This is a genomic window from Streptomyces sp. NPDC006435, from assembly GCF_040612315.1.
Lineage (GTDB): Bacteria > Actinomycetota > Actinomycetes > Streptomycetales > Streptomycetaceae > Streptomyces.
In genome coordinates, this window is sequence record NZ_JBEXPY010000003.1 from 171,832 (window position 1) to 394,600 (window position 222,769).

At 72.4% G+C, this 222,769-nt stretch carries 196 protein-coding genes, 2 tRNA genes, 1 pseudogene and 1 riboswitch (1 of these 200 cut by a window edge); of the genes and pseudogenes, 86 read left to right on the forward strand and 113 right to left on the reverse strand.

The window, feature by feature from the left end:
* Both ABZZ04_RS05030 and ABZZ04_RS05035 read left to right on the forward strand, forming a co-directional pair.
* A protein-coding gene (locus tag ABZZ04_RS05030) for a penicillin-binding transpeptidase domain-containing protein (protein ID WP_356930794.1) crosses the window boundary here: on the forward strand, positions 1-752 show its 3' portion. Its footprint begins 706 nt before the window's first position; the window shows 752 of its 1,458 coding nt (coding positions 707-1,458); its start codon lies beyond the left edge, outside the window; its stop codon occupies positions 750-752.
* 4 nt (positions 753-756) lie between these two features.
* Entirely contained in the window at positions 757-1,857 is a 1,101-nt protein-coding gene (locus ABZZ04_RS05035) for an amidase family protein (RefSeq protein ID WP_356930795.1), read from the forward strand.
* A gap of 118 nt (positions 1,858-1,975) precedes the next feature.
* Here the strand turns inward: ABZZ04_RS05035 and ABZZ04_RS05040 are convergent, their stop codons facing one another.
* Both ABZZ04_RS05040 and ABZZ04_RS05045 read right to left on the reverse strand, forming a co-directional pair.
* Positions 1,976-2,872, reverse strand: a complete 897-nt coding sequence (locus ABZZ04_RS05040; RefSeq protein WP_356930796.1) for an ADP-ribosylglycohydrolase family protein — start codon at positions 2,870-2,872, stop codon at positions 1,976-1,978.
* A 147-nt stretch (positions 2,873-3,019) separates the two neighbouring features.
* Positions 3,020-4,138, reverse strand: coding sequence for a ferritin-like domain-containing protein (locus ABZZ04_RS05045; protein ID WP_356930797.1), 1,119 nt, complete (start codon positions 4,136-4,138; stop codon positions 3,020-3,022).
* 178 nt (positions 4,139-4,316) lie between these two features.
* Between ABZZ04_RS05045 and ABZZ04_RS05050 the strand changes: the two genes are divergently transcribed.
* Positions 4,317-5,252, forward strand: coding sequence for a diiron oxygenase (locus tag ABZZ04_RS05050; protein WP_356930798.1), 936 nt, complete (start codon positions 4,317-4,319; stop codon positions 5,250-5,252).
* Positions 5,253-5,329: 77 nt separating this feature from the next.
* On the opposite strand, the gene ABZZ04_RS05055 is transcribed toward ABZZ04_RS05050, so the two are convergent.
* Entirely contained in the window at positions 5,330-5,827 is a 498-nt protein-coding gene (locus ABZZ04_RS05055; RefSeq protein ID WP_356930799.1) for an SgcJ/EcaC family oxidoreductase, read from the reverse strand.
* Between the two features lie 69 nt (positions 5,828-5,896).
* Between ABZZ04_RS05055 and ABZZ04_RS05060 the strand changes: the two genes are divergently transcribed.
* From ABZZ04_RS05060 to ABZZ04_RS05080, 5 genes are all read left to right on the forward strand, one after another.
* Positions 5,897-6,361 (forward strand): MarR family transcriptional regulator, encoded by a 465-nt coding sequence (locus tag ABZZ04_RS05060; protein ID WP_356930800.1) that lies wholly within the window; start codon positions 5,897-5,899, stop codon positions 6,359-6,361.
* A 43-nt stretch (positions 6,362-6,404) separates the two neighbouring features.
* Positions 6,405-7,181 carry a TetR/AcrR family transcriptional regulator gene (locus ABZZ04_RS05065; protein WP_356930801.1) on the forward strand — a complete coding sequence of 259 codons (777 nt, stop codon included), beginning with the start codon at positions 6,405-6,407 and terminating at the stop codon, positions 7,179-7,181.
* Positions 7,178-7,444 carry a hypothetical protein gene (locus ABZZ04_RS05070; RefSeq protein WP_356930802.1) on the forward strand — a complete coding sequence of 89 codons (267 nt, stop codon included), beginning with the start codon at positions 7,178-7,180 and terminating at the stop codon, positions 7,442-7,444. The genes ABZZ04_RS05065 and ABZZ04_RS05070 overlap by 4 nt, the downstream gene beginning before the upstream one ends.
* A gap of 137 nt (positions 7,445-7,581) precedes the next feature.
* The gene (locus tag ABZZ04_RS05075) at positions 7,582-10,245 is read left to right on the forward strand and encodes a PQQ-binding-like beta-propeller repeat protein (protein ID WP_356930803.1); all 2,664 of its coding nucleotides are present in this window, start codon (positions 7,582-7,584) and stop codon (positions 10,243-10,245) included.
* Positions 10,246-10,475: 230 nt separating this feature from the next.
* Entirely contained in the window at positions 10,476-11,651 is a 1,176-nt protein-coding gene (locus tag ABZZ04_RS05080; RefSeq protein ID WP_356930804.1) for a C40 family peptidase, read from the forward strand.
* Positions 11,652-11,760: 109 nt separating this feature from the next.
* On the opposite strand, the gene ABZZ04_RS05085 is transcribed toward ABZZ04_RS05080, so the two are convergent.
* From ABZZ04_RS05085 to ABZZ04_RS05105, 5 genes are all read right to left on the reverse strand, one after another.
* A complete protein-coding gene (locus ABZZ04_RS05085; protein ID WP_356930805.1) occupies positions 11,761-12,999 on the reverse strand; it encodes a styrene monooxygenase/indole monooxygenase family protein in 1,239 nt (412 codons plus the stop codon).
* Between the two features lie 104 nt (positions 13,000-13,103).
* Positions 13,104-13,754 (reverse strand): ATP/GTP-binding protein, encoded by a 651-nt coding sequence (locus ABZZ04_RS05090; protein WP_356930806.1) that lies wholly within the window; start codon positions 13,752-13,754, stop codon positions 13,104-13,106.
* Positions 13,735-14,151, reverse strand: coding sequence for a DUF742 domain-containing protein (locus ABZZ04_RS05095; RefSeq protein WP_356930807.1), 417 nt, complete (start codon positions 14,149-14,151; stop codon positions 13,735-13,737). Before ABZZ04_RS05095 ends, ABZZ04_RS05090 begins: the two co-directional genes overlap by 20 nt.
* Positions 14,148-14,630, reverse strand: a complete 483-nt coding sequence (locus ABZZ04_RS05100; RefSeq protein ID WP_356930808.1) for a roadblock/LC7 domain-containing protein — start codon at positions 14,628-14,630, stop codon at positions 14,148-14,150. The genes ABZZ04_RS05095 and ABZZ04_RS05100 overlap by 4 nt, the downstream gene beginning before the upstream one ends.
* Positions 14,627-17,773 carry a nitrate- and nitrite sensing domain-containing protein gene (locus ABZZ04_RS05105; protein WP_356930809.1) on the reverse strand — a complete coding sequence of 1,049 codons (3,147 nt, stop codon included), beginning with the start codon at positions 17,771-17,773 and terminating at the stop codon, positions 14,627-14,629. Before ABZZ04_RS05105 ends, ABZZ04_RS05100 begins: the two co-directional genes overlap by 4 nt.
* A gap of 365 nt (positions 17,774-18,138) precedes the next feature.
* Here ABZZ04_RS05105 and ABZZ04_RS05110 point away from each other — a divergent pair, with 365 nt between their 5' ends.
* The gene (locus ABZZ04_RS05110) at positions 18,139-18,924 is read left to right on the forward strand and encodes a hypothetical protein (RefSeq protein WP_356930810.1); all 786 of its coding nucleotides are present in this window, start codon (positions 18,139-18,141) and stop codon (positions 18,922-18,924) included.
* A 136-nt stretch (positions 18,925-19,060) separates the two neighbouring features.
* On the opposite strand, the gene ABZZ04_RS05115 is transcribed toward ABZZ04_RS05110, so the two are convergent.
* A complete protein-coding gene (locus ABZZ04_RS05115; protein WP_356930811.1) occupies positions 19,061-19,543 on the reverse strand; it encodes a MarR family transcriptional regulator in 483 nt (160 codons plus the stop codon).
* Positions 19,544-19,782: 239 nt separating this feature from the next.
* On the opposite strand from ABZZ04_RS05115, the gene ABZZ04_RS05120 reads away from it, so the two are divergent.
* Positions 19,783-20,640, forward strand: a complete 858-nt coding sequence (locus ABZZ04_RS05120) for a lysozyme (RefSeq protein WP_356930812.1) — start codon at positions 19,783-19,785, stop codon at positions 20,638-20,640.
* A gap of 304 nt (positions 20,641-20,944) precedes the next feature.
* Entirely contained in the window at positions 20,945-21,625 is a 681-nt protein-coding gene (locus ABZZ04_RS05125; protein ID WP_356930961.1) for a polysaccharide deacetylase family protein, read from the forward strand.
* 166 nt (positions 21,626-21,791) lie between these two features.
* Here ABZZ04_RS05125 and lon read toward each other — a convergent pair whose 3' ends face one another.
* Positions 21,792-24,212: an endopeptidase La gene (gene lon, locus ABZZ04_RS05130; RefSeq protein WP_356930813.1), complete on the reverse strand. Its 2,421-nt coding sequence runs from the start codon at positions 24,210-24,212 to the stop codon at positions 21,792-21,794.
* 145 nt (positions 24,213-24,357) lie between these two features.
* Between lon and ABZZ04_RS05135 the strand changes: the two are divergent.
* A pseudogene (locus ABZZ04_RS05135) lies at positions 24,358-24,510 on the forward strand (DUF1877 family protein); the annotation flags it as partial.
* Positions 24,511-24,633: 123 nt separating this feature from the next.
* Here the strand turns inward: ABZZ04_RS05135 and ABZZ04_RS05140 are convergent.
* Positions 24,634-25,698 (reverse strand): Gfo/Idh/MocA family oxidoreductase, encoded by a 1,065-nt coding sequence (locus tag ABZZ04_RS05140; RefSeq protein WP_356930814.1) that lies wholly within the window; start codon positions 25,696-25,698, stop codon positions 24,634-24,636.
* A gap of 198 nt (positions 25,699-25,896) precedes the next feature.
* On the opposite strand from ABZZ04_RS05140, the gene ABZZ04_RS05145 reads away from it, so the two are divergent.
* The 10 genes from ABZZ04_RS05145 to ABZZ04_RS05190 all read left to right on the forward strand — a co-directional run bounded on the left by ABZZ04_RS05145 (position 25,897) and on the right by ABZZ04_RS05190 (position 38,315).
* Positions 25,897-26,739 (forward strand): nucleotidyltransferase, encoded by an 843-nt coding sequence (locus tag ABZZ04_RS05145; RefSeq protein WP_356930962.1) that lies wholly within the window; start codon positions 25,897-25,899, stop codon positions 26,737-26,739.
* A gap of 84 nt (positions 26,740-26,823) precedes the next feature.
* Positions 26,824-27,426 carry an RNA polymerase sigma factor gene (locus ABZZ04_RS05150; protein WP_356930815.1) on the forward strand — a complete coding sequence of 201 codons (603 nt, stop codon included), beginning with the start codon at positions 26,824-26,826 and terminating at the stop codon, positions 27,424-27,426.
* Positions 27,423-28,487 (forward strand): zf-HC2 domain-containing protein, encoded by a 1,065-nt coding sequence (locus ABZZ04_RS05155; RefSeq protein ID WP_356930816.1) that lies wholly within the window; start codon positions 27,423-27,425, stop codon positions 28,485-28,487. Before ABZZ04_RS05150 ends, ABZZ04_RS05155 begins: the two co-directional genes overlap by 4 nt.
* A 2-nt stretch (positions 28,488-28,489) precedes the next feature.
* Complete coding sequence (locus ABZZ04_RS05160) at positions 28,490-29,311, forward strand: ABC transporter ATP-binding protein (protein ID WP_356930963.1); 822 nt, start codon at positions 28,490-28,492, stop codon at positions 29,309-29,311.
* A complete protein-coding gene (locus tag ABZZ04_RS05165) occupies positions 29,308-30,651 on the forward strand; it encodes a hypothetical protein (protein WP_356930817.1) in 1,344 nt (447 codons plus the stop codon). Before ABZZ04_RS05160 ends, ABZZ04_RS05165 begins: the two co-directional genes overlap by 4 nt.
* A gap of 44 nt (positions 30,652-30,695) precedes the next feature.
* Entirely contained in the window at positions 30,696-31,304 is a 609-nt protein-coding gene (locus ABZZ04_RS05170; RefSeq protein ID WP_356930964.1) for a hypothetical protein, read from the forward strand.
* 232 nt (positions 31,305-31,536) lie between these two features.
* Positions 31,537-32,229: a spermidine synthase gene (locus tag ABZZ04_RS05175; RefSeq protein WP_356930818.1), complete on the forward strand. Its 693-nt coding sequence runs from the start codon at positions 31,537-31,539 to the stop codon at positions 32,227-32,229.
* 223 nt (positions 32,230-32,452) lie between these two features.
* Positions 32,453-33,190, forward strand: coding sequence for a response regulator transcription factor (locus tag ABZZ04_RS05180; RefSeq protein WP_148839177.1), 738 nt, complete (start codon positions 32,453-32,455; stop codon positions 33,188-33,190).
* Positions 33,187-34,263 carry an ATP-binding protein gene (locus ABZZ04_RS05185; RefSeq protein ID WP_356930819.1) on the forward strand — a complete coding sequence of 359 codons (1,077 nt, stop codon included), beginning with the start codon at positions 33,187-33,189 and terminating at the stop codon, positions 34,261-34,263. Before ABZZ04_RS05180 ends, ABZZ04_RS05185 begins: the two co-directional genes overlap by 4 nt.
* Positions 34,264-34,520: 257 nt before the next feature.
* On the forward strand, positions 34,521-38,315 hold the full coding sequence (locus ABZZ04_RS05190) for a multifunctional oxoglutarate decarboxylase/oxoglutarate dehydrogenase thiamine pyrophosphate-binding subunit/dihydrolipoyllysine-residue succinyltransferase subunit (protein ID WP_356930820.1): 3,795 nt from the start codon (positions 34,521-34,523) through the stop codon (positions 38,313-38,315).
* Between the two features lie 117 nt (positions 38,316-38,432).
* Here ABZZ04_RS05190 and fxsT (ABZZ04_RS05195) read toward each other — a convergent pair whose 3' ends face one another.
* The 13 genes from fxsT (ABZZ04_RS05195) to ABZZ04_RS05255 form a co-directional block, all read right to left on the reverse strand.
* Positions 38,433-41,819, reverse strand: coding sequence for an FxSxx-COOH system tetratricopeptide repeat protein (gene fxsT / locus ABZZ04_RS05195; protein WP_356930821.1), 3,387 nt, complete (start codon positions 41,817-41,819; stop codon positions 38,433-38,435).
* Positions 41,816-43,156: a CHAT domain-containing protein gene (locus tag ABZZ04_RS05200; protein WP_356930822.1), complete on the reverse strand. Its 1,341-nt coding sequence runs from the start codon at positions 43,154-43,156 to the stop codon at positions 41,816-41,818. Before ABZZ04_RS05200 ends, fxsT (ABZZ04_RS05195) begins: the two co-directional genes overlap by 4 nt.
* A complete protein-coding gene (locus tag ABZZ04_RS05205) occupies positions 43,146-45,002 on the reverse strand; it encodes a hypothetical protein (protein WP_356930823.1) in 1,857 nt (618 codons plus the stop codon). The genes ABZZ04_RS05200 and ABZZ04_RS05205 overlap by 11 nt, the downstream gene beginning before the upstream one ends.
* A 7-nt stretch (positions 45,003-45,009) precedes the next feature.
* Positions 45,010-45,969, reverse strand: a complete 960-nt coding sequence (locus tag ABZZ04_RS05210; RefSeq protein ID WP_356930824.1) for an AAA family ATPase — start codon at positions 45,967-45,969, stop codon at positions 45,010-45,012.
* Positions 45,966-46,379: a CU044_2847 family protein gene (locus ABZZ04_RS05215; protein WP_356930825.1), complete on the reverse strand. Its 414-nt coding sequence runs from the start codon at positions 46,377-46,379 to the stop codon at positions 45,966-45,968. The genes ABZZ04_RS05210 and ABZZ04_RS05215 overlap by 4 nt, the downstream gene beginning before the upstream one ends.
* 85 nt (positions 46,380-46,464) lie before the next feature.
* Entirely contained in the window at positions 46,465-49,458 is a 2,994-nt protein-coding gene (fxsT, locus tag ABZZ04_RS05220; RefSeq protein WP_356930826.1) for an FxSxx-COOH system tetratricopeptide repeat protein, read from the reverse strand.
* 81 nt (positions 49,459-49,539) lie between these two features.
* Positions 49,540-50,967: an HEXXH motif-containing putative peptide modification protein gene (locus ABZZ04_RS05225; protein WP_356930827.1), complete on the reverse strand. Its 1,428-nt coding sequence runs from the start codon at positions 50,965-50,967 to the stop codon at positions 49,540-49,542.
* Positions 50,964-52,157 carry an FxsB family cyclophane-forming radical SAM/SPASM peptide maturase gene (locus ABZZ04_RS05230; protein WP_356930965.1) on the reverse strand — a complete coding sequence of 398 codons (1,194 nt, stop codon included), beginning with the start codon at positions 52,155-52,157 and terminating at the stop codon, positions 50,964-50,966. The genes ABZZ04_RS05225 and ABZZ04_RS05230 overlap by 4 nt, the downstream gene beginning before the upstream one ends.
* A gap of 265 nt (positions 52,158-52,422) precedes the next feature.
* Positions 52,423-52,620, reverse strand: coding sequence for an FxSxx-COOH cyclophane-containing RiPP peptide (gene fxsA, locus ABZZ04_RS05235; protein WP_356930828.1), 198 nt, complete (start codon positions 52,618-52,620; stop codon positions 52,423-52,425).
* A 291-nt stretch (positions 52,621-52,911) separates the two neighbouring features.
* The gene (locus ABZZ04_RS05240) at positions 52,912-56,499 is read right to left on the reverse strand and encodes an SAV_2336 N-terminal domain-related protein (RefSeq protein ID WP_356930829.1); all 3,588 of its coding nucleotides are present in this window, start codon (positions 56,497-56,499) and stop codon (positions 52,912-52,914) included.
* 7 nt (positions 56,500-56,506) lie between these two features.
* On the reverse strand, positions 56,507-57,538 hold the full coding sequence (locus ABZZ04_RS05245) for a MoxR family ATPase (protein WP_356930830.1): 1,032 nt from the start codon (positions 57,536-57,538) through the stop codon (positions 56,507-56,509).
* A gap of 88 nt (positions 57,539-57,626) precedes the next feature.
* The gene (locus tag ABZZ04_RS05250) at positions 57,627-59,702 is read right to left on the reverse strand and encodes a trypsin-like peptidase domain-containing protein (protein WP_356930831.1); all 2,076 of its coding nucleotides are present in this window, start codon (positions 59,700-59,702) and stop codon (positions 57,627-57,629) included.
* Positions 59,703-59,758: 56 nt separating this feature from the next.
* Positions 59,759-60,499, reverse strand: a complete 741-nt coding sequence (locus ABZZ04_RS05255) for a CU044_2847 family protein (RefSeq protein ID WP_356930832.1) — start codon at positions 60,497-60,499, stop codon at positions 59,759-59,761.
* Between the two features lie 209 nt (positions 60,500-60,708).
* On the opposite strand from ABZZ04_RS05255, the gene ABZZ04_RS05260 reads away from it, so the two are divergent.
* Positions 60,709-60,888 (forward strand): DUF6104 family protein, encoded by a 180-nt coding sequence (locus tag ABZZ04_RS05260; protein WP_003992906.1) that lies wholly within the window; start codon positions 60,709-60,711, stop codon positions 60,886-60,888.
* A 66-nt stretch (positions 60,889-60,954) separates the two neighbouring features.
* On the opposite strand, the gene ABZZ04_RS05265 is transcribed toward ABZZ04_RS05260, so the two are convergent.
* Positions 60,955-61,851 carry a hypothetical protein gene (locus ABZZ04_RS05265; protein ID WP_356930833.1) on the reverse strand — a complete coding sequence of 299 codons (897 nt, stop codon included), beginning with the start codon at positions 61,849-61,851 and terminating at the stop codon, positions 60,955-60,957.
* A 153-nt stretch (positions 61,852-62,004) separates the two neighbouring features.
* Between ABZZ04_RS05265 and ABZZ04_RS05270 the strand changes: the two genes are divergently transcribed.
* Complete coding sequence (locus ABZZ04_RS05270) at positions 62,005-62,862, forward strand: DUF4097 family beta strand repeat-containing protein (protein ID WP_356930834.1); 858 nt, start codon at positions 62,005-62,007, stop codon at positions 62,860-62,862.
* A 1-nt stretch (position 62,863) separates the two neighbouring features.
* Complete coding sequence (locus tag ABZZ04_RS05275; RefSeq protein ID WP_356930835.1) at positions 62,864-63,898, forward strand: helix-turn-helix transcriptional regulator; 1,035 nt, start codon at positions 62,864-62,866, stop codon at positions 63,896-63,898.
* A 53-nt stretch (positions 63,899-63,951) separates the two neighbouring features.
* Here ABZZ04_RS05275 and ABZZ04_RS05280 read toward each other — a convergent pair whose 3' ends face one another.
* The 5 genes from ABZZ04_RS05280 to ABZZ04_RS05300 form a co-directional block, all read right to left on the reverse strand.
* Positions 63,952-64,545 carry a Clp protease N-terminal domain-containing protein gene (locus ABZZ04_RS05280; RefSeq protein WP_356930836.1) on the reverse strand — a complete coding sequence of 198 codons (594 nt, stop codon included), beginning with the start codon at positions 64,543-64,545 and terminating at the stop codon, positions 63,952-63,954.
* The gene (locus tag ABZZ04_RS05285; RefSeq protein WP_356930837.1) at positions 64,545-64,754 is read right to left on the reverse strand and encodes a helix-turn-helix domain-containing protein; all 210 of its coding nucleotides are present in this window, start codon (positions 64,752-64,754) and stop codon (positions 64,545-64,547) included. The genes ABZZ04_RS05280 and ABZZ04_RS05285 overlap by 1 nt, the downstream gene beginning before the upstream one ends.
* A 90-nt stretch (positions 64,755-64,844) precedes the next feature.
* Positions 64,845-66,281 carry a cellulase family glycosylhydrolase gene (locus ABZZ04_RS05290; RefSeq protein WP_356930838.1) on the reverse strand — a complete coding sequence of 479 codons (1,437 nt, stop codon included), beginning with the start codon at positions 66,279-66,281 and terminating at the stop codon, positions 64,845-64,847.
* 56 nt (positions 66,282-66,337) lie between these two features.
* On the reverse strand, positions 66,338-67,303 hold the full coding sequence (locus ABZZ04_RS05295; RefSeq protein ID WP_356930839.1) for a zinc-binding dehydrogenase: 966 nt from the start codon (positions 67,301-67,303) through the stop codon (positions 66,338-66,340).
* Between the two features lie 317 nt (positions 67,304-67,620).
* Positions 67,621-68,832, reverse strand: coding sequence for an NADP-dependent malic enzyme (locus ABZZ04_RS05300; protein ID WP_356930840.1), 1,212 nt, complete (start codon positions 68,830-68,832; stop codon positions 67,621-67,623).
* A 522-nt stretch (positions 68,833-69,354) separates the two neighbouring features.
* Between ABZZ04_RS05300 and ABZZ04_RS05305 the strand changes: the two genes are divergently transcribed.
* From ABZZ04_RS05305 to ABZZ04_RS05315, 3 genes are read left to right on the forward strand one after another with little or no spacing between them, the layout of a single operon-like run.
* Complete coding sequence (locus tag ABZZ04_RS05305; RefSeq protein ID WP_356930841.1) at positions 69,355-70,317, forward strand: ABC transporter substrate-binding protein; 963 nt, start codon at positions 69,355-69,357, stop codon at positions 70,315-70,317.
* A 27-nt stretch (positions 70,318-70,344) separates the two neighbouring features.
* Positions 70,345-71,313: an amino acid ABC transporter permease gene (locus ABZZ04_RS05310; protein ID WP_356930842.1), complete on the forward strand. Its 969-nt coding sequence runs from the start codon at positions 70,345-70,347 to the stop codon at positions 71,311-71,313.
* On the forward strand, positions 71,310-72,071 hold the full coding sequence (locus tag ABZZ04_RS05315) for an amino acid ABC transporter ATP-binding protein (protein ID WP_356930843.1): 762 nt from the start codon (positions 71,310-71,312) through the stop codon (positions 72,069-72,071). The genes ABZZ04_RS05310 and ABZZ04_RS05315 overlap by 4 nt, the downstream gene beginning before the upstream one ends.
* Before the next feature lie 73 nt (positions 72,072-72,144).
* On the opposite strand, the gene ABZZ04_RS05320 is transcribed toward ABZZ04_RS05315, so the two are convergent.
* The 3 genes from ABZZ04_RS05320 to ABZZ04_RS05330 form a co-directional block, all read right to left on the reverse strand.
* Positions 72,145-72,918 carry a hypothetical protein gene (locus ABZZ04_RS05320; protein ID WP_356930844.1) on the reverse strand — a complete coding sequence of 258 codons (774 nt, stop codon included), beginning with the start codon at positions 72,916-72,918 and terminating at the stop codon, positions 72,145-72,147.
* A complete protein-coding gene (locus ABZZ04_RS05325; protein WP_356930845.1) occupies positions 72,915-73,403 on the reverse strand; it encodes a SigE family RNA polymerase sigma factor in 489 nt (162 codons plus the stop codon). The genes ABZZ04_RS05320 and ABZZ04_RS05325 overlap by 4 nt, the downstream gene beginning before the upstream one ends.
* Positions 73,404-73,549: 146 nt before the next feature.
* Positions 73,550-74,311 carry a class I SAM-dependent methyltransferase gene (locus ABZZ04_RS05330; RefSeq protein WP_356930846.1) on the reverse strand — a complete coding sequence of 254 codons (762 nt, stop codon included), beginning with the start codon at positions 74,309-74,311 and terminating at the stop codon, positions 73,550-73,552.
* An 88-nt stretch (positions 74,312-74,399) separates the two neighbouring features.
* On the opposite strand from ABZZ04_RS05330, the gene ABZZ04_RS05335 reads away from it, so the two are divergent.
* Positions 74,400-75,029 carry a CGNR zinc finger domain-containing protein gene (locus tag ABZZ04_RS05335; RefSeq protein ID WP_356930847.1) on the forward strand — a complete coding sequence of 210 codons (630 nt, stop codon included), beginning with the start codon at positions 74,400-74,402 and terminating at the stop codon, positions 75,027-75,029.
* Here ABZZ04_RS05335 and sodX read toward each other — a convergent pair.
* Positions 74,933-75,385, reverse strand: a complete 453-nt coding sequence (sodX, locus tag ABZZ04_RS05340; RefSeq protein ID WP_356930848.1) for a nickel-type superoxide dismutase maturation protease — start codon at positions 75,383-75,385, stop codon at positions 74,933-74,935. The two genes, ABZZ04_RS05335 and sodX, sit on opposite strands and share 97 nt — an antisense overlap.
* 179 nt (positions 75,386-75,564) lie before the next feature.
* On the opposite strand from sodX, the gene sodN reads away from it, so the two are divergent.
* Positions 75,565-75,960 (forward strand): superoxide dismutase, Ni, encoded by a 396-nt coding sequence (gene sodN / locus ABZZ04_RS05345; protein WP_072483792.1) that lies wholly within the window; start codon positions 75,565-75,567, stop codon positions 75,958-75,960.
* 149 nt (positions 75,961-76,109) lie between these two features.
* Entirely contained in the window at positions 76,110-76,304 is a 195-nt protein-coding gene (locus ABZZ04_RS05350; RefSeq protein WP_356930849.1) for a hypothetical protein, read from the forward strand.
* 2 nt (positions 76,305-76,306) lie between these two features.
* Here the strand turns inward: ABZZ04_RS05350 and ABZZ04_RS05355 are convergent, their stop codons facing one another.
* Both ABZZ04_RS05355 and ABZZ04_RS05360 read right to left on the reverse strand, forming a co-directional pair.
* Entirely contained in the window at positions 76,307-77,125 is an 819-nt protein-coding gene (locus ABZZ04_RS05355; protein WP_356930850.1) for a class I SAM-dependent methyltransferase, read from the reverse strand.
* Positions 77,122-77,487: a hypothetical protein gene (locus ABZZ04_RS05360; protein ID WP_356930851.1), complete on the reverse strand. Its 366-nt coding sequence runs from the start codon at positions 77,485-77,487 to the stop codon at positions 77,122-77,124. Before ABZZ04_RS05360 ends, ABZZ04_RS05355 begins: the two co-directional genes overlap by 4 nt.
* 100 nt (positions 77,488-77,587) lie before the next feature.
* Here ABZZ04_RS05360 and ABZZ04_RS05365 point away from each other — a divergent pair, with 100 nt between their 5' ends.
* Both ABZZ04_RS05365 and fabV read left to right on the forward strand, forming a co-directional pair.
* Complete coding sequence (locus tag ABZZ04_RS05365; RefSeq protein ID WP_356930852.1) at positions 77,588-77,788, forward strand: hypothetical protein; 201 nt, start codon at positions 77,588-77,590, stop codon at positions 77,786-77,788.
* A gap of 184 nt (positions 77,789-77,972) precedes the next feature.
* Positions 77,973-79,181 carry an enoyl-[acyl-carrier-protein] reductase FabV gene (fabV, locus tag ABZZ04_RS05370; RefSeq protein ID WP_356930853.1) on the forward strand — a complete coding sequence of 403 codons (1,209 nt, stop codon included), beginning with the start codon at positions 77,973-77,975 and terminating at the stop codon, positions 79,179-79,181.
* A gap of 91 nt (positions 79,182-79,272) precedes the next feature.
* Here fabV and ABZZ04_RS05375 read toward each other — a convergent pair whose 3' ends face one another.
* Complete coding sequence (locus ABZZ04_RS05375) at positions 79,273-80,544, reverse strand: MFS transporter (RefSeq protein WP_356930854.1); 1,272 nt, start codon at positions 80,542-80,544, stop codon at positions 79,273-79,275.
* Between the two features lie 198 nt (positions 80,545-80,742).
* On the opposite strand from ABZZ04_RS05375, the gene ABZZ04_RS05380 reads away from it, so the two are divergent.
* Positions 80,743-81,657 carry a hypothetical protein gene (locus tag ABZZ04_RS05380; protein ID WP_356930855.1) on the forward strand — a complete coding sequence of 305 codons (915 nt, stop codon included), beginning with the start codon at positions 80,743-80,745 and terminating at the stop codon, positions 81,655-81,657.
* Positions 81,658-81,690: 33 nt separating this feature from the next.
* Positions 81,691-82,632: a MerR family transcriptional regulator gene (locus tag ABZZ04_RS05385; protein ID WP_356930856.1), complete on the forward strand. Its 942-nt coding sequence runs from the start codon at positions 81,691-81,693 to the stop codon at positions 82,630-82,632.
* A gap of 173 nt (positions 82,633-82,805) precedes the next feature.
* On the opposite strand, the gene ABZZ04_RS05390 is transcribed toward ABZZ04_RS05385, so the two are convergent.
* Positions 82,806-83,390 (reverse strand): XRE family transcriptional regulator, encoded by a 585-nt coding sequence (locus ABZZ04_RS05390; RefSeq protein WP_356930857.1) that lies wholly within the window; start codon positions 83,388-83,390, stop codon positions 82,806-82,808.
* A 118-nt stretch (positions 83,391-83,508) separates the two neighbouring features.
* Between ABZZ04_RS05390 and ABZZ04_RS05395 the strand changes: the two genes are divergently transcribed.
* The 3 genes from ABZZ04_RS05395 (at position 83,509) to ABZZ04_RS05405 (ending at position 86,077) form a co-directional block, all read left to right on the forward strand.
* Positions 83,509-84,345, forward strand: coding sequence for an EamA family transporter (locus ABZZ04_RS05395; protein ID WP_356930858.1), 837 nt, complete (start codon positions 83,509-83,511; stop codon positions 84,343-84,345).
* Between the two features lie 139 nt (positions 84,346-84,484).
* Entirely contained in the window at positions 84,485-85,192 is a 708-nt protein-coding gene (locus ABZZ04_RS05400) for a phenylalanine--tRNA ligase beta subunit-related protein (RefSeq protein ID WP_356930859.1), read from the forward strand.
* Positions 85,193-85,597: 405 nt separating this feature from the next.
* The gene (locus tag ABZZ04_RS05405) at positions 85,598-86,077 is read left to right on the forward strand and encodes a VOC family protein (RefSeq protein ID WP_356930860.1); all 480 of its coding nucleotides are present in this window, start codon (positions 85,598-85,600) and stop codon (positions 86,075-86,077) included.
* An 80-nt stretch (positions 86,078-86,157) separates the two neighbouring features.
* Here the strand turns inward: ABZZ04_RS05405 and ABZZ04_RS05410 are convergent, their stop codons facing one another.
* Positions 86,158-87,720, reverse strand: a complete 1,563-nt coding sequence (locus tag ABZZ04_RS05410) for an MFS transporter (RefSeq protein WP_356930861.1) — start codon at positions 87,718-87,720, stop codon at positions 86,158-86,160.
* Between the two features lie 102 nt (positions 87,721-87,822).
* Here ABZZ04_RS05410 and ABZZ04_RS05415 point away from each other — a divergent pair, with 102 nt between their 5' ends.
* The gene (locus tag ABZZ04_RS05415) at positions 87,823-88,434 is read left to right on the forward strand and encodes a TetR/AcrR family transcriptional regulator (RefSeq protein WP_356930862.1); all 612 of its coding nucleotides are present in this window, start codon (positions 87,823-87,825) and stop codon (positions 88,432-88,434) included.
* A 95-nt stretch (positions 88,435-88,529) separates the two neighbouring features.
* Here ABZZ04_RS05415 and ABZZ04_RS05420 read toward each other — a convergent pair whose 3' ends face one another.
* The 5 genes from ABZZ04_RS05420 to ABZZ04_RS05440 form a co-directional block, all read right to left on the reverse strand.
* Positions 88,530-89,465 (reverse strand): NAD(P)H-binding protein, encoded by a 936-nt coding sequence (locus ABZZ04_RS05420; RefSeq protein WP_356930863.1) that lies wholly within the window; start codon positions 89,463-89,465, stop codon positions 88,530-88,532.
* A complete protein-coding gene (locus tag ABZZ04_RS05425) occupies positions 89,462-89,821 on the reverse strand; it encodes a DUF952 domain-containing protein (RefSeq protein ID WP_356930864.1) in 360 nt (119 codons plus the stop codon). The genes ABZZ04_RS05420 and ABZZ04_RS05425 overlap by 4 nt, the downstream gene beginning before the upstream one ends.
* A 9-nt stretch (positions 89,822-89,830) precedes the next feature.
* Complete coding sequence (locus tag ABZZ04_RS05430) at positions 89,831-91,348, reverse strand: choice-of-anchor A family protein (RefSeq protein ID WP_356930865.1); 1,518 nt, start codon at positions 91,346-91,348, stop codon at positions 89,831-89,833.
* Between the two features lie 168 nt (positions 91,349-91,516).
* Positions 91,517-92,569: an NAD-dependent epimerase/dehydratase family protein gene (locus tag ABZZ04_RS05435; RefSeq protein ID WP_356930966.1), complete on the reverse strand. Its 1,053-nt coding sequence runs from the start codon at positions 92,567-92,569 to the stop codon at positions 91,517-91,519.
* Positions 92,570-92,705: 136 nt separating this feature from the next.
* Positions 92,706-93,659, reverse strand: a complete 954-nt coding sequence (locus tag ABZZ04_RS05440) for a LysR family transcriptional regulator (RefSeq protein WP_356930866.1) — start codon at positions 93,657-93,659, stop codon at positions 92,706-92,708.
* A 245-nt stretch (positions 93,660-93,904) separates the two neighbouring features.
* Here ABZZ04_RS05440 and snpA point away from each other — a divergent pair, with 245 nt between their 5' ends.
* On the forward strand, positions 93,905-94,579 hold the full coding sequence (gene snpA / locus ABZZ04_RS05445; RefSeq protein WP_356930867.1) for a snapalysin: 675 nt from the start codon (positions 93,905-93,907) through the stop codon (positions 94,577-94,579).
* A gap of 132 nt (positions 94,580-94,711) precedes the next feature.
* Here snpA and ABZZ04_RS05450 read toward each other — a convergent pair whose 3' ends face one another.
* The 5 genes from ABZZ04_RS05450 to ABZZ04_RS05470 all read right to left on the reverse strand — a co-directional run bounded on the left by ABZZ04_RS05450 (position 94,712) and on the right by ABZZ04_RS05470 (position 99,747).
* Complete coding sequence (locus ABZZ04_RS05450) at positions 94,712-95,071, reverse strand: GntR family transcriptional regulator (RefSeq protein WP_356930868.1); 360 nt, start codon at positions 95,069-95,071, stop codon at positions 94,712-94,714.
* Positions 95,072-95,073: 2 nt separating this feature from the next.
* Positions 95,074-96,057, reverse strand: coding sequence for a DUF1648 domain-containing protein (locus tag ABZZ04_RS05455; RefSeq protein ID WP_356930869.1), 984 nt, complete (start codon positions 96,055-96,057; stop codon positions 95,074-95,076).
* A 243-nt stretch (positions 96,058-96,300) separates the two neighbouring features.
* Positions 96,301-96,987, reverse strand: coding sequence for a DUF6304 family protein (locus ABZZ04_RS05460; protein WP_356930870.1), 687 nt, complete (start codon positions 96,985-96,987; stop codon positions 96,301-96,303).
* Positions 96,988-97,161: 174 nt separating this feature from the next.
* The gene (locus ABZZ04_RS05465) at positions 97,162-98,226 is read right to left on the reverse strand and encodes a family 2 encapsulin nanocompartment cargo protein polyprenyl transferase (RefSeq protein ID WP_356930967.1); all 1,065 of its coding nucleotides are present in this window, start codon (positions 98,224-98,226) and stop codon (positions 97,162-97,164) included.
* A 117-nt stretch (positions 98,227-98,343) separates the two neighbouring features.
* On the reverse strand, positions 98,344-99,747 hold the full coding sequence (locus ABZZ04_RS05470) for a family 2B encapsulin nanocompartment shell protein (protein WP_356930871.1): 1,404 nt from the start codon (positions 99,745-99,747) through the stop codon (positions 98,344-98,346).
* Between the two features lie 178 nt (positions 99,748-99,925).
* Here ABZZ04_RS05470 and ABZZ04_RS05475 point away from each other — a divergent pair, with 178 nt between their 5' ends.
* From ABZZ04_RS05475 to ABZZ04_RS05485, 3 genes are all read left to right on the forward strand, one after another.
* Positions 99,926-100,372 carry an Rrf2 family transcriptional regulator gene (locus ABZZ04_RS05475; protein ID WP_356930872.1) on the forward strand — a complete coding sequence of 149 codons (447 nt, stop codon included), beginning with the start codon at positions 99,926-99,928 and terminating at the stop codon, positions 100,370-100,372.
* Positions 100,373-100,484: 112 nt separating this feature from the next.
* Complete coding sequence (locus ABZZ04_RS05480) at positions 100,485-101,681, forward strand: globin domain-containing protein (protein WP_356930873.1); 1,197 nt, start codon at positions 100,485-100,487, stop codon at positions 101,679-101,681.
* A gap of 96 nt (positions 101,682-101,777) precedes the next feature.
* The gene (locus ABZZ04_RS05485; protein WP_356930874.1) at positions 101,778-102,698 is read left to right on the forward strand and encodes a pyridoxal-phosphate dependent enzyme; all 921 of its coding nucleotides are present in this window, start codon (positions 101,778-101,780) and stop codon (positions 102,696-102,698) included.
* 51 nt (positions 102,699-102,749) lie between these two features.
* On the opposite strand, the gene ABZZ04_RS05490 is transcribed toward ABZZ04_RS05485, so the two are convergent.
* On the reverse strand, positions 102,750-104,351 hold the full coding sequence (locus tag ABZZ04_RS05490; RefSeq protein WP_356930875.1) for a Na+/H+ antiporter: 1,602 nt from the start codon (positions 104,349-104,351) through the stop codon (positions 102,750-102,752).
* An 81-nt stretch (positions 104,352-104,432) separates the two neighbouring features.
* On the opposite strand from ABZZ04_RS05490, the gene ABZZ04_RS05495 reads away from it, so the two are divergent.
* From ABZZ04_RS05495 to ABZZ04_RS05505, 3 genes are all read left to right on the forward strand, one after another.
* Entirely contained in the window at positions 104,433-104,693 is a 261-nt protein-coding gene (locus tag ABZZ04_RS05495) for a UBP-type zinc finger domain-containing protein (RefSeq protein WP_356930876.1), read from the forward strand.
* Positions 104,694-104,923: 230 nt separating this feature from the next.
* The gene (locus ABZZ04_RS05500; RefSeq protein WP_148839137.1) at positions 104,924-105,337 is read left to right on the forward strand and encodes an anti-sigma regulatory factor; all 414 of its coding nucleotides are present in this window, start codon (positions 104,924-104,926) and stop codon (positions 105,335-105,337) included.
* A gap of 23 nt (positions 105,338-105,360) precedes the next feature.
* Positions 105,361-106,287, forward strand: a complete 927-nt coding sequence (locus ABZZ04_RS05505) for an RNA polymerase sigma factor SigF (protein WP_148839136.1) — start codon at positions 105,361-105,363, stop codon at positions 106,285-106,287.
* A 138-nt stretch (positions 106,288-106,425) separates the two neighbouring features.
* Here ABZZ04_RS05505 and ABZZ04_RS05510 read toward each other — a convergent pair whose 3' ends face one another.
* Complete coding sequence (locus ABZZ04_RS05510) at positions 106,426-106,803, reverse strand: hypothetical protein (protein WP_356930968.1); 378 nt, start codon at positions 106,801-106,803, stop codon at positions 106,426-106,428.
* A 240-nt stretch (positions 106,804-107,043) separates the two neighbouring features.
* On the opposite strand from ABZZ04_RS05510, the gene ABZZ04_RS05515 reads away from it, so the two are divergent.
* On the forward strand, positions 107,044-108,012 hold the full coding sequence (locus tag ABZZ04_RS05515) for a diacylglycerol kinase family protein (RefSeq protein WP_356930877.1): 969 nt from the start codon (positions 107,044-107,046) through the stop codon (positions 108,010-108,012).
* Positions 108,013-108,331: 319 nt separating this feature from the next.
* The gene (locus tag ABZZ04_RS05520; protein ID WP_003953983.1) at positions 108,332-108,589 is read left to right on the forward strand and encodes a WhiB family transcriptional regulator; all 258 of its coding nucleotides are present in this window, start codon (positions 108,332-108,334) and stop codon (positions 108,587-108,589) included.
* Positions 108,590-108,811: 222 nt separating this feature from the next.
* Here the strand turns inward: ABZZ04_RS05520 and ABZZ04_RS05525 are convergent, their stop codons facing one another.
* Both ABZZ04_RS05525 and ABZZ04_RS05530 read right to left on the reverse strand, forming a co-directional pair.
* Positions 108,812-110,278 (reverse strand): histidine kinase N-terminal domain-containing protein, encoded by a 1,467-nt coding sequence (locus ABZZ04_RS05525; protein WP_356930969.1) that lies wholly within the window; start codon positions 110,276-110,278, stop codon positions 108,812-108,814.
* Positions 110,279-110,617: 339 nt separating this feature from the next.
* Complete coding sequence (locus tag ABZZ04_RS05530) at positions 110,618-111,688, reverse strand: SIS domain-containing protein (RefSeq protein WP_356930878.1); 1,071 nt, start codon at positions 111,686-111,688, stop codon at positions 110,618-110,620.
* A 190-nt stretch (positions 111,689-111,878) separates the two neighbouring features.
* Between ABZZ04_RS05530 and nagB the strand changes: the two genes are divergently transcribed.
* On the forward strand, positions 111,879-112,664 hold the full coding sequence (gene nagB / locus ABZZ04_RS05535; RefSeq protein ID WP_148839133.1) for a glucosamine-6-phosphate deaminase: 786 nt from the start codon (positions 111,879-111,881) through the stop codon (positions 112,662-112,664).
* A gap of 231 nt (positions 112,665-112,895) precedes the next feature.
* Here nagB and ABZZ04_RS05540 read toward each other — a convergent pair whose 3' ends face one another.
* The 4 genes from ABZZ04_RS05540 to ABZZ04_RS05555 form a co-directional block, all read right to left on the reverse strand.
* A complete protein-coding gene (locus ABZZ04_RS05540) occupies positions 112,896-114,437 on the reverse strand; it encodes a glycoside hydrolase family 3 protein (protein WP_356930879.1) in 1,542 nt (513 codons plus the stop codon).
* A gap of 8 nt (positions 114,438-114,445) precedes the next feature.
* Positions 114,446-115,276 (reverse strand): carbohydrate ABC transporter permease, encoded by an 831-nt coding sequence (locus tag ABZZ04_RS05545; protein ID WP_356930880.1) that lies wholly within the window; start codon positions 115,274-115,276, stop codon positions 114,446-114,448.
* Positions 115,273-116,265, reverse strand: a complete 993-nt coding sequence (locus tag ABZZ04_RS05550) for a sugar ABC transporter permease (RefSeq protein WP_356930881.1) — start codon at positions 116,263-116,265, stop codon at positions 115,273-115,275. The genes ABZZ04_RS05545 and ABZZ04_RS05550 overlap by 4 nt, the downstream gene beginning before the upstream one ends.
* 98 nt (positions 116,266-116,363) lie before the next feature.
* Positions 116,364-117,641 carry an extracellular solute-binding protein gene (locus ABZZ04_RS05555; protein ID WP_356930882.1) on the reverse strand — a complete coding sequence of 426 codons (1,278 nt, stop codon included), beginning with the start codon at positions 117,639-117,641 and terminating at the stop codon, positions 116,364-116,366.
* A gap of 279 nt (positions 117,642-117,920) precedes the next feature.
* Between ABZZ04_RS05555 and ABZZ04_RS05560 the strand changes: the two genes are divergently transcribed.
* The 5 genes from ABZZ04_RS05560 (at position 117,921) to ABZZ04_RS05580 (ending at position 124,808) form a co-directional block, all read left to right on the forward strand.
* Complete coding sequence (locus ABZZ04_RS05560) at positions 117,921-118,685, forward strand: GntR family transcriptional regulator (protein ID WP_356930970.1); 765 nt, start codon at positions 117,921-117,923, stop codon at positions 118,683-118,685.
* Positions 118,686-118,958: 273 nt separating this feature from the next.
* Complete coding sequence (locus tag ABZZ04_RS05565; protein ID WP_356930883.1) at positions 118,959-119,213, forward strand: DUF3311 domain-containing protein; 255 nt, start codon at positions 118,959-118,961, stop codon at positions 119,211-119,213.
* Entirely contained in the window at positions 119,210-120,844 is a 1,635-nt protein-coding gene (gene mctP / locus ABZZ04_RS05570; protein ID WP_356930884.1) for a monocarboxylate uptake permease MctP, read from the forward strand. Before ABZZ04_RS05565 ends, mctP begins: the two co-directional genes overlap by 4 nt.
* A 265-nt stretch (positions 120,845-121,109) precedes the next feature.
* Positions 121,110-121,240: riboswitch (cobalamin riboswitch) on the forward strand.
* A gap of 140 nt (positions 121,241-121,380) precedes the next feature.
* Positions 121,381-123,792: a ribonucleoside-diphosphate reductase subunit alpha gene (locus ABZZ04_RS05575; RefSeq protein ID WP_356930885.1), complete on the forward strand. Its 2,412-nt coding sequence runs from the start codon at positions 121,381-121,383 to the stop codon at positions 123,790-123,792.
* Positions 123,789-124,808: a ribonucleotide-diphosphate reductase subunit beta gene (locus ABZZ04_RS05580; protein WP_356930886.1), complete on the forward strand. Its 1,020-nt coding sequence runs from the start codon at positions 123,789-123,791 to the stop codon at positions 124,806-124,808. The genes ABZZ04_RS05575 and ABZZ04_RS05580 overlap by 4 nt, the downstream gene beginning before the upstream one ends.
* Before the next feature lie 20 nt (positions 124,809-124,828).
* Here ABZZ04_RS05580 and ABZZ04_RS05585 read toward each other — a convergent pair whose 3' ends face one another.
* Positions 124,829-125,041 carry a hypothetical protein gene (locus tag ABZZ04_RS05585; protein ID WP_356930887.1) on the reverse strand — a complete coding sequence of 71 codons (213 nt, stop codon included), beginning with the start codon at positions 125,039-125,041 and terminating at the stop codon, positions 124,829-124,831.
* A gap of 81 nt (positions 125,042-125,122) precedes the next feature.
* Between ABZZ04_RS05585 and ABZZ04_RS05590 the strand changes: the two genes are divergently transcribed.
* Positions 125,123-126,097: a helix-turn-helix domain-containing protein gene (locus ABZZ04_RS05590; protein ID WP_356930888.1), complete on the forward strand. Its 975-nt coding sequence runs from the start codon at positions 125,123-125,125 to the stop codon at positions 126,095-126,097.
* A 102-nt stretch (positions 126,098-126,199) separates the two neighbouring features.
* Here ABZZ04_RS05590 and ABZZ04_RS05595 read toward each other — a convergent pair whose 3' ends face one another.
* From ABZZ04_RS05595 to ABZZ04_RS05635, 9 genes are all read right to left on the reverse strand, one after another.
* The gene (locus ABZZ04_RS05595) at positions 126,200-126,937 is read right to left on the reverse strand and encodes a D-Ala-D-Ala carboxypeptidase family metallohydrolase (RefSeq protein WP_356930889.1); all 738 of its coding nucleotides are present in this window, start codon (positions 126,935-126,937) and stop codon (positions 126,200-126,202) included.
* A 175-nt stretch (positions 126,938-127,112) separates the two neighbouring features.
* Entirely contained in the window at positions 127,113-127,751 is a 639-nt protein-coding gene (gene def, locus ABZZ04_RS05600; protein WP_148839121.1) for a peptide deformylase, read from the reverse strand.
* 124 nt (positions 127,752-127,875) lie between these two features.
* Entirely contained in the window at positions 127,876-128,868 is a 993-nt protein-coding gene (locus ABZZ04_RS05605) for a hypothetical protein (RefSeq protein ID WP_351835196.1), read from the reverse strand.
* A gap of 91 nt (positions 128,869-128,959) precedes the next feature.
* Complete coding sequence (locus ABZZ04_RS05610) at positions 128,960-130,225, reverse strand: HD domain-containing protein (RefSeq protein ID WP_356930890.1); 1,266 nt, start codon at positions 130,223-130,225, stop codon at positions 128,960-128,962.
* On the reverse strand, positions 130,222-131,811 hold the full coding sequence (locus ABZZ04_RS05615; protein WP_356930891.1) for an HD domain-containing phosphohydrolase: 1,590 nt from the start codon (positions 131,809-131,811) through the stop codon (positions 130,222-130,224). Before ABZZ04_RS05615 ends, ABZZ04_RS05610 begins: the two co-directional genes overlap by 4 nt.
* Positions 131,812-132,090: 279 nt before the next feature.
* On the reverse strand, positions 132,091-132,411 hold the full coding sequence (rsrA, locus tag ABZZ04_RS05620; protein ID WP_356930892.1) for a mycothiol system anti-sigma-R factor: 321 nt from the start codon (positions 132,409-132,411) through the stop codon (positions 132,091-132,093).
* A complete protein-coding gene (locus ABZZ04_RS05625; protein WP_187438842.1) occupies positions 132,408-133,064 on the reverse strand; it encodes a sigma-70 family RNA polymerase sigma factor in 657 nt (218 codons plus the stop codon). Before ABZZ04_RS05625 ends, rsrA begins: the two co-directional genes overlap by 4 nt.
* Positions 133,065-133,394: 330 nt before the next feature.
* On the reverse strand, positions 133,395-134,096 hold the full coding sequence (locus tag ABZZ04_RS05630) for an alpha/beta family hydrolase (protein ID WP_356930893.1): 702 nt from the start codon (positions 134,094-134,096) through the stop codon (positions 133,395-133,397).
* A gap of 37 nt (positions 134,097-134,133) precedes the next feature.
* Entirely contained in the window at positions 134,134-134,949 is an 816-nt protein-coding gene (locus ABZZ04_RS05635; protein WP_356930894.1) for an SOS response-associated peptidase, read from the reverse strand.
* Between the two features lie 65 nt (positions 134,950-135,014).
* On the opposite strand from ABZZ04_RS05635, the gene ABZZ04_RS05640 reads away from it, so the two are divergent.
* From ABZZ04_RS05640 to ABZZ04_RS05655, 4 genes are all read left to right on the forward strand, one after another.
* Positions 135,015-135,728: a M50 family metallopeptidase gene (locus ABZZ04_RS05640; RefSeq protein WP_356930895.1), complete on the forward strand. Its 714-nt coding sequence runs from the start codon at positions 135,015-135,017 to the stop codon at positions 135,726-135,728.
* Between the two features lie 132 nt (positions 135,729-135,860).
* Positions 135,861-137,201, forward strand: coding sequence for a 3-phosphoshikimate 1-carboxyvinyltransferase (aroA, locus tag ABZZ04_RS05645; RefSeq protein WP_356930896.1), 1,341 nt, complete (start codon positions 135,861-135,863; stop codon positions 137,199-137,201).
* A 3-nt stretch (positions 137,202-137,204) separates the two neighbouring features.
* Positions 137,205-138,221 carry a ribosome small subunit-dependent GTPase A gene (gene rsgA / locus ABZZ04_RS05650; RefSeq protein ID WP_356930897.1) on the forward strand — a complete coding sequence of 339 codons (1,017 nt, stop codon included), beginning with the start codon at positions 137,205-137,207 and terminating at the stop codon, positions 138,219-138,221.
* 132 nt (positions 138,222-138,353) lie between these two features.
* Positions 138,354-138,677 carry a multidrug efflux SMR transporter gene (locus ABZZ04_RS05655; protein ID WP_148839111.1) on the forward strand — a complete coding sequence of 108 codons (324 nt, stop codon included), beginning with the start codon at positions 138,354-138,356 and terminating at the stop codon, positions 138,675-138,677.
* Positions 138,678-138,711: 34 nt separating this feature from the next.
* Here the strand turns inward: ABZZ04_RS05655 and ABZZ04_RS05660 are convergent, their stop codons facing one another.
* Positions 138,712-139,347 carry a TetR/AcrR family transcriptional regulator gene (locus ABZZ04_RS05660; RefSeq protein ID WP_356930898.1) on the reverse strand — a complete coding sequence of 212 codons (636 nt, stop codon included), beginning with the start codon at positions 139,345-139,347 and terminating at the stop codon, positions 138,712-138,714.
* Between the two features lie 119 nt (positions 139,348-139,466).
* Here ABZZ04_RS05660 and hisN point away from each other — a divergent pair, with 119 nt between their 5' ends.
* Together hisN and ABZZ04_RS05670 are read left to right on the forward strand one after the other, a co-directional pair.
* A complete protein-coding gene (gene hisN, locus ABZZ04_RS05665) occupies positions 139,467-140,267 on the forward strand; it encodes a histidinol-phosphatase (RefSeq protein ID WP_356930899.1) in 801 nt (266 codons plus the stop codon).
* A 264-nt stretch (positions 140,268-140,531) separates the two neighbouring features.
* Positions 140,532-140,936, forward strand: coding sequence for a CBS domain-containing protein (locus ABZZ04_RS05670; protein WP_356930900.1), 405 nt, complete (start codon positions 140,532-140,534; stop codon positions 140,934-140,936).
* Positions 140,937-141,012: 76 nt separating this feature from the next.
* Here the strand turns inward: ABZZ04_RS05670 and ABZZ04_RS05675 are convergent, their stop codons facing one another.
* Positions 141,013-142,464 carry a catalase gene (locus ABZZ04_RS05675; protein ID WP_356930901.1) on the reverse strand — a complete coding sequence of 484 codons (1,452 nt, stop codon included), beginning with the start codon at positions 142,462-142,464 and terminating at the stop codon, positions 141,013-141,015.
* 161 nt (positions 142,465-142,625) lie between these two features.
* Between ABZZ04_RS05675 and ABZZ04_RS05680 the strand changes: the two genes are divergently transcribed.
* Positions 142,626-143,045: a Fur family transcriptional regulator gene (locus tag ABZZ04_RS05680; RefSeq protein ID WP_356930902.1), complete on the forward strand. Its 420-nt coding sequence runs from the start codon at positions 142,626-142,628 to the stop codon at positions 143,043-143,045.
* A gap of 177 nt (positions 143,046-143,222) precedes the next feature.
* Here the strand turns inward: ABZZ04_RS05680 and ABZZ04_RS05685 are convergent.
* From ABZZ04_RS05685 to ABZZ04_RS05700, 4 genes are all read right to left on the reverse strand, one after another.
* Positions 143,223-143,296: transfer RNA gene (locus ABZZ04_RS05685), tRNA-Met, on the reverse strand.
* A gap of 254 nt (positions 143,297-143,550) precedes the next feature.
* Positions 143,551-145,686, reverse strand: coding sequence for a tetratricopeptide repeat protein (locus ABZZ04_RS05690; protein WP_356930903.1), 2,136 nt, complete (start codon positions 145,684-145,686; stop codon positions 143,551-143,553).
* A 214-nt stretch (positions 145,687-145,900) separates the two neighbouring features.
* Positions 145,901-145,974: transfer RNA gene (locus ABZZ04_RS05695), tRNA-Met, on the reverse strand.
* Between the two features lie 52 nt (positions 145,975-146,026).
* Positions 146,027-149,002: a UPF0182 family protein gene (locus tag ABZZ04_RS05700; protein ID WP_356930971.1), complete on the reverse strand. Its 2,976-nt coding sequence runs from the start codon at positions 149,000-149,002 to the stop codon at positions 146,027-146,029.
* A 129-nt stretch (positions 149,003-149,131) separates the two neighbouring features.
* Here ABZZ04_RS05700 and ABZZ04_RS05705 point away from each other — a divergent pair, with 129 nt between their 5' ends.
* Positions 149,132-149,701, forward strand: coding sequence for a PPA1309 family protein (locus ABZZ04_RS05705; protein ID WP_356930904.1), 570 nt, complete (start codon positions 149,132-149,134; stop codon positions 149,699-149,701).
* Between the two features lie 27 nt (positions 149,702-149,728).
* Here the strand turns inward: ABZZ04_RS05705 and ABZZ04_RS05710 are convergent, their stop codons facing one another.
* The 4 genes from ABZZ04_RS05710 to ABZZ04_RS05725 all read right to left on the reverse strand — a co-directional run bounded on the left by ABZZ04_RS05710 (position 149,729) and on the right by ABZZ04_RS05725 (position 152,997).
* Positions 149,729-150,817, reverse strand: a complete 1,089-nt coding sequence (locus ABZZ04_RS05710; protein WP_356930905.1) for a PDZ domain-containing protein — start codon at positions 150,815-150,817, stop codon at positions 149,729-149,731.
* Between the two features lie 143 nt (positions 150,818-150,960).
* Positions 150,961-151,131, reverse strand: coding sequence for a hypothetical protein (locus ABZZ04_RS05715; RefSeq protein WP_187438840.1), 171 nt, complete (start codon positions 151,129-151,131; stop codon positions 150,961-150,963).
* 129 nt (positions 151,132-151,260) lie between these two features.
* Complete coding sequence (locus tag ABZZ04_RS05720) at positions 151,261-151,722, reverse strand: molybdenum cofactor biosynthesis protein MoaE (protein ID WP_356930906.1); 462 nt, start codon at positions 151,720-151,722, stop codon at positions 151,261-151,263.
* Positions 151,723-151,854: 132 nt separating this feature from the next.
* Positions 151,855-152,997, reverse strand: a complete 1,143-nt coding sequence (locus ABZZ04_RS05725; RefSeq protein ID WP_356930907.1) for an SDR family oxidoreductase — start codon at positions 152,995-152,997, stop codon at positions 151,855-151,857.
* Positions 152,998-153,189: 192 nt separating this feature from the next.
* On the opposite strand from ABZZ04_RS05725, the gene ABZZ04_RS05730 reads away from it, so the two are divergent.
* Positions 153,190-154,644, forward strand: coding sequence for a zinc-dependent metalloprotease (locus ABZZ04_RS05730; protein ID WP_356930908.1), 1,455 nt, complete (start codon positions 153,190-153,192; stop codon positions 154,642-154,644).
* Positions 154,641-155,189, forward strand: coding sequence for an NUDIX hydrolase (locus ABZZ04_RS05735; RefSeq protein ID WP_356930909.1), 549 nt, complete (start codon positions 154,641-154,643; stop codon positions 155,187-155,189). The genes ABZZ04_RS05730 and ABZZ04_RS05735 overlap by 4 nt, the downstream gene beginning before the upstream one ends.
* A gap of 74 nt (positions 155,190-155,263) precedes the next feature.
* Here ABZZ04_RS05735 and ABZZ04_RS05740 read toward each other — a convergent pair whose 3' ends face one another.
* From ABZZ04_RS05740 to ABZZ04_RS05755, 4 genes are all read right to left on the reverse strand, one after another.
* The gene (locus ABZZ04_RS05740) at positions 155,264-156,019 is read right to left on the reverse strand and encodes an AIM24 family protein (RefSeq protein ID WP_356930910.1); all 756 of its coding nucleotides are present in this window, start codon (positions 156,017-156,019) and stop codon (positions 155,264-155,266) included.
* A gap of 16 nt (positions 156,020-156,035) precedes the next feature.
* Positions 156,036-156,716, reverse strand: coding sequence for an AIM24 family protein (locus tag ABZZ04_RS05745; RefSeq protein ID WP_356930911.1), 681 nt, complete (start codon positions 156,714-156,716; stop codon positions 156,036-156,038).
* Between the two features lie 11 nt (positions 156,717-156,727).
* Positions 156,728-158,410, reverse strand: coding sequence for a TerD family protein (locus ABZZ04_RS05750; protein ID WP_356930912.1), 1,683 nt, complete (start codon positions 158,408-158,410; stop codon positions 156,728-156,730).
* 107 nt (positions 158,411-158,517) lie between these two features.
* Positions 158,518-159,141: a M48 family metallopeptidase gene (locus tag ABZZ04_RS05755; protein WP_356930913.1), complete on the reverse strand. Its 624-nt coding sequence runs from the start codon at positions 159,139-159,141 to the stop codon at positions 158,518-158,520.
* 219 nt (positions 159,142-159,360) lie between these two features.
* On the opposite strand from ABZZ04_RS05755, the gene ABZZ04_RS05760 reads away from it, so the two are divergent.
* Positions 159,361-160,506, forward strand: a complete 1,146-nt coding sequence (locus tag ABZZ04_RS05760) for a ThiF family adenylyltransferase (protein ID WP_356930914.1) — start codon at positions 159,361-159,363, stop codon at positions 160,504-160,506.
* A gap of 41 nt (positions 160,507-160,547) precedes the next feature.
* Positions 160,548-161,987, forward strand: coding sequence for an AarF/ABC1/UbiB kinase family protein (locus tag ABZZ04_RS05765; protein WP_356930915.1), 1,440 nt, complete (start codon positions 160,548-160,550; stop codon positions 161,985-161,987).
* Between the two features lie 201 nt (positions 161,988-162,188).
* Here the strand turns inward: ABZZ04_RS05765 and ABZZ04_RS05770 are convergent, their stop codons facing one another.
* From ABZZ04_RS05770 to ABZZ04_RS05790, 5 genes are all read right to left on the reverse strand, one after another.
* Complete coding sequence (locus tag ABZZ04_RS05770) at positions 162,189-162,416, reverse strand: hypothetical protein (protein WP_356930916.1); 228 nt, start codon at positions 162,414-162,416, stop codon at positions 162,189-162,191.
* Between the two features lie 220 nt (positions 162,417-162,636).
* Complete coding sequence (locus ABZZ04_RS05775; protein ID WP_356930972.1) at positions 162,637-162,960, reverse strand: hypothetical protein; 324 nt, start codon at positions 162,958-162,960, stop codon at positions 162,637-162,639.
* A gap of 32 nt (positions 162,961-162,992) precedes the next feature.
* Positions 162,993-163,361 carry a WhiB family transcriptional regulator gene (locus tag ABZZ04_RS05780; protein WP_148839094.1) on the reverse strand — a complete coding sequence of 123 codons (369 nt, stop codon included), beginning with the start codon at positions 163,359-163,361 and terminating at the stop codon, positions 162,993-162,995.
* A gap of 172 nt (positions 163,362-163,533) precedes the next feature.
* Positions 163,534-163,866: a hypothetical protein gene (locus tag ABZZ04_RS05785; RefSeq protein WP_356930917.1), complete on the reverse strand. Its 333-nt coding sequence runs from the start codon at positions 163,864-163,866 to the stop codon at positions 163,534-163,536.
* Between the two features lie 163 nt (positions 163,867-164,029).
* Positions 164,030-166,243: an ATP-dependent DNA helicase UvrD2 gene (locus ABZZ04_RS05790; RefSeq protein ID WP_356930918.1), complete on the reverse strand. Its 2,214-nt coding sequence runs from the start codon at positions 166,241-166,243 to the stop codon at positions 164,030-164,032.
* Positions 166,244-166,626: 383 nt separating this feature from the next.
* Here ABZZ04_RS05790 and ABZZ04_RS05795 point away from each other — a divergent pair, with 383 nt between their 5' ends.
* A complete protein-coding gene (locus ABZZ04_RS05795) occupies positions 166,627-166,881 on the forward strand; it encodes a mycoredoxin (RefSeq protein WP_148839091.1) in 255 nt (84 codons plus the stop codon).
* Positions 166,882-167,034: 153 nt separating this feature from the next.
* Here ABZZ04_RS05795 and nudC read toward each other — a convergent pair whose 3' ends face one another.
* Both nudC and ABZZ04_RS05805 read right to left on the reverse strand, forming a co-directional pair.
* The gene (nudC, locus tag ABZZ04_RS05800) at positions 167,035-167,982 is read right to left on the reverse strand and encodes an NAD(+) diphosphatase (RefSeq protein WP_356930919.1); all 948 of its coding nucleotides are present in this window, start codon (positions 167,980-167,982) and stop codon (positions 167,035-167,037) included.
* A gap of 44 nt (positions 167,983-168,026) precedes the next feature.
* A complete protein-coding gene (locus ABZZ04_RS05805; RefSeq protein WP_356930920.1) occupies positions 168,027-169,421 on the reverse strand; it encodes a dipeptidase in 1,395 nt (464 codons plus the stop codon).
* A 174-nt stretch (positions 169,422-169,595) separates the two neighbouring features.
* Here ABZZ04_RS05805 and ABZZ04_RS05810 point away from each other — a divergent pair, with 174 nt between their 5' ends.
* On the forward strand, positions 169,596-170,381 hold the full coding sequence (locus ABZZ04_RS05810; protein ID WP_356930921.1) for a hypothetical protein: 786 nt from the start codon (positions 169,596-169,598) through the stop codon (positions 170,379-170,381).
* Positions 170,382-170,409: 28 nt separating this feature from the next.
* On the opposite strand, the gene ABZZ04_RS05815 is transcribed toward ABZZ04_RS05810, so the two are convergent.
* Positions 170,410-173,991, reverse strand: a complete 3,582-nt coding sequence (locus ABZZ04_RS05815) for a UvrD-helicase domain-containing protein (protein WP_356930922.1) — start codon at positions 173,989-173,991, stop codon at positions 170,410-170,412.
* A gap of 96 nt (positions 173,992-174,087) precedes the next feature.
* Between ABZZ04_RS05815 and ABZZ04_RS05820 the strand changes: the two genes are divergently transcribed.
* Entirely contained in the window at positions 174,088-174,993 is a 906-nt protein-coding gene (locus tag ABZZ04_RS05820) for an SAM-dependent methyltransferase (protein WP_356930923.1), read from the forward strand.
* Between the two features lie 76 nt (positions 174,994-175,069).
* On the opposite strand, the gene ABZZ04_RS05825 is transcribed toward ABZZ04_RS05820, so the two are convergent.
* A complete protein-coding gene (locus ABZZ04_RS05825; RefSeq protein ID WP_356930924.1) occupies positions 175,070-178,549 on the reverse strand; it encodes an ATP-dependent DNA helicase in 3,480 nt (1,159 codons plus the stop codon).
* A gap of 515 nt (positions 178,550-179,064) precedes the next feature.
* Positions 179,065-179,550, reverse strand: a complete 486-nt coding sequence (locus tag ABZZ04_RS05830; protein WP_356930925.1) for an MGMT family protein — start codon at positions 179,548-179,550, stop codon at positions 179,065-179,067.
* A gap of 221 nt (positions 179,551-179,771) precedes the next feature.
* Here ABZZ04_RS05830 and ABZZ04_RS05835 point away from each other — a divergent pair, with 221 nt between their 5' ends.
* From ABZZ04_RS05835 to ABZZ04_RS05845, 3 genes are all read left to right on the forward strand, one after another.
* Positions 179,772-182,567 (forward strand): lysylphosphatidylglycerol synthase transmembrane domain-containing protein, encoded by a 2,796-nt coding sequence (locus tag ABZZ04_RS05835; RefSeq protein WP_356930926.1) that lies wholly within the window; start codon positions 179,772-179,774, stop codon positions 182,565-182,567.
* A gap of 234 nt (positions 182,568-182,801) precedes the next feature.
* A complete protein-coding gene (locus ABZZ04_RS05840; protein WP_356930927.1) occupies positions 182,802-184,400 on the forward strand; it encodes an alpha/beta hydrolase in 1,599 nt (532 codons plus the stop codon).
* 201 nt (positions 184,401-184,601) lie between these two features.
* Entirely contained in the window at positions 184,602-186,173 is a 1,572-nt protein-coding gene (locus tag ABZZ04_RS05845) for an alpha/beta hydrolase (protein WP_356930928.1), read from the forward strand.
* Positions 186,174-186,249: 76 nt separating this feature from the next.
* On the opposite strand, the gene moeZ is transcribed toward ABZZ04_RS05845, so the two are convergent.
* From moeZ to ABZZ04_RS05905, 12 genes are all read right to left on the reverse strand, one after another.
* The gene (gene moeZ, locus ABZZ04_RS05850; protein ID WP_148839082.1) at positions 186,250-187,428 is read right to left on the reverse strand and encodes an adenylyltransferase/sulfurtransferase MoeZ; all 1,179 of its coding nucleotides are present in this window, start codon (positions 187,426-187,428) and stop codon (positions 186,250-186,252) included.
* Between the two features lie 85 nt (positions 187,429-187,513).
* Positions 187,514-188,344, reverse strand: coding sequence for a spherulation-specific family 4 protein (locus ABZZ04_RS05855; RefSeq protein ID WP_356930929.1), 831 nt, complete (start codon positions 188,342-188,344; stop codon positions 187,514-187,516).
* Complete coding sequence (locus ABZZ04_RS05860; RefSeq protein ID WP_356930930.1) at positions 188,332-189,297, reverse strand: NAD-dependent epimerase/dehydratase family protein; 966 nt, start codon at positions 189,295-189,297, stop codon at positions 188,332-188,334. Before ABZZ04_RS05860 ends, ABZZ04_RS05855 begins: the two co-directional genes overlap by 13 nt.
* A gap of 259 nt (positions 189,298-189,556) precedes the next feature.
* Complete coding sequence (locus ABZZ04_RS05865; protein WP_356930931.1) at positions 189,557-190,852, reverse strand: hypothetical protein; 1,296 nt, start codon at positions 190,850-190,852, stop codon at positions 189,557-189,559.
* A gap of 94 nt (positions 190,853-190,946) precedes the next feature.
* Entirely contained in the window at positions 190,947-192,779 is a 1,833-nt protein-coding gene (locus ABZZ04_RS05870; RefSeq protein WP_356930932.1) for a glycosyltransferase, read from the reverse strand.
* Between the two features lie 190 nt (positions 192,780-192,969).
* The gene (locus ABZZ04_RS05875) at positions 192,970-194,682 is read right to left on the reverse strand and encodes an ABC transporter ATP-binding protein (RefSeq protein ID WP_356930933.1); all 1,713 of its coding nucleotides are present in this window, start codon (positions 194,680-194,682) and stop codon (positions 192,970-192,972) included.
* The gene (locus ABZZ04_RS05880; RefSeq protein ID WP_356930934.1) at positions 194,679-195,668 is read right to left on the reverse strand and encodes an ABC transporter permease; all 990 of its coding nucleotides are present in this window, start codon (positions 195,666-195,668) and stop codon (positions 194,679-194,681) included. The genes ABZZ04_RS05875 and ABZZ04_RS05880 overlap by 4 nt, the downstream gene beginning before the upstream one ends.
* Positions 195,665-196,738 carry an ABC transporter permease gene (locus ABZZ04_RS05885; protein ID WP_356930935.1) on the reverse strand — a complete coding sequence of 358 codons (1,074 nt, stop codon included), beginning with the start codon at positions 196,736-196,738 and terminating at the stop codon, positions 195,665-195,667. The genes ABZZ04_RS05880 and ABZZ04_RS05885 overlap by 4 nt, the downstream gene beginning before the upstream one ends.
* Before the next feature lie 2 nt (positions 196,739-196,740).
* The gene (locus ABZZ04_RS05890) at positions 196,741-198,465 is read right to left on the reverse strand and encodes an ABC transporter substrate-binding protein (protein WP_356930936.1); all 1,725 of its coding nucleotides are present in this window, start codon (positions 198,463-198,465) and stop codon (positions 196,741-196,743) included.
* A gap of 218 nt (positions 198,466-198,683) precedes the next feature.
* Positions 198,684-198,779, reverse strand: a complete 96-nt coding sequence (locus ABZZ04_RS05895) for an Ms4533A family Cys-rich leader peptide (protein ID WP_356930937.1) — start codon at positions 198,777-198,779, stop codon at positions 198,684-198,686.
* Positions 198,780-198,948: 169 nt separating this feature from the next.
* Positions 198,949-200,316, reverse strand: coding sequence for a DUF3152 domain-containing protein (locus ABZZ04_RS05900; RefSeq protein WP_356930938.1), 1,368 nt, complete (start codon positions 200,314-200,316; stop codon positions 198,949-198,951).
* Entirely contained in the window at positions 200,301-201,266 is a 966-nt protein-coding gene (locus ABZZ04_RS05905) for an alpha/beta hydrolase (protein WP_356930939.1), read from the reverse strand. The genes ABZZ04_RS05900 and ABZZ04_RS05905 overlap by 16 nt, the downstream gene beginning before the upstream one ends.
* A gap of 109 nt (positions 201,267-201,375) precedes the next feature.
* Between ABZZ04_RS05905 and ABZZ04_RS05910 the strand changes: the two genes are divergently transcribed.
* From ABZZ04_RS05910 to ABZZ04_RS05925, 4 genes are all read left to right on the forward strand, one after another.
* Positions 201,376-201,591, forward strand: coding sequence for a hypothetical protein (locus ABZZ04_RS05910; protein WP_356930940.1), 216 nt, complete (start codon positions 201,376-201,378; stop codon positions 201,589-201,591).
* A 168-nt stretch (positions 201,592-201,759) separates the two neighbouring features.
* Positions 201,760-202,401: a TetR/AcrR family transcriptional regulator gene (locus ABZZ04_RS05915; RefSeq protein WP_356930941.1), complete on the forward strand. Its 642-nt coding sequence runs from the start codon at positions 201,760-201,762 to the stop codon at positions 202,399-202,401.
* A 168-nt stretch (positions 202,402-202,569) separates the two neighbouring features.
* Positions 202,570-202,797 (forward strand): DUF3107 domain-containing protein, encoded by a 228-nt coding sequence (locus tag ABZZ04_RS05920; protein WP_356930942.1) that lies wholly within the window; start codon positions 202,570-202,572, stop codon positions 202,795-202,797.
* Positions 202,798-203,107: 310 nt separating this feature from the next.
* A complete protein-coding gene (locus ABZZ04_RS05925; RefSeq protein ID WP_356930943.1) occupies positions 203,108-203,377 on the forward strand; it encodes a hypothetical protein in 270 nt (89 codons plus the stop codon).
* A gap of 76 nt (positions 203,378-203,453) precedes the next feature.
* Here ABZZ04_RS05925 and ABZZ04_RS05930 read toward each other — a convergent pair whose 3' ends face one another.
* Entirely contained in the window at positions 203,454-204,188 is a 735-nt protein-coding gene (locus ABZZ04_RS05930; RefSeq protein WP_356484307.1) for a ferritin-like fold-containing protein, read from the reverse strand.
* Positions 204,189-204,673: 485 nt separating this feature from the next.
* On the opposite strand from ABZZ04_RS05930, the gene ABZZ04_RS05935 reads away from it, so the two are divergent.
* Complete coding sequence (locus ABZZ04_RS05935; protein WP_356930973.1) at positions 204,674-206,524, forward strand: DEAD/DEAH box helicase; 1,851 nt, start codon at positions 204,674-204,676, stop codon at positions 206,522-206,524.
* Between the two features lie 171 nt (positions 206,525-206,695).
* The gene (locus ABZZ04_RS05940; protein WP_356930944.1) at positions 206,696-207,541 is read left to right on the forward strand and encodes an alpha/beta fold hydrolase; all 846 of its coding nucleotides are present in this window, start codon (positions 206,696-206,698) and stop codon (positions 207,539-207,541) included.
* 83 nt (positions 207,542-207,624) lie between these two features.
* Here the strand turns inward: ABZZ04_RS05940 and ABZZ04_RS05945 are convergent, their stop codons facing one another.
* On the reverse strand, positions 207,625-208,512 hold the full coding sequence (locus ABZZ04_RS05945) for an NYN domain-containing protein (RefSeq protein ID WP_356930945.1): 888 nt from the start codon (positions 208,510-208,512) through the stop codon (positions 207,625-207,627).
* A 229-nt stretch (positions 208,513-208,741) separates the two neighbouring features.
* Here ABZZ04_RS05945 and ABZZ04_RS05950 point away from each other — a divergent pair, with 229 nt between their 5' ends.
* A complete protein-coding gene (locus ABZZ04_RS05950; protein ID WP_187438837.1) occupies positions 208,742-208,894 on the forward strand; it encodes a hypothetical protein in 153 nt (50 codons plus the stop codon).
* Between the two features lie 75 nt (positions 208,895-208,969).
* Here ABZZ04_RS05950 and ABZZ04_RS05955 read toward each other — a convergent pair whose 3' ends face one another.
* The 3 genes from ABZZ04_RS05955 to ABZZ04_RS05965 all read right to left on the reverse strand — a co-directional run bounded on the left by ABZZ04_RS05955 (position 208,970) and on the right by ABZZ04_RS05965 (position 211,349).
* Positions 208,970-209,575, reverse strand: coding sequence for a MarC family protein (locus ABZZ04_RS05955; protein ID WP_356930946.1), 606 nt, complete (start codon positions 209,573-209,575; stop codon positions 208,970-208,972).
* A gap of 147 nt (positions 209,576-209,722) precedes the next feature.
* Positions 209,723-210,589: a PHP domain-containing protein gene (locus tag ABZZ04_RS05960; RefSeq protein ID WP_356930947.1), complete on the reverse strand. Its 867-nt coding sequence runs from the start codon at positions 210,587-210,589 to the stop codon at positions 209,723-209,725.
* A 115-nt stretch (positions 210,590-210,704) separates the two neighbouring features.
* Entirely contained in the window at positions 210,705-211,349 is a 645-nt protein-coding gene (locus ABZZ04_RS05965) for a DUF6758 family protein (protein ID WP_351833663.1), read from the reverse strand.
* Between the two features lie 157 nt (positions 211,350-211,506).
* Here ABZZ04_RS05965 and ABZZ04_RS05970 point away from each other — a divergent pair, with 157 nt between their 5' ends.
* A complete protein-coding gene (locus ABZZ04_RS05970; RefSeq protein ID WP_356930948.1) occupies positions 211,507-212,739 on the forward strand; it encodes an MFS transporter in 1,233 nt (410 codons plus the stop codon).
* A gap of 120 nt (positions 212,740-212,859) precedes the next feature.
* Here ABZZ04_RS05970 and ABZZ04_RS05975 read toward each other — a convergent pair whose 3' ends face one another.
* On the reverse strand, positions 212,860-213,444 hold the full coding sequence (locus ABZZ04_RS05975; RefSeq protein ID WP_356930949.1) for a suppressor of fused domain protein: 585 nt from the start codon (positions 213,442-213,444) through the stop codon (positions 212,860-212,862).
* A 411-nt stretch (positions 213,445-213,855) separates the two neighbouring features.
* On the opposite strand from ABZZ04_RS05975, the gene ABZZ04_RS05980 reads away from it, so the two are divergent.
* A complete protein-coding gene (locus ABZZ04_RS05980) occupies positions 213,856-214,971 on the forward strand; it encodes a magnesium and cobalt transport protein CorA (RefSeq protein WP_356930950.1) in 1,116 nt (371 codons plus the stop codon).
* Positions 214,972-215,039: 68 nt separating this feature from the next.
* Positions 215,040-215,576, forward strand: coding sequence for a hypothetical protein (locus ABZZ04_RS05985; RefSeq protein WP_356930951.1), 537 nt, complete (start codon positions 215,040-215,042; stop codon positions 215,574-215,576).
* 35 nt (positions 215,577-215,611) lie between these two features.
* Here the strand turns inward: ABZZ04_RS05985 and ABZZ04_RS05990 are convergent, their stop codons facing one another.
* Positions 215,612-216,379: a hypothetical protein gene (locus tag ABZZ04_RS05990; RefSeq protein WP_356930952.1), complete on the reverse strand. Its 768-nt coding sequence runs from the start codon at positions 216,377-216,379 to the stop codon at positions 215,612-215,614.
* Positions 216,380-216,583: 204 nt separating this feature from the next.
* Between ABZZ04_RS05990 and ABZZ04_RS05995 the strand changes: the two genes are divergently transcribed.
* From ABZZ04_RS05995 to ABZZ04_RS06005, 3 genes are all read left to right on the forward strand, one after another.
* Positions 216,584-217,858, forward strand: a complete 1,275-nt coding sequence (locus ABZZ04_RS05995; RefSeq protein ID WP_356930953.1) for a CBS domain-containing protein — start codon at positions 216,584-216,586, stop codon at positions 217,856-217,858.
* A complete protein-coding gene (locus ABZZ04_RS06000; RefSeq protein ID WP_356930954.1) occupies positions 217,848-218,405 on the forward strand; it encodes a DUF1003 domain-containing protein in 558 nt (185 codons plus the stop codon). The genes ABZZ04_RS05995 and ABZZ04_RS06000 overlap by 11 nt, the downstream gene beginning before the upstream one ends.
* A 96-nt stretch (positions 218,406-218,501) precedes the next feature.
* Positions 218,502-219,635, forward strand: a complete 1,134-nt coding sequence (locus ABZZ04_RS06005) for an Mrp/NBP35 family ATP-binding protein (protein WP_356930955.1) — start codon at positions 218,502-218,504, stop codon at positions 219,633-219,635.
* Between the two features lie 106 nt (positions 219,636-219,741).
* Here the strand turns inward: ABZZ04_RS06005 and ABZZ04_RS06010 are convergent, their stop codons facing one another.
* The 3 genes from ABZZ04_RS06010 to ABZZ04_RS06020 all read right to left on the reverse strand — a co-directional run bounded on the left by ABZZ04_RS06010 (position 219,742) and on the right by ABZZ04_RS06020 (position 222,638).
* Positions 219,742-220,401: a hypothetical protein gene (locus ABZZ04_RS06010; RefSeq protein ID WP_356930956.1), complete on the reverse strand. Its 660-nt coding sequence runs from the start codon at positions 220,399-220,401 to the stop codon at positions 219,742-219,744.
* Between the two features lie 119 nt (positions 220,402-220,520).
* On the reverse strand, positions 220,521-221,006 hold the full coding sequence (locus ABZZ04_RS06015) for a sec-independent translocase (protein WP_356930957.1): 486 nt from the start codon (positions 221,004-221,006) through the stop codon (positions 220,521-220,523).
* 99 nt (positions 221,007-221,105) lie between these two features.
* A complete protein-coding gene (locus ABZZ04_RS06020; protein ID WP_356930974.1) occupies positions 221,106-222,638 on the reverse strand; it encodes a trypsin-like peptidase domain-containing protein in 1,533 nt (510 codons plus the stop codon).
* Positions 222,639-222,769: the final 131 nt, after the last annotated feature.

Consider the following 222,769-nt stretch of genomic DNA (forward strand, 5'->3'; position numbering starts at 1 on the left):
ACGCGGAGACCGACACCCCGTCCCCGTACGTGCTGCCGGGTACGACGACGACGCTGCCCAACGAGTCCCGGGGCTGCGAGCAGGCGTCGCTCGCCGAGGCGATCCGGATCTCCTGCAACACCGTGATGGCGGACCTGGGGGTGCGGGTCGGGCTGGCGGACATGGTGGAGGCGGTGGAGAAGTTCGGCTTCAACGACACCGGGCTCAAGATCCCCCCGGGGGTGGCGAAGAGCAATTTCGACACCCGGATGTCCGAGGACCAGCTCGCGCTGTCCTCGATCGGGCAGTTCGACACGACGGCGACCCCCCTCCAGATGGCGATGGTGGCGTCCGCCGTGGCGAACGGCGGCGACCTCAAGTACCCGTACCTGGTGGACCGTACGACCACCCGGGGCGGGGCGACCGTCCGTCAGAACGGGTCGCGCACCTACCAACGGGCGATGAACCCGCGGACGGCGATGCAGCTGCGCGAGATGATGGTGGACGTCGTGGAGAACGGCACCGGGTCCAACGCGGCGATCGACGGGGTGACCGTCGGCGGCAAGACCGGCACCGCGCAGCACGGCGTCGACAACACGGGCACGCCGTACGCCTGGTTCATCTCCTGGGCGCAGGCGCCCGGTTCGGCGCAGCCGGCCGTCGCGGTCGCCGTGGTCGTCGAGGACGCGGCGGCGCGGCGGGCCGACATCAGCGGCGGCGGCAGCGCGGCCCCGATCGCGCGTTCCGTCATGAGGGCGGCCCTGCGAGACTGACCGGATGAGCGATGCGACGGACGAGGTGCGCCGGACGCTGGAGCGGATCGACCGGACGGACCCGCGACTGTGCGCGTTCGTCGAGGTGTGGCACGAGCGGGCGCTCGCCGACGCCGGACCGGCCCGCCGACTGCCCCTGGCCGGTCTGCCGTTCGCGGTCAAGGGGCGCTCGGGCATCCGGTCGTACGCGGCCCGGCGGCTGATCGCGGCCGGTGGTGTCCCGGTCGGCTCGACCTCGGTGCCCGGCCCCGGCACGCCCTGGCAGACCTGGGGGCTGGGCGCCCACGGCCGTACGGTCAACCCGTGGCGCCCCGACCGCACCCCGGGCGGCTCGTCGGCGGGCTCGGCGGCCGCGGTCGCGGCGGACCTGGTGGAGCTGGCGACCGGCAGCGACGGGGCGGGGTCGGTACGGATTCCGGCCGCGTGGTGCGGGGTGTTCGGCCTGAAGACGACGAACGGCCTGCTGCCCTCCCCCGACCGTTCCGGACTGGCGTCCGCCGGGGTGCTGGCCCGGTCGGCGGCCGGGGCCGGAAGGTATCTGCGCACCGTCCTGGACGAGTACGAGCCGGTGCCGCCGGTCCTTCCCGTGCCGGCCGTCCTCAGCCCGGACCTGGGGTACGCCGAGGTCGATCCGGAGGTCGCCGCGGTGGTGCGGCGCGCGGTGGAACGGCTGGTGGCGGCCGGGGTGGTGCGGCTCGTGGGCGGTGCGTGCGAGCTGCTCGACCCCTGCGGGGCGTGGTCGGCGGTCCGGGGCGGGGAGGAGTCCCCCGCCGCCGCGGAGGTCCGGCGCGAGAACGACCTCCGGCTCGACGCGCTGTTCGCCCGCGCCCCGCTGCTGCTCACCCCGACCACGCCCAACCGCCCGCATGGGCACGACGGTCCGGGCGAGCTCTACTCGACCGCGCTGACCTGGGCGTTCAACCTCAGTGGGCATCCGGCCGCCAGTGTTCCCGCGGGCTTCACGGCGGACGGCTGCCCGGTCGGGCTGCAACTGGTCGCGGAGCGCGGGGCGGACGTCGCGCTGCTCGCGGCGGCCGGTGCGGTGGAGAGCGCCCTGCCCGCCGTACGACCGCGACCTGATCTGATCCGACCTGGCCTGACCTGACTTGACCCGGCCCGGCCCGGCCCGGCCCCGATGGTGCTCCTGTCGGCGGTGGTGGCCTTGTGGCGGGCGGCAGGTGGTGGGTGGCGGGCGGAGCCGGGCCGTCCGCCACCGTTCCCGTTCAGTTCAGCGGCTCGCGGCGCCGCAGCCACGGTTCGGGCGCCCCGTCGGTTCCGGTGGCCGCGCCCACGACGCCGCCGGTGATGGCGCAGGTCGTGTCGACGTCGCCGAGGCCCTCGGCCGTCGCCCAGAGCGCCGCCTCCAGGTCGCCCGGGTGCCGGGCCGCGGTCCACAGGGCGAACGGGACCGTGTCGTCGGCGCGGACGCGCTGCCCGTTGCCCAGCAGGTCGGCCGCCTTCCACGGCTCGGTGGTGAAGGGGACGTCGACGGCCCGGCGCAGCCCGTCGTGCACGAGCCCCTCGGGGGTCCGGTCGGCGACCGCGGCCAGGGTGAACTCGCCGCGGACGGTCAGCGCCGCCGCGACCGCGACCGCCACCGCGCCCGCGATCCCCTCCGGGTGGGCGTGGGTGACGGTGGCCTGCAGCGTCGCCTGCTCGGCGACGAACCCGACGTCCTGGTGGAAGTACGCGCCGAGCGGCGCGACCCGCATCGCCGCGCCGTTGCCGAGGCTGCCGCCCTCGAAGAGTCCGGGCGCCAGGGTGCGCCAGTCGGCCGGTGCGGCCAGCAGTTGGGGCAGCAGCATGTGCATGCCGTGTCCGTAGCCGCGGGCCTGATCGGCCTCGTAGGTGAGGGCGAAGCAGAGCGCGAGACGGTCCTGCTCGACCCGGCCGTGCTCCTCCAGGGACCGCAGCAGGGCGCGGGCCAGCGCGGTGTCGTCGGTCCAGTGCCAGTCGGGTTCCTCGGGGGTGCGGCGCGCCTTGATCTCGTTGAACGCCCGGCGGGGCTCACGGAAGAGGGGGAACCAGCGCTCGCCGAACGCGTCGCCCAGGGCCAGCGCTTCCAGGCTGCGGCGGGCGGCTGCGGGGTCTGCGGCAGGGGGCGGGGGCAATGGCGTCATGCGGTCATCCTCCCCGCCCCGGCCGACGGCGTACATCCGTTTGCCCCGTCGTCCCGCAAAGACGCCCCGTTCCGTCGCACCGCCGGGGTGTCTCCGGGCAACCGTTCGTGCCGGGCGGCTCCTCGCCCCCGGGCGGCCGACGCGTCGTCAATCCCCCGGCGTGCCGGAACCGCCCCGGGTTATCGCCTCCTCGACCTCGGCGACCCTGGCCCGTTCCTCCGCCGCGAAGCGGTCCCGGTCGAGCTGTTCGGCCATCTCCTCGTCCTGGGCCATCAACAGGTCCAGGGTGGAGTCGCCGAGTTCGAAGACGCCCATGTCGACGTATGCCTTCTGGAGCCGTTCGCCCCACAGGCCGATGTCCTTGACGCACGGCACTATCCGGCTGAACAGCAGCTTCCGGAAGAGCTGCAGGAACTCCGAGTGCTCGGAGAGGTCCTTGGCCTCCTGCTTGCCGATGCCGAAGTTCTCCAGCACCTCGACCCCGCTGAGCCGGTCCCGCATCAGGTAGCAGCCCTCGATGACGAAGTCCTCGCGCTCGCGCAGTTCGGCGTCGCTCAGCTGCTTGTAGTAGTCGCGCAGTGCCATCCGTCCGAACGCGACGTGCCGGGCCTCGTCCTGCATGACGTACGCGAGTATCTGCTTGGGCAGCGGCTTGTTCGTCGTGTCGCGGATCATGCCGAACGCGGCCAGGGCGAGCCCTTCTATGAGGACCTGCATGCCGAGGTAGGGCATGTCCCAGCGGGAGTCGCGCAGGGTGTCGCCGAGCAGCCCCTGGAGGTTGTCGTTGATCGGGTAGAGCATCCCGATCTTCTCGTGCAGGAACCGGCCGTAGATCTCGGCGTGCCGGGCCTCGTCCATGGTCTGGGTCGCGGAGTAGAACTTCGCGTCCAGGTCGGGGACGGCCTCCACGATCCTGGCCGCGCACACCATGGCGCCCTGCTCACCGTGGAGGAACTGGCTGAACTGCCAGGAGGCGTAGTGCTTGCGCAGCTCGCCCCGGTCCTTCTCGGTCATCTTCGCCCAGTACGGGGTGCCGTACAGGGTGAGGGCCTCGTCGGGGGTGCCGAGCGGATCGACGGGATCGACCTCCAGGGACCAGTCGATGCGCTTGTTGCCGTCCCACTGCTTGTCCTTGCCCTTCTGGTAGAGGGCGAGCAGGCGGTCCCGGCCGTCGTCGTAGTCCCAGGTGAAGCGGGCGACGCCGGAGGCCGGCACCTGCCACGTCGGTGCTTCGGGGGCAGTGGTGTAGAGGTCATGTGTCGACACGGACGGCTCCTTCGCCTGGCATGTTCCGACAATTCCCGTGGCGCTTGCGTCAGTTGGCAGGTTCACACGTTGGTAGACACCCGGTCAACAAGTCGCGCCCAAGGGATTGACGGCCTTACTGACGGGGCGTCTCATAAGGAGTGACCCCCGGTAACCCACGCGCGAGGTGCCTCCAGCCATGACCACCGTGTCCGAACGCGACATCCAGCTGCTGCGCGACGCACTCGGCCCGCTCCGGGACCGGGAGCAGGTCGCCGAGCGACTGCTCGAATCCTCGGCCAAGCACTCCTTCGACCCGGACAAGGAGCTCGACTGGGCCTCGGCGGCCGAGGAGGGCAAGTGGTTCTGGCCGCCCGAGCTCGTCTCCCTCTACGACACCCCGCTGTGGCGGAAGATGTCCGAGGAACAGCGGATCGACCTCTCCCGGCACGAGGCGGCGTCACTGGCCTCGCTGGGCATCTGGTTCGAGATCATCCTCATGCAGCTGCTGGTCCGGCACATCTACGACCGCCCGGTGACCAGCAACCACGTCCGCTACGCGCTCACCGAGATAGCCGACGAGTGCCGGCACTCGATGATGTTCGGCCGCATGATCAAGTGGGGCGGGACACCCGACTACCCCGTGCCGCGCGTCTACCACAACCTCGCGCGCGTGCTGAAGACCATCTCCACCACGCCCGGTTCGTTCGCCGCGACGCTGCTCGGCGAGGAGATCCTCGACTGGATGCAGCGGCTGACGTTCCCGGACGAGCGGGTCCAGACGCTGGTGCGCGGCGTGACCCGCATCCATGTGGTCGAGGAGGCCCGGCACGTCCGGTACGCCCGCGAGGAACTGCGCCGGCAGATGGTGACCGCCCCCGCCTGGGAGCGCCGGCTGACCCGGCTGAGCTGCGGCGAGGCGGCCCGTGTCTTCTCCGTCTGCTTCATCAACCCGCAGGTGTACGAGAACGTCGGCCTGAACCGGCACGAGGCCGTCGCCCAGGTGAAGGCGAGCGGCCACCGGGCGGAGGTCATGCAGACCGGAGCGAAGCGGCTGACGGACTTCTTCGACGACATCGGAGTGCTCAACGGGGTGGGGCGCAGGATGTGGAAGAAGTCCGGCCTCCTGGCCTGAGCCGCCCGCCCCCGGCGGCCCCCACCCCACTCTCGGCCCCGCTTCCGGCACCGGCTTCACCCTCGCCCCGGGCCCGCTCACGGCAGGGTGACCTCCCGCGCCCGGCCCATGCCGAAGCGCTGCGCGAGCCGCGTCATGCCCTGCGACATCCTCGACGGCATCGAGCCCGGCTCCGGAATGGCCACCGGCCGCTGCCGCCCGTTCTGGATCGCCGCTATCCGCCAGCCCCGCGGCGTCCGGACGCAGACGATGACCTGGCGCGACAGCCGCCGCTTCGGCAGCCTGTCGCGCCAGGGCATGAGGACCGATCCGTTGCCCACCAGCACGGCCACGGAGTCGGTGACGAAGCGCAGGGACTCGATCTCCCCGACCATCGCCGACCCGGCGATCACGCCGCGGAACAGCTTGTCGTGGTTGTCCTCCAGCTTCGCGGAGCCGGCCGCCCAGCTCCCGTCGTAGGACACGTAGTCGGCATCCTCGGTGAACAGCCGCCCGAATCCGGCGGAGTCCGCCTCCGTCCAGGTCCTGCAGTACTCCGCGAAGAGCTCGCGGATCTCGGTCTCCCGGGTGTCCATGCGCTTCCCTCTCCCCCGTCACGCCTCTGCTATTATTTCGTTCGGCCGAACTAAATATATGGAGCGCTCATGGGAACGTCAAGGGAAGAACTCCTCGCCCGGCTCGGGGAGGCAGGGCGGGTGCACAGCAACGCGGCCGTCATGTACCACGCGGCGATCAGCACCCGGATGGGGCTCAGCTCGGTCGAGGAGAAGACGCTCGACCTGCTCCAGCGGTCGGGCGCGCTCAGCGCGGGCGAGCTGGGGGAGTTCACCGGCCTGGCACCGGCCTCCGTCACCGGGCTGGTCGACAGGCTGGAGCGCAAGGGGTTCGCCCGCAGGGTGAAGGACCCGCAGGACGGCAGACGGGTCAACATCGAGATCGACCCGGGCATCGAGGCCCGGTTCGCCCCGCTCTTCACCCCCTTCGCCGCCCATCTCGCCGAGCTGTACGCGGAGTACTCGGACGCGGAGCTCGCCGTGATCCTCGGGTTCCTCGACCGTTCCGCGCACATACAGCGGGAGGCGACCCGCGCGCTCGGGGAGCAGCCGTGACGGTCAGCGCCCCGTCGCTCCCCCGGTCGTTAGGCTTTCGGGCATGACTGCCGCCGTGCCTCCGACCCGCGCGTACCGAAGGCTCAGCGTCGAGGAGCGCCGCGCCCAGCTTCTCGGCGCGGCCCTCACCCTCTTCGCCCACCGGGCCCCCGACGAGGTCTCGCTCGACGAGGTCGCCACGGTCGCCGGGGTGTCCCGGCCGCTCGTCTACCGCTACTTCCCCGGCGGGCGGCAGCAGTTGTACGAGGCGGCGCTGCGGTCCGCCTCGGACGAGCTGATCCTGTGCTTCGCCGAGCCGCCGGTGGGGCCGCCCACCGAGCGGGTGTCGCGGGTGCTCGACCGCTACCTCGCCTTCGTCGACGAACACGACACCGGGTTCAGCGCGTTGCTGCGCGGCGGCAGCGTCGTCGGGACCTCCCGCACGACGGCGATCGTCGACGAGGTGCGGCGCGCGGCGGCCGAGCAGATCCTGCTGCACCTGGGCAGGTTCGGCGCGGGCGCCGGGACCGCGCCCGGCCCCAGGCTCCGGATGATGGTGCGCACCTGGATCGCGGCGGTCGAGGCCGCGTCCCTGATCTGGCTGGACGAGGGGAAGCAGCCCGCCGCGGCCGAGCTGCGCGGCTGGCTGGTCGACCAGCTGCTCGCGCTGCTGACCGTCACGGCCGCGACGGACCCGCAGACCGCGTCGGTGCTGGAGGCGCTGCTTCCGCTGGAGAACGCCGAGGGCCCGGCCGGGCGGCTGGCGGAGCGGCTGGTCGCGGTGGCCGACGGGGCGGGCCATCTGCTGTCCACGGAGCGATCGGTCAGACTGGGGCGGTGAGAAGCGAGAACACCCCCTTCACCGGTGGCCCCCTGGACGGGCGGGTGCTGCCCGTCCTGGTGGGTGCGACCGGCCACCCGCCCAAGTGGTACGAGGTCCCGGTCCCGGCCGCCGACGACGGTCCCCCGACCGTGTACGCCTACCGTCGCGCACCGGCCGGTCATTCCAAGCGGCTGGGCATCCCGCGCGGCTGGGTGTACGAGTACGTCCCCGAGGGGCGGGTACGGAACACCCCCAAGTGGCCCTGGTCCAAACCGCACTGAGAGCGCGGCGGGTGCGGGGCCCCGCGCCGGTTTCCGGACGTTCTAAGATCGACGCTCTGGTGCTCGGGCACGGTCAGCGAGGGTCTTTCGTTCGGATCCGGCCTGATCCAAACGGAAAACCCTAGGGGGGATGCGCCATGGAGGCGCCGCGTCAGGACGATCCACGCCGCTTCGGTCCGTACACCGTGCTTGCACGGTTGCGCGAGACCGCGAGCGCCGTGCGGTACCTCGCGCACGACCCGGCGGCCGACGACCCCGTGGTGATCACCGCGGCCCGTCCCGAACTCGCCTCGCTGCCCGCCTTCCGGCGCCGTTTCCAGGCGGAGGCCCGTACCGAGGAGCGGCTGGCCGGCGACGGGCCCCGGCCGGACGTCCCGGCCGACGCCACGGACTCCGAGCTGCCGTGGACGGCCGGACCCTATGTGCCCGCGGTGGCGCTCTCCGAGGCGATCGGTCTCACGGGGCCGCTTCCCGAGCACGCCGTGCGGACGCTGGGCGCGGGCATCGCCGAGACCCTCGCCCGGGTGCACGCCACCGGTGCCGTGCTCCAGGGCCTGGCCCCCCGGACGGTGCTGCTGGCCGAGGACGGGCCGCGGCTCACCGCGTTCGGCCCCCTGGGCGCCGCGGCCTCCGCCGAGGCCCGGCCCGGCGGGCAGTTGTCCGTACGGCTCGGCTACCTCACCCCCGAGCAGGTCGAGGGCGAGGAGCCCGGCCCGGCCTCCGACCTCTTCGTACTGGGCCTGCTGCTGGCGTACGCGGCGACCGGTACCACTCCGCTCGCCGACGGTCCGGCCGCCGAGGGGGCCGAGCGCATCGCCCGCACGGACCCCGAACTGGGCGCGGTTCCCGAGGAGTTGCGCGATCCGATCGCTCGCTGTCTGGCGAAGGACCCGGCCGACCGGCCGAGCGCGGAGACGGTGGCGGCGGAGCTGGCCCCGGAGGGGGTCGCGGAACTCACGAAGGACGGCTGGCTGCCGGAGCGGCTGGTCGCGGCGCTGGCGGAACAGGAGGCGCGGGTACGGGAGTCGACGGCGTCGGGCCTGCCGCTCGCGGCCCCGGCGGAGGACCCGGCGGAGGACCGTACCGAGGCCCCGGCAGACACCCCGGACGAGGGAACGGCCGAGGGAACGGCCGACGGGGCAGGGGCCGAGGCCGCCGGGTCCTCCTCCCTCGTCGGGGACACCCGGACCACCCAGCTCAGCGGCATCGGACGGCGCGCCCCGAGGACCGACCGTCCGACCACCCAGCTGTCCGTCCCGCCCGAGCTCACCGCCCCGCAGCCGGCCTCCACCCCGGCCCTGCCGGCAGGCTCCGGGGCCGGGTCCGGCCCCGGCACGGAACTCGTTCCCGCCGTTCCCGCCCTTCCCGCTCTGCCCGCCGGTCCCGTCCCCGCGCTTCCCGCGGCGCTCCCGCCCGCCGCCGTCCCGTCGGCCGCGCCCCCGCTCCCGGTGCCCGCCGGGTCCGCCGCCCCCGCCCGGCGGTCCGTCGAGGCCGCGCCCGGCCGGCGCGGGCTGCTCGTCGGGCTCGCGGCCGGGGCCGCGGGGCTGCTCGTCGGCGGGGGCGGTGTGCTCGCGCTGGGCGACGACGGGTCGACGGACGACCCCAAGCCCGCGCCGAAGCGCAGCGCTCCCCGCCTCGCCGGGCTGCCGCCGTCCCCCCGCTGGATATACACCCACCCGGAGTCCCTGCCCGCGCCGCTCACCGCCACCCTCTGGAACGACCGGCTGCTGGTGCTGACCGGGGAGAACGGGGCGACCGCCGTCGACCTGCGGACCGGCCGCCGTGCCTGGGAGAACGCGGACGCGGCCCGGGGGAAGGCGGCCGTCACCGCCGGGGATTCCATCTGTTTCGTCATCGGTCCGTCCGAGTTCCTGTGGCTCTCGGCGAAGAACGGCGAGGTCACGCACCGGGAGGCCCACGCGGACCTGTTCGCCGGGGCGCCGGGGCTCACGGTGTCGGAGATCGTCGGCTCGGCCGACCCGGTGGTCTGGTTCACCGGCTCCCACAAGGTCACCGTCAAGGCCCCGCCGCCGAAGAAGGGCAAGAAGCGCGGCAAGGACAAGCAGGTCGTCAAGTCGTACCTCTTCGCCTACGACATCGCGCGGCGCAAGGAGCTGTGGCGGGCCCCCGTGCCCAACGGACGCGGCGGGGCCCCCGTCCACCGGCTGATCGCGCTCCGGGAGAACGACATCGTCGTGCGCCAGACCCAGGACACGCTCGCCCCCGGCGACGTGCGCGCCGCCAAGGGGAAGGCCGTCTTCCGGTGCTTCGACCGGAAGACCGGCAAGCAGCTGTGGAGCAGGTCCCTCGGCTCCGTCGCACCGGACGGGGCGGCCTCGGGCGATGAACAGGGGCTGCTGTACGCGGCGGTGGGCGACGACCTCCTGGCGTTCGAGACCCCGTCCGGCAAGCCGAAGTGGACACTGAACGGCACCGGCAGCCCGTTCGGGACCCCGGTCGCCGGCGGGGCTCTGCTCCACACCGCCAACCGCTCCCAGGAGGTGGGGGCGGTCGAGCGGGAGACCGGGCGGCTGCGCTGGCGACGCTCCACGGAGGTGCTGCCCGGCACCTCCGCGCCCGCCGTCTCGCTCAGCACGACCGGCAGGACGCTGCTCGCCTCGGACAGGTCCCAGGTCACCGCGTTCGCGGCGCAGGACGGGCGACGGCTGTGGAAGTTCCAGGACATCGGGGTCCAGGACCCGAAGGGCCCCGCGGTCACCGCCCCGTACCGGGTGCTGCCGACCGGACGGCTGGTCGTCGTGCAGCGCGACCGGATGTTCTACGCGCTGCCCGTCGACTGAGCCCGGGGCCCGGGTTCCGATCCCTTCGTCCAAAGCGGCGCGTCCCGGCGGCCGCTCCGGACGAAGGGGCCCGGAACCCGGGCGGCGCACCGACCCCGCCGCCTTCCGGGCGAACCCGTCCACCGCCGCACGCGCGGTTCTTGCATCTCCCGGCACCGAGTGACCGTATTGACCCGTTGCGCTCACTCATGGGGTAGTTCCGCGACTGCCCCGTCACCGGAGGTGATGTCGTGTCGGCCGGAGTCCTGCGTACGGTCTGCACCGCGACCCTGGCGGCCCTCGTCGTGACCTCGCCGGCGGTGGCCGCGCCCGGGGCCCCGGACCCCGTCGCGGGTGACACGGCCGGGTCGCCCGGCTCCCCCGCGACCGCGGGCAGGAGCGTCTCCCTGCTCCTGACCGACCTGCGGAAGCTGTACCAGCAGGCCGAGGAGGCCACCGAGACGTACAACGGGACCGCGGCGGAGCTGAAGAAGCGCACCGCAGAGGCGAAGAAGCTCGACACCGCGCTCGTCGCCGCCCGTACCGCGCTGGCCGACAGCCGCGACGCGGCCGGGCAACTGGCGCGGGAGCAGTACCAGGGGCGGTCCGACTTCTCCACGTACATGCGGCTCCTGCTGTCCCCCGACCCCGAACACCTCCTGGACCAGGAGCACATGATCCGGCGGGCGGCCGCCGGGCGGGCGGCGACCACGAAGCGGCTCACCGCCGCCGAGAAGCGCGCCGACGACCTGGCGACCGAGTCCCGCAAGGTGCTCGACCGGCAGCGGGTCCTGGCCGCGCGGCAGAAGAAGCAGCGGGACACGGTCCGGACGCGGCTGCGGGCGGTGGAGAAGATGCTGTCCACGCTCTCCGGCACACAGCTCGCCGAGCTGTCCCGGCTCGAACAGGAGGGCACGGCGAAGGCCCAGGGCGCCCTGGCCGCCTCGGGGGCGCTTTCCTCGACGAGGCGGCCGTCCGGGGCGGGCGCCGAGGCGGTGGCGTACGCGATCGGCCAGATCGGCAAGCCGTACGTGTGGGGCGCGGAGGGGCCGGACTCGTTCGACTGCTCGGGGCTCACCTCGCAGGCGTGGGCGCGGGCGGGCCTGGTCATTCCGCGGACCTCGCAGGAGCAGTGGCGGCAGTTGCGGAAGGTGCCGCTGAACGCGCTGCGCCCGGGCGACCTGGTGATCTACTTTCCGAAGGCCACCCACGTGGCGCTGTACATCGGCAACGGTCTGGTGGTGCAGGCGCCCCGGCCGGGCTCGCGGGTGAAGGTCTCGCCGATGGCGTCGAACCCGCTGCTCGGTGCCGTGCGGCCCGACCCGCAGGGCGCTTCGCTGTCCTCGTACCGCCTGCCGGCGCTCCCGTCGGGCGCCTCCTCCGGCTCGGACACGGGGTACGGCTCGTCGTCGGCGCCGGGGCGGTAGCCCGCGGGCGCGGGTCCGGGAACGGCCCGCACGTGGCAGGGGAACGGCGACGGGGCCGGGCCCGTCGGTGTCCCCGACCCGGCCCGGCCCCGTCGCGCCGTCCGGGCGTCTACGCGGCGCCCGACACCTCGGCGAGGTACGCGCCGGCCTTCTCCGGTTCGAAGAAGAAGTTCTCGAAGTCCGCCGGGTCGTTGAAGCCGTTGGCGAAGCGGTCGGCGACCGGCTGGAACTGACCGGCGGCGCCGATCAGGTTCAGCACGTGCTCCGGCGGTACGCCGAGCATCGCGTTGGTCCACTTCACGACGTGCTGCGCGGTCTCCCAGTAACGGTCGAACGTCGCCTGCATCCACTCCGCGTCGAACTCCCGGTCGCCGTGCTCGACGATCGCGTCCAGGTACGCGTTGGCGCACTTGGAGGCGGAGTTGGAGCCCTGGCCGGTGATCGGGTCGTTGGCGACGACGACGTCGGCCACGCCGAGCACCAGGCCGCCGCCGGGCAGCCGGCCGATCGGCTTGCGGACGGTCGGCGCGTAGCGGCCCGCCAGGGTGCCGTTGGCGTCGGTCAGTTCGACCTTGGTGGCGCGGGCGTACTCCCACGGCGTGAACCGCTCCATGAGCTCCAGCGTCTTCGCGAGGTGCTCGGAGGGGTCCTTGATGCCCTGGAAGACGTCGAGCGGCCCGCCCGGGACGCCTTCCCAGAACAGGATGTCGGCGCGGCCGGACGTGGTCAGGGTCGGCATCACGAACAGCTCGCCGACGCCGGGGACCAGGTTGCAGCGGACCGCGTCGAACTCCGGGTGCTCCGGGCGCGGGCCCATGCCGTGGACGTACGCGACGGCCAGGGCGCGCTGCGGGGCGTCGAACGGCGAACGGGACGCGTCCCGGCCGAACATGGAGACCAGCTCGCCCTTGCCCGCGGAGACCAGCACCAGGTCGTAGGTGCGGGAGAAGTAGTCCAGGTCGGAGACGGCCGCGCCGTGGATGACGAGCTGGCCGCCGCGCTGGGCGAACGTCTCCATCCAGCCGGCCATCTTCACGCGCTGGTCGACGGACTGCGCGAAGCCGTCCAGCCTGCCGACCCAGTCGACGGCGCGCGAGGAGTCGGGCGCGGCGACGGAGACGCCGAGGCCCTCGATGCGCGGGGCCTGGGACTCCCAGAAGTTGAGCTGGTAGTCGCGCTCGTGCTGGAGCGCCGTGTGGAACATGCACTGCGTCGACATGACCCGGCCGGACCGGATCTCGTCGGCGGTGCGGTTGGACATCAGGGTGACTTCGTAGCCCTTGGACTGCAGTCCGAGGGCGAGCTGGAGCCCGGACTGACCGGCTCCGACTATGAGTATTCTCCGCATCGCGGTTCTCCGTTACGTGTTGCGTACGAGCCGGGCGGGGGCCGGAGGGCGGGCCGAAGGGCCCGGCCCTGGCCCCGCGAGCCCCGGCCGGGCTCCGGGCCGGATCAGGCCGGGGTGGCGTCGAGGGCGTGGCCGACGAGGGCCAGCAGCGACTCGACGACCGTGATCCTGTTGCGCGCGTCCATGATCACGACGGGTACGTGCGGCGGTACGGTCAGGGCCTCCCTGACGTCCGCCTCCTCGAACGCCGGTGTTCCCTCGAAGTGGTTGACGGCGACGATGTACGGCAGGCCGCAGCTCTCGAAGTAGTCGAGCGCGGGGAAGCAGTCGGCGAGCCGCCGGGTGTCGGCGAGCACCACCGCACCGATCGCACCGCGCACCAGGTCGTCCCACATGAACCAGAAGCGCTGCTGGCCGGGGGTGCCGAACACGTACAGCACGAGGTCGTCGTCGAGCGTGAGCCGGCCGAAGTCCATCGCGACGGTCGTGGTGATCTTGTCGGGCGTGGCGGAGAGGTCGTCGGTCTCCTCGCTGGCCTGCGTCATCAGCGCTTCGGTCTTCAGCGGGGTGATCTCGGAGACCGATCCGACGAAGGTCGTCTTGCCCACCCCGAAGCCGCCCGCGACCACGATCTTCGTGGCGACGGGGGCCCTGGTGTGGTCCAGCTGCCAGGCCTGCGGCGCTTCCTCGGCCTGGTTGTCGGTGCCCGGCCGGCGGGGGGAGAAGAGCGGCGACTCAGAGACGGCGGAGGCCATTGAGCACCCTTTCGAGCAGTGCGCGGTCGGGCTGGCCGGTGCCGTGACCGGTCCCGTACACGCGGATCTTTCCTTGGTCGGCCAAGTCGCTGAGCAGCACCCGGACCACACCGAGCGGCATCTTCAGCAGGGCCGAGATCTCCGCGACGGTACGCATCCGGCGGCAGAGTTCGACGATGGCCCGCAGTTCCGGCATGAGGCGGGCGGACGCCCCCTTGCCCTGGGGCAGTTCGCGGCGCTCCTCGGGCGCTTCGAGCGCGGCGACGAACGTCTCGACGAGCAGGACGTGGCCGAAGCGGGTGCGGCCGCCGGTGAGCGAGTACGGGCGGACCCGTGCGGGCCTGCGGTCGGCACCGCGGACGGGGAGCCTGCGGGCGGGGTCGGCGGCGGGCTTCACTCGGCGCCCTCCATCGACTTGCGCAGCTCGCTGCGGAGTTCGGGGGTGAGTACGTGTCCGGCCCGGCCGACGAAGAGCGCCATGTGGTACGCGATGACGCTCATGTCGCAGTCCGGCGTGGCGTGCACCCCGAGCAGCGATCCGTCGCTGATCGACATGACGAAGACGCTGCCCTCGTCCATGGCGACCATGGTCTGTTTGACGCCGCCGCCGTCCATCAGTCCGGCGGCGCCGATGGTGAGGCTGCCGATGCCGGAGACGACGGTCGCGAGGTCCGCGCTGGAGCCCCTGGGCCCGTCCTGCGGGCCCCCGGTGGTCCGGGTGACCAGATGGCCGGGGTCGGAGGAGAGCAGCATCAGTCCGTCGGACGAGACGACGGTGACCGAGTGGACCCCTGGCACCTCCTCCACCAGATTGCTCAGCAGCCAGTGAAGGTTCCGGGCCTCGGTACTCAGCCCGAGCGTGCTGGGCGCAGTCAACTGTGTGCCTCCTCGACTGTGTCCCCCGTCTCATCCGTCTGGTCGTTTCGGACAGTTCCGCGGCCGGTCGTGCCGCGGTCGCTCTCGCCGCGCCCGGTGTGTGCGGGCCCCCCGCCGGGTGCGGCGGCCACCGGGAACGACCCGGTCGCCGTGAGTTCGGCGATCTCCGCCTCGACGTCCCTGCGGCCGTCCTTCGCGCCCTGGTGGAAGCCGCCGAGCCGACGGCGCAGCGCCTCCTTGTCCAGGTTTCCCTTGCGCTCGGCGGCGGGTGCCGTGGCGGGCTTGACGATCTTGGGGGTGCGCTTGGGCAGCCCCTTGTCGGTGAGGCGCTCGGCCGTCGCCCGCGACCGGTCCTCCTCCTGCTCCGGTCCCGGCTGCTCCGGTTCCGGTTCCGGCCGCCGGGGGCCGGGCAGGGCTTCGGCCACGGTCGTGGGGGCGGGAGCCGGCGCGGGCACCGGCTCGGGGGCCGGGGCGGTGTGCGGTTCCGGGGCCTCGTCCGCAGTGCGCTCGTGGCGGTCGGGACCGATGGCGTACGGGTCGGGCGCACCGGCCCCGGGAGCGGGCGCGGGGTCCGCCGGGGCGGGAACGGCCGCCGGGGCGACCGGGAGCCGGACCTGCATCGTGGTCTCGGACTCGGACTCGGGAGCAGGCCCGGGGGCGGGAGTGGGCTCGGGGGCGGCCACGGGCTCCGCTTCGGCGCCCTGCTCCTCGGCGCCCGGTCCCGCTGCGTCCGGTCCCTCTGCGTCCGGCTTTCCGGCGCTCGTCCCTTCGGCGCTCGTCTCGTCGGTGCCCGGCTCGTCGGCAGCCGTCTCTTCGGCGCCTGCCTCTGCGGCGCCTGGCCCGTCGATGCCCGACGCGCGGATCGCCCGTTCGGCCGCCTCGATCAGCGGGTCGCCGGAGCGGGCGGGCTCGCGTCCTCCCGGCAGCGCGTTGGAGTTGGCCTCGGCGACCGAGCCCGGCAGGTTCAGCGCGGGTGCCTCGCCGGGGACCTGGACCGGCGGCGGCGCGGCGGCCGGCGGCGCCTTCGGCAGCAGGGCCTCGGGCAGGACGACGACGGCCGTGACCCCGTTGCCCTTGTGTTCGCGCAGCTGGATCCGTACGCCGTGGCGCGCGGCCAGCAGGGAGGCGACCCGGAGCCCGAGTCCGGCCTCCGGCGCGCCCTCGCCGTCCTGCTCGCCCGGGTCGAACAGCGCGGGGTCGCCGAGGCGGGCGTTGAGCTCGGCCATCCGCTCGGGCGACATCCCGATGCCCTCGTCCTGGACGGAGAGCATCACCTCGCCGCTCTCCAGCAGCCAGCCGGAGAGCTGGACGTGGGAGTCGGGCGGCGAGAAGGAGGTCGCGTTCTCCAGGAGTTCGGCGACGAGGTGGCTGAGGTCGTCGGCGGCGAAACCGGCGATCTGGGCGTGCGGCGGCAGGGACTGGATCGTGACCCGCTCGTACCGCTCGATCTCGGACACGGCCGCGCGCGCCACGTCGACCAGCGGGATCGGTCCCGCGTGCCCGTGGCTGTGCTCGGCGCCCGCGAGGACCAGCATGTTCTCGCTGTGCCTGCGCATGACGGTGGCCATGTGGTCGAGCTTGAAGAGGGTCGCGAGCCGCTCCGGGTCGTGCTCCCGCTCCTCCAGGCTCTCGATGACACCGAGTTGGCGCTCGACGAGGCCGAGGGTGCGCAGCGAGAGGTTGACGAAGGTGTGGTGGACCGTGTGCTCCAGCCGCTTCAGCTGGGCGGTGAGCTCGGCGGTCTGCGCCTGGAGCTCGGCCCGCTGTACGTCGAGGGCCTCGCGCCCGGCGACCAGTTCGGCGCGCTCGGTCCGCAGCTCCTCGAAGCGGCCGTTGAACTCCTGGAGGAGCCCCTGGAGCCTGCCGTGCAGGCCGTTGAGGGACCGTACGACCTGGGCGAACTCGTCGTTGCGGCCGGTGTAGCGGATCGGCTCGGCGGTCTCGGGCTCCGCGGCGAGGCGGGCGGCGCCGATCCGCAGGACGGCGAGCGGCTGGGTGAGGGTGCGGGCCACCGCCGTGGAGACCCCGACCGCGATCAGCAGACAGCCGCCGAGCAGCGCGATGCGCAGTTCGAGCGCGGTGACGTCGTCGTCGCGCAGCTGCTCCAGGCGCCGCACCTGCTGGGTGCCGAGGGCGGATTCGACGCTCCGCATCCGGTCGACCCGGGCGGAGAGCGCGGCCTGGGCCTTCTTGCGGCTGGTCCGCAGGTCCGATTCCGACAGCTCGGGGCGGTCGGTGAGGGTGTTGAGGTACTTCTCCGCGCTGTTGACCTCGGGCCCGGTGACGGTGGACGACAGCTTGTCGCGGGCGGTGGAGCCCGCGACCTGGTCGAAGTCCGCGAGCGCGGCGAGTTCGCGGACCCGGGACTGCTGGGCGGCGGCGCTCAGCTCGTCGCGGACGCGCTCGTTCTTGTCGCCGCCCCCGTCCTGGGGCTGGACCGGCAGGCCGGTGATCGGGTCCAGCTGCGGGGTGGTGACCGGCCTGGGCACCGAGAGCGCGGCGATCAGCAGGCCCCTGGTGGCGGACGCCTGCTCGGTGGCCTGCCCGAGGGTGAGCGGGGCACGGGTGGCGTCGGCCGCGCGCGGCGGGGTCTTCTCGGCGAGTTCGTCGGCGAGGTCGTGGAGTTTGGCGATGACCTCGGAGTACGCCCGGTGGGCGTCCAGCGCCGTGCCCTTGCCGCTGAGCGCGTCACGGCGCAGGGAGGGGATGGTGGAGAGGTCGCGGCGCAGTGCGGCCGGGGCCGCGTCCCTGATCTCGTCGACCCGCTGGTCGACCCGGGCGCTCCGGCTGCCGTCGCCGTCCCCGCCGTCCGACGCCGGGCCGGACTTCTCGTCCCGGCCCGCCGCGATACGGGCGGTGAGCTCGTCGCGCTCGTCCGCGAGGGCGTGGGCGAGGGCGATGGCCTGCTGGTTCAGCTCGGCGAGGGTGACCAGCCGTTGTGAATCGTTCAGCACGGAGGAGGCGGTGAGGATCGCCGGGGTGCCTGCGGCGATGACGGTGATGCCGACGACGGCGACACCGGCGACCAGCCGGCTCCGTACCCGCACGGGGCGCCTGGTGCTCCCGCTCCCGGCGGCTTCCGGCGGCGTGACCCCGGAATCGCCGTGCCTGCTGCCCTTGCTCCGAGGCCGCTTCTTCTGCACCGGTGCTCGCAATCTTGTACTCGTCCGCCCTTGAAGCAGAGGTGACGCACGGTCACAAGTGATGAGCGTCCCGACCCCTGGTACGGCTTCCGACCATTCCAGTGCTTTTGAGAGGGGGGCGCGCATCAACCACTCCGCCACCTGAACGAGTGAACATCACTCCAGAGTTAGCAAACAAGTTTCCCTTCAAACCTTCTCGGATACCCGCGATCCGTCGGTTGGAACTTCCGCTCGGGCTTTGGCAGGATGCCCGCCCGCACGCCGCACGGAGGCTTTCCTTCCGCCCCGGCGCATCCCTGACCTGCTGATGCAGGCCGATATCGGCCTGATGCGGGCTTCGTGAAGGCATCGTGCAGACTGGCCGCATGCGCATCGACCTGGCCACCGCCGCAGGCAGCCCGGAGCGTCCGAACGAGGACTGGGCCGCCACCGCACTGCCCGCGTCCGGGCAGGGTGGGGCGTTGGTCCTGCTCGACGGGGTGACTCCGCCCCCGGACGACGACGGTTGTGTGCACTCGGTCCCCTGGTTCACCGCGCGACTGGGCGGCGCCCTGGTCGAACTGTCCGGTTCGCGGCGGGATCTGACCCTCCAGGAGATTCTGGCCATGTCCATTCGGCGCACCGCCGACGCACACCGCGCCTCGTGTGACCTTTCTCACGTTCGTACGCCGCAGGCGACGGTCGTCATGGCCCGCTGGGACGGGGACGGGGTCGAGCATCTGGTGCTCTCCGATTCCGTACTGCTGATCGAGGCGCACGACGGAACCGTGCGCCCCCTGCTCGACGACCGGCTCGACCGGCTGCCGCCGGGTTCGCTGGCCAGTGCCGCGATCGCCGACGCCCGGGTGCGGAACAAGGAGGGCGGCTTCTTCACCGCCGCCGCCGATCCCTCCGTGGCGGACCGCGCGGTCACCGGGCGCACCCCCGCCGACCGGGTGCGGGCCCTGGCCGCGCTGACCGACGGGGCGGCCCGCTGGACGGAGATGTTCCACGAGGGCGACTGGGCGGACTGCCTCGGAGTGCTGCGCAAGGAAGGGGCCCAGGGGCTGATCGACCGGGTGCGGGCCCTGGAGGACGGGGACACGGAGCGCACACGTCTGCGCCGCGGCAAGACCCATGACGACGCGACGGCGCTCTACGCGGTGCTGTGACGGAGAACCAGAAGGACGAAGGAACGGAAGACCGACGGGCCGACGGGCCGAAGAGCCGGAGGACCGGAGGGCTGACGGGTCGGCAGGGCGGATCGGCGGCCGTGAACGCCCCACCCCGCCCTGCCCCGCCTTGGCGTCACTCCTCGGCGCGGGCGTTCAACTGATGCAGCAGCCTGGCCAGTTCGGCCACCTCGGCCCGGTCCCAGTCGTCGAGCTTGCGGACGTAGCGCTCACGGCGGGCGTCGCGCACGCTGCGGTAGCGGGCCAGCCCCTCGGCGGTGAGGTGGACCAGGAAGGCCCGCCCGTCGGCCGGGTCGGGTTCGCGCGCCACCAGCCCGAGGCCCTCCAGGGCGCGCAGTTGACGGCTCATGGTCGCCTTGCCCACCCCGAAGTAGGCCGCGAGATCGGTGGCCCGCTGCCGCCCCGCCGACTCCAGCCGGACGAGGAGTCCGTACGCGGCGGACTCCAGCTCCGGATGGACCTCGCGCGCCATCTCCCCGGAATTGGCCCGCGCCCGGCGCAGAAAGACGGCCAACTCGCGCTCCAGTGCGAGGAATGCGTGGTCCACACCACTCCCTCCGGTCGCGCCGCGTTCACTACCGCTTTCGCTCCCGTGCACGTCAACACCCCTCACAAGCTTTCCTGCTGCTGAAAAATTCTTTCGCCGCTGGTCATCACCGCAGCTCGGCCAGTATTTCGCAGGCATAGACCAACGACGGCGCCCGGACCCTCTTCCGCAGCGCGTTTCTACGTGCGTAGAGTCATGCCTGGCATGTCCACACCATGACATGCGGCAGGGGGCGCAGGGCGTCCCCTGGGATCAGCGCGTCCCCCCACCGAGTCCTCGGAGGCACTCCCATGCCGGTGCTCAGATCCACGTCCGGACAGTCCCGTCGGCCCCGCCTCGCCGCGGCCGGGACCCTGCTCGCGGCCCTCTCCCTCCTCATCGCCCTGCCGGGCGCGGCGAGCGCCGCCGACCACGACAGGGCCGCCAAGAAGCCCGCCCGCGGCACGGCCACCATGGGCATGGGCGTCATCGCCCACGACGGCCAGGGCAAGCAGGACAGCGGGTCGGTCAACACTCTCGCCGTCCAGACCGAAGGCGTCGACGTCTCGGGCCACCAGGGCAACGTCGCCTGGTCGACGCTCTGGAACAGCGGCGTGAAGTGGTCCTACGTCAAGGCCACCGAGGGCACGTACTACAAGAACGAGTACTTCGCGCAGCAGTACAACGGCTCGTACAACATCGGCATGATCCGGGGCTCGTACCACTTCGCCACCCCGAACACCACGAGCGGCGCCACCCAGGCCGACTACTTCGTGAACAACGGCGGCGGCTGGTCGCGGGACGGCAAGACGCTGCCCGGCGTGCTCGACATCGAGTGGAACCCGTACGGCGACCAGTGCTACGGCAAGACCCAGGCCGGCATGGTCTCCTGGATCCGCGACTTCGTGAACCGGTACAAGGCGCGCACCGGCCGCGACGCGGTCATCTACACCGCGACCAGCTGGTGGAAGACCTGCACCGGCAACAACAGCAGCTTCGGCACCACCAACCCGCTGTGGGTGGCCCGTTACGCCTCCACTGTCGGCGAGCTCCCGGCCGGCTGGGGCTTCTACACGATGTGGCAGTACACCTCGTCCGGCCCCTACGTCGGTGACCACAACCGCTTCAACGGTGCCTACGACCGTCTCCAGGCGCTCGCCAACGGCTGATCCGATCTCGCCGCCGGCCGCGCGGCACACCTCCCCGCACCGCCACGCCCCGGTGACCCGCCCGGTCACCGGGGCATCGCCGTTTCCCGCACCCGACCAGGGGTTTCCCCTCCGGCCCGATGCGCGGGCCCCCCTATGAACCCGCTGTATACACCCTGTGTATATTCCTTCTCCGTCGCACATGCCTGTGCCCGCAACAACTACGGAGGAGTGAGCCGCCTTGTCCCTGAAGACGAAGTCGATCGGTACGGGGTTGGTCGCAGCCCTTGTGACGGCCCTCACTCTGACGCTGAGCGGCTGCTCCATGGAGACCACCGCACCGGGCTCGGCACGTGAGGACGCGGGCTCCGACGCCAAGGGCTCCTTCGGCCCGGTCGACTGCCGCAAGGCGAAGTGCATAGCCCTGACCTTCGACGCCGGCCCCGGCCAGTACACCCCGCGCCTGCTGGACATCCTCAAGGAGGAGAAGGTCCCCGCCACCTTCTTCCTGCTGGGCAAGAACCACGTCAAGAAGCACCCCGACATGGTGCGCAGGCTCGCCGCCGAGGGGCACGAGGTGGCCAACCACACCTGGACCCACCAGGTCCTGACCGACCGGGAACCGGACGAGATACGCGCCGAGCTGAAGCAGACCCAGGACGCGATAGCGGAGATAACCGGCAAGAAGCCGCGGCTGATGCGCCCGCCGCAGGGCCGCACCGACGACACCGTCTCGGAGATCAGCAAGGACCTGGGGCTCTCCCAGATCCTGTGGAGCGCCACCGCGAAGGACTTCTCCACGAACGACTCGGAGCTGATCAAGAAGCGCATCCTGGACCAGGCGAGCAAGGACGGCATCATCCTGCTGCACGACATCTACAAGGGCACGGTGCCCGCGGTGCCGGGCATCATCGACGCGCTGAAGAAGCAGGGCTACACCTTCGTCACCGTCCCCCAGCTGATGGCGCCCGCCGAGCCGGTCCCCGGCACCATCTACCGCCCCTGATCCATCTCCCGTCCCCGGGCCGTCCCCGGGCCGTCCGGGATCCCGGACGGCCCGGACACGCGGAACGGCCCGCCCTCCCGTCGCCTTGCCGGGAAGGCGGGCCGTCCGTACCGGTCGCGTCCGTACCGGTCGCGCGCGTGGCGCCGCGTCCGTCACGCCGTGGCGGTCACGCCGCGGCCGGGATCCTCTCGTCGGTCCGGGCCGAGGCCGGGGCCAGGGCGATCTCCAGCACCTGGCGGACGTCCGTCACCGGGTGGACCTCCAGCGTGTCCAGGACCTCGGCGGGCACGTCGTCCAGGTCGGCCTCGTTCCGCTTCGGGATCACCACGGTGGTGATCCCGGCCCGGTGCGCGGCCAGCAGCTTCTGCTTCAGGCCGCCGATCGGCAGCACCCGTCCGGTCAGCGAGACCTCACCGGTCATCGCCACGTCCGTACGGACCAGCCGCCCGGAGAGCAGCGAGGCCAGCGCCGTCGTCATGGTGATGCCGGCGCTCGGGCCGTCCTTCGGGACCGCGCCCGCCGGGAAGTGGATGTGCACGCCGCGGTCCTTCAGGTCCGCGACCGGCAGTTCCAGTTCCGCACCGTGCGACCGCAGGAAGCTCAGCGCGATCTGCGCGGACTCCTTCATCACGTCGCCGAGCTGACCGGTGAGGGTCAGTCCGGACGCCCCGGTCTCCGGGTCGGCGAGCGACGCCTCCACGAAGAGCACGTCGCCGCCGGCGCCGGTCACCGCGAGTCCGGTGGCCACGCCCGGCACCGACGTCCGGCGCTCGGACGGGTCCTGGGCGGACTCCGGGACGTGGTGCGGGCGCCCGATCAGGCCCCGCAGGTCCGCCTCGGTGACCGTGAACGGCAGTTCCCGGTCGCCCAGTTCGTGCTGGGCCGCGACCTTGCGGAGCAGCCGGGCGACGGCCCGTTCCAGGTTCCGCACGCCCGCCTCGCGGGTGTACTCGCCGGCCAGCTTGCGCAGCGCGGACTCGTCGAGCGTGACCTCGTCCTTCTCCAGGCCGGCCCGCTCCAGCTGGCGCGGGAGCAGGTGGTCGCGGGCGATGACGACCTTCTCGTCCTCGGTGTAGCCGTCGAGCCTGACCAGCTCCATGCGGTCGAGCAGGGCCTCCGGGATGGCTTCGAGCACATTGGCCGTGGCGAGGAAGACCACGTCGCTGAGATCGAGTTCGACCTCCAGGTAGTGGTCGCGGAAGGTGTGGTTCTGCGCCGGGTCGAGGACTTCGAGGAGGGCGGCGGCCGGGTCGCCCCGGAAGTCGGAGCCGACCTTGTCGATCTCGTCGAGCAGGACGACCGGGTTCATCGAACCGGCCTCCTTGATCGCCCGGACGATGCGTCCCGGCAGGGCGCCGACGTACGTACGCCGGTGGCCCCGGATCTCCGCCTCGTCCCGCACGCCGCCGAGGGCGACGCGGACGAACTTGCGGCCCATGGCATGCGCGACGGACTCGCCGAGCGAGGTCTTGCCCACGCCGGGCGGTCCCACCAGCGCCAGCACGGCGCCGCCGCGCCGCCCGCCGACGACCCCGAGGCCGCGGTCGGAACGCCGCTTGCGCACGGCCAGGTACTCGGTGATGCGTTCCTTCACGTCCTGGAGACCGGCGTGCTCGGCGTCGAGCACCTGCTGGGCGCCCCGGATGTCGTAGGCGTCCTCGGTCCGCTCGGTCCACGGCAGTTCGAGGACGGTGTCGAGCCAGGTCCTGATCCAGGAGCCCTCGGGGCTCTGGTCGGAGGAACGCTCCAGCTTCTCGACCTCCTTGAGCGCGGCCTCACGGACATGCTCGGGGAGGTCGGCGGCCTCGACACGGGCCCGGTAGTCGTCGGACTCGTCCTCCGGGTCGCCGTTGAGCTCGGCGAGCTCCTTGCGCACGGCGTCGAGCTGGCGCCGCAGCAGGAACTCGCGCTGCTGCTTGTCGACGCCCTCCTGGACGTCCTTGGCGATGGACTCGGCGACGTCCTGCTCGGCGAGGTGCTCGCCGAGCCACTGGATGGCGAGCTTCAGCCGGGCGACCGGGTCCGTGGTCTCCAGGAGCTGCACCTTCTGGGCAGTGGTGAGGAAGGGCGAGTAACCGGAATTGTCGGCGAGCGCGGAGATGTCCTCGATCTGCTGGACCCGGTCCACGACCTGCCAGGCGCCGCGCTTCTTCAGCCAGCTGGTGGCGAGCGCCTTGTACTCCTTGACCAGCTCGGCGGCGGCGCCGGGGAGCGGGTCGGGAACGACCGCGTCGACCCTGGTCCCCTCCACCCACAGCGCTCCGCCCGGCCCGCTGGTCCCGGCCCCGATCCGCACCCGGCCCCGGCCGCGGATGAGCGCGCCCGGATCTCCGTCCGAAAGCCGTCCTACCTGCTCGACGGTGCCGATCACACCGGTACCGGTGTACGTGCCGTCGATCCGCGGCACCAGGAGCACCTCGGGCTTGCCCCCGCCGTCCCGGGCTGCGACCTGCGCGGCCTCCACCGCGACGCGTACATCGGTGTCGGACAGGTCCAGAGGCACCACCATCCCGGGCAGCACGACCTCGTCGTCGAGCGGCAGCACGGGCAGGGCGAGCGGAGTGACCGCATTGGAATCGATAGCCATGATCTCCCCTTCGGCAGTCAAGTTGAGCTATGCAGACTCAATGCTCCTGAGCCGTCCATTGTTCCCCGGGGAGTGTTCGCTCTGAGCGATCACCCGGTCGCCGTCCAGAACCGGTACCCCTCGCGCAGGCCGGTCCGGGCTGCACGTGGCCCTGACCGAGGGCATTCGCCCGGCAGAGCTCACCGAGGCCGAGCTCTACCCCGCCGGCGTCCGGGAGCGCGGCAAGTCGCTCGACCACGTGGCCAGCCACTACCGGGCACTGGTTCCGTTCTTCCGGGCAGCGGCGGATGCCGGGGAAGCCATGCTCATCCGACTGGGCCGACGGGGAGGCGCCCGTCCGGTGCCCGGCCATCCGCATGGCGCCGGACGGATGAGCACGTCGGACCCGCGTGGCACCGGGCGGATGCGCGCACCGGGTCCGTCACTCCGCGGCGGCCGGGGAGAAGTCCGGCACCGGCACCGGGCGCGAACCGTTCCTCAGCGACTCCGCACCGGCCACACCGACCAGCGACGCGGCCACCGCGGGCCGCACCGGGACCAGCGGCGGCTCCCCGCGTTCCACCGTGGCCCGGAACCCCTGGAGGACGCGCACCGTGCCCTCGGCCCGCCGCTCCACCGGCTGCCCGTCCAGGATGAGGGGCGGCGCGACCCGCTCCTCCTCGTGCGCGACGCCGTCGTCGCGGGTCCAGCCCTCCGCCCGGACGCGGACGGACCAGGACCGCTCGCCCGACGCACGCACGGACTCGGCCAGCGCCCGGGTGCCGCGGACGGACAGCCAGCTCCAGTGGCTGTCGGGCTCGCCCTGGAGGAAGCCGTGGCGGGTCACGGCCAGCGCGCCGGTGGACAGCCGTACGGTCATGACCACGGCACGGGCCGGATCCGCCTCGTGCGCCCGGAACGCGGACACCTCCACCGGCCAGGCGTCCGTGAGGGCCAGCACCGGCGAGACGGTGTGCGTGCAGTACGCAGTGGCGGCAATGCGGCCGCGCCAGCTGCCGGGGTCGCCGATCAACGCGTCGACGTCCTGCGGCGACATGCCGTGCAGGTAGTCGGCCTCGATCAGGTCGACCCGGCCCAGCTCCCCGGCCCCGATCGCCTCCCGGAGCAGGCGGACGTGCGGGTGGAGGACGTAGTTCTCGGCGAAGGAGTAGGTGGCGGTGGACCGCTCCGCCGCCTCGATCAGCCGTCGGCCCTCCTCCTCGTCCACGCAGGCCGCGCACTCGGAGAGCACATGCACGCCCCGTTCCAGGAACGCGATGGCCAACGGCGCGTGCGCGTCGAAGTCGTTGGCCAGGACGACCCCGTCCAGAGGGAGGTCCAGCAGGTCCTCCCACCGGTCGGTGAGCACCGCTCCCGGCAGCTCCTCCCGCGCCGCCTCCAGGCGTTCGGCCTCCCGGTCGCAGGCGGCCACCACCTCCATGCCCACCCGTCGGCACCAGCCCGCCAGGTACAGCCCCATCCTCAACCCGATCACAGCAACGCGCATACGCGCATGCTCTCTTGGCGCCGTCCGCCCGCGCCAAGCCTTTTCCGGCCGTCCTGCCCTGTACGTACGGGTGCCCGCCCCGCGCGTACAGGGCCCTGCCCCCGCGGGTACGAGTCCCCGCCCTGCGCGTACGGCCCCGGCCCGACACGTGCGGGAAAATCGTTCGGCTCCGCGCGGCGCACCGGGCACAGTGCCCACATGGACGACGACAGCGACGGTGGCGGCAGCGGGGACCGGGGGCTGGGCGAGGACGGGACGATCCGGCGGGAGGGCTCGCTGAGCCGGGTGCCCGCGGCGTTCGCCCCCGTGGTGGCGGCGGCCCGGTCCCGGATCTCCGCGGCGTTCGACGGCACGCGGCTGCACAGCGCGTACGTCTACGGCAGCATCCCGCGGGGCACGGCCGTGCCCGGTGTCTCCGACCTGGACCTGCTGCTGGCGCTGCACGACGCGCCCACCCCGGCGGACGAGGCCGCGGCCCGCGCCGTCGAGGCCGGCCTGGACGCCTCGTCCGACCTGATCGACGGGGTCGGCGTCCTGCTCTTCGACGTCGGGACGCTCACCAGCGAGCTCGAACGCGACGACCTCGGCTTCTTCGTCGCCTGCCTCTGCACGCCGCTGCTGGGCGAGGACCTCGCCCAGCAGTTGCCGTCCTACCGCCCGACCGCGCGGATCGCCCGGGAGACCAACGGGGACCTCCATCTGCTGCTCCCCCGGTGGCGGCGGAGGGCCGCCGAGGCCACCACGGACGCCGAGCGCCGGTACCTCAGCCGCGGGGTCGCCCGCCGGCTCGTCCGTTCCGGCTTCACCCTCGTGATGCCGCGATGGGGCGGCTGGACCAGTGATCTGGTGGAGTCGGCCGAGGTGTTCGCCCGTTACTACGCCGACCGTCCGGAGCGGGTCGAGCAGTTGCGGTCGGCCGCGCGCATCGGGCGCGCCCCGTCGGCCGACCCCGCCGTCGTCGCGATGCTCGTCGAGGACCTCGCTCCGTGGCTGGCGGCCGAGTACCTCGCGGTGCACGGCCCGAGGGCGCCTCGCCCCTGAGCACCGCACCGCACCGCACCACGGCAGTACCGTCCGTCCGGCCGTCCGTGAACCGGTCCGCTCCCGGTGCCCGATAGAAGGGGTGTGAAGCTGTTGCACCCCTCGGGGGAGGACCGGGACGACGAGTCGCTGTTGCGCGCCGTCGCCCGCGGGGACACGGAAGCGCTGGCGACGCTCTACGACCGGCACGCCGGCTGGCTGCTCGCCCGGCTGAACAGGCGGTGCGCGGACGGCGAGACCGTGCGGGAGGTGCTCCAGGACACGTTCGTGACGGTCTGGCGCTCCGCCGGTTCGCACCGCGGCGCGCAGGTCGGCGGCTGGCTGTGGGTGATCGCCTCGCGCCGTCTGGTGGACGCGCAGCGGACGCAGGCCCGCGCCCGGCTCACCGCGCTGGCCGAGCGGGCGGAGCACGGGGAGCGGGCCGCCACCGCGCCGTCCGCCGAGGAGCGGGTGCTCACCGGTCTGGAGTACGGGGACGTGGGCGCGGCGCTCGACCGGATCTCGCCCGAGCTGCGGGAGGTCCTGCGCGCCACCGTGATCGACGGTCTGACGACCCGTGAGACGGCCCGGCTCCTCGGCATACCGGAGGGCACGGTCAAGACCCGGGCGATGCGGGCCAGGCGCGAGCTGCGCGCCGCGCTGGAGCTGCCGGTACCGGGGGCCGGACCGCTGGGGGGCACGGCATGACCGCGACGGGAGGTGACGGGATGGCCCCGTGGCACGTGGACGGTGAACTGGCCGGGCGGTACGCCGCGGACGCGCTGCCGGAGACGGACGCCTGGTCCGTGGAGAAGCACGTGGAGGCGTGCGGGGAGTGCGCGGCGGAGGTCTCGGCCGCGGTACGCGCGCACCGGGAGACGGCCGCGGTGCTGGCCGCGGTGCGGGAGGGGGTGCTGGCCGCGGTGACCGCGGAGGCCGGGGCGCCGGACGGCGCGGGCCCGGTACGCCGCTCCGCGCCCCGGCCCCGGAGCGGCGCGGATCCGGTGCGCCGCCTGCTGCGCGCCGTACGCGGACCGGGCCCCCGCACCCATCGCGACGCGGGCCAAGGGCGCCCGGGGGCCGCCGCACCAGACCGAGGCGGCCCTGTCGGCCGGGGGCGTCCGCCCGTCGGCGTGCCGGGGGCCCGGGGCGGGCGTCTGCTGTGGGCCGCGGGGCCCGCGCTGCGCGGGCCGTGGCTGCTGGCACTGGCGCTGGTGGCCGTGGGGGCCCTCGCCCTGGCGTACGGGGCCGGGCTCGGCGGCGCCGCGCGTCCGCTGCTGCTCGTCGTCGCGCCGGTGCTGCCGCTCGCCGGGGTCGTCGTCTCCTACGGGCGGCACACGGACCCGATGCACGAGATCGCCGCGGCCACCCCGTCCGGCGGGCTGCGGCTGCTGCTGACCAGGACCGCCGTGGTGCTGGGCGTGAGCATCCCGGCGCTCACCCTCGCCGGGGCGGCGCTGCCCCCGTCCGCCACCGGGCCGGGCCCGGCTGCCTGGCTGCTGCCGGGGCTGGCGATGACGCTGGCGGCGCTCGCGCTCGGTTCGTACGTCGGCTGCCGCACCGGCGCCTCGTCCGTGGCCGCCGCCTGGGCGGTCGCCGTCGTGCTGTCCGCGGGTGCCTCGCCCTCCGCCGTCGAGGCACCGGTGACCGGGGCCGCGCGGTACTTCGCCGGTCCTTCCGCTCAGGGCGCCTGGGCCGCGGCGGCGCTGCTGTGCGCCGTCCTGCTCGCCGCGCGCCGCAGATCCTTCGACCATCTGGAGACGTCGTGAACGTGAACGGCACCACGGCCGTGAACACGGTGGAGGTCAGGGGACTGACCGTCCGGCACCGCAGGACGACCGCGCTGGACGCCGTCGATCTCGACTTCGCACCCGGTGTGCACGGGCTCCTCGGCCCGAACGGGGCGGGCAAGACCTCGCTGATCCGGGTGCTCGCCACGGTCGCGGCACCGTCCGGCGGCCGGGTGGAGCTGCTCGGCAGCCGGGTCGGCGACCGGGCGGACCACCGCAGCCGGGCGGAGGTCCGGCGCAGGCTCGGCTACCTGCCGCAGGAGTTCGGCCACTACCCGGGCTTCACGGTCCGCGAGTTCGTCTCCTACGTGGCCTGGCTCAAGGAGATGGACGCGGCGACCGTCCCCGCCGCCGTCGAACGCGCGGTGGACCGGGTGGGTCTGACGGACCGGATCGACGCCCGGGTGAAGACCCTGTCGGGCGGCATGGTGCGACGGGTCGGCATCGCCCAGGCGATCGTCAACGACCCGGATTTGCTCCTGTTCGACGAGCCCACCGCCGGTCTCGACCCGGAACAGCGGGTCGAGTTCCGGGCGCTGATACGGGAACTGGGCCGCACGGCCACCGTGATCGTCTCGACCCATCTGGTCGAGGACGTGGCCGCGGCCTGCACCGAGGTCACGCTGATCGAGGCGGGCCGGGTCGCGTACCGGGGCACGACGCGCGAGCTGGCGGAACTCGGCGGCACGGACGACGCGGGCGGCACGGCGGGCGACGGAACGGAACTGTCGGACGGCAACCCCGTCGAGCGCGGCTACACCGCCGCGCTGCGCGCGCACCGGGCGGCGGTGACAACCCGATGACGACCCCCACCACCCCGGAGAAGACCTCGTCCGGAAGGCCCGGGCCCGGAAGGATCCGGCCCCGTGCCCTCCCGAACGCCGCCCTGCGGACCGAGCTGCGGCGCGGAATCGCCCCGTGGACGGGCCTCGCCGTCGCCCTCACGCTCCTCGTCCCACTGTGGAGCAAGGCGACCCAGTGGCAGGGGAGCTGGGGCGATACGCAGACCGAGCTGCACTCGGCGGCGACCCTGCTCGCCGGCCCGCTCGTCGCCGCGGCGGCCTGCTGGCAGGGCGGCAGGGAGCACCGGCGCGGTACTGCCGAGCTGCTGCTCTCCGTGCCGCGCGGCCGGTTCGCCCGGGTGGTGACGGCCATGACGCCCGTCGCGCTGTGGGCGGCTGCCGGGTATCTGGTCGCGCTGGCCTCGGTGTTCGCGGCGACCGCCCCGTACACCGGCGCGGGCGGCCCGTCCCTCGCGATCGCCGCCACGGACCTCGGGTTCCTGCTGTCCGTGGCTCCTGTGGGCTTCGTCGTCGGCCGGCTGGTGCGGTGGCGGCTGGCCGCCCCGGTGCTCGCGGCCGTCCTGTACGTCGCGCTGGGCGCCCCGGGCTATCTGGAGTCGAACGCCCGTTTCCTGAGCCCGGCCGAACAGTTCTACCTCGAAGGGTCCGTGCCGGTGTGGTGGTTCGCACCGGTCCTGCTGGCCTGGACGGGCGGCATCGGCGCCACGGTGCTGCTGGCGTACGCGGCCCGGCGGCGGCTGCCGGTCGTCGTACCGCTCGTGCTGGCGGTCGCGGCCGGGACGGTGATCGCGCGCACGGGCGACGGCCTGCTCCGGGACGATCCGGCCACGACGCGCAAGGTCTGCTCGAAGGCCGCCCCCGGCACTCCGCAGATCTGTCTGGCCGCGTCCGACTCCCTCGTGCTGCCCCAGGTGTCCGAGGCGCTGGAGGGGGTGTTCTCCCGGCTGGAGGGGGTGCCTGGCGCACCGGTCCGTTACGTCGCCCCGCGGTACGAACCGAAGGACGGCGAGGCCCCCCTCGCGCACGCCGTACGGGGCTGGGGCATCACCCGGGACCGGCTGACCGACCCCCGGGAGTACGCGGCGAGCACCGCTCTGGGCCTGACCGCCCGCGACTGCCCGGACGGCGAGGACCGCAGGAGTGCCCGGGAGGCCGACCGGATGGAGCGCACCGACGACGCGGTACGGAGCTGGCTGGCCGGCGAGGAATCACGGTGGTACCCGGAGTCCCGTCGGCTCGCCCGTCTCGAAGCCATGCCGGACACCGACCGCAGGGCCTGGCTCGGCCGCTACCTGGCGACCCGGAACAGCTGCACGCCCTCGGAGGTACCGGCCCTGTGAGCACCCGTCCAGGCCCTGCCGTTCCTCTCCTTCCCCTTCCGCGCCTGCGGTCCCGTCCCCCTGTCCTGTACCTCCGTTCCCGCGCGCTCCCGCTCACCGTCGTCACCCTGGTCTGCGTCGCCCTCGTCGCCGCCTGGGCGGCGCACTGGCTGGAGAGCCGGCCGTACTTCGACCACACCGCCCGCGTCCCGGTCGTCGTACTGGCCCCGCTGCTCGCCTCCGCCGCGATCGGCACCGGCCTGTACGCGCACTCCGACGAGCTGGACCGGACCGCGGTGCGCCGCTGGTGGCCACGGAGACTGCTGCACCTGCTGGCACCGACCGCGCTGGCGGCCGGCGCGCTCGCGGCGGCCGTCCCCGGTCACCCGGAGGCGTACGGGGCCCTCGCCATGGTGCGCAACGTGCTCGGCGCGACCGGGGTGGCCGCGGCCTCCGCCGCCCTGATCGGCGCCCGGCCGAGCTGGCTGCCGATGACGGTCTACGGCGGGGCGGTCTATCTGGCGGCGCCGCGCACCCCGGGCGGTGCCGCGGCGGTGTGGGCCTGGCCGATGCAGCCGGGCCCGCAGGGGGCGGCGTGGGCGGTGGCCGTGACGGCGTTCGTGGCGGGGTCGGCCCTCCTCGTGGTGCGCGGCGCACGCCCGGAACGCGGGTAGCCCGACGGCGCACGGGCCGAACGCCCCCACCGGCCCCGACGACACACCGGCCGAACACCCCCACCGGCCCCGGCGGCGTACGGGCCGGACGCCCCACCGGCCTCCGGCAACGGACGGTCCCGGCGATCCGGCCCCGCCCCGCCCCCGGACCCGGCAATCCGCTGGCCTCCGGCCGCGCCGACCGGACAGGATGGCGGGGACCCTGTCCACGCGTCCACCGGAGACCCGCACCATGCCCCACACGCACCGCTCCGACGCCCCCACCCCCGTCACGCTCGACCGTCGCGAAGGCCCGTACGGCGAGGTCGTCCTGCGGGAGCGCGGTGACGACTTCGAGATCATCGCCAACGGGTGCTTCCTGATGGACACCTCGGACGGGCGCTCCGAGCGGCTGCTGATCGACGCGGCGCTGGCCGCCCTGCCCGCCGACCGGCCGGACCCGTCGGTGCTCATCGGGGGGCTCGGGGTCGGTTTCTCGCTGGCCCGCGCCGCCGCCGAGCCGCGCTGGGGGCGGATCGTCGTGGCCGAGCGGGAGCAGGCGATCGTGGACTGGCACCTGGAGGGTCCGCTGGCCTCGATCTCCGGCGCGGCGCTCGCCGATCCGCGGGCCTCGATCCTGACCGCGGACCTCGTCGCCCACCTGCACACGACCACGGAGCGTTACGACGCCCTGTGCCTGGACATCGACAACGGGCCGGACTGGACGGTCACCGATGACAACACGAGCCTGTACTCGCCCGCCGGTCTGGCGGACTGTCTGGAGCGGCTGACGCCGGGCGGCGTTCTCGCGGTGTGGTCCGCCCAGCCTTCCGCCGACTTCGAACAGGCCCTGCGGAATGCCGGTTTCAGTGGGGTAAGAACCGAAGAGGTCAGTGTTGCCCGAGGTGTTCCCGACGTGGTGCATCTCGCACTTCGGACGGACTGAGATTCCCCCGCCGGGTATCGACGGCCCCGAAAGCCCCGGGGCCAAGCATCACAAGGCCGACACTCCGCCACTTCCTCGCGCCCGAGCCGTTACACCCTGCGTAGCCGAGAGCAGTCCGCTGCCTTTACGCTGCTGACCCGTAACGGGGTCACCCACGAAATCCACAAGCGAAGACCGTGCGTCCGGGGGAACGGCCCCCGCGAGGACGGGCAGGGGCGGGGCGATGGAACAGACACACACCACCCACAACAACGTCGCGGCCACCCCGGGAGCGCAGCGCCGGGTGCTGGTGGTCGAGGACGACGCCACGATCGTCGATGCCATTTCCGCCCGACTGCGGGCCGAGGGCTTTCTGGTGCAGACCGCACTCGACGGCCCCGCGGCGGTGGACGCGGCCGAGGCCTGGCAGCCCGACCTGATGGTGCTCGACATCATGCTTCCCGGCTTCGACGGCCTGGAGGTCTGCCGCCGGGTGCAGGCCCAGCGGCCGGTGCCGGTGCTGATGCTGACGGCCCGGGACGACGAGACCGACATGCTGGTCGGCCTCGGGGTCGGCGCCGACGACTACATGACCAAGCCGTTCTCGATGCGTGAGCTGGCGGCCCGGGTGCACGTCCTGCTGCGCCGGGTCGAACGTGCGGCGCTGGCCGCCGTGACGCCGCGGAGCGGGATACTGCGCCTCGGCGAGCTGGAGATCGACCACGCCCAGCGGCGGGTCCGGGTGCGCGCCGAGGACGTCCACCTCACACCGACCGAGTTCGACCTGCTGGTCTGTCTGGCGAACACCCCGCGCGCCGTCCTGTCCCGGGAGCAGTTGCTGGCCGAGGTCTGGGACTGGGCGGACGCCTCCGGCACCCGCACCGTGGACAGCCACATCAAGGCGCTGCGCCGGAAGATCGGCGCGGAGCGGATCCGCACCGTGCACGGTGTCGGCTACGCCCTGGAGACCCCGGCCCCATGACCGCCTCCGGCCCCGGGCTGAGGCCCTTCTCCGTCAAGGCCAAGCTGGGCACGCTCGTGGTGGTCTCGGTGTTCATCACCACCGGGCTGCTGATGGTGGCCGTGCGCACCCGGACCGAGCTGCGGTTCATCACGGTGTTCTCGGTGATCGCGACCCTGCTGATCACGCAGTTCGTGGCGCACGGCCTGACGGCGCCGCTGGACGAGATGACGACGGTGGCCCGGTCGATATCCCATGGCGACTACACCCGGCGGGTGAGCGGCGCCGACCGGCGCGACGAGCTGGGCGACCTGGCCCAGACGATCAACCTCATGGCGGACGACCTGGAGGCCGTGGACCGGCACCGCAAGGAGCTGGTGGCCAACGTCTCGCACGAGTTGCGCACTCCCATCGCGGCGCTGAGAGCCGTGCTGGAGAACGTCGTGGACGGGGTGTCCTCGGCCGATCCGGAGACCATGCGCACCGCGCTGAAGCAGACCGAGCGGCTCGGCCGGCTGGTGGAGACGCTGCTGGACCTGTCCCGGCTGGACAACGGGGTGGTCACGCTCAGGGCCCGCCGCTTCGAGGTGTGGCCGTACCTGTCGGGAGTGCTGAAGGAGGCGAACCTCGCCGTCTCGCACCGCAGGCTGTCGTCCGGTTCCGGGAACCACACCCGAAAGGACGTACACCTGCATCTGGACGTCTCGCCGCCCGAGCTGACCGCACACGCGGACGCGGAACGCCTGCACCAGGTGGTGGCCAATCTGATCGACAACGCTGTCAAGCACAGCCCGCCGCACGGCCGGGTCACCGTGCTGGCGCGGCGCGGGGCCGGACCGGAGTCCCTCGTGCTGGAGGTCCTGGACGAGGGGCCGGGCATTCCGGAGGCGGAGCGGCACCGGGTCTTCGAGCGTTTCAACCGGGGCGAGGTGTCGTCGCCGCACGGTCCGGGCAGCGACGGGGGCACGGGGCTCGGTCTGGCGATCGCCCGCTGGGCGGTGGATCTGCACGGCGGACGCATCGGCGTGGCCGAATCTGCTCGCGGCTGCCGAATTCAGGTCACTCTTCCGGGGACCACCCAGGCGCGAGGTTGACATAGGGTTCGAACCGGAAGGGCACGTTCTGCGTGTTCCTTTCAAGGGGTGCGATCCAGGGGGCCGCAGCCGCGGTTCGACGTACCCTCAGCGAAGCGGAACCATGCTTGTTTCCCGCCATTTCCTGCCCCGAAACCCGCCTTCCGGTGTGACTTGCGCGACGAAGACCGGCCCGGCCTGCAAGTAACGGCCCGGGAGGCGTAGCCTTGATTTCCGCTGTCCATCACCTTGTGAAGCGGAAGAGGGCGGTTGCCGCCGTGTCGTCTCAGTCCCCCAGTAACTCGAGCATCTCGACCGACCAAGCCAGCACGGGTGCGAACCCCGCCGCGGCTTTCGGGCCCAATGAGTGGCTCGTCGACGAGATCTACCAGCAGTACCTCCAGGACCCCAATTCGGTCGATCGCGCCTGGTGGGACTTCTTCGCCGACTACAAGCCGGGCGCGTCCGGCACGGCGGACAAGCCCGTTCCCGGTGCCCCGGCCCCGGCGGCCCCGGTGACCCCGGCCGCTCCCGCACAGCCCGCACCGGCGCAGGCTCCCGCGCCGGCCGCGAAGACCCCGGCTCCCGCGGCTCCGGCCCCGGCGCCCGCACAGGCCGCCGCTCCGGCGAAGGCCGCGCCGGCCCCGGCCGCGAAGGCCGCCGCCCCCGCCGCCAAGGCCGCACCGGCCACCGAGGCCGCCGAGGGCCCCGAGTACGTGACGCTGCGCGGCCCCTCGGCCGCCGTCGCGAAGAACATGAACGCCTCGCTGGAGCTGCCGACGGCCACGTCCGTCCGCGCCGTCCCGGTGAAGCTGCTCTTCGACAACCGCATCGTCATCAACAACCACCTCAAGCGCGCCCGGGGCGGGAAGATCTCCTTCACGCACCTCATCGGGTACGCGATGGTGCAGGCCATCAAGGCCATGCCGGCGATGAACCACTCCTTCGCGATGAAGGACGGCAAGCCGACCCTGGTCAAGCCCGAGCACGTGAACTTCGGCCTGGCCATCGACCTGGTGAAGCCGAACGGCGACCGCCAGCTCGTCGTCGCCGGCATCAAGAAGGCCGAGACGCTCAACTTCTTCGAGTTCTGGCAGGCCTACGAGGACATCGTCCGCCGCGCCCGCAACGGCAAGCTGACGATGGACGACTTCTCGGGCGTCACCGTCTCCCTGACGAACCCGGGCGGTCTCGGCACGGTCCACTCGGTCCCCCGTCTGATGCCCGGTCAGTCGGTCATCATGGGTGTCGGCTCGATGGACTACCCGGCCGAGTTCCAGGGCACGTCGCAGGACACCCTGAACAAGCTGGGCATCTCCAAGGTCATGACGCTGACCTCGACGTACGACCACCGGGTCATCCAGGGCGCCGCCTCCGGCGAGTTCCTGCGGATCGTCTCCCAGCTGCTGCTCGGCGAGAACGAGTTCTACGACGAGATCTTCAAGTCGCTGCGCATCCCGTACGAGCCGGTCCGCTGGCTGACGGACATCGACGCCTCGCACGACAACGACGTGACCAAGGCCGCGCGGGTCTTCGAGCTGATCCACTCCTACCGGGTCCGCGGCCACGTCATGGCCGACACCGACCCGCTGGAGTACCGCCAGCGCAAGCACCCCGACCTGGACATCACCGAGCACGGCCTCACCCTGTGGGACCTGGAGCGCGACTTCGCCGTCGGCGGCTTCGCCGGCAAGTCGATGATGAAGCTCCGCGACATCCTCGGCGTGCTGCGCGAGTCGTACTGCCGCACCACCGGCATCGAGTTCATGCACATCCAGGACCCGAAGCAGCGCAAGTGGATCCAGGACCGGGTGGAGCGCACCCGCACCCAGCAGCCCGAGCGCGAGGAGCAGCTGCGCATCCTGCGCCGGCTGAACGCGGCCGAGGCGTTCGAGACCTTCCTGCAGACCAAGTACGTCGGCCAGAAGCGGTTCTCGCTGGAGGGCGGCGAGTCCGTCATCCCGCTGCTCGACGCGGTCATCGACTCCGCCGCCGAGGCCCGCCTCGACGAGGTCGTCATCGGCATGGCCCACCGCGGCCGGCTGAACGTGCTGGCGAACATCGTCGGCAAGTCGTACGCCCAGATCTTCCGCGAGTTCGAGGGCAACCTCGACCCCCGGTCGATGCACGGCTCCGGCGACGTGAAGTACCACCTGGGCGCCGAGGGCACCTTCACCGGTCTGGACGGCGAGCAGATCAAGGTCTCGCTGGCCGCCAACCCCTCGCACCTGGAGGCGGTCGACCCGGTCCTGGAGGGCATCGCCCGCGCCAAGCAGGACATCATCAACAAGGGCGGCACGGACTTCACCGTCCTGCCCGTCGCGCTCCACGGCGACGCGGCCTTCGCGGGCCAGGGCGTCGTCGCCGAGACGCTCAACATGTCGCAGCTGCGCGGCTACCGCACCGGCGGCACCGTGCACGTGGTGATCAACAACCAGGTCGGCTTCACCGCCGCCCCGGAGTCCTCGCGCTCCTCGATGTACGCCACCGACGTGGCGCGCATGATCGAGGCCCCGATCATCCACGTCAACGGCGACGACCCCGAGGCCGTCGTCCGCGTGGCCCGGCTGGCCTTCGAGTTCCGGCAGGCGTTCAACAAGGACGTCGTGATCGACCTCATCTGCTACCGCCGCCGCGGTCACAACGAGGGCGACAACCCGGAGTTCACCAACCCGCAGATGTACACCCTGATCGACAAGAAGCGCTCGGTGCGCAAGCTCTACACCGAGTCCCTCATCGGTCGCGGCGACATCACGCTGGAAGAGGCCGAGCAGGCGCTCCAGGACTTCCAGGGCCAGCTGGAGAAGGTCTTCGCGGAGGTCCGCGAGGCCACCTCGCTGCCGGCCCCGGCGCACGCCCCCGAGGTCCAGCCGGAGTTCCCGGTCGCCGTGACCACTGCGGTCTCCCAGGAGGTCGTGAAGGTCATCGCGGAGTCCCAGGTCAACATCCCCGACCGGATCACCGTCCACCCCCGTCTGATGCCGCAGATGCAGCGTCGCGCGGCCTCGGTGGAGAACGGCACGATCGACTGGGGCATGGGCGAGACCCTGGCCATCGGTTCGCTGCTGATGGAGGGCACCCCGGTCCGGCTCGCCGGCCAGGACTCCCGCCGCGGCACCTTCGGCCAGCGTCACGCGGTCCTCGTCGACCAGGTGACCGGCGAGGACTACACCCCGCTGCTCTACCTCTCCGACGACCAGGCCCGTTACAACGTCTACGACTCGCTGCTCAGCGAGTACGCGGCGATGGGCTTCGAGTACGGCTACTCGCTGGCCCGTCCCGAGTCGCTGGTCATCTGGGAGGCCCAGTTCGGTGACTTCGTCAACGGCGCGCAGACCGTCGTCGACGAGTTCATCTCCTCGGCCGAGCAGAAGTGGGGCCAGACCTCCGGCGTCACGCTGCTGCTGCCGCACGGCTACGAGGGCCAGGGCCCGGACCACTCCTCCGCCCGCCCGGAGCGCTTCCTCACGCTGTGCGCGCAGAACAACATGACGGTCGCCATGCCGACCCTGCCGTCGAACTACTTCCACCTCCTGCGGTGGCAGGTGCACAACCCGCACCACAAGCCGCTGATCGTCTTCACCCCGAAGTCGATGCTCCGCCTCAAGGCGGCCGCGTCGAAGGTGGAGGAGTTCACCAGCGGCGGCTTCCGCCCGGTGATCGGCGACGACTCGGTGAACCCGGCCGACGTCCGCAAGGTCGTCTTCTGCGCCGGCAAGGTCTACTACGACCTGGAGGCCGAGCGCGCCAAGCGCGGCGTCACGGACACCGCGATCATCCGTCTGGAGCGCCTGTACCCGCTGCCGGGTGCCGAGATCCAGGCCGAGATCGCCAAGTACCCGAACGCCGAGAAGTACCTCTGGACCCAGGAGGAGCCGGCCAACCAGGGCGCCTGGCCGTTCATCGCCCTGAACCTGATCGACCACCTGGACCTGGCCGTCGGTGCCGACGTCCCGCACGGTGAGCGCCTGCGCCGCATCTCGCGCCCGCACAGCTCGTCCCCGGCGGTCGGCTCGGCCAAGCGCCACCAGGCCGAGCAGGCCCAGCTGGTCGCCGAGGTCTTCGAGGCCTGACCCGCTGCCGCACGAAAAGGGGCCCGTTCCCGCGAGACGATCGCGGGGGCGGGCCCCTCGGCATGGGACGCCGCGGGAACGGGCCCGTCCCCGACGGCACCGCGGCGACAGGACCGTTCAGACGATCATGGGCTCGAAGTCCCAGAACTCCAGGTGCCCGGCACGCGCCGGTTCCTCCGTCGCTCTCCGGTAGGCCGCGGTGAGCGGGTGGTCCGCCCCCAACAGGGCCGTCGCCCGCGGGCCGTTCGCCCGGCCCAGCTCGTGCGCCCCGTCGGTCCGTCCGTTCCGCATCCGGACGAGCATCGCGTTGAACGCGCAGCCGAGCGCCCAGGGGTGCGCGGGGTCCACCGCACGGGACATCAGGGAGCGGGCCCGCTCGATCTCGTGACCGGCGGTGTCCAGTTCCCCCAGCACCCAGCGCATCAGCCCGAGATTCCCCTCCGTCCCGATGGTGTACGGGTGTTCGGGACCCAGCATCGACCGGTATCCCGCCACCACCTGCTCGTGCAGCGTCAGCGCCCGGTCCGGGTCACCCGCCCGCCGCTCCGCGCAGGCCGTACTCGCCGTGATCAGCAGGGTGAGCGGGTGGTGCTCGCCGAGGAGCCGCAGACAGTCCCGCCGTACCCGGGCGAGGTCGGACCGGGCGGCGACCGCATCTCCTGCGGAGTACCGGCACAGCCCGAGGTTGTGCCGGGCGCGCAGGGTCTGCGGGTTGTTGGCGCCGATCGCCTCCAGGTGCCCGCGGACCGTCTGTTCCAGGATCTCCTCGGCCTCGCGGTGGTGTCCGAGCAGCCGCAGGTCGATGGCGCAGTTCAGTTCCGAGTACAAGGTGGCGGGGGCCTGCCCGCCCAGCACGGAACGCCGCAGGTCCAGTGTGTGCCAGTCCTGTTCCAGCGCCTCGCCGTAGCGGCCCAGCAGCCGCAGCGACACCGCGAGGTTGTTGTCCGCGTTCAGGGTGCGGTGGTCCTGTCGGCCGAGGACGTCGAGGTAGCGGTCCCGGATCGAGGTGGAGAGCCGCAACGCCTCGTCGTACCGGCCCAGGCCCCGCAGGTCGGCGGCGAGGCCACCGGCGGCGCGCAGGTGCGCCAGGTCGTGCTCGCCCCGTTCGGCCCCGAGGTAGTCGGCCGCCTCGCGCTCCACGCATGCGCTTGTCGTGTAGTTGCCCAGGGCCCGGAGCAGATTGGCGTAGTGGTGGCCGAGGTCCCAGATCCTGGGGTGGGTCGCGCCGAGCAGGGTCCGCCAGGAGGCCATGGCCGGTCCGGCGAGCCGGACACCGCTGCCGTACTCGCCGGAGAGGTACATGTGACGCAGGCAGTCCAGGACGAGGTCCTGCACCGCGGGTTCGGTGCTCTCCAGCACCTCCGCCCACTTCAGGTGCGGGGTGAGCGCGGCGTATCCGGGCCACGCCCGTACGTCCGAGGGCCGTCCCCTCCTGACGGCGGCCAGCGCGCCGCGGGCCGCCGCGGCGCAGGTCGCGCGGTCGGCCGCCGTCAGTTCGTCCCGCACCATGCGGTGGACCATGCGGTGGATGTGGAGGGCCCCGGGCGGATCCGCCGTTCCCCTGACCGGGAGGGCCGTTGCCTCCAGCCTGACGACCGAGTAGCGCAGCAACTGCTGGACCGCACGGTCGAACACGTCCGGGTCCGCGAGCGCCTCCAGACCGCCGACGGTCTCCCAGGCGACCCGGTGCAGCAGATCCAGCGGGATGGAGCCGGGGGCGAAGAAACCGCACAGCCGCAGCAGACCGACGGATTCCGGGGCCGTCTCCTCGAGCTTGTTCAACAGGATCGACCAGGCGGTCCGGAAGGCGAGCGGGAAGTCGGCGGAGACCTTGACGACGTCCTGGCCGATGCCGCCCTCCAGCAGCAGCTCGATGTACTCCTCCACGGACATGTCGGAGTCGTTGAGCCAGCCCGCGGTCTGGTCGAGGAGCAGCGGGAGGTCCTCCAGTGCTTCGGCGAGCCGGTCGGAGTCGTACGGGGTCAGGCGCGGTGCGCGGCGGCGGATGAAGGCGACCGACTCGTCACGTCCGTAGACCGGGACCTCGACGAGATTGCTGTTGTGCTCGCTCCAGCCCGGGTCGCGGGAGGTGATCAGCACGTGTCCGGGGCCGGTGGGGACCAGGTCCCAGATGTGCTCGGGCTCGTCCGCGCCGTCCAGGACCAGCAGCCAGTGGGAGTGCGGTTCGCCGCGGCGCAGCGCGTCGCGCACCGCCCGCAGCCGCTCCCCGTACTCGTCCCCCGTGGACAGGCCCAGTACGGGTGCCAGCTCGGCCAGCTTCTGCCGGTAGAGGGACCGGCGGTCGGCGGGCACCCACCACACGACGTCGTACTCGGAGCCGAACCGGTAGACGTACTCCGCCGCCAGCTGGGTCTTGCCCACACCCGACATGCCGTGCAGGGTCACGACCCCGGCGCCGGGGCGGGCCTCGTGCAGGGTCCCGTACGTCGTGACGAGCAGGTCGTCGCGGCCGGTGAACCGGGTGTTGCGGCGCGGGACCCCGCCCCACACCTCCGGGGTGTCGGCCGGGTACCGGGGCCCCCGCCCGGCCCCGACGGGCTCGGGCAGCGGGTCGGTGGGCAGGCCCAGCCGGACCAGGAGCCGGCGCTCGGCCTCCTCGGCACCGACACCGGTGAGATCGGCCGCGCCGAGGGCCGCGGCGGCGGCGGGCAGCACGGCCCCGGTGACGCGGACGGCGGCGAAGCGGTCGGGGTCGGGGGCGACGACCTCGCGCAGCGCCCTGTTCCACTCCTCGTGGCCGTGCCCGCCCAGCCGGAAGTACTGGTCCCCGAGGACCGTGAGGACCAGTCCCGGGGAGAGCGTCAGATCCCGCAGCGACTCCTCCAGCGGCGTCTCCACCGGCGGGTCCCAGCGCTGCTGGACGACCGTCACCCCGCGCCGCTCCAGCCGGTCCCCGATCCACGCCGCCCAGGCACGGTTGAAACCGGCGAAACTGATCGTGACGTGGTCCACCTGGCCCGGTGCGGTGCGCGGCACCGGATCCGGGGCCGGGACCGGGAGCGCCTCGGTGTCCGTGGCGGCCGGTCCGTGCGGCTCGGGTGCGGCCGGCCCGTCGGGTACGTATCCGGCGACCGGGGCCGCCCGCTGCGAACCGGCCTCCGCCGGCTGGACGATCCGGCAGGGCAGGGCGGCCTTGCGGACCGGCATCCCCCACTGGTTGGTGATGGTCAGCCACAGTTCGGCGGGCCCGATGACCGGGCGCGCCGTGACGACGAACCGGGCCGGGCCGTACGTTCCCCCGTAGCGGTGCAGTACGAGGGAGGGGTCGTCGAGCACCTCGCAGACGAAGTGCCGGCCCCCGTCCAGCGCGACGGTGAAGGTCAGTTCCTCGTCCTGGTACGGCCAGGCCCCCGGGTCCTCCTCGCCCCGCGGCCCGAGCGGACCGCGCAGGTCGACGGTGACGAGGTAGGCGCAGCCGGCCTCGGCCTCGTGGGGCCGGCTGACGACGGGTTCGATGAGCAGGGCCGGGTCGTCGCCGTTCACCGTGCGTTCCCCTCCCCGTGCGTCGTCCCGCCGGGGCGCGGTCCGCTCAGGCTGAGCGTGCTGAGCGGATGCCCGTAGTACTGGAACATGAGGCTGTACAGCAGACGCAGGACGGGCCGTTGTCCGTCCACGTTCAGCCGTCCTTCGTGCCGGGCGCGCGGCAGGTTCGTCAAGGGGCCGAACTCGTCCAGCGCGCGGGCCCGGAACAGGCGCAGCGAGTCGGCGACCGGTCGCCAGGGTTCGGCCGCCAGGGTGTCGACGAGTTGCCGGATGAGTTCGCGCGCCTCGCTGTCGCCGACCTGTCCGGCCGCGACGACGCAGCCCCCGGCGCCCTTGCGGAGGAAGAGTTCGGTGAAACCCCGCAGGTCCGTCTCCCCCAGTCCGGTGTTGCGGACGAATCTGGCCGAGTGGCAGGCGTTGAGGCAGACCATCGAGTGGTCCTTGTCGAGCACCGTCATCGGGCGGTCGTCGTACTCGGACCAGGTCACCTCGGCGAGGGTGAGCGCGTCGACCCGGTCGTCGTAGGTGCCGTGGGCCGCCATGTAGACGAGGCCGACGGGATCGGTCGGACACGCGTCGAGTTCGTCGAGGAAATCATCGATCGTCACATGTGGGCGGTGCGCGTATCCCCGGAAGACCGCCATGTCGGCCCGCATGTCGTGGATGCGGCGTACTCCGTCGCGGTGCGGGCGGGCCGGGCGCGCGTCGTGGAAGTAGTAGCCGAGCACATCGCCCGCGGCCGCCACGGACGCCTCGGGCAGCACCAGGTCGGCGCTGCGGATGGTGAGCCACCGGGTGACCGGGACCAGGGCGCCGAGGAGTCCTTCGCCCAGCCCGTTCGCCGGGTCGGCCGGCAGCCAGAACGCCTCCCAGGGGATCTCGTAGCCGGTGTCGTCGTGGACGGTGATCCGCAGGTCGTCGCCGTGCACCGTGCGGGCGCGGTTGATCCAGGCGGCGAGCCGTCGCTGGTTGTGGGACCAGTGCCGGATGTCGCGGAGCAGCTGGGAGGGGGCCGGGCCGTCGCCCAGCGCGTTGCCCAGGCCGATGTCGGCGGGGCGCAGCTGGGTGGGTCCGGTGGTGTACGGGAGTCGGGGTATGCCTTCGCACCAGGCGCTGACCCCGAACGCCGGGAAGCCGCCGTGGCTCTCGTGGTGCGGGACGACCGTGATCCGGGCGGTGTGCGGCGGCGGCCGGCTGTCGGCGTCGGCCTCCGTGAGCCCGAGCCGTTCGCGCAGTCCGGTGCGCACCCCGGCGGGTACGGGGGTCCTGGCCAGGCGCCGGCCGGTGGCCACGGAGTTCTCCAACAGGCGGCGCAGGCCCGCGGATTCACCGCCCATGGTCGGCCGCCTCGAGTTCCGGCCTGCCCGTGACCACCCTGCCGTCGAGGGCCTCGGCCAGCAGGTGCGGGAGTTCCGGGTACGGCTGCCGGCCCGGGTCGACGACCAGTACGTGCAGCCGGGTCCGGTCCATGCCGCTGATCCGGCCGGCCGCGGCGAGCGCGTCGTCGATGCCGGTGCGGCCCACGGCGCCGTGCCCGGCCCGGCCGAGGCGGCTCGCGGCGAGCGGGACGTTGCCGCGCCCGTCGGTCACCACGACCAGCAGGGCCTCCACCAGGCCGGCGCGGTGGTGCCGGAAGGCCCGGCGCAGGGTCTGTTCGGCCAGTTCCAGTCCGTGGGCGAGCGGGGTGGCCCGGCCGGGCGGCCGGGCGAGGGCGGCGGCGATGCGCGGGGAGCGGGTGGACGGCGCGGTGAAGGACTCGGCCCGTACCTCGTTCGGTGCCCCGCGTCCGCCGATCTCGACCACGTGCACCGGGGCGCGGGTGACGTAGGCCCACTGCAGGAACGGTTCGAGCGCCGGGTGCCAGTCCCAGTCCTCGCGGCAGGTGTGGTCCAGGACGAGGGTGAGCATCCGGACGGGTTCCGGCGCCCGGACGTATCCGCGCAGGTCGCGCGGGAGGATCACCAGACGGTCGCCGCCCTCCCGCACCGCCCGGTACTTGGCCGCCTCCATGGCCGTGCGCACGGGTGCGAGGTCCCACAGGTCCCGGGCGGGGCGCACGCCGACGACGGGGCCGCGTGCGGCCCGGGGGCCGGTGGCGCGCCGGGCCGGGGTGCGCAGGGCGGTGTCCTCCGGCGGCGGTCCCGGGGCGTCCTCCGGGTAGGGGGTGTCGTCGGGCGGCCAGGGACCGGCCGCGCGGGCCGAACCGATGTGCTCGGCGGGCCCGGGTTCCAGGACGGGGGTGCCGGGTGCGGGGTGCCGGTCGGTGCCGGGCCGGGGTTCGGGGAGGATGCGGGGCGCGCTCCGGGCGGTGTCCGCGGTGCCGGGTTCGGGCGGGGGTTCGACGGACGGGTGGCGGGCGCCGCGCAGCCGGACGAGGCGGGCGGCTGCTTCGGCGTGTCCGGCGGTGAGCCGTCCGGCGCCGTCGAGGCGGGCCAGGGCTCGGGCGGTCCGGGCCAGGGCGAGGGGTCTGCGCTGCCCGGTGCCGTCCTGGTCGTCGAGGAGTTCCAGCACCCGGGACGCGAAGTCGGCGTCGGGGTGGAGGGGCGGTCCGGAGCCGTGGGTGCGGGCCCGGTCCAGGGCCGTGCTCCAGCCGGTGGGGAGAGGGCCGAGCGGGGTGCCGCCCGGCCGGGTGCGCAGTTCCGGGACGGTGAGGCGGAGCGGGAAACGGTCCAGGAGGTGCGAGGGGACGCGTTCGACGTCCTCGGTGCGGCAGGCGGCCAGCCAGCGGGCCTCCGGCCGCCAGCGGCGGCTCAGTCCGGCGTGTTCGACGGTGGCGACGTCGGCGCCGAGGAGCTGCACGGCGGCCCGTTTCCCCGGCACGCTGAGCCTGGCGAGGTCGGGGACGACGACGAGGGAGGGTCCTGGCACCGGTTCGGTGAGCGGTCCGGGGTCCAGGGCGAAGTCGATGCCGTGCGGGCCGCGGCGCACCCGGGGCCGTAACCACAGCTCCTCGTCCGTGGTGGCCGCGGTGAGGGTGGTGCGGGGCACCGGCGGGCCGGCGGGTCCGGCGAGCAGCCGGTCGAACGCGGCGGCGACGGCCGCGAGACGCGTGTCGGGGAGGTCGAACAGCAGCACCCCGGACAGTCCCGGTTCGACGGCGGCGCAGGCCAGTGCGGTGAGCAGCCGCCGGGGCGGTCCGTCGGGATCCGCGGCGGGCGAGGGCCGGGGCACGGGTGCGGGCATCGGCGGCTCAGTCGAAGAGGTCGGCGACGCGGTCGTCCTCGTCCGGCCCCCAGACGAGGGCGGCGCCGTGGGCGGAGTCCGGTCTGCGATGGCGCAGGGCGAGCGGCAGCACCCGGCGGACGTGGTCCGGTCCGACCCGTGGGGCCCCGTCCCGTGCGGCCAGTGCGCGGGCGGTCTTCGCCACGAGGAGGTCGCCGCGCTGCCCGACCGCGCCCACCCGTTGCGCCGCTTCGGCGCAGAGCCCGCTCATGTCCTCGTCGATCCCGACCTCCCCGAGCCGGCCCCGGGCCGCCAGGAGCGCGGCGCGCAGGGTGTCGTTCTCCTCCTGTGCGGCGCGCAGCCAGGCGGAGTCCTCGTTCTCCAGCTCCTCCTCGAAGGCGAGCACGGTCGTGATCATCCGCCGGCGTTCGTCGAGGTCCAGTTCGGACGCCGCCACCATCAGCCCGAACCGGTCGAGCAGTTGGGCGCGCAGGCTGCCCTCCTCGGGGTTCATGGTGCCGACGAGTCCGAACGACAGCTGTCTGGACACGTCGATGCCCTCGCGCTGGATGGACAGCACGCCGGTGGACACGACGTCCAGGATGATGTTGACGAGGTGGTCGTCCAGCAGGTTGACCTCGTCGATGTACAGCAGCCCTTTTCCGTCGGCCTCTTCGAGCAGTCCGGGCTGCGGCTTCGCCACGCCCCGCATCAGCGCGTCCAGTTCCCAGCCGCCGACGACCCGGTCGTCGGTCGCGTTGATCGGGAGGGTGACGGGCAGTTCGCCGCCGGACATGAGGGCGAAGGCGCGGACGACGGTGGATTTGGCGGTGCCCCGCTGCCCGGCGATCAGCACGCCGCCGATCCTCGGGGAGACGAAGTTGAGTTCCAGGGCCAGTTTGAGTTCGGTCTGCCCGACGATCCGGCTGTACGGGAGGATCGGCATCCGGCCCGCCGGGGTGGCGGGCGGGGGCGGTGCCCCGCTCATGAGGGGGTCGCCACGGCGGTGGCCCGTCCCTCGTCGCCGGGCTGCCAGCGGAAGGTGACCTGGATCTGCGCCTCGGCGCCGGCCTTCACCACGGCCGCCATGCCGGCCTCGAAGGTGATCCCGACCTGGAGTTCGATCTCGTCGGGGCGCATCCCCTCGCCCAGGTCGCCGAGTCTGCGCATCGCCTGGGCGGCGCAGCGCCGCGCCAGGTCGAGCCCGTCGCCGTACAGGTCACCGGCGCTGCTCAGGGCGCGCCGGGCGGCGTCCGCGCCGCCCCGGGTCTCCTCCGGGCTGTAGAAGGACTCGTCCGCCCCGGCCGGTTCCGGGTCGGCCGCGAAGGCCTCGGCGTCCACGACGACCGGGATCGGGCCGTCCTCCCCCGGTGCCGCAGATCCGACGACGACCGCCATTCGCTCCCCCGATCCATCTCAACGAACGTGCTGAGCAAGGATACTGACGGTCATTCAATTGTTGAGCCGCTTTCCTCGAACCGGATCAGATCATCTGCGGCTCGAAGTCCCAGTACGGGCGGTTGCGGGAGCGGGCCGAGACGGTGTGGACGTGCTGGTCGCCCAGGGTCGCCCGCAGGTCCTCCAGCGCCTCCGTCTCGACCTTGTCCGCGCGCTGCCGTTCGCGGAGGCCGCGCAGGTCCGCGGCGTGCGCGATCCGGGCGGAGAGGGTCAGCGGGTGGAGCCGGCCGAGGACCTCGGTGGCCCTCGTGCCGACGGCGTCCGTCAGCGCGGCCGCGGATTCCGGGTCGCCCACCAGGTTGCGCAGCGCGGAGGCGTTGATCGCGCAGCCCAGGGTCCAGGGGTGGTGCTCGCCCACGGCCCGCGTCATGTCGGCGAGCGCCTGTTCCAGGAGAGCGTGGGCCTGGTCGCGTTCGCCCACGTTGCGCAGGATCAGGGCGTGGTTGGCGCGGGTTCCCGCCACGTACGGGTGCTCCTCGCCGAGCATGTCCGCGTAGCCGTCGACCACCTTCTCGCTTATGGCCCGTGCCTGGTCGATGTCGGCGTGTTCCCGGGCGAAGAAGCTCTGGCTGGCCGCGAACATCATCGTCAGCGGGTCGTTCTCGCCGAGCACCCGCTCGCACCGTTCGAGGACCCTGGTGAACAGGGACGCGGCCTTGGACCGTTCCCCCGAACGGTACTGGCACAGCGCGAGGTTGTGCTCGGCGCGCAGGGTCTGCGGGTTGTCCTGGCCCATGACCAGGCGGTGCACCCGGACGCTCTGGTTCTGGAGCGACAGGGCGTCGCCGTACCGGCCGAGCAGCCGCAGGTCGGTGGCGTAATGGATCTCGGAGTAGAGCGTCCAGCTGTGCCGGTGGCGCAGAACCTGCCGCCGGGCCTCCAGTGTCCGCCGGTTCAGCTCCAGGGACTCCTCGTAGCGGCCGAGCAGCCGGAGCGACATGGCGAGGTTGTTCTGCGCGCTGAGCGTGCGCGAGTCCTGGTCGCCCAGCAGTTCGCGGTAGGACGCCAGGATCCAGGTCGACATCTCCAGCGCCTCGTCGTACCGGCCCAGGCCCCGCAGGTCGGCGGCGAGGCCGCCGGCGGCGCGCAGGTGTTCCAGGTCCTGTACGCCGCGCTCGTCGCGCAGGTGGTCGACGGCGGCGCGCTCGATGGCCTCCGTTCCGGCGTAGTCGCCGACGGCCCGCAGCAGGTTCGCGTAGTGGTGGCTGAGGTCCCAGACCCGGGGGTGGTCCTCGCCGAGGAGTTCCCGCCAGGCCCTCATCGCGCGTTCGCCCAGTTTGATGCCGGCCCGGTACTCGCCGGAGAGGTACATGTAGCGCAGGCAGTTGAGCACCAGGCCGTGCACGGCCGGGTCGGTGCTCATCAGTACGTCGGCCCACTTCAGGTGCGGGGTGATCTCGGCGTAGGAGGGCCACAGCCGGGTGTCGTGGGGGCGGCCGGGGTCCGCGGCGGCGAGGGCCCTGCGGACCACGTGGATGAACTCGTCGCGGTCCCGTTCCGGCATGTCCTTGCCGACGATCTGGTGGACCATGCGGTGCATGTAGAGCGACTCGCCGGACGACGACTCCTCGCCGGCCGTCTCGTGGGACTCCAGGCGGACCACGGAGTACTGGCGGAGCTGGCCGATCGCCTTGTTCCACAGCAGCGGGTCGTTCATCAGGCCGGAGAGCTGTTCCGGCAGGTCGCCGGGGGGCATCTCCCGCAGCAGCCGCACGGGGATGGAGCCGGGGGCGAAGAAGCTGCACAGCCGCAGCAGGTCGACGGATTCCGGGACGGTCTCCTTGAGCTTGTTCAGCAGTATCGACCAGGCGGTCTGGAAGGCGAGCGGGAAGTCGGCGGAGACCTTGACGACGTCCTGGTCGATGCCGCCCTCTAGGAGTTCGATGTACTCCTCGACGGACATGTCGGAGTCGTTGAGCCAGCCCGCGGTCTGGTCGAGGAGCAGCGGGAGGTCTTCGAGGGCCTCGGCGAGCTGGTCGGCCTCGTCCGGGGTCAGGCGCGGTGCGCGGCGGCGGATGAAGGCGACCGACTCGTCGCGTCCGTAGACCGGGACCTCGACGAGGTTGCTGTTGTGCTCGCTCCACTCCGGGTTGCGGGAGGTGATCAGCACGTGCCCCGGACCGGTGGGGACCAGGTCCCAGATGTGCTCGGGCTCGTCCGCGCCGTCCAGGACGAGGAGCCAGTGGGAGTGCGGTTCGCCGCGGCGCAGCGCGTCGCGCACCGCCCGCAGCCGCTCCCCGTACTCGACGCCGGTGGACAGGCCCAGTTCGGGGGCGAGTTCGGCGAGCTTCTGGCGGTAGAGGGCGCGGCGGTCGGCGGGCACCCACCACACGACGTCGTACTCGGAGCCGAACCGGTAGACGTACTCCGCCGCCAGCTGGGTCTTGCCCACGCCGGACATGCCGTGCAGGGCCACGACCCCGGCGCCGGAGCCCGCGTCCTGGAGTGCCTCGTACGTCGTGGCGAGCAGTTCGTCGCGGCCGGTGAACCGGGTGTTGCGGCGCGGGACCCCGCCCCACACCTCGGGGGTGTCGGCCGGGTACCGGGGCCCCGGCCGGGCCTCGGCCGCCTCGGGCAGCGGGTCGGTGGGCAGGCCCAGCCGGACCAGGAGCCGGCGCTCGGCCTCCTCGGCGCCGACGTTGGTCAGGTCGGCCGCGCCGAGGGCCGAGGTGGCGCCGGGCAGGGCGGAGGTGGTGACGCAGACGGCGGCGAAGCGGTCGGGGTCGGGGGCCACGACCTCGCGCAGCGCCCTGTTCCACTCCTCGTGACCGCGCGGGCCGAGCTGGAAGTACCAGTCGCTGAGGACCACCAGGACCCGGCCGCGGGAGAGCGTCAGATCACGCAGCGACTCCTCCAGCGGCATCTCCACCGGCGGGTCCCAGCGCTGCTGGACGACCGTCACCCCGCGCCGCTCCAGCCGGTCCCCGATCCACGCCGCCCAGGCACGGTTGAAACCGGCGAAACTGATGGTGACGGTTTGCGCCCCGGTTGCTCCAACTTGCTTACGCGTTCCGGGCATTCAACCGTCTCCCTGCCTCGATCCGAGCCTTGTCAACATACACCGGAGCACGGTCGCTCCGGTGGACGATCCCGGGGTCCCTCACGGCCTTCGCGGTCCGTTCCTCTGCTGCCATATCACCTTGGCGGTGGCCACGTACGCCTCCGCGCGCGCGAGGTGCCCCGCAGGGGGCGGACAATCGTCCAGACGGTGGTAGAGCGCGATCATCTCGTTGACCAGCACCCGGCCCTCCCGGGTGAGTGCCGCCGAGCCGGCCAGTACGGGCAGTACGGCTCCGACCTGTTCGCGGCAGCGGGCGTGCTCGGCCCAGGCCAGGTCCCGGTGGGTGACGCGGCGGGCGCCGAGGGCGAACCGCTGCCAGTAGTCGGCGAGCGCGATGTGCGAGTAGGCGCCCTGCAGGAGGCCGTCGAAGGGCCGGGGGTCGGATCGCCAGGGGGCGAAGTGGCGGGGCTCGGCGTCCTCGTGGTGCAGCGGTACGAGGGCGCAGAGCGCGGCCAGTTTGGTGTGCTGGAGTTCGTGGACGAGGGTCGAGGCGAAGTAGGCGGGGGTGGCGGGTTTGCTGCTGAGGACGGCGCCGAACGCCTCCCGCCTGGTGCCGCTGCAGTGTGCCGCGCTCTCGCCGACGGGTCCGGAGCCGGGCGGCGGCCCGAGCGGGACCAGGCAGCGCAGCAGGAGCGCCGCTTCGGTGAGGCGGTGTTCGCCGCCGATGGCGAGCAGGGGTGCCACTCCGGCCCAGGACTCGGCCCAGGACTTGCGTTCGTGGTCGTCGATGTGGGTGGCGACGCTCAGCCCGTGGCGCTGGAGTCCGCGGCCGTCGGTGCGGTAAGGGTCGACGTCGTCCAGGGGCACGGGGCCGATGCCGTGCCGCGCGGCGGGCAGGGCGAGCACCGGCAGCCAGCGCGGGTCGGCCGATCCGGTCGTGCCGTCCGGCTGCGGGTGTGCGACGAGGGGTGGTACGGCGGCGTCGTCCTCACGCATCGTCAGTTCACCGGCCCGGAAGGCGACATCGACGGCCACGGAGGTTCGGGACGCCGTGCGCAGGGCGCCCAGGGTGGGCAGCGGGAGGAGTCCGTCGTGTGCGGTGAGCCGGGCCGTGAACGGGATTCCGGCACGGATCGCGGCAGCGGCCGCCAGGGCGCTCAAGTGGTCGAGATCGGCGCGGAGTTCGGGGTCGGGGACGGCGTCGGAGCGGGTGACCGCGGCGGGGGCGGAGAGGCCGCGCAGGCAGCGTTGGGCCCAGGGCCCGGTGAGCGGGTGCAACAGGACGGTGCGCACCGCGGCCCGGTCGGCGCGTTCGGCCGTCTCCAGCAGGTCCCAGTCCGCGCGGAGGCGGTCGAGCGCCCGGGGCGGGCAGACGGCGGCGGGGGCCGCCCCGGCCGCGTCGAGCAGGGCCCGCAGCAGGACGAGCCGGCGGGTGTCCTGGTCGCGCACGAGGACTTCGAGGGTGCGGGAGTCGCCCTCGGTTCGGCCGAGCCGGCGCAGCATGTGGTCCGTGAGTGGGGGGATCATCGGCGTTCTCCTGCGGTTGCGTCGGACAGCCGGGCGGCGACGTGACGCACCAGCCGTTCGAGGTCGGCGCAGTAGACGGACGGGTTGGCGAAGCCGTTCTCTGCGCGGTAGCGGTGGGCGTAGTGGCCGCCCCCGCAGACGGTCAGCAGCGGGCAGGCGCGGCAGGCCGCGGCGAGCGCGTCGGCGCCCGTCAGACGGGCGGCGACGCCCGGGTGGCGCAGTGCGTCGTCGAAGGTGTGGTGGAAGACGTCGAGCCCGGTGGCCGCGGCCGTGTCGTAGGCGGACTTGAGGGAGTCGACCTGTTCGATCGTCCCGTCCGTCTCGACCACGATCGCGTCGACGGGGTCGAGGCCGAGGGACTCGGTGGCGCCGGGCAGGCCCAGCAGCAGGGCGACGCACTCCTCGAAGAGCCGGACCCGGGTCTCCCGGCGGCCGGTGCGCCACCAGCGGTCGAAGACGGTGACGAGCCAGTCGCCGTACGGGGTGGGACGACCGGGGCCGGGGCGTGACGTGTCCGCGGGCGGGAGGCCGGGGCCTACGTGCGGCGCGTCCGCGGGCGGGAGGCCGGGCGGCGGGTTGGTCCAGTTGCCGTGCGGCAGCAGCAGGTCGATCGCCGGGGGGCGCAGGTCGAGCAGCGACTCGTACGTCTCGATCGGGTCGCTGCGGGGATCGACGACGGTGAGGATGCCCGCGTAGGCGTCGGGGTGGTGGTCGGCGAGGAGCCGGGCGCCGCGTGACGCGGCGGGCCAGGAGGGGCGTCCCGCGTGGTCGGTGCGCCGGGCGTTGTGGGCGGCCAGGCCGCCGTCGAGGCTGATGCCGATGCGTATGCCGTGCCGGGCGAGCGTGGCGGTGCGGGCCCGGGTGAGGAGGGTGGCGTTGGTCTGGAGGGTGGGGTGGACGGTGCAGCCGTCGGGTGCCAGGTCGCGTACCCGGTCGGCGAAGGCGGCCAGCCGGCCGGCGCCCGCGAGGAGGGGTTCGCCGCCGTGCAGGACGAGTGCCACGTCGCGCAGTCCGTGGGCCGCCGCGTGTTCGGCGATGCGGTGCGCGGTGCGGTCGAGGACGGCGGGCGCGGCGGCGGCCGGGCGGTCGCGCCAGGTGCGGTCGGGGCCCTCGTAGAGGTAGCAGTAACGGCAGGCGAGGTTGCAGCGGCCGTGCACCTTGACGATGAACTGGCCGAAGGCGGGCCGGATCCGGTCGTTCCCGGCGCACGGGGGCGGTTTCGGCGTCGCCTGTCGAGACACTCCCGCACCCCCGCGCCGTTCACATTCGCCGGTACGGCCCCCGTTGCCGTCCCGAGGCGAGTATCCCTGGCCTGCCGGGCGGGCAAACCCGTCCCGCTTCACGATGTCCTGTTCAACCGGCCCCCGGACCGAAATCGTGTGGCCCCGGCACCTTTCTTCCGGTGCCGGGGTGCGGAGGCGGGCGCCGGGGCGCCGGGGCCAGAAGCGGCGGGGGTCAGAACGCGTTGGTGAATCCCCACAGCATCTCCCGCGGCTGCTCGGCCCGCCCGCGCAGGTCCGCGACCACCTCGGCGAGCACCGGATGGTCCAGTGTCCGCAGCGACTCCAGGTCGAGCCCCAGCAGGTCCGGCAGCGCGTCCGGCCCGCCGGTCGGCCCGCCGTCCGGGATGTTCCTGTGCACCGTCTCGCTCATCACGCCTCCCCGTAAGCACCGCTCGTGCCCGCCCCGGCGCGCTCGCCCTCGAACGCGCCTGGCCGGACCCATGTCCTCGACCTGCGAACCTGTGGACCCGCGGCCCGTGACCCGGAGTCCGTGCACCGGCACGGGCCCCGTCCCCGTACGGGCCGCCACTGTACGGATGCCCCGCAGGGCCGGGGCTACGCCTTGTGGGACGCACGGCCCGACGGCGCCGGGCGCGCGACCCCGTACGAGGGCGGCCCCGCACCGCCCCGTCGTCCCTCCGCCCCTCCGGTCCGCCGCCGCTCAGCGTTCCAGTTCCGCCAGCCGTTCGGCGGTCGATTCGCCCGCGGCGCCGCCGCCGTCCGGCAGTTTGTTCCACTCCCGCCGGGCGGCCCAGTACGCCGTACGGGCCGCCCGGGGGCGTTCCGCCCGCTCGTACGTCACGCCCCGCCAGTGGTGGGCCGTGGCCTGCAACTCGACGGCCCGGCGCGCCTGTTGCGGTGCGTCCGGGTCCTCCTCCGCCACGCCCGCCGCCTCCGCCGCGCCCCGGAACGCCTCGGCCGCGTCGTCGAGCCGGGCGGGGCGCCGCAGCACCCGGGAGGCGTCGAGGTGGGCGCGGCCCAGTTCCAGCCAGCAGCGCGCCTCGGTCAGCGGGTCGACCGCCTCCTGGGCCGCGAGGCCGAAGAGGTGCTCGGCCTCCCTCAGATCGACCCGGTCCTCGGTGGCCCGGTGCCGCAGCATCAGCGCCCTGCCCAGCATCAGCAGCCGCTCGGCCTGGTGCGCGCTGCCCGCCGCCGTCTCCGTGCGGCAGTCGCGCAGCACCCGGATCGCGGCGCCGACGTGCGGCCCGCCGTCGGGCAGCCGGGCCCGGCGCAACAGGGTGCCGCCCCATTCGGCGAGCAGGTCGGCGTGGGCCTGCGAGTCGCGCGGGACGCCCCGGGCGGCCCGTGCGAACCAGTCGGCCGCCGCCACGAGTTCGTCCGGCTCACCGGTGTGCTCGTACCGTGCGACGCGGACCCGTCCGGCCCTGATCCGCAGTGAGGCGCGCAGCCGCTGGTCGCGCACGGTCTCCAGGGCCTGCTCGATCAGGGTCGCGGCCTCGTCCGGCTCCTCGCCGGAGCCGAGCAGGGCGTCCACCAGGTCCAGCAGGATGCGCACCTCGGTGCCCATGGTGTACCGGCCGCCCTGCTCGAACGCGGTGCGCAGGGAGCGGGCCGCCTGCCCGGCGTACACCCGGGACTGTTCGACGTCGGCGGTGGCACCGGCCAGTTTCAGCAGGGTCCTGCCGTGGGCCAGGGGGAGGGACGCGGGCCGGTTCTCCTGGTCGGGCCAGACGTCGGCGAACGCCTCCAGCATCCCGCACGCCGCCTGCAGCAGGGCGGTGTCGCCGTCGAGCCGCCACTGCGCCTCCAGGGCCCGGACCCGTTCCAGGGTGAGCCGGAGCGCCTCGGCGGGTTCCAGTCCGGGGGCCGCGCAGGCGGCCGTGTACTCGCGGTCGGCGCGCCGCAGCAGCTCCACCGCGCCGCGCCGGTCGCCGCGCAGTCGCCGGTCGTCGGCCGCGGCGTGCAGCACCTTGGCGAGCACGGCCCGTTCGCGTACGGAGCCGGGGTGCTCGGCGGCCCGTTCGGCGGCGTACTCGGCCTCGCGGAGCAGTTCCGCGTCGCCCTGGACCTCCCACAGGCGCAGGACGCAGCGGGAGTACTCCGCCCACAGGCCGGGTTCGGCGCCCTGAGCCCCCTCCCGTTCGGCGGCGCCGCGCAGCAGCTGCACGGCGTCGATGAGGTACTGCACCATGCTGTCCGACTCGAACTTCCGCAGGAGGCTCCGGGCGCTGTCCACCGCGGCGTTCGGGGTCCGGACGGCGCTCGTGGAGCCGCTCCGTCCGGTGCGTGTCACGAACTGTTCGGGCAGGGGCATGAAACGCTCCAGTACGCGGACCGCCACCTCGGCGAAGGGGTGCGGGACCCGTGACGCACCGCCCTCCCCGTTCTCGCCGCCCTCCTCGGTCTCCTCCTCGGGTGCGCCGTTCCCGGCGGTTCCCGTCCCCGTGGGACGGGCGTACCGCGACGGTCCGCGCCTGGCCTCGCCGAGCTGGGCGAAGGCCAGGGCGGGGAAGTTCGGCCCGCCCTTCCCGAACCGCTGCTCGATGTACTCCGAGCAGTGCTTCAGCACCAGCAGCGCCTCGTCGCGCCCCAGCGGGCCGAGCAGCGACTCCCGGACACCGGGCACGAACTCGAACCACTGCCCGTCGTCGTCGCCGTCCTCGCCCCTGCTCCGGGTCAGCAGGCCGCTCAGCAGCACCTCGGCCAGTTCGGAGGGGCCGGAGTGGGGCAGCATCGTGCGCTGCACCAGTTGCATCACCGGCAGGTGCAGCGGCGCCGCCGCGAGATAGACGGCCAGTTGCCCGGCGACCGGCGAGGCCGCCGAACGGAAGCGGCTGACCAGCTGGAGCGAGGACAGGCCGCCGCCGGGGCGCTGCGCCGCTGCGGCCGGCTGGTCGGCCCGCACCCAGCCGACCGCGCCGGAGACGTGTCCCGCACCGCTGCCGGAGAGCAGCCTCGCCCAGGCCGCCAGCGCGGCCTCCACCGGCGGGAGCACCGGGACCGCGAGGGCACCGGGGTGCACGGCGGGGCCGGTGCCCGGATGTTCCACCACCTTCAGGACGGCGGCTCCGCCGGGTCCGTCGCCCCGGGACAGCGAGCCGTAGGTGACCGGCAGCCTGGTCCGGTTCCACATCCGCTGCGGCAGCGGCTGGAGCACGGCGGCCGGGGCCTGTCCCGCCAGGTGGTGCAGCAGCCGGTGGGCCCGTCCGCCGTGCCAGAGCGGACCGGCGCAGTCGCTGACCAGGACGGTGACGCGGCGCCCGGTCGGATCGCTCAGCCGGTCCGCCGAGCTGAGCGGCGCGGCGCCCGGGTCGGGGCTGCGGCTCACCGCGGCCGCGCCGTCCGGCCCCTGGTGCAGATAGCGGACCTGGACATCCCTGAAGGCACCCAACTGGGCGAATATCTGCTGGAGTTCACCGAACATCCGGTCCCACACCAGCATCGAGGACGAGGCGTCCATGACGCACTGGAGAACCGCTTCGCGCCGGGACTCGCCCCGGAAGACCGGCATGACCAGTCCGCCGGCCCGGGCGCTGCGCTCCGCGGTCGCCACCTCGTCGAGGACGCGGCGCAGCGGCGGGGCGGCCGGGCGGTAGCGCTGCAACGGGCGCATCGCGCGCTGGAGCCGCAGCGGTGCGGGGAGGGCCGGCGCGGCGGGCACCCCGAACGTGAGGGCCCGCGCACCGCCTCTTCCCGCACCCGCCCGGCCGGTCTCCGGCGGGGTGCCGGGCCCGGCGGCGGGGGCTCCGGTGCGCGGTACGGGGTGGAGGGTGATTCGCCGGTCGGCGTCCGCCCGGTCCTCCCGCGCCCGGTCCCCGTCGTCCGGTTCGTCCTCCGTCCCGGCGTCCGGCCCGGTGGTGCCCGGTGGTTCCACGGCGTCGGGCCCGGGGCGTACGGACGGCCCGGCCGTCCCCTCCGGCGGGAGGCGAACGAGCGGAACGTCCCCCTCCGTGAGGTCGTCGACCGGTGGCGCGTCCGGGTGCCGGGCCCACCGGGCCAGCCAGAAGGCGTCGCGGAGCTGCTCGACGTCGGGATCGAGCCCGGCCTCGCGCAGCCGCGCCACGAACGCGGGGTAGAGCCCGGCGCCGTCGGCGGCGACCGACGCGTGCTCCGACGCTCCCGGCACACCTTCCGGCGCCGACGCCTCCCCCGGTACCGGCACGCCTTCCGGTACCGGCACGCCTTCCGGCGCCGCGGCCTTCCCCGGCGCCGACGCGTCCTGCGGTGTCGCGGCGTCGTCGGGGCCGTGCCCTCCGTCCGGCCCGTGTCGTGGCCCGGCGCCCGTCATCGGCTCATCACCTCGGCCGGTCGAGTCGCTGGATGAGCAGGTCCGCGAGCCGGTCGCGGCCCGCCGGGGCGGCGGCGTCGGTGAGGTAGATCGCGTTCAACAGCTGGTCGGTGGCGAGGAGTTCGCTGCGGGACCGCTCCAGGAAGTGGGCGATGAGGTCGTCCCCGGACCGGGCCGCCTCGTCGCCCAGGTGGGCGCGGACGAACGTGGCCAGGCGCTGGTGGTCGGGGCGGCCGAGCTCCAGGTGGATGCAGCGGCGCATCAGGGGCGCCGGGAAGTCCCGTTCGCCGTTGCTGGTGAGCACCACGAACGGGAAGGACGTGCACTGCACCCGGCCGCCGCGCACCTTCACCTTGTTGCCGTCGTCGTCGAGCACCTCCGCCTCCCCGCCGGGCAGCCGGTCGGCGATCCGCTCCAGCTCGGGGATGCCGAACTCGCCCTCCTCCAGCACGTTGAGCAGGTCGTTGGGGAGGTCGATGTCGCTCTTGTCGAGCTCGTCGATCAGCAGCACCCGCGGCCGTTCGGACGGCAGCAGCGCGGTGCCGAGCGGGCCGAGCCTGATGTAACTGCCCACGTCACCCGCGACGTCGGCGCCGCCCGCGCCCGCCGCGGCACTGTGCGCGGCGATCTGCACGTCCTGGAGCCGGGCGATCGCGTCGTAGTGGTACAGCCCGTCGAGCAGCGTCGTCCGGCTCACGATCGGCCAGCGCAGGACCCGGCCGAGCCCGAGCTCGTGGGCGACGGAGTGGGCCAGGGTGCTCTTGCCCGCGCCGGGGGTGCCGGTGACCAGCAGGGGACGCCGCAGGTAGAGCGCGGCATTGATCATTTCGAGCTCCTCGGCACCCGGCCGGTGGAGCTCGGCGACGTGCCGGTGGCCGCCGAGGCGGCGGTCGGCGGAGCCGTCCCCGTCCGCCTCGTCCGGGTCCGGCGCGCCACGGCTCGCGAAGTCCCGCCAGGGCGGCGGCGGGGGCAGCCTCTCGATGCCTTCGTGCGGTTCGCCGGCCCCTCGGTAGATGAGCCACTCGCTGGGTTCACTCATAACGTGTTCCTCGTCGTCACTCGTCCGCCAGGGCCGGCAGTCGAACGTGCTTCACGGTAGTCATCCGGCACACACCCCGTAAGGGGGTTCACGGTGCTTGCAGCAACTCACCGGCGCCGCACGCCGGTTGTTGCGGGTCGTCGAACATCAGCACCACCCCATGGGACCAATACGTCTCCGCCTGCCCCGCGAACACCCCTTTTCTCAGTTCATGGATCCTTCGCGGGAGCTGGTCGGCCGGCCGGCTCCCCGCGACCGCGTCGCCGACACGGAGGTGGAACTCCGTGCAGACCGCGGCCGGTTCGGATCCGGGCCGCCGCCACAGGGCCACGCCGAAGCCGCCGTCGAGCACGCGCACGAACCCCGCGAGGCTCTGGGCGTCGCCGATTCCGCCGTACCGGCAGAGCACCGGGACGGTCTCGTAGCCCAGTTCGCGCAGCTCCGTCACCGCGGGTACGGATACCCGCAACGCGTCCGCGCAGTCGACGACCGCGGCCCTCATCGGGCCGGTCCGGGTGCGGTTCCAGCGCGCCTCGCGTTCCCGGAACCCGTCGTCGGACGGTTCGGGGCGCTCGTCCGAGCAGCGGACGACCACCGGCCGCTGGACCCCGAGCGGCCGTCCGTCCGGCGGCAGCCGCCACTCCTCGACCTCCAGGTCCAGCAGCGCGAGCGGCACCGAGACCTGGAGGACGGCGGGGCTGCCGGGTTCGTCGCACAGCCGGAACGCCTCGGTGAGGGGCGCGGCGAGCCTGCCCCGCAGGTCGCCGACCGCCGTTCCCTGGCTGTCCTCGGTCATGGGCACGTCCTGGCCGGAGGGGAAGGCCACGATCCGCCAGTCGTAGCTGCCGGGTTCCCAGGCGCGCGCCTGCAGGCTCAGCAGGACGAACGGCGCGGGCCGCGGCGGGCCGTCCGGGCCGCCGGCCGACGGCTCGGGGTCCCGCCGGGGCCCGAGCTCCCGGCCGTACCCGGCGGGGTCGTACGGGGCCGGGTCGTGCCGGTCCGGGGCGTCCTGGGCCGGGTCGTACCGCTCCCGGTGCCGGAGCCTGGTCATCTCCAGGCGGAACGGCGGGCCGAGCCGGTTCTTCGCCGTCTCCTTCACCCAGTCCCACAGGGCGTCCTCGGCGAGCTTGGTGGAGGGCACCGCGTAGGGGCGCTCGGCGGCGATGACGCCCATGCAGTAGCGCAGGACGAGCTTCAGCGCCTCGTCGCCCTCGCGCGCGTCGTAGAGGACGCCCAGCCCGTCGCGCCAGCCGCGCGGGGCCGGGACGCCGACCGGCCGGTACACGTGGCCCAGGCCGCCGAGGATGTCCAGGAGGTTGCGGGTGCTGACCGGCGGCGGGAGCTTGGCGAGCCGGCCGAGCAGGTCGACGCGTTGCTGCGGGGTGAGGGCCGGGCCCGCCGTGGTGCCCAGGTCCCGTTGGACGTCCGCCCAGGTCTCCTCGCCGTCGACGGGGTTGTCGTGCCGGTCGGCGTGGTAGCGGTCGTGGGCGTGGAACACGGCCTGGTACGGGTCGTCGGACTCGGCGGTCGCCGCCGACTCCGGCACGGGGAGCGTGCGCAGCCGCTCGATGCCGATGGCCGTGCCGCCGGGGGCGTCGTCGGAGCGCGACTTGAGGACGCCGACGACCTCGCCGCGGGCCAGGTCCACGAGGGGGCCGCCGGACATCCCCGGATACAGCTGGCTCGCCTCGATCAGCATCTGTTCGTCGTCGTCGGACCAGTCGTCGATGCTGCCCACCACCCGGCACTCCCGACCGAGCCGCTTGGGCGTCCCGGTCCCGCCGTCCGCCCAGCCCGCGAAGTAGTACATGCCGCGCTTCAGTCCCGTGGAACGCTCGCTGAGGTACACGCAGGGGTGGTCGACGGGGCGCAGCAGCTGGATCAGCGCGAGGTCGGGGGACGGCCATCCGCCGGTGACGGGCCGCTCCTCGGGCAGGGCGGCCACGACGGTGCCCCCGACGGTGACGGCCTCGCCGCCGCGGGCCGTCCTGTAGACCACGTCCACCTGGCGTCCCCTCCCCTCCGACGCCACGTGCGCGCACGTGAGGACCCAGCTCGGGGCGATGAAGAAGCCGCTCCCCAGGAAGTCGCCCCCGGATTCCCCAGGGGCATACCCGGGCTCCGGACGATGGATGCGCACCGTCGCGTCCTTCACGAGGCTCATCAGAGCGGACTCCCCGCCGCTCGGGCCGGGCCACGCGCCCCCGCCCGGCGGCCGCGTCACGATCCGCTTCCGTCCTCCGGCCCGGTGCCGCTCGCATGCGCCGGTGCGCCGGCGGATGCCCCGGCGGACGGATCGCCGTCGTCCGGTTCACCGTCGTCCGGGGGCACGGGTGCGGGCGCGGGTCCGGCGGCGGGCCGCCCGGCGGAAGGCGCCGGTGCCGGTGGGTCCGCCGGTGGGCCGATCAGGGGCGGTGCCGAGGGCACGGGCGGCGGGACGACGGCCGCGGGGCCGGACGGTACGGGCGGGGCGGCCGACTGCCCGGTCGTCTGCGCCGGCACCTGCGCGGGGGACGACGGGTCGACGGGCGGGCCGCCCCCGTTCCAGGTCAGGGTGACCTTGATCGACCCCTTGGCCTCGCCGTCCGCGAGGAGTCCGACGACCTTGCCCGCCTTCGCGGTGAGCTCGATGCCGAACTCGACGCTGACCTCGTCGGGCCGCACGGACCGCAGCGGCTCGGCGAGCGAACGCGCGACGCCGGTCACGACGCCGTGCAGACTCTCGACCCGGGCCTGCACCCGGTCCGACATCCGGTCCGCCCTCCGCTCGGTCCGGATGTCCGTGAAGGACGGCCCCGACCCCGGGCGCGCCCCGACGTCCGTGAACGACGGCCCCGTCGACGCCACCGGCTCCGCCGGCTCCTCCGGTTCCGTCAGCTGCTCCGCGCCGGAGATCCGTGCCCAGATCTCCGTACCGTCGGGCATCTCGATACGCGTGATGCGGGCCTCACTGTCGCCCATGAAAACCCCCCGTTCCCCAACTACTCGCAGGCTAACGGCAGTACGCACCCGAAGCGAGGGACACGAGGAAGTGCGCGGACCGGGGTGCGGGGGCGGTCCGGGCAAGTTCCGGACCGGGGTGCGGGGGCCGTCCGGGCCGGTTCCGTACGGGCTCCGGAGCGGGTCCGGGACGGGCCCGTGGGGCCTTCACCAGGCATTAGGCTTGGCGCATGTACTTCACCGACCGCGGTATCGAGGAGCTGGAGAAGCGGCGAGGCGAGGAGGAGGTCACCTTCGAGTGGCTCGCCGAGCAGCTGCGTACGTTCGTCGATCTCAACCCCGACTTCGAGGTGCCGGTCGAGCGCCTCGCGACCTGGCTGGCCCGGCTCGACGACGAGGACGACGAGTAACCACCCGTAACGACCGCCCGGACCCGCGCCCGCCCAGGACGCGTCCGGTCGTCGCACCCGTCCCTCTCAGCCGCCCGCTCCCGCCTCCTCCCCCTGCCCGGACCTCTCGCGTCCGTCGCGGGCGACGAGGAGGCCGAGCGCTCCGTGCACCAGCAGCAGCGCCCCCGCGAGGACCCAGCCGCCCCCGCGCCGCCTGATCCCCCAGAGGGCCAGCGGCAGCCCGACGGCGAGCTGGGCACCGGCCAGCGCACGGGCCCGGGGGCCGCGCGTCCAGGGGCCGAGGCGACTGTTCCCGACCGCGTCGAGCCCGGCCCGTACCGCCTCGCGCGGGCCGGGCCGGACGATCGGTTCCGCCCCGGGGCACTCGTCGGCCGCCTCGTACAGCCGGTCGCCGGGCGTGTCCGGGTCCAGGCCCTCCGGAAGGAACAGCCCGATCCGGGTGAGGACGGCCAGCAGTCCGCGCAGCCGGGTGCGGGCGTCGGCGTCCGGATCGGGCCGGATCAGCTCTTCGAGCGCCTGCACGTCCAGCACGGGGTCGAGGCCGAGCCGATCGGCGAGCGTGCGCACGGCCTCCTCCTCACCGGCCGGGGTGCCGTCCGCGAGCCAGACGTAGCCGACCGGGCGGCGGAAACCCGACGCGAGCAGGCAGCCGGCCCGGTCGCCGTCCCACCACAGGGCGAGCACCGGCCACGCCGAACCGACCGCGAGCGCGGCGGCCCAACCGGCCACGACCCGGTCCACCGGCTCCACGCCGTCCCCGTGCGCACCGTCCCCCGCCCCGGCCCCCGCGCCCGTACCCGTGCCCGGTTCCTGCCAGGGCCTTCCCTCCGGCACGAGGGCGGACCAGTCGTCCCCGGCGGGCACGAGCAGCATCCGTTCGCGCAGCAGATGGGCCACCGGTCGCACGATCTCGGGTTCGGCACGGCACAGCAGCAGCGCCCCCACGGGGGATGTCGCTTTCATGCCCCACACCGTAGGCCGGTTCGTCCCTGTTCGGCGCCCTTTGATCGGCCACTGGAATCGCGACACGTCTTGACTTCCCAGAACCGCGATATATCGTCTTCAACAAGAGACGCGATATGTTGCGTCATTCCGTGTTCCTTGGAGGTCAGATCCATGCCTGTGTCGTCATGGGCCATCGCCGAGCCCCGGAAACTGACCTTCGACGACCCCGTGACGTCGCTCAACGTGCGGATCGTCGGGGGCACCGTCAACGTCGTCGGCACCGACGAGCCGACCGCCCGGCTGGAGATCTCCGGCGTCGAGGGCCCGCCGCTGACCGTGACCCGGGAGGGCGGCACGCTCACGGTCGCGTACGAGGACCTGCCCTGGCACAACTTCCTCAAGTGGCTCGACCCCAAGGGCCGGCGCCGCAGCGCGGTCGTCTCGGTCGCCGTGCCGGCCGGCTCGGCGGTGGAGGTCGGCGTGGTCGGCGCCGGGGCCGTCGTGTCCGGGGTCCGCGGGCGCGCGGAGGTGCGGAGCGTCACCGGCGACACCGCCCTCGTCGGACTCACCGGCCCGGTCCGGGCCGAGACCGTGTCCGGGAGCGTGGAGGCCCAGGCGGTCACCGGCGAGCTGCGCTTCCACTCGGTCTCGGGCGACCTGACGGTCGTCGAGGGCGCGGGCACCTCGGTACGGGCGGACTCGGTCAGCGGCGACATGGTGCTGGACCTGGCCCCGGGCGGGAATCCCACGGACATCCGGCTGACCACCGTCTCCGGCGGGGTCGCCATCCGGCTGCCGCACCCGGCGGACGCGACGGTCGAGGCCAACACCGCGAGCGGCACCGTCTCCAACGGCTTCGAGGACCTGCGGGTCAGCGGCCAGTGGGGCACGAAGAAGATCACCGGCACCCTGGGCGCCGGTACCGGCAAGCTGCGGGCGACGACCGTCTCGGGATCGATCGCCCTACTGCGCCGACCGCCGACCGAGGACGACCCGTACGTTGCCGAGCCGACCGGAAAGGTGCTCTGACATGCCCCCCGTATTCGCCCACGGCCGTCTCCGCCTCTATCTGCTGAAGCTCCTCGACGAGGCCCCCCGGCACGGCTACGAGGTGATCCGGCTGCTGGAGGAACGTTTCCAGGGGCTGTACGCCCCCTCCGCGGGCACGGTCTACCCGCGCCTGGCCAAGCTGGAGGCCGAGGGCCTCGTCACGCATGCCACCGAGGGCGGTCGCAAGGTCTACTCGATCACCGAGGCGGGCCGCGCCGAACTGGCCGACCGCACCGGTGAACTGGCCGACCTGGAGCTGGAGATCCGGGACTCGGTCTCCGAACTGGCCGCCGAGATACGGGACGACGTGCGCGGCGCCGCCGGCAAGCTGCGCAGCGAGATGCGGGCTGCGGCGCGCGAGACCAGGCACACCGGCTCCGGCGCCGGGGGCGACCGGGATTTCCCCTTCGGGAGCTTCGGGAACTTCGGCGACCTCGGGGACTTCGGCGACCTCGGCGACAAGGAGGCGTGGCGGGTCGCGAAGGAGGAGCTGAGCAAGGCCAAGCAGGAGTGGAAGGAGCAGGCCCGCCGGGCGAAGGACGAGTCCCGTCGCGCCCGGGAGGACGCCCAGAAGGCCCGGCGCCAGGCCAAGGAGGCCCAGGAGCGGGCGCGCGAGCAGATGCAGAACGCCGCCCGCCAGGTGCAGGAGCACTTCGCCCGGGGCGACTGGCCCTCGGGCGTGCGGGAGGGACTGGCCGAGCTCACCGGTCAGCTGAGCGGCTTCGCCAGGACGGGCACGTGGCCCGCGTACATCAAGCCGGAGCCCGCCGACGCCGACCCCGACTGGGGCCGGGACACCGCCCGCACCGGCGACCCGGCCCGCGACCTGGACCGGCTGCTCGACCGCTTCCGCGACGACATCCGTGACGCCGCCAGGGACCGGGGGGTCACGGCGGAGCAGGTGACCGAGGCCCGTCGCCATCTGTCGACGGCGGCGGCGCACATCGGCGCGCTGCTGCGGAAGGAAGACGGGGACGGCGACGACGACGGCGACGGCGACGCCGAGAAGCACTGACCGGCGGGGCGGGGCGGGGAGCGGGCGCACGCCCTCCCCGCCCCGCCCGCGGTTCAGCCCGCCCGCCGCCAGGTGCCCGTGCCCCCGTCCGCCTCCTCGGCGCCGTACAGCGCGCGGTTCACCGCCCCGTACGTCGCGCCGTGCGCGGCCAGCACATCGGCGGCCACGCCGGGGCAGGCGGTCAGGGCCAGCAGGATGTGCTCGTCGCCGATGGAGCGGTCCCTGCGCCCCGTCGCGATCCGCAGCGACCTCGTCAGGACGTCCTTCGCCCCGCGGGTGAACGGGCGGTGCCCGGTGCCGCGCCGCCTGCCCCGGTCCAGCGCCCCCTCCCCGTGGGCCTCCTCGACGCGGGCGACGACCTCGGTCACGTCGATGCCGAGTCCGGCGAGCGCTTCCGTGTCGGCCCGGGTCAGTCCGCCGCGACGGCGCGCCTCGGCCAGGTCGGCCTCGACGGACGCGCGGCGGTCGGTCAGGCCGAGCGCGGCGAGGGCGAAGCCGGCCCGGCCGCCCCGCCGGTCCAGCAGGGCGAGCAGCAGGTGTTCCTCGGTGATCGATTCGGCGTGGGTCCGTTCGGCGTGGGTCCGTTCGGCGTGGGTCACGGCGCCGGTCACGGTCTCCCGGGCACCGCGGGTGAAGCGTTCGAACATCAATGCCTCCCGTACTTCTTGTGCACGGCCTGTCGGCTGACACCCAGTTCGGCCGCGATCTCCTGCCACGACCAGCCCTGCATCCGGGCGCTCCTGACTTGCACGGCCTCCAGTTGCTCCAGCAGTCGGCGCAGCGCGGCGACCGCCCGCAGCCCCACCCGGGGGTCGCGGTCGCCTGCGCGCGCGGCGAGATCCGTCGCTTCGGTCATGCTGTCAATTTAGGTTGACACCCCACCCCTGTCAACCAAAGTTGACGGGAGCGGGGTGGAGCCGGACGGGAAGTGCCGGCAGGGCGGTGTTCAGCGCTCCGTCCGGCCGGGTGCCGTCCCGGTCGCCGTGACCGTGACGCGCTCCCCCGCGCGGGCCCGGACCCGTACCTCGTCGCCGTGCCTGCGGACCTCGGCACGGCCTCGCACGGAGATCCGCCACCTGCCGGCCTCCGCCGGCAACGAGATCTCGGTGACGCCCCGGCGCCCCGCCGTGTAGACGAGCCGGTAGGTGCGGCCGGTGTCGTCGTACGTGTCGGAGTGGACGGTTCCGGCGACGGCGGGCGCGTACGGGGTGGCGGTCCGCTCCTTGTTGGCGGCGAAGGCACCGTTCTCGTCCAGGGCGCAGTAGCCCCCGCCGTAGCACCACACCCAGCCCGCCCAGCCCGAGCTGTAGCGGCTCAGGGAGGCCATCGCGTCCCGGTAGAAGCGGCCCATCTGCGGGAGCTTGTTGTTCAGCGGACCCCATTCGCCCACGACGACCGGGATCTTCCGCTGCTCCGGGTACGCGGTGATGGCGGCCTCGTACGACTCGATCCAGCCGGCTGCCGGGTCGTAGTCGGCGCCGGCCTCCATCGCGGTGTTGTAGAAGTGCGGGGCGTAGACGGTGCGGTGGTCCCTGATCGCACCCAGTCCGGTGGGGACGCCCTCGCCGACGATGGGGGTGGGCTCGACGAACAGCCAGTTGTCGCGGTCGACCGAACGGATCGCACGGGCCAGCCGGTTGTACATCGGGGTGATCTGCTGTGCCTCGATGCGGCGGGCGGCCGTCGGCAGGTCCTCGCCCTCGCGCATCTCCCCCATCGGCTCGTTGATCAGGTCGTAGCCGAGGACGGCGGGATGGTTCCGGAAGCGTTCGGCGACGACCTGCCACATCCGGGCCTGGGCGCGCCGGAGGTCGGCGTCCTCGTAGAGGTGGGTGAAGGCGCGCTGCACGGCGGGCTCGAAGTACTCCGAGAACCAGTCGTCGGGGTGCGGGGTGAAGGGCAGACCGTCGGTGCGGGTCGCCCAGGCCGGGATGCCCCGGGCGTTGAACGCCGGGCCGAACACGTCCTGGTGGGCGTCGAGCAGCACCTGGATGTCGTACTTCCGCGCCCAGTCCAGGACTCGGTCGATCCGGCGCAGGTACTCGGCGCTGTAGTGGCCCCGGCGCGGCTCCAGGTCGTCCCAGAAGAAGAGCAGCCGGGCGAAGTTGAAGCCCTTGGCCCGCAGATCGCGGAAGTGCTTCTCGGTGATGGCGTTCAGCGCCTGGTCACCGCTGTTCGCCTTGTCCGCGACGCTCCATCCGCGCAGGGTGAGTGTGCGCCCGGCGTCGTCGGTGAGGCGGGGGATGCCGGTCCGTCCGGAGGCCGACGGCGGTGCCGGGGCCGTTTTCCGTTCCGGTGGTGCGGGACGTGCGTCGGCGGCGGGGGCGAGCGCCCCCGCCGCGAGCACGAACGACGTGACGATCGAGGTGAGTACGCTGCCCATTCGTATCCGCGTCCGCATTCGCATGGCGCAGATCAGAGCAGCTCACCCCGGACACCTCAAGAGCAGGTGAGCACAATCTTTCCGAACTGGTCGCCCGATTCCAGCCGTTGGAAGCCCTCGCGGGCCCGGTCCAGCGGCAGCACCTCGTCGATGACGGGCCGCACCCCGGTCGTCGCGCAGAACGCCAGCAGGTCCTCCAGCTCGTCCTTGGAGCCCATCGTCGAACCGACGACCTTCAGCTCCAGGAAGAAGATCCGGGTCAGCTCGGCGTGCGAAGGACGGTCGCCGCTGGTCGCGCCGGAGATCACGATCGTGCCGCCGGGGCGCAGCGACTTCACCGAGTGGGACCAGGTGGCGGCCCCGACCGTCTCGATGACCGCGTCCACGCGCTGCGGCAGCCGCGCGCCCGGTTCGAACGCCTCGGTCGCGCCGAGCTCGACGGCGCGCCGGCGCCTGGCCTCGTCGCGGCTGGTGGCGTAGATCCGCAGTCCGGCCGCCCGGCCGAGCACGATCGCCGCCGTGGCGACACCGCCGCCGGCTCCCTGGACGAGGACCGAGTCGCCGGGGCGCACCCCCGCGTTGGTGAAGAGCATCCGGTACGCGGTGAGCCAGGCGGTCGGCAGGCAGGCGGCCTGCTCGAAGGTGAGCTCCTTCGGCTTGGGCAGCACGTTCCAGCTGGGTACGGTGACCCGCTCCGCGAAGGTGCCCTGGTAGCGCTCGGTGAGGATGGAGCGGGGCTCCCCCGGTCCGACGCCGTGGCCGCTCTGGCCGATGACGGAGTGCAGGACGACCTCGTCGCCGTTCTCGTCGATCCCGGCGGCGTCGCAGCCCAGGATCATCGGCAGCTTGTCCTCCGCGAGGCCGACGCCGCGCAGGGACCAGAGGTCGTGGTGGTTGAGGGAGGCGGCCCGTACGTCGACGGTGGTCCAGCCGGGCCGCGCCTCGGGAGCGGGGCGTTCACCCAGCTCAAGGCCGTTGAGGGGGTGGTCGCGGTCGATGCGGGATGCGTAGGCGGCGAACATGGCCCCGACGATAGGCCGGGGCACGGGCCGGCGTAACCGGCCACGGGTGTGACGCGCACCGCGCACCCTCCCCGCACCGACGCGCCCACGTACCCGAGTGCCTACGAGTACGGGCACGGGCGCGGGCACGAACACAGCCGCGGGCACGGAAAAGGGCGGGGTGCGGAACGGGTCCGCCGCGGGCGAGCCCTTCCGCCCGCGGCCACACTCCTCGACCGGGCACCCACACCCGTGTCCGCACCCCGCCCGGGGCCTCCGTCAGGACCCCGCCGGACCGCCGCACCGGGCGGTCGGCGGTCCGGACGGAGGCCCGGGGTTCAGCGCCGTGCCACGCCCTCCGCACGGGCCGCCGCGGCCACCGCGGCGGTGACCGCCGGGGCCACCCGCTCGTCGAACGGCGACGGGATCACGTAGTCGGCGGCCAGCTCGTCGCCCACGACGTCGGCCAGCGCGTTCGCCGCGGCGATCTTCATGCCCTCGGTGATCCGGGAGGCCCGGACCTGGAGGGCGCCCGCGAAGATGCCGGGGAAGGCCAGCACGTTGTTGATCTGGTTGGGGTAGTCGGACCGCCCGGTCGCCACGACGGACGCGTACTTGTGCGCGATGTCGGGGTGGACCTCGGGGGTCGGGTTGGCCATGGCGAAGACGAACGCGCCGGGCGCCATCGAGGCGACGGCCGCCTCGGGGACCGTGCCGCCGGAGACGCCGATGAAGACGTCCGCGCCGGCCAGCGCGCTCTCCAGCGTGCCGGAGATCCCGGCCCGGTTCGTGATCCCGGCCAGCTCCCGCTTGACCTCCGTCAGGTCCTCGCGGTCCCGGCTGACGATGCCCTTGCGGTCGGCCACGGCGACGTCGCCGAGCCCCGCCTCCAGCAGGAACTTGGCGATGGCCACCCCGGCCGCGCCCGCGCCGGAGATCACCGCGCGCAGGTCGCCGAGGCTGCGGCCGGACAGCTTCGCGGCGTTGCGCAGGGCCGCGAGCGTCACGACCGCGGTGCCGTGCTGGTCGTCGTGGAAGACCGGGATGTCGAGCCGCTCCTGGAGCCTGCGCTCGATCTCGAAGCAGCGCGGCGCCGAGATGTCCTCCAGGTTGACCCCGCCGAAGGACGGCGCGAGCCGGACGACGGTCTCGACGATCTCGTCCGCGTCGGTGGTCGCGAGCGCGATCGGCACCGCGTCCACACCGCCGAACTGCTTGAAGAGGATCGCCTTGCCCTCCATCACCGGGAGGGAGGCCTCGGGCCCGATGTCACCGAGGCCGAGCACCGCGGTGCCGTCCGTCACGACGGCGACGACCTGCGACTTCCAGGTGTAGTCGTGGACCAGCTCGGGGTTCTCGGCGATGGCGCTGCACACCTTGGCGACGCCGGGGGTGTACGCGAGGGACAGGTCGTCCTTGTCACGGATCGGGACGGTGGCCTGCACGGCCATCTTCCCGCCGCGGTGGAGCGCGAAGGCCGGATCGAACGGCTCATCGGTGGTGCTGTCGGTGGTGCTGTCGCTGCGAGGATTGACGATCTCCGCTGCCATGGTGTTGACCCCTTAAGTCTTCATCGTTTGAGGGTGGCCACTCCTGGTTGAGGAGGGGTGGGCGGGCACCGCGTACGTGCCCTGCACCGGCGGTTGGCCCGCCCCGGCAGGGGGAAATACATACGCGCGGGCGCGCCGCACACGCGCCCTGAGCCCCGGATGAGGGGTGTAAAGGTCTTTCTTACCGGACGGACCGCATTACGGACGAGTTCATAACAGTGCGGTGACGTGGCTCATAGTCGAATATCAGGACAAGTAGAACAAGCGACGAAAAAGTGTCCGCCTGTCGAGACGCGCCACAGATCCTCCGGCGCGGACGGGAAAACCCCAAAGATGGTCCGGCGCGAGCGCTGCGGACCCTGATGTTCCGGGTCCGCCCGTTATCCGATTTTGACATGGCAGGCCCCCTGAACAGGCTAGTCCGAATGGCAAGATGCCCTAATCGCACAGGGCGGCGGCATCCGACGTCGTGTGTCTGCACTGCCTGGCAACACCACGCACAACTGCCGGAGGAACCTGATCATGACCGCATGCACCACTCGTCGTACGCCTGCGAAACACCGAATTGCAGCGGTCGGCACCATCGCGGTCGCCGGCACCATGCTGCTGACCGCCTGTGGCGATCAGACCAACAGCGGGTCGACGAAGACCGGCGGAGAGACCACATCCAGGAACAGCGCCCCGCTCTTCGGCAAGCTGCCCGAGAAGTACCAGAAGTCCGGCGTCATCAAAGTCGGCACAAATGCCGAGTACGCCCCGATGGAGTCGGTGGAGAACGGAAAGATCGTCGGCGTCGACCCCGATATCGCCGAGGCCCTCGGCAAGCAGCTGGGTGTGAAGTTCACGTTCACCTCCGGCTCCTTCGACGGTCTGATCACCGCGCTGAACACCGGGCGCCACGACATCGCCATGTCGTCCATCACGGACAACAAGCAGCGCCAGGAGGGCCTGGACGACAAGGGCAAGAAGCTCGGCAAGGGCGTCGACTTCGTCGACTACTTCCTGGCCGGTACCGCCGTCTACACCAAGAAGGGCAACCCCGAGGGCATCAAGTCCATCGAGGACCTGTGCGGCAGGACCACGGCGGTCCAGCGCGGCACCACGTACGAGGCGACCCTGCAGAAGCAGTCCAAGGCGTGCGAGGCGGCCGGCAAGAAGGCCGTCGACATCGAGTCGTTCGAGAACGACACCGAGGCCCAGACCCGGGTGAAGTCCGGTGGCGCGGTCGCCGGGGTCAACGACTACCCGGTCGCGCTCGACCTGTCCCGCAAGTCCGGCGGCGGCAAGGACTTCGAGGTCGTCGGCGAGCAGGTGGACGCCGGCCCGTTCGGCATCGCCGTGAGCAAGGACAACACCGCACTGCGTGACGTGCTCAAGGAAGCCGTGGACGCGATCATCGCCGACGGCTCCTACCAGAAGGTGCTCGACAAGTGGGGCGCGGGCACGGGGGCGATCGACAAGGCCGCCATCAACGGCGGCAAGTGACCGGCTTCCCAGCGAAGGGCAGTCACCATGACTGACAAGTTCGACAAGGTGCCCGGCGGTCCGTCGCCCGTCGCCTCACCCGTCTCCAAGGCGCCCTCGGTCGCACCGGAGGCCATCCGGGCCGTTCCCGTACGGCACTACGGCCGCTGGCTCAGTGGCATCGTTGTCTTCGCGCTCCTCGTCGCCCTCGTGTACGCCTTCTCGCAGGGCAACATCCAGTGGCAGGCCGTCCGGGACAAGGTCTTCGACGAGACCGTCCTGGCCGGGGCCAGCCGCACCCTGCTGATCAGCGTGCTGGCGATGGTCCTCGGCGTGGCGCTGGGCGTGCTCCTCGCGGTGATGCGGCTCTCGAAGAACCCCGTCACGAGCTGGGTCGCCTGGCTCTACATCTGGTTCTTCCGCGGCACACCGGTCTACGTGCAGCTGCTGCTCTGGTTCAACCTGGCCCTGATCTTCCCGATCCTCAACATCCCGTTCATCTACAAGGACGAGATGACCGATGTGATGACGCCGTTCATGTGCGCCCTGCTGGGCCTCGGCCTCAACGAGGCCGCGTACATGGCGGAGATCTGCCGGGCCGGCATCCAGTCGGTGGACGAGGGCCAGACCGAGGCGTCGCACGCGCTGGGCATGACGCAGGCGAAGACCATGCGCCGCGTGGTGCTCCCGCAGGCGCTGCGGGTGATCATCCCGCCGACCGGCAACGAGTTCATCAACATGCTGAAGACCTCGTCGCTGGTGTACGCGGTCACGTACAACGAGCTGCTGCGCTCCACCTCGCAGATCGGTTCGACCAGTTACGCGGTGATGGAGATGCTCTTCGTCGCCTCGATCTGGTACATCGTGATGACCAGCGTGTTCAGCGTGGGCCAGTACTACCTGGAGCGTCGTTACGCCCGGGGCAGCCTGCGGAGTCTGCCGCCCACCCCGTGGCAGCGGGTCAGGGCCAACCTCGCGTCGTTCAGCAACCGCCGCACGGGAGGTGCCTCCGCATGAACGCCATGGTGAAGGCCGAGGGCGTCCACAAGTCCTTCGGCGCCGCGCACATCCTCAAGGGCATCGACCTGGAGGTCGCCCCGCGGGAGGTCTTCTGCCTGATCGGCCCGTCCGGTTCCGGCAAGTCGACCTTCCTGCGGTGCATCAACCACCTGGAGAAGATCAACGCCGGCCGGCTGTACGTGGACGGCGACCTGGTGGGCTACCGCCAGAAGGGCGACAAGCTGTACGAGCTCAAGGACAGCGAGGTCGCCCTGAAGCGCCGGGACATCGGCATGGTCTTCCAGCGCTTCAACCTCTTCCCCCACATGACGGCGCTGGAGAACGTCATGGAGGCCCCGGTCCAGGTCAAGGGCGAGTCCAAGGCCGTGGCCAGGGCCCGTGCCGAACGGCTGCTGGACCGGGTCGGCCTGGCCGGCAAGGCGAAGAACTTCCCCTCCCAGCTGTCCGGCGGCCAGCAGCAGCGGGTGGCCATCGCCCGCGCCCTGGCCATGGAGCCGAAGCTGATGCTCTTCGACGAGCCGACGTCGGCGCTCGACCCGGAGCTGGTGGGCGACGTCCTGGACGTCATGCGCGGCCTCGCGGAGGACGGCATGACGATGGTCGTCGTCACCCACGAGATGGGCTTCGCCCGCGAGGTCGGCGACGCGCTGGTCTTCATGGACGACGGCGTGGTGGTCGAGGCGGGCCACCCGCGCGACGTGCTGACCAACCCGCAGCACGACCGGACGAAGTCCTTCCTGTCGAAGGTGCTGTAGCGGCAGGGGCAGGAACGGGAGGGCGGTACGGACTCCGGTCCGTACCGCCCTCCCCCCGTTCGCTCGCCCCGTACTACTTCTTGATCCGCAGCTCCGGGCTGAGCATCAGGGTCCGCAGCTGGGCGCGGGTGAGCGGCGTGCTCTTCAGCAGCGGCCCCTGCGACCGGTCGCTGACGAAGCCGGTGCTGTCCCGGACGGCCAGCAGGGAGCCGTCCGGGAGCGTGAGCCGGGCGGTGAGCTCGGGCCCCCAGTCCGGGGTGCCGCCGTCGATGTTGTCGTTCGCATCGCTCCAGATGGTCAGGACGCGGCCGTCCGGCAGTTCCTCGCGCGCGCATTCGGTCGGGCGCGGCTCCCCGTTGGTCGGCTTGCAGAGGTCCGCGGACGGCTCGAAGCCGCCGAGCTTCCGCTTCACGCTCTTCGCGTCCATGGTGTTGATGGTGAGGTAGCCGACGCCTCCGTCCCTGCGAACGGCGTACTGCCCGTCCAGCGGCCCCACCGGGTGTTCCTCGGCCTGTTCGACGGTAGCGTGCTTGATGACGACGGCCAGCGAGACCTGTTCGACGCTCCCCACGTCCTTGGGCAGCAGCTTGACCAGCCGGTCGGCCCTGCCCTTGTTCCCGGCGAGCTCGGTCGGGGCGGCCACCGACGACTCCTGCGGCTTCGCCCCCGGGGCGAGGCCCGGCAGAGCGACCGCTCCGACGGCGACCGCGGCAAGTGCCGTGGCCGACACGGCGACCCGGCGGCGCAGGCGCGCCCTGGCCGCACCGGCATAGACCGCCCGGGTGGAAATGACCGGCTGCCCCGCGTTCTCGGCGACCCGCGCCAGCAGGTCGTGCACGTCGTTCATACGAATTCCTCCGCCATCTCGGCGCGCAGCGCCGCCAACCCCCGAGCCGCATGGCTCTTGACCGTGTTCTCCCGCATCCCGAGCAGCTCGGCCGTGGCCTCGACGCTCAGGTCCTCCCAGTAGCGCAGCACCAGTACGGCTCGCTGCTTGGCCGTGAGCCGGGCGAGGGCCGCCCGCACCGCAAGGCCGGTGTCCGTGTCGGGCGCACGGCCCGCCCGGTCGGGCAGTTCGCCGTACGCCTGTTCGCGCCGCCAGAATCGGCGACGGGCCGCGATGAAGGTGTTGACCAGGGTCTTGCGTGCGTACGCCTCGATGTTGTCGAGCCGCCCGTGCCGCCGTCCGCCGAGCACCACTTTGACCAGCGTCGCCTGGACCAGGTCCTCGGCCTCGTGCCGGTCGCCGCACAGCAGGTACGCGCTGCGGAACAGGGCGGTGCGTCTGTCCTCGACGAAGGCGTGCAGCGCGGCATCGTCGTCGATCCGCATCGTCGGCACCCCTCTCCGGGTCCGCGGGTGCGGACCGTCTCACCCTTCCAGTGCGGCGGGACGCACAGCAGGTTGCGGCAGAGGCAGAAAAACAAGAAGAGGCGGCACGGCCCCTGTCCGTACCGCCTCCTCCGCGCGAGCTGCCGCTACTTCACCGCGAGCACCAGGGTGTCCGAGGGGGACGCCCAGACGGGCCGCGCCTCGCCGAATCCGGCCTTGCGCAGGGTCTCGGTGTGCCAGGCCACGGAGGGCATGTCGCCGTCCGCGTGCTCGCCGTAGATCCGGAACCGCTCCGCGGTGGGCTCGGCGAGCGCCGGGTCCTCGGCGGCCAGGGCCCACCAGTCGGCCCAGTCCAGCGCGCCGGCGGCCCGGGCCCGGTCCATGACCGCGTGCCGGTGGGCGCGCTCGGCCGCGTTGATCCGGGGGGTGGTGGTGTCGATCATGTGGTCGGCGTTCATGAACACCCCGCCGTCCCTGACGAGCCCCCCGATGTGCCCGTAGAGCGCGGCGAGCGGCTCGGTGTGCAGCCAGTGCAGGGCGGTGGCGGTGAGGACCGCGTCGTACGAGTCGTAGGGCAACAGCCCCGTCCACTCCGGGTCCTTGAGGTCGGCGGTGACAAAGGTGACGCGCCCGTCGCCCTCGAAGTGGCCGCGCGCGATGGTGAGCAGCGCCGGGTCGAGATCCACCCCGGTACTGGTGGCTTCGGGGAACCGCTTCAGCAGCCGGTCCGTAATACTTCCCGTACCGCACGCGAGGTCCAGCACCCTCGGCCGCGGCCCCACGAGGGCCTCGACCATGTCCAGCATCACCCGGAACCGTTCCTCGCGGTCAGGCATGTACCACTCCTGCTGCCGGTCCCAGCTCTCCTGCCAGGCCCGCCAGTCCGTACCGGTCGTTTCCGTCACCATCAGAACCTCCATGTAATACCCTGGGACCGCAGAAGCCCATTACATCGTTGGCTGTATCGACCTTAGACCGCCGCCGTAAGGACTACAAGTGGAACTGGCCTATTACTCGGACTATGCCGTGCGCCTGGTCAACACTGAGGAGCCGGCCCGCAACAAGGACTGCCTCACCTCCGTCGAGGCGGTCCGGGAGCTGTTCGGTCCCAACCGCCAGGCGGCCCGGCGGGCGACCGACACGGACGTGACCCGCTTCAGGTCCGTACGGGCCCGGCTGCGCGCGGTCTTCGAGGCGGCCGACGGCGGCGACGAGACCCTCGCCGTCGACCTGCTCAACTCATTGCTGCTGGAGTTCCCGGTCAGCCCGCAGATCTCCGGGCACGAGACCCGGGACGAGGACGGCAAGCCGGACTGGCACATGCACCTGGCGGACCACCCGTCGAACGCCACGGCCGGGTACGCCGCCATCGCGGCGATGGGCCTCGCCTTCCACCTCACCTCGTACGGGGTCGACCGGCTCGGCCTGTGCGAGGCGCCGCCGTGCCGCAACGCCTACCTCGACACCTCCACCAACCGGTCCCGCCGCTACTGCTCGGACCGTTGCGCCACCCGGGCCAACGTGGCCGCCTACCGGGCCCGGAAACGCCTGGAGACGGAGCGCGCCGCCGAGACCGGCCGCAACGCGGAGAAGGCCCAGGCCACCACGCCCGGCACCGACCGCTGACCCTTCTTCAGCGGCCGGTAGCGCACCCGGGCGGTGGCCAGCACGAGTTCCTCCGGCACCGTCCCGTAGTCCGTGCTGTCACCGCCCGCGAAGGTGTTGTCCGCCAGCACCCACCAGCCGCCCCGCCGGCGCTCGGCGGCCCGCTTGACGACGAGCAGGTCCTGCTGGAACGGATGCCGCAGGATCACCACGTCACCGGGCCGCACCCTCGCCCCGTACTGCACGAGCAGCCAGTCCCCGTGATGGAGCGTCGGCACCATCGACGGCCCGGTCACCTCCACCACCTGGAACGGCACCCGTCCGGTCCGCCCCTGCGCCGTCCCGGGCACCTCCGGCATCTCCGGCACCTCCCGCATCCCTCCGGCACCTCCCCGCTCCATCAGTAAACGTCCCGATACGGCGTTCCGTACATTCGGCCACTGGTCCCATCCTCGCCCCGGACTTTTGGCCTAAGCCCACGGGGGCACCCACGAAAACCCGCCTCCCACCGAGTAATGTCCCACCTGAGAAGACGATCACGAGGAAGGACAGCTCAATGCTTTCCCGCCTGTTTGCCCCCAAGGTGAAGGTCAGCGCCCACTGCGACCTGCCCTGCGGCGTGTACGACCCGGCCCAGGCCCGCATCGAGGCGGAGTCCGTCAAGGCCGTCCAGGAGAAGTACCAGGCCAACGAGGACCCGCACTTCCGGGCCCGCGCGGTGGTCATCAAGGAACAGCGTGCCGAGCTCGCCAAGCACCACATCTCGGTGCTGTGGAGCGACTACTTCAAGCCCCCGCACTTCGAGAAGTACCCGGAGCTGCACCAGCTGGTCAACGACGCCCTGAAGGCCCTCTCGGCCGCGAAGGCGTCCACGGACCCGGCGACGGGCCAGAAGGCGCTGGACTACATCGCCCAGATCGACAAGATCTTCTGGGAGACGAAGAAGGCCTGACCTTCCTCTCTGCTCCACCCGCCCCCTCACGGGGGACGGACCGCACCCGGTCCGCAGTTCGCCGTCGACGGCGTTCATGGCGGCCGGGTGCGGTCTTCTTTTTCCGGGTGCGGGCGCGCGTGGGTCCGCGGCGTGAGGACGGCGGACGTGTGCCCGAGAACCAACTGCACCTCGCTCGACGCGCTCCCTACGCCGGCAGACATGAACACGTCGTCGGCTTCTGGTCGTACTTCGTCGAGGGCGGGCCGGGCATCGACATCACCGCACCCACACCGTTCACGCCGTACGCCACGAGCACGCAGGAAGCCGTCGACTGCCTCGGGGTCTGGCCGCCACAGGGATGACCTCACCGGCGGCAGACGAGGATGCCTCCGAGGCAGGTGATCTCGTACGCCCCGTGCCGGACGATGTGGTCGGCCACCAGTGTGCGGGCCCGGTCGATGGTCGCGTCGAAGGGCACGTCGTGCTGGTCCGCCCAGGCACGGTACGAGGCCATGTGGGCGATGACCGGCTCGGGGTCGCGGACCGTGATGGTCCCCGGCAGTTCGACGACCTCCACCCGGCCGAACTCCTCACCGAGGAAGGCCGGGGCCTTCTCCAGGGAGAAGCGAGCGCTGAGCGAGATGCGAGCCGGGCCACGGTCGATCCCGAGGACATCACCTGCGGCCCGCTGCCAGAGCTCGTCCAGTTCGGCCTTGTCCCGGTCGCTGTTGGTGGAGACGACCACCAGCCCGTCACGGGTCACGGCCCGGGCCAGCTCTCTGACCGCCTGGGGGATGTCGGGCACGTGGTAGAGCATGTGAAGCGCGAGAGCGGCGTCGATGCTCGCCGATGCCAACGGCAGTCTTGTGGCATCCGTGACAGCAACCGGTCCGGGAACTCCGGTGAGGATTCCAGGAGCGATGTCGAGGCCGAGCAGTTCCAGATCCGGCCGGTCCTGACGGAGCCGCTGGATGAACTTGCCGTTGCCGCAGCCGATGTCGACGATCCGACCGCGTACGTCGACCAGCTGCTCGGCGACGAGACCCGGCAGATCGTACCGGGGTGTCTGCCACCGGTAGAGCGACTGTCGGGCGGCGAGGTCCCGGTCTCCGTTGTAGGCGCTGCCTGCCAGTCGGGCCCGGTCGGTAACGGCGGCGTCGTGGGCGGCGGACAGATCGGTCACGTCGGCAACTCCGGAGGATGGGCGGCGGGCAGGGACGCACGGACGGCCGTGTGCTGGAGTCGTTCGCGCAGGTGCACCGCCTGCGCGGCTCCACCGTACTGCGGCCCTTCCAACTCCATTCCGAGAACGGTGAGTCGGCGTACGATGCTTGCCGACATGCGCTCGGGCGAGGCCGCAAGGACGAAGTCGAGCATCTCCTCGGTGCCGCCCAGGTCGCCCAGGTCGCCCAGGAGCATGTGCCCGCGGGCGAGATCGAGGTGCGAGGCGAAGAGGTCTCCCACGGACTGGTCGTCCCCGTCCGCGCTCCGATAGAGCCGGATCGCCGTCTTTTCCGCGTACGGGCCCCGAGCTGCAGTCGCCAAGGCAAGCGAAATCATGAGCATCCTGCGGCAGTAGTGGCCTCACCCCAGTCCTGGGTATCCGCCCCCTCACGGGGGCCGGACCGCACCCGGTCCGGAGACCGTGGCCGCGTGCTCCCGTGTTCGACGCGTCACGCTCCGCCGGGCGCAGCCCGCCCTGCGTCTCGTCCTCGTGTGGTGCGGTCTGTTGTCGTTCGTCGTCGGGGTGGCGTTCCTGGGCCTCCACCGGGCCGGGAGCCCCGAGTTGCTCGGGGTGACCGCCGCCACCCGGTCCCTCGGGGCGGTGGTCCCGAGGGCGCGTTGACCGGCTGTCCGGCCACGTCGGCGGGGCGGTACGGCGGAGCTAGTGGGAATCCTCCAAGCCCGGTCGGGCATCGTTGTGCCGGTCGGGGTCACCGCGTTCATCCGTGCGGCCGCAGACTTGCAGGACGGGGCGGCCGAGGTGGTCACCGCGTCCATGTCCGTGACGACACCTGGGGCACCACACCGTGAGCGAACGCGTCATTGCGCCCAAGAACCGGGGTTTCCTGTTCCTGGACTCCCACCCCGACGGCTGCCGGCAGCTGGTGGACGAGATGTGGCGTGCCGTACCCGACCCGGTCGCCCCCGGGGGCGAGGGGCCGGTGGCCCTGGTCATCGGCTCGTCCGCCGGGTACGGCCTGGCCGCCACGATCGCGGGCCTGGCCCGGGTCGGCATCCGCGGCATCGGCGTGTGCTTCGAGAAGGCGCCCGCGCGACGCACCGGCACGGCCGGCTGGTACCGCACCGCCGCCACCGCCCGGCTCGCCCGGGAGCACGGGCGGGACATCGTCTTCCTCAACGGCGACGCGTTCGGCGACACGATGAAGGAGCAGGTCGCCGATCTCCTCGTCGAGCGGTTCGGGGGACGGCTCGACCACCTGATCTACTCGGTGGCCGCGCCCCGCCGCACCGACCCGGACACCGGCGACACGTACGCCTCGGTCCTCAAGCCGATCGGTTCGCCGTACACCACCAAGACCCTCGCCTTCGACGAGAACGGCGTGCCGGAGGTGAAGGAGGTCACCACCGAACCGGCCGAGGGCGACGACATCGAGCAGACCGTGGCGGTGATGGGCGGCGCCGACTGGGAACGGTGGATCACGTTCCTGGCCGACCGGTCCCTGCTCGCCGACGGCTTCACCACCGCCGCCCTGTCCTACATCGGTTCGCCGCTGACCGGGGCGATCTACCGGCAGGGCACCATCGGCGCCGCGAAGTCCCATCTGGAGGCCACCGCACGCACGTTGGACGAGCGTCTCGGCAAGACCCTGGGCGGCCGGGCCGTGACCTCGGTCAACGCCGCCGCCGTCACCCAGTCCTCCACCGCCATTCCCGGCATCGCCCTGTACGTCGGTCTGCTGCGCGGCGTCCTCGGCGACACGATGGTGGCCCCGATCGGTCAACTGGTCGAGCTCTGGGACCGGTTGACCGGTGCCCGCCCTCTCGACCTCGACGACGAGGGCCGGGTGCGTCTCGACACCTGGGAGCTCGAACCCGCCGTGCAGAACGCCGTCGCCGAGCGCTGGGCCACCGCCACCAGCGACAGCATCACCGGACTCGCCGACCTCGACTGGTTCAGTGACGAGGTCCGTCGCCTCTACGGCTTCTCCGTCCCCGGCATCGACTACGCCGCCGCCGTCGAGACCGACGTCCCCTGGCCCGCCCCCACCGTCTGACCCGCACCACGGGCGCCCCCGGTCACGCGTGCCGCGGAAGCGGAGCGGAACGGGGGCGCCGCGCCGTCCCGTCGTCGCGCGGCGCCCGTGGTCAGTACGTTCGGCCCGCTCCTCGCTTCGCGTCGTGCCTCCGTACGGACGGGAGCGCCAGCACCACGGCGACCGCGGCCAGTTGCCACAGCACCCCGAACCCCAGGAGCCGGTCCACGCCCACGGCTCCCGACACCGGCCCGGCCAGTGCCAGGCCGAGCGGCCCCAGGGCGAAGGCGCCCAGGCTGTCGAAGGCGCCGATGCGGCCGCGGGCCTCGGCGGGGATCTCGCGCTGGATGACGGTCGCCATGAGGGCGCTGCACACCGCCGCACCGACTCCCGCGACGAGCGCGGCGGCCGCCACCCAGGCCAGCGGCGCCCGCACGGCCAGCGCGGCGACCGGAACGGCCCAGCCCGCGGATGCGGCCACGGACCAGGCGACCGCCCGGCCGGGGTTCCGGCCGAGCAGTGCCAGGCCGCCGACGACCGAGCCGACGCCGTACAGGGCCAGCACCAGCCCCCAGGCCCTCGCGCCGCCGAAGCGTTGCTGGGCGAGCATCGGCCCCAGCACCAGGAACGGGGCCCAGAGGAAGAAGTTGAAGAGGCTGATGTGCAGGGTCGTGGCCCACAGCCAGGTGCGGGAGGTGAACTCCTTCCAGCCGAGGCCCAGTTCAGCGAGCAGCCCGCGGCGGGGCGCGGCCGGCTGTGACAGGGGCAGCCCGACCAGGGCCAGGACGCTCACGCCGTAGCTGACCGCGTCGACGGCGATCACCGTGCCCGGGTCGGAGACCGCGATGAGCAGGCCGGCCAGGCCGGGCCCCACGACCGAGGTCACCGCCTGGGTGATCTGCAGCAGCGCGTTGGCGTCCGCGAGGTCGTCCTCGGGGACGAGGCCGGGCACCAGGGCCGTCAGCCCCGGGCTGAATCCCCCCTCGCCGATTCCGAGGACCACCGCCAGCACGACCACTTCCCAGACCCTCGCACTGTGGGTGAACAGCAGCACGGCCAGCACGCCCTGGGAGCCGAACCGCAGCAGGTCCGACGTCAGCATGACCGTACGGGCCCCGAGCCGGTCGGTCAGTACGCCGCCGAGCAGCAGCACGACCAGCACCGCGAGGATCCGGGCCGCCATCACCACTCCGACGGCGTCGACCCCGCCGCCGGGCAGCTGCAGCACGACGAAGGACGTGGCGATCGTGTTCATCCCGGAACCGAGCAGCGACGTGCTCTGGCCGACGAGGAAACGACGGAACCGCGAGTGCCGCAGAACGCGCAGACGGTGAGCGGCGGACCGGGTCCCGGGCACGGCGGGAGAGCGAGTGCGAAGCGTCATGGGTCCGCACTCTTCCTCCGCCGGACCATTTCCCACAAGCGTTTCCGGAAAGAAAGTTGAGTCTTTTTCGATCAGTTTTACTTCCTCGCGAATTGCCGCAGTAAATAGCCTTCATTTACTGCAACATGCCTGGTGGTAGGCTCACTTGAGGGAAAGCGGGAGAGTAATTACGAGGCTCATTTACTGCGGGAGGACGGCATGGGAGAACATCGGATCGACGACCCGGGCGCGCTTCGTCCGGCGCCGGTGGAATACGGTGCCGCCGTCGACCGCTATCTCGTCGCGGCCGGTCTCGGCAGCGCCTCCCGCCGCGTCTACCGCATCTCGCTGCTCGGGTGGGCCTGGCCGTTGGTCGACCGGCGGGCGCCGACCGGCCGTGAGCGCAGGGGCGCCCGTCCGCCCGTCGTTCCGCTCGCCCTGCTCGACGCCCCGGAGACACCGGAACGGCTGCGGCGGGCGCTGGCCGACCGCGCCGGCACCGCACGACCGCGCACGCTGGACCGCGAGCTGGCCTGCCTCCGGGCAGCCACGGCGTGGTGGGCGGCACGGGGCTGGATCACCGCGGACCCGGCCGCCGGACTGGCTCCGCCGACGCCGCGTCCCGACCCGGTGCCCGCCCCCGCCGACACCCCTGTTCCCGCGGTCGCGGTACCGGCCGGGGGCGATGCGGACCGGGCCCGCGCCGCCCTCGCCCTGCGGGCTCCGCTCAGGGAGTTGACGCTGTGGCGCCTCCTCCACGAGTCGCGGGCCACCGTCGAGCAGGCGCTCGCCCTCGACATCGACCACCTCGACCTGCCCGGCCGACGCACCAAGGAGAGCGCGCCGGGGTCCCTGCGCTGGGGGCCGGGTGCGGCGCGTCTGCTGCCCATGCTGCTGGCCGGGCGCACCGCGGGGCCGGTGTTCGTCACCGACCGGCGGGCCCCCACCGGTACGGCCGCGGCCGACCGCTGCCCGGTGACCGGCCGGGGGCGGCTCTCCTACCGTCGGGCCGCGGAGCTCTTCACCGCCGCGACCCGGCCGCTCGATCCGGCCGGCCGCGGCTGGACCCTGCTCGTCCTGCGCGACCGGGCACCCCGGGACGGTCGGGAGCGGGGGAGACGGGGGGCGGCTTGACTCTCCCGTGGAGGGAGAGTCGAAGGTGGGGGCATGGAAAGCGGCACGCTCTGCTCGATCGGCGAACTCGCCCGGCGCACCGGGCTGACGGTCAAGACCATCCGGTTCTACTCCGACCGCGGCATCGTGGTGCCGGCCCATCGCACTCCCGCCGGTTACCGCCGCTACGGCCCGGACGCCGTCGCCCGGCTGGCCCTGGTGCGGACACTCCGTGAGCTGGGGCTCGGCCTCGACGAGATCCGGCAGGTCGTCGACCGGGAGCTGACGCTCGGCGAGGTCGCCGCCCAGCACGCCGCCGCGCTGGAGGTACAGATCGGCATCCTGCGCCTGCGGCGGGCGGTGCTGACGACCGCTGCCGGACGCGACCCCATGACACCCGAGGAGATGGAACGCATGCACCGACTGGCCCGGCTCACCGGGGACGAACGTCGGCGGTTGACCGACGAGTTCCTCGACGCCGTCTTCGCGGGTCTCGACGAGGACGCCGGTTGGGCCGGGGTCCGACGCTCCATGACGCCCGAGCTCCCCGACGATCCGACGGAGGAACAGCTCGGGGCCTGGGTCGAGTTGGCGGAGCTGTCCCTGGACCCGGACTTCCGCGCCCGCGTGCGGAGCGGGGCCGAGGGCCATGCGGCCGGCCTGCCCGACGGCGGCTCCGGGCAGCCGCGCCCGGATGTGGTCGTGATCGCCCGTGACCACGCGGCGGCGGCCCTCGCCGCCGGGATCACCCCGCGATCGCCCCGGGCCGACCGCGTCGCCGCAGCGATCACCGCGGACTGTTCACGCGCCCTGGGCCGGCCCGACGACGGCGAACTGTGCCGTTGGGTGCTGCAACGGCTGACGGCCGTGAACGATCCGCGCCGGGACCGGTACTTCCGGCTGCTCGCCCTGATCAACGGCTGGCCGGCTCCGGAACGCCTGGCACCGGCACTCGACTGGTCGGTCGCGGCGCTGCGTCTGCGAGCGGCTCGCTGACGCGGCGCCGTGACCGGTTCGTCGACACGGCCGACTCGTCGACATGAGCAAGTCGTTGATGCGAGCGGACAGTTGGCGCGAACGGCCAGTTGGTGCGAGTGGCTCGTCGATGTGACCGGGCCGCCACGTCGGGGCACGTCCGTACGCCCCGTACGCCCCGTACGCCCCGCGGTTCAGCTCGCGGCGGCGGGGCCGGGCGGGATGTGGACCGTCATGATCAGGTGGCAGGTCTCGGTGCCCGCGCCGCGGTAGGTGTGGGGGGTGTCGCCGTCGAACGTGGCGGTCTGCCCGGCCTCGACGGTGTGCTCGGTGCCGTCTACGACCAGGGTCATCCGGCCGGAGGTGACGCTGAGGGTCTCCACGACCCCGGCCTGGTGGGGGTGGCTGGGATACTCCTCGTCCGGCCGCAGCCGCCAGCGCCAGACCTCCACGGGCGCCGGGCCCGAGGTCGTCAGCATGAGCCGGGCATCGCCGCCGTGCTCACCGGTCCACAGAGGCGCCACGGTGTCGGCGGTCACGACCCGGACGCGGCCTTCGGAGGGGCCCTGCATCAGGGCGGAGACGGAGATGCCGAGGGTGTCGGCCAGCCGGACCAGGGTGGCCAGGTTGGGGTTGCCCTGGGCCTTCTCCAGCCCCACCAGGGCTCCCTTGCTGACCTGGGCGCGACGGCCGAGCTCCTCCAGGGACAGGCCCGCCCGGATGCGGGCCGCCCGGACGTTGTGCGCGACCGTCCGCAGGGCTGCGGCCGTCTCGGTCACGGGATCACCATCTCTCACAGCTGAACTATTTCAATGAACCGTCCGGTCGTTTCATTGACACACCCCGGTCGGTCCGTTGTACGGTGCGGTCATTCCATTGAATGGTAAGGGATGTGCTGTGATCGCTCTGCTCCTGGCCCTGGGCAGCTCGCTCGCTTACGGCTGCGCCGACTTCCTCGGCGGCCTCGGCGCCCGCAAGGCCCATGTGCTGCGGACCGTGATGATCGCGGCCCCGTCCAGTCTCGTGGTCGAACTGCTGCTGTGGCCAGTGCTCGGCGCCTCGTTCAGCGTCGGCGCCCTCGGCTGGGGTGCCGCCTCGGGGGTCGCGTCGGCCGCCGCGTTCGCACTGCTCTACCGCACCCTGGCGATCGGGCCGATGAACGTGCTGTCGCCCGTCACCGCGCTGGTGTCCGCGGCCCTGCCCGTCGGCGTGGGCCTGTTGCAGGGTGAGCACCTGGCCGCCGCCGGGCTGATCGGCCTGCCGCTCGCGCTGGTCGCGGTGGTGCTGGTCAGCGCCGGGCACGGTGCCGGGGCGGCGCGGCCCTCCCGCACGGCGCTGCTGCTGGCCTTCGGGGCCGGCGCCGCCATCGCCCTCCAGTTGGTCTTCCTGCACCAGGCGCCCACCGACAGCGGAGTGGCCCCGCTGCTCATCGGCCGTACCGTCTCCTCGGCGATCACCCTGACCGCGGCGGGGCTGCTGCACCGCCGACTGGGCCCCGAGCGGCCCGCGTACGCGACCTCGGCGGCCGCGGGCGCGCTGGACTCCGTGGCGAACCTGCTGTTCCTGCTCGCCGCCCGCAGCGGGGACCTCGCCGTCGTCGCCGTGATCACCGCCCTGTACCCGGTCGGCACGGTCCTGCTCGCCCGCAGCGTGCTCGCCGAGCGCATCCACCGCGGCCAGCTCGTCGGCCTGGGCACCGCCGCCGTCGCCGTGGGCCTCCTAGCCCTGACCTGACCCGACCCGGCCCGAGTCCGATCAGGTCCCCGGTCCCCTCGCCCCGCCCCTGCCCGAGTCCGGGCAGGTTCCCCGAGCCCCTCGCCCCCTCGATCCCCGTACGTACGCAGTAATCAGGAAACGGAACCACCCCCCCCCCATGACCGCCTTCCGCATCGCCCCCACCGTCGTGGCGGCCTTCCCCGACACCCTCGTCGCCCTGGTCACCGCCACCGGTCTGCGCGGCCGCGAGCCCTGGCCCGGTACCGTCGCCGCCCTGGCGGAGCTGGAGGGACGGCTCGCCGACGGCAGCTGGCACCCCGCCGACGAGACCGATCCCCGCATCGAGGCGTGGCACACCGCCTACCGCTCCTTCGGCACCAACCCCCGCCGCGTCCGCCCCAGCGTCGACGCGCTCGGCCGCCGTCTCGCCAAGAAGGGCGCCCTCCCCCGCATCAACCCGCCCGTCGACTCCTACAACGCGGTCTCCGTCCGGCACGGTCTGCCCGCGGGCGCCTTCGACCTGGACCGGGTCACCGGCGACGTCGAGATCCGGCACGCCGACGGCTCCGAGTCCTTCACCCCGCTCGGCGAACCCGACACCGTCGAGAACCCCGGCCCCGGTGAGATCGTCTATGCGGACACCACCGGTGTCCTGACCCGGCACTGGAACCACCGCGACGCCCACCGCACCCGTGTCACCGAGGACTCCACGGACGTCGTGTTCATCCTCGAAACCCTCCACGCCGCCCGCGACGGCCACCTCGTCGAGTCCGCCGCGCACGAACTGCGGGACCTGCTCGCCCCGCACGCCGGCCGGACCGCCGTGCACCGCCTGGACGCGGCGCGGCCCCGGGTCACCGTCTGAGCCCGTCCCCCGGACGTGACCGGGACCTCGGGGTCGGACCCGGGTATGACGTCACGCGCCCCGCGCCCCGCACACCGACGCCGTACGCCCCACGCACCGGGCCGCACGCCCCGCACGCCGACGCCGTACGCGCCCCTGCTCCGCGACGCGCACGCCGTCCCCGCGCGATTCGGACGGGGCGGTCGTTCGGTGCGGAGTGCATCCGTGTCGCCGGGCGGGTTCGGGGCCGTCCGCGGGGGACCATATGGAGTCGACCGTTCCCTGTTTCCTCACGGGTGTTCCCCGTACAGCGATGAGTTTTCGGGGCGGGATCGGTCGATATGGGTGGACATGCGCAGACGACGGGGCTGCGCGCATTACGGGGTTGCGCACTTGACGGGGTTGCGCACACGACGGGAGACAGCGATGACCACCGAAGGCTTCACCACGTGTCTGTGGTTCGACGGGCAGGCCGAGGAGGCGGCGGAGTACTACCTGACGGTCTTCAAGAACTCACGCCTCGGCAGGATCGGCCGCTACACCGAGGCGGGTCCGGGGCCCGCCGGATCGGTGATGACGGTCGAGTTCGAGCTCAACGGCCAGAAGTTCGTCGGACTGAACGGCGGGCCGGAGTTCACGTTCAACGAGGCCATCTCGTTCCAGATCCGCTGTGCGGACCAGGCCGAGGTGGACCACTACTGGAGCAGCCTCACCGACGGGGGCGAGGAAGGGCCCTGCGGCTGGGTGACGGACCGGTACGGCGTCTCCTGGCAGGTCGTGCCCGAGGCGCTGCTGGAGATGGTCCTCGACCCGGACGCCGAGAAGGGCGCCAGGACCACGCGGGCGATGATGACCATGAAGAAGCTGGACATCGCCGCCCTGCGCGAGGCCCACGACGGGGGTTGAGACGCACGGTCGCGGCGATGCCGGGCCGCGGACGGATCAGGCCGATCCGCCGCCCGGCATCGCCGCACCGCTCCCCGGCCTCACCCCCGGGCGCCGTTGCCCGCGCCGCTCCCGGCGCCGGGTCGCGCACCGCGTCGCGGTCCGAGGAAGGCGCCCACGAGCAGCGCGCCCGCGAGGACCAGCGCCGAGTTGACCAGGATCGCGACCGACACCCCCGAGAGGACGCCCTCGGGGCCGGTGTCGCCGAGGGCGGACATCCGGGCGGTGGCGACGGCGCTCATGACCGGGATGCCCATGGTGATGCCGACCTGCTGGGTCATGGTGGCCAGGCCGGTGGCCAGCCCCTGCTCCTCGTCGGGCAGTCCGGAGGTCGCGGTGACCATGAAGCCGACGATCATCAGCATGTTGCCGATCCCGCCGACGAAGGTGGCCGCCAGCAGGAGCAGGATCCACTCCCCCGCCGTCCCGAGCGCCACCAGGGAGAGCGTGGCGACGGCCTGGACGATCCCGCCGGCGACGATGGTCGTACGGTTCCCGAAGCGCCCGACCGCACGGCCGCCGAACGCGCCGCCAATCACGGTGCCGACGCCCAGGACACCGAAGGCGAGGCCGGTGGCGAGCGGCGAGTGGCCGAGGACCTCCTGCAGGTAGAGGGTCAGCAGGAAGACCAGCGAGGTCTCGGTGACGAAGGCGATCAGACCCGCGGTGTTGCCCCAGATGACGCTGCGCCGCTTCAGGATGCGTACGGGAACCAGCGGCGACGCCGCCCTCTTCTCGACGGTCCAGAAGCCGACGAGGAGCACGAGGCCCGCGAGGAGCGCGGCCAGGGTGGTGGGCGTGGTCCAGCCGGACTCGCCGGCCTGCGTCAGCCCGTAGACGAGCAGGAGCAGACCGCCGGTGACGGTCACGGCTCCGGGGACGTCGAGCCGGGGACGCCCGGCGGGGCGCGATTCGGTGATGACGGACGGGGCGAGGGCGACCACCAGGGCGGCCACGGGCACGTTGATGAAGAACGCCCAGCGCCAGGAGAGCAGATCGGTGAGCAGGCCGCCGAGGACGGCTCCGGCGGTGAACCCGGCGGACATCAACGCGCCGTTGAGGCCGAGAGCCCGCTCCCGCAGGGGGCCCTCCTTGAAGGCGGTGGTCAGCAGCGCGAGCCCGGCCGGGGTGACGGCCGCCGTGGCGAGCCCCTGCAGCACCCGTGCCACGAGCAGCACTTCGGGCGAGGTGGCGAGGCCGCCCAGGACGGAGGAGAGGCCGAGGACGGTCATGCCGCCGAGGAACAGCCGCTTGCGGCCGACGAGATCGGCGACCCGCCCGAACAGCAGGGTGAAACCGGCGGCGGCGAGCGCGAACGCGGTGGCGATCCACTGCAGGTTCGAGAGGGAGAACCCCAGCCCCTCGCCGACGACCGGCAGCGCGACGTTCAGGATCGAGAAGTCCACGGCGATCATGAACTGCGCGCCGAGAAGGAGAGTGAGGACGAGCTTCTGGCGCCCGGTAATGCGGATCTTCGACGAGGGGGCGTCGGCGGTGACTCCGGCGGCGCCGCCGGAGGCGCTGTCGATGGCGATCTCGGTGACGGTTTCGGCAGCGGTGTCGGTGTCGGTGGTGCCCGACGGGGCCTGGCAGGGTGCGGACATGAGGGGACTTCCTCAGACAGGAGTTTTAAACGGGACAGCAGTTCCGTTAAGGTGAAGTCACCGTAGCAGAGGAAGAGCTGTTAATGGAACTGGAGACCCGTTATGACTTCTGAGGGTGTGGAACCCGGCAGCGTCCGGCCCGGCGGCCGTACCGCCCGGGTCCGGGAATCGGTGTTGCGGGCCGCGGGCGACGCCCTGGCCGAGCACGGTTTCGACCGTCTGGATCTGGCCGATGTCGCACGCCGGGCGGAGGTCGGCAAGACGACCGTCTACCGGCGCTGGTCCACCCCCACCGGCCTGGTCGCGGACCTGCTCGACGACATGGCCGAGCAGTCCTCGCCCCGTACGGCCACGGGTTCGCTGATCGACGATCTCAGGGCCAACGCCCGGCTGGTGGCCACGACCCTCTCCGACCCCCGGCAGGGCCCCCTCTTCAAGTCCGTGATCGCCGCGGCCACCTGCGACCCGCGCACGGCCGGGGCGCTGCACCGGTTCTACGCGGTCCGCGTCGAGGAGTGGTCCGGCTGCGTCACCGAGGCGGTCGAGCGCGGGGAGCTGCCCGCGGGCACGAACGCGGGCGAGGTGATCCGCGCCGTGTCGGCACCGCTCTACTACCGGCTGCTGGCCGGCGGCGGGCCGCTCGACGAGGCGGCCGCCGACCGTGCCGCCGAGGCGGCGGCCGCGGCGGCACGGGCAGGGGTGTACGTGGACTGAGGCGCCGGGTGCCCCGTCACACGGAACAGGCGGTACGGCCGGGGCTGCCGGTACCGGCGGGGGCTATCCGTACGGGCAGTGCGGTCGGTACGCGGTCAGGACTGCTTCAGCAAGTGCCGGTAGCTGTCCGGGTGTTCCCTCAGATAGGTGGCCAGGTCCGTCGCCGGATGCCCCGTCAGGTCCGGCACCGCGTCCGAGACCGTGGCCATCTCACCGGTGGCGATGGCCTCGTACGACGTCACCCAGCCGGTCACCTCCCAGTCCTCGGCCCCGTACTGCGCCCGTGAGGCGTAGGCCTCCTCGCGGGTCTCCGGTACGTAGGTGACGGTCCGGCCGGTGACCCTGCTCAGTTCCTCGGCCGCCTCGGCGAGGGTGAACGCCTCGGGGCCCGTGAGGTCGTACGTCACCCCGTCGTGGCGGGTGTCGACGCGCTCGGCGTCGGCCAGCAGCACGGCGGTCGCGGCGTCCGCGATGTCCTCGTGCGCCACCGCCGCCACCCGGCCGTCGCCGCCCGGACCGCGCAGCACCCCGTCCGAGCCGGTCATCGCGGGGAGACCGGCGAGGTACAGACTGTCGCGCAGGAAGGTGTGGCGCACGTCGGCGGTCCGGATGTACGCCTCGGTGTGCCAGTGGTCCCGGGCGAAGGTGAATGTGGCGTCCGGCGCCGCGCCCAGGAACGAGACGTACACGATGCGTTCCACGCCCACGGCGACCGCCGCGTCCACGGCGGTCGTGTGCTCGCGCACCCGGTAGGGGCTCTCGTGCGCCGATACGAGGAACAGCGTGTGCGCGCCGGCGAGCGCGCGGCGCATGGCCTCCCCGTCGCCGTACCGGGCGGGCGGGGCCGCGACCGCGCCGGGCAGTTCGGGCAGTCGCGCCGGATCGCGCCCGAGGAGCCGCACGGGCACTCCGGCGCGCGCCAGACGTCGTGCGACCCGGCCGCCCACGGCGCCGCTCGCCCCGGTGACGGCGACGACGGGGGCTTCGGGGTTCACCGGACCCACGGGGTCCTCAGGGGGTGGAGCGTTCATGCGGGGTCACCTTCCTTGTCCGGCCAGGGACGCACTTCCACGACCGCGTCCACCGGGACGGGCCCGTAGATGTGCGGGAACTCCTCGCCGCCGGGCGCGAGGGACTCGTACCGTACGGGCGCCGGGAGCCGGTCGGGGTCGATGACGAGGACCACGAGTTCCTGGTCATCCGCCCCGGCCCCGCTCCCGGCGCCGTACAGCATCTCGGCCACGCCGGCGAGCTGGTGCGGCGACGAGCAGTGGATGAAGCCCTCTTCGTGCAGGGTGCGGCCGCGGGTGGACATCTCGTACGTCCCGATCCCGCGGGCCGCCTCCCACAGGGGCCCTTCGGTGAGGTGCAGCAGCAGTTCGGCCATGGGCCAAAGCTAGCTGCGTCGGCGCGCCCTACGGGCCATCAGCGTGGCCGCCGAACCGGCCGCGAGCAGAGCCGCCGCGATGCCACCGATGACCCATTCACCGCCGCGGGCGCCCGTATGGGGAAGCTCTCCCCCGGGGTGGGGCTTGTGCGGCCAGGTGTGGGTCGGGACGGGATCCGGCCCGGGCACCGTCTCCGAGGGCCACGGCCCGGGAGTGTGGGTGCGCGTCGGGGTACTCGTGGGCGTCGGCGTGTCGGTGGGGGCGGGGGTGCCGGTGGGCGCGGGCGTGTCCGTCGGCGTCGGCGTATCGGTGGGCGTCGGGGTGTCCGTCGGCGCGGGGGTGTCCGTCGGCGTCGGCGTATCGGTGGGCGTCGGGGTGTCCGTCGGCGTCGGGGTATCGGTCGGCGTGGGGGTGTCCGTGGGCGTCGGCGTGTCCGTAGGAGTGGGCGTCGGTGTGGGTTCCTCGGCGCAGCTCGGCAGGTCCCCGTCGAAGGGATAGGCGTGCAGCTCCTGGCCGCCCGACTGCCCCGAGGACGTGTGGATCAGCGAACCGGCGGTGTAGAAGCGGCCGTTGGTGCCGCTCATGTCCAGGGTGGTCGTGCTCGACGGCCGGCCGATCAGCACGCTGCCCTGGAACTGGGTGGAGCCGTGCAGCCCGATCTCGGTGGCGTCGGGGAAGTTCCACAACAGGCGTTCGCGCAGTCCGGCCTGGGGCAGCGACCCCATGTACGTGTTGATGTTGCGGCTGCTCCCGTAGACGTTGACGAGCACCGTCGCACCGTCCGGGATCGCGTTGAACGTGATGCCCTGCTGACCGCCCCCGCCCGCCGCCACATCCGCGTCCACGGCGAACACCTGGAGGGCGGAGGTGCCGTCGCCGACGAAGGCCGTCTCGAAACCGGCGTTCACCGTGGTGCCCGTGACGGGGCGTCGGTGGTCCTGGCCGTCGTCGTACGCGTAGCAGTGGCTGGCCGCGGTCAGCTGGTCGCGCAGCGCCGTGTACGGGTCCGTGGCCGCGGGGTCCCTGCGCGGCGCCGGGGTCACCGTTCCGCTGACGGTGTCGGCGTACTTGACCACACCGTGGTTCGGCCCCTCCTCCGCGATCAGCCGCTGCCCGTCCGCGACGGTCAGCGGCCCGCCCACCGTCAGGTAGTCGGAGTCGTTCGGGGGCGGCACCCGGGAGCCCACGCCGACCACGCCGACGTTGTAGATCTGTGAGATCCCCTCGCGCTTGTTCATGTCGAACCGGCCGAGGGCGACGATCTTCCCCTCGGCCTCCGCAGCGGCCTCCCGGACCAGGAAGTCGCCACCGACGAAGATGTTGATGTTGCTGTCGTGGTGGGTGACGGCCCCGTTGTTCGGGTCGAGCCAGGTGGTCGGGCAGTCGTCCCCCCGACAGGGGCCGAGCCCGCCGGGCAGCGGGTCGGCGAGAGCGGTGGCCGCCAGCGTGCCCACCAGTGCCGCGGCCGCCGCCGCGGCCACTGCCGCCTGGATACTTTTGCCGCGCCTGAGCGCATCTGTTGCCATAAACGGCAATATGTAGCTTTACGTATCGAACGAAGTGGAATGCCACGCCGGATCGGATTCGATGTACCCGGATACCCGGAACGCGTACCGGCGTCCCGTGCACGGAACGCGCACCGGCACACCTGCACACCGGCGCACCTGCGTGTCGGAACCGGTCCGGCGTGCGTGTCAGCCCTGCTTCGCCAGCAGTTCCGCCTCCACCCTCGGGTCCAGGCCGACCGTCGGCCGGTCCGGCCGCTGCGGAGCCCGTCCGCCCAGCTCCTCCAGCCACTTCCAGGTGTCGGCGACCGTCTCCTCGACCGGCCGGCAGCGCAGGCCGGACGCGTACGCCCGGCTCACGTCGCCCCGGTGCACCGCGTCGTACAACTCGCCCGGCGGCACCCAGACCGGCAGGTCGCTCCACGGCTCCACGCCCGCCGCGAGGACCGTCTCCGCGGGGGTCCAACGGAGCGTCGCGTCGGAGCCGGTGGCACGTACGCAGGCGTCCAGCAACTGCCCCATGGTGGCGTGGCCCGAACGGCTGACCAGGTTGTACGGGCCGCCCAGTCCGCCGCTGCCCGCGTCCAGCAGCCAGTTCGCGAGGTCGCGGGCGTCGATGTACTGGAGCTCCAGGTCCGGGGTCCCCGGGGCGAGCACCGGTCCGCCCCGGGCGATCCGCGTCAGCCACCAGGGCAGCCGGCCGATGTTCTCGCCGGGGCCCAGGATCAGGCCCGCGCGGGCGAGCAGGGCCCGGTCCCCGAAGGCGTCGAGCACGGCCAGTTCACCGCCCCGCTTGGCCAGGGCGTACGGGACCTCCCCGTCCTTCCCGTCCTCGTCGGGCGAGGCCCCGGCCACCAGCGGACCGTCCTCCGGCAGCCCGGGCGGGGCCGGGTAGCCGTACACGGAACGGCTGGACACGTACACGTACCGGCCGACCCGGTCGGCCAGCAGCCGGGCCGCGTCCCGTACGGCGGAGGGCGCCCCGGTCCAGGTGTCGACCACCAGGTCCCAGTCGTACGCGTCCCCGTCACCGCCCCTGCCGCCGTCCGCATCCCCGTCCCCGGCACGGGGGCCGGGCGCGGCCAGTGCCGCGAGCCCGTCCTCGGCGGTGCGGTCGCCGAGGAGTTCCGTCACCCCCGGCGGGGGCGCGTGCCGGCCCCGGTGGAACACCGTGACCTCCCAACCGCGTGCGAGCGCCTCCTCCGTGACGGCGCGTCCGACGAATTCCGTACCACCCAGCATCAGAAGTCTCATGGGCCGACTCTGCCTGCCGTGTCCCCGGTCCGGAACCGGTCCTCGCTCTCAGCGGAATCGAGCACCGGTTCGCCCCGCCGGTCACCCGCGCTCCTCATCGGCTGCCACCCGCGAAGGGCGTCGGTCAAGGGGCGCAGACGAGCGGGCTGCGGTTGCGCAGCAGCCACTGGTGGTAGTCGGCCGCCCGCTGGGCCGCCTCCCGGTAGGCCGCCTCCAGTTCCGCGTACGCCGCCGTCATGTCGGTGCCCGGCCGGGACACCAGCAGCAGCCGTACCGCGAGGGGGTCGTCGCGCAGCGGGCGGATCGCCATGTCGTCGCGCGGCCCCGAGGTGGGCTGGCAGGGGGCGACCGCCTCGCCGAGCACGATGAGGGAGGCGGCGGTGAGGTAGTCGCCGTGCAGGACGGTCGGAGCGAGGCCGGCCTCGTCGAACACCCGGCGCAGCCCGTCCCACTCGCCGTCCACCGTGGGGTCCACCATCCACCGGTCGGCGGCCAGGTCCTCCAGGTCGACCACGGACCGGGCGGCGGCCGGATGGTCCCTGGCCATGGAGATGAACTGGGGTTCGCGCTCCAGGAGCACGCGCTGTTCCAGTCCCTCGGGGACGGCCAGCGGGCAGCCCTCGACCTCGTGCACGAAGGCGACGTCCAGCCCGCCCGTCCCGACGTCGCGGAGCAGTGCGCGGGCCGACACGTCGACCCGCAGCGAGATGTCCGTGTCGGGCAGCCGGAGCCGCAGCCTGCGCAGCCAGCCGCCGATGACCCGGCTCGCCGTGCAGCCGATGCGCAGTCGCGGGCCGGTGGCGCGCACCGCGGCGGCCTCCGCCTTCGCGTCGCTGACCAGGGCGGTCATTCCGTCGACCAGGGGGCGGGCCCGGCTGAGGACGGCGCGGCCGAGCAACGTCGGTCGGCAGCCGGTCCGTTCGCGGGAGAACAGCTCGGCGCCCAGGGTGTTCTCGATCCGTCGCAGCTGGGTGGTCAGGGAGGGCTGGCTCACGCCCAGACTGCGGGCGGCCCGGTGCAGACTGCCCATGTCGGCGATGGCGCACAGCGCCCTGAGGTGTCTCACCTCAAGCTCCATGCCGTCGAGCGTAGGGCGGCGGGCAACGGTCGCACCAGACTCCCCAATCCCGCCAAAGCCTGTTAATTCACCTGGAGTTGACGCAGGATTCGGTGAAGATACCGAGGACGGTGATAGGGCGGCGCTATCGCCGGTTGACATCATCCGCCGGGGCCTCCGCTCCCCGACACTCTCTCCGTACCCCACCCGTCCCCGTCCGGTCATCGGACGGGTCCATCGGACCGGTAATCGGTAGGAGACCCCCCATGAGACACCCCAGGACCGTCATGTCGGCCGTGGTCGGCCTCGGCCTCGCCGCCGCGCTGGGCACGGCCCCCGCCATCGCCGCCTCCCCGGCCTCCGACTCGGCGCCCGCCGTCGCCGTGTCGGAGGCCCGGGCCGGCTACACCGCCTACTCCGAGTCGAAGGAGAACGCCGCCGCGAACAAGGCGTTCTTCGAGGCGGTCGCCAAGTCCGTGGCGAAGAAGCGGGCGGCGAACCCCGGCACCCAGGCGGTCACCGTCGTCTACAGCGCCTCCAACGCGCCGAGCTTCCGCAGCCAGATAGCCAGCAGCGCGCAGATCTGGAACAGCTCCGTCTCCAACGTCCGGCTGCAGGAGGGCTCGAACGCCGACTTCACCTACTACGAGGGCAACGACTCCCGCGGCTCGTACGCGAGCACCGACGGGCACGGCAACGGGTACATCTTCCTGGACTACGCGCAGAACCAGCAGTACAACTCGACCCGGGTCACCGCGCACGAGACCGGGCACGTGCTCGGCCTGCCGGACCACTACTCCGGTCCGTGCAGCGAGCTGATGTCGGGCGGCGGCCCCGGCACGTCCTGCACCAACCCGTACCCGAACGCGAACGAGCGCAGCCAGGTCAACTACCTGTGGCAGTACGGCTTCGCGGCCGCACTGGCCCGCAACTCCTCCTGATCCGTCCCCCCGCGCCTCCCCCGGGCCGCTTCACGGCCCGTCGCGCGGGACCCGGGGCCACCTCGTAGGACGGGGTGGCCCTTCGGGGTCTCCGGGACGCCCGAGGACACCCGGACCAGGGGCGCCGGGGTCTCAGGACGTGTTCAGCGCGGTACGCACCAGGTCCAGCAGTTCGTCCTCCGTCATCCCCAACTCGCGTGCGTCGGCGACCACTTCGCGCACCCTCTCCAGCAGCCGGGCCCGGTGCGGCGGGACACCGCCGGTGACGACGGCGCCGCGGCCCCGGCGCAGTTCGATGAGCCCCTCCTCGCGGAGCCGCTGGTAGCCGCGCAGCACGGTGTGGACGTTGACCCCGAGGGACTCCGCGAGCACCCGGGCCGCGGGCAGCCTCTCGCCGGGCGCCACCGTCCCGTCGGCGACCGAGCGGCGCACGGACGCCGCGATCTGGTCGCCGAGCGGCACGGTGGACGTGGGATCGACACGGAACAGCATGCTCAGTGCTCCGCCCGACGCTGGTCGATCAGGGTGTTGAGGAGCGCCGCCCCGGTCGCCGAGTCGTCGACGGTCACCGCGAACTTCCGGCCGTCCGCCAGCGTCGCCACGATCCCCTCGCCGGAGCGGAGCATCACGCCCGTGCGCCCCGGCCGGATGCGGTATCCCCAGCCGCCGTATTCCGACAGGGGGTTGATGTGCCGGCTGCTCGCCGCCTCGATCCGGTCGAGCGGCACCCGGACGCGAGGCCAGCGCAGCGTTCCGGAGACGGTGATGCCGCGCCGGTCCACCACCACGCACGGCCGCACGAACCCGGCCAACAGCACGGCGATGAGCAGCGGGGGCAGCCCGGCGGCCCAGCCCGACACGATCAGGCCCACCACGCCCAGGGCGACGAGCAGGAGCACGATCAGCGGCAGCCACAGGCTCCCGACACTGCGCGTCCAGCCGACGACCTCCCCGTCCGCGAGTGCGATCCGCGCGGTGTCGCCGACCGGCTCGTCCCCGGCCTGCGGCACCGGTGCGGGACGGAGCGCGGCCAGTCCCGCACCGATCCCGCCCGCGAGCACCGCGGCCCCCAGGGCGGCGGCGAGCTGCCACATCGGGAGCGAGACGCCCTGCGCCTCCCCCCGCGCACCCTCGACGGCGTCCACGTTGGCGAGCAGCGCGGCGGCCAGCAGCCAACCGAGGAACCCCGCGAAGGCGTAGCCCCCGGCGACGGCCAGGCGGTGGGCCCGTCCGTGGAACTTGCCCCGCGTCACCGTGAGGGCCCACGAGACGCCGATCACGGCGAACACCAGCGTGCAGAGCACCGGGTACCAGATCAGATCCATGTGCCTGTCCGCCCGGCCGCCGCCCGTGAAGTGGCTGGCCGGCCGGTCGGGCAGCCGGTCCCGGAACACGAGGAACAGGGCCAGGTCGACGACGAGCGCCAGCAGAAACGGCAGGACGGCAAGAGTGGTCCCACCCAAGTTCTTACGGTTCATTAAAACCTCCCTTGTTCGCATGCTAGTAGAACAATGGCGGGACAACAATCCCGATTCCTCGCCCCTCATGCCCTCCCCGCCCTTCTTGCCCTCTCTCCCCCACCGCCCGCACCGCCCCGGAACGACAGAGCTGCCCCGTACCGGAACTGTTCCGGTACGGGGCAGCGTCGACGAACGGAAACGTACGGGGCCGGGCGGGGCGGGCCCGGGCGGGATTCGGGAGGGGCGTGGGGCGGGAGGGCGTCAGGCGTGTTCCAGCGGGAACGCACCCCGGTGCCCGGTACCGGCGCCGCCGTCCGGGCGGGGCTCGTACTCGCGGCAGCTCCAGACCTCCTGGACGAATCCGGTGCGCCGGTCCCACAGTTCCAGGAGGTCGCCCTCGCCGGACGCCCCGCGATAGGCGTCCTTGGCCCCCCGGAAACAGGCGAGGCCCCCGGACAGTCCGCGCCCCGTGCCCGGAGCCGGCTCCGGGGCCGGGAAGTAGTCCGAGAAGGCGCAGGCTATGCAGGTCCGCAGGCGCACCCCGGGCGGCAGGGCGCGCTGGATCGTGGCGAGGGCGGAGGCGAAATCGCTCTCGGCGCGATGGGAGGCGTAGGCCGCACCGCCGAACTGCAATTCGAGGCTGAGGTGCGAGTCGGGGCGGCGCAGCGACAACAGGCAGCTGAGCGTGGCCTGGTGGACGGTTCCGTCCCAGGCCACCGGGAGCGGCAGGTCCCACTCCAGGACGCAGTCGCTCAACGCGCCGTCCACCAGGGCGAACCGGTCGTCGGCCGGTGGTGCCCCGACGACCGGGGCGAGGCCGTCGAAGCTCGTGCCCTCGAAGTCGATCCCCCTTGTCCGGAGACGTAGTTGCTGTCCGTCGGTGGTGAGGACGACGGCGTCGGAACCCTGCCGGTCCCGGTACCACCCTGCCCATGACTCATCTGTCATGGGCAGGGACTGTAGTCCGTGCCCACGACAGTCGGCCTGTCGCCCTCCTCTTCGCCGAACGGCCCTCGTGACCTCGGCTCCTTTCCCCCTCCGCACTCGGCGCGTCCGGGCGTTTCCCGTTCCTCCCGGCCGGAACGGAAGCCGGCGGGTCCGGGCGTTCCCGCCCCCTCCCGCTCAGTGCGTCCGGCGGGTGACGAACTCCGCCAGGGTCAGCAGGTCACCCGCCCGGGCCAGGTCGGGCACCGCCCTGGAGAGGTGGTGGATCGCGCGTGCCATCCGGTCCGCTGCGCAGATCTGCGCCCAGTCCCGGCCGCCGGCCCGGTCCACGGCATCGGCGGCGCGGCTCACCTCGTCGGGCGTGTCCATGGCGCCCCGGTAGAGCGTGGCGAGTTCGGCCGCAGCGGGGGTGCCGGAGGTCAGGGCCGCGACGACGGGCAGGGACTTCTTGCGGGCGATGAGGTCCGCCCCCACCGGCTTCCCGGTCCGTTCCGGGTCGCCCCAGATGCCGATCAGGTCGTCGATGAGCTGGAAGGCGAGTCCCGCCTCCCGGCCGAACCCGTCCATCGCGCCGACCGCCCGCTCACCCGCGTCCGCGTAGAGCGCCCCCGTCGCGCAGGCGCAGCCGAGCAGGGCGCCCGTCTTGGCGACGGCCATGGTCAGGCACTCGTCCAGGGTGACCCCGTCGGGGTCCCGGTCCTCGAAGGCGCAGTCGGCCTGCTGGCCCGCGCACAGCTCGATGATGCAGGTGGAGAGCCGCGCCGAGGCCCGCGCCGCCGCCGGGTCCGTGTCCTCGGCGAGCAGCCGCTGGGCGAGGGCGAGCATGGCGTCGCCGGTGATCACCGCGGCGGGGATGCCGAACACCGCCCAGGCCGTGGGCCGGTGCCGGCGGGTCCGGTCCTCGTCGATGATGTCGTCGTGCAGCAGGGTGAAGTTGTGGGCCAGCTCCACGGCGACGGCGGCCCGCAGCGCGCGCTGCGGGTCGCCTCCCAGGGCCCGTGCGGCGGCGAGGACCAGCGCGGGTCTGATCGCCTTTCCCGCCCGTCCCGAGGACGGGGAGCCGTCGGCCTCCTCCCAGCCGAAGTGGTACGCCGCGACACGGCGGATCGACCCGGGCAGGGAGTCGACCGCGGCGCGCAGCCGCGGATCGACGAGGGCCCGGCTCTGCTCCAGGAGCGCCTGCGCCTCCTGGCCCTGCGCGACGGGGGCGACCGGGTCGCCGTCGCCCGGGGCGCGGGGGATGGGTGGTTGGGGTACGTCTCGGGTCTTCACTGGCCGTCCTCCCGGAACCGCCCCGGGCACGACTGCCCGGGGCGGAGATCTACAAGGACCGGACACCGCCGTCCGGCCCGGGGTGCGTTACTGGCGACGACCGACCTCGACGTTCTCCAGTACGCCCAGCGCGTCCGGCACGAGGACGGCCGCGGAGTAGTAGGCCGTGACCAGGTACGAGACGATCGCCTGTTCGTCGATGCCCATGAAGCGGACCGAGAGGCCGGGCTCGATCTCGTCGGGGATGCCGGACGGCTGGAGCCCGACGACCCCCTGCTCGGCCTCGCCCGTCCTCATGCAGATGATCGACGTGGTCCGGGCGTCGCTGACCGGGATCTTGTCGCACGGGAAGATCGGTACGCCCCGCCAGGCCGACACTCGGTGTCCGCCGACCTCGACACTCTCCGGCACCAGACCGCGCCTGCTGCATTCGCGGCCGAACGCCGCGATGGCCCCCGGGTGGGCGAGGAAGAGCTTCGGACCGCGGCGGCGCGAGAGCAGTTCGTCCATGTCGTCGGGGCCGGGCACCCCGTCGTGCGGCTGGAGGCGCTGTCCGTAGTCGCAGTTGTTGAGCAGCCCGAACTCGCGGTTGTTGACCAGCTCGTGCTCCTGGCGCTCGCGCAGCGCCTCGACCGTGAGCCGCAGCTGCTGCTCGGTCTGGTTCATCGGCTGGTTGTACAGGTCGGCGACCCGGCTGTGGACCTTCAGCACGGTCTGGGCGACGCTCAGCTCGTACTCGCGCGGCGCGGGCTCGTAGTCGACGTAGGTGTGCGGGACGACGGCTTCGCCGACGTGCCCGGCGGACAGGTCGATCGCCGCCTCGCCGTACTCGTTGGTGCGCTGCCGCGGGATGGCGAGGAGGCCGGCGAGGTGGGTGCGGAGCGAGTCCGAGCGCTCCGCGAGGTTCAGCACGTCCGCCCGGCTCAGCGTCAGCACCGTGCAGGCGGTGACGGCGCGGGCCGTGCAGTCCCAGACGGCGTCGCCGTCGACCAGCGCCCGGTCCCCGAAGTAGGACCCGTCGGCGTGGACCCCGAGCACCGCTTCGTCCCCGTAGGGACCGGCACCGACCTTCTCGACCTTGCCGTGCGCCAGCAGGTAGACGACGTCCGCCGCGTCCCCCTCGGAGGCCAGCACCTGCCCGGCGGCGATCTCCCGCTGCTCGCAGCGCCGGGCCAGCTCGCCCAGCACCTCCTCGTCGCCGAAGTCCCGCAGGGCGGGCAGCTCCCCGAGCTCCGCGGGGACGACCGCCACCCGGTCACCGGTCTGCACGAAGGTCACCCGGCCGTCGCCGACCGAGTGGCTCAGCCTCCGGTTCACCCGGTAGGTGCCGCCCTGCACCTGTACCCACGGCAGCGCCTTCAGCAGCCACCGCGAGGTGATCTCCTGCATCTGCGGGGCGGACTTGGTGGTCGTCGCGAGGTTCCGCGCCGCCGCCGTGCCCAGACTCTGCTGCGGCGGCGACACGCTCCGAACCTCTTCGCCAACGGACATCCGACACCCTCTCAACTCTTCAGCCGATCTGCGCGAAGAAGCCTTTCAGCACGGAGAGCCACGACGCCATTACACAAAAGAGTGTGACTAATCTGCCCACGACTGGGCAGAGTGCCCGGCCGTGCCCGCGGAGCCGGATAACTTGCATCCGGGATGCAACTTATCTACCGTGAGGGTCATGCGGCTGACGAAATTCACCGACGTGGCGTTGCGCGTACTGATGCGCCTCGCCGTCGCGGAGAACGAGGAACCGCCGACCACCCGGGAGGTGGCGGCCACCATGCAGGTGCCGTACACCCACACCGCGAAGGTCGTCGCCAGGCTCCAGCACCTCGGCCTCATCGAGACGCGACGGGGGCGCGGCGGCGGGCTCAGCCTCACCGCGGCGGGCCGTTCCGCCTCCATCGGCGGACTCGTCCGCGAGCTGGAGGGCCCCGGGGACGTCGTCGACTGCGAGGGCACCACCCCCTGCCCGCTGCGCTCGGCCTGCCGGCTGCGCGTGGCCCTGCGCCAGGCGGAGGACGCCTTCTACGCCTCGCTCGATCCGCTCACCATCGGTGAGCTCGTAGCCGCCCCCACCGGACCACTGCTGATCGGCATCAGCAGCAGCCGCCCCTCCGGCTGACCGGCAACCACCCCCACCCGCACCACCGCCACGAACCGGGCTCCCCTGCCCGGTTTCCTCTCGCAAAAAAATACGCATCTCAGATACCAATTCAAGGTTCCAGGAGGAACAGATGCTCTCCGAGACGTCGACCGCCACCGTCCGTGCCACCCTTCCCGCCGTGGGCGCGGCCATCGGAGACATCGCCGATCTCTTCTACCGCAAGATGTTCGCGGCCCACCCCGAGCTGCTGCGCGACCTCTTCAACCGCGGCAACCAGGCCTCCGGCGCCCAGCGCCGGGCGCTGGCGGGCTCCATAGCCGCCTTCGCGACCCAGCTGGTGGAGCACCCGGACACCCGCCCCGACGTGATGCTCAACCGGATCGCCCACAAGCACGCCTCGCTCGGCGTCACCGCCCCGCAGTACGAGATCGTGCACACCCACCTGTTCGCCGCCATCGCCGAGGTGCTCGGCGACGCGGTCACCCCGGAGGTCGCCGCCGCGTGGGACGAGGTCTACTGGCTGATGGCCGGCGCCCTGATCTCGATCGAGGAGCGGCTGTACGCCCAGCAGGGCGTCGTCGCCGGTGACGTGTGGCGCGAGTGGGAGGTGGTAGCCCGCATCGAGGAGACCGCGGACGTCGCCACCTTCCAGCTGCGCCCGGCCGACGGGGTGCCCGCCCCCGCCTTCCGCCCCGGCCAGTACGTCTCCGTGCAGGTGGAGCTCCCCGACGGGGCCCACCAGATACGCCAGTACAGCCTCTCCTCCGCCCCCGGTTCACGGCTCCGCTCGATCACCGTCAAGCGGGTGCACGAGGCCGGCGCGCCCGACGGCGAGGTCTCCAACCACCTGTACACCGAGATCGGGGCCGGCGACCGGCTGCGCGTCTCCGCCCCGTACGGCGACCTCGCGCTCGACTCCGCCGACGTCCCGCTGCTGCTCGCCTCCGCGGGCATCGGCTGCACCCCGATGCTCTCGATGCTGGAGCACCTCGCGGCGCTCGACCACCGCGCCCCCGTCACCGTCGTGCACGGCGACCGCTCCCCCGCCACCCACGCGATGCGCACCGACCACGCCCTGCTCACCGAGAAGCTCCCCGCCGCCACCGCCCACTTCTGGTACGAGGCCCCCGAGCCCGGCCACCCCGCCGACCGCACCGGCCTGGTCGACCTGAGCGGGATCGACGTCACCCCCGGCACCCACGCCTACCTCTGCGGCCCCCTGCCCTTCATGCGCTCCGTGCGGACGCAGCTGCTGGCCAAGGGGGTCCCGGCGGCCGACATCCACTACGAGGTGTTCGGCCCGGACATGTGGCTGGCACAGGACTGACCCCCGTCACCGCTCGCGGACCCGCGAGGACGTGACCGCCGTGGCCGACCGGGCCCGCCGCCCGGCCGGCCACGGCCGTGCCGCGACAATGGGGGCATGGCAGCCCCCTCCCCCGCCCCCCGGCCGGCCGACGCCGCGGACCCCGCACTCGCGCTCCGGCCCCGGCTGCCCTCCCCGTCGCAGGAGGTCCGTGACGAACGGTTCGAGCGGCACGGCGTCCGGTTGCTGCTCAAGCGGGACGACCTCATCCACCCGGACCTGCCGGGCAACAAGTGGCGCAAGCTCGTCCCCAACCTGCGGGCCGCCGCCGGACGCACCGTGCTGACCTTCGGCGGGGCGTACTCCAACCACCTGCGGGCCACCGCCGCCGCCGGACGGCTGCTCGGGTTCCCCACCGTCGGGATCGTGCGCGGCGACGAACTGGCGGACCGCCCGCTGAACCCCTCGCTCGCCCGGTGCGCGGCCGACGGGATGACCCTGCGCTTCGTGGACCGCGCGACGTACCGCGCGAAGGGCGATCCGGAGGTCCTGGCGGGGCTGCTGGGCGCCTTCGGGGACTGCTGCGTCGTTCCGGAGGGCGGAAGCAACTCCCTGGCCGCACAGGGCTGCACGGAGCTGGGGCGCGAGCTGCGCGGTTCGGCCGACGTGGCCGCGGTGGCCTGCGGCACCGGGGGCACCCTCGCCGGTCTCGCCGCCGGCCTTGGCCCGGGGCGGCGCGCCCTCGGGATCCCGGTGCTGCGGGGCGGCTTCCTCGGGGACGCGGTGCGCGGCCTCCAGGAGGAGGCGTTCGGCGGCCCGGCCGGGTCGTGGTCACTGGACGAGCGCTTCCACTTCGGCGGCTACGCCCGTACTCCCCCGGCGCTGCTCGCCTTCGCGGACGACTTCGAGCAGCGGCACGGGATGCCCGTGGAGCGGATCTACGTCGCCAAGCTGCTGTACGCGCTCACCGAGCTGGCCGCGGAGGGCGCGTTCCCTCCGGGAACCACGGTCGCGGCGGTCGTCACCGGCAGCCCGTGACCGGCGGCCCGCAGCGGCCCGCTCCGGAGGGCGGCGCGCCGGGGGCGGCTCTCAGGGGGCGTCCGTCTCCCGGTAGGCCGCCGCCTCCTCCAGGTCGAGCCGTCTGAGCAGGGTCCGCAGCAGCTCGTCGTCGATCCGACGCTCGTCCCGCAGCCGTACGAAGACCTCGCGCTCGGCGTCGATCATCTCCCTGGCCAGACGGCGGTAGGTGTCGTCCGCCGACTCCCCGGTGACCGGGTCGGCCGCGCCGAGCCGTTCCCACACCGCGTTGCGGCGGCGCTCCAGGACGGCGCGCAGCCGGTCTGCGAGGGGGCCCGGCAGGTGGTTGTGCGGGTCGGTGAGGAGCTCCTCCAGCCGGGCGTCGGCGGCCGCGGACGCCTCGCTCTGGGCCTGTGCCTCGGCCAGCGTCTCGGCCCGCTCGTCGCGCCCGGGGAGCTTCAGGACCCGGACCAGGACCGGCAGGGTGAGCCCCTGGACGACCAGGGTGCCGATGACGGTGGTGAACGTCAGGAACAGCACCAGGTCACGGGCCGGGAAGGGGTCCCCGTCGGCGGTGACGTACGGGATGGAGAAGGCGATGGCCAGGGAGACCACGCCCCGCATCCCGGCCCAGCCGACGATCAGCGGCGCCCTCCAGTCCGTGCCGGGTTCGCGCTCCCTGATCCGTCTCGACAGCCACCGGGGCGTGTACGTCGCCGGGTAGACCCAGAGGAAGCGGACCACGACGACGGCGAGGAAGACGAGGACCGCGTACCGGGCGGCGTCGCCCGTGTCGTACGCGCCGAGCCCCTTCAGTACGAAGGGGAGCTGGAGCCCGATCAGCGCGAAGACCGAGGACTCCAGGACGAACGCGACCATCTTCCGGACGGCCTCCTCCTGGAGCCGGGTCGCGAAGTCCACCTGCCAGGACCGGTGCCCCAGGTAGAGCGCCACGACGACCACGGCGAGCACCCCGGAGGCGTGCACGCGTTCGGCAGCCGCGTACGCCACGAACGGGATCAGCAGCGACAGCGTGTTCTGGAGCAGCGCCTCCTTCAGGTGCGTGCGGAGCCAGTGCAGCGGCACCATCAGGGCCAGGCCGACCGCGACGCCGCCGACCGCGGCGAGGAGGAACTCGCCGATCCCCGCTCCCCAGCTCATGCCCTCGCCCACGGCGGCGGCGAGCGCCACCTTGTACGCGGTGATCGCCGTGGCGTCGTTCACCAGGGACTCGCCCTGCAGGATCGTCGTGATCCGGCCGGGCAGTCCGACCTTGCGGGCGACCGCCGCCGCCGTGACCGCGTCCGGCGGGGCGACGACCGCGCCGAGCACCAGGGCGGCGGTGAGCGGCAGACCGGGCACGAGGCGGTACGCCAGCCAGCCGACCGCGACGGTCGCGAACAGGACGTAGCCGACGGACAGCAGCGCGACCGGCCGCAGATTGGCCCGCAGGTCGAGGTAGGAGCTGTCGAACGCCGCCGTGTAGAGCAGCGGGGGCAGCAGCAGCGGAAGCACGACGTGCGCGTCCAGGGTGTACGCGGGAATCCCGGGCAGGTACGAGGCGATCAGCCCCGCGGCGACCAGCAGCAGCGGGGCCGGTACCGGGGTGCGGCGGGCCGCGCCCGCGATCGCGGCGCTGACCGCGACCAGTCCCACCAGCTGCAGTGCGTCCATTCCACGGTCCTCGCATCCGTGTCCACGGACCGGGCGTCCGTCGCGATTCACGGCCCGTGCGACCGTCGTAACCTGACAATCATGAGTGACTGTCCCCACGTGTCCGCGTTGCCCCGCCCCGAACCGGTCCCGCTCGGCGAGACCTGTCCCGGTTGTCTCGCGGCGGGCACGCACCCCGTGCAGCTGCGGCTCTGCCTGGTCTGCGGCCACGTGGGGTGCTGCGACTCCTCGCCCCTGCGGCACGCGACGGCGCACTTCGAGGAGACCGGTCACCCGGTGATGCGGAGCTTCGAGGAGGGCGAGAGCTGGCGCTGGTGCTTCGAGGACGGTTCGATCGTCTGACGTCTGGGTACGTCAAACCGGCGCCGGTCGTTCGCAATTGGCCGTCGCAACCCCCTACCCACCGTGTGTACCCATGGGCTTACCATGAGTGACAGCCATGGGCTGGGGATCCGGCGACACGGCATCATGGGTCGCGATAGCGTCGCCGGGCCACAACCGAAGACGTACCGCATGGTTCCGGGGTTCCTTCCCGGACCCTCGAAAGAGTTTGTGCCACCTTGGAGGTGAGGGTGTCCCAGATCGCAGGCGAGCCCGGGAATCAGGACTTCGTAGAGGTCCGGCTGCCCGCTGCGGGTGCCTACCTGTCGGTGCTGCGCACGGCCACGGCCGGGCTGGCAGCACGCTTGGATTTCACCCTCGACGAGATCGAGGATCTTCGCATCGCGGTCGACGAGGCCTGCGCGATCCTGCTTCAGCAGGCCGTGCCGGGCTCAGTCCTCAGCTGTGTCTTCCGGCTCGTCGAGGATTCTCTCGAGGTGACGGTGTCGGCCCCGACGACGGACGGCAGGGCGCCGGAGCGTGACACCTTCGCCTGGACGGTGCTGTCCGCACTGGCCGGGAAGGTCGACTCCTCGGTCGCCGACGACCGGACGGTCAGCATCAGCCTCTACAAACAGCGCGGCGCGGGACCCGGGCCGGCGTGAGCAAGGGGAACGGGGAAGGTCCTGTGCGGGACGAGACGATGCGATCAGGGGTGGTACGCGCAACAGGCATCCCGGAGCAGCAGGCCCTGCCCCATCCGGTGGACGGGGCGGACGGGCCTGCGGGCCGTACGGTCGCGATGGAGCAGTCGCAGGCGGAGCGGGCAGGCCAGATGAGCGAGCACGTGCACCACGATCCACATGACCGCAGCGGGGCGCGGGCGCTGTTCGTCGAGCTGCGCTCGCTTCCCGACGGGTCGCCCGAGAAGGCCGAGCTGCGCAACCGGCTGGTGCGGATGCACCTGCCGCTCGTGGAGCACCTGGCCCGCCGGTTCCGCAATCGGGGCGAGCCGCTGGACGACCTCACCCAGGTCGCCACGATCGGCCTGATCAAGTCGGTGGACCGGTTCGATCCGGACCGCGGGGTCGAGTTCTCGACGTACGCGACACCCACGGTCGTGGGCGAGATCAAGCGCCACTTCCGCGACAAGGGCTGGGCGGTCCGGGTGCCGCGCCGGCTCCAGGAGCTGCGGCTCTCGCTGACCACGGCCACCGCCGAGCTCTCCCAGCAGCACGGGCGCTCCCCCACGGTCCACGAGCTGGCGGAGCGACTCGGGATCTCCGAGGAAGAGGTCCTGGAGGGCCTGGAATCGGCCAACGCGTACAGCACGCTCTCGCTGGACGTGCCGGACACCGACGACGAGTCCCCGGCGGTCGCGGACACGCTGGGCTCCGAGGACGAGGCGCTGGAGGGCGTCGAGTACCGGGAGTCGCTCAAGCCGCTGCTGGAGGACCTGCCGCCGCGCGAGAAGCGGATCCTGCTGCTGCGGTTCTTCGGCAACATGACCCAGTCGCAGATCGCGCAGGAGGTCGGCATCTCCCAGATGCACGTCTCGCGGCTGCTGGCCCGCACGCTGGCGCAGCTGCGCGAGCGGCTGCTCGTGGAGGAGTGAGCGGCCGACGGACCGCGACGGCGCCGGTACCGGCGTCGTCCTCCCGTACCGTCACGCGCCCCGTCGTCCGGTCCGCCCCGCAGGGCGCTCCGGGCGGCGGGGCGCGCGGCGGTTCCGGTGGGTCAGGCGTCCGGCGGGTCAGGCGTCCGGCGTGGTGCCCGGCCGGCGGATGCCCAGCGCCTCGACCGTCGTCGGCCTGACCAGCTGGTAGAGCGCCGTCAGCGTCACCGCGGCGAGCACGATCCCGGCCGGGATCAGCACGCCCTGCGACCTCAGCAGCGTCCAGGCCACCGGGAGCCCGATGATCTGCGTGATGAGCGCGGGGCCCCGGCTCCAGCTGCGCCGCAGCAGCAGACCGCGGGCGGCGAACAGCGGGATCAGGGCGAGCGCGATCAGCGTCAGGCCGCCCATCTCCGCCTGCTGCGGGCTCTCGGGCCGGCCGAGCAGGCCCATGACCAGCATGTAGATCCCGCCGATGGCGAGCGCCGCCCCTTCCAGGGCGGTGAGTGCGGCCACCAGGGTGATCCTGCTCGGCTTCGCCGGTTCGAGCCGCGGCGCGGGCGACGGGTCGGACGTGTTCTGCTGAGTACTCACCCCTGCAGGTTGGCATCCCGGCACCGCGAAAGCGAAGCCGGGGTCGGAATCGGTACGGGACGGGTCGTCCGCCCGCCCCCGCCGCACCCGATTCGTCACCGAGCGTAAAGGTCATGGGGAAGGACTTCAGGGCGATACCGCGCGGTAGGTAGTCTGACGGTCATGCGCGCACTCCTCGTGGTCAATCCAGCTGCTACCACCACCAGTGCGCGGACCCGTGACGTGCTCATCCACGCGCTCGCCAGCGAGATGAAGCTGGAGGCCGTGACCACCGAATACCGCGGTCACGCCCGGGATCTGGGGCGGCGGGCCGCGGAGTCGGACGACATCGACCTGGTGGTCGCACTGGGCGGCGACGGCACGGTCAACGAGGTCGTCAACGGCCTGCTCCACAACGGCCCCGACCCGGACGCCCTGCCGAGCCTCGCGGTGGTCCCCGGCGGCTCCACCAATGTGTTCGCGCGCGCCCTGGGGCTGCCCAACGACGCGGTGGAGGCGACCGGCGCGATCCTGGACGCGCTCGCCAACCGCACCGAACGCACGGTCGGGCTCGGGCTGGCGGCGGGTACTCCGGGAAGCGAGGACGAATCCGTCCCCGAACGCTGGTTCACTTTCTGCGCCGGACTCGGATTCGACGCGGGCGTGGTCGGTCGGGTCGAACAAAAACGCGAACGCGGTAAGCGTTCGACCCATGCGCTGTACGTGCGCCAGGTGGTCCGGCAATTCCTGGAGGAACCGCATCGCAGGAACGGGGCGATCACCCTGGAGATCGCCGGGGAAGAACCCGTCACCGACCTCGCGCTGTCCATAATCTCCAACACCGCCCCCTGGACCTACCTGGGGAATCGCCCCATGTACGCGTCCCCCAAGGCGAGTTTCGACACCGGTCTCGACGTGCTCGGACTGAAGCGGCTCTCCACTTCGGCGGTCGCCCGTTACGGCACCCAGCTGCTCACTTCGAGCCCCGAGAAGGGCCCCCGCGGCAAGCACGCCGTTTCACTTCACGACCTCACGAACTTCACCTTGCATTCAAAGGTGCCGCTGCCCTTCCAGATGGACGGCGACCACCTGGGAGTGCGTACGAGTGTGACGTTCACAGGCGTACGCCGTGCACTGCGTGTGATTGTGTGAGTGGAAGGGACCAAAGTCCTTTAACTCGAACGTTTGGGCTGGGCTCCACCCCATAGAAGTACGGCTGTGACCTAGTCGACACCGAGGAATCAAAAAAAAGTTTCCAGAAGGGGTTGTATCCGCCGCTGAGGTTTGCGAATCTCTACATGGCGATCGGGACGGCCCGCAACAACGGCCTCCACTGAGAGCCAGAACCCCTCCTCACTGCACAGGACCACAACCAGCTCGACTGGGAGTCGGCCCTTCACCTGCGGGGGGATTCGTGAAAGCGTTCACATTCACAAGCAACAGTATGCAATACCAAGGAGAGGTAGCAGCCATGGACTGGCGTCACAACGCCGTTTGTCGTGAGGAAGACCCCGAGCTGTTCTTCCCCATCGGCAACACCGGTCCTGCGCTGCTGCAGATCGAGGAAGCCAAGGCCGTCTGCCGCCGCTGCCCCGTCATGGAGCAGTGCCTGCAGTGGGCGCTCGAGTCCGGCCAGGACTCCGGCGTCTGGGGTGGCCTCAGCGAGGACGAGCGCCGCGCGATGAAGCGCCGGGCCGCTCGCAACCGGGCGCGTAACGCCAGCGCCTGAGCCGAAGCCACCGCTACGAGCCTCAGCCAGGCGGCGCGTACAGCGCGTACGCACCACCCCGCCCCCCGAGTCGCAGCGCGCAGTACCCCCGAAACGCATGCTTGAACAGTGGACCCGGGCCGTGTGATCACACAACGGCCCGGGTCCACTGCTGTGTTGGCGCTTTCGGAACGGCAGGGATGCCGCGTCCGGGGCCGGGAGCGGGTCCGCTCCCGGCCGGGATCACTTCTCGGCTCGGACCGGGATGTCGAGGACGACCCGGGTGCCGCGTCCGGGGGCCGGGACCATGCCGAAGGTCCCGCCCAGCTCCCCCTCCACCAGCGTCCGGACGATCTGGAGCCCCAGATTGCCGGCGCGCTGCGGGTCGAAGCCCTCGGGCAGGCCGCAGCCGTCGTCCTGGACGGTGATCAGCAGCCGCTGCTCGACCGAGGAGCCGCCGCGCACCGCGGACACCTCCACCGTGCCGGACTCGGCGAGCGTGAACGCGTGCTCCAGGGCGTTCTGCATGATCTCCGTGAGCACCATCGCCAGCGGTGTGGCCACCTCGGCGTCGAGGATGCCGAACCGGCCCGTGCGGCGGCAGGTGACCTTGCCCGGCGAGATCTCGGCGACCATGGCGATGACCCGGTCGGCGATGTCGTCGAACTCCACCCGCTCGTCCAGATTCTGGGACAGCGTCTCATGGACGATGGCGATCGAACCGACGCGCCGCACCGCCTCGTTGAGCGCCTCGCGGCCCTGCTCGGAGTCCATCCGCCGGGCCTGGAGCCGCAACAGGGCGGCAACGGTCTGGAGGTTGTTCTTCACCCGGTGGTGGATCTCCCGGATGGTGGCGTCCTTGGTGATCAACTCGCGTTCGCGGCGGCGCAGTTCGGTGACGTCCCGGAGCAGGACCAGGGAGCCGATCCGGACACCCTTGGGCTTGAGCGGGATCGCCCGGAGCTGGATCACCCCGCCCGCGCACTCGACCTCGAACTCCCGGGGCGCGTAGCCGCTGGCGAGCTTGACGAGGGCCTCGTCCACCGGGCCGCGGGAGGGGGCCAGTTCGGCGGTGATCTTGCCCAGGTGCTGGCCGACCAGATCGGAGGCGAGGCCGAGACGGTGGTACGCGGAGAGGCCGTTGGGGCTGGCGTACTGGACGATCCCGTCGGCGTCGAGCCTGATCAGCCCGTCACCGACGCGCGGCGACGCGTCCATGTCGACCTGCTGGCCGGGGAACGGGAAGGCCCCGGCGGCGATCATCTGGGCCAGGTCGGAGGCCGACTGGAGGTAGGTCAGCTCCAGCCGGGACGGGGTGCGGACGGTGAGGAGGTTGGTGTTGCGGGCGATGACGCCGAGCACCCGGCCCTCCCGGCGCACCGGGATCGACTCGACCCGTACCGGCACCTCCTCGCGCCACTCGGGGTCCCCCTCGCGCACGATCCGGCCCTCGTCCAGCGCCGCGTCCAGCAGCGGGCGGCGCCCGCGCGGGACCAGGTGGCCGACCATGTCGTCCTGGTAGGAGGTGGGGCCGGTGTTGGGCCGCATCTGGGCCACGGAGACGTAGCGGGTGCCGTCGCGGGTGGGGACCCACAGCACGAGGTCGGCGAAGGACAGGTCGGAGAGCAGCTGCCACTCCGAGACCAGCAGGTGGAGCCATTCCAGGTCGGTGTCACCGAGGGCCGTGTGCTGGCGGACGAGGTCGTTCATGGAGGGCACGTGTGCGAGCGTACCCGCGGACGGGCAATGGTTCCGAACCGGACGACCCGGCCGTACGTGCAAGGGTGGGAGGGCCCGGAAATTTGCCGTGCTCCCATGGATGGACACGGGCGAATGGTCTAGTCCACAATGCTCAAGACACGACTTCCGCTCTCCCCGCACAGGAGGGCGGATCGAGGTACCGCGCTCTCTGCCCTGACCGCGTCGGTACCTCTCCCCGGCCGGGGGCACCGCACACCGCCGGCCTTGCTCCGGGCTGCGGTGCCGGACGGGCCGAGGGTCCCGTCCCGGCGCCGTGGCCCGCGGGTGTTTCCGGGGCCGTTCCCGCGTTCAGCGGGTCTCGGTGACCTTGGCCAGCGCCCGGGGCGCGTCCGGGTCCTGGCCCCGGGCGATCGTCACCTCGTACGCCAGCATCTGCAGCGGCAGGATCTCCAGGACCGGCTGGACCTCCTCGGCGATCCCGGCCGTCGGCAGCACGAAGCCCGCGGACGCCGCCGCCACCTGGGCCTGCGGGCCGACCACGAACAGGTCCGCGCCCCGGCCGCGCAGCCGGTCGAGCACCGGCTGGAGCGCCTCGCCGCCCCGGCCGTCGGTGACCACCGCGATCACCGGGGAGATGTTGTCGACCATGGCGAGCGGGCCGTGCAGCAGGTCGGCGCCGGAGTAGGACAGGGCCGGGATGTAGCTGGTCTCCATCAGCTTCAGGGCCGCCTCCTTGGCGGTGGGGTAGCCGTAGCCGCGGGACGTGATGACCATTCGTTCGGCGAAACGGTAGCGCGCGGCCAGGGCCCGGACCTCGTCCTTGCGGGCCAGGATCTCCCCGGCCCGCGCGGGCAGGGCCTCGGCCGCCGCCCCGTCCCCGCCGCGCAGGCCCTCCACGAAGAGGTAGAGGGACAGCAGCGACGCGGTGTACGTCTTGGTCGCCGGAAGGGCCCGCTCCGGCCCCGCCAGGATGTCGATGTGGTACTCGGAGACGGCGGCGAGCGGCGAGTCCCGGTTGTTGGTGACGGCCAGGGTGACGGCGCCCGCCTCGCGGGCCGCCCCGGTCGAGGCCACCAGGTCGGGCGAGCCGCCGGACTGGCTGACGGTGACGACCAGGACGTCCCTGAGATCGGGCCGGGCACCGTACGCGGTGGTGGTGGACATCGAGGCGAGGCCGCAGGGCATGCCGAGCCGGATCTCCAGCAGGTACTTGGCGTACAGCGCCGCGTTGTCGGACGTGCCCCGGGCGGTGAGCAGCACGAAGCGCGGCTTGCGCGCCGCGACGGCGGCGGCCACCTCACGGATCCCCGGGGCGCCCTCGTCGAGGATGCGCCGCAGCACCGCGGGCTGCTCGGCCATCTCGCCGGACATGATCCGGCCCGGTCGTTCGCTGCCGTCGGCCGGAGGGGTGGCGGACATGTCGGGTGCCTCCCAGGAGTGCCCCGGGGCGTCGACGACGCCGTTCGGTCCAGTCGACCACGGGGCCCCCGGCACCCGCCAGCGGACAACCCCTGAGACAGCCGTGCCCGCGGCGGGCAGGTCTGCTAAATTGGGGCGCGATTGGTCTATACCACATCTCGATTCGACTCCTCAGATCGGCAGGCCCCGCGTGGAAGTTGTCATCGTCCCGGACGCCAAGGCAGGCGGAGAACTCATCGCGGAGGCCATCGGCGCCCTGCTGAGCCGCAAGCCCGACGCCCTTCTCGGCGTTGCCACCGGCTCGACCCCGCTGCCCATCTACCAGGCGCTGGCGGCCAAGGTCCGCTCCGGTGCCGTGGACGCCTCGCGCGCCCGCATCTGCCAGCTCGACGAGTACGTCGGACTGCCGGCCGGCCACCCCGAGTCCTACCGTTCCGTGGTGCTGCGCGAGGTCGTCGAACCGCTCGGCCTGTCCGAGGAGTCCTTCATGGGCCCCGACGGCTCCGCCGAGGACATCCCGGCCGCCTGCCGGGCGTACGACGAGGCGCTCGCCGCGGCCGGCGGGGTGGACCTCCAGCTCCTCGGCATCGGCACCGACGGACACATCGGCTTCAACGAGCCGTGCTCCTCGCTCGCCTCCCGCACCCGGATCAAGACGCTCACCGAGCAGACCCGGATCGACAACGCGCGCTTCTTCGACGGCGACATCGACCAGGTGCCGCACCACGTGATCACCCAGGGCATCGGCACCATCCTGGAGGCCCGCCACCCGATCCTGCTCGCCACCGGCGAGGGCAAGGCGGAGGCCGTGGCGCAGACGGTGGAGGGGCCGGTCGCCTCGATCGTGCCCGCGTCGGCGCTCCAGCTGCACCCGCACGCGACGGTCGTGGTGGACGAGGCCGCGGCGTCGAAGCTGAAGCTGGCGGACTACTTCCGCGCCACGTACGCGGCGAAGCCCGCGTGGCAGGGGCTGTAGAGCGGCCCGGACGCCCGTGGGAGGGCCGGGAGCACCCGTGGTGGTGTTCCCGGCCCTCTCGCGTGCCGTGTCCTGCTCCCGGGGCGTACGGGGCCGCGGCGCACGGCGGCCCCCGGTGCGCGGGGGCTCGCCCCGTACGCGCGCGAACGCCCGGTGCCCGTCCGTGCGGACGGGCACCGGGCGTTCCGGTCGGGTGTGACGCGCCCCCGGTCCGCGTCACACCCCGTGCGCTCAGGCCGTCGGGCCGTCCGCACCCCTGACGATGACCTCAGCGGCCGCCAGACCGCAGACGCGGGCGGCGCCGTGGGTGGCGATGTGCAGGGCGCCGACGGGAGCCGACTGCGGTACGCCCATCTCGACCACGACCGTGTCGGGGCGCCGCGCGACCAGGGCGTCCAGGGCCCCGGCCATCCAGGCGTGGCGGTGGACGTCGCGGACCACCACGACGATCCGCCGCTCCCCCGCGGCCCGCAGCACCGCGTCGACGGGCTCCTCGGTCTCGCTGCTGTACGTGTCGGTCTCCGTGCCCGGCAGCAGCCGGCCCAGTTCCGCGGCGACGCCCCAGGGAGTCTCGTCGCCGACGGCGATGTTCGACGCGGAGGTGAACGCGGCGACGTAGCCGGGCTCGGTCAGCGGCGCCGCGGAGCCGGTCAGCCGCACCGCGCGGCGGGCGGCGACCAGGCCGACGTCGGAACCGGTTCCGGTGCCGGGCGCGGTCCCCTCCTGCGCTGCCGTGCCCGGCTCCGAACCGGTCCCCCGGGCCCCCTGCGTCCAGGACGCGAGGGCGCGCACCCGTGCGGCGGCGTCCGCGAGCCGCTCCTCGGGGAGCTCACCGCTGCGCACCGCCGCGACCAGCGCGTCGCGCAGCCGCCGGACCGTGCCCTCGTCCTCCAGCCCGCCGCCGACGCACAGTGCGTCGGCGCCCGCGGCGATCGCGAGGACGGAGCCGCGCTCGATGCCGTACGTCGCGGCGATGGCCTGCATCTCCACGGCGTCGGTGACGATCAGCCCGTCGTAGCCCAGCTCCTCGCGCAGCAGCCCGGTGAGGATCTGCGGGCTCACCGTCGCGGGGCGGTCCGGGTCGAGGGCGGGCAGCAGGATGTGCGCGCTCATCACGCACTTGGAACCCGCGGCTATGGCGGCCCTGAAGGGCACCAGTTCCCGGGCGTGCAGGGTCTCCAGGTCCACGTCGATGCGGGGCATCGCGTGGTGCGAGTCGATCGCGGTGTCGCCGTGCCCCGGGAAGTGCTTGGTGCAGGCGGCGACCCCGGCGGCCTGGAGGCCCTCGATGTACGCGGCGGTGTGCCGGGCCACGAGCGCGGTGTCGGCCCCGAAGGACCGTACGCCGATGATCGGGTTGCCCGGGTTGGAGTTGACGTCGGCGGACGGCGCCCAGTTGAGGTTGACGCCGCACTCGGCGAGCCGGCGGCCGAGCTCCTGGGCGACCGCGCGGGTCAGGCCGAGGTCGTCGACGTGGCCGAGGGCGAGGTTGCCGGGGAACGAGGAGCCGGTGCGCACCTCCAGCCGGGTGACGTCACCGCCCTCCTCGTCGATCGCGACGAGGAGGTCGTCGCGCTCGGCCCTGAGCTGGGCGGTGAGCGCGGTCACCTGCTCGGGCGTGCGGATGTTCCGGCCGAACAGGGCGACGGAGCCGAGGCCCTCGCCGATCTTGCGCAGTACCCAGTCCGGGGCGGTGGTGCCGGTGAACCCGGGCTGGAGGACGGCGAGTGCGTCGCGGGTGACGGTGTCCGTCGCGGATATGAGGGTGGTCATGAGCGGCGTTATCCCTTCACGGCACCGTCGGTGAGGCCGCTGACGGCCTTGCGCTGGAGGAAGACGAACAGGATGAGGATCGGGATGGCGAAGATCGACGCGGCGGCCATGGTGGCGCCCCAGTCGTCGCCGAACTGGCTCTGGAACTGCGAGAGCCACAGCGGGAGCGTCTTGGCCCCGGGCTCCTTGTTGAGGATCAGGACCAGCGGGAACTCGTTCCACGCGGTGATGAAGCCGAAGAGCGAGGTGGCCATCAGGCCGGGGGCGAGCAGCGGCAGGATGACCTTGGCGAACGCCTGCGGGCGGGTGCAGCCGTCGACCATGGCGGACTCCTCCAGCTCCTTGGGCACCGCGGCGACGTAGCCGCGCAGCGTGAGGATCGTGAAGGGGAGCACCATCACCATGTAGAAGAGCGTCAGCGGGACCAGGCTGTTGAGCATGTCCGCGTCGCGGACCAGCATGTAGATCGCGATGACCATGACTTCCCAGGGCGCCATCTGGGCGATCATGAAGACCAGGATCATGCCCTTGCGGCCCTTGAACCGCATCCGGGCCAGTGCGAACGACGCGAAGAGCGCGATGATCAGCGAGAAGGTCACGGCGAGCAGCGTGACGGTGAGCGAGTTCCCGACCAGGGTCAGGAAGTCGGGTGCGTTGTACGCCGTCTTGAAGTGCTCGAACGTGATGTCGGTCGGGAACCAGACGGGCGTCTCGGTGATGATGTCGCCGGTCGGCTTGAACGCCGTGCTGAACATCCAGTAGACGGGGAAGACCAGACCGACGAAGAGGATGATCGCCGTCGCGTTGGGCCAGATGCGGCCGAACAGTGAGCGCTTCACAGCTCGTCCTCCTCTTGCTTGAGAACGATGCGGAGGTAGTAGGAGGTCAGCCCCAGCATGATCAGGATGGTGAGCAGCGAGATCGCCGCGCCCATGCCGTAGTGCTGGTTGCCGACGCCTTCGACGAAGGCGTAGATGGGCAGCGTCTCGGTGAGGCGGTTGGGGCCGCCCTCGCTGATGGTGAAGATCTGCGGGAACGCCTTGAAGACCCAGATGACTTCGAGGAAGGTCGTGGCGTAGAGGAAGGGCCGCAGGAAGGGGAAGGTCACCGAGGTGAAGCTCTTCCAGACGCCGGCGCCGTCGAGCGAGGCGGCCTCGTACAGCTCCTTGGCGATCGTGGTGGTCGCCGCGTAGAGGTTGATCGCCACGAACGGGATGGACTGCCAGACGATCATCAGGGTCACCACGAAGAAGGTGGAGAACTGCGATCCGGTCCAGTTGAAGTCGGCCATCGAGTGCCAGCCGAGCTTGTCCAGCACGTAGTTGACCACGCCGAAGCGCGAGGCGAACAGCCATTGGTAGACGGTGGAGGCGGCCACGATCGGCATGGCCCAGGCGAGCACCAGGCCGATCATCAGGGTGAACCGCATCTTCTTGCCGAGGCGGGCCAGCAGCAGTCCGACCAGGGTGCCGATGACCATGATCAGCACGACGTTGACGCCGGTGAACACGATCGTGCGGAGGGTGACCCGCCAGAAGTCCTCACCGGTGAGGATCTCCTGGTAGTTCTTGAAGCCGTTCCACTCGGTGACATGCCGGATCAGCTGTCCCATGTTGAGGTTCTGGAACGACAGCATGGCGTTCTTCACCAGGGGATACCCGAGGAAGAGCGCCGTCACCGCGAGTGCGGGGACCATCAACAGGTACGGTGCCGCGCCGATGCCCGGCCTTCGCTTGGTTCCCCCGTGCTGCCCGACGGGTGGTTTCCCGTCCTGCCCGCGGGCCGCGGCCGTCTTGGCCACGTCCGAGGGGTCGGTCTGCACTGCCATGCTCGCCATCTCTTCCAACAGAGCCCTACACGGAACGGTGCGTACGCCGGGGCGGCGGGTACGGGACCCGCCGCCCCGGCGCGGACGCGGACTTGCGCTTACTGCTGCTGGCTGAGGCGCTTGTTGAGCTCGCCCTCGACCTGCTTGGCGGCGTCGGCGGGCGACTTGCCCTGCAGAACCAGCGTCATGTAGGTCTTGATCGGGTTCGGCGGGTTCTCGACCGGCGCCCACTCCGGGATCAGCGGCGTGGTGCCACCGGACTTGGCGGCGGCCGGGGCGGCGGCCACGGCGGCGGGCTGGTCGGCGGCGAACTTCTGCATGGCGTCGGACTTCGGCGTCCAGCCGACCTCCTTGACCAGCGCGCCGTCGTTGGCCTCGGAGAGCGCGATCTTCAGGAACTCCTGGGCGAGCTCCTGCTTCTCGCTGCCCGCGGCCACGGCGAGGTTCGAGCCGCCGAGGAAGACGCCCTCGGGCTTGTCGGCGGTCTCACCGGGGATGGTGAAGAAGCCGATGTCGTCCTTGATCGCCGGGTTGGCCTTGATGGCCGTGCCGGCCTCGTAGCCCATGGCGATGATGGCGCCGGTCTTGCCCTTGGCGAAGACCTCGGCCTGCTGCGGGGTGGCCTCGTCCTTGTCCTTGGGGGCCTTGGAGAAGGCCTGGTACTGCTTGTAGACGTCCATGGCCTCGGCGACCTTGGGGTCGGCCAGGTTGGAGACGTACTTGTCGCCCTCCTTCTTGACCGGCTCGACGCCCTTGCCGACGAGCAGGCCGTCGAAGAAGTACCAGTTCTGGCCGGGCAGGTAGATCGGCTCGGCGTCGCCCTTCTTCTCGATGGCCTCGAAGGCCTTGAAGAGGTCGGCGCGGGTCTTCGGCGTCTCGGTGATGCCGGCGTCCTTGAAGACCTTCTTGTTGTACATGACGACGCGGTTGCCGATGTACCACGGCAGGGCGTACTGCTTGCCGTCGAAGACGGAGGGGGCGTTGATGGAGTCGGCCCAGCCCGAGCCGATCTCCTTCTTCAGGTCGCCCAGCTCGGCGAGGCCGCCGGTCTTGGCGTACGCCGGGGTCTGGGTGTTGCCGATCTCCAGGACGTCCGGCGGGTTGGTCTCCGAGAGGGCCGTGGTGATCTTCTGCTGAATGCCGTTCCAGTCCTGGACTTCGATCTTCAGCTTCGCCTTGGTCTTCTTCTCGAACTCATCGGTGACCGTCTTGGTCCACCCGGGCGGGTTGGAGCCGGACATCGTCCAGACGGTGAGGGTCTGGCCCTCGTAGCTGCCGGCACTCGCCTTCTTGCCGCCGTCGTCGTCGGACCCACATGCCGCGAGGCCGATCATCATGCCCGCGACGCCGATCGCCGCGATGAGCTTGCGCTTCACGCCAAACCCTCCTCAGGGATACTGCAACCCCGCCCACCGCGAAGACATTCGACGAGTACTGCTGGGGCTGGACCTGGTCTTTAATGGTTTAGACCAGTACCGGGAGCTTGGCCTAGACCTTTAGGGGTGTCAAGGGTGTATAAGAAGTGCACTCGCGTCCGTTATAGGACCGACACCTAAGGGAGGGCGACGAGCCGTGACCGGACCGTGCCACCATGTGAGCCGCGACAGACGGAGGAGCCGGTGACGGCAGCAACGCAGCAGTCGGGAAGGCGGGCCATGGGTGCCGACGGGGGAAGTGCGGAGAACGAGACGGGCGCGGCCACGCGGACGGCGCGCGTCCCGAAGTACTACCGGCTGAAGCGACATCTCCTCGACATGACGGACACCATGCCGCCGGGCACCCCCGTGCCGCCGGAGCGGACCCTGGCCGCCGAGTTCGACACCTCGCGCACCACCGTGCGCCAGGCACTCCAGGAGCTGGTCGTCGAGGGCCGGTTGGAGCGCATCCAGGGCAAGGGCACCTTCGTGGCCAAGCCGAAGGTCTCGCAGGCGCTCCAACTGACCTCGTACACCGAGGACATGCGCGCCCAGGGACTGGAACCGACCTCCCAGCTCCTGGACATCGGCTACGTCACGGCCGACGACACGCTCGCCGGACTGCTCGACATCACCGCCGGAGGACGGGTGCTGAGGATCGAGCGGCTGCGACTCGCCAGCGGGGAGCCGATGGCGATCGAGACCACGCACCTTTCGGCCAAACGCTTTCCCGCGCTGCGCCGTTCACTGGTGAAGTACACCTCGCTCTACACCGCGCTGGCCGAGGTGTACGACGTGCGACTGGCGGAGGCCGAGGAGACCATCGAGACCTCGCTGGCCACCCCGCGCGAGGCCGGCCTGCTCGGCACGGACGTGGGCCTGCCGATGCTGATGCTGTCCCGGCACTCGCTCGACGGGCGGGGCGAGCCGGTGGAGTGGGTGCGCTCGGTCTACCGGGGCGACCGGTACAAGTTCGTGGCCCGCCTGAAGCGGCCCACCGACTGAGCGCGGTGGACCCAGGGGGCGGATTTCGGCCACTGACCTGGCACCACCACCCCTCAAAACTCCCGCGGAACCCATCGTTCCGCGGGGGTTTTCCGTGTGCCGCCCACCCCCTTGGTACGGACCAGAACCGCACGTGCGACCGCTCGTCGCACGTATCCGCCCACTCGACGCACCGTTGCCGGACCGCAATGCGGACGGGGGGTGACGCTGACCGGAAGCTCGCTTAGATTCCCTGCTCATCCGAGGTAACCAGCGAGGGGACGGAGCCGCCTCATGCCCGCAGAGCCCGAAGAGAAACCGCCCACCGTCACACCCGTGCGCGTGGTCGTCGCCCTCTGTCTCGTCGCCCCGTTCGTGGCGATGCTCTGGGTGAGTTCCTACGCGAAGGTGGACCCCACCTTCATCGGCATCCCGTTCTTCTACTGGTACCAGATGCTCTGGGTGCTGATCTCCACCGCACTCACGATGGTCGCGTACAAGCTGTGGCAGCGTGACCAGCGCGCCCGCAAGGGGGGTGCTTCCTCGTGAAGGACGGTGTGAACGGCGTCGCGCTCGGCGTCTTCATCTTCTTCTTCGTGGCCGTCACGGTCATGGGGTTCATGGCGGCCCGCTGGCGCAAAGCGGAGAACGAGGCCAGCCTCGACGAGTGGGGCCTGGGCGGACGGTCCTTCGGCACCTGGGTCACCTGGTTCCTGCTCGGCGGCGACCTGTACACCGCGTACACCTTCGTCGCCGTTCCCGCGGCGATCTACGCGGCGGGCGCGGCCGGCTTCTTCGCCGTGCCGTACACGATCCTCGTGTACCCGCTGATCTTCACCTTCCTGCCCCGGCTGTGGTCGGTCTCGCACAAGCACGGGTACGTCACCACCTCGGACTTCGTGCGCGGACGGTTCGGTTCGAAGGGCCTGTCCCTGGCGGTCGCCCTCACCGGCATCCTCGCCACGATGCCGTACATCGCGCTCCAGCTCGTCGGCATCCAGGCGGTGCTGGACGTGATGGGCGTGGGCGGCGGCGAGAACACCCACTGGTTCATCAAGGACCTGCCGCTGCTGATCGCGTTCGCGGTGCTCGCCGCGTACACCTACTCGTCCGGGCTGCGGGCCCCCGCGCTGATCGCGTTCGTCAAGGACGGGCTGATCTACCTGGTCATCGCGGTGGCGATCATCTACATCCCGATCAAGCTGGGCGGCTTCGACGACATCTTCGCCAAGGCGGGCGAGGCGTTCTCGCAGACCAACCCGGCCACCGACAAGCCTCGCGGCGCGCTCGCACCGGGCGAGGCGGGCCACTGGGGATACGCCACCCTGGCACTGGGCTCGGCGCTGGCGCTCTTCATGTACCCGCACTCGATCACGGCGACGCTCTCCAGCCGCAGCCGTGACGTGATCCGGCGCAACACCACGATCCTCCCGCTGTACTCGCTGATGCTGGGCCTGCTGGCGCTGCTCGGCTTCATGGCGATCGCCGCCGGGATCAAGGTGGACAACGGGCAGTTGGCCATTCCGCAGCTGTTCGAGAACATGTTCCCGGACTGGTTCGCGGGCGTCGCGTTCGCCGCCATCGGCATCGGTGCCCTGGTGCCCGCCGCGATCATGTCGATCGCCGCGGCCAACCTCTTCACCCGCAACATCTACAAGGACTTCCTGAAGCCGGACGCGACCCCGGAGCAGGAGACCAAGGTCTCCAAGCTGGTCTCGCTGCTCGTCAAGGTCGGCGCGCTCGCCTTCGTCCTCACGATGGACAAGACGGTCGCGATCAACTTCCAGTTGCTCGGCGGGATCTGGATCCTCCAGACGATGCCCGCCCTGGTCGGCGGCCTGTTCACCCGCTGGTTCCACCGCTGGGCGCTGCTCGCGGGCTGGGCGGTCGGCATGGTGTACGGGACGGTGGCCGCGTACGGGGTCGCCTCGCCGACGCAGAAGCACTTCGGCGGCTCGTCCGCGGAGATCCCCGGCATCGGCGAGATCGGCTACATCGGTCTCACCGCGTTCGTGCTGAACGTGGTGGTCGTGGTGGTGCTCACCTTCGTCCTGAACGCCATGAAGGCGCCCGCCGGGATCGACGAGACCTCGCCGTCCGACTACACGGCCGACGCGGGCGACCCGGGTGTCGCCGCCGAGCTCCCGCCGGCCACGGCGGGTGCGCCCGGCGGCCACTGACGCCGACCCGCACGAGCGGAACGGGACGCCCCGCACAGGGGACGCCCCGTTCCGGCACGGGGGACGACTCGCCCCGGCACCGGGAACGGCCCGTCCCCCGAGGAACGGCCGCTTCCCGGGTGACGGCCCGTCCCCGCCCCCTTCGGGAAGGGGGCGGGGACGGGCCGTCCGCCGTTTCCGGAAGGCCCGCAGGGCACTTCCCGCCGGTCCGACCCGAGTCGGCCGACACAACATCTGGGGGCTGCTTCATCGGGCGGCCCCCACATGTATGCTCATCCTCGCTGTCGCCGCAGGGGAATCCGGTGCGAATCCGGAACTGTCCCGCAACGGTGTGCTCAGTGCGCATTCGCGCACTCCGAACAAGTCCGAGGACCTGCCGGCAGCGCGTCCGGTTCGACCGATCCGGGCGCCAGACGTCCGGGCCTCGCGGTTGGGCCGGCGGACGCCGTGCGGAGCGCTGTCCCGTCCCGGGTGCGCGCCCGCCCGGCCGCCCCCGTTCCCCCGCCGGCCCCGAGCCGAGCGAGGGAGAGCACCACGTGACCATCGCGCCAGCCGATCCGGCTTCGGTCGCCGCGTCCACGGCCGCCGATTCCGGGGCAGCCGCACACGACGGACCGGGGGCCGCGCTGCTGCGGACCCTGACCGACCTCACCGCCGATCTGCCCGACACCGACCCCGGGCGCGTCGCCGCCGCCGCGCTGCGCGGCCGCAGCGCACGGGCGGACGAGGCCGAGCTGTGTTCGCTGGCCACCGAGGCCGCCGCCGGGCTGATCTCCGAGGACCCGGCCTACTCCCGGCTCGCCGCCCGGCTCCTGACCCGCGCCATCGCGGACGAGGCCGCCGGACAGGGCGCCGTCTCCTTCTCCGCCTCGGTCGCCGTCGGGCACCGCGAGGGCCTGATCGCGGACCGCACGGCCGACTTCGTCGCCCGCAACGCGGACGCCCTCGACGCTCTGGTGGAGCGTGCGCTCGCCGACGGCGCCGACGACCGCTTCGGCTACTTCGGGCTGCGGACCCTGCACAGCCGCTACCTGCTGCGCCACCCGCACACCCGTCAGGTCGTCGAGACGCCGCAGCACTTCATGCTCCGGGTCGCGTCCGGGCTCGCCGAGGACGACTCCCCGCGCGCCGTGGACGAGGTCGCGGCGCTGTACGGACTGATGAGCCGGCTCGACTACCTGCCCTCCTCGCCGACCCTCTTCAACTCCGGTACCCGGCACCCGCAGATGTCCTCCTGCTACCTGCTGGACTCCCCGCTCGACGAGCTGGACTCGATCTACGACCGCTACCACCAGGTGGCCCGGCTCTCCAAGCACGCCGGCGGCATCGGTCTGCCGTACTCCCGCATCCGCTCCCGGGGTTCGCTGATCCGCGGCACCAACGGACACTCCAACGGCATCGTGCCGTTCCTGAAGACGCTCGACGCCTCCGTCGCCGCGGTCAACCAGGGCGGCCGGCGCAAGGGCGCCGCCGCGGTCTACCTGGAGACCTGGCACGCGGACATCGAGGAGTTCCTGGAGCTGCGGGACAACACGGGCGAGGACCAGCGGCGCACGCACAACCTCAACCTGGCGCACTGGATCCCGGACGAGTTCATGCGCCGGGTCGAGGCGGACGGCCGCTGGTCGCTGTTCTCGCCCGCCGACGTGCCCGAGCTGGTGGACCTGTGGGGCGAGGAGTTCGACGCCGCGTACCGGGCCGCGGAGGCGAAGGGGCTGGCCCGCAAGTCGATGCCCGCCCGTGAGCTGTACGGCCGGATGATGCGCACCCTCGCCCAGACCGGTCAGGGCTGGATGACGTTCAAGGACGCCGCCAACCGGACCGCCAACCAGACCGCGGAGCCGGGCCGCGTCGTCCACTCGTCGAACCTGTGCACGGAGATCCTGGAGGTCACCGACGACGGCGAGACCGCCGTCTGCAACCTGGGCTCGGTCAACCTCGGCGCGTTCGTCGTCGACGGCGCCATCGACTGGGAGCGGCTGGACGCCACCGTCCGCACCGCGGTGACCTTCCTGGACCGGGTCGTCGACATCAACTTCTACCCGACCGAGCAGGCCGCCCGCTCCAACGCCCGGTGGCGCCCGGTCGGCCTGGGCGCCATGGGCCTCCAGGACGTCTTCTTCCAGCTGCGGCTGCCGTTCGACTCCGCCGAGGCCCGCGCGCTCTCCACGATGATCTCCGAGCGGATCATGCTCGCCGCGTACGAGGCGTCCTGCGAGCTGGCCGAGCGGTCGGGTCCGCTGCCCGCCTGGGAGCAGACCCGCGCCGCGCGCGGGGTGCTGCACCCCGACCACTACGGCGTCGAGCCGAACTGGCCGGAGCGCTGGGACGCGCTGCGCGCCCGCGTCGCACGGACCGGGATGCGCAACTCGCTGCTGCTGGCCATCGCGCCGACGGCGACGATCGCCTCGATCGCGGGCGTGTACGAGTGCATCGAGCCGCAGGTCTCCAACCTCTTCAAGCGCGAGACGCTCAGCGGGGAGTTCCTCCAGGTCAACGCGTACCTGGTGGAGGACCTGAAGCGGCTGGGGGTGTGGGACGCGCGCACCCGGGAGGCGCTGCGCGAGGCGAGCGGCTCGGTGCAGGGCTTCGCCTGGATCCCCGAGGAGGTGCGGGCGCTGTACCGCACGGCGTGGGAGATCCCGCAGCGCGGCCTGATCGACATGGCGGCGGCCCGTACCCCGTTCCTCGACCAGAGCCAGTCGCTGAACCTCTTCATGGAGACGCCGACGATCGGCAAGCTCTCCTCGATGTACGCGTACGCCTGGAAGCAGGGGCTGAAGACGACGTACTACCTGCGCTCGCGCCCGGCGACCCGGATCGCCCGCGCGGCGTCCGGCACCGCGTCGGCCGCCGCCCCCGTTCCCGTACAGCAGGCTTCGGCGCCCGACGCGGACGCGATCGCCTGCTCCCTGGAAAACCCCGAGTCCTGCGAGGCCTGCCAGTGACGACCACCAGCGAAGCGAAGAACCTGCTCGACCCGGGCTTCGAACTGACCCTGCGCCCCATGCGCTACCCGGACTTCTACGAGCGCTACCGGGACGCGATCAAGAACACCTGGACGGTGGAGGAGGTCGACCTGCACTCCGACGTGGCCGACCTCGCCAAGCTGTCGCCGGGCGAGCAGCACCTGATCGGCCGGCTCGTCGCGTTCTTCGCCACGGGCGACTCGATCGTCTCCAACAACCTCGTGCTGACGCTGTACAAGCACATCAACTCCCCCGAGGCGCGGCTGTACCTGTCGCGGCAGCTCTTCGAGGAGGCCGTGCACGTCCAGTTCTATCTGACGCTGCTGGACACCTACCTGCCCGATCCGGACGACCGGGCGGCGGCGTTCGACGCGGTCGAGGAGATCCCCTCGATCCGGGAGAAGGCGCAGTTCTGCTTCAGGTGGATGGACTCGGTCGAGAAGATCGAGCGCCTGGAGACGAAGGCCGACCGCCGCCGCTTCCTGCTGAACCTGATCTGCTTCGCCGCGTGCATCGAGGGGCTGTTCTTCTACGGCGCGTTCGCGTACGTCTACTGGTTCCGTTCGCGGGGGCTGCTGCACGGTCTCGCCACGGGCACCAACTGGGTGTTCCGGGACGAGACGATGCACATGAACTTCGCGTTCGAGGTCGTGGACACCGTCCGCAAGGAGGAGCCGGACCTCTTCGACGACGAGCTGCGGCAGCAGGTCACGGACATGCTCAGGGAGGCCGTCGAGGCGGAGCTGCAGTTCGGCCGCGACCTGTGCGGTGACGGCCTGCCCGGCATGAACACCGAGTCGATGCGGCAGTACCTGGAGTGCGTCGCCGACCAGCGGCTCACCCGGCTGGGCTTCCCGGCGGTCTACGGCTCCGAGAACCCGTTCTCGTTCATGGAGCTGCAGGGCGTGCAGGAGCTGACGAACTTCTTCGAGCGCCGCCCGTCCGCGTACCAGGTGGCGGTGGAGGGCTCGGTCGCCTTCGACGACGACTTCTAGGCCTCCGTCCTCCAGGTCCTCTAGACCCTGGCCCAGCTTCTGACGTACGGGCGCCGCGCGGTCCTGACGGGCTGCGCGGCGCCTGCCGTTTCCGGCGGTCCGTCGCTCCGTGCCCGTTGTGCGGCGCGCAGTTCGCGGTCGATGCGGCGCTCCCGGGCGAGCCCGGCCAGGGCGGGCAGCAGGACGAGAGCGACAAGTACGGTTATGCCCAGGACGTTCGGGAATGTGTTCATGCCTCTACTCTCGCCCGTGCGGACACATCGCGGCAGTGGCAGGACTGTCATGGAACGTCGAATTACTGCCACACTGACTCCATGCTGAACAATGTCGCCGCTCTGCTGCTCGACGATGTCCATCCCTTCGAACTGGGCGTGCTGTGCGAGGTGTTCGGGCTCGACCGCAGCGAGGAGGGGCTGCCGGTGCACGACTTCGCCGTGGTCTCCGCCGAGGGCCCGGTGCTCCGGACCCACGCCGGTTTCACCATCGGCACGTCGCACGGGCTCGACCGCCTGGAGGAGGCCGACCTCATCGCCGTGCCCGCCGGCGGCCGCTTCGTGGACCGGGAGTACCCCGAGGAGGTCCTCGACGCCCTGCGCCGGGCGGTGGACCGGGGCGCCCGGGTGCTGAGCGTCTGCTCCGGCGCGTACCTCCTCGGCGCGGCCGGGCTGCTGGACGGGCGCCGCTGCACCACCCACTGGCGTCACGCCGGGGAACTGGCCCGCCGCTTCCCCCGGGCCGTCGTCGAACCCGACGTGCTGTACGTGGACGAGGGCCAGATCATCACGTCGGCGGGCACGGCGGCCGGGATCGACGCCTGCCTGCACCTGGTCCGGCAGGCGTACGGCCCCCACGCCGCCAACGCGATCGCCCGCCGCATGGTGGTGCCGCCGCACCGGGACGGCGGCCAGGCGCAGTACATCGAGCGCCCGCTGCCGCGCACCTCCTGCGACACCGTCGGCGAGACGCTCGTCTGGATGGAGCGCCACCTCGACCGGGAGATGACCGTCGAGCAGCTGGCCGCCCAGGCCCACATGTCGCCGCGCACCTTCGCCCGCCGCTTCCAGCAGGAGACGGGCACCACTCCGTACCGCTGGCTGCTGCGCCAGCGGGTGCTCCTGGCGCAGCACCTGCTGGAGACGTCCGACGAGACGGTGGACACCATCGCCGGGCGCACCGGCTTCGGCACCGCAGCCGCGCTGCGCCACCAGTTCGTGCGCTCCTTGAACACCACCCCGAACGCGTACCGCCGCGCCTTCCGCGGGCCCGGCGTGGTGCCCGAGGTGGCCTGATCCGCGGGCCCGTGCACCCGCACGGCACGCGAAGGGCCCCGTGCGCCGGTCCGTGAGGAACCGGTGCACGGGGCCCTGGTGCGCAAGGGCGTGCCGGGTGTGTCAGATGCCGCAGCTGGGCGCCGACCAGTAGTGCGAGGGGCCCTGGTTCACGTGGATGTGGTCGTTGTGGCCGGGGTAGCCCGGGCCGAGGATCCCGTTGAAGCCGTGGTAGCGGGCCTGCTTGGCGATGGTGCACAGCGAGTGCGGGCCGGATCCGAGGTCGACGGCGTCCCCGTACATGTGGCGGCTGTTGGACGCCCCGCCGACCGCCGAGTTGCAGGAGACCGAGCGGAATCCGCTGGTGACCCGGATCGACTGGTCACCGAGCGCGTGCCGCAGCGCCTCCAGTTTCCACATGGAGCTGAGCGCGTTGGCTCTGGCCGTTCCGGCCGCCACCTTGCCGCCGGCCCAGGTGCTGTTGCACTTGTTGAGCTCGGGGTAGGTGAAGTGCGCCGGGGTGCAGTCGCTGTCCTGCAGCGCGTAGATCTTGGCCTGGGTGGCCGGGCCCGCGATGCCGTCGGCGGCGAGGCCGTAGGCGGCCTGGAAGCGCTTGACGGCGGCGGTGGTGGCCGGGCCGTAGGAGCCGTCGATGGCCAGCACGGAGTTGTAGCCGGGGTAGCCGGCCACCCGTATCTGGAGCTGGACGACGTCGTTGCCCGTGGCGCCGGGGCGCAGCGTGCGGGTCCAGGTGTAGCAGTCGTCGGCCTGTGCGGTGCCGGCGGTCACCACTGCCCCGCCCAAGGCGAATGCCATGGTCATGACAAGGCCGAGCAGGAGTCGTGCGGTACGTCTGAGCATGAAGGGGGGCTCCCTACCTGAAAAAGGTGTGGGCGAAAAGCCTCTCGGACGAGTCGACGCGCGTCAACTTCTCGCAAAAAATGGCAACTATCTGCCAGGGCCGGTCCGGGAACCCGACGGGCCCGGTCCACCCCGCAGGGTGGACCGGGCCCGTCGGCAACAAGCTGACGCCGGATCAGTCGTTCGGCACGACCTCGTAGCGCGGGGTGTTCTCCGCCATCTGCCGCAGCGCGTCCTTGCGGTCCCGCTTGGAGAGGCGGTCGATGTACAGGTAGCCGTACAGGTGGTCCGTCTCGTGCTGGAGGCAGCGGGCGAAGTAGCCGCTGCCACGGACCTTGATCGGGTTGCCCTCGGCGTCCTGTCCGCGGACCACCGCGTAGTCCGGACGGGCCAGCGAGGCGTACGCCGTCGGGACGGAGAGGCAGCCCTCGTTGGAGTCGTCCAGGACCCGGTCCTCGGGCGCCAGCTCCTCCAGCACCGGGTTGCAGACGACGCCCACGTGCCGCACGCCGTCGTCGTCCGGGCAGTCGTAGACGAAGACCTTGAGGTCGACGCCGATCTGGTTGGCGGCCAGGCCCACGCCCTCCGCCGTCCGCTGGCTGGCGAACATGTCGTCGATCAGCCCGGCCAGCTCGTCGCCGAACTCGGTGACGTCCTTGCACTCCTTGTGGAGCACCGGGTTGCCCACGACCGTGATCGGGCGGGAGGTGCCACGCTCGCGGTAGGCGGCCTCGCGCGCCTCACAGTCCTCGGTGTCCACGACGAATCCCTCGTCGTCGACGTTGATCTGCTCGTCCGTGTCCTGTTGCGCCATGTCCGCCGTATGCCTTCCTCAAAACCTCGGGACCCGGGCAGTCCGGGGAACCGTCCGAGCACCACGACCGGTGCGCGTACAGCCTAACGGCCCCACCCATGGCGAGGAGCGGATCGGCGAGCGGTCAGCAGACCTCTTCGAGGTCCCGCCACTCGCGGCTGTCCGGGCTGTCCGCCACCCAGCCGTCCAGCAGGCCGCGCACCAGCCCGGCCGGCGCGGCTATCCCGCACTCCCGCTCCGGCACCCACAGCTCACCGGCGGTGCGGTGACCCAGCGGGCCGGGATGTCCGGGCTCGCTGTGGTCGTGCGGGTCGAGGTGCTCGCCGTCGCCCTCGTCGCTCTCCATCCGGCTCTCCGAACAGGCCCGGCAGAGCAGCCGCACGGAGGACGACCAGTCCTCGGCGGCGAACCCGGCGTCGGACGCCAGCCGCTCCAGCGCGTCCCGGTCCGCCTCGGTGGCCGCTTCGAGCAGCACCACCCAGGTGGGCACGGGGGACGGCGCCCACAGCTCGATCTCGTCGAAGACGGGGTACGAGGGCCCGGCCGCGGTGACCCGCTCGCCGTTCGGCACCCCGTCGTGCAGGACGACCTCGCCCCAGCGGCGCCCGGACGACGGCAGCGGGATGGACAGCACCTCCATCCGGGCCGGATCGAGCCTGCGGCCCCACACGACCTCGGCCTCGCCCTCCGGCGACAGCCGCACCGCGGCGCTGCCCAGCTCCATGCCGACCGGCTCGCTGTTGGCCGCCGCGGTGTGCTGGCCCGCGCCCGGCACCTTCAGGCCGTACGCCTGCCAGGCGCGGCGCGCCAGCGGCCAGTCCTGCAGCGCGGTGGCGGCGATCCCGACGTTCCACCAGTCGGGGGCGCCGGATTCCTTGTCGAGCAGCGCCACGGCCCGCAGGCCCGCCGCCCTCGCCTGTTCCCAGTCGTGCCGGAACTTGTGCAGCAGCGCCAGGTTGAACCACGACTCGGAGAGCCAGGGTTCCAGATCCGCCGCACGTGTCAGCAGCGCGCCCGCGTCCTCGTACCGGCCGTCGCCGATCAGCGTGAACGCGCGGTCCGTGGCCTGCCGCCAAGAGGCGGAGGGCCGATGCCGTACCTTCCCGAAGATCCTCACGATTCCCGCCCGTCCCGACTGGACACCCTCGTTTTCCGCTCTTCTTCGCATCCAACCATGCCGGGCCGGACGCTCGCTCATTACCCATGGGTTACCCGGGGAGAACCGGGGCCGGACCGCTCCGGGACAGGACCCGGGCCAGCGATTCCACGACTTCGGGCTGATAGTCGTGGGCGGTCCCGAGCCTGAGCTGTTCCAGTGCGCCCAGCGGCCCGATGAGACTTTCCCCGCAGAGGTCGTCGTATGCGTTGACCGTCCTGACGATCCTGGCGGACAACGGCTGCTCGCGATAGGGGTCGGCCTGTCTCTCCACCACGACGGCCACCTCGGCGTCCACCCCGGTCTGCCGGACCACGGCCCCGCCGAGCAGGGCGATGCGGCGCTGCTCGGCGGCGGGCAGGGTGGCCGTCGCCCCGTCCGGCACCGGGTCGACGAGGGAGAGCTGCCCGATGTCGTGCATCAGGGCCGCGTACTCCAGCACGGTCAGCTGGCTCCCGGAGAGTCCCAGCTCACGGCCGACGGCCCGGCAGAGCACCGCGACCCGGCGGGCGTGCCCGTGCGGGGTGTACCCGGCGATCTCGGTGGCCCTGGCGAGCGAGGCGATGGTCTGCCGGTAGGTGGTGCGCACGGCGACGAACCGGCGGAAGGAGACCTGGGTCAGCAGCAGCGGCACGCACAGCACGGGCAGCGCCCACAGTCCGGCGACGGCCACCCCGAGCGCCATCACGACACCGGTCGCGCAGACCGCCGAGCCGATGCCCATGAGGCCGCGCAGCTGGTCCCGCAGCAGCGGCGGATAGGGATGGCGGGTGCGCGAGTGCAGCAGCAGGGCCGCGAGGACGGCGTCGCACAGGGCGGTGAGCACCAGGAGCAGCAGCAGGACGAGCACGTAGTACGGGCCCTCGCCGAACCAGCTCGCGGTGCGGGCGGAGTTGTACAGCGGCTGGAAGCAGACGGCGGCGAAGGTGACGGACAGGATCCGGCGGGCCACCCGGTCGGGGCCCGGCCCGGTGCCGCGCGCCACCTGGGGCACGCAGGCGACGAGCTGCGCCGCGACGAGCACGGCGATCACCTGGAACACGCCGTGCCCGGTGGGCGCACCGCCGCTGCGGCCGAGGAGGGCGTACGCGAGCGCCCCGGCGGCACCGAGCGGCGCGGGCTCGCGCTCGGCGGGCAGGGCGCCCCAGCGGGCCAGTTCGCCGACGGTGATCAGGACGCCGAAGGCCAGGGCGTGGCCGGGGTCGTGGACGCCGTACCAGAAGGTGTGGGCCAGTCCCGCGACGGCGAACAGGGCGGCGGCGCCGCGGACGACGAGGGCGACGGGGGACGGCCGCGCCCCGGCCCGGTCCCGGCTCACCGGCGGTGGTCCGCGGGCGGCTGCGGACCGGGCGACTGCCTGCGGGCGGGCCTGCCGGTCCCGTCCCGCGGCGAGCGCGCGGGGGGCGGGCGGCCGGTCCCGTTCCCGATCGGTGGCACGGGGGGCGTCCGGTCGTGCCCGCCCTGCGGCGGGCGGGCGCACGGCACGCCGCCGCGTCCGGGGGCCGTCGCCTGCGGGGGCGGTACGCGGTCGAGTCCGGACGGCGGCCGGGGGCGGGCCGGATGGACCGCCCCGGCGTCCCCGTCGCCCGGCCGGGCGGCCGGGGGCTCGTCCGCCATGACCCCGGCCGTCACCGCCGACCAGCCGTGCCGCTCCAGTCCGCGTACCAGCGCCCGCACCATCTGCGGATCGAACTGCGTGCCCGCGCACCGCTTCAGCTCCTCCAGCGCGGCGGGCACCGGCCTCCCCCGCCGGTACGAGCGGGTCGAGGTCATCGCGTCGAACGCGTCCGCCACCGCGACGACCCGCGCGAACTCCGGGATCTCGCGCCCCCGGAGCCCGTACGGATAGCCGCTGCCGTCGAGCCGTTCGTGGTGGTGCAGGATCGCGGCCCGTGCCTCGCCGAGGAAGCCGATGCCGCGGACGATCTCGTGCCCGTACTCCGGGTGCAGCTCGATCACCTGTCGTTCCTCCGGGGTGAGCGGCCCGTCCTTGCGGAGCACCCGGGTGGGGACGCCGAGCTTGCCGACGTCGTGCAGGATGCCGGCGAACCGGAGGACCTCCAACCGGTCCTTCTCCATGCCCAGTTCGCGGGCGATGATGACGGAGGCCCGTCCGACCCGTTCGCTGTGTCCCCGGGTGTAGGTGTCCTTGATGTCGACGGCCTGCACCAGCGCCCTGATGGTGGCGCGGTGGGCGGCGTGCTCGCGGTGGTACTGGGCGAAGACCCAGCAGGAGATGTACATCGGCAGCAGGACGATGAGCGCGGACAGCGGTCCGTACGGGCCGCGCCACAGCACCGCCATCATCAGCCCGGCGAGCCCGTGCACCAGGTGCGGCCCCAGCGAGCGGGGCAGCAGCCCGCTCCAGGCGCGCCCCGGCGGCAGCCGTTCGGCCACGACCAGGATCGAGCCGTCCAGCGCGGTCAGGACGAGGCTGAAGACCAGGGCCGCGGCGCAGGCGGGCAGGATCGCGTACGGGAGGTCGGGTCCGGTGCCGGTGCCGCCGAGCGCCGCGGCGCCGCCGAGCAGTGCGTGGACGGTCGAGGCCGCCCAGACCGTGACGGCGAGCTGCGCGGCCCGCCAGACGCGCCGGGCGGCGGCGGGCGGCTGCTCCACCCGGCCGACGAGCGATCCGGGCACGGCGACGAGGGCGGCCGCGGCGGGCGGCAGCAGGAACGCGGCGGCGAGCAGCAGCGGAAAGAACGATCCGGCACTGATCGGCACGGAGCCGCCGAAGAACGGGAAGCGCCCGGGGAGTTCGCAGACCAGGTAGAGCCCGGTGAGCAGTGCGAGGGTGAACCACGGGATCCCCGCACCGGCCCGCAGGACGGGGAGCACACAGAACAGGGCGCCGACCGCGGCCACCAGGATGTATCCGCGCGCCGCCCCGCGTGTGGCTCTCACCCGCCCGGCCCGCCCCCCAACATGGTCAATGGAGGCGCCACGCTAGCGATTCGCGGGCGGACCCGAGCGGCAATGGGCCGGATTAGCACATTCGGGTGACGGGCGGGGTGACATACCGGGCCGGGACCGTCGATGCCTGCCGACCGTCGGCGCGCGTCCGGGCGGACCGGCGCGACGGGGTGGGCCCGGACACGCGCGTGGGGGCGCGCCGCGTCGTGCGCGGCGCGCCCCCACCCGTACGGAACGCGGGGAGGACCGGTCGGGGCCGATGCCCGGCCGTCACTCCTTGGCGGCGGCCGGTGCCTCGTTCTCCGCGGCCGTCACGTCCTGCTCGGGCACCACCTGGCCCGAGCGGATCAGATCGATCCGGCCCATCACCTTGGACCGCAGATCGGTCGGTACGTCGTCCTGGCCGCAGCAGCGCTTCACCAGCTTCTTCACGGCCTGCTCCAGACCGTACTTCTCCAGGCACGGGGAGCACTCCTCGAAGTGCACCTCGAACTTGGTGCAGTCACTGTCGGGCATCTCGTGGTCGAGGAACTCGTAGAGGTGGTCGAGCACCTCCGAGCAGTCCGTCTCGTGCGGCTCTCCGCAGCTCATGAGCCCGAGCCTTTCCGATCGTCCGACTCTCCGGCACCGGCCGGGACGAGCCCGCGCTCGCGGGCGTAGTCCTCCAGCATGCCGCGCAACTGGCGGCGGCCCCGGTGCAGTCGGGACATCACCGTACCGATGGGAGTCCCCATGATGTCCGCGATCTCCTTGTAGGCAAAGCCCTCTACATCGGCGAGATACACGGCGATGCGGAACTCCTCGGGGATCGCCTGCAGGGCGGACTTCACGTCCGAGTCGGGCAGGTGGTCGAGCGCCTGGGACTCCGCGGAGCGCAGACCGGTCGACATGTGCGACTCGGCGCGCGCCAGCTGCCAGTCCTCGATCTCCTCGGCGGCGCTGCGCTGGGGCTCCCGCTGCTTCTTGCGGTACGAGTTGATGAAGGTATTGGTGAGGATGCGGTACATCCACGCCTTGAGGTTGGTGCCCTCACGGAACTGGTGGAAGGAGCCGTACGCCTTGGCGTACGTCTCCTGGACCAGGTCCTCGGCGTCCGCGGGGTTGCGCGTCATGCGCAACGCGGCCGAGTACATCTGGTCGAGGTAACCGAGAGCGTCCCGCTCGAAGCGTGCGTTGCGCTCGGCAGCCGTCTCCGGTACGCGGCCGTCGTCGGTCCCTGTGTCGGTCCCAGTGACCGGACCCACCTCCTCCAACGCTGTGGCGGAGCCGAAACCGGACCCGCTCGAATCGGAGAATAGTCGACCTTGCTTCGAGACGGGCTGTCGATTCGACCCGCCCGCCGCCCTCTCGGGAGCGGTCCTGGCCGCATGCAGGACCGTCCACTCCAGGTCAGCGGCGTTCGAGCGACGCGGGCAGATGGTCGAACCCATGCGACGGACTCCCTCTCCACACATACGACGTTGATGTACCGATGACACGCACAACAGCCGCCCCCCGCCCAACATTCCCGGGGCATGCGTCACACGGGGAGCCCGGCCCCGGACGCCCTGTGGGCGGGCCTCCGGGGCCGTGCGTCACGGGGTGTCCGGGAGGGTGTGCCGGAAATCGGTGGAGAGCCATCCGGTCACGGCGGCGGTCAGGGTCCCCAGCGCCTCCTCCTGTGTCGTACCGGCCTTCTTCGGCACGGCGAAGCCGTGGTCGCCGTACGGCACCTCGGCGATCCCGTACGTCCCCGGCGTCCCCGGGGAGAATTCGGCGGGCCGCCCGAACGGGTCGTTGCCGCCCTGCACGACGAGCGTGGGCACGCCGGTGCCGAGGAGTTCGTCCTCGCGGGACTTCTCCGGCTTCCCCGGCGGGTGCAACGGGAAGGCGAGCGCGAGGACGGCGCGGGCGCCCAGCTCCGCGGCCGTCCGGCAGGCCACCCGGGCCCCGGCGCTGCGTCCGCCCGCGACGACGGGCGGCCCGGCGGCGGCGAGGGCGGGCCACACCCCCCGCCATCCGGTGTCCAGCGTCTTCGGGGCGGGCGCGAGCTTCTTCCCGGCGACCCGCCACGGCTGCTCCACCAGGGCGACGGTCACCCCGTGGGCGGGCAGCGCGGCAGCCAGCGCCCGGAGGTCACGGGCCTCGATGCCGCCGCCCGCGCCGTGGCCGAGGGCGAGCACGAACCGGGCGCCCGCCGTGCCCGTGGCGTCCGTGGCGGGGAACCAGGTGATCCTGGCCGGTCCGGCATCGGTCCCGACCGTCTCTACCGTGCGGTCCTTCTCTGTGGTGGTCACGCGTCCCATCCTCCCCCGGCGGGAGGCCGAAGGGGCGTCAGAAGAGGGTGCCCTCCTCCGGTGCGGCCAACTCCTCCAGCAGCTCGGGCCCGTTGTTGCGGACGTTGCTGACGGCCGTGGCCACCGGGTAGGCCCGCATCAGCCCGGCCGGCGGCGGCGCGAGCAGCCCCCGTACCTCCTCGGCCTCGGTGGTCGACGGGTCGAGCCAGGCGTCCCACCGGTCCGGGGTGAGCATCAGCGGCATCCGGGGGTGGATGTCGGCGAGCGTCGCCGGGCCCTCGGCGGGGGCGACGCCGAGCGGGGTGGTCTCCGCCTCCGTCGTGATCACCGAGCAGGTCACCCACCAGGCCATCGGATGGTCGTCGGGCAGGGTCCGGTCGCGCCAGAAGTCGTACAGCCCCGCCATCGCGAAGACCGACCCGTCGGCGGGCGTCACGAAGTACGGCTGCTTGCGCGGGCGCTTCTTCCTCCCCTTCTCCTCCAGCTGCCGCTCGTCCGCGCCGGTGACCCACTCGTAGTAGCCGTCGGCAGGCAGGATGCAGCGCCGGGAGGCGAAGGAGCGCCGGAAGGACGGCTTCTCGTGGACGGTCTCCGCGCGGGCGTTGATCATCCGCGCGGCGCCGTCGGGCGACTTCGACCAGGACGGCACGAGTCCCCATCTCAGGGTGCGCATCTGGCGAACCGGACGCGGGTCCGCCGCGTCCTTCACAGGACGTTCCAGTACCGCGTAGACCTCCTTGGTCGGCGCCACGTTCCAATCCGGTGCCAGGGCCTTTGCGGGCTCCCACTTCTCGACCTGGAAGATTCCGGTCAGCTCCTCGGGCCGCCGACTCGATGCATACCGTCCGCACATGAGTGCCAGACTGCCACGACCGTCACGACGACAAGACGCCGATACCGCAAGGAGCCGCCCGCGTCATGGACAGCACCGATCTGGGCAATCTGTGGGACCGCGTCACCGGCACCCAGCCCGCCCCCGAACAGTGGCTCGTGGTGGTGACCGGGACGCTCGCCCTCATCGCCGTCGTACCGAACCCGCTGTGGCGGCTGAGCCGCAACGCGATCACCATCGCGCACGAGGGCGGCCACGGGCTGATCGCACTGCTCACCGGCCGGCAGCTCACCGGCATCAGGCTGCACTCGGACACCAGCGGCCTGACCGTCAGCCGCGGCAGACCGACCGGCATCGGCATGATCCTCACCGCGGCGGCCGGTTACACCGCCCCGCCGCTGCTGGGGCTGGGCGGGGCGTGGCTGCTGGTCGACGGCAGGATCACACTGCTGCTGTGGCTGGCCACCGCGCTGCTCGTGGCGATGCTGGTGATGATCCGCAACGTGTACGGGGCGCTGGCGGTGATCCTCACCGGTTCGGTCTTCCTGCTGGTGTCCTGGCTGGCCTCGCCCGCCGTGCAGTCGCTGTTCGCGTACGCCGTGGTCTGGTTCCTGCTGCTCGGCGGCGTGCGGCCGGCCTTCGAGCTCCAGTCGAAGCGGCGGCACGGGGGCGCGCCGGACTCGGACGCGGACCAGTTGTCACGGCTGACCGACGTGCCCGCGCCGCTCTGGCTCTTCCTCTTCCACGCGGTGTCGCTCTGCTCCCTGATCGGTGGCGGTCGCTGGCTGCTCGGCATGTGAGACGGGCGGCGCCCCGGGCGCGGGACGGGTGGCGAAGGCCGGTCCCCGGAGCCCGCCACACCCGTGCGACGCCCCGGTTTCCACCGTTCCGCCCAGGATTCGGGTTCGCGGTGAGCCACTAAAGTGAGGGCCATGACCGAAAGCTCCGCGCACCCCGCCCTCTGGCCCGCCCCGCATGCGACCGGGGCCGTCGACGCGACCGTCACCGTGCCCGGGTCGAAGTCGGTCACCAACCGCGCGCTCGTCCTGGCCGCGCTCGCCGCCGAGCCCGGCTGGCTGCGCCGTCCGCTGCGTTCCCGCGACACCCTGCTGATGGCCGAGGCGCTGCGCGCGATGGGCGTCGGCATCGAGGAGACGGTCTCGTCCAGCTCCGCCGTCACGGGCGGCCCGGAGGCGTCCGGCGAGGCGTGGCGGGTCATCCCGGCCGGTCTGCACGGCCCCACCACGGTCGACGTCGGCAACGCCGGCACGGTGATGCGCTTCCTGCCGCCGGTCGCGGCCCTCGCCGACGGCCCGATCCGGTTCGACGGCGACCCGCGTTCGTACGAGCGCCCGCTGGACGGCGTGATCGACGCGCTGCGGGTGCTCGGTGCCCGGATCGACGACGAGGGGCGCGGCTCGCTGCCGATGACGGTGCACGGCAGCGGTGCGCTGGACGGCGGGCCGGTGGCGATCGACGCCTCCTCGTCCTCCCAGTTCGTCTCGGCGCTGCTGCTCTCGGCGCCCCGCTTCAACCAGGGGGTGGAGGTGCGCCACACCGGTGCCCGGCTCCCCTCCATGCCGCACATCCGGATGACCGTGGACATGCTGCGGGCGGTCGGCGCGCAGGTCGACGAGCCGGAGACCGGCGGCGAGCCGAACGTCTGGCGGGTCTCCCCCTCCGCCCTGCTCGGCCGCGACCTGACCATCGAGCCCGACCTGTCCAACGCCCAGCCGTTCCTCGCGGCCGCACTGGTCACCGGCGGCCGGGTCACCATCCCCGACTGGCCCGAGCGCACCACCCAGCCGGGCGACGCGCTGCGCGAGATCTTCACCGCGATGGGCGGCAGCTGCGAGCTGACCGAGCACGGTCTCACCTTCACCGGATCGGGCCGCATCCACGGCATCGACGTCGATCTCGGCGAGGTCGGCGAGCTGACGCCCGGCATCGCGGCGGTCGCGGCCCTCGCCGATTCGCCGTCCACCCTGAGCGGTGTCGCCCATCTGCGGCTGCACGAGACGGACCGGCTGGCCGCGCTCACCAAGGAGATCAACGAGCTCGGCGGCGACGTCACCGAGACCGCCGACGGGCTCCACATCCGGCCCCGGCCGCTGCACGGCGGTACCTTCCATACGTATGACGACCACCGGATGGCAACCGCGGGGTCGGTCATCGGCCTTGCCGTCCCCGGAGTGGAGATCGAGAACGTGGCGACAACCGCCAAGACCCTGCCGGACTTCCCGCAGATGTGGACCGGAATGCTCGGGGTCTGAGAGATGCGCCGTTACGGCAAGAACCCCGACGAGGACGACGTCCGGGTCCGCCCCAACCGCAAGGGCAACCGGCCCCGTACCCACATCCGTCCCAAGCACGAGGACGCCGAGGACGGCATGGTCATCACCGTCGACCGCGGCCGTCTCACCTGTCTCGTCGACGGCCGTACGGTCGTGGCGATGAAGGCCCGCGAGCTGGGCCGGAAGGCCGCCGTGGTGGGTGACACCGTCTCGATCGTCGGGGACCTCTCCGGCGACAAGGACACCCTCGCCCGCATCGTCCGCATCGGTGAGCGCCGCTCGGTGCTGCGCCGGACCGCGGACGACGACGATCCGTACGAGCGGGTGGTCGTCGCCAACGCCGACCAGCTGGCGATCGTCACGGCGCTGGCCGATCCGGAACCCCGGCCGCGGATGATCGACCGCTGTCTGGTCGCCGCGTACGACGGCGGGCTCTCCCCACTCCTGGTGCTCACCAAGTCGGACCTGGCCTCCCCGGACAAGCTGCTGGAGGCGTACACCCCGCTGGGCGTCCCGTTCGTCGTCACCAGCCGCGAGGAGCTGGAGAGCGGCGACGCCGCCGAGCGGGTCCGCGAACTGCTCGACGACCGGGTCACCGCCTTCGTCGGACACTCCGGCGTCGGCAAGACCACGCTGGTCAACGCCCTCGTGCCGAAGGACCGGCGGCGCACGACCGGGGTGGTCAACGCGGTCACGGGCCGCGGCCGGCACACCACCACGTCGGCGCTCGCGCTGCCGCTGTCCGGCGGCCGGGGCTGGGTGGTCGACACCCCCGGCGTGCGCTCCTTCGGGCTCAACCACATCGACCCGTCCCGGGTGATCCACGCGTTCCCGGACCTGGAGCCCGGCGCCGAGGAGTGCCCGCGCGGCTGCACCCACGACAGCCGGCAACCGGAATGCGCCCTGGACGCCTGGGTGGCGGACGGCCACGCCGACCCGGCACGGCTCGACTCGCTGCGCCGGCTGCTGTCCACCCGCGAGCGGCGCGAGGGCGACTGACCCGACGGCCCGGTCCCGGCCGGGCGACGCGTCGGTGACCGGGCCGGGCACGTTTGCGATCTGCCGCCACCGGTAAGTGCATAATCACACCGAGCCCGGCAAGGCGGTCACCGACGTGGGAGGGCACTGACGATGGCGTGGCTGCTGGTCGTGGTCGCAGGACTTCTGGAGACCGGCTTCGCCGTCTGTCTGAAACTCTCGCACGGCTTCACCCGGCTCTGGCCGACCATCGCGTTCGCCGTCTTCGCCCTCGGCAGCTTCGGTCTGCTGACGCTGTCGCTGAAGAAGCTCGACGTGGGGCCCGCCTACGCCGTGTGGACCGGCATCGGCGCGGCGGGCACCGCGATCTACGGCATGGTCTTCCTCGACGACGTGGTCTCCACCCTCAAGCTGGTCTCCATCACCCTGGTCATCCTCGGGGTGATCGGGCTCCAGCTCTCGGGCTCGGCCCACTGACCGGCACCGCGTCGGCCACCTGCGGGAACGCGGCTCAGGCGACCGGGCCGGGTGCCCCCTCCAGCACATGGCGCACCAGCGGGACCGGCCCCGTACCGGGCCGCGCCGGCACCAGCGCGTAGCTCAGGGCCAGCCTGAGCACGATCTCGCAGCGCGCGGCGAGCGCCGCCGGGTCGCACGGCGGCCGTGGCGCGGCCGGGTCCGGGCGGGAGGCCCCGAGGGCGGTCGCCGCGCGTTCCCCGGCCAGCCGGAGCAGCTCCGCGGGCGGCGGTGTCCCGGCATCGGCGCGCCGCTGGGCGGGCACCGTCGAGAGCGGCGGAGGGCCACAGCGCACGGGGCGGGGTGTCCGCTCGTTCCAGCAACCCGTCAACACCCCTCTGACCAGGGCGTTCGCACGTACGGCCCGGACGGTCCAGACGGCGGCGGCAGTCAGTTTCTCCGTCGCGCCACCAGCCGGGGCCAGTGCCCGTTCCACCCCGGCCAGATAGCCGTCGGCGGCGTCCCGGAGCAGGGCGCGGGCCAGGCCGTCCTTGCCGCCGAACTCGTTGTGGAGGGTCTGCCGGGAGACGCCGGCGGCGGCCGCCACGTCGACCATGCGCACCGCCGTCCAGGGCCGGGTCGCCAGTGCCGAGAGGGCGGCGTCCAGCAGTGCTTCCCGCGCTGTGGGCATCGTCGCCTCCCGCGCCGAGGGCTCCGTTCCAGCGTTGGGGCGCCCCGGAGAACTGTCAATGGCCCGCGCGGGCCCGGGGTCCTGTGGTCCCGTTCACCTGCGGTCGATACTGTGACGACATGCCCGATTACCACGATGATCTGCGCCTTGCCCATGTACTGGCGGACGCCGCCGACGCGGCGACGATGGACCGGTTCAAGGCCCTGGACCTCAAGGTCGAGACCAAGCCGGACATGACGCCGGTGAGCGAGGCCGACAAGGCCGCCGAGGAGCTGATCCGGGGCCATCTCCAGCGGGCGCGCCCGCGTGACGCGATCCTGGGCGAGGAGTTCGGCATCGAGGGCACCGGTCCGCGGCGCTGGGTGATCGACCCGATCGACGGCACCAAGAACTACGTGCGCGGTGTACCGGTCTGGGCGACGCTGATCTCGCTGATGGAGGCCGGGGAGGACGGCTTCCAGCCGGTCGTCGGCGTGGTGTCGGCCCCGGCGCTGAACCGGCGCTGGTGGGCGGCGAAGGGGGCCGGGGCGTTCACCGGCCGCAGCCTGACCTCCGCGACCCGGCTCCAGGTGTCGAAGGTCGAGCGGATCGCGGACGCCTCGTTCGCGTACGCGTCGCTGAGCGGCTGGGAGGAGCAGGGCCGTCTCGACGGGTTCCTGGACCTGACCCGGGCCTGCTGGCGCACCCGCGGGTACGGCGACTTCTGGCCGTACATGATGGTCGCCGAGGGCTCGGTGGACATCTGCGCGGAGCCGGAGCTCTCGCTCTGGGACATGGCCGCCAACGCGATCGTCGTCCAGGAGGCGGGCGGGAGTTTCACCAGCCTGGACGGGGTCTCCGGCCCCGGCGGCGGCAACGCCGCGGCCTCCAACGGCCTGCTCCACCACGAGCTGCTGGGTTATCTGAACCAGCGCTACTGACCCGGTACCGCCCCCGCGCCCGCGCCGCGCGCCCCGTACCCCCCGGGGCGCGCACAGGGGGCATCCGCCGCCCGGACCGCGCCGGAGGCCCCGCCCGGCCGACCGGGGGCGGTCCGGGGCTCCGCCGCGCGCCCCCGTGTGCGCACTCCGGGGCGGCTTCACCCCTTGTCGGTGCCCCGCATCGGTGCGACGCTGGGAGTCCCCCCGCTTGTGCATTTGTGAACCGACCCGTGCGGTCGTTCCGACAAGGAGGTGGCTCCCTTCATGCTCGTCCGCGACGCCATGAGCACTCTGGTCCTCACCATCGGCCCCGCCCACACGCTCCGTCAGGCCGCTCGGCTGATGTCGGTCCGTCGCGTCGGAGCAGCGGTCGTCCTCGACCAGGACACCAGCGGGCTCGGCATCCTCACCGAACGCGACATACTCGACGCGGTCGGCTGGGGCCAGGATCCCGACGTCGAGACCGTCGCCGCCCACACCACCACCGACGTGGTCTTCGCCGCCCCCACCTGGACCCTGGAGGAGGCCGCGGAGGCCATGACGCACGGCGGGTTCCGCCATCTGATCGTGCTGGACGACCACGGACCGGTGGGCATCGTCTCGGTCCGCGACATCCTGCGCTGCTGGACACCCACCAGGCGCCGTCGCCACGCGGAGCTGATCGGCTGAGAGCCCCGGAACGGCCGGTGGGCCGGCCTCCCGGGGGAAAGGGAGGCCGGCCCACCGTCGACGACAGGCGTCCGGGTCAGCCGCGCAGGGCCTGGACCGCGGCCTCCAGACGCTTGCCGAAGTCGCCGTCCGCCCGGCGGAAGTTGTCGATCGCGCGCTCGGCGATGTCGTCGCGCGACACCTTGGCGATGAACCCGGCGAGGTTGTCGACCAGTCGCGCCTTCTCGTCCTCGGAGAAGAGCCGGTAGAGGTTTCCGGCCTGCACGAAGTCGTCGTCCTCGGCGTGGCTCGGGGCCGCGTGCGTACCGACCTCGCCGTTGACGGTGGTGGGCCCCCACAGCGGGCGGTCCGTCTGCGCCGGGCCGCCGAAGCTGTTCGGCTCGTAGTTCTTCGCACCCTTGTGACGACCGTCGTACAGATAGCCGTCACGGCTGTTGGTGCGCGCCTCGGTGGCGTGCGGACGGTTCACCGGCAGGTGGTCGGCGTTGATGCCGACGCGGTAGCGGTGGGCGTCGCCGTAGGCGAAGAGACGACCCTGGAGCATCTTGTCGGGGGACGGGCCGATGCCCGGCACGAAGTGCGCGGGGCTGAAGATCGACTGCTCGACCTCGGCGAAGATGTTCTCCGGGTTGCGGTTGAGCTCCAGCTTCCCGATCTCGATCGGCGGGTAGTCCTCGTGCGGCCACACCTTGGTGAGGTCGAACGGGTTGAAGCGGTACGTGGCCGCCTCGGCCGCCGGCATGATCTGGACCTGCACGGTCCAGGTCGGGAAGTCGCCGCGCTCGATGGCCTCGCGCAGGTCGCGCTGGTGGCTGTCCGGGTCGGAACCGGCGAGGAGGGCGGCCTCCTCCGAGGTGAGGTTCTTGATGCCCTGGTCGGTCTTGAAGTGGTACTTGACCCAGAAGACCTCGCCGGCCTCGTTGTTCCACTGGAAGGTGTGGGAGCCGTAGCCGTTCATGTGGCGGTAGCTGGCGGGGATGCCGCGGTCACCGAAGAGCCAGGTCACCTGGTGGGTGGACTCGGGGGACAGACCCCAGAAGTCCCAGACGTTGTCCGCCTCCTGCGAGCCGGTGTACGGGTCGCGCTTCTGGGTGTGGATGAAGTCGGGGAACTTGATGGCGTCCTTGATGAAGAACACCGGGGTGTTGTTGCCGACGAGGTCGTAGTTGCCCTCCTCGGTGTAGAACTTCAGCGCCCAGCCGCGGGGGTCGCGCACCGCGTCGGCCGCACCGAGGTTGCCCGCGACGGTGGAGAAGCGCAGGAACGTCTCGGTCTGCTTGCCGACCTCGGAGAGGAACTTCGCCCGCGTCCACTGCGAGACGTCACGGGTGAGCGTGAACGTGCCGTACGCACCGGCGCCGCGGGCGTGCACGACGCGCTCCGGGATGCGCTCGCGGTTGAAGTGCGCCAGCTTCTCCAGCAGTGACTGGTCCTGCACCAGGACGGGACCGCCGACGCCCGCGGTCTGGCTGTTCTGGTTGTCGGCGACCGGCGCGCCGGCCTCCGTGGTGAGCGGTCCCTGCGTCACGTGCGCCTCCTGCGTCGTTCCTGCACATTCGTCATGTCCTGCACAGCCTGTCCCTTGGCGTATGCCGATCCCGATCCTACAATGGACATTGTCCAAGTCAAGCTGGCATCCAAATCAACACCCGTTCGGGATACGCCCCCTCCACTGTTAGGCTTGTCGTCATGAGTGACCTGCTGGAACGACTCCGCGGACGCGGCTGGCGCATGACCGCACAGCGGCGCGTCGTGGCCGAGGTCCTCGACGGGGACCATGTGCATCTGACGGCCGACGAGGTCCACGCGCGGGCCGTCGTCAAGCTGCCCGAGATCTCCCGCGCCACCGTCTACAACACCCTGGGCGAGATGGTGACGCTCGGCGAGGTCATCGAGGTCTCCACGGATCGCCGCGCCAAGCGCTACGACCCGAACGCGCACCGCCCCCACCACCACCTCGTCTGCGCGAGCTGCGGTGCGATCCGCGACGTGCACCCGGCCGGCGACCCGATGGCGGACCTGCCCAGCGAGGAGCGCTTCGGTTTCACGGTCTCCGACGTCGAGGTGACCTACCGGGGCATCTGCCCGAACTGCGCCGCGGCGGCCTGAGCCGGCTCGACCGGCCGGCCGGCGATCGCGGCACGGGGGCTTTCCGTTTACGGGGACCTTCCGTGCGCGACTTCCCCATCCGCGCGGGGCGGCCCGTGCGGTCCCGGACATCGCCGGAACGAACCCGGACATGCACAGAGGGCCGGATCCCTGAAGGATCCGGCCCTCTGTTTTCAGTAGCGGGGACAGGATTTGAACCTGCGACCTCTGGGTTATGAGCCCAGCGAGCTACCGAGCTGCTCCACCCCGCGTCGTTGTGTTCACAACAGTACGTCACCTCTCCGGACCAGTGCAAATCAATATCGCCCCCGTACGGACGACACGGATCCGGAGCCTCCGTCCCCCGGCCGCGCACCGCACGCGAACGGTCCGGGGCGGGTCCGAGGAGGCGGGGCGGGGAACGGGCCGACATCGGCGGCCCCGCCGGAAGGCCCGGGGCGGCGAGGGCGGCGCCTCGTCACTCCGGCCCCGCCTGCCCCGTACGTTCCGTCCGTCCCCGTCCTGCCTACGCGGTCAGCTCCTGGTGCAGTGCCTCGCGCAGCCGGGCGGCCCGTTCGGCGACCTCCGCCGGGCCCAGCTCGACGGCCCGAGCGCACCAGCGCTGCCCCTCGGTGAGCTCGCCACGACGGGCGGCCAGCAGGGCCAGGCGCAGGGCGGCCCGGCCGTGCCCGTCGTTCGCGGCGCGGCTCCACCACAGTGCGGCCTCGCGCTCGCTGCCCTCGCGGGCGAGCAGCAGCCCCAGGTTGAAGGCACCGTTGCGGCTGCCCGCCTCGGCTGCCTCGCGGTACCAGCGGGCGGCGCTGTCCACGTCGCCGCGGGCGGCGGCGAGCATCCCGACCCGTACCTGGGCGCGGCGGTGCCCCTGCTCGGCGGCCCGCTCGTACCACTCCTCGCACTCGGTCTTCTCCGGCATCGGCTCGCCCAGCGCGGGAGGGCCGGGGGGCGGTCGGCGCGAGTCCAGCACCCCGGCCAGCCGGAAGGCGGCCTCGGCGCTGCCGCCGCCGGCCGCGCAGCGCAGATGACGTTCGGCCTCCTGCTCCTCGCCCCGGTGCAGCAGGGCCATGCCGACCTGGAGCGCGGCCTCGGTGTGCCCGGCCGCCGCCGCCCGCTCGTACCAGACCAGCGCGGCACGGTCCTCGTCGCGCCCGGTGTACAGGATGCCGAGGTTGAACGCCGCGTCCACGCTGCCCGCCTCGGCGGCCTTGGAGAACCAGGGCTCGGCACCGGTCGCGTCGCCCGCCTGGAGCAGGAGCACTGCCAGCGCGTTGGCGGCCTCGCGGTGGCCCGCGTACGCGGCCCGGCGGTACCACTGCTCGGCCTGCGGCGTGCGGTCCTGCGCCGCGCAGAGCAGCCCGAGGTTGTAGGCGCCGTTGACGTCGCCCGCGTCCATCGCGGCGCGGTACCAGCGTTCGGCGGTCTGCTGCTCGCCGCGCGCGGCGTGCAGCGCGCCCAGGGCGTTGGCCGCGTTGCCGTCGCCGTCCTGTGCCGCGCGCAGCCACCACACGGCGGCGCTCTCCTCGTCACCCGCGTCACGCAGCAGGAAGCCGAGCGCGCAGGCGGCCCGCGCCTCACCGGCCTTCGCGGAGATGAGGTACCAGCGGCCGGCCTCCTTGGGCTCGCCGCGCTGTTCGAGGATGGCACCGAGGTGCAGGGCGGCGCGCTGGTGCCCCCGCGCGGCGGCCTGCCGGTACCACTGCTCGGCCTCGCCCACACGGCCGGTCTTCGGGCCCGCCACCGGGCCGTCGTCCCTGCGCGCCATGACGCGGTCGATGGCGTCCGGCCGGTCGGCGCCCCTTGAGCCGGGTCCGGAACCCGGCCGTCCGAAGGCGTCGTGCGGGTCGTCCGCGGCGCTGCGGTCCAGCATCCGCGCGAGGCGGTACGCGGCTTCCCTGTGTCCCTGTTCCGCGGCGGCGCGCAGCCAGCGCTCCGCGCCGACGTCGCTGCGATGTTCCAGCAGGTCGGCGAGGGCGTACGCGCCCAGCGCGTGGCCCTGCTCGGCGGACTGCCGCAGCCAGTACTCGGCGCCGGGCTCGTCACCGCGCTCGCGGTAGTGACGGCCGAGGGCGTGCGCGGCGGCCGCGGAACCCGCGACGGCGGCGACGCGCCACCAGCCGGCCGCGTCGTCGGGGTATCCGCGCTGATGGAGCAGGACACCCAGGTTGTTGGCCGCGGCCCGGTCGCCGTCCGCGGTGGCGCCGCGCAGATAGGGCTCGGCGCCGTCCAGATCGCCGCGGCGCAGCAGCAGCGCGCCGAGGACGCTCATCGACGCGGTGTCCCCGGCGTCGGCGGCGCGTCGGTGACGCGCCTCGCTCTCGGCGCTCTCCGGGCTCTCGGCACCGCCGGTCGCCCCGGAGGTCCCGTCGGCCTCGGCGCTCCCGCCGACGCGGGCACTTCCCGTGTTCTCTGTGAACTCCGTGCTCTCGGCGGTCGCGGCACACCCCGCAGTCTCGGCGGTCTCGGTCGTCCCGATGATCTCAGGTGTATCAAGCGTCTCGGGTGTCTCAAATGTGTCGGTGGTCTCACTCTTTACCGTGGCGTCAACACCAAAAGCCGCGTTCACCCTGCTATCCGGCCGATGAACGCGGCGCTGCACAAACCGCCCTGTCTCCAACAGAGTTGCCCTGTCCCCCATAAATACCATCGTCGCACCACCTGTAACCCGCGTACACCCGGTATATCGCGGCCAGTGAGGTCACTTCAGCGTTTTGTCGACATGCCCACAGAGAGACAAGTCAAACACGTCCGGGCCCAACTCGTGCCCTGCGAACCGCCCTTCACGCGCTTCACACAAGAAATCTCGTCATGGCACGACGAAGGCCCGGATCCTCGAAAGGATCCGGGCCTTCGTCTTTCAGTAGCGGGGACAGGATTTGAACCTGCGACCTCTGGGTTATGAGCCCAGCGAGCTACCGAGCTGCTCCACCCCGCGTCGTTGTGTGGAAACCGTACCACGACGTGGGGTGGAGCCTTTACCGGGTTTCTCAGCCGCCGCTGCGGGCGACCGAGGCGTTCTCCTTGTCCTTGTCCTCCGTCTTGCCCTTGTCGGAGTCGTTCTTGTCCGCGCCGTTCTTGCCGGCGCCGTTCTCGCTGCCCGGCTTGGGCTGGGCGGCCGCCGCGCGCTCGAGCGCGTCCTGCAGGTCCTTCTGGGCCTCGCCGTAGGCGGTCCAGTCCTGTTCCTTCAGGGCCGCCTCACCCGCCTCGTAGGCCTTCTGCGCGTCCGCGATCGCCTTCTTCAGCGCCGCGTCGCCGGTGACCGGCGGCTGCGTGGTGTCGCCCGGTGGCCGGGTGGTGTCCGTGGGCGGCTGGCCGGTGTCCGAGCCCGCCACCCCGAAGACCGCGTTGAGCGCCTCGCCGAGGCTGTTCTCGAAGACGGTCTTCGACCCGTACGAGGCGGCGACCTTCCGCAGCAGCGGATAGTTCTGCGTGCCACCGCGCGTGTAGACCGGCTCGATGTAGAGGAAGCCCCCTTCGAGCGGCACGGTCAGCAGGTTGCCGTACTCGATGTCGGAGTCGGTCCCCTTCAGGTTCCTCACGAACTCGGCGACGTCGTCGTTGCCGTTGAGCTCACTCTGTACCTGACCGGGGCCCTTCACCGTGGTGGTGACCCTCAGCAGCCTTATCGTGCCGTAGTCCTTGCTGGCCGCGTCCGCGTCCACCGCCATGAACGCCCCGAGGTCGGGTCGTCCCTTCGGTGTGAACGTCGTCGTCAGCGAGAACTTCTGATCGTCCTGCCCGGGCATCTTTATGCTCAGGTAGTACGGCGGGACGGAACCGGACTCCTTGTTGGTCGGGTCGTCCGGGACCTGCCACGCGTCACTGCCGCTGTAGAACTGGGCGGGGTTCGTGACGTGGTAGCGGGTGAGCAGTTCGCGCTGCACCTTGAACAGGTCCTGCGGGTAGCGCAGGTGGTCCATCAGGTCCTGCGGAATGTCCGTCCTGGACTCGACGGTGCCCGGGAACGCCTTGCGCCAGGTCTTGAGGACCGGGTCCTCGGTGTCCCACTCGTAGAGCTTGACCTTGCCGTCGTACGCGTCGACGGTGGCCTTCACCGAGTTGCGGATGTAGTTGACCTGGTTCTGCTGGGCGACGACCGCGCGCTGGTTGGTGGTCAGCGAGTCGGCCGTGGTGTCACCGAGCGTCGTGCGGGAGGCGTACGGGTAGCCGTTGGTCGTGGTGTACGCGTCGACGACCCACTGGATGCGTCCATTCACCACCGCCGGGTAGGCGTCGCCGTCGATGGTCAGCCACGGGGCGACCGCCTCGACGCGCTCCTTGGGCGTGCGGTTGTAGAGGATCCGCGAGCCCTCGCCGATGGCTCCCGAGTAGAGGATCTGCGGCTCGCTGAACGCGACGGCGTACGCGGCCCGGTTGAAGGCGTTGGAGAGGCTGACCCCGCTGTTGCCCTGGTAGCTGGTGGTCTTCTCGCCGTCCTCCTCGTAGTCGAGCTCCTTCTGGGGCCCGCCGACGATGGAGTACTGCTCGGTCTTCTCGCCGTAGTAGATCCGCTGCTCGTACTTGCCGAGCTCACCGCCCGTCGGCAGGCCGGACTCGGTGAAGTCCGGGGAACCCTTCGGGTTCTTGCCGGTCGTCGTGCCCCGGGCCGCGATGGCGCCGTAGCCGTGGGTGTAGGTGAAGTGGTCGTTGATCCAGTTGCGCTTGGGGATGCCGTCGAGGTTGAGCTCGCGCAGACCGATGATCGTGTCCTGGTCCTTGCCGGCGGCGTCCTTGTAGCGGTCGACGTCCAGCGTCCTGGGGAACTGGTAGTAGTTCCTCTTCTGCTGGAGCTGCTGGAAGGCCGGGGAGACGACGTTGGGGTCCATCACCCGGTAGCTGGCGGCGCTGTCCGCGCTCGCACGCAGCTTGGCGTCGTCGTCCGTCGTGCTCTTGCCGGAGTAGTCGTCGACCTGCGCGTCGTCGATGTCGTACGCGTCACGCGTCGCGTCGATGTTCTTCCGGATGAACGGGGCTTCCTTGGCCTGCTCGTTCGGCTGGACCTGGAACTTCTGCACGATCGCCGGGTACAGCCCGCCGATCAGGATCGCCGAGAGCACCATGAGGCCGAAGCCGATCACCGGGAGCTGCCAGGTGCGGCGCCAGAGCGTCGCGAAGAACAGCACGGCGCAGATCGCGGCGATGCAGAACAGGATGGTCTTCGCCGGGAGGTAGGCGTTGGCGTCGACGTACCGCAGGCCCGTCCAGTTGTCCGTGGCCTTGAAGTCGCTGGACTTCACGGCCAGGCCGTACCGGTCGAGCCAGTACGCCACGGCCTTCAGCGAGACGAAGACCCCGAGCAGCACCGACAGGTGGCCGGTGGCCGCTCCGGTCGCGCGGGCGCCGGGGCTGGTGATGCGGAGCCCGCCGTACAGGTAGTGGGTCAGCCCGGCGGCGATCAGCGAGAGCACCGTGGCCGCGAAGCCGAAGCCCAGCAGGAAGCGGTACCACGGCAGGTCGAAGGCGTAGAAGGACACGTCCAGGTGGAACTGGGGGTCCTTCTGCCCGAACGCCACGCCGTTCACGTACATCAGCCAGGTACGCCACTGGCCGGAGGCGGACGCCCCGGCGATCAGTCCGACGAGCGCGGTGATCGCGAGCAGCACCCACTTCTTGTGCGGGGCCAGGCTCATCCGGTAGCGGTCCAGGCTCTGCTGCTCCAGGGACATCGCGCTCAGCGGCGGCCGGAGCCGGTGCGCGAGCCAGATGTTCAGCCCGACGGCCACGGCCATCAGGAGTCCGAAGACGAGGAACAGCCCGATCTTGGTCCACAGGGTGGTGGTGAAGACGGACGAGTACGAGACCGACCGGTACCAGAGCCAGTCCGTCCAGAACCCGGCGAACATGACGAACGCCATGGCGAGAATCGCCAGGACGCCCAATGTCATGAGCAGGGTACGGGCGCGCCGGGACGGGCGGCCGACTCTGATCCGTGGCCCTGTCGGGCCTCCGCCGCGGTCCGGCATCTGGAAAGCCAACGTGCGCACCTCGAAGTTCGCGGGTCGTTGTTGAGCGGGCCCAGCGATCGTAGAGCCCACCTATGCAACTTACTGAGGCTTTACCTAGTTCCCGTTACCGGGGCGGAAGGAGGCAGGATGTTGGTCATGTCCAATGTTTCCCCCTCGGGCCCCCCGATGGCCGCGAGCCCCCTCACCGTCGCCGTGCTCGAAATCGACGAGTACATCTCCGGTCTCGGCTGGGACCAGCCGGCCCGGCTCTTCGCCCTGGTCGACACCGCCAGGCTGCGGGTCCAGGAGCCCGGTCTCGCGGCCCAGCTCGGCCTCGACGACTCCGAGGCCCCGGCCTCCTCGCTCACCCCCATCGAACAGGACGAGCTGCCGCCGGGCACCGCCCTGGACGAGTTCCTGGCCACGATCGCCTGGCCCGACGCGGTGATCGGATGCGCGATGTCGGTGGAGCGGCTGATGCTGCCGCCGTCCGCCGAGGCGTCCGTGCCGGAGGGGCTCAGCGACGCGCAGCTGACCAAATGGGTCGCCAAGCACCCGGAGCGCCAGGAGGTGCGCATGACCGTGGCCGTCCTCCGGGACGGTACGCGCGAGTCGGCCGTGCGGCTGCGGGCGAAGGACACCCCGAGCGAGGTGCGGACCGGTGCCGGTCTGGTGCCCGGACTGGCCGACGCGCTGGCCGCGACCTTCGAGGCCTGACCCGCCGCGGCCCCGCAGGGGGCGCGGTCAGCCTGCCGAGCAGCTCGGCAGGCCGGCCGTGTCCCCCGCCCCGATCTTCTCCAGGGACTTCCGCGCGTCGGCGAGCGTCTTGACCCGCACCAGGGTGAGCCCGCTCGGCGTGTCGGAGGCGGCGGCCCTGCAGTTCTCGTCCGGCGTCAGGAAGTACCTGGCGCCCGCGTCGCGCGCGCCGACCAGCTTCATGTTGATGCCGCCGATCGGGCCGACCTTGCCCTTGTCGTCGATCGTGCCGGTGCCCGCGATGAACTTCCCGCCGGTGAGCTTGCCGGGCGTCAGCTTGTCGATGAGGCCCAGCGAGAACATCAGGCCGGCGCTCGGTCCGCCGACGTCGGCGAGCTCGATGTCGATCCGGAACGGGAAGGTGTGGTCCGTCCCGGCCTGGATACCGACGATCGCGCGGTCCTCCTTGGGGGCCTTCGCCGTCGTGATGACGATCTCCCGGCTGCCCTCGGGCTCCTTGCCGGCCTTCTCCGCCGCCTGTGCCGTCTTCGCCGGGATGATCGTGAACGTGACCTTCTCGCCGGGCTCGTGGCGGGTGACGAGCTTCGCCACGTCCTCCGGCTGCTCGATCGGCGTGCCGTCGACCTGCTTGATCACGTCGCCCGCGTGCAGCCTGCCCTGGGCGGGGCTGTCCTTCACGACCGTGGAGACCACGACGCGCGAGGAGACCGGGATGCCCAGCTCGGTCAGCGCGGCGAACTTGGCGCTCTCCTGGGACTGGCTGAACTCCTCGGCGTTCTCCTGGGTCGACTCCTGCTCGGTCTTCCCGTCGGGGTACAGCGTGTCGTGCGGCACGACCACGCTGTCGTGGGCCAGCCAGCCGTAGACGGCCTCGACGAGGTTCATCCGGTAGTCGGCGCCGGTGACCCTGACCGTCGTCATGTTGAGGTTCCCGGACGTCGGGTACGTCTTGTGCCCGGAAATCTGCAGGACGGGTTCACTGCCGACCTTGCCGAGGGTGTTCACGGTCGGTCCGGGGGACATTTCCGAGTACGGCACTTTGATCAGCACGCCTGCGCAGAGCAGCGCGATGAGGATCAGGGTGGAGGCGAGCATCGTCGCGGTGCGGCGTGGCATGGAACGACAGTACGGGAAGGGACTGTCAGTGCACTGTCGGGGCCGGTCCGCACGGAACGGGCGCCAGGGCGGGGCGCGGCGCCGGAGGGCGTCCGTGACCGGAGCCGCGCCGCGGGTTGGCGACTGCGTATGTGCGACGGATTTCAGACCACGTCGGAACCGGAGTGCGATTTCTCCATCGCCTCACGGAACCGGGCATACCCGGCGAGCTCGGAGACATCACCGGTCGTGCGATTACGAGCGGCCCAGCTTCCCCATATCGCAGCGCCGAGCGCAGCGAAAAGCGGAATCAACAACCAGGCGAGTGCTGCCATTACGACCTCCCTACCCCATGAGCGACCGCAACTGACCGATCAGCAGATTAACCGTCTGCGGAATCAACGCTCACGGCAGGGGTGCGGTTACGCAAATCAGGTCCGGACGGCCGTACGTCCGGGTTGCGCTCAGCAGGCGCCGACCCACTCCTCGGTGCCGTCCGAGAAGCGCTGGTGCTTCCAGATCGGGACCTCGTGCTTGAGGTCGTCGATGAGCTTGCGGCACGCCTCGAACGCCTCGGCGCGGTGCGGGCAGGAGACGGCGACGACCACCGCGAGATCGCCCACTTGGAGGTCGCCCACCCGGTGGACGGCGGCCAGCGCGCGGACCGGGAAGTTCGCGGCGACCTTCTCGGCCACCCGGCGCAGCTCGTCCTGCGCCGACGGGTGACAGGAGTACCCGAGCGCGCCGACGTCCTGACCGCCGTCGTGGTTGCGCACCGTGCCGACGAAGAGCGCCGTGCCACCGGCGGCGTCGTCCCCGACGGCCCGGAAGACCTCGTCGACGGACAGCGGCGTGTCGCGGATCTCCAGCAGCCGGACGGGGTCCGTCGACGCCTGCTCGCCGGGGTGGTCGTGAGTGGGAGCCATGCGACCCATGGTGCCGTACGGCACCGACAGCGCGTAATGGCGTTTTCCACCGGCGGGCCGCCCCCGGCCTTGGAGCCTTCTACAGCACCCCGGAGGGGTGCGTGTCCGGGAGGGCGCGCGGGCCCGCCCCGCTCAGATGCGGCGGCGGGCCTTGCGGGCGCGGCGGACCAGCGCGGCGGTGCCCAGCAGTGCCACGGTCGCACCGGCGGCGCCCGCCGCGGTGGCGTCCTTGCGGCCGAGTCGGCGTCCGGCGACGGTGTGCCGGCCCTCGACCTCTTCGAGGAGCGCGGCGAGCACCTCCTCGTTGGTCCAGGCCGGGCGCCAGCCCACGTCGTGCAGCCGGCTCACGCTGACCACCCAGGGGTGCATCGTGTACGCCAGGTCGCCCGCCGGTGACGGGGTGAGACCGATCCGGTGCAGCCGGGCGGCTGCGCCCAGGGCCACGGCGGAGGGCAGTTCCATCCGGCGGACGCCGCTGAGCTCCTCGACCTCCTCCTGTTCCAGCCAGCCGTCGCAGCCGACCGCGAACTCGCCGTCGATCTTCTCCAGTGCGGCGTACTCCAGGGCCGTGACCAGGTCGTCGACGTGGCAGAACTGCCAGGCCGGACGCGATCCGGCGACGACCAGGAGACGCGGCGACTCGAAGTAGCGGGTCAGCGCGGTGTCCGTGCCGCCGACCAGGACGGTGGGCCGGACCACGGTCACGTTGAGTCCGGGGTGGGCGCGGGGCGCGCGGCGGCCGAGCCGCTCGATCTCCAGGAGGTCGCCGACACCGGTGGCCTCGGCCGTGGCCCGAAGCTCGGCGTCCTCGGCGAGCGGAATGTCGTTGTCGGGCAGCGCCCCGTAGACCATCGCCGACGTGCACAGCACGACCCGGTGGACGCCGACGGCCGCGGCGGCCGTCAGCACGGTCTGGGTGCCGCGCACGTTGTAGGCGGTGCGGGCCGCGGGGTCGGTCTCCAGGTCGAGGTCGAGCGCCAGGTGCACCACGACGTCCGCGCCGCGCAGCTTCTCAGCGATGGCGGGGTCGCGGACGTCGAGGAGGTGCCAGGTCGCCTCGGACACCTCGCCGCGGCGCTCGTCGATGGCGATGACCTGCTTGATCTCCTCGGACGCCGCGAGGCGCGCGGTGAGCAGCTCGCCCACGCCGCCGGCGGCTCCGGTGATCGCGACGACGGGGCCACGGCTTCTGGAAGGGCTCTTTGCGGGTTTGCTCTCGGTCGAGGGGTCGGACGGGTTTCGCGCTGCGCGAACCTGAGGGTCTGGGGAACTCACCGGGCGTCTCCAGCGGTTGTCTTCAGTACGTACCCGAGTGACGCGTGCGTACCAGGTGGCGTCCATCCTGCCGCAGGGCGGGCCCCGACGGAGCACTGAGGCCCTGAGCGGACTTTTGGTGTCTACGCTGGATGGTGATGTCGGGCAGTCGCCGCCGGTTCGAGCCGGCGGCCCTACGAGCCGAGGAAACCCGTGAGTGACACCCCATTCGGATTCGGCCTTCCGCCGGAGGAGCCGGAGAACGGCGACGAGGGCAAGAAGAAGGACCCCACCGGAGGTGGGCAGGGTTCGGGCGGGCCTGCGAACCCGTTCGGCTTCGGGCCCGGCGCGGGCGGTGAGAATCCGTTCGCGGCGATGTTCGGCACGATGAACCCCAACGACCTGGGCGCCGCCTTCCAGCAGCTCGGCCAGATGCTGAGCTACGAGGGCGGTCCCGTGAACTGGGACATGGCCAAGCAGATCGCCCGCCAGACGGTCTCGCAGGGCACGCCGGACGGCACCAAGGACGCCAGCGTCGGTCCGACCGAGCGGTCCGCGGTCGACGAGGCGCTGCGCCTGGCCGACCTGTGGCTGGACGGCGTGACGTCGCTGCCCTCCGGTTCGGTCTCGACCGTGGCGTGGAGCCGGGCGGAGTGGGTCGAGGCGTCCCTGCCCGCCTGGCAGAAGCTGGTCGACCCGGTGGCCGAGCGCGTCGGTCTCGCCATGGGCGACGTGCTGCCCGAGGAGATGCAGGCGATGGCCGGCCCGCTGATCGGCATGATGCGGTCGATGGGCGGCGCTATGTTCGGCCAGCAGATCGGGCAGGCCGTCGGCGTGCTGGCCGGTGAGGTCGTCGGTTCGACCGACATCGGGCTGCCGCTGGGCCCGGCGGGCAAGGCCGCGCTCCTTCCGCTGAACGTCGAGAGGTTCGGCAAGGACCTCAGCGTCCCGCAGGACGAGGTGCGGCTGTACCTGGCCCTTCGCGAGGCCGCCCACCAGCGGCTCTTCGCCCACGTCCCGTGGCTGCGCTCGCACCTGTTCGGTGCCGTCGAGGGGTACGCGCGCGGCATCAAGGTCGACACCAGCAAGCTGGAGGACGTGGTCGGCCAGTTCGACCCGTCGCAGCCCGAGCAGCTGCAGGACGCCCTTCAGCAGGGCATGTTCCAGCCGGAGGACACGCCGGAGCAGAAGGCCGCCCTGGCCCGGCTGGAGACGGCGCTCGCGCTGGTCGAGGGCTGGGTCGACGCCGTGGTCCACGAGGCCGCGAAGTCCCGTCTGACCTCGGCGGACGCGCTGCGCGAGACGATGCGCAGGCGCCGTGCCTCCGGTGGTCCGGCCGAGCAGACGTTCGCCACGCTCATCGGTCTGCAGCTGCGCCCGCGACGGCTGCGCGACGCCTCGCGGCTGTGGGCGTCCCTCACCGACGCGCGCGGTCTCGACGGGCGCGACGCCCTGTGGGAGCACCCCGACATGCTGCCGACGGCCCAGGACCTGGACGATCCCGACGGCTTCGTGCACCACGAGCAGCTGGACTTCTCCGAGCTGGACAAGATGCTCGGCGAGGCCGCGCAGGGAACCCAGGGCACGCAGAAGCCCGCCGCGGACGACGGGGACGACACCGACGGCGCCGAGGGCCGCGACGACAACAAGGGCGACACCGAGCGGTGAGCCTGTACGACGACGCCGTGCTCGTGCTGAAGGAGTACGAGCAGCGGGCCGACCCGGCCCAGGACGAGCTGCGCCGGCTCTACCTCGATCATCTGGCGGAACACCCCGACGGCATGTGGAAGGCCTGCGGGGCCGGTCATCTGACGGCCAGCGCCCTGGTCGTCGATCCGGAGCGCGGCCGGGTGCTGCTCACCCTCCACCGCAAGCTGCGGATGTGGCTACAGATGGGCGGCCACTGCGAGCCGCAGGACGCCTCGCTGGCCGCCGCGGCTCTCCGGGAGGCGTCCGAGGAGTCCGGCGTCAGCGGTCTGACGCTGCTCCCGGGCGGCCCGGTGACGCTGGACCGCCACCCGATCCCCGCTCCCTGCCACTGGCACATGGACGTGCAGTACGTGGCGCTGGCGCCCTCGGGCGCGACGGAGCAGATCAGCGACGAGTCGCTGGACCTGCGCTGGTTCGCGTACGACGAGGTCGCCTCGGTGGCCGACGCGTCGGTCATCAGGCTGACGGAGCTGGCCCGCGCGGCGCTGGAGCGGCGCGGCTAGGACGACGGCACGCACGCGGAAATGGGTGGGGGCGGTCTCCGAGGAGGCCGCCCCCACCCACTTCGTGCCGCGGATCAGTTCCAGGCGTTGTTCTGGTTCTGGCCGTGGGCGCCCTGCTGGCCCATGCCGTACTGGGCCCGGATGCCCTGGCCGATCTGCTGGTTCTGCGGGGGCAGCACCTCGCTGGGCTGTACCAGGGCGAAGCCCTGACCGAGGAAGCTGAGCTCCCAGCCCTCACCGGTGTTGCCGCGTCGGCGCCACACACCGGAGGAGTGCGTCTGGGCCTGCATCTGCACCCGCAGCGAGCTGGACCAGGCGACGATGGCGTCGGCGTCGGCGTTGACGTACTTGTCCGGGGTGACCTGCATCATCAGCGGCTGGCCCGAGGTCATCAGAGCGACCTTGCCGGTGCCGGAGATGTTGAGCTGGTACTTGCCGGTGCCCGAGATGCCGTACTGGCTGTCCACCGCGATGACCTCGGTGTGCAGCGCGGAGTCCAGCGCCAGGACGTAGGCGCTGTCCACCGTGAGGCCGTCGTGGTCGACGTCCACGATGTGGATGTACTGCGCCAGGTTGGCGAGGAAGACGGTGCCCTGCCCGGAGCAGCGCATCAGGTCGAGGCCCTCACCGGTGTTCGCGCGGGCGCGGCGCTGGCTGTTCGACTGGTACTCGCCGTCGAACTCCATCAGCCCCTGGTAGGCGACCATGGCGCCCTTGCGGGCGAGCACGTCGTCGTGGCCGGTCAGCGAGACCCGCAGGAGCTGCGGGTTCTGGATGGCGTACCGGTCCTGGGACTGCTGTTCCGTGTAACTGAAAAGCGGACTCTGCATGGTGTTTCCCTCCCCCTCAGTTCCGGACCCGCAGGCGGTCGGTACTGTCCTCGCTCGGCTGTACGACGACGATGCCCTGGCCGGAGAAGGCCATCTGGTAGGCCTCGCCGCTGCCCCGGCCGATGAGCGAGGACGCCTTGAAGCTGCGCTTGCCCTTCACCTTGAGGTTCGGGGACCACGCCACGAGGGCGTCCGGGTCGACGTAGGTCTCGTCCTCGCCGCGTCCGCAGTCGACGACGATCGGTGTGCCGCGCGAGGTGATGGCGACCCAGCCGGTGCCGGAGATGCAGACGTTCCACAGGCCCTGGCCCGCGAACTTGGCGAGGCCCTTGACCCGCTCGACGCCCCAGGTGAGGTGGCCGTCGAAGGCCAGGACGTTGGTGCCGTTGACCGAGAGGGAGTCGTTGTTGAGGTTGATGACGACCACGTCGGCGCCGTAGTCGGCGAGGTAGAGCAGCCCGTCGCCGGAGCACTTCATGATCGGCGCGCCCTCGCCGGTGATCCACTGGGAGGCGACCTGGCGGACGGCGGGCGGGTTGGGCTCGTACTGGATGAAGCCCTCGTACGCGACCATCGAGCCGGTACGTGCGTAGAGGTCCTGGCCGGTGGCCATGGCGACCTTGAGCATCGTGCGGCCGTGGTTCTCCATCCGGGCCGTGACGGGGGTCGGGGCGAAGCCCGCGAGTTGCTGGTTCATGACGGGCTCCCTCAGACCTCGTAGGGCTGGACGACGATGAAGTTGCCGGGGGCGCCCCGGAACTGGAGGTTCACGGTCTCCCCGCTGTGTCCCGGGTACGCGTTGCGGCGCAGCCGGACCTGGCTGGAGATGATCACCTGGGACGCGGACGACCAGGCCACGACGGCGTTGCAGTCGGCGAAGGTGGTCGGCGTGACGGGCAGGACGACGGGGACGCCGCGGGTCTTGACGATGATCGTGCCGGTGCCCTGGAACTGCATGGTGAACAGGGCTCCGCCGGGGATTCCGTGGCCCTCGACCCTGCGGACCTCGTACTGCAGGGTCTCGTCGAAGGCGAGGACGTTCTCCGCCGAGACGCAGATCCCGTCGCCCTGGAGCTCGATGGCGTGCAGGTGGGAGCCGTCCTCCGCGAGGAAGAGCTGCCCGCGGCCGGTGCAGCGCATCAGCTGCATCTCCTGGCCGGTGGAGTTGCCGACGATGCGGCCCGCGAAGCCGGCGCCCTTGTAGCTGAAGTCGACCTTGCCCTGGTACATCACCATGCTGCCCTGACGGGCGAGCACGGGCGTGCCGCCCATGGAGAGGTCGACCCGCATGAGCTGCTGGTTCTGCGGGGTCCAGCGCTGGCCGGTGGCCGTCTCCTTGTAGGGCTGGAGCGCCGCCTGGAGACCGGCACCGGCCTGCGGCATGCCCTGGGGCACGCCCTGCGGCATGCCGGGCGGCTGCATTCCCGGCATCCCCGGAGGCTGCATTCCCGGCATTCCCGGCGGCTGCTGCCCGTACGGGGCGGGAGGCTGCTGCCCGTAGGGCGCAGGGGCCTGCTGTCCGTACGGGGCGGCGGGCGCGGGCTGGCCGGGGACCTGGCCGAACTGCGGCTGCTGGGGCTGCTGCGGCGGCTGCCCGTACGGAGCGGCCGGCGCGGGCGCGGGCGGAACCGCGCCACCCTGCGGCGCCAGCGGCGCGGCCATCGTCGGTGCGCTGTGCATCTGCTGCTGCGGCGGCGCGGGGGGCGGGGTCTGCCCGACCGGAGCCCCGAAGGACGGAGCCGGCTGGGGGGCCTGCGGGGCCGCCGGGGCGCCGAAGGACGGGGCGGGGGCCGGCACGGCTGCCTGGGCGGGCGGGGCGAACGACGGGGCGGCGGCCTGCGGCTGGGGAGCGGCGGGCTCCTCCTCGGCGACCTCGCCGCCGAAGTTCTTCAGCAGCGCTTCGAGGCCGCCGTCGAAGCCCTGGCCGACGGCGGCGAAGCGCCAGACGTCCTTCAGGTAGAAGTCGCCCAGCATCACCGCGCGCTCGGTGCTGAATTCCGAGCCGTTGAAGGCGTACCTGACGACCTCCTCGCCACCGGCGACGACCCGGATGTACCCGGGGCCGATCTGGGACATCTGCCCGGCCCCGTCGATCGTCGCGGTGAACGACAGCTTGTGGATGTTCGCCGGAATGCGGTCCAGGGTGACGCGGAACGACTCGGTGTCGCCTGCCTGGGCACCGAGGAGCTGAATGGACTCCTCGGGCGATTTAGGCTGATTGAAGAAGATGAAATACCGGTCGTCGGAGAGTCGCTCCTCGGCGTCGAGACCGAAGCAACTGATGTCGAAGGTCAGTCCCGACCCGGCGATCTGCACACCTACGTACAGGTCTGTCCCCGGCGTGAGATCGCTGATCTTGGCCTTGTGGCCGCGTTGGAATTCCCTGGCCATGCGTAACGACCGTCCCCCATCCCGAATGTGAATGCGTCGCGCCAGGCTAACCGCAAACTCCGGCATTGAGCTAAGCCGGTACACACCTGGTACGGAATCGCCGTATGTCACTCACCGCGTGCGGCCGGCAACTGCGGCAGCCGGTCGGCCGCCACCACGCCCTCCAGATAACCGCGTGCCCGCTCGGTGCGGGGGTACGCCTCCAGCAGCCGCCAGAAACGGGGGCCGTGACCGGGAACGAGCAGGTGGGCCAGCTCATGGACCAGTACGTAGTCGACGACGTACTCGGGCATGCCCTGCAAGCGGTGCGACAGACGGATGCTGCCCTCCGCCGGGGTGCAGGACCCCCATCGGGTGTTCTGGTTGGTCACCCAACGCACCGACACCGGCCTGGCCCGGCCCTCGAAGTACTGGGCGGACAGCCGCTCGGCGCGCTCGGCCAGCTCGCCGTCGCCGAGGACGCGCCTGCTCTCCTGCGCCGCGAGCCGGTCGAGCATCACCCCGACCCAGCGCTGCTCCTCGGCCTCCGACATCCGGGCCGGGATGAGCACGATGGTGCGGTCGCCCTCGCGGTACGCGGAGACCGTTCTGCTGCGGCGGCTGCTCCTGCGGACCTCGACCGCGCTCGTCGCCGAGGCACGGGGCGGACGGTCCGGAGCGTCGCGCCGCCGGGTTCCGGCGCCGCTCGCGGAGGTCTCCCCGGCGATTCCGGGCGACGGGTCGGCGGGCACGCCACGACGTTACCCGGTATCGGTGGGGGAAGTCCCGCCTCCGGAACGGTTCGTGTCCGATCCACGCCACAGCACGCACCATTTGAATGACTAATACCCCCTGCCTGTGGACAACTTTCCGCACGCTTCGGCGCCGGGCCGCATTCTGACAACGGATCTCGCGAAGATCCGGGCCGCGGCCCACGCACAGAGACCGAGGAACACAGACCGGGGGTAGTCGTGCATCCGATGTTGAAACCCGCACTGCGCCGTGCATGGCGCGGCCGGGGCACCGTGCAATTCGGGGTGACCCATGCTCATGCGGTGAAGTTCGGCCCGCTGGATATCGCCACGGGCAGTTTTCTGGAACTGCTCGACGGGACGCGCGGTCTGCCGCTGCTGCACGAGGAGGCCCGCACGCTGGACCTGTCGGAACATCAGGTGGACATGCTGGTGAACCGCTTGGCGAGCGCCGGGCTGATCGACGACGTGCGGGCCGCCGGCCCGGAGACCGAGGCGTTGCGGAGCCGGCCCGGTGCGTTGGAGCGGCACCGCCCGGACCTGGCATCGCTCTCCGTCGTCCATCCCGAACCGGGCGGCGGGATGCGGCGGATGGCGGCCCGCCGGGCCATGCGGGTCCAGGTACGGGGCGCGGGCCGGGTCGGTGCCGCGATCGCGGCGGTGCTGTCGGGGGCCGGGGTGGGCCGGGTGGAGGTTCTGGACGGTGGGCACACGGAGCCGTGGGACGTCTCGCCCGGCGGGCTTCCTCCGGCATCCGTCGGTGAGCGCCGGGACACCGCGGCCCGGCAGTTGGTGCGCAGATCCGCCATCGGCGCGACGCCCCGGACCACGGAGTCGGCGGGTTCCCCGTCGGGTGGCGAGCCGGGACTCTCGCTGATCGTGGTCGCCCCGCGCGACGGCCTCGCGGTGTACGCCCCCGACCCGCGTCCGTCCGAACCGTGGATCACGTCGGGCACTCCTCATCTCTACGCGGGGGTGATGGAGGCGACGGGAGTGGTCGGGCCGCTGGTTCTGCCCGGGGGCACCGCCTGCGCGGGATGCCTGGAGCTGAACCGCGCGGACGGGGACGAGCAGTGGCCCAGGATGCTGTCCCAGTGGCGGTCCGGGCGGCGGGCCGCCGTGCAGGCCTGTGACCTGGGTCTGGCGACGGCGGTGGCCGGGTTGGCGGCCGCCCACGCGTTGTCCTTCCTGGACGGGGAGTTGCCCGCGAGCACCGGGACGCGCTGGGAAGCGGCGCTGCCGTTGCTGGACTGGCGGTCCGAGCAGATCGGAGCGCATCCCGACTGCTCCTGTGGAGCGGCCGGGCACATTGAAGGGGAGTGCTCCTCCGGGGCCGGAACCACGCACGACACAATGGCCGGGTAACAGCCGCGCCCGGCACGGCAGTCTGGGATTTGGAGGGGCTCATGTCTGATCTTCCCCGGAAAGCGGTCACCCGTACCGCCAAGTTGGCCGCCCTGCCCTTGGGGTTCGCCGGTCGCGCCACGTGGGGCCTGGGCAAGCGGATCGGCGGGAAGTCCGCGGAACTGGTCGCCCGGGAGGTCCAGCAGCGCACCGCGGACCAGTTGTTCAAGGTCCTGGGCGAACTGAAGGGCGGGGCGATGAAGCTGGGGCAGGCCCTGTCCGTCTTCGAGTCGGCGCTGCCCGAGGAGGTCGCCGGTCCGTACCGGGCTGCGCTCACCAAACTCCAGGAGGCCGCGCCCCCCATGCCCAGCGGCACCGTCCACGCGGTGCTGGAGGAGCGGCTCGGCGAGAACTGGCGGGAGCTGTTCCTCGAATTCGCGGACACGCCGTCGGCGGCCGCCTCGATCGGTCAGGTGCACCGGGCGGTGTGGCACGACGGGCGGGATGTCGCGGTGAAGGTGCAGTATCCGGGTGCCGGGGAGGCCCTGCTCTCGGATCTGACCCAGCTCAGCAGATTCGCCCGGGTGCTCGGCCCGCTGATCCCGGGCATGGACATCAAGCCGCTCATCACGGAACTGCGCGACCGGGTCTCGGAGGAGCTGGACTACGAGCAGGAGGCACGGTCGCAGCAGGACCACGCCGAGGAGTTCGCCGGCGATCCCGACGTCGTGATCCCCGGAGTGGTGTACCAGTCCGACCAGGTGCTGGTGACGGAGTGGATGGACGGTGTTCCGCTGGCCGACGTGATCGCCGGGGGCACACCGGAGCAACGGGACCGGGCCGGTCAGTTGCTCGCGCGGTTCCTCTTCTCGGGGCCCGCCCGCACCGGTCTGCTGCACGCCGATCCGCATCCGGGCAATTTCCGGCTGCTTCCCCCGGACGAGGGGACGGGCGAGGAGGACGGCGAGGAGAACCGGTGGCGGCTCGGGGTGCTGGACTTCGGAACGGTGGACCGGCTGCCGGGTGGTCTGCCGCAGCCGATCGGCGACTCCCTGCGGCTGGCGCTGGAGGGTGAGGCGGCGGCGGTCTACGAGCTGTTGCGCGAGGAGGGGTTCGTCAAGGAGTCGGTCGACCTCGACCCGGACGCGGTGCTCGAATACCTCCTGCCCATCATCGAACCGACGCAGGTGGAGGAGTTCACCTTCACCCGGAGCTGGTTGCGCGCCCAGGCGGCCCAGTTCGCGGACCTCCGCTCCCCCGCGCATCAGCTCGGCAAGCAGCTGAACCTGCCGCCCGACTATCTCCTGATACACCGGGTGACGTTGAGCACGATCGGGGTGCTGTGCCAATTGGGTGCGACGGTACGGCTGCGTGACGAGCTCGAAGCCTGGCTGCCGGGCTTCCTGCCGGAGTACGAGGAGGACGCGGAGCGGGAGCCGGTGGAGGACGAGCGGGAGGACGTGACACCGGAGCTGGTGAAGGACGCGCCCACGGGCGCTTAGGCCGGGGCGATGCCACGGACGTGTTCCCGCCGAATGCGTTCCTGGCCGGCGCGGCCCCGACCGGCGCGTTCCCGGCAGGTGCCTGCTGGCAGGTGCCTTTCTCGCGGGCGCGTTCCGGCCCGGGGGCGGGGCCCCTCCGGCGGGATGCCGTCGGCCGGGGTGCCGCTTGGCGGGATGCTGTTGAGCGGGGCGCCGGGTGGGTCACCACCAACTGGAGTCGAGACGGCTTTCGATCGCCCTGATGTGGGTGCGGGCGCACTGGTCGCAAAAGTACTGGCGTCGGCCGTTCTCCACGGAACAGATCCAGGTCGGCGGTGTGCTCCCGCTGTCGGCGGAGGCGCCGCACAGGGCACAGACGACCGTGGTCTCGTCGCTCCGGGCGGACTGCTGGGCGGGCTGCTGAATCGGGTGATGGGTCTCCTCGTCCACGTCGTGACGATAACCCCGGTGCCGTCGCGCCGCTCGGCACCGCACGGCGGCACCACGCGGCGGCACCGGCCCGGCGGCGCCGGCGTCCGGCTCGGTCGGGTATGGCACGACCGCGGGGCCGGTCCGTCCGGACCGGCCCCGCGGAAGGGGTACTGACTGTGGGTGCTGTTCGCCGTCGGGCGGAGCGGTTGCCCGGCGGCGGGTGCTGCTGTCGACCTGGCTAGTGCATGACGGCCATGGCCAGCGCGCGGCGGGCGCGCATCGAGGCGCGCTCGGCCCTGCGCTGCATCCGACGCGCGGTCACCAGGCGCACGGCCTGGCGTTGCGTGTCGGCTTCCCTCATGCGGTCGTGCATATGAGCACGCGCCAGGGCTTCTGGGATGAGTTGCATCTCGCGGGTCCTGTTCTGACGCGAGTCGTTCGCGCCGATGATCGTGACGTTCGGTGTTGCGGAGCCGATGGGCTCATTCGTGGGGACGGACATGGGGGCCTGATTTCGGGGATCGTGGGTGTGGGGACGGTCGATGGTTCCGATGCGCTTCATGGGCTTGGGGGCCGTGACCCCCAGGTCGGCGATCACGCTGCGACCGGGTTCTTGCGCGGACGACCACGCGGCCGCTTGCGAGCAACGACAACACCCTGGATGAAGAGCTCACCGCCCCAGACGCCCCACGGCTCACGACGCTCCTTGGCGCCCGCGAGGCAGGCCTCGACGAGCGGGCAGGTGCGACAGAGGGACTTGGCGTACTCGACGTCGGCGGGCGACTCGGCGAAGAAGACCTCCGGGTCGTAGGAGCGGCACGGAACGGGTACGCCGAGGTTCTCGATGGCGTCGTCGAGCGCGGTGAGCGCGGTGAGGGGAAGCAAGGTGGAGTCCTCCGTGAGGCCGGGCGGGGAGATCGTGTCGGAAGGCGGTACGGACGGGGCGTGCGCTTCGAGTTGCACGGTGGGTGGTGTCCTCGTCTGTTCGTTCCGGCCTGTTGACCGGGTGGCGGCTGGTACCGGGTGTTTCTTGTCCCGAGGCCCCTTCACCTGTCTCGTCCGTTCGGACAAAACAAAAGGGCCGCGGATCCCGAGTGGGGTTCCGCGGCCCTGAAGGCGCCGGCCTGATGGTGGATCAGGCTGGATGACTCCAGGGTTCAGGCCCACGGAAGGCCCACATCGTGTGGTGCTTCATCTGCTTCTTGGTGCCGAATTCCGCTCCCGCACCGACGGCGGCAAAGGCATAGGCCTGGGCCTGTCCCTTCGCTACTGCTGCTGCCGGTGCCTGAGCCGGTCGCTCATTGCGCTCCCGGACGGGGAGGCTCGCCGGAGCCACCAGGCTGACGGCAGGAATGCCGGACAGACCGGTGCCACGGAGCGAGGACTCAGAGGAGCAGGCGAGGCCGAGCGAGCAGGCGGAGACGACGGAAAGATCGGTCAGTTCGTTGGTCTTGATGATGCTGATCACTTCAATCGCCTCCTCTCGGCGTCCAGGGGACCGGCGAACCGGTCCTGCGTATTCGGATAAGTACAGCACAGAACCAGGACTTCAGAGAAGCCGCTGTTTCCGTGGTTAAGAACCTATGGTGATGACTGGGGCGCGCGCAAACTATTTTTTCGACGAGTTTTCCTCAGCTCTCGTCACCGGCCTCCCCGAGCACTTCATCCACCGTCCCACCTGCGCAGATGGCCAGGACCGCGGTCCCGAACCGGTCCAGCTTCCGCACACCGACGCCGGAGATCCCGGCCAGCTCGCCCTCGCTGCCGGGCACGGCCTCGGCGATCGCCATCAGTGTCTTGTCGGTGAACACGCAGTACGCGGGCTGGCCGATCTCCCTCGCCCTGACCGCCCGCCAGTCGCGCAGCCGCTCGTACAGCGCCTCGTCCATGTCCGAGGGGCAGTCGTCGCAGCGCATCAGCTTCATCTCGCCCGCGTCGGTGAGGGTCCTGCCGCAGACCCGGCACCGGGCGGGGCCGCGTCGGCCGCGTCTGGCGACCGGGCCCTGGCCCTGGTTCTGGTGGCCCCTCTCGATCCCGCCGGTGGCCACCGGCGAGCCGCGCCGCGAGCCGAGGGCTGCCGAGCCGGGACGCAGCCCGTTCAGGAAGCGGCTGGGCCGCCGTCCGGCGCGGCCGCCGGGCGAGCGGGAGAGCGACCAGGACAGCGTGAGGTGCAGTCGGGCCCGGGTGACGCCGACGTACAGCAGCCGGCGCTCCTCCTCGACCTGCTCGTCGGTCTTGGCGTAGGCGATCGGCATCATGCCCTCGGTCAGTCCGACCAGGAACACGGCGTCCCACTCCAGGCCCTTCGCGGAGTGCAGCGAGGCGAGCGTGACCCCCTGGACCGTGGGTGCGTGCTGGGCGGCGGCCCGTTCGTCGAGCTCCGCCACCAGGTCGGAGAGCGTGGCGCCCGGCTTGGCCCGTTCGAAGTCCTCGGCGAGCCGGACCAGGGCGGCCAGGGACTCCCAGCGGTCCCGCACCGCGCCGGAGCCGGCGGGCGGTTCCGGGGTCCAGCCCTTGGTGGAGAGCACCGCGCGCACTTCCGAGGGCAGCCCCTCCGCGTCGTCGAGCAGGGAGTCGTTGCTCCCCGCGCGGGCCGCGCCGCGCAGGGCGACGCCCGCCTCCCGCACCTCGGCCCGTTCGAAGAAACGCTCCGCGCCCCGCAGCTGGTACGGCACGCCCGCGTCGGCCAGGGCCTGCTCGTAGACCTCGGACTGGGAGTTGACCCGGTAGAGCACGGCGATCTCACCGGCCGGGACGCCCGCCGCGATCAGGTCGCGGATGCGGCGGGCGGTGCCCTCGGCCTCCGCGGGCTCGTCGGCGTACTCCGTGTAGGCGGGCTCGGGGCCGGGGTCGCGCTGTGAGATCAGTTCGAGCCGGTGCTCCGCGGCGCGGCCCCGGGCCTGGCCGAGCAGTCCGTTGGCCAGGTGGACGACCTGGGGTGTGGAGCGGTAGTCCCGGACGAGTTTGACGACCGTCGCGCCGGGGTGGCGGGTGCGGAAGTTCAGCAGGTGGTCGGGGGTGGCTCCGGTGAAGGAGTAGATCGTCTGGCTGGCGTCACCGACGACGCAGAGGTTGTCCCGGTCGCCGAGCCAGAGGTCGAGCAGCCTCTGCTGGAGCGGGCTGACGTCCTGGTACTCGTCGACGACGAAGTGCTGGTACTGGCGGCGGACGTGGTCGGCGATGTCGTGCCGGTCCTGGAGGATGGCGACGGTGAGCAGCAGCACGTCCTCGAAGTCGATCACCGAGCGGTCGCGCTTCAGCTGTTCGTACGTCGCGTAGATCTGGGAGATCTCGGCCGGGTCCCTGGGGGCGTCGCGCTGGGTCTTGGCGACCGCGGCCGGGTAGTCGGCGGGAACGGTCTGGGTGACCTTGGACCATTCGATCTCGCTGGTGACGTCCCGCAGCTCGTTGCGGTCGAGGCGGATGCGACAGCGGGCCGCGGCCTCGGCGACGAGCTGGACCTTGCGCTCCAGCAGCCGGGGCAGGTCGCCCCCGACGGCCTTCGGCCAGAAGTACTGGAGCTGACGCAGGGCGGCGGAGTGGAACGTCCGTGCCTGCACGCCGCTCGCGCCGAGCTGGCGCAGCCGTCCCCGCATCTCGCCCGCGGCCCGGTTGGTGAACGTGACGGCGAGCACGCTCGTCGGCTGGAGTATCCCCGCGCGCACCCCGTAGGCGATGCGATGGGTGATCGCACGCGTCTTGCCCGTACCGGCTCCGGCCAGCACACACACCGGGCCGTGCAGGGCCGTGGCGACCTCGCGCTGCTCGGGGTCCAGGCCGTCGAGCACGGCGTCGGCCGACTCGGGGACCTGCGGGAAGAGGGGGGAATGCGTTGCTGCTGTCACCCCGCCATGCTGCCAGGTCGCAGGAGACGGACGCGGAGGTTGTCCACAGGGGGCCGCATTCGTCGTACCGCCGAGCCGTTGCCCGCGCCGAGCCGTATCCGTGCCCGTGCCCGTGCCCGTGCCATGCCACGCCGTGCCCGCGCCGAGCCGGCCGAACCGTGCCGACCGGTACGGCGGTGCGGCGGTGCGGCAGTGCGGCAGTGCGGCTGGGGGTGGTACGGCGGTGCGGCTGGGGGGTGGTGGAGGGAATGGTGGTCGGCTCGCGTACGTTCCCCTTCCGGGCGGTGCCGCGTTCCGCGGTGGCGCGCTTTCCAGCTTCTCCGCACGACGGATGAGACTGCGAAGAGAACGAGAAGACGGACGAGCCAGAGGAGCACGAAGACATGCCGGGCACTGTGACGATGTACAGCACCACGTGGTGCGGCTACTGCCGTCGGCTCAAGAGCCAGATGGACCGTGAGGGCATCGCGTACAACGAGATCAACATCGAGCAGGACCCGGAGTCCGCGGCCTTCGTCGAGAAGGCCAACGGGGGCAACCAGACCGTTCCCACCGTCCTGGTGGTCGGTTCCACGGGTGCCGAGGCCGTCATGACGAACCCGTCCCTGGCGCAGGTGAAGCAGGCGCTCGCCGCCTGATCCCGCGGCTCCTGCGGTTCCACCGCTCCCCCGGCCGGAGGGAAGCTCCTCCGGGAACGCCCCCTCCGGTCGCGGAGGGGGCGTTCCCGTACGCGTCCGGGGGAGCGCCCGCCCCGGTCCCCGGTCGTGGGACCGGCCCGGTCCGGTCGTGCGTCAGCCGATGCTGCCCGGCTTCGGGAGCGGCTTGCCGTACCAGAGCTCGATCAGCCGCGCCGCGATCGAGATGCCGTACGGCGGCAGGATCTCGCCCGATTCGAAGGCGGCGGTCAGGTCCTCGCGGGAGAACCAGCGGGCCTCCTCGATCTCCTCGCCGTCCACGTTGATCTCGGAGGAGGTGGCGCGGGCCATGAAGCCGAGCATCAGGCTGGAGGGGAACGGCCAGGGCTGGCTGGCGACGTACTCGACCTCGCCGACCGTGACCCCCGCCTCCTCGAACACCTCGCGCGCCACGGACTGCTCGATCGACTCCCCCGGCTCGACGAAGCCCGCGAGCGTCGAGAAGCGGCCCTCGGGCCAGTGCACCTGGCGGCCCAGCAGGGCGCGGTCCTTCTCGTCCGTCACCAGCATGATGACCGCCGGGTCGGTGCGCGGGTAGTGCTCGGCGCCGCAGGCCGGGCAGCGGCGGATGTGACCGGCCGCCGCGATGACCGTGCGCTCGCCGCAGCGCGAGCAGAAGCGGTGCAGGCGCTGCCAGTTCTCCAGCGCCACCGCGTGCGCCATCAGCCCCGCGTCGCGCGGGCCGAGCAGCAGACCGGCCTCGCGCAGGCCGGCCGGGCGGGCGGGCTGGTCCATGCGGCCGGGCAGGGAGTCCTTCTGGAGCGCGAAGTAGCTGACGCCGTCCCCGTCGGTGCCGAGGAAGTACCGGTGGGTCTCGGTGATCGGGGCCTCGAAGGCCGGGGTCATGACGATCTCCGTGCCGCCCTCGGCCGTGTCGTCGATCAGCACCTGGCCGCCGGAGACGACGAACACGCGGGTGGTCGGGTGGCTCCACGCGGCGGCCAGCCACGCCTCGTCGAGGCGGTGGTGCGCCGCGCGGTCGATGCCGCTGGGCGCGGTGAGACCGATGGGACGGTCCGCGATGGCGTTGTCGAAGGTGCTCACAGGTGCTTCCTACTCCCCCGGGATGGATCGGGTGTTCAGAGGATTCAGCGGAGTGCGGCGGCCAGCTCGCCCCAGAGGTGCGCGGTCGTCTCCACGCCCTTGAACAGGAGGTCGAGCTCGACCTTCTCGTCGGGGGCGTGCCAGCCGTCGGACGGTACGGAGATGCCCAGGAAGAGGACGGGTGCGCCGAGCACGTCCTGGAGGTCGGCGGCGGGGCCCGAGCCCCCTTCCCGGGTGAAGAGGATCTTCTGGCCGAAGGCCCGTCCCATGGCGCGGGCCACGGCCTGCAGGGCGGGGTGGTCCAGCGGGGTCAGACAGGGGCGGGTGGCCGGGGCGAAGGAGATCCGGTGCCGGACACCGGCCGGGACCTGTGCCCCGGCCCAGGACCGGACCACCTGCTGGACGTGGTCGGGGTCCTGGCCCGCGACCAGCCGGAAGCTGATCTTCACCATGGCGGAGGACGGGATGATCGTCTTGCTGCCGGCGCCCTGGTAGCCGCCCCCGATGCCGTTGACCTCGGCGGTGGGGCGGGCCCAGACCCGTTCCAGCGTGGAGTAGCCGGCCTCGCCCGACGCGGCGCGGGACTTGGCGGTGCGCAGCCAGGTGTCCTCGTCGAAGGGCAGCTCGGCGAAGAGCGCGCGCTCGGTGTCGGTGAGCTCGGTCACGCCGTCGTAGAACCCGGGGATCGCGACCCGGCCGTCCGCGTCGTGCAGTGCGGCGACGAGCCGGGCGAGGGCGGTGGCCGGGTTGGGGACCGCGCCGCCGAACGAGCCGGAGTGGATGTCCTGCTCGGGGCCGTACAGCTCGATCTCGCACTCGGCGAGGCCGCGCATGCCGGTGCAGACCGTGGGGGTCGTCTCGTTCCACATGCCGGTGTCGGAGACGATCACGGCGTCGGCGGCGAGCCGGGCGGACCGCTCCTCGACCAGGGCGCGGAAGTTCGGGGAACCGGACTCCTCCTCACCCTCGATCAGGAGCTTGAGGTTGACGGCGGGGGCGGTGCGGCCGGTGGCGGCGAGGTGGGCCCGGACACCGAGGGTGTGGAAGAACACCTGCCCCTTGTCGTCGGCGGCGCCCCGTCCGTACATGCGGCCGTCGCGGATCACCGGCTCGAACGGGTCGGTGGCCCAGCCGTCCTCGAGGGCGGCGGGCTGCACGTCGTGGTGCCCGTAGACCAGGACCGTCGGGGCGTCCGGGTCGTCGGACAGCCACTCGGCGAAGACCGCGGGAGCGCCGGGCGTCTCCCAGATCTCGGCGACCGGGAAGCCGGTCTCCCGGAGCTTGGCGGACAGCCACTCGGCACTGCGCCGTACGTCCCCGTCGTGCTCCGGCTGGGCGGATACGGACGGGATGCGCAGCCAGGCGGCGAGGTCGTCGAGGAAGGCTGTGCGGTGCTGCTCGGTGTACGTACGGACGGCGCTGTCCGGGGTGTCGCTCATGGCCTTGAGCCTAGTGCCTCGTCCGGTGGGGTCCGCGCGGTGCGCGGCAGGGGCCCGCCGCACGCACGGTGGCCGGACGCCTGTCGGTGACGGCTCCTCCTCCGGTTGAATGGCTCCGCCGAACGGCTCCGGGCGACGGCGCCCGGAGCCCGGCCGCGAGGGGGAGACGGGGCGATGAGCGGTTCGGGTGGGGGAGCCGGGGGGACGCCGCCGGGCCGGCGGGCCGGTGAGGTGGCGGCCTGGGTCTCGGCGATCACCGCTGTGCTCGGTCTGCTGCTGGCGGTGTTCGGGGTTCCGCTCGTCGGCGGCTCGGCGGCCAACCGGAGCGTCGCCGGGCGGGCGGACACCGCGGCGTCGGCGGAACCGTCGCCGGACGCATCGGCCGGTTCGTCGGACTCCTCGGACTCGGGCTCCGCCGACGCCTCAAGCCCCTCCGACTCCTCCGGCCCCTCCGGCTCCTCCGCGGGTACGTCGGCCCCGTCCGCGCCGGTCGTGCCCCGGGGCTGGCGGCGGGTCCAGGAGGCCGGGCTCACGGTCGCGTTCGCGGTGCCGGACGGCTGGACGCGGACGCGGCGCAACGACATCCAGAGCAACTGGGCCGCCCCGGACGGCGCGCACGAGATGAGCGTCAAGCGGGACACGTCGTACGGGGCGACCTCGGGGGCCGCCGCCTCCGGGCAGCTCGCCTGGTACCGCGACACCGCCCGGTCGTCGATGGCCGGTCTCCGGGCCGTCCGCCACACCACCCGGCAGAACGGCCGCGACGCCCTCTGGCTGGAGATCGACTACCACTGGGCGGGCCAGAGCGGGCCCCGCAAGCGCGTCGAGGTCTTCGTGCCGGGCACCGCGGGCCGGGTCTACCAGCTGCTCATCGACACCGCCGCCACCCCCGCCGGGCTAGCCGAGCAGCAGAGGCTGTTCGCGACGGCGCGCGCGCAACTGCTGATCGACGCGTCCTGAGACCGGGTCCGCGGGCCGGGTCCGCGGGTCAGGTCCGCGGGGGCGGTTCGTCGAGCAGGATGCGCTCCAGCTCGGCCCGGCCCGGGAGGCGGGTGGGGCGGGCGATCTCGCCGGTGCGCACGTAGAGGAAGGTGGCGGTGACGTCGGTGAGCGGCAGGCCGTGCAGCTCGGCCCAGGCCAGGCGGTAGACCGCGAGCTGAAGAGGGTCGGCGGTGTTGGTGCGGGTGGTCTTCCAGTCGACGATCTCGTATGTGTTCCCGGTGCGGTACACCGCGTCGATGCGGCCCCGGATCACCCGCCCGGCCAGGGTGATCTGGAACGGCGTCTCGACGCGGTACGGGGTGCGGCGGGCGTACGGGGTGCGCTCGAACGCCTCCTTGAGCTCGGCGAGGTCGCGCTCGTCGGCGATCTCGGCCTCGTTCCCGTCGCCGCCGGGCAGTTCGTCGGGCCCGAGCATGGGCAGCGGCACCTCCTCGAAGCGGGACTCCACCCAGGCGTGGAAGCGGGTGCCCCGGCGGGCCGCGGGCTGCGGGGGCCGCGGCATCGGGCGGGCCAGCTCCTGGGCGAAGCCGTCGGGGTCGTCGGCGAGGCGCAGCAGCTGGGTGGCGGAGAGCGACGCGGGGACGAGGACGTCGCGCACGGTGGCGCGGGCGCGCCGCAGTTCGCCGGTGAGCGCGTCGAGGTCGCGGTCCCAGGAGGCGAGGGTGCGGGACTCCTCGGGGGTGAGACGGCGCTCCCCGGCGGGTGCGGGGCGTTCCTCCTCGGGGGCGCGGGCGGCGGGGATGTGCGGGGCGGAAACGGACGGGGCGGGAGCGGACGGGGCCGGAGCCGGGGGCCGCGTCGGCAGGGCGTCCCAGTCGTCGGCGTACAGCTCCTCGTCGGGAAGACCGGGGAACTCGGAGGGCTCGGGGAACTCGGGGGGCTCGGGGAACTCGGGGGGTTCCGGGAACTCGGAGAACTCGAGGGGCTCCTCGTCGGGGAACGGGGCCTCCCCGGCGTACGGGTCCGGGTCGGCGGGGGCCGTCGTGGCCAGGGTCTTCAGGTGTGCCAGCACCGCGTCGGCGGCGGCACGGCGGCGGGTCAGCGCGAGGTCGTCGAGGGGAAGCGGCCACGCCTGGTCGGCGGTCCTCTCCGCGAGTACCGGGTTCTCCTCGTCCTCGGCCGGTTCGTCGGCCCAGACCTCGATCTCGCCGTAGCCGGCCGCGCAGTGCTCGTACAGCGCGTGCAGGAAGCCGGACGGGCCGCGCGGCTTCTTCTGGGACGGGCCCCACCAGTGGCCGGAGCCGAGCAGCAGGGTGCGGGGCCTGGTGAAGGTGACGTATCCCAGGCGGAGCTCCTCGGTGTACTGGTGCTCCTTCATCTCCTCCTTGAAGCCCTTGAGGCCCTTGGCGTCCCAGGAGTGGACGTCGGGGAGGGTGGCCCTGTCGCCGCGCAGGGCGTGCGGGAGGACCTTGGCCTGAGTGGTCCAGGCGTCGCGGGACTGGCCGCTGGGGAACTGGCCGGTGACCAGGCCGGGCACGGCGACGACGTCCCACTCCAGGCCCTTGGACTTGTGGGCGGTGAGGACCTTGACGGTGTTCTCGCCGCCGGGCAGGGCGTTGTCCAGGCCCTTCTCGTACTGGACGGCGGTGCGCAGGAAGCCGAGGAAGGCGAGGAGGGTGGCGTCGCCCTCGACGGCGGAGAAGCGGGCCGCGACGTCGAGGAAGTTGCCCAGGGTCTCGCGGCGGCGGGCGGCCAGGGCCTGCGGCGACGCGGAGAGCTCGACCTCCAGGCCGGTGGTGGCGAGGACCCGGTGCAGCACGTCCATCAGGGGGTCGGCCAGCGAGCGGCGCAGGTCGCGCAGTTCGGCGGCGAGGCGGGCGAAGCGGACCCGGGCGTCGGCGGAGAACGGAAGCCCGTCGTCCTCCTCCCCGCCGGATTCGAGGAAGGTGTCCAGCGCGTCGGCGAGCGAGATCACCTCGGCCGGGTCGACGCCCTCGACGGCCTCGGCGAGACGGCGGTCGGGGTCGAAGTCCTCGTCGTCGCCGTGGGCCGCGCGGTGGACGAGGAGCCGGGCCCGGCGGCCGAGCAGGGCCAGGTCGCGGGGGCCGATGCGCCAGCGGGGGCCGGTGAGCAGCCGGACCAGGGAGGCGTTGGCCCCGGGGTCCTGGAGGACCTCGCAGACCGCGACGAGGTCGGCGACCTCGGGAAGGTGCAGCAGCCCGGACAGGCCGACGACCTCGACCGGGACCTCACGGGCCACGAGCGCGGCCTGGATCTCCGGGAAGTCGCCCGCCGTCCGGCACAGGACGGCGATCTCGCCGGGTTCCTTGCCGGTCCTCACCAGGTGGGCGATCGAGTCGGCGAGCCAGTCGATCTCCTCGGCGTGGGTACGGAGCAGGGCGCAGCGGACGATGCCGTCGCGTTCGGCGCCCGGGGCGGGGCGCAGCGCCTCGACCCCCTCGTGCATGGCGCGCAGCGGGGCGGCGAGGCCGTTGGCGAGATGGAGGAGCCGACCACCGCTGCGGCGGTTCTCGCTGAGGGAGTAGCGGGTGGCGGGGGTGCCGTCGGCGTGCGGGAAGTGGAGCGGGAAGTCGTCGAGGTTGGCGACGGAGGCGCCGCGCCAGCCGTAGATCGCCTGGCAGGGGTCGCCGACGGCGGTGACCGCGTGCCCGGTCGCGACCGCCCCCCGGGGCGCGCCGGTGCCGGAATCGGAACCGGGGCCGGAATCGGGATCGGACCCCGGGGCGGAATCGGGGCCGCGGCCGAAGAGGGCGGAGAGCAGCAGCCGCTGGGCGACGGAGGTGTCCTGGTACTCGTCGAGCAGGACGACCCGGAACTCGTCACGCAGGATCGCGCCGACCTCGGGGCGGGTGAGCGCCAGTTCGGCGGAGAGCGCGATCTGGTCGCCGAAGTCGAGGAGGTCGCGGTTCCGCTTGGCCTCGCGGTAGCGGCGGGTCAGCTGGAGCAGTTCGCGACGGGCCTCGGTGGTCTCGGGGACCTTGCGCAGTTCGGCGTTGGTGAGCCGGGCCGATTCGAGCGTGCGCAGGAGGTCGGTGTCGTGCTCCGCGAGCTGGTCGGGCCGTACGAGGTGCTCGGCGAGCTCGGCGTCCAGGGCCAGCAGATCACTGACCAGGGTGGGGAACGACCTGGTCAGTGCCGGGTAGGGGCCGGGGGCCTCGCGCAGCACGCGGGCGGCGAGCTGGTAGCGGGTGGCGTCGGCGAGGAGGCGGGTGGTGGGTTCGAGCCCGATGCGCAGCCCGTGCTCGGTGAGGAGCCGGCCGGCGAAGGCGTGGTACGTGGAGATGCTGGGCTCGCCCGGGGGGTCGTCCGGGTCGATCACGTCCGGGTCGGTGACCCCGGCCGCGATCAGGGCCTTGCGGACGCGCTCGGCGAGCTCGCCGGCCGCCTTGTTGGTGAAGGTGAGCCCGAGGACCTGCTCGGGTGCCACCTGGCCGGTCCCCACCAGCCACACCACCCGGGCCGCCATCACCGTGGTCTTCCCGGACCCGGCCCCGGCCACGATCACCTGCGGTGCGGGCGGCGCGGTGATGCAGGCCGTCTGCTCGGGGGTGAACGGAATCCCGAGGAGCTCCTTGAGCTGCTCGGGATCGGTGATGCGTGAGGACACCCCACCGAGGCTAACCGGCTCCACCGACAACCCCTGCCCCGGTACACCGTCTACATTGACTTCTTGTCGCATCAACAGCCTTATGAGGAAGGTCACATGGGCGCCGACGCACCCGCCCCGGACGCCGCGGAACTCCGTGAGCGCATCGACACGACGAAGGCGCACCCGGCGCGGGTCTACGACGTCTTCCTGGGCGGCAAGGACAACTATCCGGCGGACCGGGAGGCCGCGGCCATGGCGCTGGCCGCCAATCCGCGCGGGTACCTCACGGTGCGGCACAACCGGGACTTCATGCGGCGGGCGGTGACGCTGGCCGCCGAGGCCGGGGTGCGGCAGTTCCTGGACGTGGGCACAGGGCTGCCGACGCAAGCGAACGTGCACCAGATCGCCCAGGGAATCGCCCCGGACTCGCGAGTGGTGTACGTGGACAACGACCCGGTCGTCCTCGTCCACTCGCAGGCCCTGCTGACGAGCGGTCCCAAGGGGCGCACCGACTACATCGAGGCGGACCTGCGCGATCCGGACACGATCCTGGAGGCGGCCCGCCGCACCCTGGACCTGGACCGGCCGGTCGCTCTCGTACTCGCCGCCGTGCTGCACTTCATCGAGGACGACGAGGCGTACCCGGTCGTCGAGCGGCTGCTCGGCGCCCTGGCGCCCGGCAGCTACCTCGTCCTGAGCAACGTCAGCTCGGACCTCAACCCCGAGCAGGTGGGGCAGGTGACGAAGGCGTTCGAGGAGCGCGGCTTCGCCATGGTCCGCCGCTCGCGCGCCCAGGTGGAGCGCTTCGTCACCGACAACGGTCTGGAACTGCTGGAGCCGGGTGTCGTACCGGTGCACCGCTGGCGTCCCGAGGAGGTCGTGGACCTGCCCGAGGCCGCCGAACCGGACCCGGAGTTCGTGGCGGGTCCGGACAAGCTGGACCGTACGCGCTACCAGCCGATCAACGACGTCACGGACGCGGACGTGAGCGTGTACGGAGTGATGGCCCGCAAGCCCTGACGGTCGGGCCGCGTTCCCGTACGCACCGGGCACGGCCCGGCTCCTGTACGTGCCGGGCCCTGTCCCGTTCCGGGTCTCACTCCAGGATGTGGCGGCCCTCCGGCTGCGCGCTGCACGAGGCCCGGAAGGCGCAGTGCCCGCAGTGCTGGCCGGTCGAGGGCGTGAAACGTTCGTCCAGGACCCGTCCCGCGGCCGTGGCCAGCAGGTCGGAGACCCATTCGCCCCGGCCGTCCCCGCCGTCCAGCGGTCCCTGCGCCTGCACCTTGGGAAGGGCGTCGCCGCCCTCCTTCTTGGCGGCGGCCTGGCGCAGCTGCACCAGTTCGGCGCCGCCCGGTTCGGGGCGCCGGCCGTCGAAGACCTCGTCGACCGCCCCTTCCCGGACGGCCAGCTGGTACACCGCGAGCTGGGGGTGCCGGGCCACCTCGTCCTTGGTCGGGGCCTGCTTGCCGGTCTTGAAGTCGACGACGTAGGCCCGGCCCTCGGCGTCCTGCTCGACGCGGTCCATGGAGCCCCGGATGCGCACCTCGTACTCCCCCGCCTCCAGCGTCACGTCGAAGTCGTGCTCGCTCGCGGCGGAGGTGCGGCCGGTGCGGTCCATGACGTGCCAGCGCAGGAAGCGTTCGAGGGCGATCCGGGCCTGTTCCTTCTCCTGCCGGGACTTCCAGGGGGCGTCGAAGACCAGACCGTCCCAGACCGAGTCCAGCCGTTCCATCAGGACGTCCAGATCGGCGGGGGTGCGCCCGGAGGCCACCTCGTCGGCGAGTACGTGGACGACGTTGCCGAAGCCCTGGGCGGCCGTCGCCGGGGCGTCCGCCTTCACCTCGCGGCCGAGGAACCACTGGAGCGCGCACGTGTTGGCGAGCTGGTCGAGCGCGCTGCCGGACAGTGCCACGGGCCGGTCCCGGTCGCGGAGCGGCACGGCGGAGCGGGTCGGCTCGTACAGGCCCCACCAGCGGTGGGGGTGGGCCGCAGGTACGAGTGGTGTGCCCTCCTCGTCGGTGAGCGCGGCGAGGCGGGCGAGCCGGCGGGCGGCCTCCTCCCGCAGGGCGTCGGACGCCTCGGGATCGACGGTGGTGGCGCGCAGTTCGGCGACGAGTGCGGCGACGGCGAGGGGACGGCGCGGGCGGCCGGTGACGTCGCGCGGTTCGGCGCCGAGTTCGGCGAGGAAGCGGGACGGCTGGTCGCCGTCGTCGGCGGGGGCCTTCACCGCGGTGACGACGAGGCGTTCCCGGGCGCGGGTCGCCGCGACGTAGAAGAGCCGGCGCTCCTCGGCGAGGAGGGCGCCGGGGGTGAGCGGCTCGGCCAGGCCGTCGCGGCCGATCCGGTCCGCCTCCAGCAGCGAACCCCGGCGGCGCAGGTCCGGCCAGAGCCCCTCCTGCACCCCCGCGACGACGACCAGGCGCCACTCCAGCCCCTTGGAGCGGTGCGCGGTCATCAGCCGTACGGCGTCGGGGCGCACCACACGCCGGGAGAGGGTGTCGGCGGCGATGTCCTGGGCGTCGACCTCCTCCAGGAAGTTGAGCGCGCCGCGCCCGCCGGTGCGTTCCTCGGCGCGGGCCGCGGTGTCGAAGAGGGCGCAGACCGCGTCGAGGTCGCGGTCCGCGTTGCGCCCGGCCGCGCCGCCGCGCAGTGCGGCGCGCTCCAGGCGGCCCGGCCACGGGGTGCCGGACCACAGCGCCCACAGCGCCTCCTCCGCGGTGCCGCCCCCTTCGAGCAGCTCGCGCGCCTTGCGCAGGAGCGTGCCGAGCCGCTGGGCCCCGCGGGCGTACGCCGGATCGTGCGTGACGAGCCGTTCGGGTTCGGCGAGCGCACGGGCCAGCAGGTCGCCGGAGGGTGCCGGTACCCGGTTCCCGGCGGCCCGCTCCTCGTCGCGCAGGGCCCGGCCGAGGCGGCGCAGGTCGGCCGCGTCCATGGAGCCGAGGGGGGAGGCGAGGAGGGTCAGGGCGGTCTCGGTGTCCAGCCAGCCGGCCTGGTCGTCGGGTGCCCGGCCGTCCCCCTCCTCCGGAACCTCGTGCGCCGAGGGCTTCTCTTCCGGCTCCTCCAGCTCCTCCGGCTCCTCCGCCTCTTCTTGTGCCTTCCCTTCAGGCTTCTCCCCCGGCTTCTCTTCCGGCTTCTCCTCCGGCGCGCCCCGGTGCAGGGCCGCCGCGGCGACCGCGCGCAGGGCGGTCAGGAGCGGGGCCACCGCCGGTTCGTGGCGCAGGGGAAGGTCGTCGCCGTCGACCTCCAGGGGGACGCCGGCCGATGTCAGGGCCCGGCGCAGGGAGGGGATCGTGCGCCCCCCGGCCCGTACGAGCACCGCCATCTCGTTCCACGGGACGCCGTCCTCCAGATGGGCCCGGCGCAGCAGGTCAGCGATGTTGTCCAGCTCCGTGGAGGCGGTCGGGTAGGTGTACGCCTCCACCCTCCCGCCCCCGTGGACCGCGGCCAGCTCCCGGTGGGCGCGGACCTTCTCCGCGGGGAGCCGGGTCAGCGGCATCCGGCGGGTCAGCAGCCGGGTGGCGGCCAGCAGCCGTTCCCCGGACCGGCGCGAGGTGGTGAGCACACCGACCGGGGCGGGGGCGCCGTCCGCCCGCCGGAACGTCTCCGGGAAGTCGAGGATGCCGTTCACGTCGGCGCCCCGGAACGCGTAGATCGACTGGTCCGGGTCGCCGAAGGCGATCAGGTCCCGGCCGCCCCCGGCGCCCCGGGCGCTCCCCCGGTTGCCGGCCAGCGCGTGCAGCAGCCGCACCTGGGCCGGGTCCGTGTCCTGGTACTCGTCGACGAACACGGCGTCGTACTGCCCCGCGAGCAGCGCCGCCACCTCGGGGCGCTCCGCGAGCAGCACGGCGCGGTGCACCAGTTCCGCGTAGTCCAGCACTCCCTGCGCGTCCAGCACGTCCAGGTACTCGGCGAGGAACTCGGCGGCGGCGCCCCAGTCGGGCCGGCCGGTGCGGCGGGCGAAGTCGGCCAGCGCGTCCGGCCCCAGGCCCAGTTCCCGGCTGCGGGCCAGCACCGCGCGCACCTCGTCGGCGAAGCCGCGCGTGGTCAGGCAGGCCCGCAGCTCGTCGGGCCAGCGGATGTGGGGGAAGCCGTCCCGCTCCAGTTCGAGCTGACCGGCGAGCAGTTCGCGGACGGTGACGTCCTGTTCCGGTCCGGAGAGCAGCCGCAGCGGTTCGGCGAAGAGGTCGGCGCCCTGGTGGGCACGGACCAGCGCGTAACAGAAGGAGTGGAACGTGGTGGCCTGCGGGCCGCGGGCGGCACCGAGCCGGGCGGCCATCCGGTCGCGCAGCTCCACGGCCGCCTTGCGGCTGAAGGTGAGCACCAGGAGCCGGGCGGGGTCGGCGCCCCGTGCGACCCGGGCGGCGACCGCCTCGACGAGCGTGGTCGTCTTGCCGGTGCCCGGCCCGGCGAGCACCAGGAGCGGACCGCCGGGGTGATCAACCACCGCGCGCTGTGCCGCGTCCAGAAGAGGGGGTTCCACGGAGCCCGGCGGAGTACGCACCAGTCGGTACGCGCCCGCGGTCCGCCGTCGTGCCTGACGGTACGGACTGTGCCGGGTGGAGGAGGAGGAACTCACGTGGATCGCCGGTCCTGGTGGGTGTGCTGGTGGTGAGGGTGCGGTGCGGTGCGCGGGCTGACGACGCTACGCCAGCGGCGGCGCGGTGCGGGACGTGCGCGCTGCGTGCCTCGTCACGTTCCGGGGCGTCGGCGCGGCCGGACGTCGCACCGTACGCCCGACCGTGTCCGACATCACGTATGCCGCGCACGTCGTGTGCATCACGTACGTCACGCACATCGCGTGCATCACATGCGTCGCACACATCACACGGGCCGCACGGCCCGCGCACTCCGTCCCGTACGACCCCTGCGACCCGTACGAATCGCATGGCCCGTACCGCTCGCACGGCCCGCACCGCTCGGCAGGAACCTGCACATCCGGCCCGGCGGAAGCCGGTGCGTCCGGCCGTGCGGACCCCGTCCCGGCCCTCGTCCGGGCTCGTGGCGCGGGTCCCGCCGGGCTTCGTCCCCCGCACTCCGGGGGTGCCGTACGGGCCCGCCGCCGCCCGCAGCGCCGCCGAATGGCCGAAGCTGTCAGATGTGAGCACCTCCGCCCCTGTCCCGGTCCGCGCCTCCGCCCCCGTCCGCGGTGACGCCGTCCCACCGCGCCCGCTTCATGTCGAGGCGCGGCAGATGGCCCTCCGCGCCCCGCGACGCCCCGCGCAGCGGGGTGCCCTCCTCGCGGTAGTGATCCAGTGCCCGCAGCTCGTGGCCGGGCAGCAGCACCCCGTCGGACCGCACCACGCGCCACCATGGCACCGCGGACCCGTACAGCGCCATGACCCGGCCGACCTGGCGCGGGCCGCCGTCGCCCAGCCACTCGGCGACGTCCCCGTACGTCATGACACGGCCGGGCGGAATCAGCTCGGCGACGTCGAGCACCCGCTCCGCGTACTCCGGCAGCTCGTGGACCGTCGGCCCGGCATCCGGCCGGTCGTTCCCCGGTCCGTCGTTCCCCGCCCGGTCGGCGCCGGTCCGGCCGCCGTTCGTCCCGCCGCCGCTCGTCCGGTGTTGGCTCATCCGCCCCATCCTGCCGTACACCACCGACAGTCCGGCCCGGTCCGGGTGCCCCCGTCCACAAGGCGTGCGCGCGGGGGCAAAGGGGCGTATCTTGCGCTTCGCGTGTCCGAGCAGTGCACCCTGATGCCCCCCTCCGTCGCCGGGCCGTGCCACCATCGTGCGGGCGGTGACCGGTGATACGAGACCACGAAGACCAATCAGAGGCGACGAAGGAGCAGGGCGTGCAGCCACCGAAGGCGGCGGACGCCCCTGATGCCGAGTCCCACCCGGACGAGTCCCGCGCATCCGCCGGAAAGGCCCCGGACGCGCCCCGTGCACCCGCAGGGGAGCCCGGTCCGGAGCGGGGCACGGCCCCCGTGCACCCGGCCGGGTCGACGCTCTCGACCGTCGCCCGGGAACAGGCCGAACGCGTCTCGGGGGACGAACCGCTGCTCCCCGCCCGGGTGCACCGCCCCTCCGACCTCATGCGGCTCCTCATCGGCGTCCTGGCGATCGTCGTCCTGTTCGCGATCGCCGCGTTCGCCCACGGCACCACCGCCGGTCTCGAACAGGACATCAACAAGGGCACCGGCCAGGCGCCCGACGTCCTGATCAAGATCGCCGGTCTGGTCTCCAGCATCGCCGTGCTGCTCGTCCCGGTCGCGTTCGCGATCGAACGGCTGATCAAGCGCGACGGGCTGCGGATCGCCGACGGGGTGCTCGCCGCCGTGCTGGCGCACGGCGTCACCCTCGCCACCGACCTCTGGGTGTCCCAGTACGCCCCCGGCACCATCAAGGACGCCCTGACCCAGCCGCAGGCCGGGGCGCTCACCGACCCCGTGCACGGCTACCTCGCCCCCGTGATCGCGTACATGACGGCGGTCGGGATGGCGAGACGGCCGCGCTGGCGGGTGGTGCTGTGGGTGGTGCTGCTGCTCGACGCATTCGCCATGCTGGTCGGCGGCTACACGACCCCGTTCTCGATCGTCCTGACCGTGCTGATCGGCTGGACCGTCGCGTACGGCACGCTGTACACGGTCGGCTCGCCCAACGTGCGGCCGACCGGCCAGCACCTGATGGCCGGGCTGCGCCACGTCGGCTTCCGCCCCGTCACCGCGATGCGCGCCGAGGACTCCCCCGACTCGGGCGACCAGAGCGACCGGGGCCGCCGCTACCTGGTGTCCCTGGAGGACGGACCGCCGCTCGACGTGACGGTCGTCGACCGCGAGCAGCAGGCCCAGGGCTTCTTCTACCGGGTGTGGCGCAGGCTCACCCTGCGCGGCATCACCCAGCGCCGCTCCATCCAGTCGCTGCGCCAGGCCCTGGAGCAGGAGGCGCTGCTCGCGTACGCGGCGATCGCCGCCGGGGCCAACGCCCCCAAGCTGATCGCCACGTCCGAGCTCGGGCCCGACGCCGTGATGCTGGTGTACGAGCACATCGGCGGCCGTTCCCTGGACGCGCTGGAGGACTCGGAGATCACCGACGAGGTGCTGCGCGGCGCCTGGCGCCAGGTGAAGGCGCTCCAGTCGCGACGGATCGCGCACCGCAGGCTCACGGGTGACGCCATCCTGGTGGATCGTTCCGGCAAGGTGTTCGTCACCGATCTACGCGGCGGCGAGATCGCGGCCGGCGACCTGGTGCTGCGGATGGACGTCGCCCAGCTGCTGACCACCACCGGTCTGCGGGTGGGCGCCGAGCGGGCCGTGGCCGGAGCCCTGGAGGTCCTCGGCCCCGATGTGGTCGCCGACTGCCTGCCACTGCTCCAGCCGATCGCGCTGAGCCGTTCGACCCGTGCGACGCTGCGCCGACTGGCCCGGGAGCGTGCGCAGCGGGAGCGGGAGGCGGTGCTGGAGGCGTCGGACGCGGCCCGGCGGGCCAGGGCCCAGGAGCACGGTGCCCCGGAGGGGGCGGCCGAGCCCGGGACCGGCGACCGTACCGGCCGCAAGCCCGGCCGCAAGGCGCTGCGCAACCAGAAGCAGGCCGAGAAACGGGCCCTGGACGACGCGCTGGAAGGGGCCCGCGAGGAGGACCTGCTCTCCCAGATGCGGCAGCAGGTGCTGCGGATCCGGCCGCAGGCGCCGGTCGAGCCGGTCCGCCTGGAACGCATCAAGGCACGGACCCTGGTCAGCTGCATCGCCGGTGCGTTCGCCGCGTACTACCTCGTCTCCCAGGTCACCCAGGCCGACTTCGGCACGGTCGCCGAGCAGGCGGAGTGGGGCTGGGTGGCCGCCGCCGTCGGCTTCTCCGCCCTCAGCTACGTGGCGGCCTCGATGAGCCTGCTGGGCTTCGTGCCGGAGCGGGTGCCGTTCGGGAGGACCGTGCTGGCACAGGTCGCCGGGTCCTTCGTGAAGATCGTCGCCCCGGCCGCGGTCGGCGGCGTGGCGCTGAACACCCGCTTCCTGCAACGGGCCGGGGTGCGGCCGGGACTCGCGGTGGCGAGCGTCGGCGCCTCGCAGCTGTTCGGCCTGGGCTGCCACATCCTGCTGCTGGCGGCATTCGGCTATCTGACCGGTACCGAGCGGACGCCGTCCTCGCTCACCCCGTCCAGGACCGTGATCGCCGGGCTGCTGACGGTCGCCGTGCTGGTGCTGGTGGTGACGGCGGTTCCGTTCCTGCGCAAATTCGTCGTGACGCGGGTGCGGTCGCTGTTCGCCGGGGTCGTGCCGCGCATGATCGACGTGGTGCAGCGGCCGCAGAAGCTGCTGACGGGCATCGGCGGGATGCTGCTGCTGACCGGGACGTTCGTGATGTGCCTGGACGCGTCGATCCGGGCGTTCAGCGGTCCGGACGTGCCGACGCTCAGCTACGCGAGCATCGCGGTGGTCTTCCTCGCCGGCAACGCGCTGGGGTCGGCGGCGCCCACGCCGGGCGGAATGGGCGCGGTCGAGGGCGCGCTGATGCTGGGGCTGATCGCGGTCAACCTGCCGAAGGAGGTCGCGGCGCCCGCCGTGGTGCTGTACCGCCTGCTGACGTTCTGGCTGCCGGTGCTTCCCGGCTGGCTCTGCTTCAACCATCTGACCCGCAAGGGCGAACTCTGACGGCGCCCCGGACCCGGCCCCGGTTCACGGAGGGACCGGGGCCGGTCCGCGGGAGCCGGGGTGGGGCCGGGCCCTGACACCCCCTCTCCTCCCGATCCGCCGAACGGGCCCTGACGGCTCCTCAGCCCCGGACGGGGCGTCCGCGAGGCCAGTCGGGCGACGGTCCGTGCGCCGACCACCCGCTTGGACCGGTGCCCCGTGCACCCCTCCCGTTCGCCCCGCACGATGGGCCCCATGAGGACCTCCCCCGCCCTGCGTGCCGCCGCCCTGGCCGCCGCCGTCAGCATGCTCCTGCCCATCACCGCCTGTTCGAGCGACGGCACCGAGGAGGGCGCCGGGCCGCGCAGCTCGCCGCGAGCGGCGAACGCCGCGGCGACCGGCCCCGACGACCTCGCCTCCCAGCAGCTGACGTGGAAGCCCTGCCCCGCCCCGGTCCCGGCGCAGGGCGGCGGGAAGGCACCGACCCCGCTGCCCGGCGGCACCCCCTGGGAGTGCTCGTTCATGCGGGCCCCGCTCGACTACGCGAACCCCGACGGCCAGACGATCCAGCTGGCGCTCATCCGGGCCAGGGCCCGGAACCAGGACAAGCGGATCGGCTCCCTCATCTTCAACTTCGGCGGTCCCGGTGCCTCCGGCGTCGCCACCCTGCCCGCCTTCGGCAACGACTACGACAAGCTCCGCGCCCGCTACGACCTGGTCAGCTTCGACCCGCGCGGCGTGGGCCGCAGCGCGGGGGTGCGGTGCGAGACCGACAAACAGCTCGACGCCCGTTACGAGAGCGACGGCACCCCGGACACCCCCGAGGAGGTGAAGGCCTTCGTCGAGGGCACCAGGACGTTCGCGGATGCCTGCGAGCGCAACTCCGGCAGACAGCTCCCCCACGTCGGCACCACCGAGGCCGCCCGCGACATGGATCTGATGCGCCAGGTGCTCGGCGACAAGAAGCTGTACTACTTCGGCATCTCGTACGGCACCGAACTGGGCGGCGTGTACGCCCACTTGTTCCCGAAGAACGTCGGCAGGTCGGTGCTGGACGCGGTGGTGGACCCGACCCAGGACTCCGAGCAGTCCTCGCTCGGCCAGGCCAAGGGCTTCCAGCTCGCGCTGGACAACTTCGCCAAGGACTGCGTGGACCGCGGCGACAACTGCAAGCTCGCCGGTGCCACCCCCGAGGAGGTCCAGCAGGGCATCTCCGATCTGCTCGACTCGCTGGAGAAGCAGCCGGTCGCGGGCATCGGGTCGCGCCGGCTGACCCAGACCCTGGCCACCACCGGCATCGCGACCGCGCTCTACTCCAGGCAGACCTGGCCGCTGCTGGAGCAGGGCGTGGACGAGGCCGAGGGCGGCAACGGCGCGCTCCTCCTCGCCCTCGCCGACTCGCTGAACGGCCGTTCCGAGGACGGCAGCTACGACAACTCGATGGCCGCCAACACCGCCATCAACTGCGCCGATTCCAAGCAGCGGTTCACCGCGGACCAGACCGAGCACAGGCTCCCGGAGTTCCGGTCCGCCTCGAAGATCTTCGGGGACTACCTCGGCTGGGGCCTGATGGCCTGCACCGACTGGCCGGTCGCGGGCGCCTGGGAGACCCCGGACGTCAGCGCCCCGGGCGCGGCCCCCATCCTCGTCATCGGCAACACCGGCGACCCGGCGACGCCGTACGAGGGCGCCAAGGCCATGACGGACGCGCTCGGCGACGGCGTCGGCGTGCAGATGACGTACGAGGGCCAGGGGCACGGCGCGTACAACAGCGGCAACGCCTGTGTGCAGCGGACGGTGGGCGGTTACCTGCTGGACGGCAAGGTTCCGGCGGCCGGGACCACCTGCCGGTAGCGGCTTCCCCCGGGAAGACGGGGCCCGTCCGGCGAGCGGAACCGGACGGGCCCCTTCGCCGTCCCCGGCGGAGACCGCCGGACAGCCCTTAGCATGAGCGGACTTCTGCACGCCTCGGATGCAGGCACCTCCGTGCGCCACGACGACCAGCGCCCCTGTGCGCCGCGTGGCGTGCGGGCGACAACGGGGAGGACGTACGACGTGTCCGCACACGCACGCGCCGGAGCTCTGGCCGGCACCGCACTTCTGCTGACGGGCCTGCTCGCGGGCTGCGGCGGGGGAACGGACGAGAAACCGGCCGACCGCACGGACCGCGGCGCGGCGTCCCCGGCCGAGGACCCGTCGGCCGCGCCGGACGGCCTGCCCCCGCTGCCCGCCTCCCTCACCTCCCAGCGGCCGGACTGGAAGCGCTGCGAGGCCCCGGAGGGCGGCAGCGCGCCCGGGGACCAGTGGCGGTGCTCGACGGTCCGGGTTCCGCTGGACTACGCGAAGCCGGACGGCGAGACGGTCGGGATCGCGCTGATCCGCAAGAAGGCCGCGAACTCCGGCCGGCGCCTCGGTTCGATGCTGTTCAACTTCGGCGGTCCCGGCGGTTCGGGGGTCGGGATACTGCCGCGCGCCGCCGGCGGGTACGGGGAGCTCAACTCCCGGTACGACCTGGTGGGCTTCGACCCGCGCGGGGTCGCGGGCAGCGAGGGGGTGAGCTGCCGCACCGACAAGGAGCAGGAGGAATCCTTCCGGAAGGTCGACATGACCCCGGACACACCGGCGGAGGAGGAGGCGTTCCTGAAGGACGGCGCGGACTTCGGCGCCGGGTGCGAGCGCCTCTCCGGCAGGCTCCTGCCGCACGTCGGAACGGTGAACGCCGCCCGCGACATGGACCTGATCCGTCAGGTGCTGGGCGACCGGAAGCTCACCTACTTCGGCATGTCGTACGGCACCGAGCTCGGCGGCACCTACGCCCACCTCTTCCCGAAGAACGTCGGGCGCACCGTCCTGGACGCCGTCGTCGACCCGACCGCGGACGCCATCGGGCACGCCCGCAACCAGGCGACCGGCTTCCAGCGGGCCCTGGAGAACTACCTCAAGGACCGGGGCCAGGACCCGAAGGCGGGCACGCGGCGCATCGCGCGGCTGCTGGAACGCATCGACAAGAAGCCGCTGCCGACCGCCTCGGGCCGTGAGCTGAACGACTCGCTGGCCGTCACCGGCATCGTCATGCCGCTCTACTCCAAGAGCAGCTGGCCCGTCCTGACGCAGGCGCTGGACGAGGCGGAGAAGAGCGGCACCGGCACCGGGCTGCTCGAACTTGCCGACTCCTACAACGGCCGTGACGAGAAGGGCCGCTACGACACCCAGAGCCACTCGCAGCGCGCCATCTCCTGCGCGGACAGCAGGCTCCGGCCGACGGCGGACGAGGCCCGGGCGCTCCTGCCGGAGTTCCGGAAGCTGTCCCCGGTGTTCGGTCCGTTCCTGGCGTGGGACACGGCGGGCTGGTGCTCGCAGTGGCCGGTGGAGGGCGAGCACGACGACCCGGAGACGAGCGCCCCGGGCGCCGGTCCGATCCTGGTCGTCGGCACGACCGGTGACCCGGCGACGCCGTACGAGGGCGCCCGGAAGATGGCGGACGAGCTGGGCAGGGGCGTCGGGGTCCTGCTCACCAACAAGGGCGAGGGGCACGGCGCGTACGGCGGCAACGCCTGTGTGACGTCTGCCGTGAACACGTACTTCCTCGACGGGAAGGTCCCGGACGACGGAAAGACCTGCTCGTAGTCTTGCTCCGGAAACACGGTGAGGGGGCCGGTCCGTGCGGACCGGCCCCCTCACCGCGTGCTGTACGCGGAGTGTCTCAGTACACCGGCTTCTCGGGCTCGATCTGGTTGACCCAGCCGATCACGCCGCCGCCCACGTGCACCGCGTCGGCGAAGCCCGCCGACTTGAGGACCGCGAGGACCTCGGCGCTGCGGACGCCGGTCTTGCAGTGCAGGACGATGCGCCTGTCCTGCGGGAGGTCCTGGAGGGCGTTGCCCATCAGGAACTCGTTCTTCGGGATCAGCTTGGCACCGGGGATCGAGACGATCTCGTACTCGTTCGGCTCGCGGACGTCGATGATCTCGATCTTCTCGTCCGCGTCGATCCACTCCTTGAGCTGCTTGGGAGTGATCGTGGAGCCGGCGGCCGCCTCCTGGGCCTCCTCGGACACGACGCCGCAGAAGGCCTCGTAGTCGATGAGCTCGGTGACGGTGGGGTTCTCGCCGCAGACCGCGCAGTCGGGGTCCTTGCGGACCTTGACCTGGCGGTACTGCATCTCCAGGGCGTCGTAGATCATCAGTCGGCCGACCAGCGGGTCGCCGATGCCGGCGATCAGCTTGATGGCCTCGTTGACCTGGATGGAACCGATGGAGGCGCAGAGCACCCCGAGCACGCCGCCCTCGGCGCAGGAGGGGACCATGCCCGGCGGGGGCGGCTCCGGGTAGAGGCAGCGGTAGCAGGGGCCGTGCTCGGACCAGAAGACGGACGCCTGGCCGTCGAACCGGTAGATCGAGCCCCAGATGTACGGCTTGTTCAGCAGCACGGCCGCGTCGTTGACCAGGTAGCGGGTGGCGAAGTTGTCCGTGCCGTCCACGATCAGGTCGTACTGGGCGAAGATGTCCATCACGTTGTCGGCCTCGAGCCGCTCCTCGTGAAGGACCACGTTCACGTACGGGTTGATGCCGAGCACCGAGTCCCTGGCGGACTCGGCCTTGGAACGGCCGATGTCGGACTGGCTGTGGATGATCTGGCGCTGCAGGTTCGACTCGTCGACCTCGTCGAACTCCACGATGCCGAGCGTGCCCACACCGGCCGCGGCCATGTACATCAGGGCCGGCGACCCCAGACCGCCGGCGCCGACACAGAGCACCTTCGCGTTCTTCAGCCGCTTCTGTCCGTCCATCCCGACATCCGGGATGATCAGGTGGCGGGAGTACCTGCGGACCTCGTCGACGGTGAGCTCAGCAGCTGGCTCGACCAGGGGTGGCAGCGACACAGGAACCTCAACAATGCAGGTGGTCGGTTTCTACGTACTTCAACTGCGTACGGTTGTTCTTCCGGTAACACTGCCACGCCCCCTCTCATTCCGAGATACCCGGTCCGATACGCGAGACGATTTCGTCCCAGTACCTGGGCAGCGTCACGAATGGGTCGGTTTGTCCTTGCCGGCCGTCTCGATCCGTGAAGAAGATCGTGCCCGCCCCCTGCCAGCGGGCGATGCGCATGGCCTCTTCGAGGTGGGTGCGCGGGACGCCGTGGACGAAGTGCGCGAACTTCTCCGGCGGGTAGGCCGCGGTCCACTCCGCCACCTGCGACCAGCGGTAGTCGGTCCACGGCCCGCGGAAGGTCACCAGCTGGTCGGCGGCCTCCGCGTAGCCGGGGTACGGGTGGGTGCCGGGCGCGAGCACCAGCAGCCCGCTCCCCCGGCCGGCCGGCCGCTCCCCGTCGTCGAGGAGCGCGGCGAGCGTGCCGGTGAGACGGCGCACCGCCGGGAGGCCGGCGCGTTCGGCCGGGCAGCGGTCGAGGTAGAAGCCGTCGACGCGGTACCAGTCGAGGAAGGACCGCGCGTCGGCGATCAGCTCCGCGAAGGGGCGGTCGCCGAGGGCCAGGTCGAGGTGGCCGAGCAGCCTGCCGCCCGCCGCCCGGACCGCGTCGCGCGGGTCCTCGTCGTGCACGGCCCGCTCCCGCGCGTTGCGCAGCCGGCCCGCGGCCTCCAGGCAGTGCGGGTCCGGTCTGCTGCCGGGGCCGTTGTCGATGTCGAGCACGGCCCAGTGCAGCGGGGTGCCGGGGCGGGCCAGTTCGGCCCACTCCGCGGGGGCTAGCAGCGGGTGCGCGCAGCCGGGGACGCCGAAGCCGAACCGTTCGGCGCCACCGGTCCTCGGGACCGTGTCGGTGATGGTCAGATACGGCACGCCGCCTCCATCCAGATGTCGGCGAGGGACTCCTCCAGATTGATCCGGGGGCGCCAGCCGAGCCGGTCCCTGGCGGTGCGGACGTCGGCCTGCTGCCAGGCGCCGCAGCCGTCGGGGTAGGGGGACGGGGTCGCCGAGAGGTGCTCGATGACCGACTCGTTGGAGGTGCGCGGGGCGCCGATGGGCAGCCGGGGCGGGGGCCCGTCCAGCTCGTGGAGCGCGCCCGCGTATCCGGCGACCCGGGCGAGGACGGCGGCCGCGTCCCGCAGGCGCACGGCGCGCCCGGTACCGATGTTGACGACGCCCTGGGCGGCGGAGAGCGAGGCGGCGTGCACGGCGCGCGCGACATCGCGCACGTCGACGAAGTCGCGCTGCACGCCGAGGCCGCTGAGCTTCAGCTCGCCGTCCCCGGACTGCATGGCCCGGCGCATCGCCTCGGCGAGCCTGCCGAGCGGGGAACCGGCCGGGGTGCCCGGTCCGACCGGGGAGAAGACCCGCAGCACGACCGCGTCGAGGCCGGAGCCGAGGACGAGTTCGGTGGCGGCGAGCTTGCTGACGCCGTACGGGCCGCCGGGGCGCGGCAGCGCGTCCTCCGCGGTGGACGAGCCGGGCTGCGAGGGCCCGTACTCCGAGGAGCAGCCGACCTGGACGAGCCGGGCCGTGCAGCCGCTGCGCCGCATGGCCTCGCAGACGGTGGCGACGGCGACGGTGTTGTGGCGGGTCAGCTCGCGCGCCCCGCCGCGGGTGGCGCCCGCACAGTTGACGACGACGCCGGGGTGGACGGCGTCCAGGAAGCGGGTCAGCGCGCCGGGGCTGCCGCTGGCCAGGTCGAACCGTACGTCGGCGTCGTCGCCGCGGCCGAGCGCCGTGAGGTGCACGGCGGGGTCGGCGAGCAGGCGGTCGGCCACGAACCGGCCGAGGAACCCGTTGGCTCCGAGCAGCAGCACCCTCATCGCGCGCCCCCTCGGCGCCGACGGCGACCTGCCGGGGAAGGGGATTGGGGGGTCATGTCCGTTGTCTCCTCGTTGAAATGGGATGGGTGACGCGGCAGCGACCCGCGACGTCGGCTCCGCGGGGCGTGCGCATGGTTCGTGGGGGGTGGTGGAACGGTGGTTCGGCTTCGGGGTGGTGCGGGGGCGTCCGCGCGAGCCGCTCGGGCCGGGGCGGGGCGGTCGGGCGCGGGGTGGTGAGTGGTGGGCGGTACGGCGGTGGTCACCCGGTGGTGCCGCTTTCGTCGGCTCGGGCGGTGGTGTGGGCGGACGCCCGGGAGAGGACGACGGTGGCGGTGATGAGCAGCCCGAGGGCGGAGGCGCCGCAGGCGACGGCGGGTACCGCTCCGGTGCCGCCCGCCACGACGAGGAGATCGACGGGGCGGGCCAGGAAGTGCAGACCGGGCAGTCGCCCGGCCAGGATCAGGGCGGGTGCCAGGGCCTCGACGGCGCAGGCGGTGGCGAGCGCGGCGGTGGCCGGGCCGGGGTACCCGTGTCCGGTCAGCAGCCGGGACAGCAGGAGCAGCACGCCGAGCGCGGCCGCCCCGGCGAACGCCCCGCCGCTCCCGTACCCGAGGCGGGCGAGGTGCAGCAGACCGATGAGAGCGCACAGATGGAGCGCGACGGCGCCGAGCAGCAGGGGGCGCACACCGGCGGCGAATTCCTCCAGGGCACGGCTGCCGTGGAGTTTGCGGCGCGCGTGCACGGAGAAGAGGTGGGCGGACCAGGCCGCCGGGGCGAGCGAGAGGGCCAGCCCCAGCAGCGGTGCGGGGGTGATCTCCCAGGGGCCCTCGGGTCCGCCGCTGAGCACCTGGTCGAGCAGGGGCCCGCCGTACAGGACGTAGCCGAGGAGCCAGCAGCCGTACAGCCGGGCGGTGACCGGGGAGCGGCCCCCGGCGTGCAGGGGGCCGTCGCGCAGGGCCAGGGCGAGTCCGGTGAGCGTGAGGAGCGCGCCGGCGAGGGCGACCGCGAGCCGGGCGCCTCCCCCTAGTGTCCCCTCGGTGAGGTCGAGCACGCCGACGGTCGCGGCGCAGACGGCGCCCGGCAGCAGGGCGCGGAGCGACCAGGCGGTGCGCGTCCGGGCGTCGCGCTCCGGTGCGCCGGGGCCGGTCGCGGGCTCCGTGACCGCTCCGGGCATCCGTGCGAACAGTTCCTCGGCGAGCGAGAAGACGTCGCGGTGCCGGTAGCGGGCGGCCACCCGGTCGGTGACACCGTGGGCCTCCAGCCCGGCGGCGATCTCCAGCGGGTCGACGGCCCGTTCGCACAGCTGCCGGTGCCGGTGCATCAGCGACTTCACGGGGTCGGCGGTGCCGCGCCGCGCGGTACCGGGCCGCCGCGCCGCGACGGCCCCGGCGATCTCGGGAGCACGACGGGCCCCGGCTCCGGTCGCGGGGGCTCCTGCTCCGGCCGCGGTTCCGGCTCCGGTGCCGAGGGCTTCGGCGGTCGGGGGCAGGGCGTCCGCGCCTTCCCCGGTGGCCGGTGTGACGGGTGCGTCGGGCACCTCGGTCGGGCGGCCCATGGTGACTCCTTCGTGATCGTCGCCGACCGTGCCGGAACGTCCCGGCGCGCCGCGGCCCGGCCCGGCCGCCTCCGGCCCCTGCCGCCGCTCCTGCTCACGCATCCGTGCCACCCGCTCCCCGTGCTCCCGCGCAGACGGTCCGGGGCCCGGCGGCCCAGCTCGGCGTGCGGTCGGCCGGAACGGCGCACGGGTCCGTCCACGGGCCCATGACGTGCGCCTCGGGCGGGGTGGCGAACGGACGCGGTCCGCCGTCGGGCTCCGTCGTCCGGGCACCGGTCCTCCGGCGCACCGGGGCGTGCGCCATCAGCTCCAGGTAAATGCCGCGAAATGCCGCGAGGTTCTGTTCGACGGTGAAGAGTTCGAGCGCGCGGGCGCGCGCCGCCGCTCCGAGCCGTGCACGCCGCTCGGGGTCCCGCAGCAGCGCGAGACAGGCGTCGGCCAGTGCCCCGGGGTTGTCCGGGGGCACCACGAGTCCGGTGCCGCCGATGACCTCGACGACCGCGCCGACATCCGTGGAGACCGTGGCCCGGCCGCAGAACATCGCCTCGACGAGGCCGGTGGGGAAGCCCTCGGCCACGCCGGGGAGGACGACGACACCGGCCGCCCCGTACGTCTTCGCGGGGTCGGCCGCCCCGGCCTCGCCGGGGTCCTCGAAGGAGACCGGGCCGCCGTCGGCGGTGCCCGCGCCCGTCGCCCCGGCGGGGAGCGGCCGGGCGGGGAACAGCCGGTCGGCGAGCGCCCGGCAGTGCGCGAGGTAGGCGGCACCCTCCGGGCCCCCCGCCGGGGTGCCGATGATCCGCAGCCGGGCGGCCGGTGCGGACCTCCGGACCTCCGCGAAGGCGCGCAGCAGCGCCACCAGGTCCTTGGCCGGCTCGATCCGGCCGACCCAGACCAGGGTGTCGTCCGGGCCTCCGTCGCCGTTCTCGCCCAGCTCCGTGAAGCGGTCGGACTCCATGCCGGGGTGGACGGTGCGCAGCTTCTCGCGCCCGGCCCCGCACCGCTCCTGCCAGCGGCGGGCGTGGGTGTCGCCGGGGGTGACGATCGCGGCCTGCCGGTACACCTCGGCGGCGAGCAGCCGGTGGAAGCCGGCGAGCAGGGCGCGCACCGGCGCACTCGATCCGGTTCCGGCCGCGGCGAGGTGGTGCGCCCGCAGCCGCGCGCCGTACTCGGTGACCAGCAGGGGCACCCCGAAGAAGCGTTTGACCAGAAGCCCCGGCAGGGCCGCGGCGCCGCCGGACGTCGCGTGGCAGAGGTCGACCGCGCCGAGGCCCTCCTCGTCGTACCAGTCGAGCGAGAGCGGGTGCAGCGCCCGGTCGAGCTCCCGGGCGAAGACGAGCAGGTCGGGTACGGCGGCGGCCTGGACGGTGCGGCCGGCCCCGGGTGCGTGGCAGGCCGCTTCCAGGACGCGCACGGCGGTCTCGGAACGGAGCGCCGGAGCCAGTCCGCCGTGCTCGCGGGCCAGTTCGGCGAGCCCGTAGAGGCCCTGTGCGAACCGCTCGCCCACGGCGTCACCGGCCGCGCGCCCCGCGCCCGCCCCGCCGGCACCGCCCGCGCCGTCGGCGGCCCCGCTCGCGGCCCGCGCCCCGTCGGCCGCGCAGACCGAGGACGCGAGAGCCGTCAGATGCGCCGTGAAGCGCCGCCGCTCGCGCCGTCCGTACGGGCGCGCGCCCCCGTCCGGCCGCCTCCGGCCGAGCGGTCCGCGGGTGCCCCGGGCGTCCTCGTCGGCGGCCCACATCGGCGCCGTCCGCACCCGGCTGACCTGCATCGGGAGCGAAACCCAGCCCTGTGCCCCCTGCTCGGCGGAACGGCTGAGCGCGAAGAGATCGAACTCGTGCTGCGCGATTCCGCGCACCAGACGGTCGCACCAGAGCCCGGACTCACCGTTCGGGTACGGGTGACCACCCTCGGTGAGGAGTCCGATCCGCACGGGTCCACCTCCGATCTCCCCTGGGGACGGTCGCCGTTGACACGACGACTCATAGCGGGAAGACCGTAAGCGGATACGCCGGTGGCGCGACGGACGGTTGTCCGTCGCGCCACCGGAAGGGGTGAACCGGCGTAACTTTCCCGCCCCGACGGCGTTTTGCTGCGCCGTGGGAACGGTTCGTCACTCGGGGTCAGGCGGCGGCCAGCTCCTTGCGGGCCGCGCGGCGCACCGCCGCGAGCGCCGGGTCGAGCGCGGGGACGGCCGCCAGGAGCTGCCTGGTGTACGGGTCCCGGGGGTTCCCGTACACCTCGTCCACCTCGCCCTCCTCGACGATCCGGCCCCGCCGCATGACCGCGACCCGGTCGCTGACCTGCCGCACCACGGCCAGGTCGTGGGCGATGAAGACCAGGGCGAGCCCCAGCTCCCGCTGCAGCCGCGCCAGCAGGGCGGTCACCTGGGCCTGGGTCGTCACGTCGAGCGCGGAGACCGCCTCGTCGCAGACGATCAGCTCCGGCTCGGCGGCCAATGCCCGTGCGATGCCGACGCGTTGGCGCTGCCCGCCGCTGAACTCGTGCGGGTAGCGGTGGTGGCTCTCCGGGTCGAGGCCGACCCGGGTCAGCAGGTCCCGCACCCGGGCCCCGATCACGGACTCGTCGCGTTCCCCGGCGGCCCGCAGCGGGTCGGCGACCGACTCGCCGATCGAACGGCGCGGGTTGAGGGAGGAGACCGGGTCCTGGAAGACCATCTGCACCCGGGCCCGGCGGGTGAGCCGGCCCGAGGTGGGCTCCCGCAGCCCGACGAGCATCCGCCCGAGAGTGGTCTTGCCGCTGCCGCTCTCGCCGACGACGCCGAGGGTCTCGCCGCGGCGGACGGTGAGGGAGACGCCGTCGACGGCCGCGAAGGCGGACTTCCCCCTGCCGAACACCTGTCGTACGTCGACGGCTTCGACGAGCACGTCGGCCGCCTCGGCCGGCTCCCCCGGGCCGCCCGTGGCACCCGAACCACCCGTGGTGCCCGGAGCCACCCCGGTACCCGAAGACCCTTCGGCACCCGGAGCCACCGCGGTACCCGGAACCCCTGCGGCCCCGGAGCCGTCCGGAGCCACCGCGCTCCCCGGGGCGACCCGCGGCTCCGTCACCCGCGGCACCGCCGCCAGCAGCGCCCGCGTGTACGGTTCGCGCGGCGCCACGAGCACCTCGCCCACCGGCCCCCGTTCCACCTCCCGCCCCGACTGCATCACCAGCACCTCGTCGACCGACTCCGCCGCCACGCCCACGTCGTGCGTGACCAGCAGCAGCCCCATGCCCGTCTCCCGCCGCAGACCGTGCAGCAGGTCCAGGATCTGGGCCTGGACGGTGACGTCCAGGGCGGTCGTCGGCTCGTCGGCGATCAGCAGCTGGGGCTCGCAGGCCAGGGCCATCGCGATCAGCGCCCGCTGCCGCATCCCGCCGGAGAACTCGTGCGGCCTCGACCGGGAGCGCCGCGCCGCGTCGGGGATCCCGACCCGGTCCAGCACCTCCACGGCCCGCGCCCGCGCCGCCCGGCGGGAGGCCCGGTTGTGCACCCGGTACACCTCGGCGATCTGGTCGCCCACCGCGTAGTACGGGTCGAGCGAGGACAGCGGGTCCTGGAAGACCATCGCAGCCTTCGCGCCCCGCAGCGCCCGCAGTTCCGCGTCGTCCGCCGCGTTCACGTCCACGCCCGCGACCCGGACCGAGCCGCCGACCTCGGCACCGGTCCCCCGGTGCAGGCCGAGCAGGGCGTACGCCGAGGCGCTCTTGCCGGAGCCGGACTCGCCGACGACGCCGAGCGCGCCGCCGGCCTCCAGCGAGAACGACAGGTCCTCCACCGCTCGCACGTCACCGAACGAGATCGAGAGACCGGAGACTTCGACCAGGCTCATGCCAGCACCACCCGTCGGTCGGCCATCGCCTGCAGGATGTCGGCGACGGTATTGGCGAGGACCACGAAGAACCCGGTGACGAGCACCAGGCCGACGACCACCGGAAGGTCCACGTGCTTCACGGCGTCGACGAGCTCCCGGCCGACGCCCGGAATCCCGAACAGCGACTCGGTGAGGACGGCCCCGCCGAACATCGAGCCGACGTCCAGCGCGCCGAGCGCGATCACCGGTGCCAGCGCGCCGCGCAGGGCGTGCCGTCCGACGATCGCCCGCTCGCCGACCCCGTACGCCCGGAAGGTGCGCACATGGTCCTCGGCCAGGGTCTCCAGCATCGAGGCCCGGGTCATCCGGGCGTACGGGGCGGCGGACACCAGGGCCAGCGAGATCCAGGGCAGCAGCAGGTTCCAGGCCCACTGCTCCGGGTCCTCGGTGAACGGCACGTAGTCGGGGAACGGCAGGATCCGGAGCGCCGTGACCGTGATGATGATCAGCAGCAGCCCGATGACGAAGACCGGAGTGGCCATGCCGGCCAGGGTGATCCAGGTGAGGATGCGCTCGGTCGGACGGCCGCGCCGCCACACCGAGAGCAGTCCGGTCCCGACGCCGAGCAGCATCCACAGCACGAACGCGCCGACGGCGAGCGAGGCGGTGGCCGGGAGCTTGGCCAGGATCAGCTCGGTGACCTGCTGGTCGCTCTGGTACGAGAGCCCCAGGCAGGGGGCCTGGCAGTGCAGCACGCCGGTCCCGGTCGAGTAGTCGCGGCCGGTGAAGAGCCCCTGGAGGAAGTGCGCGTACTGCACGTACAGCGGGTCGCCCAGGTTCAGTTGTTCGCTGACCTGCGCCACCTGTGCGGGCGAGCAGCGCGGACCGCAGGCGATCTGCGCGACGTTGCCGGGCGCGACGTAGAAGGCCGCGTAGACGACGACGCTGAGGGCGAGCAGTACGAAGAGCGCGCCGCCCAGGCGTCTGAGCAGGAACCACTTCATGCCGCGGCCTCCTTCTCGCGTCCGGTGCCGTTGCCGGTCCCGGCGCCTGTGCCTGTGCCGTTGCCCGTACCCGTGCCGGTCCCCTTCCGGCCCGCGCCGCTCCGCTTCCGGCCGGTGCCGATCCGCAGCCGGGACTCGGCGCGCGGATCGAGCGCGGTGCGCACGCCCTCGCCGAGGACGGTCAGCGCCAGCACGGTGACGAAGAGCAGCAGGGCAGGGATCAGCAGATAGGTGGGAGCCGCCTGGTACCAGGTGTCGGCGTCGCTGAGCATCTGCCCCCAGGACGGGGTGGGCGGCTTGATGCCGACGCCGAGGAAGGACAGGGCCGCCTCGACGACGATGTTGCCCGGGAAGAGCAGCACGGCGTAGGTGATGACGGGGGCGGCCAGGGCGGGCAGCAGTTCGCGCCGGGCGATCTGCCAGGAGCCCCAGCCGCTGAGCCGGGCGGCGGCCACGTGGTCGAGCGATTTCAGCGCGAGCGTCTGGGCGCGCACGATCTTGGAGATGCCGGACCAGCCGACCAGTCCGATGATGACCGCGATCAGGACCGGGCGGGGGAAGCCCGCCGGTACGACGGCCAGCGCGCCGAGCGCGATCACCATGACGGGCAGCGCGACCACGACATCGGTGACCCTGCTCAGCGCCTGGTCGACGAAGCGGTTGCCGAGCCCGGCCGCGAGACCGACGGCGACCCCGATGCCCACCTGGAGCAGGGTGGCGGCCAGTGCGACGCCGAGCGAGACCCGGGCGCCGTACACGACGCGGGCGAACAGGTCGCGGCCGGTGAGCGGTTCGACGCCGAGCCAGTGCTCGGCGCTCATGCCGCCGAAGGAGCCGATCGGCACCCCGCCGGTGGCGGAGTCGACGAGGTCGGGGTGGTACGTGGTGGGGTCCTGGCCCTCGATGCCCGTGAGCAGCGGAGCGGCGAGCGCGGCCAGGACCAGCAGGGCGACGACCGCGGCGGCCACCAGGGCCGAGGGCCGGGCGCGCAGCCGCCGCCAAAACGAATGGGCCCCGGAGGCGGGGGCCGCGACGGCCCCCGCCTCCCCGGCCGGAATTGCGTCGGCCATGGTTACTTGACCGCGACCTGCGAGACGTCGAGCACGCCGGTCCAGTCGCTGATCACGACGTTCTTGACGGCCTCGCCGTACAGCCGCTTGTAGACCGGGTGGAACAGCGGCACGGTCAGGGCCTGCTCGCCGACCTTCTTGTCGAGCGCGCCCCAGCGCTTCGCGGCGGCGTCCAGGTCGGTCAGCTTGTTGATCTCGTCGATCTCCTTGTTGACCGAGGGGTCGTTCAGCTGGCCGGAGTTGAAGTTGTAGCCGGACTCGACGATCTGGCGCCCGTCGAAGATCGGCGCGAAGAACGGGCCGCCGGACGGCCAGTCGGCGCCCCAGCCGCCGAGGAAGAAGCCGGGCTCGCTCTTCACGTTGTAGACCGTGTCGGAGTAGTCGTTGCTCTCCAGGCCCTGGAGCTCGACGGTGATGCCGGCCTTCTTCAGCGCCTCCTGGATCGCGGTGGCGATCTCCGGGCTCGTCGCGAAGTCCTTGTCGTTGGAGTGCGTGAGGGTGACGGTCAGCCCGTCGGGGTGGCCGGCCTCCTTCAGCAGTTCCCTGGCCTTGGCCGGGTCGCCCGACTTGCCCGCCGGGAAGTGGTCGTACGGCGTGTACCCGAAGGCCGCCTGGTTCGGCAGGAAGGTGGTGGCGGGCTCGGCGAGCGAGGAGCCGCCGGCCGCGTTGACCACGGAGGAGCGGTCGATGGCGTACGAGATCGCCTGACGCACCTTCGGGTCGTCGAACGGCTTCACCTTCGGGTTGAAGGCGATGTAGTTGGTGTAGCCGAAGTGGCCGGTGCCGACCCGGGCGGCGAGCTTCTTGTCGCCGGTGACCTTGGCGAGTTCGGCCGGGCCCAGGTTGGTGTCGGTGGTGACGGCGGCGGCGTCGGCGCCCTGGGACGCGGACAGGCGCTGGTTGATGACGGCGGAGTCGAGGCCGGAGCGCACCTCGATCCGGTCGGGGTACGCCTTGCGCTCCTGGTCGGTCGCCTCCGACCAGTGCGGGTTGCGCTCCAGGGTCAGGCGCTCGCCGTCGCCCTCGTTCTTCACGACCTTGTACGGGCCCGAGGAGATCGGGTGCTCCTCGTACTTGGTGCCCTTGTCCTCGGCCTTGGGCACCGGGGTCGTCTGGGTCTGCGTGGCCAGGAAGGGGAACTCGCCCTCCGGCTTGTTGAGGTGGAAGACGATGGTCTTCGCGTCGGGCGTCTCGATCGAGTCGAGGCCCTTCTTGTCCTTGTACGGGCCCTGGTAGTCGGCGCCGCCGATCAGCCAGTCGCGCAGGTAGGGCGCGCCGCCGGAGAGTTCGGCGGCGAAGGAGCGCTCGATGCCGTACTTGATGTCGGCACTGGTGATCGCGGTGCCGTCCTCGTACTTCAGGCCGTCCTTGAGGGTGTACGTCCACACGGTGGCGTTCTTGCTGGGGGTGCCCAGGTCGGTCGCGAGGTCGGGGACGACCTTCGCTCCGGCGGCCCCGTCCTCGCGGTTGCGGGTGGTGAGCGTGCGGAAGACGAGGGAGGGGATGTTGCCGCCGCCGGAGGTGTAGAGCCGTGCGGGGTCGAAGTCGCTCTGCGGCTTGCTGTTCAGGACGGTGAGGGTGCCGCCCTTCTGGGGCTTGCCCGCCGCGCCGGAGTTCCCGTCGCCGCCTTTGCTGTCCTCTGGCCCGCAGGCCGCGGCACCCGCTGCCACGACGATGACTGCGGTGGCCGCTGCCACGCGGCGCGATATGACGGACGGTTGACGCATCGGAAGGTGACCTCTCGGATTACTGCCTGGAGAAACGGACTGAAGAATTCCGCAGGCAGGGACGAGAACGGCCGGGCATGGTCGTCATGCGAAGGAATCGACCGGGGAACCGGGAACCGCCGCGCCTGCGGGCAAGGTGCGCCCTGCGCGGCGGTCATGTGTGACCGTCCCGGCCCGTCGGGGCTCGGACGGCGGGCGGACGCGCGCTCGGGCAGGCGTCAGCAACAGTGGATGTCGGCGACACTGTGCCCGGTCACGCCGATGAGCGCCAGCTCTATGGCCGGGCTGCCGGGGGTGACGGGGCTGTGTGACATGCCGAGAAATATGGATCACCACTCGAACCGATGTCAACGCGATTCAAGACGCCCGTCCCAGCATTCGGACGGCGGGTGGGCGTGGAAGCGCGGTCCGCGCGGGCCGCTCCGGGGCCCGCCCACCCGCCGGGGACGACCCGCCGTGTCCGCGGACCCGCCCCCTTCCGGATCAACTTCCGGGATGGACCCAGGCGTTGGGACGGCACTTGATCCCGTCGAGGTCCAGGGTCTTGGTCTGCTGCTGCATCACCGGGGCGAGCGCTCCGGGCGTGCGGCAACTCACATGGTTGTGCCCCAGCCGGTGGCCGACCTCATGGTTGATCAGCATCTGGCGGTAGGCGAAGAGTTTGTCCGGGCCGAAGGTCGACGAGCCCTGGGCCCAGCGGTAGGCGTTGATCATGACGCGCTCGGTCGCGGCGGAGTCGCACGAGACATTGTCCTGCGTGGTGTCCAGGCCGGACTTGGCGCACCAGACGCCGGTGGTACCGGGGCTGGCCAGGGTGATCACGAAATCGGCCTTCCCGGAGGAGACCCGCTCGAAGGTCATCTCCCCGTCGTGCGCCCAGCTGCGGTCGTCGTTGAGGGTCTCCTGGACGGCCCTGGCGAAGAGCCCGGTGTCCAGGCCGAGGCCCTTCTCGACGTCGATCCGGTAGCGGTACTTGTGCCCGCGCCCCGGCGCCTTCGCCGCGCCCGGCACCGTCTCGAACTTTCCGGACGCCTTGAGCGCGGGGTCGAGCGGATAGGCGCGGGCCATCTTCTGCTCGTACGAGAGCGGCTTGACCTGTGCCGGCGTCGGGGTGGACCGGTCGTCCGAGCGGGAGGCGCCGTCGGTGCCGTCCCGTTCGACGCCCGGGGCCTGCGCGGCCGCGTTCCCGCCGTCGTGGTCCTGGGCGACCTGGCCGGCCACGACCACGGCCAGCACCGTGGTCACCGCGGCGGCCGCGATGCCGGTGAAGGTACGGCCCCTGATGCCCTTGCCGTCCTTGTCGTCCCGGGCGGCCTCCGGGGCGTCGGCGTCGGCGTGGGTATTGGCGTCGGCGTCGTCACCGGTCGGCCGTTCGTCCCACGCGCCGACCGAGGCGTACGGATCGGCCGGGCGGGCCGACGGAACGGCCGGTCCGCGCGGCGCGGGCGGGGCGGGCGGGGTGTCGAAGGCTTCGACGAACTCGCGCCGCGGGCCCGGTATCAACGGCCGGGCACCGGCCGGGGGCTGCTGCGGGGGCGCCGTCCGCGGCGGCGGCGCGGGGTGGTGGCCCGGCGCGCGGTGGAGCGGCTGCGGCCCGGTCCCCCAGCCGCCGCCGGGCTCCCGTTGTTCGGGGTGGCCGCCGCGTACGTGGCCGGTCTGCTGGAACGGGGCGTGCCCGTCCGCACCGGCCGGGGCGTCCGCCGCCCTCCGGCGCCGTCCGGTACCGGGACCCGACCCGACGCCCTCGCGTTCGCCGCCCGTGTTCACGGCGGCGGCCCCGGTGCCGGACCCCGAGGGTTTGGGGCCCTTTCGGCTGTGTCGTCCCACGCCCCGGATCAGCTCCCGCCGCATTCGTCGAGCAACTCCCGGAAGGCCTGGGCGACCGCCTCCGGGTACTCCATCATCGCCACGTGCCCCGCGTCGGGCAGGGTCAGCAGCCGGGCGTCGCGGAAGGCCGCGGCCGCCTTGTGCGCCATCCGGTAGGAGACGAGCTGGTCCCGTCCGCCGTAGACGAGCTGGGTCGGTGCGAGCACCCGCTCGGCCTGGCGCCACAGTCCCTGCTGGCCGCCGAGCGTGTACGCATCGACAATGCCACGTGCCGAGCGCGCCATCGCGTCCCAGAAGTAAGGCAGCTCCATCCGGCGCTCCATTTCGGCCACCGCCTCGCGGAAGCCGGCCTCGGAGACCCGTGCCGGGTCGCCGTAGCAGAGCGCCATGACGCCGCGGGTGCGTTCCTCCGCGGTCCACTCCCTGGTCATCCGGGCGAACAGGGCGGCCACGCCCGGCAGTGCGAGCAGGCCCGTCGGCACGGCGGTCCGCTGCACCCGGATCTCGGGCAGCGCGGGCGAGACGAGGGTGAGGGTGCGCACCAGGTCGGGCCGGACCGCGGCGACCCGGGTGGCCACGGCACCGCCGAGCGAATTGCCGAACAGGTGCACCGGCCCCCGCTCCTCGGCGTCGAGGAAGCGGATCACGGCGCGGGCGTGCCCGGTGACCGAGTAGTTCCCGTCGTCCGGGGGCGGCGAGCAGCCGAAGCCGGGCAGGTCGACGGCCTCCCCGTCGACCACGTCCTGGAGCAGCGGCATCAGGGCCGACCAGTTCTGCGAGGAACCGCCGAGCCCGTGCACGAAGAGCGCGGGCGGCAGACCGTCACGCTCCGGCGACCGGGACCGCACGGCAAGCGTCAGCCCCGGCAGCGCGACGGAGCGCAACTCCTCCCCCTCCGCGACCTTCACGGCGCTCGCCGCGGGCGGCGCCGCGGCGACGACGGCACGGACTCCCGGCAGCTCGGTCGAAGACATGCGGCAATGTTACGAGACGATCACACCGCGGTTCATGTGTTCGCCGTCACAGACCGCATAGCGCCCCGGGGGCCCAGCTTCTACGCTCGAAGCGAGGAAGGGAGTCCCCATGACGGTCGACCCCAGTGACCCGGAGACCTTCGAGGACATCCAGCCGGACGAACCGGACCAGGAGACGCCCCGGGCGGACGCCGCCGAGCAGCGCACCGATCTCCAGCAGCGACGCGACGAACCGCTCACGGACATCGACCGGACCAGCGCCGACGAGGCGGATGCCGTCGAACAGGCCCGTGTCGTCACACAGGATGAGGACGATTACCGCTGATACGACCGGCTTTGTCTCATGGATCGTCGAATCTGCGGCTACCGCAGCCGTCCGGTCCGTGAAATTCTGCGTCCGCGCCGCGCACACCCGGGTTACCCAAAAGTACGATGGCTGCACGGCGCAGCGTGCACGGAAAGGCTGTGTTCGATCACAAATTTGGGAGGCGGCGTGACAGCCATCGAGCAGACCGAGGCGGCGCGCCCGAGGGGTACTCGACTGCCCCGCCGCGCCCGACGCAATCAACTGCTGGGCGCCGCGCAGGAAGTTTTCGTGGCCCAGGGCTACCACTCCGCCGCGATGGACGACATCGCCGAGCGGGCCGGAGTCAGCAAGCCGGTGCTCTACCAGCACTTCCCGGGCAAGCTGGAGCTCTATCTGGCCCTGCTCGACCAGCACTGCGAGTCGCTCCTCCAGGCGGTCCGCACGGCACTGGCGTCGACGACCGACAACAAGCTGCGCGTCGCCGCGACGATGGACGCGTACTTCGCCTACGTCGAGGACGAGGGCGGCGCGTTCCGGCTGGTCTTCGAGTCCGACCTGACCAACGAGCCCGCGGTGCGCGAGCGCGTGGACCGGGTGTCGCTGCAGTGCGCGGAGGCGATCTCCGACGTCATCGCCGGTGACACGGGACTGTCCAAGGACGAGTCCATGCTCCTCGCGGTCGGCCTGGGCGGGGTGTCCCAGGTGGTCGCCCGCTACTGGCTCTCCAGTCAGTCCACCATTCCGCGCGACACCGCGGTCCAGCTGCTCACCTCGCTGGCCTGGCGGGGCATCGCGGGCTTCCCGCTGCACGGCATCGACCAGCACTGAGATTCCGCCGCCCGGCGGGCCCCGGGTCCGGTACACGGGCGGCGACCGCCGCCCGTGTTCGCTGCGGGCGTTGCCCGCCGACCACTGGGGGCTCCCCTCAGCGGGCTAATGTGTGCTGCGTACGGCGCGGTGCACCGCGCAGGGACTGACCGTCGGAGGGACATAGCCGTGGAGGTCAAGATCGGGGTGCAGCACACTCCCCGGGAGATCGTTCTGGAGAGCGGGCTCACCGCCGAAGAGGTCGAGAGCACGGTCGCCGAGGCTCTCGCCGGCAAGACGCAGCTGCTCAGCCTCACGGACGACAAGGGCCGCAAGGTCCTGGTGCCGGCCGACCGGATCGCTTACGTGGAGATCGGCGAGCCCGCCACGCGCCGGGTGGGGTTCGGCGCGCTGTAGGCACGTCGAAGCGGTGACCGAGACAGCGGCCCGGCGGGATTCCCGCCGGGCCGCTGCTCGTCGTCGTGGCCGGACCGGGTCCCGTGCGCCGTCGTGGCCGGACCAGGTCCCGCTCGTCGTCGTGGCCGGATCAGGTCCCGTGCGCCGTCGCGACCGGGCCGGTCCCGCAGTCGGCCTGATCTGTCCGCACATGCGTCCAGCAGGCGATTCCTGTGCGAAACCGGCTCGGGGAGGGTTGCGTTCCGCGCCCTTCGGGTAGGACCGCTAACGACCGAATTTGCCCGCCCCGCCACTCGCGAGGTGATCATCTGTGATCCTGGAACCGCTCGGTGCCGTCGTGCTCGGACTCGCCCTCGCCTGGGTGGCACTCCGCTCCCTGCCCCACCGGCTCCCGTCCCGTCGCGCCGTGTTCACCACCGGCGCCCTGGGAGCCCTGTTCGGCATGTTCCTCACGCACTCGGTGCTGGGCCCGGGTCACGGCGTGGCCACGCTGATCGGCGCGGTGCTGGTCGGCGCGGTGACGCTCTCGCTGCTGGTCCGCCCCCGCAATCACGGTCTGAGCCGGTCAGCGGCGGCCTGATCCGTACCGTCCGGCTCCCGGCCTGCGGTGCCGGACGGGAGCCGGGGCCGCGGGCGCGGCCCCGGTGACCGCCCTGCTACGCGGCGAGCCCCAGGGCGGCCATCCGCTTGGTGTGCGCCTCGGTGATCCGGGAGAACATCCGGCCCACCTCCGCCAGGTCGAAGCCGTCCGCCACACCGCCGACGAGCATCGTCGACAGCGCGTCGCGGTCGGCCACCACCCGCTGGGCCTGGGAGAGCGCCTCGCCCATCAGCCGGCGCGCCCACAGCGCGAGCCGGCCCCCGACGCGCGGGTCGGCCTCGATCGCGGCGCGCACCTTCTCGACGGCGAAGTTGCCGTGTCCGGTGTCGTCGAGCACGGCGAGGACGAGGGAGCGGGTGTCCGAGTCGAGCCGGACGGCGACCTCGCGGTAGAAGTCGCTGGCGATGGAGTCGCCCACGTACGCCTTGACCAGTCCCTCCAGCCAGTCCGAGGGCGCGGTCTGGCGGTGGAAGTCGTCGAGCGCCTTGGCGAACGGCTCCATCGCGCCGGTCGGCTCCACCTCGATCGCGGTCAGCCGGTCCGTCAGCCGCTCGAAGTGGTGGAATTCGGCGGAGGCCATCTTCGCCAGCTCCGCCTTGTCGGCCAGGGTCGGCGCGAGTTTGGCGTCCTCGGCGAGCCGCTCGAAGGCCGCCAGCTCCCCGTACGCGAGTGCTCCCAGCAGGTCCACGACCGCGGCACGGTACTGCGGCTCCGCGGACGCGGTGGCCCAGTCCTGGGCGGCGATCCCGGTGGGTTCAGGGGTTTCAGTGGCGTTGTCAGGCGTCTCCATGGACCGCAGAATAGCCCGCCCGCGGAGGTGCGTAAGGGCCCGGCCGGTACGCGACATCACACCGTTCCGATGAATTCGCCCAACACACATGCGCGAATCCGAGGTACAGTGGTATTGCGCCTACTGAGTATTTTGGATGTGCTTACGGCGCAAAAAATGGTGAAAAGAATGAGGATGCCCGGTCGGTGGCCCGATCGGCTCCGACCCGACAGCCCTCCGCGCGGGTCGTGCGACACCGTACGACCGCAGATGAGGGGCCCCCTCAGCGGCACGAGCGCTCGAGCGACGGCAGTGGTCCCGCGCCACCCGGCCCATCCACGGCCGGATGACCAACCCCGGCACGGTACGACCCCCAGCGTTCGCCTCGGACCGCGTCTCACAGAAGAGGCAGCACCCTGACTACGTTCCGAGAACTCGGGATTCTTTCCGAGACCGCCGAGGCCCTTGAGTCCGTCGGCATCGTGTCCCCCTTCCCCATCCAGGAGATGACGCTCCCCGTCGCGCTCTCCGGCTCCGACGTCATCGGCCAGGCCAAGACCGGCACCGGCAAGACGCTCGGTTTCGGGCTGCCGCTGCTGGAGCGCGTCACCGTCCCCGCGGACGTCGAGGCCGGCCGGGCGGCGCCCGAGCAGCTGACCGACGCCCCGCAGGCGCTGGTCGTCGTCCCCACCCGTGAGCTCTGTCAGCAGGTGACCAACGACCTGCTGACCGCCGGCAAGGTGCGCAACGTCCGCGTGCTGGCGATCTACGGCGGCCGTGCCTACGAGCCGCAGGTCGAGGCCCTGAAGAAGGGCGTCGACGTGATCGTCGGCACCCCGGGCCGACTGCTCGACCTGGCCGGGCAGCGCAAGCTCGACCTCTCGCACGTCCGCGCGCTGGTGCTCGACGAGGCCGACGAGATGCTCGACCTGGGCTTCCTGCCCGACGTCGAGAAGATCATCACCATGCTTCCGCAGAAGCGTCAGACGATGCTGTTCTCGGCGACCATGCCGGGCGCCGTCATCGGCCTCGCGCGCCGCTACATGTCGCAGCCGACGCACATCCGCGCCACCTCGCCCGACGACGAGGGCGCGACCGTCGCGAACATCTCGCAGCACGTCTACCGGGCGCACTCGATGGACAAGCCGGAGATGGTCTCCCGCATCCTGCAGGCCAACGGCCGCGGACTCGCGATGATCTTCTGCCGCACGAAGCGCACCGCGGCCGACATCGCCGAGCAGCTGGACCGGCGCGGCTTCGCCTCCGGCGCGGTCCACGGCGACCTCGGCCAGGGCGCCCGCGAGCAGGCGCTGCGCGCGTTCCGCAACGGCAAGGTGGACGTGCTCGTCTGCACCGACGTCGCGGCGCGCGGCATCGACGTCGAGGGTGTGACCCACGTCATCAACTACCAGTCGCCGGAGGACGAGAAGACGTACCTCCACCGCATCGGCCGGACCGGCCGGGCCGGTGCCAAGGGCATCGCGATCACGCTGGTCGACTGGGACGACATCCCGCGCTGGCAGCTGATCAACAAGGCGCTCGACCTGAAGTTCAACGACCCGGTCGAGACGTACTCCACCTCGCCGCACCTCTTCGAGGAGCTCGACATCCCGGCCGGCACCAAGGGTGTCCTGCCGCGTTCCGAGCGGACCCGTGCGGGGCTGCGGGCGGAGGAGATCGAGGACCTCGGCGAGACGGGCGGCCGCGGCCGCAAGTCCGCCGCCGCCGCGCCCGCCACGCGAGAGGAGCGCGCGCCGCGCACGCCGCGCCAGCGCCGTCGCACCCGGGGCGGTGCCGCCGTCTCCGCCGAGGCGTCCGCCGCCGCCGTGCCGGCCCCGGCCGCCGAGGCTGCCGAGGTCGCCGACGCACCGGCGGAGCCGCGCACGCCGCGCCGCCGCCGTCGTACCCGTGCCGGTGCCGCGGAGGTCGCGGCCGAGGCCGCGCTGAACACGGTGCAGGCCCCCGCCGAGGCGGTGGCCGAGGCCGCGCCGAAGGCCGTCGAGGCTCCGGCCGAGACCAAGCCGCGCCGTCGCCGCACCCGGGTCGTGAAGCCGGTCGAGGACGAGGTCGACTTCCAGATCGCGCCCGTCTCCGAGCCGGTGGCCGAGGCGAAGACGGTCACCCGGCCGCGCCGCCGCGCCCGGGTCGTCAAGCCGGTCGAGGACGAGGTCGACTTCCAGATCGCGCCGATCTCCGAGCCCCGGTCGGAGACCAAGCCGCGCCGCCGGACCCGTGCGGCCGCCAAGCCGGCCGCGGAGACGGTGGTCCAGGAGACCCCGGCCGACGGGGCCGAGGCCGAGGCGAAGCCGCGCAGGCGCCGGGCGCCGCGCACGGCCGCCACGAAGGCCGAGGGCTGAGCACCGCCCCCGATACGGGGGCGTGATTCCGCCGGACGGGCCCGAGGGATTCCCCTCGGGCCCGTCCGGCGTTCCGGGACCCGGGCGTGCCGGAAGGGTCCGGGGAACCGGGCCGTGCTCTTCCGGCCTTCCGGCCGCGCCGCCCGTCACCGCACCCTCTAACCTCGTCCCATGAGCCGGCCGCACACCTTCACCCCGCCCCCCTGCGCCCACGCCCACCGGTTGCGTACCGCGCGCGGCGACTTCGCCGTGCTGGACGCCCCGCCGTCCGGCGCCGTACGGGGCACCGCGCTCCTGCTTCCCGGCTACACGGGCAGCAAGGAGGACTTCGTCGCGCTTCTCGAACCGCTCTCGGCCGCCGGGTACCGCACCGTCGCCGTGGACGGCCGGGGCCAGTACGAGAGCGAGGGGACGGACCGTCAGGAGACGTATGAACAGGCGGAGTTGGCCCGTGACGTGCTCGCGCAGGCCGCCGCTCTCGAAGCCGGTGAGGGCGGTGTGCACCTGCTGGGGCACTCCCTGGGCGGGCAGATCGCCCGCGCCGCCGTGCTGCTCGACGCCTCGCCGTTCCGTTCGCTGACCCTCATGTCGTCGGGGCCCGCCGAGGTCGTCGAGGCCCAGCAGCTCAAGGTGAAGATGCTCGGCGACGCGCTCGCGACGCTGACCATGGCCCAGGTGTGGGACGCGATGCGCGCCTTCGACCCGCCCGAGGACGCGGCGACGGACGGCGAGGACCTGCGCCGGCGCTGGCTGCGCCACCGGCCCGCCCAGCTGATCGCCACCGGCCGCCAGCTGGCCACCGAGCCGGACCGGGTGGCCGAACTGGCCGCCGCGGGGCTGCCGCTCCACGTGCTCTCCGGCGAACGCGACGACGTCTGGCCGGTACCGCTGATCGACGAGATGGCCACCCGGCTGGATGCCCGGCGCACCCGGATCGCGGGCGCCGAGCACTCGCCCAACACGGACCGCCCGCAGGAGACGGCCGCCGCGCTCGTCGCGTTCTGGGACGGCCTGTAGGACCCCGGGGCCACACGCACCGCCGGAGGCCCCGCGGCGGGCCCCGGCGGCCCGGGCCCCGCACCGCGGACCGGCCCGCGGTCTCAGTACTGCGCCTGCAGGTGCTGCCAGAAGCCGTCCCGCAGCGCCCGCCGCAGCTGGGCGTGGCCGCGCAGCGAGCGCTGGAGCAGCCGTTCGGCCTCGACCAGCAGGTCCTGGTCGACGGAGCCCGGCAGGTACGGGTGGCCCGGCAGCAGGTCGGCGAGCGATTCGCGGCCCCGGGCGGCCAGCCAGGCCGCGGCGATCTGCGCGCCGACGAAGCGGACGTCCTCGCGCGAGGGCACGGGGGCGTCGTCCTCGTAGGTGGTGACGGGGCGTCTGGTGACGTACGGGCGGCAGAAGTCCAGGTCGAAGGTGCGCTGGCTGTCGACCTCCCAGAGCAGCGGTTCGGCCTGATTGCGCCCCTCCCCCGCCTCGATGCCCCACAGGTGGACCCGGGCCCCGTAGCCCTGCGCGGCCTCCACCGCCGACACCAGGTCCTCGTCGCCGCCGACCAGGGCCGCGTCGCTGATGGCCCGGTGCCGGGCGAGCGATTCGAGGTCGGTGCGGATGAGCGAGTCCACACCCTTCTGCTGGTTGTTGGCGTTGAGGTTGCCGAGCCTGACCTTGACGTCGGGGAGTTCGGCGATGGACTGCTGCTCGGCGGTGTGGATGCGCCGCCGGGCCCCGTCGTACCAGTACACGCGCAGCAGTCTGCTGTCCGCGAAGATCGTCCGGGCCTTGTCGATGAAGGCCTCGATCAGTCCTTCCGCGTCGAGGTCGAAGGAGCGGCGGTCCTCGGTGCCGGTGACGAGCAGTCCGGCCGCGGCGTACACATAGCCCGCGTCCACGAAGATGGCGTGGGTCGAGGGGGTCTTCGACACCTCGGCGAGCACTCGCTGGAGCAGCGCGTTGGTGCGGTCCAGGCGCTCGCCGATCTCTGCCTCGTTCATTCGGGCCTCGTCGTGGACCTCGGGGCCCTCGTCGCCGGTTCGTGCGCGATGACCTGCTGATGCTTAGACATCCAAAAAATTTCCTTAGCGTAGGGAATGTTTGTAGAGGGCAAGCCGTTGTACCCCGTGTGAGCGCGGGACAGCGATGTCGGGCGCCCACATCCTTGCGGACGGGTCACCCGTCCTCCCAGTAGTTCTCCAGCAGGAGGATCAGACGAAGGGGAGCCTTATGCGCTTCGAGATCATGCGACTCGACGATGTCGACGGTACCGCCGTGGACAGCACCGTCGTGGACGCCGCCTCCGTCAACCGGATCGTGCAGCAGGCCGCAGCCGTGGGCCAGCGCATCTACATCCGCCCGGCCGAATCCTCGGCTTCGTAACGCTCCACGACGCACAAAGACGAAGCGCCCCCGTACGGAGGATCCGTACGGGGGCGCCGTGGTTCCGGCGGGCCGTCAGGAGTTCTGGATGACCTGGGTGACGCCGTTGATGATCTGCTGCACGGCGATGGCGGACAGCATCATCCCGGCGAGCCGGGTCACCAGCACGACCCCGCCGTCCTTGATGACCCGGATGATCAGCAGCGAGTAGCGCATGGCCAGCCAGAGCACGACGTGCATCGCGACGATCGCCGACCAGACCGAGATCTGGCTGCCCACGCTGTCGGCGTGCTGCACCGCCAGGATCACCGAGACGATCGCGCCGGGACCGGCGAGCAGCGGCATGCCCAGCGGTACGAGCGCCACGTTGACGTCCTTGGTCTGCGTCGGCTCGTCGGTCTTGCCGGTCAGCAGGTCGAGCGCGATCAGCAGCAGGAGGAGTCCGCCCGCGATCATCAGGGCGGGCACGGAGACGTGCAGGTAGTCGAGGATCTGCTGGCCGAGCACGCCGAAGACCGCGATCACGCCGAAGGCGACGGCGACCGCCTGGAACGCCATCCGGCGCTGCATCCTGGCGGGGCGGCCCGCGGTGAGGGCGAGGAAGATCGGGGTGATGCCCGGGGGATCCATAATCACAAAAAGCGTGAGAAAAAGGGATCCAAAGACGGCGACGTCGAACACAGTGAGCCTTGCGGGAAGAGAGAAACGAGAGGGATGGGCGCACCGGCGGGGCCGTGCGGGCAGCCGGAGGCGCGCGGATGAAACGTGTAAGTGGTCCGGGCGACGGTACGCGGGGGCGGGCGGAGCCGTACCCCCCGGTGTGCGCCGTTACGCGGTGCGGAGTCCGCCGGCGCCCGGCACCGGGAAGGCTCCCGTGGCGCGCCGGGTGATCTCGCCGTAGATCTCGGGGTCGGTGGTGTACTCGCCGATCCCGACGGTCTTGCGGCTGCCGTGGTAGTCGCTGGACCCGGTCGTCAGCAGCCCCAGCTCGCGGGCGAGGTCGCGCAGCCGGGCCCGGGTCGGCCCGTCGTGGTCCATGTGGTCGACCTCGATGCCGTCGAGGCCGGCGGCGGCGAGCCGGGCGATCGACGACTCGGGCAGCACCCGGCCGCGCTTGACGGCGGCCGGGTGGGCGAAGACGGTGACGCCCCCGGCGGCCTTGACCAGCCGGATCGCGTCGAAGGGGTCGAGTTCGTGCTTCTCGGCGTAGGCGCGTCCGCCGTCGGCGAGCCACTGCGGCGTGAAGGCGTCGGAGACGGTCTCGACGACGCCGAGCTCGACGAGCGCGGTGGCGATGTGCGGCCTGCCGACCGAGCCGTCCCCGGCGATGCTCGCGACCCGCTCCCACTCGACCGGTACGCCGAGCTCCTGGAGCCTGCCCACCATGGTGCGGGCGCGCGGCACCCGGTCGTCCCTGACCAGTTCGCGCTCGCGGGCCAGCTCGGGCTCGTCGGGGTCGAAGAGGTACGCCAGCATGTGCAGGCCCACCCCGTCCAGCCGGCAGGAGAGCTCGGCGCCGGTGACGAGCGTGAGTCCGTCGGGAAGGGCGGCGACCGCCTCGGCGTGACCGCGCACGGTGTCGTGGTCGGTGAGCGCGACGACGTCCAGTCCCGCGGCGGCGGCATTGCGCACCAGCTCGGCGGGGGTGTCCGTGCCGTCCGAGGCGGTGGAGTGGGTGTGCAGGTCGATGCGCACGACGCGTACTCCAGTGCTCGGGGCCGGACAAGAGGGACGTTCAAGGATAACCGGCGTTCGAACACCCTCCGGCACTCTCCGACCGGGCCCGGGACGGCCCCGGCGGCAGCCGCCGTCAGGGCGTGTCGAGCAGGCGCGGCGTGAGCGCCCCGCACGGTACGAGGTCCATCTCTCCCCCGGCCTCGCGCAGATCGGCGAGCACCAGCTCGTCGTACATCAGGAGTCCCGACTGCTCGGGCCAGACGATCGCCCAGAGCCAGAGTCCGCGCGCCTCGCCCGCGAAGACCGCGCGGTCCTCGGGGGCGCCCTTGACGTGCCAGAGCGGGGTGGGACGGCCGGCCGCGAGCATCTTGACGTCGGGCGGGCCGTCGACCTCCAGGTACGGGCCGGGGTCGGGGCCGTCGATCCCGGCGTACCGCGCACCGAGGCCGAGCCCGAGCTCCTCGGTGACCAGCAGCAGCTCACCGATGCCGCCGACGGGGCCGGGACCGGAACAGGCGACGACGGTGGCGCGGCCGCCGCTGCGGTCGTCGCCCGCGCTCGCCACCCCGGTGAACAGCCAGCCCACCGGCAGCGGCCAGGGCATCCACACCGGCACCTGGGCACGGCGCACCACCGCGCCCAGCGCTTCCACGCTGGGTGGAACGACCGGCTGCAGTGGCTGCACGCTGCCGTGCAGGGTGCACTGCCAGGTGTCGGCGAAGAGACCGGGTGCCCTGACCCGGCCTCCACACTTCGGGCAACTGGGTTCGCCCCTCATAGCGACCAACGGTCCTCCAGGACCGTCGCCGCGTCAAGCAAGATCACCCGTCCGTAGTGCGCCCCTCACCGGCGGATTTAGATGTAACTTGCACTCATTAGTCTCTCTAACTTATTCTGTGTGTATCGCAACGACCCAGTGGAGAGCGAGGAGATCCATGCAGGGAGAGGATCCGTTCGATCAGGGCGCGGGCAGCATCCTGCGCCAGCCGAAGGCCGTCTGGGCCACGGCGGGCGCCTCTGTCGTCGCGTTCATGGGAATCGGCCTGGTGGACCCGATTCTCCCGTCCATCGCCAAGGGCCTGGAGGCGACGCCCAGCCAGGTGTCCCTCCTGTTCACCTCGTACTTCCTGATCACCGCCGTGGCGATGCTCGTCACCGGCTTCGTGTCCAGCCGGATGGGGGGCCGCAAGACGCTGCTGGCCGGGCTGGCGCTCGTCGTCGTCTTCGCGGCGCTCTCCGGCACCTCCACGTCCGTCGGCGAACTCGTCGGGTTCCGGGCCGGCTGGGGGCTGGGCAACGCCCTCTTCGTCTCGACCTCGCTCGCCGTGATCGTCGGCGCGGCGGCCGGCGGCAGCGCGGCGGCGATCCTGCTCTACGAGTCGGCGCTCGGCCTCGGCATGGCGTGCGGACCGCTGCTCGGCGCACTGCTCGGCGACGCCAGCTGGCGCTACCCGTTCTTCGGCACGGCCGCGCTGATGGCGATCGGCTTCATCTGCATCACCGCGTTCCTGAAGGAGCAGCCCCGGCCCGCCCGGAAGACCTCGCTGCTGGACCCGGTCAAGGCCCTCGGCCACGGCGGTCTGGCCTCGGTCGCGGCCTCGGCGTTCTTCTACAACTACGCGTTCTTCACGATCCTGGCGTTCACCCCGTTCGTGCTGGACATGACGCCGTACAGGTCCGGCGCGGTGTTCTTCGCCTGGGGCCTGCTGCTCGCGGTCTTCTCGGTGCTCGTCGCCCCGCGGCTCCAGAAGCGCTTCGGCTCGCTGAAGGTGCTCGGCGCCTCACTGCTACTGCTCGCCGTCGACCTGCTGGTCCTGGGGTACGGCAACCACACCGCCGCCATCGTCTGCACGATCGTCTCCGGCGCCTTCATCGGCATGAACAACACCGTCTACACGGAGCTGGCGCTCGGCGTCTCGGACGCGCCGCGGCCGGTGGCGAGCGCGGGGTACAACTTCGTCCGCTGGTTCGCCGCTGCCGCCGCCCCGTACCTCGCCCCGAAGATCGAGGAGTGGAGCGACATCCACGTCCCGTTCGTGGTCGCCGCGATCGCGGCCGTGGCCGGCGCGCTCGTCGTATGGGTCCGGCGCTCGGCGCTGACCCACGAGGCAAAGGCGCTGGAGCCGAAGCACGCCACCGAGGACGGGGTCGCGGCCTTCGCCGACTGACCCGCCGTCCGCCCCGTACCGCCCCGCCCGCGGCTCCCCCCTCCTGGCCGCGCGGCGGGGCTTTCCCACGTCCCCGCGCGCCGGACGGCCGGTCCCGGGACCGGGGCGCCGGGACCGGGGTCAGTCCAGCTGTACCGAGCCGCGCAGCGGGTCGCGCAGGTCCGTGCCGTGCGAGAGCCACCGCTCCTGGAGCTCCTGCGCGCCCCGGACCCGCTTCCACGCGGCCTCGTTGTGCGTCATCGGCAGCAGCGGCAGGAACATGACCGGGTCCATCGGCGCGTCCAGCTCCAGGTCCTCGACCAGGCCGCCCGGCTCCGCGACCAGCACGGAGCTGAACGGCGCCCCGGGCCACAGCGGTTCGCCGACGTCCAGCGAGGCGCCCGGCGTCACCACCAGCCCCTCGACCTGCGGGGAGGCCGCCAGCACGGCGAGCGGGCGCAGCACCTTGTCGGTGTCGGCGAGCCCGGCGCGCACGGAGAGCACCAGCTCGGCGCGCGGCCCCTTCACCGGGTCCGCGAGGACCGCGGTCGGGTCGGCCATCGGCTGGGCGGACATGCCGAGTGTGGCGTAGCGCACCACATCGCCGTCGACGAAGCGGAGCACCTCGATCCGGTCCGTGCCGAGAAACGTCACTGCGGCGCGCGCGTCCGGTTCACCGAGGGCCGTCAGCAACCGGGCCTCGACCAGAGCAAGAATTTCTCCCATCCCGCGAGCATAGAACGCGTATGGAACGGGCAAAGTAAAGGATTGGCCGTCGGGCGGCTGATAGTCTTGGCCGCCGGTCGGGGCAGCACGCAGAAGCGTCGCTCTCAGCCCCGACGACACGTCATCCCCCAAGGGGGACCGGCTGGAGGAGGTGGGGCTGCCATGGATCGAAGTCGACCGTGCAGTACCAACCGCTCTTCCGCATCTCACCTTCCCTCGGTGATCTGAAGCCTTCTCGGTCAAGGCCCACGGCATTGCGCACGACGGAAGAGCACTCCTTTCTTGCCTGTCTGTAGCGAACGCCGTCATCGCGCCGCTGCGGTGCCGCCCGCTTTGCGGACGTGAGCGCACGTCCCCATTCCGGGTTGTTCCGCGTGCCCGACGACGGCCCTCCGTGAAGAGGAGCCAGCCATGTCGATGATCCGCGACCTGCGCGCCGTCGTGCGCCCGTCCCTGCGCAAGAGCAACGCCCTGCACAACGCCTACGACACCACCCGCGACCCGTCCGCCTCCAGCGCGGTCGTCGACTGCGCGGTCTACCGCGACGGACGGCGCCTGGAGCACGGCACCTGCCGCACCCCGCACGAGGCGATGCTCGAAGTACGGGCCGAGGGCGGCTTCGCCTGGATCGGTCTGCACGAGCCCACCGAGGAGGAATTCGCGGGCATCGCCCGGGAGTTCGGACTGCACCCGCTCGCCGTCGAGGACGCCGTCCACGCCCACCAGCGGCCGAAGCTGGAGCGGTACGACGACACGCTCTTCACCGTCTTCAAGACCATCCACTACGTCGAGCACGCCGAACTCACCGCCACCAGCGAGGTGGTGGAGACCGGCGAGGTGATGTGCTTCACCGGCCGGGACTTCGTCATCACCGTGCGGCACGGCGGGCACGGCTCGCTGCGCGCGCTGCGCCACCGGCTCCAGGACGACCCCGAGCTGCTCGCCAAGGGCCCCTCGGCGGTGCTGCACTCCATCGCCGACCACGTCGTCGACGGCTACATCGCGGTGGCCGAGGCCGTCCAGGACGACATCGACGAGGTGGAGATCGAGGTCTTCTCCGCCCCGGCGAAGGGCAGTTCGCGCGGCTCGGAAGCGGGCCGGATCTACCAACTGAAGCGCGAGGTACTGGAGTTCAAGCGGGCGGTGTCCCCGCTGCTGCGACCGATGCAGCTGCTGAGCGAGCGGCCGATGCGGCTGGTCGACCCGGACATCCAGAAGTACTTCCGTGACGTCGCCGACCACCTGGCACGGGTGCACGAGGAGGTCGTCGGCTTCGACGAACTGCTGAACTCCATCCTCCAGGCCAATCTGGCGCAGGCGACCGTCGCGCAGAACGAGGACATGCGCAAGATCACGTCCTGGGCGGCCATCGTCGCCGTGCCGACGATGATCTGCGGCGTCTACGGCATGAACTTCAAGCACATGCCCGAGCTGGGCTGGCGGTACGGCTACCCGATGGTGCTGGGCGTCATCGGCGTGGTCTGCTTCTCCATCCACCGCACGCTCAAGCGCAACGGCTGGCTCTGACCTCCGCCCCGTCCGGGCCGCCCACCGGTCCGGTCCCGCCTCCCGTGCCCCTCCCATAGAGTTCGGGCATGACTGCTGCCGCACCTGACGTGCCACTGGGCCGGGCCCTCGTCGAGGAGGCCACCAAGAAGTCCGGCCTGATCTGGGTACGGGGCACCGGCCCCGCGCGGGCGTTGTGGCACGTGTGGCACGAGGGCGCGGCGCACCTGGTCGGGGACGGTCCCGGCGAGCAGCCGTTCCCGGCCGGGCTCGGCGGCGGGGCCGCCGCCGAGGTGACCGTGCGCAGCAAGGACAAGGGCGGCCGGCTGATCGCCTGGACGGCCGCGGTGACGGAGCTCGCGCCGCACTCGCCGGAGTGGGAGGCCGCGGTCGCCGAGCTGAAGGGCAAGCGGCTGAACGCGCCGGACGCCGAGCGGATGACGGAGCGGTGGGCCCGGGAGTGCCGGGTGCTGCGGCTGGCGCCCGGCGACTTCCGTACCGAACTGCCGGACGGCTCCCTGGCCGCGGCGCCCCTGCCGACCCCCGCGACGACGCGCCGTCCGGTGCCCGCCGGGCTGCCGCGCCTGCTCCTCAAGCGCGGCCGCAGGGGCCGGCCCACCTCGTAGGGCGCGCACGGCTCACGCGGCCGGGCGGCGGGGCGTCAGGACGTCGTCCTGGGCAGCTGCTTCCCGTAGTCGACCGTGTCCTCCTTCTCCGGCGCCTCCAGGGCGAAGTCCTTGCCCCAGTCCGACAGCAGCACGGTCCCGCCGCCGCCGCCTCGCGCGAAGCGCAGCGGGTACGCGGTGCCCTCCAGCGAGACGTCGAGCGTGCCGCCCGCGCCCTCGTCGCCCGCGATCTGGATGGTCCGGGTCGCGCCGATGTCCTTCCGGTCCCCCTTGGCGAGGGTGCCGTGCAGCGTGAGCAGACCGTCCAGCAGCGTCTTCTTGTCCGTGAAGCCGCGCAGCTGCTTGTACGTCGGGTCGTCCTGGGGCACCTTCACGTACTTGTCCCGGAGCTTGTCGGCGGCGGCCCCGCCCGCCTCGCTGTCGGCTCCGGCCCCCTCGTCGTGGTTCCAGAACCCGGCGTCCGCCTTCAGGTAGAGCTCGTCACCGACGCGCAGCAGTTCGAAGGTGCTGTTCTTCGAGACGACCGAGCCCGTGCCTCCGTCCGCCTTGAGCTGCATGTCGAGCTTGTACGTGCCGCCCTTGCTGACCAGCGACCCGGCGAGGCGCACCGCGGGGGCGGAGTCCGCCGCCTTCTGCGCCTTCTTCTCGATCTGCACGGCGGTCAGTCTGCCGACGCCGTTGGTCCCCTCGTCCGGGTCCTCGTCGCCGCCGCATGCCGTGAGCGCGGCGGTCAGCCCGGCGCAGAGCACCACGGCGAGGGCGGTCCGGCGTCGGGCCCGGACGGGCGGGGCGGGAGGGGTCACGGGCGCACTGCCTCTCATCTGCGTGGCGGGGGTGGCAGACGGCAGCGTACCCGTGCCGTACGAACCCTCCGGCAGGGAGCCGTACGGACGGATCCACCGCGCAGGTCCCGAGCGGTACGGGCTAGCCTGATCACGACATAACGCCCGATTGACCACCGGCCGGCCGGACACGGAAGTCGTACACGGAAGAAGGAGGCGCGCACCATGGCGGCAGGCGCCCCCCGGGTCTTCGTCTCGCACCTCTCCGGCGTACCGGTCTTCGACCCCAACGGCGACCAGGTGGGCCGGGTCCGCGATCTGGTCGCGATGCTGCGGGTCGGTGACCGGCCGCCCCGGCTGCTCGGCCTGGTCGTCGAGGTGCTCAGCCGCCGCCGGATCTTCCTCCCGATGACCCGGGTGACGGGCGTCGAGTCCGGTCAGGTCATCACCACCGGCGTGGTCAACATGCGGCGCTTCGAACAGCGGCCCACCGAACGCCTGGTGCTCGGCGAGTTCCTCGACCGGCGGGTCCGCCTCGTGGAGACCGGCGAGGAGGTCACCGTCCTCGACGTCGCCATCCAGCAGCTCCCGGCCCGCCGCGACTGGGAGATCGACAAGTACTTCGTGCGCAAGGGGAAGGCCGGGGCCCTGCGCCGCAAGGGCGAGACCCTGACGGTCGACTGGTCGGCCGTCAGCGGGTTCTCGCTGGAGGAGGTGGGGCAGGGCGCCGAGACGCTGGTCGCCACCTTCGAGCGGCTGCGCCCGACGGACGTGGCCAACGCGCTGCACCACCTGTCGCCGAAGCGGCGGGCCGAGGTGGCCGCCGCGCTCGACGACGACCGGCTCGCCGACGTCCTGGAGGAGCTGCCCGAGGACGACCAGGTGGAGATCATCGGCAAGCTCCAGGAGGAACGCGCCGCCGACGTCCTAGAGGCGATGGACCCGGACGACGCGGCCGACCTGCTGTCCGAGCTGCCGGAGGAGGACAAGGAGCGGCTGCTGACGCTGATGCGCCCGGACGACGCGGCCGACGTGCGGCGCCTGCTGTCGTACGAGGAGCGGACCGCGGGCGGTCTGATGACCACCGAGCCGATCATCCTGCGGCCGGACGCGACGATCGCCGACGCCCTCGCCCGGGTCCGGCAGGCCGACCTGTCCCCGGCGCTCGCCGCCCAGGTGTACGTGTGCCGCTCCCCCGACGAGACGCCGACCGGCAAGTACCTGGGCACCGTGCACTTCCAGCGGCTGCTGCGCGATCCGCCGTACACCCTGGTCAGCTCGGTCGTGGACAGCGATCTCGTCCCCCTCGGCCCGGACACGCCGCTGCCGGCCGTGACGAGCTATCTGGCCGCGTACAACCTGGTCTCGGCCCCCGTCGTGGACGAGAGCGGGTCGCTGCTCGGCGCGGTGACGGTGGACGACGTCCTGGACCACCTGCTGCCCGAGGACTGGCGGGAGACCGACTTCCACAGCGAGGAGGGGGTGGCCCGTGGCCGCTGAGGAACGCACGAGGACGGCACCGGTCGGCGCCTCGGGCATCGTGCGCCCGCCGCGCCACCGGCTGGACCAGCCGAAGGACCCGCGCCGGAAGGTGCTGCCCGACTACGACCCCGAGGCGTTCGGCCGGTTCTCCGAACGGATCGCCCGCTTCCTGGGCACCGGGCGGTTCATCGTCTGGATGACGCTGGTCATCATCGTCTGGGTGCTGTGGAACGTCTTCGCTCCCCAGCAGTGGCGGTTCGACCAGTACCCGTTCATCTTCCTGACGCTGATGCTGTCGCTCCAGGCCTCCTACGCGGCCCCGCTGATCCTGCTCGCGCAGAACCGGCAGGACGACCGCGACCGGGTCACCCACGAGCAGGACCGCAAGCAGAACGAGCGCTCCATCGCGGACACCGAGTACCTCACCCGGGAGATCGCGGCGCTGCGGATGGGGCTCGGCGAGGTCGCCACCCGCGACTGGATCCGCTCCGAGCTGGAGGACCTCGTGAAGGACCTGGACGACCGGCGGGCCCTGCTCCCGGCCGAGAGTGACGAAGACCGCTGACAGCCGCTACTCGCGCGTAGCAACAGGCGCCGTAACGCCCTCCCGTCGCCCACCACCACCCTCAAGGAGTGCTGCGCACACCCGTACTATCGAGGTATGGCTACGGAAGACGCGGTGCTTGAGGCACTGGCGACAGTGAACGACCCGGAGATCCACCGCCCGATCACCGAGCTCGGCATGGTGAAATCCGTCGAGATCGACGCTGACGGCGTGGTCGCTGTCACGGTCTATCTCACGGTCTCGGGCTGTCCGATGCGCGAGACGATCACCAAGAACGTGACGGACGCGGTCTCCCGTGTCGAGGGCGTCTCCCGGGTCGACGTCACGCTGGACGTGATGAGCGACGAGCAGCGCAAGGAGCTCGCGGCCTCGCTGCGCGGCGGCACGGCGGAGCGCGAGGTGCCGTTCGCCAAGCCCGGCTCGCTGACCCGGGTCTACGCGGTCGCGTCGGGCAAGGGCGGCGTCGGCAAGTCGTCCGTGACGGTGAACCTCGCCGCGGCGATGGCGGCCGAGGGCCTCAAGGTCGGCGTCGTGGACGCGGACATCTACGGGCACAGCGTGCCGCGGATGCTCGGCGCGGACGGGAAGCCGACCCAGGTCGAGAACATGATCATGCCGCCGTCCTCGCACGGCGTGAAGGTCATCTCCATCGGCATGTTCACCCCGGGCAACGCCCCGGTGGTGTGGCGCGGCCCGATGCTCCACCGCGCGCTCCAGCAGTTCCTCGCCGACGTGTACTGGGGCGACCTGGACGTCCTGCTGCTCGACCTGCCGCCGGGCACCGGTGACATCGCGATCTCGGTGGCCCAGCTGGTGCCGAACGCCGAGATCCTGGTCGTCACGACCCCGCAGCAGGCGGCGGCCGAGGTGGCCGAGCGGGCCGGTTCGATCGCCGTGCAGACCCATCAGAAGATCGTCGGTGTCGTCGAGAACATGTCGGGCATGCCGTGTCCGCACTGCGACGAGATGGTCGACGTGTTCGGTACCGGCGGCGGCGCGAAGGTCGCCGAGGGCCTGACGAGGACGGTCGGCGCGGAGGTGCCGGTGCTCGGCTCCATCCCGATCGACGTGCGGTTGCGCGAGGGCGGCGACGAGGGCAAGCCGGTCGTCCTGTCCGACCCCGACTCCCCGGCCGGCAAGGCGCTGCGCACCATCGCGGACAAGCTGGGCGGCCGCAAGCGCGGTCTGTCGGGCATGTCGCTGGGCATCACCCCGCGCAACAAGTTCTGAGCCGCGGGGCGGTGGCCGGCCTCCCGCCGGGCCACCGCCCCGTACCGCTCGTGCCGCCCGTACCCGCTCGTGCTTTCCGGGCCGCCCGTGCCGTTCGTGTCGCGGCCTACGCGTACGACGTGATGTCGCCGATCACCGAGAAGCCCAGGCCGTAGGCGCTCATGCCCCGCCCGTACGCGCCGATGTGCACCCCGCCGGGCGCGGAACCCGCCAGTACCCAGCCGAACTCGGACTCGCGGTAGTGGAACGGCACCGGGGTGCCGTCCACCGGCAGGGACAGCACCGACCAGGCGGGCCCCTCCAGGTCGTCGGCGAGGTCGAACGCCGTCTCCGTCTGCTGGCTCAGCCAGTCGTCGCGCAGGGCGTGGTCCAGCTGCGGCGGCCAGGTGCAGGCGAGCAGGCCGGACCCGGCCAGCCAGGCGGCGGAGGAGACCGTGGTCGCGTCCAGCACCCCCGTGCCGTCGCCGCTGCGCCGCACCGGGCTGCTGCCCAGCGATACGACGACGGCGAACCGCTGCTTCTCCGCGCCCGCGTCCGCCCGCACCGACGGCTCGTCGCCGTGTCCGACGGAACCGTGCTGCACCGCGCCGTCGGCGGTGGTGCCCACCTGCATCAGCCGGCGCGGCCCGGTGAAGGCCTCGTCCAGTCCGTACCAGGGGAATCCGGCCGCCAGGTAGCCGTCGACGATACGCCGGGCCACCGGACTCCCCTCTGCGGTGACTGTGCTCGACGCGTCTTCCGCGTCCACCCGACTCGTCGTCCCCATCTGTCCGGCCGCCTCCTCGATCCGTTGGGCCCGGAGCGGCCCGCCCCCCGACGGGCGTACTCACTTCCGGACAGATGGAGAATAGCCATACCGTCCGGACGAGCCCCGTTGGCGGGGGGTCAGGTGGCGTCGGCGTCGAAGGGCGGGTGGTTGTCCCCGGCCGGCTGGTCACGCTTCTTGAGCAGGTCGGGAGCGCCCGGGGAGCCGTTGGCGGCGGTGATCGCCGGGCTGCTCGACACGCCGCTGCGCGAGTCGGCGGACTCCACGGCCGCGCTCTCCCGGCCGTTCACCGCGTCGGTGATCTCGTTCAGGTCCTTGCGCAGGTCGAAGGTCTCGCGGATCTCCTTCAGCCCCAGGTCGTCGTTGCCGTCCATGAGCTGCTTGCGGACGAACGTCTTGGGGTTGAGGTCCTCGAACTCGAAGTCCTTGAACTCCGGGCCGAGCTCCGTGCGGATGTCCTCCTTGGCGCTCTCCGAGAAGTCGCGGACCTTGCGGATGAAGCGCGAGGCGTCCTGGATGACCTTGGGCAGCTTGTCCGGGCCGAAGACCAGCACGCCCAGGATCCCGAGCGTCACCAGCTCGAGTACGCCTATGTCATTGAACACCCTGTTGCTCCTCGTGTTCTCCGGGGCCGTGTCGGTCGAGGTCCGGACCCGGCCCACGGTACCCGCCGAAACTGTCGTCGCGGTAGCGCACGGGGGCCGTCACGTGCCGGTTGCCGACCCGAGGGTCAAAGAGATGGACAGGTCTTTACCACCGCGTGTCAGACCGAGGTCCAGACGGTCGCCGGGACGGTGGGCGCGGATCTTCACGATCAGTTCCTCGCCGCTGTGCACCCGGCGGCCGTCGACCTCCGTGATGACGTCCCCGGGCCTGATCCCGGCCTTGGCACCGGGTCCGCCGGGCGTCACCGCGGGGTTGCCGTCCGCGCCCTTGGTGCCGACCCGGGCGCCGTCCCCGGTGTATTTCATGTCGAGCGTGACGCCGATCACCGGGTGGGTGGCCCGGCCGGTCGCGATCAGTTCCTCGGCGACCCGCTTGCCCTGGTTGATCGGGATGGCGAAGCCGAGGCCGATGGAGCCGGCCTGGCCGCCCTCGCCCGACGAGCCGCTGTCGGCGGCGCGGATGGCGCTGTTGATGCCTATGACCTGGGCCTTGCCGTCGACGAGCGGGCCGCCGGAGTTGCCCGGGTTGATCGGGGCGTCGGTCTGCAGCGCGTCGACGTAGCTGATGTCGCTGCCGTCGCCCTTCTCGCCGCCTGCGGTGATCGGCCGGTCCTTGGCGCTGATGATGCCGGAGGTCACCGTGTTGGACAGGTCGAAGGGGGCGCCGATGGCGACCACCGGGTCGCCGACCTGCACGTTGTCGGAGTTGCCCAGCGGCAGCGGCTTGAGGCCGGAGACGCCGGTGACCTTGACCACGGCCAGGTCGTAGCCGCTGTCCTTGCCGACGATCTCGCCGCGCGCCGTCTCGCCGCCGCTGAACGTCACGGTGATGTCGCCGGACGAACCGGCCGGGGCGACGACGTGGTTGTTGGTGAGGATGTGGCCGGACTTGTCGAGGACGAAGCCGGTGCCGGTGCCGGACTCGCCGGTGCCGCTGACGTGCAGGGTGACCACGCTCGGCAGGGCGCTGGCGGCGATCCCGGCGACGCTGTCGGGGGCCCGGCCTCCGCTGTCGCGGCCGGCCTGCGGCAGCTCGATCCGGGTGAGGCCGCCGTTGCGCTCGACGTAGGCCCCGATGCCGCCGCCGATGCCGCCCGCCACCAGGGCGAGCAGCACCGCGCCGATGAGGACCGAGCCGCGCCGCTGCTTCTTCCGGCCGGTGTCGGACCCGAGCGGCGGGCCCGGGTTGGTGGTGAGCGGCTGCCGGGGCGCGCCCCAGGGGTCGTACTGGAGCCACTGCGTCGGCTGTGCCGGCTGCGGCTGGAGCGGGGCGGGGGCCGCCTGGCTCTGGGGCTGCTGAGGGTGCTGGGGGTTCGGCTGCTGGGACGTGTGAGGCGGGGGTGTGAAGCCGGGGGCGGGCGCGGCCGGTGCCGACGGGGCCGCGGCGAGTGGTGCGGGTATGCCCGCCCCGTTCGTCCCCGTGTACTGCGGGGGTACGGAGGTGCCGTGCGCGGGGGTCGGGACCGGGCGCTGCACGGGGGGTGCGGGCGCCCAGGGGCCGGGGCCTCCGTAGGGCGGGGTGCTGTACTCGTCGGGCTCGTGCAGCGGCTTCATCGGCTGCCCGGACGCCATGGGCCCGACTGCCGGGGCCTCGGGGACCGGGGTCCCGGGGGCCGGGGCCCGGTCCTGGGCCGGAACGGCCGGTACCGGCCCGGGGGCGTCGGCCGCCGGGGCGTGGGGCCCGGCGACCGCGGTGGTGCGGG

Bases quoted from the DNA above. Each gene is read 5' to 3' on its own strand.
- ABZZ04_RS05035 (WP_356930795.1), top strand. From the start codon at position 757: ATGAGCGATGCGACGGACGAGGTGCGCCGGACGCTGGAGCGGATCGAC.
- ABZZ04_RS05040 (WP_356930796.1), bottom strand. From the start codon at position 2,872: ATGACGCCATTGCCCCCGCCCCCTGCCGCAGACCCCGCAGCCGCCCGC.
- ABZZ04_RS05050 (WP_356930798.1), top strand. From the start codon at position 4,317: ATGACCACCGTGTCCGAACGCGACATCCAGCTGCTGCGCGACGCACTC.
- ABZZ04_RS05055 (WP_356930799.1), bottom strand. From the start codon at position 5,827: ATGGACACCCGGGAGACCGAGATCCGCGAGCTCTTCGCGGAGTACTGC.
- ABZZ04_RS05060 (WP_356930800.1), top strand. From the start codon at position 5,897: ATGGGAACGTCAAGGGAAGAACTCCTCGCCCGGCTCGGGGAGGCAGGG.
- ABZZ04_RS05065 (WP_356930801.1), top strand. From the start codon at position 6,405: ATGACTGCCGCCGTGCCTCCGACCCGCGCGTACCGAAGGCTCAGCGTC.
- ABZZ04_RS05075 (WP_356930803.1), top strand. From the start codon at position 7,582: ATGGAGGCGCCGCGTCAGGACGATCCACGCCGCTTCGGTCCGTACACC.
- ABZZ04_RS05085 (WP_356930805.1), bottom strand. From the start codon at position 12,999: ATGCGGAGAATACTCATAGTCGGAGCCGGTCAGTCCGGGCTCCAGCTC.
- ABZZ04_RS05090 (WP_356930806.1), bottom strand. From the start codon at position 13,754: ATGGCCTCCGCCGTCTCTGAGTCGCCGCTCTTCTCCCCCCGCCGGCCG.
- ABZZ04_RS05110 (WP_356930810.1), top strand. From the start codon at position 18,139: ATGCGCATCGACCTGGCCACCGCCGCAGGCAGCCCGGAGCGTCCGAAC.
- ABZZ04_RS05120 (WP_356930812.1), top strand. From the start codon at position 19,783: ATGCCGGTGCTCAGATCCACGTCCGGACAGTCCCGTCGGCCCCGCCTC.
- ABZZ04_RS05125 (WP_356930961.1), top strand. From the start codon at position 20,945: ATGGAGACCACCGCACCGGGCTCGGCACGTGAGGACGCGGGCTCCGAC.
- lon (WP_356930813.1), bottom strand. From the start codon at position 24,212: ATGGCTATCGATTCCAATGCGGTCACTCCGCTCGCCCTGCCCGTGCTG.
- ABZZ04_RS05140 (WP_356930814.1), bottom strand. From the start codon at position 25,698: ATGCGCGTTGCTGTGATCGGGTTGAGGATGGGGCTGTACCTGGCGGGC.
- ABZZ04_RS05145 (WP_356930962.1), top strand. From the start codon at position 25,897: ATGGACGACGACAGCGACGGTGGCGGCAGCGGGGACCGGGGGCTGGGC.
- ABZZ04_RS05155 (WP_356930816.1), top strand. From the start codon at position 27,423: ATGACCGCGACGGGAGGTGACGGGATGGCCCCGTGGCACGTGGACGGT.
- ABZZ04_RS05165 (WP_356930817.1), top strand. From the start codon at position 29,308: ATGACGACCCCCACCACCCCGGAGAAGACCTCGTCCGGAAGGCCCGGG.
- ABZZ04_RS05175 (WP_356930818.1), top strand. From the start codon at position 31,537: ATGCCCCACACGCACCGCTCCGACGCCCCCACCCCCGTCACGCTCGAC.
- ABZZ04_RS05180 (WP_148839177.1), top strand. From the start codon at position 32,453: ATGGAACAGACACACACCACCCACAACAACGTCGCGGCCACCCCGGGA.
- ABZZ04_RS05185 (WP_356930819.1), top strand. From the start codon at position 33,187: ATGACCGCCTCCGGCCCCGGGCTGAGGCCCTTCTCCGTCAAGGCCAAG.
- ABZZ04_RS05200 (WP_356930822.1), bottom strand. From the start codon at position 43,156: ATGGGCGGTGAATCCGCGGGCCTGCGCCGCCTGTTGGAGAACTCCGTG.
- ABZZ04_RS05205 (WP_356930823.1), bottom strand. From the start codon at position 45,002: ATGCCCGCACCCGTGCCCCGGCCCTCGCCCGCCGCGGATCCCGACGGA.
- ABZZ04_RS05210 (WP_356930824.1), bottom strand. From the start codon at position 45,969: ATGAGCGGGGCACCGCCCCCGCCCGCCACCCCGGCGGGCCGGATGCCG.
- ABZZ04_RS05215 (WP_356930825.1), bottom strand. From the start codon at position 46,379: ATGGCGGTCGTCGTCGGATCTGCGGCACCGGGGGAGGACGGCCCGATC.
- fxsT (WP_356930826.1), bottom strand. From the start codon at position 49,458: ATGCCCGGAACGCGTAAGCAAGTTGGAGCAACCGGGGCGCAAACCGTC.
- ABZZ04_RS05225 (WP_356930827.1), bottom strand. From the start codon at position 50,967: ATGATCCCCCCACTCACGGACCACATGCTGCGCCGGCTCGGCCGAACC.
- fxsA (WP_356930828.1), bottom strand. From the start codon at position 52,620: ATGAGCGAGACGGTGCACAGGAACATCCCGGACGGCGGGCCGACCGGC.
- ABZZ04_RS05240 (WP_356930829.1), bottom strand. From the start codon at position 56,499: ATGACGGGCGCCGGGCCACGACACGGGCCGGACGGAGGGCACGGCCCC.
- ABZZ04_RS05245 (WP_356930830.1), bottom strand. From the start codon at position 57,538: ATGAGTGAACCCAGCGAGTGGCTCATCTACCGAGGGGCCGGCGAACCG.
- ABZZ04_RS05250 (WP_356930831.1), bottom strand. From the start codon at position 59,702: ATGAGCCTCGTGAAGGACGCGACGGTGCGCATCCATCGTCCGGAGCCC.
- ABZZ04_RS05255 (WP_356930832.1), bottom strand. From the start codon at position 60,499: ATGGGCGACAGTGAGGCCCGCATCACGCGTATCGAGATGCCCGACGGT.
- ABZZ04_RS05260 (WP_003992906.1), top strand. From the start codon at position 60,709: ATGTACTTCACCGACCGCGGTATCGAGGAGCTGGAGAAGCGGCGAGGC.
- ABZZ04_RS05265 (WP_356930833.1), bottom strand. From the start codon at position 61,851: ATGAAAGCGACATCCCCCGTGGGGGCGCTGCTGCTGTGCCGTGCCGAA.
- ABZZ04_RS05270 (WP_356930834.1), top strand. From the start codon at position 62,005: ATGCCTGTGTCGTCATGGGCCATCGCCGAGCCCCGGAAACTGACCTTC.
- ABZZ04_RS05275 (WP_356930835.1), top strand. From the start codon at position 62,864: ATGCCCCCCGTATTCGCCCACGGCCGTCTCCGCCTCTATCTGCTGAAG.
- ABZZ04_RS05280 (WP_356930836.1), bottom strand. From the start codon at position 64,545: ATGTTCGAACGCTTCACCCGCGGTGCCCGGGAGACCGTGACCGGCGCC.
- ABZZ04_RS05285 (WP_356930837.1), bottom strand. From the start codon at position 64,754: ATGACCGAAGCGACGGATCTCGCCGCGCGCGCAGGCGACCGCGACCCC.
- ABZZ04_RS05290 (WP_356930838.1), bottom strand. From the start codon at position 66,281: ATGGGCAGCGTACTCACCTCGATCGTCACGTCGTTCGTGCTCGCGGCG.
- ABZZ04_RS05295 (WP_356930839.1), bottom strand. From the start codon at position 67,303: ATGTTCGCCGCCTACGCATCCCGCATCGACCGCGACCACCCCCTCAAC.
- ABZZ04_RS05300 (WP_356930840.1), bottom strand. From the start codon at position 68,832: ATGGCAGCGGAGATCGTCAATCCTCGCAGCGACAGCACCACCGACAGC.
- ABZZ04_RS05305 (WP_356930841.1), top strand. From the start codon at position 69,355: ATGACCGCATGCACCACTCGTCGTACGCCTGCGAAACACCGAATTGCA.
- ABZZ04_RS05310 (WP_356930842.1), top strand. From the start codon at position 70,345: ATGACTGACAAGTTCGACAAGGTGCCCGGCGGTCCGTCGCCCGTCGCC.
- ABZZ04_RS05315 (WP_356930843.1), top strand. From the start codon at position 71,310: ATGAACGCCATGGTGAAGGCCGAGGGCGTCCACAAGTCCTTCGGCGCC.
- ABZZ04_RS05320 (WP_356930844.1), bottom strand. From the start codon at position 72,918: ATGAACGACGTGCACGACCTGCTGGCGCGGGTCGCCGAGAACGCGGGG.
- ABZZ04_RS05325 (WP_356930845.1), bottom strand. From the start codon at position 73,403: ATGCGGATCGACGACGATGCCGCGCTGCACGCCTTCGTCGAGGACAGA.
- ABZZ04_RS05330 (WP_356930846.1), bottom strand. From the start codon at position 74,311: ATGGTGACGGAAACGACCGGTACGGACTGGCGGGCCTGGCAGGAGAGC.
- sodX (WP_356930848.1), bottom strand. From the start codon at position 75,385: ATGCGGGAGGTGCCGGAGATGCCGGAGGTGCCCGGGACGGCGCAGGGG.
- sodN (WP_072483792.1), top strand. From the start codon at position 75,565: ATGCTTTCCCGCCTGTTTGCCCCCAAGGTGAAGGTCAGCGCCCACTGC.
- ABZZ04_RS05375 (WP_356930854.1), bottom strand. From the start codon at position 80,544: ATGACGCTTCGCACTCGCTCTCCCGCCGTGCCCGGGACCCGGTCCGCC.
- ABZZ04_RS05380 (WP_356930855.1), top strand. From the start codon at position 80,743: ATGGGAGAACATCGGATCGACGACCCGGGCGCGCTTCGTCCGGCGCCG.
- ABZZ04_RS05385 (WP_356930856.1), top strand. From the start codon at position 81,691: ATGGAAAGCGGCACGCTCTGCTCGATCGGCGAACTCGCCCGGCGCACC.
- ABZZ04_RS05400 (WP_356930859.1), top strand. From the start codon at position 84,485: ATGACCGCCTTCCGCATCGCCCCCACCGTCGTGGCGGCCTTCCCCGAC.
- ABZZ04_RS05405 (WP_356930860.1), top strand. From the start codon at position 85,598: ATGACCACCGAAGGCTTCACCACGTGTCTGTGGTTCGACGGGCAGGCC.
- ABZZ04_RS05410 (WP_356930861.1), bottom strand. From the start codon at position 87,720: ATGTCCGCACCCTGCCAGGCCCCGTCGGGCACCACCGACACCGACACC.
- ABZZ04_RS05415 (WP_356930862.1), top strand. From the start codon at position 87,823: ATGACTTCTGAGGGTGTGGAACCCGGCAGCGTCCGGCCCGGCGGCCGT.
- ABZZ04_RS05420 (WP_356930863.1), bottom strand. From the start codon at position 89,465: ATGAACGCTCCACCCCCTGAGGACCCCGTGGGTCCGGTGAACCCCGAA.
- ABZZ04_RS05425 (WP_356930864.1), bottom strand. From the start codon at position 89,821: ATGGCCGAACTGCTGCTGCACCTCACCGAAGGGCCCCTGTGGGAGGCG.
- ABZZ04_RS05430 (WP_356930865.1), bottom strand. From the start codon at position 91,348: ATGGCAACAGATGCGCTCAGGCGCGGCAAAAGTATCCAGGCGGCAGTG.
- ABZZ04_RS05435 (WP_356930966.1), bottom strand. From the start codon at position 92,569: ATGCTGGGTGGTACGGAATTCGTCGGACGCGCCGTCACGGAGGAGGCG.
- ABZZ04_RS05440 (WP_356930866.1), bottom strand. From the start codon at position 93,659: ATGGAGCTTGAGGTGAGACACCTCAGGGCGCTGTGCGCCATCGCCGAC.
- snpA (WP_356930867.1), top strand. From the start codon at position 93,905: ATGAGACACCCCAGGACCGTCATGTCGGCCGTGGTCGGCCTCGGCCTC.
- ABZZ04_RS05450 (WP_356930868.1), bottom strand. From the start codon at position 95,071: ATGCTGTTCCGTGTCGATCCCACGTCCACCGTGCCGCTCGGCGACCAG.
- ABZZ04_RS05455 (WP_356930869.1), bottom strand. From the start codon at position 96,057: ATGAACCGTAAGAACTTGGGTGGGACCACTCTTGCCGTCCTGCCGTTT.
- ABZZ04_RS05460 (WP_356930870.1), bottom strand. From the start codon at position 96,987: ATGACAGATGAGTCATGGGCAGGGTGGTACCGGGACCGGCAGGGTTCC.
- ABZZ04_RS05470 (WP_356930871.1), bottom strand. From the start codon at position 99,747: ATGTCCGTTGGCGAAGAGGTTCGGAGCGTGTCGCCGCCGCAGCAGAGT.
- ABZZ04_RS05475 (WP_356930872.1), top strand. From the start codon at position 99,926: ATGCGGCTGACGAAATTCACCGACGTGGCGTTGCGCGTACTGATGCGC.
- ABZZ04_RS05480 (WP_356930873.1), top strand. From the start codon at position 100,485: ATGCTCTCCGAGACGTCGACCGCCACCGTCCGTGCCACCCTTCCCGCC.
- ABZZ04_RS05485 (WP_356930874.1), top strand. From the start codon at position 101,778: ATGGCAGCCCCCTCCCCCGCCCCCCGGCCGGCCGACGCCGCGGACCCC.
- ABZZ04_RS05490 (WP_356930875.1), bottom strand. From the start codon at position 104,351: ATGGACGCACTGCAGCTGGTGGGACTGGTCGCGGTCAGCGCCGCGATC.
- ABZZ04_RS05495 (WP_356930876.1), top strand. From the start codon at position 104,433: ATGAGTGACTGTCCCCACGTGTCCGCGTTGCCCCGCCCCGAACCGGTC.
- ABZZ04_RS05515 (WP_356930877.1), top strand. From the start codon at position 107,044: ATGCGCGCACTCCTCGTGGTCAATCCAGCTGCTACCACCACCAGTGCG.
- ABZZ04_RS05520 (WP_003953983.1), top strand. From the start codon at position 108,332: ATGGACTGGCGTCACAACGCCGTTTGTCGTGAGGAAGACCCCGAGCTG.
- ABZZ04_RS05525 (WP_356930969.1), bottom strand. From the start codon at position 110,278: ATGAACGACCTCGTCCGCCAGCACACGGCCCTCGGTGACACCGACCTG.
- ABZZ04_RS05530 (WP_356930878.1), bottom strand. From the start codon at position 111,688: ATGTCCGCCACCCCTCCGGCCGACGGCAGCGAACGACCGGGCCGGATC.
- ABZZ04_RS05540 (WP_356930879.1), bottom strand. From the start codon at position 114,437: ATGACCACCCTCATATCCGCGACGGACACCGTCACCCGCGACGCACTC.
- ABZZ04_RS05550 (WP_356930881.1), bottom strand. From the start codon at position 116,265: ATGGCAGTGCAGACCGACCCCTCGGACGTGGCCAAGACGGCCGCGGCC.
- ABZZ04_RS05560 (WP_356930970.1), top strand. From the start codon at position 117,921: ATGGGTGCCGACGGGGGAAGTGCGGAGAACGAGACGGGCGCGGCCACG.
- ABZZ04_RS05565 (WP_356930883.1), top strand. From the start codon at position 118,959: ATGCCCGCAGAGCCCGAAGAGAAACCGCCCACCGTCACACCCGTGCGC.
- ABZZ04_RS05585 (WP_356930887.1), bottom strand. From the start codon at position 125,041: ATGAACACATTCCCGAACGTCCTGGGCATAACCGTACTTGTCGCTCTC.
- ABZZ04_RS05590 (WP_356930888.1), top strand. From the start codon at position 125,123: ATGCTGAACAATGTCGCCGCTCTGCTGCTCGACGATGTCCATCCCTTC.
- ABZZ04_RS05595 (WP_356930889.1), bottom strand. From the start codon at position 126,937: ATGCTCAGACGTACCGCACGACTCCTGCTCGGCCTTGTCATGACCATG.
- def (WP_148839121.1), bottom strand. From the start codon at position 127,751: ATGGCGCAACAGGACACGGACGAGCAGATCAACGTCGACGACGAGGGA.
- rsrA (WP_356930892.1), bottom strand. From the start codon at position 132,411: ATGAGCTGCGGAGAGCCGCACGAGACGGACTGCTCGGAGGTGCTCGAC.
- ABZZ04_RS05635 (WP_356930894.1), bottom strand. From the start codon at position 134,949: ATGTGCGGACGGTATGCATCGAGTCGGCGGCCCGAGGAGCTGACCGGA.
- ABZZ04_RS05640 (WP_356930895.1), top strand. From the start codon at position 135,015: ATGGACAGCACCGATCTGGGCAATCTGTGGGACCGCGTCACCGGCACC.
- aroA (WP_356930896.1), top strand. From the start codon at position 135,861: ATGACCGAAAGCTCCGCGCACCCCGCCCTCTGGCCCGCCCCGCATGCG.
- rsgA (WP_356930897.1), top strand. From the start codon at position 137,205: ATGCGCCGTTACGGCAAGAACCCCGACGAGGACGACGTCCGGGTCCGC.
- ABZZ04_RS05655 (WP_148839111.1), top strand. From the start codon at position 138,354: ATGGCGTGGCTGCTGGTCGTGGTCGCAGGACTTCTGGAGACCGGCTTC.
- ABZZ04_RS05660 (WP_356930898.1), bottom strand. From the start codon at position 139,347: ATGCCCACAGCGCGGGAAGCACTGCTGGACGCCGCCCTCTCGGCACTG.
- hisN (WP_356930899.1), top strand. From the start codon at position 139,467: ATGCCCGATTACCACGATGATCTGCGCCTTGCCCATGTACTGGCGGAC.
- ABZZ04_RS05670 (WP_356930900.1), top strand. From the start codon at position 140,532: ATGCTCGTCCGCGACGCCATGAGCACTCTGGTCCTCACCATCGGCCCC.
- ABZZ04_RS05680 (WP_356930902.1), top strand. From the start codon at position 142,626: ATGAGTGACCTGCTGGAACGACTCCGCGGACGCGGCTGGCGCATGACC.
- ABZZ04_RS05690 (WP_356930903.1), bottom strand. From the start codon at position 145,686: ATGGTATTTATGGGGGACAGGGCAACTCTGTTGGAGACAGGGCGGTTT.
- ABZZ04_RS05700 (WP_356930971.1), bottom strand. From the start codon at position 149,002: ATGCCGGACCGCGGCGGAGGCCCGACAGGGCCACGGATCAGAGTCGGC.
- ABZZ04_RS05705 (WP_356930904.1), top strand. From the start codon at position 149,132: ATGTTGGTCATGTCCAATGTTTCCCCCTCGGGCCCCCCGATGGCCGCG.
- ABZZ04_RS05710 (WP_356930905.1), bottom strand. From the start codon at position 150,817: ATGCCACGCCGCACCGCGACGATGCTCGCCTCCACCCTGATCCTCATC.
- ABZZ04_RS05715 (WP_187438840.1), bottom strand. From the start codon at position 151,131: ATGGCAGCACTCGCCTGGTTGTTGATTCCGCTTTTCGCTGCGCTCGGC.
- ABZZ04_RS05720 (WP_356930906.1), bottom strand. From the start codon at position 151,722: ATGGCTCCCACTCACGACCACCCCGGCGAGCAGGCGTCGACGGACCCC.
- ABZZ04_RS05740 (WP_356930910.1), bottom strand. From the start codon at position 156,019: ATGCAGAGTCCGCTTTTCAGTTACACGGAACAGCAGTCCCAGGACCGG.
- ABZZ04_RS05745 (WP_356930911.1), bottom strand. From the start codon at position 156,716: ATGAACCAGCAACTCGCGGGCTTCGCCCCGACCCCCGTCACGGCCCGG.
- ABZZ04_RS05750 (WP_356930912.1), bottom strand. From the start codon at position 158,410: ATGGCCAGGGAATTCCAACGCGGCCACAAGGCCAAGATCAGCGATCTC.
- ABZZ04_RS05765 (WP_356930915.1), top strand. From the start codon at position 160,548: ATGTCTGATCTTCCCCGGAAAGCGGTCACCCGTACCGCCAAGTTGGCC.
- ABZZ04_RS05775 (WP_356930972.1), bottom strand. From the start codon at position 162,960: ATGAAGCGCATCGGAACCATCGACCGTCCCCACACCCACGATCCCCGA.
- ABZZ04_RS05795 (WP_148839091.1), top strand. From the start codon at position 166,627: ATGCCGGGCACTGTGACGATGTACAGCACCACGTGGTGCGGCTACTGC.
- ABZZ04_RS05805 (WP_356930920.1), bottom strand. From the start codon at position 169,421: ATGAGCGACACCCCGGACAGCGCCGTCCGTACGTACACCGAGCAGCAC.
- ABZZ04_RS05810 (WP_356930921.1), top strand. From the start codon at position 169,596: ATGAGCGGTTCGGGTGGGGGAGCCGGGGGGACGCCGCCGGGCCGGCGG.
- ABZZ04_RS05820 (WP_356930923.1), top strand. From the start codon at position 174,088: ATGGGCGCCGACGCACCCGCCCCGGACGCCGCGGAACTCCGTGAGCGC.
- ABZZ04_RS05830 (WP_356930925.1), bottom strand. From the start codon at position 179,550: ATGAGCCAACACCGGACGAGCGGCGGCGGGACGAACGGCGGCCGGACC.
- ABZZ04_RS05840 (WP_356930927.1), top strand. From the start codon at position 182,802: ATGAGGACCTCCCCCGCCCTGCGTGCCGCCGCCCTGGCCGCCGCCGTC.
- ABZZ04_RS05860 (WP_356930930.1), bottom strand. From the start codon at position 189,297: ATGAGGGTGCTGCTGCTCGGAGCCAACGGGTTCCTCGGCCGGTTCGTG.
- ABZZ04_RS05865 (WP_356930931.1), bottom strand. From the start codon at position 190,852: ATGGGCCGCCCGACCGAGGTGCCCGACGCACCCGTCACACCGGCCACC.
- ABZZ04_RS05875 (WP_356930933.1), bottom strand. From the start codon at position 194,682: ATGAGCCTGGTCGAAGTCTCCGGTCTCTCGATCTCGTTCGGTGACGTG.
- ABZZ04_RS05880 (WP_356930934.1), bottom strand. From the start codon at position 195,668: ATGAAGTGGTTCCTGCTCAGACGCCTGGGCGGCGCGCTCTTCGTACTG.
- ABZZ04_RS05885 (WP_356930935.1), bottom strand. From the start codon at position 196,738: ATGGCCGACGCAATTCCGGCCGGGGAGGCGGGGGCCGTCGCGGCCCCC.
- ABZZ04_RS05890 (WP_356930936.1), bottom strand. From the start codon at position 198,465: ATGCGTCAACCGTCCGTCATATCGCGCCGCGTGGCAGCGGCCACCGCA.
- ABZZ04_RS05895 (WP_356930937.1), bottom strand. From the start codon at position 198,779: ATGTCACACAGCCCCGTCACCCCCGGCAGCCCGGCCATAGAGCTGGCG.
- ABZZ04_RS05900 (WP_356930938.1), bottom strand. From the start codon at position 200,316: ATGCGGCGGGAGCTGATCCGGGGCGTGGGACGACACAGCCGAAAGGGC.
- ABZZ04_RS05905 (WP_356930939.1), bottom strand. From the start codon at position 201,266: ATGTCTTCGACCGAGCTGCCGGGAGTCCGTGCCGTCGTCGCCGCGGCG.
- ABZZ04_RS05910 (WP_356930940.1), top strand. From the start codon at position 201,376: ATGACGGTCGACCCCAGTGACCCGGAGACCTTCGAGGACATCCAGCCG.
- ABZZ04_RS05930 (WP_356484307.1), bottom strand. From the start codon at position 204,188: ATGGAGACGCCTGACAACGCCACTGAAACCCCTGAACCCACCGGGATC.
- ABZZ04_RS05935 (WP_356930973.1), top strand. From the start codon at position 204,674: ATGACGCTCCCCGTCGCGCTCTCCGGCTCCGACGTCATCGGCCAGGCC.
- ABZZ04_RS05940 (WP_356930944.1), top strand. From the start codon at position 206,696: ATGAGCCGGCCGCACACCTTCACCCCGCCCCCCTGCGCCCACGCCCAC.
- ABZZ04_RS05945 (WP_356930945.1), bottom strand. From the start codon at position 208,512: ATGAACGAGGCAGAGATCGGCGAGCGCCTGGACCGCACCAACGCGCTG.
- ABZZ04_RS05950 (WP_187438837.1), top strand. From the start codon at position 208,742: ATGCGCTTCGAGATCATGCGACTCGACGATGTCGACGGTACCGCCGTG.
- ABZZ04_RS05965 (WP_351833663.1), bottom strand. From the start codon at position 211,349: ATGAGGGGCGAACCCAGTTGCCCGAAGTGTGGAGGCCGGGTCAGGGCA.
- ABZZ04_RS05970 (WP_356930948.1), top strand. From the start codon at position 211,507: ATGCAGGGAGAGGATCCGTTCGATCAGGGCGCGGGCAGCATCCTGCGC.
- ABZZ04_RS05975 (WP_356930949.1), bottom strand. From the start codon at position 213,444: ATGGGAGAAATTCTTGCTCTGGTCGAGGCCCGGTTGCTGACGGCCCTC.
- ABZZ04_RS05980 (WP_356930950.1), top strand. From the start codon at position 213,856: ATGTCGATGATCCGCGACCTGCGCGCCGTCGTGCGCCCGTCCCTGCGC.
- ABZZ04_RS05985 (WP_356930951.1), top strand. From the start codon at position 215,040: ATGACTGCTGCCGCACCTGACGTGCCACTGGGCCGGGCCCTCGTCGAG.
- ABZZ04_RS05995 (WP_356930953.1), top strand. From the start codon at position 216,584: ATGGCGGCAGGCGCCCCCCGGGTCTTCGTCTCGCACCTCTCCGGCGTA.
- ABZZ04_RS06005 (WP_356930955.1), top strand. From the start codon at position 218,502: ATGGCTACGGAAGACGCGGTGCTTGAGGCACTGGCGACAGTGAACGAC.
- ABZZ04_RS06010 (WP_356930956.1), bottom strand. From the start codon at position 220,401: ATGGGGACGACGAGTCGGGTGGACGCGGAAGACGCGTCGAGCACAGTC.
- ABZZ04_RS06020 (WP_356930974.1), bottom strand. From the start codon at position 222,638: ATGGCGTCCGGGCAGCCGATGAAGCCGCTGCACGAGCCCGACGAGTAC.